The sequence below is a fragment of the Achromobacter seleniivolatilans genome (assembly GCF_030864005.1).
GTDB lineage: Bacteria > Pseudomonadota > Gammaproteobacteria > Burkholderiales > Burkholderiaceae_B > Achromobacter > Achromobacter seleniivolatilans.
In genome coordinates this window covers 223,945-454,630 of the sequence record NZ_CP132976.1, presented here as the reverse complement: position 1 = coordinate 454,630, position 230,686 = coordinate 223,945, and the positions used below count along the sequence as shown (strand labels likewise).

The window sequence follows — 230,686 nt, the reverse complement described above, 5'->3', positions numbered from 1 at the left end:
GTGGTGCCCACCAGAAAGCGCGTAAATGGCAGCATGGCTACCAGCAAAATAATGAAGGGAATCGCACGGAACGTATTCACCGTGATCGACAACACCTTGTTCAAGCGCGGCTTGGGGTACAGATTGCCCGGTGCAGTAACCGTCAGCACGACCGCCAGGGCCAGACCCGACACAATCGCGATGACGGCGGACACGCTCACCATCGCCAGGGTTTGCAGAAAAGCCTGCAAGTACTTATCAAGCATCGGCAGCGACATATCCCAGCACCTTGATCTGATCGGCCACCAGCGCAGCGCGCGCGGCCTCTTCTTGTAGAGCGCCCGCAGGCACGGACACCAGCAAACTGCCTTGCGCGTGGCCACGCAGACGGTCCAGGCCGCCATGCAGCAGCGTCGCGCCTGGCCCCATCGCGGCTAACGCTTGCAAGGACACCCCTTCCGGGCGGCCCTGCCCCGTAAAGCGCAGCCGCAGCACGGCCACGCCATCGCGGCCTTGCAGGTCGGGCACCAGTTTGGCCGCCAGATCTGCCGGCAGGTCATGCTGCAACGGACGCAACAGCGCACGCGTGGCATCGGCCTGCGGATTGCCGAACACACGCCAGACTTCGCCCAGCTCGACGTTACGGCCGCGGTCCAGCACCAATACCTGATGGCAGACCTCGCGGATCACAGCCATGTCATGGGTGATCAGCACTACGGTCAGCCCCAGCTTGCGGTTGATGTCCAGCAGCAAGGCCAAGATCGATTGCGTGGTTTCGGGATCAAGCGCCGACGTTGCTTCGTCACACAGCAGAATTTCCGGGTTGTGGACCAGCGCACGCGCAATGCCCACGCGTTGCTTCTGGCCGCCCGACAGCTTGGACGGGTACACATCCGCCTTGTCGCGCAGCCCCACCAGGTCCAGCAAGGCTTCTACCCGGACGCGGGCGGCAGCGGGCTTTACACCGGCCACGCGCAAAGGCAGCGCGACATTCTCGAACACGGTTTTGGCGGACAGCAGATTGAAGTGCTGGAAGATCATGCCAATGCGGCGGCGCAGGCCCACCAGCGCGTTTTCATCCAACTGGCCCACGTCCACGCCGTCGACCAGCACGCGGCCCGCACTGGGCCGCTCCAACATGTTGATAGAGCGCAGCAAGGTGGACTTGCCCGCACCGCTGCGTCCGATGATGCCGAATACTTCGCCGCGAGCGATAGAGAACGAAACTTCTGACAAGGCGTCAACCGTGCCCTGCGCGCTCTGATAGCGCTTTTGCAGCCCCTCGAAGACGATATGCGCATCCTGCGCGGAAGACGAACCAGCCGCCACAGCTGGCTCGGGGATCGAGAATTCGTGTTGCATCATTGCCTTATCCCGCGCGGCGGAAACGCCGCGCATGCGTCCGCCCGATTTAGAAAACCGGGATCACCGAGCCTTCGTACTTGCTCAGAATGAACTGACGCACTTCTTCGGAGTGATAAGCCTTGATCAGCTCGGGCACCCACGGCGCGTTCTTGTCCTGCTCACGCACCGCAATGATGTTCACGTAGGGATTGTTTTCCTTCTTCTCCACGGCGATGCCGTCGCGGGTGGCGATCAGACCGGCCTGATACGCAAAGCTGTTGACGATGGCGGCGGTGTCCACGTCCGGCAGCGAGCGTGCCAGCACGACCGATGCGCTTTCCACGAAGTTGAGCTTCTTGGGATTGGACGTCACGTCGGCCAGAGTGGCCGTGCCGGTCGCCGGATCAAAGCCGTCGCGCAATGTGATCAGGCCCTGATCGCGCAGAATCACCAGCGCGCGGGTCTGGTTGCTGGGGTCATTGGGAATGCCGACCTTTGCGCCATCCGGCAGGTCTTTCAGTGACTTGTACTTCTTGGAATAGAAGGCGATCGGCGAGATCAGCGTGTTGGCCACCGAGACGATCTTGTAGCCGCGCTGCTTGATCTGGTCGTTCAAGAAGGGAATGTGCTGGAACGCATTGGCTTGCAGATCGCCGTTGTTCAGCGCCTCGTTCGGGCTGGCGGTGCCGGTGATGACAACGGATTCGACAGCCAGTCCATTCTTCTTGGCAACCTGGGTCACCACTTCCCAGATCTGTTCATCGACACCACCGCGCACGCCGACCTTCAACGGCTTCGGGTCTGCGGAGAACGCCGGACCATGAAACATGGCGGCGGAAGCCAGCACGGCGCCAAGCAAGCGCTTCCAGGTGGCAGGGCTGGCGAGGAATGCACGGATAGTCATGATGGAACCGCCTCTAAGTCAATTCAGTTATGAGAGAGACGATTCTAGGGACGGCCCTGCCGGGCACGAACGAATACTTGGTTGAGTCGTTATTACGGGCGTCTTTGGATATCGCCAGGAAGAATAAGCCGCCTGGCGCGCCTTGCAGGAATCAGAAGGGTTTGACGACGACCAGCGTCACAATGACGGCGCACGCAATGACCGTGAACGGCGCATACAGGTCCACCATCGGCGGGCGCTTTGCGCTGCCGTTGGCCATGCGGCGCAGCGCGGCGCTTTGGATGCCCAGCAAGGCCGACAGTGCCAGCGCACATCCCACCTTGACCCAGATCCAGTTCATGGCGAACCAGCCGAAGGTCATGGCCAGATGCAGGCCGATCAGCCAGCTGATCACCATGGCGGGGGTCGTAACCATCAAGGTCCATCGGCGCAAGGCGCGAAGCATCTTGCGCTCCTTGGGCGCCTCGTCGCTGTCTTGCGGCTGCGACGACAACAGAAACAGGGAGACAAAGAGCGAGCCGCAGATCCAGGCGACGACGGCCGCCACGTGGGCCATTTTGAGTAGTTGGTAAGTCATGGGCGGCATTATCGCTGCTAGCTGCCACGGCGTGACGGCGCCATCGCTTGCCACATTGCGCTAGGGCAAACTGGCAATCGGCCGGTCATTGAACCGCCTGCGTCAGTTGCCGCCTTGTGCGCCGCAGGCTCAGTTTCCGGTACTCGGCGCGGGTGTAGCCGCAGTTGGCGCAACGGCTGGGGTAGCCGCCGGAGCAGCAGCCGGCGTGGCCGGCGCTGTGGTGGTCGCTGTTGCCGCCGCCGCAGGCGCGGCGGTGGATTCCGTGTTGCCGGGCGTTGACGGCGCCGCAGTGTGCGGTTCAGCAGCTGGCACGGCCTTTTCACCAGCGCTCGGCGTGCCGTTGGCGTTTGCCGGATTCAGGGTGTCGGCGGGCGCATCCGGCGCCACCACCGGGTCAGCCGGCGGCGCGGGCGGCTTGGCTTGCGACGCGCGGGCCCTGCTGGGCGGCGGAACGTGGGGCGCCGCAGCGGCTTCGGCATCCGGCAGGAACCGCTGCAACAGCTGGAAGAAACCTTCGTAGAACTTGGGCCTGGACACGGTCTGGCTAGCTGTCTTCACCAGCGAATCATCGCTGGATCCAAACGGCATCGACACCTGACCCAGCACGCTTACGCCAACGCTGGCCGAGCTGGTCGTGCGTTTGATCGAATACCGGTCCTGCACCGCATTGGCGAACACCGTGGCGCGCTCGTTCGAGCTGCCGTCTGATGCGCAGTCAATATTGAAGTTGATCTGCGTGTGCAGCCCGTCTTCGCCCTGGAAATTCTTGTGCCCCGTGACACGCGACGGATCGAAGCGGTCAATGTTGTACCCCTGACTGAGCAAGGCGCGGCGGCCCGCATCGCACGCGGTGTTGCTGGCGGCGGGAAAGGTGCGAGAGAACACGTCGTTCTGCGTGAAGTCCTCTCTTTCGTATGCCGGCTTGGGGGAAGTGCACCCCGCCAGAATTGCGGTCAGGGTGACGAACACAGGGAAGTAAATACGACGGGTAACGCAGGGCATAGGGGGTCCGGCTTTGGGCAACGACCTGCATTATCGGCTATTAACGGAAACCATTATTAGGGACACATACGCCAGTGATACGCTGAAACAAATTTAATCATCACGCTGCCCGGGCCACGCGCACACACCTCACCTCATGCCCCGGCGCCACCGGCACGATCTCCGGCACCGCGGCAAGACATCGCGCCTCGGCCTGATTGCACCGCGGTGCAAAGGAACAGCCCGCAGGCAGCGCGGCCAAGTCTGGCGGGGAACCGGGAATGGTCTCCAGGCGCTGGCCCTTCTGCATGGCGCCATGGGCCCTCCCCTTTAGCAAAGCCAGCGTGTAGGGATGGCGCGGAGCCCGCAACAAGTCGGCCATGGCGCCCTGCTCGACAATACGCCCGCCATACATCACCGCCACGCGGTCCGCGATTTCGGACGCCGCGCCGATGTCGTGGGTCACGAACACAATAGACAAACCCAACTCGCGTTGCAGTTCGCGCAGCAGCAGCAGAATCTGAATCTGCACCGTGGCGTCCAGCGCGGTGGTGGGTTCGTCAGCCAGCAACACTTTAGGATTGCACGACAGGGCCAAGGCAATCATGGCGCGCTGGCGCATGCCGCCGGACATTTCGTGCGGATAAGCTTGCAGCCGGCGTTCGGGGCTGGGAATGCGCACCCGCTCGAACAGAGATAGCGCCTGCGCGCGCGCCTGGGCGGCGCTTTTGCCCGTATGCCGCCGCACCATCTCTTCAATCTGTCGGCCCACTGTGTACACCGGGTCCAAGGCCAGCAGGGGCTCCTGAAAAACCATCGAGACAACCGGCCCACGCATCGCGGCCAGTTCGCGGGCATTCATGGCCAGCACATCCCGGCCATCCACGCGCATCTCTCCGCTGATGCGCGTGCGGCGCGGCGGATGCAAACGCATCAACGCACGCAAGGTCACGCTTTTACCCGATCCGGATTCGCCGATCAGCGCTACCGCCTCCCCGCGTCCCACGTCCAGATTCACGCCGTTCAGGGCGTGCACGGTTTTGGCGCCAGCTTTAAAGGCGACTTCCAGATTGCGCACGCTGACCAGCGGTTGCTCCACGGGGTTCATGTTGGCGGTCATGCCAGCGCTCCTGATGCGGCGTAGCCGGATTCGGGCTGATGGATCAGGCAACGGACGGCGTGGCCGTCTTGCTGCGTCATGGCGGGCGCCTGGGCCGCACAGGCTGCGCGCGCCTGTGCGCAGCGCGTATGGAAACGGCAGCCGGACGGGGGATCAATCGGATTGGGTGGATCGCCAGACAGGGGCGCGACCTCCGTGCGTACGCCGGGTTCCATGGATGGCATGGAACGCAGCAGCGCCTGGGTATAGGGATGACGGGGGGCATCGAACACCTGATCCACGGGCCCCAGTTCCACGACCTCGCCCAGATACATGACCATGACGCGATCCGAGATATACCGCACGACGTTCAGGTCGTGACTGATGAACATGTACGTCAGCCCAAAGTCGTCTTTCAAATCCAGCAGCAGATTCAACACCTGCGCCTCAACCGACTTGTCCAGCGCGGACACCGCTTCGTCCAGAATCACCAGCCGCGGATGCAGGGCCAGCGCACGCGCGATATTGACGCGCTGGCGCTGGCCGCCGGATAGTTCATGCGGATAGCGGCCGGCAAAACGTTGCGCGTCCAGCCCGACGCGGCCCAGCAGCCCGCGCGCCACCGCGATCGCGTCATGCTTGCCGCTGCCATGCACCAGCGGCCCGAATGCGATGGAGTCTTCGATTGTCATACGCGGGTTCAGCGACGAGTAGCTGTCCTGAAACACCATCTGCGTCTGGCGGCGGAATTCACGCAGCGCCAGCGCACGCGACCCGACCGCCACGCCGTCAAACACGAGTTCGCCCCTGTCCTGCATGATCAACTGCATGACCAGCCGCGCCGTCGTGGATTTTCCGCAGCCAGACTCGCCCACCACGCCCAGCGTCTCGCCCTTCTTGATATCGAAGTCCACGCCATCCACGGCTCGCACGGCATTGCCGCCTTGACGCCGTGACAACGGATCGCGCTTCAAAGGAAAGTGTTTGACCAGCCCGCGCACGCTCAACAGCGGTTGCGCCGGGCCGCCAATGTCCTGGTGGGCAATGCGGGGATCACGATCGATGACGGCGCTCATTCCTTGACCTCCATGGCGGACCGCAGTCCATCAGACAGCAGATTGAAGGACATGGACGTAATGAAGATCATCACGCCTGGCAGAGCCGCAACCCAAGGCTGGGTATAGATGGCCGTGCGCAGCGTGTTCAGCATCAAACCCCATTCCGGCTCGGGCGGGCGCACGCCCAAGCCCAGAAAGGACAGGCCCGACGCCAGAATCATGGACACGGATATCAGGCTGGTGGAATACACAAAGATGGGGCCCAGCACGTTGGACAACACATGCGCGCGCACGATGGTGAACGGCGACGCGCCTGACGCACGCGCCGCATCCACGTAGTCGCTGCGCCGCACCTGCGTGGTGACGCTTTCGGCCACGCGCACGATCTGCGGCACAAAAACAATCGTCAGCGACACAATGGCATTGAAGATGCCCGCGCCCAGCGTGCCCGACAGCGCAATGGCCAGCAGCACCGACGGAAATGCGTAGAACACATCCACGACCCGCATGATGAGCGTACTGGTCCAGCCGCCCGCATAACCGGCCAGAATGCCGATAGCGCTGCCCACCACAAAGGCGATGATGACGGGCACGATACCCATGAACAACGACAATCGCGCGCCCAGCATCAAACGCGACAGCATGTCGCGCCCCAGCTCGTCTGCGCCCAGCGGATATCCTTCGGTACCGATCGGGCGCAAGCGCTTGAGCATGGAGGCTTGAAAAGGATCGGCCGGCGTGATCCAGGGCGCCAGTATCGCAACGATAATCAGCGCCAGAATGATGCCCCCGGCCGTCAACGCCAGCGGGTCGCGCCGCAGGCGGCGCAGCACATTGGACCAATAACCCGGTGATCGGGTCACCGGCGCCACAGCGAGCGCGGCGCCCAGGCTTGCAACGGAATCCGTCATGTCCCTAACTCCTTTCGATACGTGGGTCGAACAGGCCTTGCAGGATGTCGACCGCCAGATTCAGGATCACGAAGAACAAGGCCAGCACCAGGATCGTGCCTTGCAGCAGCGGCAGATCGCGCTGAAAGATCGCGGCGTTCAGCAAGAAGCCCGTGCCTGGCCACGAAAAGACTGTTTCGATCAGAATGGACCCGCCCAGCAGATAACCCAGCTGCAAGCCCATCACGGCCAGGGCCGTCGGCGCGCAGTTTTTGACAACGTGCAAAAACACGCCAAGGTCGGTCAGACCGCGAGCTCGCAGGCCCACCACAAACTCTTGCGATAAGGTTTCTGCCACCAGCGCGCGCACGGTGCGGGCGATGATGCCCATCGGGATTACCGACATCGTGACCGCGGGCAGGATCATGTGCCGGATGTGCGCCCAGTCTGCCGTCCACTCACCCGAACCGCCGGGTCCAGCGCCAGTGGGAGGCAACCACATCAGCTGCGTGGAAAACACAATGACCAGCACCATGCCCAGCCAATAGTGCGGCACGCTGACACCGATGACGGACACAAACGACGCAATGCGGTCCATCACCGAGTTGCGGTAATAACCGCCCACAAACCCCAGAAAAGCGCCCACGATGAAACCCAGCACCGTGGCCAGACAGGCCAGCCGCAAGGTGTTGCCCACGGCTTTGAACACTTCGCCGGCCACTGGCCGCCCCGTGGCAATAGATGTGCCCAAGTCGCCGTGCAGCGCACGCCACAGCCAACCGGCGAATTGCTCGACTAGCGGCCGGTCAAAGCCATAAAGCTGCATCAGTTGCCGTTGCAGATCGGCGGATGCGTCAGGCGGAAGAATGGACACCAGAGGATCGCCTGGCGCCAGATGGATCAGCAGAAAACAGAGCAGCGCGACGCCCGCCATAATGGGCAGGGCGTACACGACGCGCCGGAAGATATAAGACAGCATAGGCGTCACCGGCTAAGTCGCTGGACGCCGCACATGCGGCATCCAGCGCGTTCAAGATCAGTCCATCGACATCGTGGCGATATCAATAAACCAGCTCTTGGGCTGCACCACGCCCTTGACCTTCGGCGAAATGGCGCGCGGGCCGACATCATGCGCAATCCACACAAACGGCGCCTCTTCCACCACACGCGCATGCAACTTGGCCAGCGCGGCGTCGCGCTCTGCGGGCGTGAAGGTTGTGCGCGCATCCTTGATCAAACCGTCGATCTCGGCGTTGCCGAAATATCCCCAATTATTGGAGGTGGGCGGAAAGGTCTTGGTGCTGACAAAGCGCACGATGGCAAAGAACGGGTCCATCGCCGCAAAGCTGACGTTGATGGCATCGCTGCCGTTGGCGGAAGGGTCCTTTGCGCCCTTGCGCCAGTTGGTAAACAGCGTGTTCCATTCCACCACGTCAAAGCTCACGTCGAAGTAGCAGTCCTTCAGGTTCTGCTGCACGAATTCGTTCATGGGCAAAGGCTGCATCTGGCCCGAACCGGACGCCGACGTCTGCACTTTGACCTTGACGGGTTTGGCCTTGGAGTAACCAGCGTCGGCCATCAGCTTGCGCGCAGCATCCGGGTCGTACTTGATGTCGAACTTGGGGTTGCCCCACCACGGATGACCCGGCGGCACGGTGCCCTTGGGTTCGGCCATCATGCCGCCCAGCAGTTGCTTGAGCTCACCACGGTTCACACAAAGATTGGCGGCCTGACGCACCCGCTGATCCAGCCAGGGCGAACCTTCTTTGAACGAGAGTTGCCACGGCCACACGTGGGGCTGCTCATTGGAATAAATCACAAACCCACGCGCCTTGATGGCGTCAAACGCATCGGGCGCGGGCGCTTCGATCCAATCGACCTGGCCCGACATCAGGGCGGCAGTGCGGGAGTTGGCTTCCGGCAGCGGCAGCATCACCACGCGGTCAATTTTCGGACGGCGCTTGTCATCCCAATACTGGTCGTACTTGACGACTTCCAGACGTTCGCGCGGCACAAATTTAGCCATCTTGAACGGACCCGTGCCCGAGGCATCAGCGGCAAATGCGGCCCATGCCTTCTGCGAACGCTCGGCCGCATCGGTCACCGATGCCGGCACCTCGGCCAGCTTCTTCTTCCACTGGGCGGGCGACGCCATGTAGAGATTGGTCAGGTTGATAGGCAGGAACGAATCCGGCTCGGACGTCACCAGCTCTACCGTCAGATCATCAATCTTTTTTGCCGACACCAGCGTTGGCATGCGCGATGCCGTCACTCCGACCTGACTGGGGTCGAACTGCGGCGCGCTCTTGTCCAGCACCTTGCCCACGTTCCACACCACGGCGTCCGCATTGAAGTCCGACCCATCATGGAACTTCACGCCAGGACGCAGTTTGAAAACCCATTTGGTTTTGTCCGCGGCATCCACGTCCCACGACACTGCCAGATCCGGAATCAATACACTGGCCCCGTCCTTCTTGGACAGGTCCCACTGCGTCAGACCGTCGTACATCGGAATGCCGGTGAAGCGATTGCCCTCGAAACCTTGATCGGGCTGGCCCAGCGTGCGGGGAATGTCCCCTGCTGTCATGCCGATACGCAATACCTTTTCGGCATGCGCCGTGGTGGTAGCGGCGGCGCCTGCTGCCGTCAGCGCAAGCGCGGCGGCCAGGGATTTGATGCGGATACTCCGTGTCTGCATTGTGGTTCTCCAATGTCTTGCATGGCGAGGAGCCGGATGAAGGAACCAACGCCGGACACGCGTTCCCTCGCGAGGGTGACAAACGCGTGAACAGAGTTAGTACACAGAATTTGTATAAGCAAGATCTGTGCCATTGGAGGCGCATTCGCGGCGCGTCAGGGTATGTACCGGGAGCGGCTTGGAATCCCCGGGCGGCGGCTGGGCCGCGCGGCCAAAGCGCGGGTTTGGCCTCGCGCGACTAGTGTTTCTGGGAGTGAAATGCAGCACCAAGGCAGCGCAGCATGCGCCGCCTTGGTGCACCACGCGTGCTGATTACCGCGCGACGCCTGCCTGCGCCAGCATGGCGCGCAGCAGGACATTGCATCCTGCTTCCAGATGATCCGGGCGGGCATCTTCGATTTCATTGTGGCTGATGCCGTCCTTGCACGGCACGAAGATCATCGCCGCGGGCGCCACACGCGCAAGATACACCGCGTCATGCCCTGCACCGCTGACCACATTCATCTCGGACAAGGACAAGGCGCGAGCGCCTTCGCGCACAAATTGCACCAAGGCGGGATCAAAAGGCTGCGGCGCAAAATACACCACCTGTTCAATCTGAGCCGTCACGCCCCGGCTTTGCGCCGCAGCGTCGACGGCAGCCCGCAAGGCGGCGTCCATCGCCAGCAGTGTCGCGTCGTCAGCCGCGCGTAAATCCACCGTCATGCTGACGCGGCCAGGAATCACATTGCGGGAATTGGGAAATACATCCATCCAGCCCACGGTTCCGCGTGCATCCGGCGCATGCGCCAGCGCAATCTGGTTGACTGCCAACACCAGGTCAGACGCGGCGAGCAAGGCGTCGCGGCGCAGCGGCATGGGCGTCGGACCGGCATGCGCCTCGACACCGGTCAGCACCACGTCGTACCAGCGCTGGCCCAGCGCCGCCGTCACCACGCCGATAACGGTGTCTGCGGCTTCCAACACCGGGCCTTGCTCGATATGCGCCTCGAAGTACGCGCCGACGCCGCCGGTTTGCGCCGGCGGCACCGCAGCCTTGCCGTCATAGCCAACCGTGGCCAACGCCTCGCGCACACTCACTCCTTCGCGGTCTTGCTGTGACAACGCGTGCTCCAGCGTAAACGCGCCCGCATACACGCCGGACCCCATCATCACGGGCACAAAGCGCGAGCCCTCTTCGTTGGTCCACACAGCCAATTCAAGCGGCGCTTCCGTTTGCACTCCGGCGTCATTCAACGTGCGCATCACCTCTAAACCGGCCAGCACACCATAATTGCCATCGAACTTTCCGCCCGTAGGCTGCGTGTCGATATGGCTGCCCGTCATCACCACAGGCAAGGCGTTATTGCGCCCCGGACGGCGCGCAAAAATATTGCCTATGGCATCCACGCGCACCTCACAGCCTGCGTCCTCGACCCAACTGACGAATAGATCGCGTCCTTGCCGGTCCAGATCAGTCAATGCCAGACGGCACACACCGCCTTTTTCTGTACCGCCGATCCGGGCCAGATCCATCAAAGACTGCCACAGACGGACGCCGTCCACGCGCAGGTCGGCCAAGGTTTCGGTAGCGGGGGCAAGGCTCATGGGAACTCCTGTCAGGGAATGGGCCGCAACGGCGTGCGGCAGGATGCGGTCGATTTTGTTCTGTGTACCAGCAATCATGCAAACACAAAATCAGAATGCGGCCGGGTCCTGCTACCGGTCCAATTCGCCCAGAATCCGGTAAGCCAGCTTCACTCGCGCCTCGTTCGGGTAGTTGCGGTTGGCAAGAATCACAATCCCCAACTGCTTGGACGGCACAAACGCCACATAGCCGCCAAATCCATTTGTCGATCCCGTCTTGTTGATCCACGTAGCGGATTGCGGCGCCAGCGGAGGGTTCAGCGCGACGACGGCATGGCTCTGCCTGTTCATCGAACCCGCGTTGCCGGACAGCAGGGAGGCAAGCGTCACCGGATACCGATACTGCTCCCACACCAAATCCTGCGTCATATCGCCCAGCTCGTAATAGCCGACATGCGTATCCGCAACCGCCTGCTTCAACAGCGGCGCCACATCGGTCCGCCCCAGGTTGACGTCGACAAAACGGATCATGTCGCGCGCGCTGCTCTTCACGCCATAAGCCTCGGCGGCCAGCACGCCCGGGTTGACGCGCACCGGCGCATCCTGTTGGTTATAGCCCTGCGCATAGGAAGCCATCTTTGCGGCAGGCACATCGATATAGGTGCTGGACAGCCCGAGCTTCGGGAACAGGTTCTGCTCCATCGCGGTGGTGAACGGCTGCTTCATGGCGTTGGCCGTCGCCATGCCCAACATGCCGATGCTGGGGTTGGCGTAAGTGCGTTGCGTACCCGCTGCGTACTGCGGCTTCCAGGCTTTCAGGTACGCCATCAGCTGCGCGCGGTCCTTGACCGCATCGGGCACTTGCAAGGGGAAACCGCCTCCCGTATGCGTAGCCAGATGCACCAGTGACAGCTTTGCAAAATCGCTACCGGCAAGCTCCGGCACATACTTTGCCGGACTATCGCTCAAGGCCAGTTTGCCCTCTGCCTGCGCATAGGCGGCCAACGTCACCGTAAAGGTTTTGCTGATCGAGCCCAGTTCAAACAAAGTGTCGCTGGTGACCGCTACCCCCGTCTGCCGCGAGGCCACGCCATAGTTGTAGAAGCGTTGCTTGCCTTGATGCGTGATCGCGATGGCAAGCCCGGGGATACCGAATTCCTGCATGGCCGCTTGTGCAGCCTGATCCACCACGGCGTCCAGTGCCGGATCGGCAGGCTGCGAAGCTGCCGCGCCCTGCGCAACTGCACAAACCATGCCCATCAACATCGCAATCCCAGTTCTAACCATAAAGCGGCGGCGCATCGATTTCATTCCAAAACGGGTTCTTTTTAATGATCTGATTGAAGCGGCGCGCGTCGGTCCGGAAAGCGGCGCACCGGGTGGAATCGTAACGCGGCAGCTGTTCCCCTAGCGTTAACCCTTAACGAACATCGGCGTAAATTTGGCTATGCTGCTCGGGTCGATTCACAACCGCGCAGAAGAGACTGGCCCCTGCGGCCGGCGCCGACGGAGCAACCGCCCCGGAAACTCTCAGGCAACAGGACTGCGCGAGTCTAGACAATCTGGAGAGAGGCGCCATGCGCGCCCACCGAAGGGGAACCCGCCGCCATCAGCGCGAGCGAGTGAAGCTCTCAGGTACAGAGACAGATGGGGTGCTGCGGCCAAGAATGGCCGTGGCCACTCAATCTGGAGCCATCATGCCCCGCATCGCCATCATTGGCGCCGGTATCACCGGCGTCACGTCTGCCTACGCCCTGTCAAAGCTGGGATACCAAGTCACCGTTTACGACCGGCAGCGCTACCCCGCCATGGAAACGTCTTACGCCAACGGCGGGCAGTTGTCGGCCAGCAACGCCGAAGTCTGGAACAGCAGCGCCACCGTCCTGAAAGGGTTGCGCTGGATGTGGCGCAAAAATGCGCCTTTGCTGCTGAACCCCAAGCCCAGCTGGCACAAGTATTCATGGCTGGCGCAATTCATGGGGCAGATTCCCAACTATCGCCAAAACACCATCGACACCACCCGGCTCGCCATTGAGGCGCGCCAGCACTTGTATGCAATGGCGGAAGACGAAGGCATAGACTTCGACCTGGAACGGCGCGGCATCCTGCACATTTATCACGACGCCGCCAGCTTCAAGACGGCCGACCGTGCCAACAAACTACTGCAAGAAGGCGGCCTGGAACGCTATGCCGTGTCCAGCCAGGAAGCGCGCAATATCGAACCCGCATTGCTCACGGACTGCTATGGCGGTTTTTACACGCCGTCCGATGCCACGGGTGACATACACAAATTCACCAGCGGTCTTGCGCGCGCCTGCGAGCGCCGCGGTGTCAAATTTGTCCACGATGCCGACATTGGCAACATCAGCCGCGACAGCCGCCCTTATGTGCTGGATGTGCGGCGCAACGGCGGCGCCGAAAGCGAACAGCATGAGACCGATGCCATCGTTGTCTGCGCGGGTGCTCTCAGCCGCCAGTTTGCCCGGCAACTGGGCGACACGCTGAACATCTATCCGGTCAAGGGCTACTCGATCAGCGTGCACCTGGACGACGATCAAAGCCAGGCCGCCGCCCCCAGCGTCAGTCTGCTGGATGAAGCCGCCAAGATCGTCACCAGCCGTCTGGGCGACCGTTTCCGCGTGGCGGGCACCGCCGAGTTCAATGGCTTCAATATGGACATCCGGGCCGAGCGCGTGCAACCGTTGATCGACTGGACCCGCAAACACTTCCCCCAGATCCGCACGTCACGCGTCGTCCCGTGGTGCGGCCTGCGCCCGATGACGCCAAACATGATGCCGCGCGTCGGGCCGGGCAAGCGGCCCGGCGTGTTCTACAACACCGGGCATGGGCATTTAGGCTGGACCTTGTCGGCCGCGACGGCGCAAATTCTGGCGGGAAGCGTGGAGCGGGCTTTGCCGCTCTAACGCTATCAATACCGCCACGTTACGCCCACGGTGCCGGCATTCTCACGATTGCCGCCACCGTACTGGCCGCTATACGTGATGCCGATGCTTGCCGATCGCGAGACCGCCACATCCAGCCCTAATTCCGTGAACGCCGCGTTGCGAGCCAGCGGGGCGCCTGACACAGTAAAGGGTTGGCTGCCATCGAACGCCAGGCGCGCGCGCGATTCAACATCGCCAAAAGCATGGCGCCAGCCTGCTGCCGCTCGGAGTTTTCCTTCCGTCGTACCCAGGGAGAATGCGGTCTGGCCGCGCAACCCCAATGTCGTGGTGGTAACGCTGTTGCGGCTGCCCTCACCGCTCAATGCAGCAATCCCCCCCGACTCCTGAAAGCCCCGGGTTCGGGTATCTGACCATGCCAACCCCGCAAAGGGTTCCAACTGCGCGCGCTCCGCTATCGGCACGGCATAACCCAGTTCGGCAAAAAGCTGGCTGGTACTGGCGCCATAATCCGCCGTCAGCTTTTGCAATTGCCCAGCCGCGGCGACATTGCGCGTCGTGGAGATGTCGTGCCAGGTGTATCCCGCACCCACAAGAAAATTGAGCTTGCCCGACCCTGCCTGGATAGCTTTGCCGCCGTAGATCATGGCGCTGTAGCTGTCCGCATCGGCCTTGGACGAATTGGCATCCACGCGAACTCGACTGTCGGTGTAACCCAGTGCACCTCCCAATCGCCAGCCTCTGCCCACGGCGTGATCAGCGCCAACGAACACACCTCCAGTGCGCTGATCCACACGCGACGCATTGCCGTCACCATTCAGCGTTTGCCAATTACCGACCAGCTCCGCCCATGCGGGTTGTGCTGCCGAGCTAGGTAATGCGGCCTTCAGAGGACTACCCACGCCAGCCTGTGCCGTTGCTGTGCCTGGCGCCAAGCCTGCGTCAAGATTGGCACGCAGACTTTTGAAAGGCAGGCTTCTCGCGATACTGCCAACGTTATTCAAACTGGAGACAACGCTGGCGTGCGCCTCGCCAGACAGATTATCGAACACCGCGGCGGGCGCGCCTTCCGGCAACGTCAGCACGTATTGATAGAGCGGATCAGCCCCAGACATACTGTCTAGCGCATTGGCCGTGGCACGTTGATTCGACGTGTTTGCCGCATCCGCAAAGCGCATAGCCTGAGAGTCAGGCGTATTCGGCGTCGCCGGCATCCCTTTACGGTCAAGACGCAAGGTGACAGCCTGGTTGTCGTAACCCAGATTGGCCGTCAGAAACGCGAACGATGATGACGCGGAGGCAAACGTGCCGTTCAACTGACTCGCTGTCAGGATCGTATAGGTGCGCTCGCCTGCCAAGTTTCCGTCCGGTCCCACATGCAAAACGGAGCCTGCCAAGTTTGCCGTGCCGCTGACAACAATGCGGTCGCTGCGGTCCGATTGAGGGTCTGCTTCCACCCGGTAAACCGATCCGGATTCAAGCGTCAAATCGCCTGCCACGTGCAACGTGCCGATGGAGTTACCGGGCGCGATGATGCCGCCCGTCCGCACAACGGTCGTACCCACCGTGCCCGTGCCTTGCAATGCCGCATCGCGCGCCACGGTTACCGTACCGCCCAGCTTGCCTTGCCCGTTGATACCGACGGACAACACGCCTTCGTCGACAGCCGTCGTCCCCGAAAATGCCGAACTATCGCCAGTCAGCGACAGCATGCCAGCGCCCAGCTTGGTCACCGCGCCATTACCCGAAACGACCCCTGAAAAATTGGACGATTGCGCCGCATTTAGATGCAAGGCGCCCATCGCAGCCAGATCGACGTTGCCCGCCAGCATGCCCGCAGAAGCGACAAGCGCTCCCCTATCCACACGCCAATTCTGAGCGCTAACCCCTGTCAAGGTCAGATTGCCAACCCCCGTCTTTTTTAATTGGCCAGCGCCCGAAATGTCTCCACCAAAAGACCCATCGCGAGCTTGGTCAAACACTACCGTCCCATCGTTGCGCAATTGGCCTCGGATCGAATCGGTATTGCCTACCAGCGTGCCTGCTTGGACTTGCGTGTTGCCATAGGCGTTTGCCCCAGCCAGCACCAATGTTCCCGCGCCCGCCTTGACCAAATCGCCGCTACCCACCAGGGCTTGGTTGACCGTGAAAACGTGGCCATCTGCATCAATGTCAAAACCACCGCCCTGCGCGCCCCATTGAATTGATCGGGACGTCTGCGCAAAACTCTGGCCCGTCACGCGCAAGGCACCGCCATTGAAGACCAATTCCCCTGCACTTGCGCCCAGGTTCGCATCCCGAGACACACTCAAAACGCCTTCACTTAGGCGTGTACCGCCGCTGTGCAGATTGGTGCCTGTCAATACCAGCGTTCCCCGCCCCGTCTTGTCCACCGCACCACTGCCTTGGATCGGCGTGCTGATCGTGGCGGACGTTGCATCGAGCACACGCAGCTCGCTGCCGTCGTTGGCAGTTTGCAGGACACCGCCATTGCTATGCGAACCGATTTGCCAACCGTCAGATACGAATTGCAGCCCTTTGAATGTCTGAGTGCCAGCTACAGAAACGGTACCTGCGGTGTCCTTGAACACCGCATGCTGAGCGCCCCACAGGCCAGCCCAATTTGCCTGGCCATCCGCCTGCCATTGCATGCTGTCCGATCCCCAGGTGCCGGAGCCGCCTTTCCAGACGAGCAAGGTATCGGGACTGCCTGCGGGCGTCACACGCAGATCCACAAAACCAGATTGGGTGGTGTCAATCGAGAATTGGTCGCGGCTATGACCGGCGGGGATCGTGTCCAAAGTCAGCCCCGTTCCGCGCAGTGCCCCACCGTAAGTAAACATGCGGTAATAGCCGAGCGTTGGCGCCCCATTGTCACGGACTTGCAGCTTGCCGTTCAGTTCGAGATCTCCGGTCGCCCGTGTCCTGCCTGTGGTACCCGGAGTACCAGCTGTCGCCCCCGCAGTGCCCAGGTAGTACCGGAACGTAGCGCCATCCTTGAGCGTCAAGTCGCCATCGACCCACAATCTGCTATAGCCCGAACTAACCAGCATCCCCCCGGACTGCACCTGTGTGCTCCCAACGCGACCGTCGCCCTGCAGGCGTCCACCCGTGTTCACTGTCACGGTCCCGCCTAGCATCCCGTTCGACAGGTACAGCTCGCCGCCTTCGACAACGCTTGCACCCGAGAATGCCGAACCATCGCCCGAATAGGTAAATCTTGCCGTACCGGTCTTTTTGAGGCCACCCTGCCCCGTCAGATTTTCTGCAAGCAACAGGAGTTCGGAGTTGTCAAAGATGACCGCCGCCCCCGCCTGCACGTTGATCGTCCCCGGAGAAATCATCGTCGGCGCAGCGTTATTCAGTATCCTGAGTGCGCCTTCCTGAATATCCACACGCCCTTGCCCACCCCCCAAAATGCCCGACGCAGTCATCTGGCCTGCGCCTTTCTTGACCAGGCTGCCGCCAAAGTACCCAATATCGTTCTCAACCAGAAAGTTATTGCTGCGATTGAAGATATATGTTGCGCCTGAAGCGCCACCCAATCGCCCCGTGCCTGCGCTACCTGTTAAACCTCCGTCGCCGAACTCTAACGTGCCCCCGTTCGAAACCTGAGTCTCGCCGGCGTAGGTATTGTTGGCCGTCAACGTCAACCGCCCTGTGCCATTGAAATAAATTTCACCAGAACCCGAAATCAGGTTGTCCAAGCGAGTATCGCCTTCACGTTGAACGTTGAGGCGCCCGTTATTAATAACCTCGCCCGAACCTAGCCCAGCGCTATTGCTATTGGAGGCGCCGGCAATGAAGACTTGAGAACCAGAATCAATGGTCGTGCTGCCGCTGTACGTATTCGCACCCCGCAAGCTAACAAAACTGCCATTCTTGGCATGGATACTGCCTGTGCCCGAAAGATCTCCCGCGATGCCGGATTGGGCCTGATCAAAGACAAGTTTGCCATTGTTGATAACATTCCCGCCTCTTTGGCTACCATACTGTCCGTTACCGCCAATTTGCAAAGTTCCAGCGGAAACCGTAACTGCGCTACTAAAGCCGTTACTACCGGACAGCACAAGAGTGCCAGGCGACACTTTGTTCAACTTTGCGCCGCCCCATATTCCGCCTGAGAAATTGCCTTCCTCAATGGTCAGGGTTTCGGGTGAACCGGCTCCGATATCGAGCATTCCGCTACCTTGCAGATTCTTGATATATGCCGATCCGCCGTGAAATTCCAACGTGCCAGCTGGCCCGATGTAAGTCTCCGTTGCTTGACTCGTGATTTGACTCAGCACATCGTGCCCGGACGCGTTGCGCAACATGCCAGCCTCTACACGCAAGGCCGCTTGCGGGCCAACGTTAACCAGTCCGCCACCGAACAATTCAACCAGCCCGGCATGGCCAGCGGCACCAAACTGCGCCGTGCCAAAAATATCCAAGGCTGGCGCGCGTATGTTGAATTGCGCGCCAGTATCCGCAGCAACGGTACTAAGCTTGCCTGCTTGAAAAATCAGTCTTTGTAGCGGTGAGAGGTCCACATCGGCCGCCGCGATCAGCGACCCGCCAGCCATGTATATCGGCGCATCATCCACAGAATCAAAGGGAAGCTGCAATGAAATGCCATCGCCGATCACTGTTGCCTGCGCCATCGCCGAACTCAACAGCAGGACGCTTCCAATAGCCCATGCCGGAGCCATTGCACGCAACACAGCCGCCGCCAAAGGCTGGAGCTTCAATCTGTATCGGGTGTTATTGGAACTAATCTGATCTTGCAGCGTAAAACTCGAGACTACGTGTTGGGTCGTCATATCGGATTTTTATATTCAAGCTTTTTTAACTTCGGGCATCGCCCGATCCGGTTTTCATACGAAACGCACTAATTAGCGCGCCGATGATAACCCACAAAAAACTTTGAATATCTTTAACCCATGATTACCGCAACGAGCGCATCGACGACCATTAGAAAAACACTCTAATTTCCGACCATCCCCTCACAGAGAAATGTGGAAATCGGAGATCAGGTTAATAACACTTCGCGCTTCAAACATTGAGAATTTAGCGCAATGCCATACCGAGATAGCACTTAGAACTGGTATATCAGTCGATCTACTATTTAACCCGCCACGCCTACAACTCCAGCACATCCAGCAAATTACCGGCGTCGTCTGCGCTGCCCATGATTTGAGTCACCTCAAGCAGTGCGCGCGCCCGGTGCTGCGGCTTGACTACCCAGTCGTCATCGCGCCAGTCTTCATCCGCATCCAGGCATACCACGCCGATTGCGGCCAGGGCAGCCGCCAGTGTGTACAGGTCTGGCGCTATCTCGCCCGGGTCCCACGCTCCCGTTCCATGAATGGCGTGCAGGATTCGGCCGCTTGCAGTATCCAGAATGAACGGATCGGCATTCTGGTCAGCGATTACTAGCCAGTTGTCCTGCCAATCTGCCACGCGCTGCCCGTTTGACGCATCCCAGCGGTAACCCGCCTGAAGCGCCCACAGCCGATGCAGTGGCGGAAAACTGATGTTTGTCTCGGCCAACGCAATACCAACCGGGCCGACGTTCTCATGGTAGGTCGCACCCCAGGGGCCGACGCGTTCGTAGAACTCGGCCAAGACTTTGGGCAGCGGGATATCGCCGCGCCATAGGTCTTGCGGCTGCGAACGGAGTTCACCGAACCTGGAAAAGAGGTCATGAACCTGTTGAATTGACGTCATGTATGGCGAAGGGAAATAGAGGCAGACTGCATTTTGCAATGAAACGGCTGAGCCCCGCATTGCCGGGAAACGTCGGTGCACACGTTAAAGAGAACCCTCGGCGCACAATTCGCTGCGCCACCAAGCCGCATTGAACGATAATGCGCGCTCCCCTACCCCTGCGCCCCAGCCGTGGAGCTCTTTCTTGAGCAAAAACAACTTTCCTGTCGCGAATACGCTGACGATTCCCGACGCATTGAATAAAGCCTATGCCCATTGGAATGCCGGGCAGGCGCCTCAAGCCGAGCAACTTTGCTTGCGGGTATTGGCCGTGGCCCCAGATCAGACGGATGCCAGGCATCTATTGGGATTGATGGCGCACGCTTATGGCCAGGCGGACGTGGCGATTGCCCACTTGCGCGAGGCTTGCCGGTCTCCAATTGCGCCCGCTCTGTATTGCAGCAATCTGGCCGAAATGTGCCGCCAGCAAGGCTTACTGCCAGAGGCCGAGAGTTTCGCCCGCCGAGCGATCGCGTCCGACTCAAAGCTGGTCGGCGCCTGGAACAACCTGGGCATCATTCTGCAAGAGGCTGGCAAGCTCGAAGCTAGTCTGGAGTGTTTGCAGCGAGTGGCAGAGCTGCTGCCGGATAGCGCCGATGCGCACAATAATCTGGCCAACACTTACAAGCGTCTGGGGAATGGCGGGGCAGCGCAAACGCACTACCGGCGAGCGTTGGAACTAAACCCCGATTACGCGCAGGCGCTCAGCAATCTTGCGCTGACACTCAGTGACGATGGCCTCCATGACGAGGCCTTGGCGTCGGTACGGCGGGCGATCGAGATCGATCCCCAGTTCAAGGACGCTTATCAGAATCTGGCGAAAATCGAGCACGCTTTGCTGCGCCACCTTGAAGCGCAAGGCCTGAACACGGCGGCAGTCCCTGCCGGCACGATGACGGGCGGCGGCCTTCCAGATGCCGCCGCCCTGGAAGCCTTGCGAACGCAGGCGCAAGCCCTGCTGCAAGCGCAGCGTTACGCCGAGGCCGAGGCCATGTTGCGTCAGCCGCTGGCATCAGGCTCCGGCCCGATCGTCCTGTGGAAATTGCTGGTGCATGCGCTGCGCCCGCAAGGCAAGGTGGATGAGGCGCGCACCATTCTGGAGATGGTCGCCCGCACGGTGCCAGGTGATCTGCATGCGCGCTTCGATCTGGCCGAGGTCATGCTGTTGCAAGGTGACTTCGACGCAGGCTGGCGCGAGTACCGCTTCCGCTACCAGCTGACACACACGGCGTTATTGCGACGCCACGTACAGAAGCCCCGCTGGGACGGGCAATCCATCGCCGGTCAAACACTGTTGATCCACGACGAACAAGGGTACGGCGACACCTTCCAGTTCCTGCGTCTGGTCGCGCAGGCACGTGCGCGCAGCGGCGCCCGGGTCATCTTGGAAGTCAATCCGGAAAGCTATCCTCTTGCCGCACGCAGCGGAGGGTTCGACGAGATCATCCGTTTGGGCATGATCCCCCCTGCCTTTGATTGCCATTGCGAGCTGATGAGCCTGCCCATGGCGCTCGGTCTGCAATTGAGTGACTTGCCTGTCAGTACCCGCTATCTACGCGCCGATCCAGACCGCGTTGAGCACTGGAAAAAGCGGCTGGCATCGCTGCCACGGCCTTTGGTGGGACTGGTCTGGGCAGGCCGGCCGACGCACACAAACGATGCGCGACGCTCTCTCGCGCTATCAGACTTGGCGCCGCTGGCGCAGCAAGGCGTGACGTTCGTGGCCCTGCAAAAAGGGCCCGCCGCCGCGCAGGCAAGCGATCCGCCCGCAGGCATGAACATCGTGCCGCTAAGCGATGAAATCCGTGACTTTGACGACACCGCCGCCATCCTCACACTGCTCGACGTGCTGGTGTCGGTTGATTCGTCGCCGGTGCATCTGGCTGGCGCGCTGGGTTGCCCAGCGTGGGTCATGCTGCCCTTTGTGCCCGACTGGCGCTGGCTGCTGGATCGCGGCGACACGCCCTGGTATCCGTCGGTGCGCCTGTTCCGGCAATGTGAACCGGACACTTGGGGTCCGGTTCTGGAAGACATTGCCGTGGCCTTGGGCAAACTACGTGATGGCGTTGCCTGACGCCTGAACATCACGCAAGGCCTGACCGGCGCGACTGCCCATGCGATCCGCTATCGCCGCAGCAGACGCGCCGCCTTCACGTCAGCATCAACGTCCTGCGGCCCGGAGCGGGAAGCCCAACGGCATCGCGATGGCGGACATCTTCTGCCAGACGGAATACCCCCACGGCTCTGACCAGCTCGCGCGCCTGATCCTGCATGGAACCCGCGGCGGCCGCAGCCTCTTCCACCAGGGCGGCATTCTGCTGAGTCACCTCGTCCATCTGCGACACGGCGCGGTTTACTTGATCAATGCCACTGGCTTGTTCTTGCGATGCCGCCGCGATCTCGCCCATGATGTCGGTCACGCGTTTCACTGATGCCACGACTTCCTGCATCGTTGCACCGGCGTTTTCCACTTGAGTGGAACCTTCGCTGACCCGGCCGGCAGAATGCTCAATCAATTGCTTGATTTCACGCGCCGCCTGCGCGCTGCGCTGCGCAAGCGAACGCACTTCGCCCGCTACGACGGCAAAGCCCTTGCCTTGTTCGCCCGCACGCGCCGCTTCCACTGCGGCATTCAACGCCAGGATATTGGTTTGGAAGGCGATGCCGTCAATCACCGATACGATCTCGGAGATCTTGCGCGAGCTGGCAGAGATGTCGCCCATGGTGTTCACCACAGCAGATACGACAACGCCGCCACGCTGCGCGATGGCCGACGCGCTGGCGGCCAACTGATTGGCTTGCAGCGCATTGTCGGCGTTCTGCTTCACCGTTGATGCCAGCTCCTCCATCGATGCAGCAGTTTCTTCCAGGGACGCCGCCTGCTGTTCAGTACGGCTGGACAAATCGGTGTTGCCGGCCGCGATTTGGCCCGAGGCGCTGGAGATCGTTTCCGACCCCGCGCGTATGCTGCGGACCGCATCAGCCAGTTTTTCCTGCATGTCGTGCAGCGCGCGCATCAGGCGGCCCGTCTCGTCCTTGGTCCGCGCTTCAATGGGGTGACCCAGATCGCCCCGCGCCACGGCCTCCGCCACGGTGACCGCTTGAGCGAGAGGACCTGTCACGGATTTGGCGGCGCGCCATGCGAAGAAAGCGCCAAGGACTAAAGCCAAGCCCGACAAGACCAGGTTCATCCGGCCTGCGTCATCGATCACTTTCTGGCTGGCGGTGCCGGCTTCGGTCATTTCCGCAGATTGAATTTTGGAAATCTCGATGATGCGGTCCTGCAAACTATCCAGAATAGGCAGCGTTTCATCCAGCAGACGCTGACGCGCCGCCTCGCGCTCGCCGCTTTTCAGCAACGCGCCCACCGCCTGGAACGATTTCACATAGCGGCCGCGCACAGCTTCCAGCGTCTGTAGCGTTTCGCGTTCCTGCGGGGTATCAAAAAACGGCCGCATTGTCGCCAGCGCCTGATCGATCACCTGGCGGTTAGCGTCTACACGCTGGAAAAGTTTGGCGGCTGCCTGGGGGTCGGTATTGACGATCAATTCCAGATTGGTCCGCGCATTGGCGCGCGTGGTGACATCGATGGTCGCAATGGCGTTTGCCTTCGTCCATGTGTCTTGAGTGATCGTCTGGTTGATACGGCCAATGTGCGTAAGTTCGTATTGGGACAGGCCCGTCAGAGCCAGCAACAGCGCAAGCACGGCGCCAAACCCCAGCGCCAGCCGGGTTGCAATAGATAAGTTGCCAATATTGAAGCGGGAAATCGTCATAGTTTCTAGATTCAAGAGTGTCGATCCCCAGCCAATACCGCGCGGTCAGCGCGGCACACACGGAACATCGATAAGGGAAAACCCTAGTCTAAAACCTACGAAACATTTGGCAAGATTTTTATAATTTATGTTTGAGAATTAGCAATCGCTGCTGAAAAAGATATCGCGAATTCAAAGCAATTCGGCGATTTATGCCGCACGAAGACCGGAGATCGTGCCGTACGACCCGCGCTATTGATAACGCTCGCGATAGCCAACGGGCGACATGCCGCAGTATTTATTGAAGATATTCCGGAACGCCGTCGTGCCGTTGCCGCCAACTTCGCACCCGCAGGAATGTCGCAATCCCCTATCTGAATTGCCGGCCAACCCCGATAAAGTGACATCTACCGGCCTCACGCCGGACGGTGGCAAACACGGTACAGACCCGGCTCGCGGGCGTTGCGTCACCGGATAAAACAACATGGGTCCAAGGAGACATCGATGGAAAAATATATAGATGGTTACCTGCTAAGCGTACCCAAGGCAAACCTGCCGACGTACACAAAAATGGCAGAGCAGGCGAAGGCAATCTGGCTGGAGTACGGGGCGCTGGATTACCGCGAATGCGTGGCGGATGACATTGACCGGGAAGGCTTCGGGTCGTTCACGGCGGCCGCCGGCGCGCGCGAAGGCGAGACCGTCGTGTTTGCGTGGATCTTGTACGCGAACAAGGCCGAACGCGACCGGATCAACGCCAAAGTCATGGAAGACCCCCGGCTGACAGGCATGTCCTGCGAAGGCGTGTTTGATTTCAAGCGCATGTGCTGGGGCGGCTTCAGCACACTGGTCGCGAAATAAGCCCGTCCCTGTTCGATAAATATTTTTGGACGGCGTGTCGAAACCGGCACCTCCCGTTCGTCGTAGTGTCAGGACGGCCTGAACCGCAGCGCGGGTGGCCGCCCCTCTTATCCGTGCAGTCATTGCCCACCTTAGGAGACACACCATGGCCACCCCTTCAAACAAGCCCATTCCCGAAGGCATGCACACGCTCACACCGCATATCGTGTGCGAAGGCGCGTCGGATGCTATCGCTTTTTATAAAAAGGCCTTCAACGCCCAAGAGCTGGCACGATTGCCAGGCCCCAACGGCAAAGTCATGCACGCCGCTATCCGCATTGGCGATTCCGTACTGATGCTGATGGATGATTTTCCGGAATGGGGCAGCCTGGGACCCAAAGCGCTAAAAGGCTCGCCGGTCACGCTGCACCTGTACATGAACGACGTAGACGCCGCCATGCAGCAGGCGGTAGACGCAGGCGCCCAGGTAACGATGCCGGCCGCAGACATGTTCTGGGGTGACCGCTATGGCCAGGTGGTGGACCCGTTTGGCCACCGCTGGTCCATTGCTACGCACAAGACCGATTTATCGCCCGAGGAAATCCAGCAGAACATGGCCAAAATGGGCGACATGTCCGGCTGCGGCGACGCTGCAAAAAAATAAGCAGTGCCTGCGGACCGGAACTCAAGGGTTCCTGTCCGCCTTGGCGTGCCGCCAAACTTATGCCTGGCTGGCTTGTTCGAACGGTCCCAGGAAGTCGAACTTGCCAATTTTCACGCCTGCATTGCGCAAGATGTCATAGGCGGTCGTGACGTGAAAGTAGAAGTTGGGCAGCGCAAAAGTCAGCAGGTAGCTGGCGCCATTGAATTCGGGCTTGAATTCCCCGGCATTCAAAACGATCTTGCGGGATTCTGATCCGTCCAGTTGATCTGGCGTCACGCTTTGCACGTATGCAATGGTGTCCGCGATCCGTTTTTGCAACTGTTCGAACGTCGTTTCCTCGTCAGGAAATTTTGGCGCCTCGCCTTGCGACAGGCGTTGGATGGCGAACTTGGACGTGTCGCTTGCACGCTGAATCTGCCCCGACAGCGGATACATGTCAGGGGCCAGACGGGCATTGATGAGTTCGGACGGATCGATGTCTGCGGCATCGGCATGGGCAGCGGCTTTTTCCAACAGCGTGGCCAGCACGGTCAAGCCGCGGACGAAGGCGGGCACGGAAACCTGGTAGATGGATAGGGACATGTTGAAATATTCCAAAAAGGCTAGCCAAGACTGAGCAGCGTTGGGCTCGGAGGGGTCTCGGGAATGCCGCGATCTTACCGCCGCCCTCTGCCGATTTTTGGTCTTGCGGGCCCGACATGTCCATTCCCGATTGACGAACAATAGCCTACGAATCCGGCAAAACGGCCCCCGTGCGCCGCAAGCCCTGAAAGAAGCGCCAGATCAGCGCAGATGCGTCCGGCCCGCCACGCGCGTGGTATTTCACCGCTGCGTCGCCGCCACTCCAGGCGTGTTCCACGCGGGTGATCTCGCACAACCGCAGTATTGTCTTGCGGCCTTGCAACATGTCTACACGCCGGTACGCCTTTTCGGTGCCCAGGCCCAGCACGCGTTCAACGGGAAGATCTTCCGGGCGCAGGTCGTTCAATGCCCGGAATTGTTCGAACAACTGCCTGGCATTGCGCGGCACCACTGCCGGGTCCAACTGCCCCTGCAGAATCATGGCGGGCATACCCAGCTTGAACACGGCGGGGTCCGCCACGCCTTCAAGCAAGGGCAGCAAGGGCTTGACGCTGCCGCGCCGCATCGTACCGATGCCGCCGGTGGCGCTGTGGGCATCACCCACCACCGGCCCGGAATGCATCGCAAGCGCGGCGATCAGTGCGGGGTGACGCAAGGCCACCAGCGCCGCCATGCCCGCCCCCGCTGACAGACCGGCGATATAAACGCGCTCCGGGTCCACACCATGCCGCGGAATTTCCGCCCGGATCAACGCTGCGATCAGATCAGCCTCGGCGCCGCCATGATCGGCGTCGGGCTGGAACCAGCGCCAGCAGCGCTGCATCTGGCGAGTCATGGACTGCTGCGGATACAGCACCATAAACCCCCCCGCATCGGCCCATTGATTCATGCGCGTACCACGCGCAAATGCCAGCGAGGTTTGCCGGCAACCGTGCAACATCACCACCAGCGGCATGCCGCTACGCGGCGCGGATACAGGCGTATAGCGCGCAAACGTCAGTTGGCGCCCGGACCCGTCTGAAAACTGCCGCGAGGCTTCCCAGCGGCCATTGCCCAAGGAAGGCGCCACAGGCGTTCGCGCAGCCGCAGGTGGCGCCGCACGGGCCGCCTGACGGGCGGCAACCGCCGCCTTGCGCGCCGACACGGTGCGCTTTCTTGCGGTTTTGGGCGCCGCAATGCGCAACGCCGCACGCTGAAGCTTGCTGAGTTTTTTTGCGGCTTTGAAAAACAGATTGGTAAAACTGCGCGCCATTGCTAGGCCTCGGCCAGTAAACCCTCTACGCTTGGCTGCACGGCGGCATTTGCATGCCGCCGGATCGTCATTGACGACACGCCGACCAGCTCGTCCACCTGATTGCAGACGAATGGACCTTAGAACTTCGCCGCGCCACCGCCCGTCAACATGAACAGACAGGACATCAGCGAGACGGCAATTGTCAGCACGCACAACACCCTGACCACTTTGCTTGAGTCCGGCCGCGTCAACATCGCTGTCATGCGGGTAATGATGTAAGCCCCCACCATAAGGCCAATTGCCGCAATCATCCCTGTCCCCCCTTGTAAGTCTTGTTGCGAACGCACAAACGATTTGCTGCAGTTGTAAGCGTGGAACAACGAACATTTACCGCCTCTAAGGGCGGATTTGATGCTGCGTGAAATGTATCACACAGTAACTGCCATGCCCTGCTTTTCGTCGCACGAGGTGTGCTTCGGTTTGCACAAAATCAAGCGCGGCCCGCATCTATCGACGAAGGAGCCTCCAGCCGCTTGAGCAGCGGCCGCAAACCGCCTATGGTGGAAGCCTCGCATCAACAAGACGCATTCATGTTCCCAAACGACAGACCCCAGACCCTGGGCGAAGAAATCGCCAACACCATCAGCCATGGCGTAGGCGCGGCGGGAGCCGTTGCGGCCGCCCCCATTTTGATCGTGGCCGCAGTGCGCCAGGGCGACACAGCCTTTATTGCCGGGGCAGCCGTATTCGCTTTGTCGATGTGCTTGCTGTATCTGGCATCCACCATCTATCACGCGCTGCCCAAGTGCCGCGCCAAGCAGATTTTCAACGTGCTGGATCATTCGGCCATCTATCTGCTTATCGCCGGAACCTATACGCCGTTTGCCTTGGGCGCCTTGCGCGGCCCGTGGGGCTGGACGCTGTTTGGCTTGGTCTGGGGTCTGGCGCTGATAGGCGTGGGGCTTAAGGCCAGCAAGCGGCTGAACCGCCCAGCCGTGTCGACCGGCCTGTACCTCGCGATGGGCTGGCTGGTGATCATCGCGGTGAACCCGTTGATCGAGCGCGTGCCCACGGGCGGACTGTGGTGGCTGGTTGCGGGCGGGCTGGCCTACACGGGCGGCGTTGTGTTCTTTGTTTTCGACAACCGCTGGCGCTACAGCCATTTCATCTGGCATCTGTTCGTACTGGCCGGCACGATCTGCCACTTCTTCGCGGTACTTTGGTACGCGGCATAACGCCGCGTCCTAGTCCTGCCGCAAATACTCCGTGGGCGGCCGGCCCAGCACTCGGCGGAACATGGTGGAAAACGCAGCAGGACTTTGATACCCGAAGTCCAGCGCAATCGTCGTCACCGGCACGCCGGATGCCAGCCGCGCCAGCGCAAGCACCACGCAAGCGCGCTGGCGCCATTCAGAAAACGCCATCCCTGTCTGCTGACGAAAATACCGGCTGAACGTACGCAGGCTCATGTGCAGTTGATCTGCCCACATCTGGGGCGGCACATGCGCATCGGGCGCGGCAATAAATGCTTTGCACAGCGGCGCCAGGCGCTTGTCGCGCGGTAGCGGAATATGCAGCGGCAAAACGCAAGCCCGGTCCACTTCATGCAGCAGCAGCGCAGCAAGTGCGCCGTCGCGGCCGTCAAGGTCATAGGCGGCGGGCATGTCGACGGCTTCCGACAGTAGCTGGCGCAGCAGCGTAGATACCTCGATCACTTCGCACACAGAACGGCCTGCGCGCGCCGCGCCGGGTTCCAGATAGGCGCTGCGCGTACTGACGTCCAGCATCCTGACCTGATGCGTGACCCCTGCGGGAATCCATACCGCGCGTTGAGGCGGCACGACCCAGTTGCCGTCCCGCGTCACCACGTGCATGACCCCGGTGGCGCCGTACAGCAACTGGGCGCGGCGATGCGCGTGGGCGGGCAATAGATGGCCCGGCGGATAGTCGTTGCCAATGGCGACCACGGCACGATTTAAGGCGTCGTAAAGGTCAATATGGGTATTGCGCATGGGATGTTGAACGAAAAAAGCGCCCGCGGGTCTATTGGCCGAAACTAAAACATTATTGTCCAATACTCGAAAGCTAGCCATGACGAGCCGCCGTATCGTGACTTTTTTCCTGCAAGGATGCACGGCATGCTGTATCTGGTGTTGGCCTTATTCGGTTGCTTAAGCGGCGTCACGACCGTCCTCTTCGGCTTCGGTGGCGGCTTTGTCGTCGTGCCCGTGCTGTTCGGCGTCTTGACGGCCACGCATGGCGCGCAAGACGCCATCGGCTTGTCAGCAATGCACATCGCCGTTGCGACGTCTACCTGCGTCATGATCGTCAATTCCATAGCTGCGACACGGAAGCATCGGCGCGCCGGGAACATCCTGCGCGCCTACGTCTGGCCCCTGGCAGCCTTTATCGCCATCGGCGCCCTGCTCGGTGCACTGGCCGCCACGCATGCCAGCGGTGAGCTGGTGCGTTACGCCTTCATCGCTTATCTGGCGGTGACGATCCTGGATTGTCTGCTGCGCCAGGGTTTCCTTGCCCAACACGGCGCCGAAACGCCACGGCCCCTGGGCCAGGCCGTCGTGGTCGGAGGCGGCATCGTCATCGGCGCCATCGCCACCTTTCTGGGCGTCGGGGGCAGCGTGATGACGGTACCGCTGCTGCGCCGCCGCGGCCTGCCAATGGCCAAGGCTGCGGCGATGGCCAACCCGCTGACCTTGCCCGTGGCAATTGTGGGCACCGTAGCCTACATGGCGGCTGCGCGCGAGCTGCCCGCTGCACTTGCGCCGTGGATTGTGGGCTATGTGGACTTGCTTGCCTTCGCGGCGCTGGCGCTGGGGTCGCTGGCGGGCATCCGGCTCGGCGCACCCTTGATCCCGCGCATTCCTGACCGCCTGCATGCCAAGGTCTATGTGAGCCTGCTAGCTCTGGTGATGTTGAGCATGTTGCTCATTTGATCCCGAATGCCGCGAACGTTAAGAAACATCGCGGCCAGCACCGACTACGAAACCACGCAAAACGTTTCTGCCCCCGCCCCAGGGGGCTCCCTCCTAAAGCGCACGCCCATATCGTGGTCTGCCGACACAGGAAAACACATCGCGAAACTTGTCCCTTGCGGGGTCTGGTCGTCATTATGGTCAGACATTCAACCGGAACAAGGAGGTTTCATGCAGCGTTCCACTTACGCATTCCTATCCGCCGCCATTCTGACGACGGCGTTGTCCGGTGCTCCCGCCCTGGCTCAAAACGCCAGCCAGCAACCGGCCCAGCCGCAGATGGCGCCCGCCATTCAACAGCCTACTGATCAGCAGTTACAGCGCTTCGCATCTGCCTCGCAAAAGATCTCCGGCGTAGTCGACGAATACCGCCCCAAGGTTGACGCGGCCAAGACTGACGACGCCAAGCAGAAGGTGGTCCAGGAAGCGGACGCCAAAATGGTGAAGCTGGTGCGTGCCGACGGTCTTAGCGTCGAAGAATTCAATGGCATCGGCCAAGCCGTGCAGCAAGACCCGCAGTTAAAGCAGCGGGTCATGAGCATGAGCCAGGGCGCGCCGAAGTAAGGCAGGCTCCCTCAACAAGGCAAGCCAGGCCGGACCGGGGATTGTCCGGCCAGCGCCACACGCTCTACGGACGTGTGGCGCTTTTATTTTGTTCGATGTGAGCGCCCCTGGCGCAGTATCCTAGCTCCGGTCCTATCCACAGGCACGTCCAAGGAGCGCGGTATCTTGACCCCGGATCTCACCCTCTATGACCTGGCCGGCGCAGACGCGTCGCTGCGTTTCAGCCCGCATTGCTGGAAGACGCATATGGCGCTGGCCCACAAAGGCTTATCGGCCAAGACGGTTCCCTGGCGCTTCACTGAAAAAGAGTCCATTGATTTTTCAGGCCAGAAACTGGTGCCGGTGCTGGTGCACGACACGCATGTCGTCAGCGACTCCTGGCAAATTGCCTGCTATCTGGAAGACACCTTTCCCGAACGCCCGTCGCTGTTCGGCGGCGCCGGCGGACGCGCGGTAAGCCTGTTTGCAAACGCCTGGGCAGATACCACGCTGGTACCCACCCTGGCTCGGCTGCTGCTGCCGTCCATCCACGGCCTGATCCATGAAAAGGACCAGGCGTACTTCCGCGCATCGCGGGAAAAGCGGTTTGGAAAGCTGGAAGATCTGCCGGCGGGTTATGCCGTGCAAATCGCGGCGCTGCGCGACGCTCTGCTGCCACTGCGCCAGACCTTGGGCAAACAACCCTATCTGGCGGGCAGCCAGCCCGCGTACGCCGACTATGCCGTGTTCGGCATGTTCATGTGGGCCCGCTGCACCAGCCCGCAGGAACTGCTGGCCGAAGACGACCCGGTCCATGCCTGGCGCGAACGGCTGCTCGATGCCTTTGACGGCCTGGCACGCCGCGCGCCCATGAGCCCGGGCGACTGATCAGGTCTTGAGGCGGTAACCCGTCTTGAAGATCCAGCGCACGCCCAGCAGGCAGGCCAGCAGGAACACCAGCGTCATGCCAACGCTCACGCCCAAACTGACATCCGACACGCCGTAAAACGCCCACCGGAACCCGCTGACCAGATAGACCACCGGATTGAACAAGGTGGCGGTCTGCCAGAACGGGGGCAGCATCTTGATGGAATAAAAGGTGCCGCCCAGAAATGTCAGTGGCGTGATGATCATCAGCGGAATGATTTGCAGCTTCTCAAAGCCGTCAGCCCACACGCCGATGATGAAGCCGAACAGACTGAACGTCACCGCGGTCAGCACCAAGAAGCCCAGCATCCAGAACGGATGCGCGATGTCGAACGCCACGAACAGCCTGGCGGTCGCCAGCATGATCAGCCCCAGGATGATGGACTTGCTGGCGGCGGCGCCAACGTAGCCCATCACAATCTCCACATAGGAAATCGGAGCTGAGTGGATTTCGTAGATGGTGCCCGAGAACCGCGGCATATAGATACCGAAGGACGCGTTGGCGATACTTTGCGTCAGCAAAGACAGCATGATCATGCCGGGCACGATGAAGGCGCCGTAGCTGACCCCATCGATCTCCACCATGTGCGAACCGATGGCCGACCCGAACACCACGAAATAAAGCGACGTGGAAATCACCGGCGACAACACGCTTTGCATCAGCGTGCGCCAGGCCCGAGCCATTTCAAACAGGTAGATAGCGCGAATGGCGTAGAAGTTCATGATTGACCGTGTACCAGGCTGACAAAGATATCCTCAAGCGAACTTTCCGATGAATTCAAATCCGTGAATTCGATCTCAAGGCGGCTCAGGTCGTGCAGCAGCTGCGAAATAGCGCCGCCGCCCTGGTTGTCATAGGTGTAGACCAGTTTGTAGCCGTCGGCCGACAAGTCCAGTTGATAGGCATCCAGCGCCGTCGGAATACCCGGCAGCGGCGCCTTCAAAGTCAAGGCCAGCTGGCGCTTGCCCAGCTTGGCCATCAACGCGTCCTTCTCTTCGACCAGGATGATCTCGCCCTTGCGGATCACACCGATGCGGTCGGCCATTTCCTGGGCTTCTTCAATATAGTGGGTCGTCAAAATGATGGTGACGCCGCTTTCGCGCAGGCGCCGCACCATTTCCCACATACCGCGCCGCAGCTCTACGTCCACGCCCGCCGTCGGTTCGTCCAGGAACAGAATCGCGGGTTCGTGCGACAAGGCCTTGGCGATCATGACCCGGCGCTTCATGCCGCCAGACAGTGCCATGATGCGGCTGTCCTTCTTGTCCCACAACGACAGTTCGCGCAGCACCTTTTCGATGTAGGCGGGATTGGCGGGTTTGCCAAACAGGCCGCGGCTGAACGTCACCGTATTCCACACGCTTTCAAACGCGTCGGTGGAAATCTCTTGGGGCACCAGGCCGATCTTGGAACGCGCCGCGCGGAAATCCGACACGATGTCATGGCCGTCGGCCAGCACGCGGCCGTCGGTAGGATTGACGATCCCGCAAATAATGCTGATCAGCGTCGTCTTTCCCGCGCCGTTCGGCCCGAGCAACGCAAAAATCTCGCCGCGCTGGATTTCCAGATTGACGCTTTTCAGCGCCTGGAACCCCGAAGCGTACTTTTTGGATAAATCCTGAACTGATATGACCGGCTGCACACGAGCCCCCAACGTGACCAATAGCCCGAGATTTTACCCGTCACTCGAAGTCGATCTGTACGGGGTAACCGAACGGTGTGTTTCACTTTTAGAAAATAGCGGGTAGCGCGAGGCAGCTCGCGTTGACAGACAAACTTGAAAAAGGGCGCATTCCAGACGTCCGCCCTCCTGCCGCAATAAAAAGGCATTTTATTGACCCACTGCAAGCAGATAAGCGATGAAGAGGGCCTGTTGAATACAGACAGGCATTCCACTGCGAAGTACAATCACGCATCGCGCATTCTGCGCCCCATCACCCCGAGGTACACCTGTGAGTGCATTGCCCGCCTGTCCAAAATGCCAATCCGAATTCACCTACGAAGATGGCAGCGCCTATGTCTGCCCGGAGTGCGCGCATGAATGGTCGGCAGACGCCGCCACTGCCGCGGAAGACGATGTTCGTGTCTACCGCGACTCGGCCGGCAACGTCTTGCAAGACGGCGACACCATCACCGTCATCAAAGACCTGAAGCTCAAGGGTTCAGGCGGCGTGGTCAAGATGGGCACGAAGGTCAAGGGCATCCGGCTGGTCGACAGCGACCACGACATCGATTGCAAAATCGACGGCTTTGGCCAGATGAGCCTGAAGTCGGAATTCGTCAAGAAAGTCTGAGCTTGCGCAGCCGCCCCGCCTGCATCGACAGGCGGGGCGGGCGAACACTCAGACGTCCTCGTCCTCTTCGGGCTTGGGCATCAGATAGGCCGTGAGCGTGCTCGACAGCCCGGCCATTACCCACAGCACGAAAAAAGACACGGTATAAAAGCCCGTGCGCCCGGTAGGCACATGCCCGAAAATCGCCACATCCAAGGGATCGATTAGGGCAAAAATCAGTGCGCTTCCCACCGCAGCCGCCATGAAAGACGGCCACAAGATCCACATCAATGAACGCAAGCCCATCTCTGTTCTCCCTGTTTAAGGATTGACGCGCACGGCGCTCGCGGCAGCGGCCCCGTCGGCAGCCTTGGGCGCGGTCTGTTCAATCACCAAACCGCGTTTGACCACACCGTCCAGTATCGGCTGGGTGCTGAACTGGGTGTACGCGAAATAGATGGTGATGAAGCAGCCAATCATGGCCACGAACGGGCCGGCCATGAGAATCCATGGCCAGGGCTCGCGATACCAGGGTTTCACGATCGGGGCGGGCTGAGCAATGTTCATGTCGATATCCTTTATGTGCTCAATCAGGCACGTAGAAACTGGCGGGTTCGTCGGTCTCGATGGACCGGTTTTCACCGTCTTGGCCGCGCGCGCGCAGCGTGATGGGATGGGCGCCGGGTTCAACGCCAGCGGGGGCGCGGATCACCATGGGCAGGAGCTTGTTGGCAGCAGCTTGCACTTCGACCACATCAGACCCCTGTTGACCGGCCAGCACGGCGAGCCCCGGTATGCCGTCGGCCGACAAGCGCAGCCGCATTGGCGTATCCGACGTGTTGATGATCTGCAAGCGGTAGACGTTTTCAATCTGGCCACCCGCCACTTCACGGCCCAGCGCGCCCCGATCGCGGATGACGTCCACGCGCAAGGGATTGCGTACCGCAAGCGACCACACGAACGCCACAGCCAGCAGCAGGATCATGGTGCCGTAGATCAGCACGCGCGGGCGCAGCAGGTGCGATAGCGCGCTTTTCCCGTTCAGACCTTCCTGTATCGCCCGGTCAGAGGTATAGCGGATCAGACCCGGGTCATATTGCATCTTGCCCATGACCTGGTCGCAGGCGTCGATACAGGCGCCGCAGCCTATGCACATGTATTGCAGGCCGTCGCGAATATCGATACCGGTCGGGCAGACCTGCACACACAAGCTGCAATCCACGCAGTCACCCAAGCCCGCCGCCTTGTGGTCCACTTTGCGCGAACGCCCGCCGCGCGGATCGCCACGGCGCTTGTCATAGGTGACGACAAAGGTATCGGGATCTACCATGACGCTTTGGAAGCGAGCATACGGGCACATGTACTTGCACACGGATTCCCGCATGAAGCCAGCGTTGCCCCAGGTGGCGAAACCGTAGAACAGCATCCAGAACCATTGCCACGGACCCAGTTGCAGCGTGAACAACTCATGGCCCAGTTCGCGGATCGGGGCGAAATACCCGATGAAGGTGGAGCCTGTCCACCAGGCCAGCGCGATCCACAGAAAATGCTTGGTGAGTTTCAGGCGCGCTTTGCGCCATGTCCATGGCGATTCATCCAGACGGATACGCGCGATGCGGTCGCCTTCAACCTTGCGCTCGATCCACATGAAGATTTCCGTGTAGACCGTTTGCGGACAGGCGTAACCACAGAACAGCCGCCCTGCCACGGCAGTAAACAGAAACAGCGCCAGCGCCGAGATGACCAGCAGCACAGCCAGATACACCACGTCCTGCGGCCACAACACCATGCCGAACAGGTAAAACTTGCGCGCGCCCAGGTCAAACAGCACCGCCTGACGCCCGTTCCATTGCAGCCAGGGCAGACCGTAGAAAATCAGCTGGGTGATAAAAACAAAAGCGATGCGCCAGCGGGCAAAAATGCCGCTGACGGATCGCGGATAAATCTTGCTGCGCACGTCCTCCAGCGTTTGTTCCAGAGTCTCTTGCCCGGGACGCGGCGGACGCGTATGGGGCCGCCAAGGCGGCGGGTCACCGCCAGGCGAACTGCTGACGCTTGCGGTTGACCCTTCTTCCATTTGCTGCTCCGTACTGTAAGTCTAATGATATGGGGGCCGCGGTTCCGCGCCCCCCACTTAAGCACCGCGAATCGATTTACTTCGCAGCGGTGGCTGCAGGAGTGGCTGCGGGGGTAGCGGTGCTGTCGCCCCCGGCTGCCGTACCCGGCTTGTTCGACAAACCCCAGACCCAGGCCGTCAGAATCTTGATCTGCTCCGGGCTCAGGATGTGATCGTGCGCCGGCATGCGGTTGTCACGGCCATCAAGAATCGTCTTCACGATCGATGCTTCCGAACTGCCATACAGCCACACATCGTCCGTCAGGTTGGGCGCGCCCAGCATCTGGTTGCCCTTGCCGTCCACACCGTGACAGGCGACGCAGAAGTTGCCGAACTCGCGCTTGCCGCGGAACACTCGAACCGGGTCGGTCGTCAGGCCCGACAGCGAACGCACGTACTGTGCAATGTCGCCAGCCGTCTTGGCGTCAATGGCGGCTTTCCAGGGCGGCATCACGCCGTGACGCCCTTCCTTGATGGTCTTCATGATGATTTCCGGCGTACCGCCGTGCAACCAGTCACCGTCCGTCAAGTTGGGAAAGCTGAAGCCGCCCTTGGCATCCGAGCCATGGCACTGCGCACACGTGTTCAAGAACAGGCGTTGGCCGATTTCACGGGCGCCCGGATCTTCAGCGATCTGCGGCACAGTCATGGTCTCGAACCGCGCGTAGATCGGACGCACGGCTTCGGCCATTTGGGCTTGATGCTTGGCCACTTCCTCGGTGCTGCTGTAACCCAGCTGGCCCTTGTACGAACCCAGACCCGGCATGAAGAACAGGTAGCCCAACGCAAACACGCAGGCCAGCAGGTACATCCAGGTCCACCAGGTGGGGACCGGGTTGTTCAGCTCGGTCAGGTCGCCGTCCCAGACGTGGCCCGTGTCCTCGACCTTGCCGTTGGCGGGCTTGTTGGTGAGCCAGCGGCGCTGTGTATACAGCAGCCACACGCACCACACCACGCCACCCACGGCCACGACCGAGATGAAATACCCCCAGAAGCCATTAACGAAATCGCTCATGACCGATTCGCTCCATCTTGTTGTCCCTGACCGAACTCATCGGGCAGTGCGAACGGCAACATGGCCGATTCGCGATTGGCGCTCTGGCGGCCGCGCGAGCAAGCCCACCAGACAATGCCGAAAAAGGTTGCCATCGAAATGGCGGTAACGATTGCGCTCAGGTAGCCCATATCAGCCTCCCGTTGCCGCTTGCGCGGCGGGCTGCACAGCGGATTGCGCGGCAGGCGAAGTGACAGCTTGGTTTGCCTTCTTGGCTTCTTCGGCCTTTTTGGCTTCTTCAGCCTGCTTGGCCAATTGCGCCTTGCGCACGCCGACACCCAGATGTTGCAGGTAGGCAACCAGCGCGTCCTCTTCCGTCTTGCCTTCGATGGCCTTCGGCGCGTCAGCGATGTCTTTGTCGGTATACGGCACACCCAGCATGCGCAGGGCGCGCATGCGGTCCGCTACGTTTTCACCGGTAATGACCGTCTTTTGCAGCCAGGGGTAGGCGGGCATATTCGATTCGGGCACCACCTTGCGCGGATCACGCAAGTGGATGCGGTGCCAGTCATCGGAATAACGCTCGCCAACGCGCGCCAGGTCAGGACCCGTGCGCTTGGAACCCCACAGGAATGGATGATCAAACACCGATTCCGCCGCCGTCGAGTAGGGACCGTAACGTTGCACTTCCGCAGCCAGCACGCGGATTTGTTGCGAGTGGCAACCCACGCAGCCTTCACGGATGTAGACGTCGCGGCCCATCAAACGCAACGGGCTGTAGGGTTCCACCCCAGCCACCGGCTGGGTCGTGCTGTGCTGGAAGAACAGCGGAACGATCTGCACCAGGCCTGCGAAGGACACCACCAGGATGCTGGCGATGATCATCCAGCCGATGTTCTTCTCAAGCGTCTGGTGCGAAAAGAAACCAGGATTCTTGTTGGCCATGATGTCCTCGTCAAACAGTGACCGGCTCTGCGGCCGCAGCGGGCAGCGAGCGAGCGGCGTGGGGATCGTCTTGCGGAATCGCGGGGTTGACCGGCTGCGCACCGCGCACCGTCATCCACACGTTCCAGGCCATGACGAACACGCCCGACAGGAACAACGTGCCACCCAGCAAACGAATCAGGTAGTACGGAACACGCGTCTTCAGTTCCTCGACAAAGCTGTAGACCAAGGTGCCGTCAGAGGCGGTATCACGCCACATCAGACCTTGCTGCACGCCGGCAATCCACATGGCGGCGATGTACAACACCACGCCGATGGTCGCGATCCAGAAGTGCAGTTCGATAGCCTTCACGCTGTGCATCTTTTCACGGCCATACAGGCGCGGGATCAGGTAATACAGCGAACCGAAGGAGATCATGGCAACCCAGCCCAGCGCACCGGAGTGCACGTGGCCGATGGTCCAGTCCGTGTAGTGCGACAGCGCGTTGACCGTGCGGATCGACATCATCGAACCTTCGAAGGTCGACATACCGTAGAACGACAGCGCCGTAACCATGAACTTCAGGATCGGGTCAGTGCGCAGCTTGTACCAGGCGCCTTGCAAAGTCATGATGCCGTTGATCATGCCGCCCCACGAAGGCGCAAGCAGAATCAGCGAGAACGTCATGCCCAGCGACTGGGTCCAGTCGGGCAGCGAGGTATACAGCAGATGGTGCGGACCTGCCCACATGTACGTGAAGGCCAGCGCCCAGAAGTGGACGATGGACAGACGATACGAATAGATGGGACGGCCGGCTTGCTTGGGCACGAAGTAATACATCATGCCCAGGAAGCTGGTGGTCAGGAAGAAGCCCACTGCGTTGTGGCCATACCACCACTGCACCATGGCATCTTGCACGCCGGCATATGCCGAGTACGACTTCCACATCGAAACAGGCATTTCGATGTTATTGAAGATGTGCAGAATGGCGATGGTCAGGATGTACGAGCCAAAGAACCAGTTGGCCACGTAGATGTGCTTGGACCGGCGCTTGATGATCGTGCCGAAGAACACGATGGCGTACGCCACCCAGACCAGCGTGATCAGGATGTCGATAGGCCATTCAAGTTCGGCGTATTCCTTGCTGCTGGTGAAACCCATGGGCAAGGTGATCGCGGCGGCAACGATGACAACTTGCCAGCCCCAGAACGTGAATGCGGCCAAGGGGCCACAGAACAAACGCGCCTGACAGGTGCGTTGGACTACGTAATATGACGTCGTGAACAGCGCGCTGCCGCCAAAGGCAAAAATCACCGCGTTGGTGTGCAGCGGACGCAGGCGGCCGTAGCTCAGCCATGCGGTGTCAAAGTTCAACTGAGGCCAAATCAGCTGCGCGGCGATAAAAACGCCCACAGCCATGCCGACAATGCCCCAAACCACCGTCATGAGCGCGAACTGCCTCACGATCTTGTAGTTGAAGGTATCGGCCTTGCTTGCGATTGCGGCGCAATCGTTCATCACCCTTCCCCCAAAGTAACAAATAGCTCCAGGCTTCGATGATGGGACTAGACACACAAGTCAGCGTTGATATGGATCAAGCGCCCGGCGTCCGGCGTGTGAACGCGGCATAAGTGCAACGATCAAAGACGGATTTGCAATGGTGGAAGGCATGATTCGCCCCGCCGGTCAGAAAGAACCGGCGTTGTGCGAACGGCCGCGGCATGGAATCAGCCGCGGTTGGCGGGTCCGCTGTCGTCGTCGCGCAGGATGGCCGTGCCAGCGTTATCGGTATCGTCGTACTGGCCGTTGAACACAGCCCACCACAGCGATATGCCAATAACCAGCACAAACAACAGGGATAGCGGCAGCAGCAGATACAGAATGGTCATTGCGCGGCGTCCAGCGTGCCCGGGGACATGCGCGAGGCGTTTGCCGTCACGTCACCAGACCAATCGCGGCGGCACAGGCGCCACGAGTTATAGGCCACGGCCAAGGACGACACCAGCATCGTGATTGCGGCCAGCCAAGGCGTGACCCAGCCAACCAGCGCCAAGGGCGTCATCAGCAAATGCCAGATCAGCGAACCATAGAGATTCTGGCGGGCCTTGTGACGGGCTTGGGCCAGAAGTTCGTCCAGCGCCGAATCCGGCATGGACGGATGCGCGGCCAGCGCCGAGTGCGCCGATGCCATCGCGGTGGGCACGGCCATCGACATCGCGCAAGGACAGCTCATTACCAGCAGCGCGACCATCACGGGGATGCTGTGCGCGGGGTCGATATACGCCCAGGCGGCAGCGGCAGCCAGGGCCAACGCCACTTGAACCATCACAAACCGCGATGCCAGCCGGTCCGCCCGCGCGCCCAGATCCAGGCGCTGGGCCTCAACGCGCTCATGGCGCGCGCCGCCTGCAGCACCGCCAAACGATTGGCGGGCACACAGTTCCAGGTAGCGGGCAGTCAGCAGGAACGCCACGAACATCGTGACGGAATCGAAATAGACCTCGCCGCGGCCGGTATAGGTGGCGTGAACACTGGGAATGAAAGCGGCGACGATGCCTAGCGCCACCGGCACGTCCATGCCAGCACGGCCGTGGCGCAGATTGTCGCCAGCATGACGCCAGATGGGCCACGCCGAATACAGCACAACCGGGACGGTCAGCGCAAAACTCGCCCAGTTCATCAGCACAATGGCCCAGTCCAGCGTTTCGAGCGCATCGACCGGCATGCTGTCATGCCGCAGATAGCCCGGCCACGCGAACATCATGACCTGCATCATTGCGAGCCACGCCAGCGACAGGCGCACCAAGGCATGGCGGCGCTGCTGGCGGTCGGCATCGGGCAGACTGGCCGGGACGGCGAAGATCGATTTTGCTCGCATGGGCCGATGGTAACCAGCGGACTGTCCAGACGCCTTGATCTGGATCAAGGCGTCTGGCGCGGCTTGCCGGCGCCCCGCTGTCACGGGCGTTGCTGGCGCAGCACGGCCACGACGGCGCGCATCAGCGTGTCCAGTTCATCTTCGGCAATGGTCAGAGCCGGCGTCAGATACACCACATTGCCAAACGGGCGCACCCAGACGCCTGCGTCCACCAGACGGCGCTTTAAGGCCTCGCGGTCCGCAATGCCGTCCAGTTCCACCACGCCGATCGCGCCCAGCACCCGTACATCACGCACCCAAGGCAGGTCACGGCACGGTTCCAGGCCAGCGGCCAAGGCGCAGGACAAGGCTTGCGCCTGTTCCAGCCGGGGCTCGGTTTCGAACAGATCCAGCGACGCGTTGGCCGCCGCGCAGGCCAGGGCGTTGCCCATGAACGTCGGGCCGTGCATGAGCGCGTGGGACGGGTTGTCTGACCAGAACGCATCGAACACCCGGTTGCTGGCCACGGTGGCCGCCAAGGGCAGCGTGCCGCCGGTCAGCGCCTTGGACAAGGTGATGATGTCAGGACGGATGCCGGCCTGCTCAAAGGCGAACATCGTGCCGGTACGCCCGAAACCCGTGAATATCTCGTCAAAAATCAGCAGCAGGCCATGCCGGTCCGCCAACTGGCGCAGACGGCGCAACACCTCCGGCTCGTGCAGCAGCATGCCGCCCGCGCCCTGCACCAGGGGTTCCACCAGAATGCCCGCCAATTGCGGCCCGCGCGTTTCCAGGAACTGATCCAGTTGAGCCAGCGCCGCATCATCGCGGGGCAGATCCACGATGTCGTGTTCGGCCAGCATGCCCCGGTACAGGCTGTGCATGCCCTCGTCGGGATCGCACACCGCCATGGTGCCAAACGTGTCGCCGTGATAGCCGCCCTTGAACGCCAGGAACCGGCTGCGGCCGCGTTCGCCCTGGTTCAGCCAGAATTGCACGGCCATCTTCATGGCGACTTCCACCGCCACCGAACCGGAATCGGTATAGAACACGCGGTCCAGCCCCGGCCCCAGCACGCGGGCCAGACGGCGGGCCAGCGTCAATGCTGGCTCGTGGGTCAGCCCGCCAAACATCACGTGCGGCATGGCGTCCAGCTGCGCGCGCACCGCCTGGGCGATATGCGGATGGTTGTAGCCATGGCAGGCCGTCCACCACGACGCCACTCCGTCGATCAGGCTGCGCCCATCGGCCAATTCCAGCCGGCTGCCATGGCTACGCACCACGGGCAGCGGCGGCGTCACCGTCTTCATTTGGGCATAAGGGAGCCAGATATGGGGTTGGCCTTGGGCTACCCAGTCGGGTGTGTGCATCATTTACCTCTGCAAAAACTGGCGGATACCGCTTTTCCGGCAGATTCCACCCGGAAAGCGGCTGCATCTGCCTCCACTACAATGGCCCGCATTCTACGGCCTGGCGCGGGCGCCCCCTTGCCCGGCCGCTGCCGGAACTTTTGATGTCAAAGCTGGATTCGCTGTTTTCTTCCGAGTTGGCGCTTGCCGACGACCGCCGTGTTCGCCGCCGCCTGCGCACGGCCACTGCCGCCCCGCCCGGGCGCATTGTGGTCAACGGCGTGCCGATGCTGAACTTCTCCAGCAACGACTATCTTGGCCTGTCCAAACACCCGCTGCTGATCGAGCGCGCCCGCGAATGGGCAGCCCGGCATGGCGCGGGCGCCCAGGCGTCGCGCCTGGTTTGCGGCAATCTGGACTTGCACGAACAAGTGGAGGCCAAGCTGGCCCGCTTGAAGGGCACCGAAGCCGCCTTGCTGCTGGCCTCGGGCTGGCAAGCCAACGCAGCCGTGCTGCCCGCCCTGCTGCGCGCAGCAGCCAGCCAGGGCGCGGTCGAGCTATACGCCGACAAGCTCAACCACGCCAGCTTGCACCATGGCTGCCAGGCGGCGGGCATCAAACAGATACGTTTCCGGCATAACGATTTGGATCATCTGGAAAGCCTGCTGGCTGGCCGGACGGAAACGGAGAGTGATGCCGTGGCCGGTAAGCCCGTCGCCGGTAAGCCCGTCGCTCGCTTCATCATCACGGAAAGTGTGTTCAGCATGGACGGTGATCGCACGGACGTCGCACGGCTCGCCGATCTGGCCGACCGCTACCAGGCGTTTGTCTATCTGGACGAAGCGCACGCCACCGGCGTGCTGGGCCCGAACGGTATGGGGCTGGCGGGGCTCGCGCCCGGCCGCATCGACCTGGCCATGGGCACCTTCAGCAAGGCGCTGGGCGGATTTGGCGCCTACGTCGCCGGGTCACGCGCCTTGTGCGACTACCTGGTCAACACGTGTTCCGGCTTCATCTACACCACGGCGCTGCCCCCCGCGGTGCTCGGCGCCATGGACGCCGCGCTGGACCTGGTTCCCACGCTGGACCACGAGCGCGCGCGCCTGGCCGCAGCCGGTGACCGGTTGCGCACCGCGCTGCAAAACATGGGGCTGGATACCGGCGCCTCGTCCACGCAAATCGTGCCGGCCATCGTGGGCGACGAAGCCCGCGCCCTGGCCTTGGCGGCAGAGTTGGAATGCCGGGGCCTTTTGGCCGTGGCAATCCGGCCGCCCACCGTGCCCGCAGGCACCAGCCGCTTGCGGGTGACGCTAAGCGCCGCCCATCGCGACGCCGACGTATCGCAATTGATCGAAGGCTTTGCGGCGGTGCTTGCATGACCTCAGCGAACGCCCCGCGCCCCACGCTGCTGTTCGTCCACGGCTGGGCCTTTGATGCCTCGTTTTGGGCGCCGCTGCGTGCCCAACTGCGCGACTGGCCGCAAGCCGCAACCGACGCCGGTTACTTTGGGCAATCGCAAAATCCGGCCCACAACACTGCCGCAGAGTCCGGGTCTGAGATCCCGCCCGACGGCCCGGTCATTGCCATCGGCCACTCGCTAGGCGTGCTGAAGCTGTTGCGCGGCCTGCCAGCGGGTTGCATCGGCATGGTGTCCATCAACGGGTTCCCGCGTTTTGGCGCCGGGCCGGACTTCGAAGCGGGCGTCCCCGTCCGCATGCTCGACCGCATGGCCAAACGGCTGGCGGCAGACGCCAACGCAGTGCTGCAAGACTTTCGCCAGCGCTGCGGACACGATGCGGCGTTTGACGCCCCCCGAGTGCCGCAGCTGGCACAAGACCTGCAAGCCCTTCGAGACGAAGACCAGCGCGCCGCCCTTGCAGCGCTATCCGTTCCCCTGCTGATCCTGGCTGGCCGTGATGACCCGATCGTGCCCGCCACGATGACTCAGGCCGCCTTTGGCGAACGGCCCGCCGATGAGTGGCGATGGCATGACCACGGCGGCCACCTGTTGCCCGCTACGGATGCGCCCTGGTGCGCCGCCCATATTGCAGCCTTTCTCTCCCGTCTTACCGCGACGTAAGGCGCGAGTTGTTTTCCTGCCCCATGACGCAAGCATTCCGCAATGATCAGGTCGGCGCCCGCTTCGGCGCAGCCGCTGGCCGCTATGAAGACCATGCGCCCATTCAGCGCATTACGGCCGAACGGCTGGCCAGTGATATCGCGCAACTGCCTCTGCCCCCGCGTCCCCGCATTCTGGAAATCGGTTGCGGTACCGGGCTGCTGACGCAAGCTTTGGCACGCCAATTGGGCGCAGCCGACTGGACCGTGACCGATATTGCGCCCGGCATGCTCGCCGCGGCGCAGCGCGGACCCGCCCTGCCCGGCACCGCGCGCTACGCCTTGCTGGATGGCGAACAGCCCCAGGCGCTGACCGGCCAGTACGACCTGATCTGCTCCAGTCTGGCCGTGCAGTGGTTTTCTGATCTGAACACCGGCCTGGGCCGCCTTGCCGAGCTGCTGGCCCCCGGCGGTTATCTGGCCATTGCCACGCTAGCCGAGGGCACCTTCAAGGAATGGCAGGCCGCCCACGAAGCCGCCTGCCTGGTGGCCGCCACGCCACACTACCCGCCGCGCACCGCCATCCGTCCGGCTATGGTCAATCTGAACGGTAGCGTGCGCAGCGAACGGCTGATACAAAATCATCCTGACGGCCTGAATTTTTTGAAGGGTCTGAAAGGCATAGGGGCAACCACGCCTGCACCTGGGCGCCCGCCGCTCTCCGCCGCGCAACTGCGCCGCGTGTTGACGGCATTTGACGAACAAGGAGCCACGGTGACGTATCACCTGGCCTACGGTATGTGGAAAAAATCGATGCAACGCCCCGCCGGAGTTTTCGTGACCGGCACTGACACCGGCATAGGCAAGACCCTGGTGTCCGCCATCCTGGCGCGCGCCTGGAACGCCGACTATTGGAAACCGGTGCAAACCGGCGTGTCAGAAGAGCCGGGCGACACGGAAACCGTCGCGCAACTGGCTCGGCTGCCTTCTGAACGCCTGCACCTGCCCGCCTACGTGTTGCAGGCGCCGCTGTCGCCCTGGGCTGCCGCCACGCTGGAAGACACCGTCGTCGACGCCACCAGCATCGTCCCGCCCGTGACACAGGCGCCGTTGATCGTGGAAGGCGCGGGCGGCCTGTACGTGCCCATCGACGACACGCACATGATGATCGATCTGATCGCCCGGCTGGACATGCCCGTCGTGCTCGCCGCCCGCAGCGGCCTGGGTACCATCAATCACACATTGCTCAGTCTTGAAGCGCTGAAACGCCGTGGCATTCCCGTGCTGGGCGTCATCATGAGCGGGCCGCTGTCGGCAGGCAACAAGGAAGCCATTGAACGCTTTGGCGATGTGCGCGTGCTGGCCGAAATTCCTTCTTTGGCGAAAGTGGATGCTGCCGCAGTAGATGCTTTAGCGCAAACCATTCCGCCCCTGGACGAGTGCCTGGCCGCGCTGGGACGTGCAGCGGCAGAGGACGACTTGCAGGCACTGGAAAGCGCGCGCCCGTAACCATGAAACGCGGTGTGCCCTAAACCCCGGCTGCGGCGGCCTCCAGCCGGGCCAGATCAATAAATGCCCGAAGCGCGGAGGACACGCGCCGCTGCTTCGGGTAATACAACATGAAGCCGGGAATAACTGGGCACCAGTCGTCCAGCATCCGTACCAGCCGCCCTGTTTCCAGCAAGCCGTTCACATAACTCTCCGGCACAGAGCCGATGCCGATTCCGTCTACGGCGGCACGCACTTCCGCATGCACGTCGCTCAGGGCGATGCGGCCCGACACATCCACCTCGACCGCCACGCCGTCTTTTTCAAATTCCCATTTGTAGTAGCGGCCGCTGGGAAAACGGTAGCGGACGCATTCGTGCTGCATCAGGTCGTTCGGATGCAGAGGCACGCTGCGCCCCTGCAAATAGGCGGGCGATGCCACCACCGCCGCCCGCAATTTGGGGCCGATGGGCACCGCGACCATGTCTTCGGGCACCGCTTCCAGCAGCCGCACACCCGCGTCGAAACCGGACCCGACAATATCCACGAAGCTGTCGTCTTCGCCGATCTCTAGATGGATGCCCGGATAGGCCGCCAAAAATCGCGCTGCCAGCGGCATCAGCAACATATACGAGGCTGCACGCGACGTATTGATGCGCAGCGTGCCAGAGGCCGAGCTGCGGAAGTGATTCATCTCTTCCAGCGCGTCGCCCAGATCGTGCAGCACCGGCTGCAAACGTTCGGCCAGGCGCTGACCCGCGTCAGTCAGCGCCACGCTGCGGGTGGTGCGGTTGAACAGATTGACGCCCAGCCGCTCTTCCAGATTGCGAATGGCGTAGCTGACCGCGGACGTGGACAGGCCCAGTTCAGCACCCGCTTTGCGAAAGCTGCTGTGACGGGCGACCGCGGCGAAAGCGGCCAAGTGAGATAGGTTGTCGGGCAGCATGATTGTGCAAATAAACTCAATAAAGCATGCGGAAATTCTAGCTTGATAGCGGATATCGCGAGGAATATTGTGAACGTCTGCTCAATAAATTGATTCCAAATCATCATGATCCAATCCCGTGGCTACGCCGCCCACAGCACCGACACCCCACTCGTTCCGTTCAGCTTCACCCGCCGCGAGCCGGGCGATGACGACGTCCTGATCGAAATTCTATACAGCGGTATCTGTCACTCCGACCTGCATCAAGCGCGCGGCGACTGGGGCAATTCCGTCTACCCCATGGTGCCCGGCCATGAAATCGTCGGCCGCGTGACCCAGGTTGGCAAGAACGTCAGCAAGTTCCAGGTCGGCGATTACGCTGGCGTGGGCTGCATGGTGGATTCCTGCAGCCACTGCAAGGCGTGCCGCCTGAACCTGGAGCAGTACTGCGAAGAAGGCGCCACCCTGACGTACAACGATCACGAGCGCGGAAGCGATCAACTGACCTTCGGCGGCTATTCCGATCGCATCGTTGTGAAGGAACACTTTGTGGTGAAGGTCTCGGACAAGCTCGATCTGAAAGCCGTCGCTCCGCTCTTGTGCGCCGGCATCACGACCTATTCGCCGCTGCGTTACTGGAAGGTCGGCCCCGGCCAGAAGGTGGGTGTCATCGGACTGGGCGGCCTGGGCCACATGGGCGTCAAATTTGCCCGCGCACTGGGCGCGCACGTGGTGATGATCACGACGTCTGCCGACAAGGGCCGCGACGCCAAGCGCCTGGGTGCTGACGAAGTGCTGGTCTCGCGTGATCCCGACGCGATGGCCGCGCACGCAGGCTCGTTCGACTTCCTGCTGAACACCGTACCCGTCAGCCACGATGTAAATCCCTACATGGCGCTGCTGACACTGAACGGCACCATGGCGCTGGTTGGCGCGCTGACGCCGCTGGACCCGATCCCCGGCGCCAACCTGATCATGGGCCGCAAGTCCCTGGCCGGGTCCGCCATCGGCGGCATGGAAGAAACGCAAGAGATGATGGACTTCTGCGCCGAGCACGGCATCGTCAGCGATGTTGAGATCGTGCCGATCCAGTCCGTCAACGAGGCCTACGAACGCTTGATCAAGAACGACGTGAAGTACCGTTTCGTCATCGATATGGCATCGCTGAATGCCGAACCGGCAACTGCCTGATCTGACCCGGCTGACGCGGCTGGCCGGCCGCGTCAGTCAGGTTCGTATCGGCTGACTTCAATGCCGCTGCCCACGGGCAGCAGCACACTGGTCATACCGGGCTTGGCGCGAATGGCGCGCTGGTAACCTTTCACCTCTTCAGGCGAGGGGCGCAGCATGTTGTCGGCAACGATGATGGCGCCGGGTTTCAATCGCGGGTAGAACGCTTCCAGGCACGGCTCGTACAAGTCCTTCCACAAGTCCACGAAAACAAAGTCCAGCTTGTCTGGCAGCGCTGCAATCATCTGTACGGCATCGCCAACACGGAAGTCGATCAGATCCGACAAGCCGGCTTGCGCTGCCATCTTCTGCGCGTGCGCCGATTTGTATTCATGCAGTTCCATCGTGATCAGGCGGCCGCCCGTGGCGCGCGCGGCTTCGGCCAGCCAGATGGCGGAATAACCGAATGACGTGCCCAGTTCCAGCACCGTCGGCGCCTCCAGGCTTTTTACCAGCGTGTTCAATAACTGCCCGGTTTCTGGTCCGATGGCCCGCATCCGCTGGTCCTGCCCGCCATCGCGCCCGCCCGGCGGCGTCTCACGCGGACTCGCGCGTTCAAGCCGAATCCGTTCCTCAAAGATTTCAAGCACTTCGGTGATCTTGGCATCCATGACTGTCCTTGTAGCAGTGGCGCGGGCGCAGACAGGCTCGCGGTAGACAAACGCCAGGGCGTGCGCCCTGACCGGACAAGCATAGATCAACGCAGGCCCGCCCGCCGTCGGCGACGACAGGGCGAGCAGTCAAAAAAAAGGGTGCCCGAAGGCACCCTGAATCCACCCTACAACAGCACCTACAACTGCAAACTGCAACTCTCAATCAAATGCTTACGCAACCTTCTGCGTCTTGCCGTGTTCGAACTGGGCTTCTTCCGTCGAACCGGTCAACGCGGTGGTGGAAGACTGGCCGTTTTCGATGGTTTGCGTCACGGCATCGAAGTAGCCGGTGCCCACTTCGCGCTGGTGCTTCACGGCGGTGAAACCGATTTCGGCGGCGGCAAATTCCTTTTGCTGCAATTCCACAAAGGCGCTCATCTGACGGCGCGCATAACCGTGCGCCAGTTCAAACATGCCGTAGTTCAGCGAATGGAAGCCAGCCAGCGTGATGAACTGGAACTTGTAGCCCATAGCGCCCAGCTCGCGCTGGAACTTGGCGATCGTGGCGTCGTCCAGGTTCTTCTTCCAGTTGAATGACGGCGAGCAGTTGTACGCCAACAGCTTGCCCGGGAACTGGCGGTGAATGGCGTCCGCGAACTTACGGGCGTATTCCAGATTGGGCGTAGACGTTTCGCACCAGATCAGATCGGCATAAGGCGCGTAGGCCAGGCCACGCGAAATGGCTTGATCAATACCGGCCTTGGTGCGGAAGAAACCTTCCACCGTGCGCTCGCCTGTGATGAACGGGCGATCGTTCTCGTCCACATCGCTCGTCACCAGATCTGCGGCATCGGCGTCAGTGCGGGCCAGCAGCAGGGTGGGCGTGCCCATCGTATCGGCGGCCAGACGGGCCGACACCAGCTTGGCCACGGCTTCACGAGTGGGAACCAGCACCTTGCCGCCCATGTGGCCGCACTTCTTCACGGAGGCCAGCTGATCTTCAAAGTGAACGCCCGCGGCGCCCGCGTCGATCATGGCCTTCATCAGTTCGAAGGCATTCAGCACGCCGCCGAAACCGGCTTCGGCATCCGCCACGATGGGCGCGAAGTAATCGATATAGCCTTCATCGCCAGGGTTCTTGCCTTCCATCCACTGGATCTGGTCGCAGCGCGAAAGCGAGTTATTGATGCGACGAACCACTTGCGGCACCGAGTTGGCGGGGTACAGCGATTGGTCGGGATACATCTCGCCGGCCAGGTTGGCGTCGCCCGCCACTTGCCAGCCAGACAGATAAATAGCATTCAGGCCGGCCTTGACCTGCTGCATGGCTTGGTTGCCGGTCAGGGCGCCCAGCGAATTCACGAAAGGCTCGCTATGCAAAAGCTCCCACAAACGGGTCGCGCCACGACGGGCCAGCGTGTGTTCCACGCCAATCGAACCGCGCAGGCGGATGACATCTTCGGCGCTGTAGTCGCGCTTGATGCCCTGCCAACGGCTGTTCTCGGCCCAGTCTTTTTGCAAATTGCGGATTTCGGTTTCGCGAGTGCTCATGGTGATGCTCCTGGTCAGTGATAAGAAGACTTCAAAAGATTCGCGGCTTGCGTTGCGTGAATCGTTGGACAAAGTCTATGCCTCTGCTGCAGAGCAATGTGGGCTTATGTCTTATAGAAGACGAAAAATATTATTGCTAGCAATCAATGACTTACGAACAGCGTTTCGTATTATGAAACGACATTGTCATCTGTGAAACGCGCTCTCGTTGCGCAGCAGCAGGCACTTTCACATGACGGGACTTACATTTCACAATGCGGAAAATGGCCGTTTTTCGGACGGCCTACAATGCCCCAATTCCCCTGATTTCGACGAATCCGCTATGACGCTGTCTCACGGCCCGCTGGGCCAGAGCGTGGCCTATGCCTCGCAGTACGACCCCTCGCTGCTTTTTCCCATTGCGCGCTCGCACAACCGCGCGGCGCTCAATCTCACCGCGGGCAATCTGCCCTTCCAGGGTGTGGATTTGTGGAATGCCTATGAGTTGTCCTGGCTGGATGCCAAAGGCAAGCCGCGCGTCGCCATGGCGACGTTCTCGGTGCCGGCTGACAGCCCCAACATCATCGAATCCAAGTCGTTCAAGCTGTACCTGAATTCGTTCAACCAGACGCGTCTGGTGAATTCGGCTGCCCTGCGCGGCCGCCTTGAACGCGACCTGAGCGCCGCTGCTGGCGCGCCGGTCGGTCTGGACTTTTTCCTGCCCCAGCGCTTTTCTGAATTGCAGATGGGCGAAATGGATGGCATCTATATCGACAAGCTGGATATCGAGATCGATACCTACGAGCCTGCTCCCGAGGTGTTGCGCACGCGTCCAGGCGATGTCGTCGAAGAAACGCTGGCCTCGCGTCTATTGAAATCAAACTGCCCGGTGACCGGCCAGCCGGACTGGGCCAGTGTGCAAATCCGCTATCGCGGCACGCCTATCGATCGCGAATCGTTGCTGCGTTATGTGGTGTCGTTCCGCCAGCATGCCGAATTCCATGAGCACTGCGTTGAGCGCATTTTCAGCGACATCATGCAAGCCTGCGCGCCCGAGCAACTCACGGTTTACGCGCGTTACACGCGCCGGGGCGGTTTGGACATCAACCCCTGGCGCAGCAACTTTGAAACCGCGCCGCCGGCGGACGTACGCACCGTCCGCCAGTAGCGCTTGCCACGCCCTGCCCCGCCTACTTCATAAAGGGCTCGGGCCGGGGCGTGCCATCTTCCGACGGCGGCAGCACGGGGTATTGGATGGCCGGCTGATCGCCCGTCAGCGTCTTCAAGAACGCCACAATCTGCGCGTTTTCCTCGGCCGTGAAAGTGCGGCCCAGTTGCAGACGGCCCATCACATCCACCGCCTGGGTCAGCGTGGCCGCCTCGCCGTCATGAAAGTACGGATAGGTCAGCGCCACGTTGCGCAAGGTTGGCACCTTGAAGTTGAAGCGGTCAGCATCCTTGCCCGTTACCGCCGAGCGGCCTTCCGCCTTGTTATCCGTTTGGTACGGCGCGATCAGACCCATCTTCTGGCATGAATTGCCGCCCACGGCCGCGCCGTTGTGGCAGGCCACGCAACCACTGTTCTTGAACAGCGTATAGCCAGCCAGCTCTTTCACCGTCAACGCCTTGTCGTTGCCCTTTAGCCACTGGTCAAAACGCGAGTTTGGCGTCACCAGCGTTTCTTCAAACGCCGCCAGAGCGCCCGTCACCTCTTCGATCGTGATGACGTCCTTGCCAAACACCTGCTTGAATTCCGCTTGGTAACCCGGAATCGAGTTCAGCACCTGCACCGCCAGCTCATGCGTAGACGCCATCTCCATCGGATTGGCGATTGGGCCGCCCGCCTGATCACGCAGGTCTTTCGCACGCCCGTCCCAGAACTGCGCAATGTTCAAGCTGGAGTTCAACACGGTGGGCGAATTGATCGAGCCCTGCTGCCACTTGTGCCCGATGGACGCCTTCAGATTGTCGGACCCGCCCATGCCCAGGTTGTGGCAGGAATTACAGGAGATTGCCCCTGACCGTGACAAGCGGGGATCAAAGAAGAGCTTCTTTCCCAATTCGACTTTGGCGGGATCTTTGATCACCGCCGCTTCGATCGGGGAAATGGGTTCTTGGCGAGGGGCCGCTGTAGCCTGCCCCGCCCACAAACCCAGGACAATACCCACTGCAAGCATCGCGCTTTTCTTTCTCATGTGCCTCTCCTGTTGAATAACCCCTGATTTCTTAGGGTCATTACATCGGGAGGAAGATGAGAGGGCGTTGCGTTGCATCAACGCGTTTGCCACTGGGGAAAGCGCCACCGCGACGAGTTGATCTGGCGCAACTAGCGGATCAGACTATGCCGCCGCTCTAAGCAGCGGCGGGGTGTAGAAACTACCGTCCGATCACGAGCGAGCTACTGCTACGCCCGCAGCGGGATCGGCACGCCGGGCCTGCACGGCGATCCACTGAGCCAACAGCGCGGCCACCGTAAACGCCACACCGGCGCCAATCCACGGGCCTTGGCGCAAACCGGCATCCAGCAGCAAACCGAACGCCAGCGGGCCCAGCGCAGAACCCACGTCCATACCCGAATACACCAGGCCATAGACCGAGCCGGTTGAGCCCTTGGGCGTCACGCGGCGGATCAGCATGTCGCGCGACGGCGCGGCGACGCCTGAGCAAAAGCCCGCCAGCCCCACTACAGGCGCCGCCAGCACAGCAGGCACCAAACCCAGCGCCAGCACCACCAGCGTCAAGCCGGCCAGCATCAGCGCCACCATGACGGTGCGTTCGGTGCGCGGGTTGGCCGACACCAGAAAACCGCCTGCCGCCATGCCTACCGCCGACGCCACCATATAGCCGGACAAGGCCGAGCTGGCCACGACCTTGCTCAGGTCATACAGCTGGCCCAGCAGGGGAATGGTGTAGTTTTGCACCGATGACAACGCGATGGACGTGAAGGCAAAAAACAGGAATGCGCCCCACAGCGCCGGCTTGGCGAGCAGCGTGGCCAAGGTGGTCAACACGCCTTCCTGCGGTTTGACTGGCTTGGCAGCGCCCTTGGCGTCCGTCTGCGTGTCCAGCGGCGAAGGGCCACCCAGCAGGCCGCGCCCAAGAACCGTCAGCACCAACACCACCGCCACAAGTCCCGCCGCGCTATAGGCCGCCACGCGCCAGCCGGCAAGCAAAGTAATGGACGTCATGAAGATAGGCGTCAACGCCCAGCCCAGATTGCCGGTCAGCCCGTGCGCCGAGAAAGCGTGTCCCAGCCGGGACGCCGTGATGCGATGGTTGATGATGGAATAGTCGGCCGGGTGAAACACCGAATTACCGATGCCGCCCACGACTGCCGCCGCAACCAGCATGGGGTAACCAGTGGACGACCCGATCAGCAGCCCTGACACCACAAAGCAGGTCAGCCCGAACCACAGCACCGGCCGCGCGCCGATACGATCCACGACGAAGCCAGAGGATGCCTGGCCGATGCCCGACACCACATAAAACGTCGATACCAGCAGCCCCAGCCGCGCGAAATCCAGGCCGAACTCCGCTCCCAGCGGGATGTAAAGCAAGGGAAGAACCAGTTGGAAAAAGTGCGACGAGGCGTGGGCCACGCCAATCAGCAGGATGGTTTTCCAGTCGCGCCAGCGGACGTCAGTTTCCGAGGGCAAGGTATTCGCAGCGGTGTTCATTGCAAAGGGCCGCGGGCAGCGGCAGGTGACGCCCGCCAGGGGCGGTGCGCGGGTTTTGTCTCCGGCAACGCCCGGAGAGCTCCAGGCGTTGTGTTCTCGGCGAATGCGGCAGTGACGCCGTGCCGGATCAAGCCGGCGGATCGCTCTTTGAATATCACAGCGGCCGTCTTGCGCGAGCGGGACCGCCGTGAGGTGTCTTTGGCCTTGCAAGCGGGTGCATTCACACCCGCTTTTCAAATCAACATCACATGGCTTTTTCGCGAATGGCGGGCCAGGCGCGTTGCAAGTAGTACAGCATCGACCAGACCGTCAGCACCGCCGCCACAATGATCAGCACATCGCCCAGCATCTTGGTGCTGACGCCGTAGACGGGCTGGTTGTACAGCAGGCAGGGAATTGCCACCATCTGCGCCGCCGTCTTGAATTTGCCCAGCCGGTGCACGGCCACGCTCGCGCTGGCGCCGATCTTGGCCATCCATTCGCGCAATGCCGAAATGGTAATTTCACGGCCGATGATGATCAGCGAGATGAACGCGTCGACGCGGCTCAAGTCCAGCAGGACGATCAGCGCGGCGCAAACCATCAGCTTGTCGGCAACAGGGTCCAGAAACGCGCCAAATGCCGAGGTCTGGTTCCAGCGGCGGGCCAGCCAGCCGTCAAACCAGTCGGTCAACGCAGCAATGATGAAGGCCCAGGCAGCAAATGTGTCGCGCGTAGGTACGGATATCCAGCTCTCGGGCAGGTAGAACAGCCCGACCACCAGCGGAATCATGGCGATTCGCAGCCACGTCAGGATAATGGGTACGTTAATTGGCATAGTGTCCGTATGCTACCTCAGCCGCATGACGCTGGCAGCTTCGGCGCCGCAAGTCGGCCGCTCCCTGGCCATACGCGCCATCTGCTCAACCCCGCAGCGCTTCATAAATCCGCTCCGCCAGGTCCTGCGAAATTCCATCCACCGACGCCAGATCTTCGATGCTGGCTGACGCCACCCCCGAAAACCCGCCAAATCGGGCCAACAACCGCTGGCGGCGCCGGGCGCCCACGCCTTCGATCTCTTCCAGGCGCGACACGTTGCGCGTCTTGGCGCGGCGCGCCCGCATGCCCGTAATGGCAAAACGGTGCGCTTCGTCTCGCACCTGGGCGATCAGCATCAGCGCGGCAGACTCGCCGCCCAAGGCCACGGGGGGCCGTTCGTCGGCGAACACCAGGGTTTCCAGGCCGACTTTGCGCCCTTCTCCCTTGGCCACGCCCACCAGAGTTTGGATATCCAGGCCCAATTCCACGAAAACCTGGCGCGCCACTTCCACCTGGCCTTTGCCGCCGTCGATCAGCACCAGCCCCGGCATTTGCGCCTCGCCGTCTGCCACCTTGGCAAAACGGCGCGTGAGCACCTGGCGCATGGCGGCGTAGTCGTCGCCCGGGGTAATGCCGGCGATGTTGTAACGGCGATATAGCGACGGCTGCATGTCGTGGTGTTCAAACACCACACAGGACGCCTGCGTGGCTTCGCCAGCCGTGTGGCTGATGTCGAAGCACTCGATCCGCAGCGCGTCCAGGGCGGCTTCATCGGTATCCAGATCCAACGCCTCGGCCAGCGCCAGCGTGCGGCCCGCGCGGGCGCCTGACTCTGTCAGCGCGCGCGCCAGGGCCATTTCGGCGTTTTTCAGCGCCTGCTCCAGCCACGAACGCCGCGCGCCCTGCGGACGGGTAAGCACCCGTGACGGCCGGCCGCCGGCCTGTTCCACCAGCAGATCGATCAAGCCGGGATCAGGCAAAGCGTGCGAACAGACCAGCACGGATGGCATGGCATTGTCCGTGTAGTGCTGCGCCACGAAGGCTTCCAGCACCTGGGGCGCGGCTTCTCCTTCCGCGTGCGTCGGAAAGAACGGTTTGTCGCCCAAGTGGCGGCCACCCCGCACCATCGCCAGATTCACGCAGACCTTGCCGCCAGCCACAGCCACCGCAATGATGTCGGTGTCTTCGCCGCTGGTGTTTTCCATGGTCTGCTGATGCAGCACGCGTGCAAGCGATCCCATCTGGTCGCGCAGCGCCGCTGCTTCTTCGAAGCGCAATTCGCCTGCCGCCTGCTGCATGCGGGCTTCGATCTCGCCCATCACATCCTTGGCTTCGCCGTTCAGAAAGCGCACGGCGCGTTGAACATCGCCCGCGTAATCGGCGGCTTCAATAGCGCCCACGCAAGGCGCCGAGCAACGGCCGATCTGATGCAGCAGACAGGGCCGCGAACGGTTGGCGAAGACGGTGTCCTCACAGGTGCGCAGCCTGAATACTTTTTGCAGGATCTGGATGGTTTCGCGCACAGCCCAGGCATTGGGAAACGGCCCGAAATACTGCCCGCGCTTGTTGGTTGCGCCGCGATAGTAGGCAATGCGTGGCCAGTCATGGCCGGTGATCAACAGGTACGGGTAAGACTTGTCGTCGCGAAACAGAATGTTGTAGCGCGGCTTTAAGCTCTTGATCAGGTTGTTTTCCAGGATCAGCGCTTCGGCCTCGGAGCGCGTCACCGTCACCTCCAGCCGCACCACTTTCGACACCATCTGGGCGATGCGGGGGCTGGCGAGGTTCTTCTGGAAATACGACGAGACGCGCTTCTTCAGGTCGCGCGCCTTGCCGACATACATCACTTCACCCGCAGCATCCAGGTGCCGGTAAACACCCGGCAGATGCGGCAGATCAGCCAGGAATGATTTGAGATTGAAGTCGTCGGGCATTCTGATAACGGCTTTCGGCCTGCAAGGTATCCCAATCGGGAGCATCGAAACGCGGCATCAGGCGGCGGATGCGTTCCACGGACTCGGGCGCGTGATCGAACTTCAGGCGCGACAGCAACTCGTCGGCCAGGTCCGGCCGGTTGCACACCAGCACCATATCGCAGCCCGCGCCCAGAGCGGCGTTGGCGCGATCCAGGATGTCTCCTGCCACCGATGCGCCTTCCATCGTCAGGTCATCCGAGAACACCACGCCGTCATAGGCCAGGCGCTTACGCAGAATGCCCTGCACCCAGCGCTTCGAAAAGCCAGCCGGATGCTTGTCTACCTTGGGATAAATCACATGCGCCGGCATGACCGACGGCAGCACGGCGTCGCCCAGCCACGCATAAGGCGCGCCGTCGTCCTTCAAGATGGCGTCCAGCGGACGCGGGTCCACAGGGATCTCGTGGTGGGAATCGGCGCCCACAAAACCATGTCCGGGGAAGTGCTTGCCGCAGGCCGACATGCCGGCCAGGGCAAGACCTTGAATCAACGCACGCGACAGCATCGTGACCACACGCGGATCATGGTGGAAAGCGCGATTGCCGATCACCTTGCTGACGCCGTAATCCAGATCCAGCACCGGCGTAAAGCTCATGTCCACGCCGCACGCGCGCAGCTCGGCCGCCAGCACATAACCCGCCTCGGTCGCCAGGCGCATGGCGTGCAAAGGATCGCGGTCCCACAGCACGCCCAGGTCGCGCATGGCGGGCAAGGCGGTAAAGCCGTCTTCGCGGAAACGCTGCACGCGGCCGCCTTCGTGATCCACCAGGATCAGCAGCGGTTCCTTGCGCGCCTTGTGTATCTGGCGCGTCAGCTTGGTCAGCTGACGGCGGTTTTCAAAATTGCGGGCAAAGAGAATCACGCCGCCCACCAGCGGATGGCGCAGCCGCGTCTTTTCTTCTTTGGTTAGCGAGTAACCCGCCACATCGACCATCACGGGGCCGGGAGGCAGGGCCGCCTTGGATTTCTTCTTGGCCATAGGGGCTGTCCTTCTGTCTAAGTCTGGCAAGCCATTGCCACGGGCCGGCAGGCCGGGTTCAAGGCTTGCGTTCAACCACCACGTAAGCGGCAGCCATGTCGGATTCGTCGGTAATGGAAACATGCGCGGCGCCAAAGCGCTCGTCATACCATTGCCGCAACTCGGGCGCGATCACCAGCACGGGGCGCCCGCCAGGCGCGTTCAGCGTCTGCACGCGGCGCCATGTCATGGGCATGCGCATGCCCAGGCCGATCGCTTTGGAAAAAGCTTCCTTGGCCGCAAACCGCGTGGCCAAAAAACGCACCCCGCGCACCGGATCACGGCTGCGGCGCGCATGGAATTTTTGCAGTTCTTCAACGCCCAGGATCTTTTCAGCGAATCGGTCGCCGTGGCGCGCCAGCGCGCGCTCGATGCGGTCGATGCGCAGCAAGTCCATGCCAATGCCGGCGATGGCGCCGGCAGGAAGCGCGCCTGCGGGAGCAGCGCCGACAAGCGCGGCAGCAGCAGGAGCTACTGCGGCGGCAGGGGTAGCTGCGGTTTTCTGGGCTTCAGACATGGGATTCTGCGCTGCGATCACAGGCCCCGCAGTGCTTGCAGGCGCGCCTGGATCATCAAGGCTTTCATGTCACGCACAGCCTTCTCCCAGCCATCAAACACCGCTTGCGCCACGATCGCGTGGCCGATGTTCAATTCAGCAATGCCGTCGATCGCTGCCACGGGCGTGACGTTGCCGTAGTGCAGACCGTGGCCCGCGTTCACCCGCAAGCCATGGCGCAAGCCTTCGATCACGGCCAGACGGATACGCTGCAATTCGGCCTGGGCTGCCTCGCCCTCGGCTTCAGCATAGGCGCCGGTGTGCAGTTCGATTACCGTGGCGCCAGCCTTGGCAGCCGCCGCAATCTGCACCGGGTCCGGATCAATGAAGAGCGACACGCGAATGCCGGCCTCGATTAGCAAGCCAACTGCGTCCGACACCGGACCCATTGCCCCAGCCACTTCCAGCCCGCCTTCCGTCGTCAATTCGGTGCGCTTTTCAGGCACCAGGCAGACGTCGCTAGGCTTGACCGCGCAGGCGATCTCCAGCATTTCGTCCGTTACCGCGCATTCCAGATTCATGCGGGTGCGCAGCTGCGGCCGGATGGCGTAAACGTCCGCATCCTGAATGTGACGGCGGTCTTCACGCAGATGCAGCGTGATCAGATCGGCGCCGGCGTCTTCGGCACGCAGCGCGGCGGCAACCGGGTCCGGGTAGACCGTATGGCGTTGTTGCCGAAGCGTGGCAACGTGATCAATATTTACACCCAGTTCTATCATTCTGCAGCCGTCGTAACTTTGGTCGGTTCTTTCGTCGTTTCTTCCCAGCCGCCGCCCAACGCCTTGTAAAGCTCAACGCGGTTGATCAGCGCGGCCAGGCCGGTTTGCACCAGCGAAAGCTGGGCATTGAAAAAGTCCACTTGCGCGGTCTGCACCTGCAAGTAGCTGTCGATACCATTGGTATAGCGCAAATTCGACAATTCCAGCGTACGCGACGACGATTCCTGCAACGCGCGCTGGGCATCCAGCTGTGCGCCATAGGTGGCTTCGCCGGCCAGCGCGTCCGACACTTCACGGAACGCCTGCTGGATGGTTTGCTCGTATTGCGCCACAGCAATGTTGTCGCGCGCCTTGGCCAAGTTCAGCCCTTCGCGAATACTGCCGCCGGCAAACAGAGGCGTCGTGATAGACGGCGAGAAGCTCCAGTAGCCCTGGCCGCCCTTGAACAGGTCGCCCAGCGACGGACTGGCCACACCCAACAGGCCGGTCAGCGAAATCGTCGGGAAGAACGCCGCACGCGCCGCGCCGATATTGGCGTTGGCCGACAAGAGCTGGTTTTCCGCTGCGACGATGTCGGGGCGGCGTTCCAGCAAGTCAGATGGCAGCCCGGCAGGTACCGAGGCCAGCAACTGGTCACGGCCAAACGTGGCAGGCGCTGGCAGATCTTCCGGCAACGGCGTGCCCACCAGCAGCACCAGCGCATTCAGCGCCTGCGCCCGCGCGCGAGCCAGTTGTGCAAGATCGGACGACGCCGTATCCAGCAATGTCTTGGATTGATTCAAGTCCAGCTCGGACGACACGCCGCCGTCAAAGCGGCGCTTGACCAGGTTGTAGGACTCCTGACGTGACGCCAACGTGCGTTGCGTGAGTTCCAGTTGAACCTCGGCCGCGCGCAAATTGAAGTACGACTGCGCCACCGAACCCACCAGCGTGATCTGCACGCTTTTCTGGGCTTGTTCCGTTGACAGATACTGCTGGTACGCCGCCTCGGACAAATTGCGCAAGCGGCCAAACAGATCGATCTCGAAAGTCGTCAGGCCAATACCGGCCTGGTACGAACTGCTGATCGAACTGGAATCAGGCCCGCCAGCCCGCATATTGGGCGGCAGGTGTTGCCGCTGGCCCTGGATGCCGGCGCCAATGGACGGCCATTGGGCGCCGCGCTGCACGCCGTACTGCGCACGCGCTTCTTCCACGCGCTGCACTGCGACTCGCAAGTCGCGGTTGTTCACCAGCGACAGTGAGATCAGGCTTTGCAGACGCGGATCACGGAAAAACTCGCGCCAGCCCAGATAGGCGGCAGGCGTGCCGTCTTGCGGCATGACCGAAGTGGACGGTTGCGATCCCAGCGTCGTGGGATTCGCGTAACCGCCGTACTGCACCTTGGGCTGGTCTGGCCAGTTGCCGGTAACGGGAGCGTCAGGACGCTTGTAGTCGGGGGCCAGCGAGCAGCCGGCCAACGCCACCGCCACAAAGGCGGACAAGGCGGTCTGTTTGAACATCAGGGCTTTCATTCTTTGCCCTCCTGGCCACCGTGGGGTTGTGCGGGAATGGGGGTCGTCGTGTCCGGCGCGGCTTGACCGGCGGCAGCCTTCTTGGCCGCCTGCTCTTCTTCCCAGGCGCGCAGTTCGGCGCCCAACAGACGGGGCCGGGTCTTGAACAGGCCCAACACCACTACAAAGAAGGTCGGCACGAAGATCACCGCGAACGGCGTGGCGGCCAACATGCCGCCCAGCACGCCCAGGCCCACCGCGCGCTGGCTGGCAGCACCGGCGCCCGTGGCCATGGCCAGCGGAATCACGCCCAAGATGAACGCCAGCGACGTCATCAGAATCGGCCGGAACCGCAAGCGCGCAGCTTCCACCGCGGACTCGTAGAGCCCCATGCCCCGCGCGTACTGATCTTTGGCGAACTCCACGATAAGAATGGCGTTCTTGGCCGCAAGACCAATCACAGTCACCATCCCCACCTGGAAGTACACGTCGTTCGACATACCCAGCGCACTGACCAGCCCCACCGCACCCAGCATGCCCAGCGGCACAACCAGCATGACCGAGATCGGGATGGCCCAGCTTTCATAAAGCGCCGCCAGCACCAGGAACACGACGAGCAGCGACAGCCCCATCAGAATCGGCGCCTGGTTGCCCGCCTGCCGTTCTTGGTACGACAGACCGGTCCACTCGTAGCCGAACCCTTGCGGCAACTGCGCGACCAGGCTTTGCATTTCTTCCATGGCCTGACCAGTCGTGTAGCCCGCAGCAGCACTGCCGCCAATACGCATGGACTCGTAGCTGTTGTAACGCACCACCTGGATCGGACCCTGGACCCACTCTGCCGACACGAAGGTGGACAAAGGCACCATTCCGCCCTGCGCATTACGTGCATTCAGCTTCAACACATCAGACAGCTGCATGCGGTAAGGCGCATCCGCTTGGACCCAGATGTTCTGCATCCGGCCCAAGTTGGGGAATTTGCTCAGGTAGGCGGAACCCACAGCCGTGGAAATCAGCGTCGCCGCCTCGTCGAAGTTCACGCCCAGGGCGGCAGCCTTGTCGCGATCGATGTTAAGGCTCAACTGCGTGCCTGGTGCCAAACCCGTGATACGGACTTGAGACAGCACCGGGCTTTTCATCGCCGCGCCCATCAGTTGGCCCGTGGCTGCAGCCAGCGCTTCCGTGCCCGCCCCGCCGCGATCTTGCAAGCGCAGATCGAAACCGGTGGCGTTACCCAGCGAAGAGATCGCAGGCGGTACCAGCGTGAACACGGTTGCGTCGTGAATGCCCATCAACTGCTTCTGGAACGCGTTGAATGCAATCGCTCCAGCGGAGTCTTCACGGGCCTTGCGGTCCTTGAAGTCCTTCAGGGTCGTGAACGCGATAGCCGCGTTCAGGCCATTGCCGTTGAAGCTGAAGCCCTGCACCGCAATAACGTTTTCAACTGACGGAATACTGTGGAAGTACGCTTCAACCTGCTCGATCACCTCGATCGTGCGGTTGGCGCTGGCGCCCGCGGGCAGTTCGATGTTGCTGATCACGTAGCCTTGGTCTTCTTCAGGCAGGAATGAAGACGGCAGGCGCAGATACAGCCAAGCCAGCAGCAAGACCAGCACCAGGAAGGCCAGCATCATGCGGCCGCCCTTGTGCAGCATGCGCGAAACCCAGTTCTGATACCCGTGAGTCGTGGCGTCGAACTTGCGGTTGAACCAGCCGAAAAAGCCCTTCTTTTCGGTGTTATGCCCCTTGGGCACCGGTTTGAGGATGGTTGCGCACAGCGCGGGGGTAAAGGTCAGCGCCAACAGGGCCGAGAAGAAAATCGACACCGCCATGGCGATCGAAAACTGACGGTAGATAACGCCCACCGACCCGCTCATGAACGCCAACGGCAGGAACACCGTCACCAGCACCAACGTGATACCAATGATGGCGCCGCTGATCTGCGGCATGGCTTTTTTGGTGGCTTCTTTAGGCGGAAGCCCCTCGGTTGCCATGATCCGCTCGACGTTTTCCACCACCACGATGGCGTCATCGACCAGAATCCCGATCGCTAACACCATCGCGAACATGGTGAGCACGTTGATGGAGAACCCCAACGCCAGCATCACCGCGAAAGACCCCAGCATGGCCACCGGCACAACAAGCGCCGGAATCAGGGTGTAGCGCACGTTCTGCAAGAACAGGTACATCACCAGGAACACCAGCACCATGGCTTCAGCCAGTGTGTGCAGCACCTGTTCGATCGACACCTTGACGTACGGCGCGGTGTCGTAGGGAATGGCGTACTTGATGTTGGCCGGGAAGTACTTGGACAGTTCTTCCATTTGCTGGCGCACGCCCTGCGCCGTAGCCAGGGCGTTGGCGTCCGGCTGCAGCACGATGGCGAAAGCGGCCGTCGGCTTGCCGTTCAAACGGGCGCCCAACTGATAGTTGTCGGCGCCCACTTCGATGCGGGCCACGTCACGCAGCAACACCTTTGAACCGTCGGTGTTCGCACGCAGCACGATCTTGCCAAACCCTTCAACCGTGCTCAGTTGGCCGTTGGCCGTGACGGTGGCCGTAATACGCTGCGAGTCCGGGTTGGGCGGCGCGCCGATGCTGCCGCCGGAGATCAGCACGTTCTGGCCGGAGATGGCCTGATTGACCTCTGCCATGCTCAGGTTGAAGCCCACCAGCTTGGCGGCATCCACCCACACGCGCATGGCCCGAGGCGCGGCGAACAGCTGGAATTGGCCCACGCCAGCAACCCGGGAAACCGGGTTCTGCACGTTACGCGTGATGTAGTCGGCCAGCGCGGTCTGATCTTGCGTGCCGTCAACGGACGACAGCGTCACGATCATCAAGAAGCCTGTACTGGTCTGCTCGTATTGCAAGCCCTGCTGCTGCACGGCAGTGGGCAACTGCGCAATGACGTTCGACACGCGGTTTTGCACGTCCACCTGCGCCAAGTCGGGGTTGGTGCCTGGCGCAAACGTCACGGTGATCGTCGCGGTGCCGAAGGAATCGCTGACCGACTCGTAGTAGATCAGGCCCTTGGCGCCGTTCAGCTTGTCTTCGATGATACTGGTGACCGACTCCGCCACTTCCTTGGCGGATGCGCCCGGATAGGTGGCAGTGATCGTGATCGCCGGAGGCGCCACATCGGGATACTGCGATACCGGCATGTTCGGGATGGCCAACACCCCCGCCAGCAGAATGAACAGGGCAACTACCCAGGCGAAAATTGGTCGATCAATAAAAAATTGCGGCATGTGGGCTGACTCTGAAAGCGATGCTCACCAAAGGGGAACGCGGCGCAAGTCGCGCCGCGTGCCGCTTACGATTTCTGGCCTGCGGCCTTGTCCTGCTGGGCAGGTTCGGCCGGCTTGGGCGGTTCCGCGGGGGCTGCCGGCTTGGCGCCGGGTTGTGCCGCGGGTTGGCCGCCCTTCGCGGGGGCTCCGTTTTTATTCCATTGGCTGACTTGCACCGGCGCACCCGGACGGATCTTCTGGAAGCCTTCCACCACGACGACGTCGCCCGCCTTCAAACCGCTGGTAATCAACCAGTTGTTCTTCAGGGAACCGCCGGTGGTCACGGGCAATTGTTCGATCTTGTTGTCCTTGACCAGCATCAGGCTTTGCGAGCCATCGGCCGTGCGTTGCAGCGCTTGCTGCGGCACGACCAGCGCCTTGTCGTCCACGCCCTGCTCCAGCCGCACGCGCACATACATGCCGGGCAGCAGGATGCCGTCGGGGTTGGGGACTTCAGCGCGCAGGTTCACCTGGCCCGTGCTCGGGTCGACGGTAATGCCGGTGAACAACAGCTTGCCCGGGTGAGCATATTCGGAACCGTCTTCCAGCACGACCGTGGCGCGGGCGGCGTCCTTGCCTACCTGCTGCAACTGGCCGCTGGCGAACGCCCGGCGCAGCGAGGCCAGATCGGCGGTGGACTGAGTGAAGTCCACGTACACCGGGTCCAGCTGCTGCACGGTTGCCATTTGAGTAGCGGAGGTGGATTCCACCAGCGCGCCTTCGGTCACCAGCGGCTTGCCGATGCGGCCCGTGATGGGCGAGGTGACGTCGGTGTAACCCAGGTTGATCGCCGCGTTGTCCTGCGCAGCCTTGGCGGCTGCCACATTGGCATCGGCCTGACGGAACGATGCCACGGCGTTGTCATATTCCTGCTTGCTGACGGCGTTGGCCTTGACCAGCGGCGCGTAGCGGTCCGCCAACAGCTTGGCGCTGAACAGACTGGCCTGCGCCTGCTTCAATTGCGCGGTCGCTTGATCGTAAGCCGCCTTGTAGGGCGCCGGATCAATCTTGAACAGCAGCTGGTTTTCCTTGACGTCGCCACCTTGCTCGAAGGTGATTTTCTGCACAATGCCCGTGACCCGCGAGCGGATCTGCGCGTCGCGCACGGCGTCAACGCGGCCAGGCAACTCAGAGACGATAGGTGCGCGCTCAGGCTGCACGGTAATGACGCTGACCTGGGGCATGCCGGGGTTCATTTGGGGCTTTTCGCCACACCCCGCCAGTATCAGCGCGAGGACGCCACCGGAAAAAGCCAGACCTGAAACACGTTTAGGCGAAAACCGCATTGAAACCCCCGCGTAGTTAACCGCGTCAAGTAAGCGCAATCTTCAATCGCGACGGTCATTCGCGACCAAAACAAACCATGCGTCAGCCTGGACACGTGAATAGCCCAATAATGTAACTCAGTTATTGGGGAAATCACGGATTTTCAGCGGTGAAAACCGTGCGCGGGGGCACAAATAAGTAACAGGTTTAGCAATTGGAAAGCTCTCTGAGGTTACCCAGGAACACATAGCCAGCGCCGTGTACGGTATGCAAAGGCAGCCGGGAACCGGTTGACAGAACTTTGCTGCGCAAGCGGCAGATGGCAACGTTTAGTGTCCGCATATTAGTGCCAGCACGGATGGCAAAAAGCTCATGGCGCAACAGTTCCTGACCCGGATTCTTCAACAGGCAGACGAAACACGCCCGCTCGGTTTCGGTCAGGTCGACACGATGGCCGCTGGGGGTAAGCAGCGTCCAGCCCCGGTACAACAGGCTCCACCAGCCGTCGATCCGGTCGGGGCCCTCATCGAGGGGCAGGCGGGCCGGGGCGGAACGTGGCGGGCGGGTTGCCGGCTGCGGGTTTAACGCCAGGCGAGCGGGTAGATGGGGAACATTCATCGCGAGGTCTCCACCAGGACCGCCGCGACTGGGCGTGCGGCAGCGTCCCGGAACAAGGTTGCAGTTTGTCCCTAAAGACTACCGTCGCGGCCCGCGCCTGGCGGCGTCCTGGGGCAACTATCAGACCAGTCTTAGCTGCAATGCTCAGGCGTGCTTGCTGTTGCGATGAATGTCATGCGTGACGAAGCAACTGTTTTCAGTGGGCCGGGCCAGAATTCCCGGTTTAGCCAGCGTTTGACGGATGTCCAACAGACCAGAATCCCAATGCTCGCGCATGGCCTCAGTACCGAATTCATAGTCCTTGGAAAAACTCTCCAGATGCTTGGATTCGTAGATCAGGTTGATGATGTTGGTCGCGGGCGTATGGGATAACCTGCGGATATCGGCCAGCTCAGGCGCCCGGCGATCGGCTTCGGGCAGCTTTTCCAGCAGGCGCTGCAAACCATGGCGTAGTTTCAATATGCGCCGCATTTGATCGGTGACCAGACGCGTCCGGCTGGAATATTGAATGTCTTTCTGCCGTTCGGCCACTTCTTCGAGCGAGGTCGGCAAGGGTCCGCGCGCCGGCCATAAATCGACCTGAAACGCCAGCGTATCGCGCATATTGTCGGTGGTCAGCACCTGCGCCAAGGGCGTGTTGGAGACCACGCCGCCGTCCCAGTAGTGTTCGCCGTCGATCTCTACCGAAGGGAACCCAGGCGGCAAAGCGCCCGAGGCCATGATGTGTTCAGGGCGCAGCGTGTCTTTCAGGCTATCAAAATAGGCGAAGTTTCCGGTCCGCACATTGACCACGCCAAAACTCGCGCGGACCACGCCGCTATTGAGCAAGTCAAAGTCTACGTACTGGCGCAGCGTGGCTGCCAGCGGAGCGGTGTCATAGAAGCTGGTAGAGGCCGCGCCCTGACCATGCAGCATATAGGGCGGCGGGAACCGCAGCTTGAAAAAGCCGGGCTGGCCCGAGAACAATGCCTGAAAGGCAGACAACTGGCCATTCATGGCGGGCGATCCAAAGCCGTACGGAATGCCCTGGAACATGCCCGCCAATGAATCACCCCAAGGGATGGACCCGAAACCCGCCGGCCGGCAAATGCTTTCCCAGAAGCCGCGCAACCTTTCCACGCGCTCATCTTCAGGCGAACCCGCGATGATGGCCGCGTTGATGGACCCGATGGAAATACCCGAAATCCAGTTGGGCCGTATGCCGGCTTCGTGCAAGCCCTGATAGACGCCCGCCTGGTAGGACCCCAACGCCCCCCCGCCTTGCAGCACGAGGGCGACGGTGTCGTAGGAAGGCGTATCGCCGGTGTCGGTGGACGGGGCTTTGCGGCGAGTCGTCATGCGGCTACCTCTGGCTAAGGTTTGGTTTTGTCCGGCAATTGCGGTGCGGCAACGCCGGCCCGGAATGGGTATTTGGCAAAGATCTGCGCCACGGCCTTGTCCACATTCTGCGAAGAGCCAGCGGCTTCGGGGTTCTGGACCTCTCCGACCGCCACGCCCTCCCAGACCAGCTGCTTGCGGCGCGGATCGACTAAGTCGATGTTAAGCGTTCCCTCGGTATATTGATAAACATCGTCGCCCCAACCATAACCCGGCCAGCCGCCGTAGAACCCGGAACGGTAGCCGTAGTAGGGCCCCATCGGCGGAGCCGCCGGCGTGACCTGAGTTTTTTGCTGGAGTTTGGCGCTGAAATTGACGAGCAGATCGGGATTGGACGCACTGAAGACATAACCGCGCATTTCCATCTGGCCGCGCGTGGCGTCTTTCAGGCGCTCAGTCAACAAAGTGCTATACCCTGCCTTGTCGGTGCCCAACGGCGTCATATACCCAAAAGTGCGGTACTGAGCGAAATTGGCTTGATGATCGTAATCGGCTTTCACGGTGGGGCCAGAGGCGCAGGCCGCCAGCAATGCCGTCATGGAACCAGCCGTCAAGCATTTCAACGCTTTTAACGCTTTCATGTCGATTTCTCCGAGAACTCAGGGCCCGTCCATAGTGCCGCGAAGCTTATAAAGTTTCAACAGAATCTCATTCTCATCGCATAAAACCACGCGCGGCCCGCCCCTGCCCTGTCTATTACACTCTGCTGTTAATCACGACCCTGACACATACCTAGACCATGTTGGAACTCGACGGCTCAATCTGGTTTCGTTCCGGCGCCCAAACCTGGGGCGGAAAGAACCGCATAGACCTATTGGCGCAAATCGACGCCACCGGCTCCATCACTGCTGCCGCGCGTGCAGTGGGCATGAGCTACAAGGGGGCTTGGGACGCCATCGACGCCATGAACAATCTGGCGGGCGAACCCCTGGTGGTGCGGGCTGCGGGCGGCAAAGGCGGCGGCGGCACGCAGTTGACAGACCGCGCTCGCCGCCTGATCGCGACGTTCCGGGCGCTAGAGACCGAGCACCGGAAATTCATGGAAAACCTGACGCGCGCTGGACTGGATGCCAGCGGCGACATCGATCTGATGAGGCGTTTTATGTTGAAAACCAGCGCACGCAATAAATTCCTGGGCACCGTCGTTGAGATCCGGACGGGCGCGGTCAATGACGAAATTCTGCTGCGCATCGCGGGCGGCCAGACTATCGTGGCGACCATTACGCGGGAAAGCACCAAAGAATTGGGCCTGGAAACCGGCAAAGAAGCGATTGCGCTGGTGAAGGCATCGTCCGTCATTGTCGGCGCCCCGGGTCCGGGTCTGCGGATATCGGCTCGCAATCAGTTGGAAGGCAAGATCAGCGATGTGCGCCCGGGCGCGGTGAACAGCGAGATTCTGATTGCGGTGGAAGGCGGCGCCACGCTCGTGGCCATCGTTACCAATGAAAGCGCGAATGATCTGGCGCTGGGCGTTGGCGCGCCAGCCGTTGGCATCTTCAAAGCATCCAGCGTGATTTTGGGCGTGCTGGACTGATCTGCCGGGCGAACCCTGCCACAGGGTTTGCGCTCAGACGCCTACGTCTTCATCTCGACGGCGCACTTTGCCGCCGCGCACTTCAAAAACCTCGTCGGCCAAGGCATCGACATCCGCCGGATCATGGGTGATCAGCAGCATCGGCACATCCAGCTGCCGCTGCAACGCGTTCAATTCCTGGCGCATTTTGCCGCGCAGTTGCGAATCCAGCGCTGAAAACGGTTCGTCCAGCAACAGAATATCGGGCTGCAACATCAGCGCGCGCGCCAAGGCCACGCGCTGTTTCTGACCGCCCGAGATTTCATTGGGGTAGCTGCCCACAATGGAGCTCAATTCAAACGCGTCGACCCAGCGCCTGGCCTGCGGCCCCACTTCGCGTCTGGGCGGGTTCAGCCAGCCGCGCCGCAAACCAAAGGCAATGTTCTGCGCCACGGTCAGGTGAGGAAACAGCGCGTAATCCTGGAACAGATAGGCCACGCGCCGCGCTTGCGCGGGCAGATAGATGCCTGCCTGCTGGTCGAACAACACCCGGCCATTGATCTCGATGCGGCCCGCATCGGGACGCAGCAATCCCGCCACCGCGCGCAAGGTCAGGCTTTTGCCTGCCCCAGATGGCCCGAACAAGGCGATGCGCTTGGATGCCGACGTAAACGCCGCATCCAGTTCGAAATGCCGGTCGCCCGACACCATGCGCTTGCGGATATCAATACTGACGCTCATCGCCCGCCCCCATTGCGATCGCGCGCGCCTATCGGCACCAGCTTGCCCGCCAGCAGCAAGACCGCGATGCAGGTCACCGACGTCACCAGCACCAGCATGTTGGCGGTGGAATCATCCCCCGCCTGCACGGCTTCATAAATGGCGACGGACAGGGTCTGTGTGCGGCCAGGCAGGTTGCCGGCGATCATCAGCGTGGCGCCGAATTCTCCCAATGCCCGCGCAAAGGCCAGCAAGACGCCTGCTGCAATACCGCGCGCGGCCAAGGGCAAGGTCACGCGAAAGAACACGCCTGCCTCACAGACGCCCAGCACCCGCGCTGCGTTTTCCAGCTGGCTGTCGACGTTTTCGAAGGCCGCGCGAGCGGATTTGAATATCAGCGGAAAGGCTACGACGGACGCCGCGATGACGGCGCCCTGCCAGGTAAAGACCAGTTCAATGTTCCACTTGGCCAGCGTTTCGCCGATGATGCCGCGCCGCCCCAGCAACACCAGCAGGTAATAACCCAGCACGGTCGGCGGCAGGACCAGCGGCAAAGTCAGAATGGCGTCCAGCAGGTCCCGCCCCGGCCAGCGCCAGCGGGACAAGCCATAAGCCGCCGCGGTGCCGGCCACGGTGGCTATCAGCGTTGCCCAGCCAGCCACTTTCAAAGAAAGCAGCAAGGGCACCCATACCGGATCGCTCATCAGTGACTACGATTTCAACAGAGTTCAGGGCTTTTGAAAGCCATAACGCGACAGGATTTCCTGGCCAGCGGGCGACATCACGTACGCCACGAAGCTCGCGGCTTCCTTGGCAGCGGTCTCACGCGCGGTAACGGCGATAGGATACGTGACTGGCGTTTGCGACGGCACGCGCACAGCGACCTTGACCTTGTCGGGCATGATGGCAGCGTCGGTGGCAAACACAAAACCCGCGTCAACTTCTCCGCGCGACACATAGTCCAGGCTTTGACGCACGTTCTGCGCCAGCACGCTCTTGGCTTGCACCGCGTCCCATAAGCCGGCCGCCTGCAACGCGCCTTGCGTGTAGCGTCCAACCGGCACCGATGCCGGATTGCCATAGGCGATGCGCTTGACGTCGTCACGCGTCAGGTCTTTTAGTGTGGTGATGTTGGCCTTGCTGTCCGTTGGCACGATCAGCACGATCTGGTTGGCGGCAAAATCCACGCGGGACGCGGCCTTCACGGCCTTTTCCTCAACCGCCTTATCCATGGCCTTCTGGTCGGCCGACGCGAACACGTCGGCGGGCGCGCCCTTCACGATCTGCTGCAACAACACGTCAGACGCGCCGAAGTTCAGGATGACCTTGGTACCGGCATGTTCTTTCTCGTAGCCCTGGGCCACTTCCTTGAACGCGTTGGTCAGGCTGGCAGCGGCGGACACCACCAGATCTCCAGCATGGGCGGCGGCGCCCCAGACGGCGGACAGCGCCAGGGACAGCGCTAGCAACGAGCGTTTGCAGGACATGGTCTTCTCCTCGGGAATTGCAATATTGGCAACGAAATATATAGAGGTATATAACGCTAGTCAATTTGACGTGCCAGCGCAAGTTGAGCCATATCAAGAAAAGGAAAAACCGGGTTTCAGCCGCGTGCCACGGTGGTGACGTGCACGGATTCCGGCGCCAATGCGGCTTGCAGATAGGCAAGCGCCAATTCGGGCTGTGCGGCGCCGCACATAAAGATGTCCAAGGCCGCAAACTGATGTTCCGGCCAGGAGTGGATGCTGATGTGGGATTCACTGAGCATCACGACGCCCGTCACACCCGCGCCTTCACCAAAATGATGGAAATGCGCACTCAGCACCTGGGCCCCTGCCGCTTGCGCGGCAGCGATCAGCAGGGCCTCCAGCTTGGGCGCGTTGGTCAGGCTTGCCGCAGGCATCCCGCGAAAATCCGCCAGCACGTGGCGGCCGGGAGTGGCGTGAACCGTCACTTGTGCGATCCGCCAGAAGACCAGCCCGAGCTGCCGGACGAACTGCTGCCCCAACTGCTGCTACTGCTGCTTCCACCGCTTCCGCTCGCTATACGGGCGCCGGGGGAGCTGGCTCCCGTCGCGGCCATGACGACCACGATGGCATAGATGGCATACAGAATCTTGCCCATCGCTCTATTCGTCCTTTCCGGAAAGCTTGTCCGCCAGCTTGGCGGGTATCCACAGGAACGCCATCCCGATCAGAACCGGGATGAAGCGGCCGTTGAAGATGTTGCTCAGGTTCAGAAAACCCATCGCAATCATCGCGGTCCAGGCCCACTTGCCGTAGCCGCCCGATTTACCCGCAAGCGGCAGCGATTTCTGCTTGGCCAATTGGGCGTCGCCAAACCATTCGGCCAATTGCGCAGGCGCTACAGGCGCCGATGCCGACCAGCCCAATTCGGCCTGGCCCAGTTCGCGGGTCAACTTAAGCGTTCCCGCCTTGTAATCCGTGATTTTCGTGGTGTCGCCTGCCTTGACGCGCCAATTGAAGGCGCCCAGAGGCATTTCGACGCGCGACGTGTAGTCGTACAGTTTTTGGTACAGCTTGGAACGCCAGCGCACGCTGGTCGCATTGTTATAGCTGGGCCAGGTGTCGCAGACCTGCACGCGTTCCCAGCCCTCGTCCGTTTCCACCAGCCAGATAAAGCCCTTGGCCGGATTGAAGAGCAGGTATTCAATCCAGTCGGACGGTTCTTCGGGGTCCGGGTCGGCGCATTTCATCAGGCCGATCAGCGTGAAGCTTGCGCCGTCGATCTTGGCCACGGCGCCCAGCGCCAACGTGGTCTTGATCGCTTTGACCTTGCGCGCCTTTTCGATGACCTCCGCAGTCGGCCCCGAGCAATCCACGGCCGCCGAGCAGGACGGACACACCACATTGGTGGCCAGCGCCGCCACAAAACTGATGGGGCCGCCGCAATTTGGGCAATCCAACGCCTTGATCTGGCCGCGGAAACGTCCTGCGGTTTCTTCGACCTGCTCGTTGGTGCGCAGCGACCCGGCCTGCATCTGAGACAGGTCGAACGCCTTGCCGATATACAGCTCGGGTTCGGGAGCGTCGGAAAAATCCAGCGTCAGGAAAGCATCCAGGCTGCGGTAGTCGGCGGTCTTGGCCTCCCACCCGTCGCCTGGCACAAACGGCAATTCGCCCTGCGCGCCGCCCGCCCGGCTGGTCCGCACATCGGCCGCGATATAGCGCTGGCCGTCCAGTTTGAGTTCGTCGCCTGGCGCAATGTCCGTAAACGCGGGCATGCCTTGCGTGGACTTGACCTTGCGGCGCCGGGTGACGGCATACTGGCCCGATGCGTCCGACAACCAACCGTCGGCGCCATCCTCAAACCACACATACCACTCGTTCCAGAAGCCTTCTTCAAAGCGCAGCTGAATACGGCCAATCACATCAAAGCGCTTGTTGTCGAATTTGCCGATCGCCCCCAGGCACAGGGGCGAATAGTCTTCCAGCACATCGGCCATCTCGCCTATGCGCTTGACCGATTCGGCATCCTTCAACAAGGTGCTGCGGCAAGCGCCGCAAACCGCCATGACCGAGGCGGTGGACGTGAACTTGACGGGAGCGCCGCACTGCGGACACAGAACCTGCTGCATGGGGCCTTAGCTGGTAAGTTTCTTCAGCACTTCGGCCTTGGCCGAATCGTAGTCCGCGGCGGTGATCAGCCCCTTATCCAGCAGGTCTTTAAGCTGTTGCAGACGCGCGACCGGGTCGGGCGCGGCTGCGGGCGCTGCCTGCTGCGTTTGCTGAGGCGCCGCCGGTTGTTGAGCGGGCTGGCCCAGCCCCACACCCAAGCCCGCCGCCATGGTCTGGCCCAGCGCTGCGCCAGCCGCCAAGCCTGCGCCTATGCCCGCGATGCCGCCTTCGTTCTGTGCCGCCAGCGGAATCGAGGTGGCCGTCTGGTACTGGGTGAACTTGCCCAGATCACCCGCCATGCCCATCGATATCCGCGTATCCAGCGCCTTTTGCAATTCTTCCGGCAACGACACGTTTTCAACCGTGAAGTTGTCCAGTTTGACGCCATAGCGGTCAAACACCGGCGCAAGCTGTTCGCTGATGCTTTGCGACATCAGCCCCTGATTGCCAGCGATGTCCAGGAACGGCACCTTGGAGCTGCCCAGCGCCGTCGTCATGGCCGCGACCACCATGTTGCGCAACTGCGCTTCCAGGTCGTCTACGGTGTATTCGTCGCGCGTGCCGCTGATCTCGCGGTAGAACTTGGCGGGGTCAGCGATCTGGTACGAATACACGCCAAAGGCGCGCAGGCGCACCATGCCGAATTCGCTGTCGCGCAGTGTCACCGGCTGCGCCGTGCCCCAGCGGCGGCCCAACTGCAGGCGCGTGCTGAAGAAGATCACATCCGACTTGAAGGGGGACTCGAACAGCTTGTCCCAGTTCTTCAGGTAAGTCAGCACCGGCAACGTTTGCGTTGTCAGCTTGTACATGCCCGGGCCGAACACGTCGGCCACTTTGCCTTCGTTGACGAACACCGCCATCTGGGATTCGCGCACGGTCAGACTGGCGCCGTACTGGATTTCAAAATCCTGCATCGGATGGCGCCAGGCAAGCACGCCGTCGCGATCCTCATTCCATTGCAGGATGTCAATAAACTGCTTGCGAATAAATGAACCGAGACTCATGGAAAGTCCTCCTGTGTCAGATCGGATTCAACGCGCCTGCCTTACGTCAGGCAGGCGGCATTGACCACGCCGGCAGACAGCGAGACCGCACCGATCAGGCCGCCCATGGCGATATTGTTTTCTTCGATGGCCTCGTGCATGCCGCGAATGGCCTTTGCGACCACGGCGTACACAACGATCTGCACCACCATGGCAGCAGCCCCCCACACCAGGAACATCACAAAGCTGGCATGCACGGCAATGCTGGAGCACAGGGTGAAGCTGAAACCAACGAGCGCGCCGCCGTAAGACAGCACGGCGGCAATATTGCCTTCGCGGATCAGCTCGAATTCTTTGTAGCGTGTCACGGTGGTGTAAACCGCCGTGAAAATACCCAGCATGACAAGCGCCGAGACGATATAGATCAGATAGGTCACCGCCGGATGCATCGCTTCTCCCATTGCCACCCTCCCAATTGCGCGCAGTATATACGCGGCGTTCGATATACTGCGAACGCATTTTTCGTGTCGGACACCCTATGCGCGACCGCGTTCTCATCCTATCGGTATTGATCGTTGCTTCCTGCGGTTTGGGCTATGAGCTCATCAGCAGCGCGCTGGCCAGCTATTTGCTGGGAGATTCGATACTTCAGTTCTCTTCCGTCATCGGCTGCTACTTGTTCGCCATGGGCATCGGCTCATGGTTGTCAAAATATGTAAAAGACGAAGACGTTTTGAATCGGTTTATCGACGTCGAACTTTTGGTCGCATTATTGGGCGGTGTTTCCGCCGCGGTCCTGTTCCTGGTTTTTGCCTGGTTGTCCGCCCCATTCCGCGCCGCTTTGTACGTGGGCGTATTCGTGATTGGCCTGATGGTCGGCATGGAAATTCCGCTGGTCATGCGCGTATTCAACCAGCGCAAGGCCGAATTCCGCGAGATCGTCAGCCGCGTGCTGACCTTCGACTATCTGGGCGCATTGGCGGTGTCGCTGGTGTTTCCTTTGCTGCTGGCGCCCAAACTAGGCCTGCTGCGCACCAGCTTTCTGTTTGGCATCCTGAATGCCAGCGTCGCGCTATGGACCACCTGGCTGTTTCGCGCCGAGGTGCGCCGTCCCGGTGAAAAAGCCATCCGCGCCTGCGTGGTGATCGGCTTCCTGGCCTTGGGCTTCATCTATTCCACCGCGATGACATCGTGGGCCGAAAAAGGCTTGTATGGCGACGATGTCGTGCATGCCGAAACCACGCCCTACCAGCGGCTGGTCGTGACAAAGTGGCACGACGATCTGCGGCTGTACATCAATAACAACCTGCAATTCTCGTCGCGCGACGAACACCGGTATCACGAGTCGCTGGTGCATCCTGGTCTGCAAACCCTGCCCTGGGCGCGCAACGTGCTGGTGCTGGGCGGCGGCGACGGTCTGGCCGTGCGCGAAATCCTGAAATACAAGAACATCGAACACGTCACGCTGGTGGACCTGGACCCGGCCATGACCGGTCTGTTCTCGCGCTCTGAACCGCTCGTCCAGCTGAACCAGGGCTCGTTGAAAGACCCGCGCGTTACCGTCATCAATGACGACGCCGGGCGCTGGCTGGAAACCCATGCCGAGGTCTACGACTTCATCGTGGTGGACTTTCCCGATCCGTCCAATTTTGGACTGGGCCGGCTGTATTCCGTGCCGGTCTATCACCTGATGGCGCGGCACCTGGCCGAAAACGGCTATATGGTGATTCAGTCCACCTCGCCCTATTTCGCGCCGCGTTCGTTCTGGAGCGTGGACGCCACCCTGAAGGAAGCCGGCCTGAACACCTGGCCGTACCACACCTATGTGCCGTCGTTCGGGGATTGGGGCTTCATCCTGGCCAGCAAACGGCGCGATTACACACCGCCCGACAAGATCACCGTGCCCACGCGCTACCTGGACCCGGCGACCACGCGAGAATTGTTCCATTTCCCCGCCGACATGCCGGCGCTGGCGATGCCGCCCAACCGCTTGAATGAGCAGTCGCTGGTGCGCTACTTCGACGAGGACTGGCGCAAGGTCATCCGCTGATGCGCCGCCGCAGCTTTCTTCTGGGCGCGGCCACGGCCGCCGTGGCAGGCACAGCGGGTTATTACCGCTCGCGCGTTATTGAAACCACGCCGGACGTTCACTATCCAGGCATGCAAGCGGGTCACGCCTTGCGCGATGGCGCGGCGCTGCCCGCGCCATCGGCCCATTACCAGCACGAAGTCGCCATTCTTGGCGCGGGCGTGGCCGGCTTGTCGTGCGCCTGGAAACTGGCGCGTGAAGGCTACAAGGATTTTGTCGTGGTGCAGGGTCCGGAGTTCGCAGGCAACGCCGCATCCGGGCAGCGTGACGAACTGGACTACCCGTTGGGCGCCCATTACCTGCCCCTGCCGTCGCTGGCATCCACCCATGTGCGGGAGATGCTGTCGGACTTCGGCATCATCGAACGCGGCGCGGGCGACGCCCGCCCCTATTACGACGAATCCATCCTGGTGCATTCGCCGCAGGAACGGCTGCTGCGCAACGGCCACTGGGAAGAAGGCCTGCTGCCCATGACGGGGCTGCCGGACGCGGACATCCAGCAACATCAGAAATTTCTGACCTTGATCGATCGTCTGCATACGCAGACCGGCAGCGACGGGCGCAAAGTCTTCAGCATCCCGATCGCGCTGTCTTCGCGCGACCCGCAGTGGCGCGTGCTGGACACCATTACGTTCAAGCAATGGCTGGACCGTGAAGGCTATACCTCGCCCGCCTTGCACTGGTATTTGAATTATTGCTGCCGCGATGATTACGGCGCGCAATACGACGTGGTGTCGGCGTGGGCGGGATTGCATTACTTTGCCAGCCGGGACGGCCATGCCGCAAACGCGGGCGAAGGCGCTGTGCTGACCTGGCCCGGCGGCCTGTCCGTGCTGGCCGAGCGCATGCGCAGCGCGATCACGCACAAGCTGGGCCACGCCGACTGGCTCATCGACGGAACCGCCGTGCGCGTCGCAGACACTCCAGCCGGACCCCAGGTGACCTGCCTGAAGTCTGACGCGATTGCGGGCGCCGCGCCAACGTCCTACACCGTGCAAACCCGCCGCACGGTTTGCGCCATGCCTTTGTTCGTGGCGCAGCGCATCCTGCCGGATATCCGGGCCTATGGTTACGACCCGGCCGTGCATGCCTCGGCGCACGCGCCATGGCTGGTGTCCAACTTCGTGCTTCAGGGGTATCCCATCGAGGCGCCCGGCGAACCGCTGTCGTGGGATAACGTCGTCTACCAGGGCCAGGCGCTGGGTTATGTCGTATCCACCCACCAATTGCTGCGCGTCGCCCGTTCCCCGCGCACGGTCTTCACGGCATACCACGCGTCAAGCGGGCAAACTCCGCAGGCGGCACGGCAATGGTTGTCCAGCGCCAGCCCCGAGGCCTTGCGCGACGCAGCCAGCGCCGACCTGATCGCCGCCTATGGCCGTGAGTTCTGGCGCAATGCGCGCCAGTTGGACATCACCGTGCGCGGCCACGCCATGGCGACGCCATTGTGCGGCTATTTGTCCAACCCCGGACTCGCCGCCTTGCGCGAGATCGATGGGCCTGTGCTGTTCGCACATGCCGACCTGTCGGGCTACTCGGTGTTCGAGGAAGCCTCTTGGTGGGGCGTGGTGGCGGCAGGCCGGATACTGGGGCAGAAAGCCCCCTTGGGCTGATACAGTCCGCAGCCGCTTTTTCCTGCCCGCGGCCGCAGCGCTGCAATACAATTCTGCGTTGCTGCCATACGGCGGTCATCTTTGACTGAATTCGAATAAAAACACATGGGAAAGCACGTCATCGTCCTGGGCGCGGGCATTGTGGGTGTTTGCTGCGCGCTGGAGCTGTTGCGCCGGGGCGCCTCGGTCACGTTGGTAGACCGCCAGTATCCGGGGATGGAAACGTCAATGGGCAACGCCGGCGTGCTGGCGCGCAGCTCGTTGATGCCGTTCAACCATCCGGGCCTGTGGGGCCAACTGCCCCGCCTGCTGAAAAACAACACTGTCCAATTCCGCTACCGGCCGAAATTCCTGGCTGCGAACCTGGGCTGGGCGACGCGTTTCCTGCTTAACGCGCGGCCGTCTGTCTTTAAGGAAACCGTGCAGGCGCTGGATAGCCTGATCCGGCTGTCAGCGCCAGAACACCTGAAACTGATGGACGCCGCAGGCGTCCGCCATCGGCTGCGCGATACCGGCTGGGTGTTCCTGTACCGGTCGGAACAAGCCTGGAATGGCAGCGCTTTGGCGCGCCAGACCTATGCGCAGCATCAGGTCCAAACCCAAACCCTGAGCCCCGCCGAACTGGCAGAGATGGAACCTGCGCTAGCGCCTATCTTCCATCGCGCACTGTGGATCAAGGGCTCATATTCGGTCGATGATCCGCACGCGGTGGTCGCCGCCTATGCCGACTTGTTCCGCCGTTCGGGCGGCGCGTTCAAGCATTTGACCGCCACCAGCATCCGCCGTGACGGCCAAGGCTGGACCGTGCAAGGTTCGGAAGCTTCCGAATCACTGACGGCAGATCAACTGGTCGTTGCGCTTGGCCCCTGGTCGAAAAGCCTGCTGAAGACCACTGGCATCGATCTGCCCATGGCATTTGAGCGCGGTTATCACATGCACTATTCCGGGTTGAACGGCGCCACCATCTCGCGCCCTATTTATGACACCGGCGGCGGCTACGTGCTGTCGCCCATGGCGCGCGGCCTGCGGCTCACAACCGGCGTAGAGCTGGATGATTGCGACGCCCCTGCCCGGCCGGTTCAGCTTGATCTGTCCGAAGCCCGCGCCCGCGAAGCATTTCCGCTGGGCGACCGCCTGGACCCGGCCGCCTGGCTGGGACGGCGTCCCACGCTGCCCGACAGCCGGCCGATGATCGGTCAGGCGCCGCGCGCGCCCGGCCTGTGGCTGGCGCTGGGCCACCAGCATATTGGATTCAGCACCGCGCCAGGAACGGCGAAGATACTAGGCGAGCTTATGAGTGAAAACGCAGACCCGGAACAGCACCGCGCGTTCCGTCCCAGCCGTTTCATCTAGCGCCGCCCCACCTGACACTTTTGAGGAGAAGTCGATGAGCACAAAACGTAATTTCCTGGCCTCCGTCCTGGCCGTGGCAAGTCTGGCCAGCTTGGGGCTGCCGGCCGTATCGCAAGCCCAGTCCGCCAACGAAACCGCCATGGAGCGCATCATGCGCACCAAGACGATCCGCATTGGCGCAATCGCTGGCGCCATCCCCTACTTCAACAAGAATCTGAATACTGGCAAGTGGGAAGGCTTTGGTCCGGACTTTGCCGAGATGTTTGCCGCCCGTCTGGGCGTGAAGACCGAATACCTGGAAACCACCTGGGGCAATTCGGTGCTGGATGTGCAGACCAACAAGATCGACTTGATGTTCGGCATGGCGCCCACCCCGGCGCGCAAAGAAGTCGTGAACTTCTCGGACACCTTGTTCAACAACACCTACACCACCGTCTGCCGCAAGGGTTTTGCCGGCAAATCGTGGGCCGAGCTGAACACGCCCGAAACCCGGGTAGTGGTGGATGTGGGCTCAAGCCACGACCAGTTGGCCACCCGCGTGCTGCAAAACGCCAATGTGACCCGCCTGGAAAACTCGGGCGCCGCCACGCTGGCCTTGTCCTCGGGCCGCGCCGACTGCCAGATCCTGGTGGTGCTGCTGGCCAAGCCCTTGCTGGAAAAGCGCCCGGGCATTGGCACGATGAGCATCCCCACCCCGGTTGAGACCGCCCCGGTCAGCATCGGCCTGCGCAAAGAAGCTGACGACTCTCTGCAAAAGTCCGTCAACGCCTGGCTGACCGAGATTCGCGCCAAGGATGAAGTGCGCGGCGTGATCCTGGGCAATATGCAAAAGCTGGCCAACGTGCCGCCCGAGGCGTTCCCGCCCGAAATCAAGTTCTAAGGCCGTAGCAATGAATGACCAGAACGGAACCCTGCCCGCCCGATCCCGGCTGACAACCTGGCTGTTTGTCGGGATTGCCGCGATCGCGTTGATCGCGATCGTTAAAAAATGGGATCTCATCGCCGGCAACGCCGTCAATTACGACTGGGACTTCAGCGTGCTGTGGGAATACCGCAAGCTGATCGCTACTGGCGTGTTGAACACGATCCTGTTCACCATCCTTTGTGTGTTTCTGGGATTGGCGATCGGATTGGTGACGGGCTTGGGCCGGTTGTCGCGCAACGTGTTCATCACGGCGCCCATCCGGGCCTACATCGAGGTGTTCCGCTGCACGCCGGTGCTGGTGCAACTGGTCTGGTTCTACTACGCCCTGCCCGTCGTGACCGGCATCGAGATGTCGCCGGTCATGGCGGCTACCTTGTGTCTCGCTCTGTACGGCGGGGCCTTCTATTCTGAAATCATCCGTGGCGGCATTATTTCGACGGATGCCGGACAGACCGAAGCCGCCAAGGCGCTGGGCATGACCCCTGCGCAAGCCTTGCGCCGCGTGGTCCTGCCACAGGCGTTCAAGAAGATGGTGCCGCCGCTGATGAACCAATCGATCATGCAGTTGAAGAACACTTCTCTGCTTTCGGTGCTGGCTGTGCCTGACCTGCTGTATCAAGGTCAGGTCATCGCTCACGATACCTACCGCCCGCTGGAGATCTACACCTTCATCGCCGTGGCGTATTTCGTGATTCTGCTTCCGTTCACGATGTGGGCCAAGAAGCTTGAGTTCGGCAGCATCAGCAAAGAGGCATGACGATGAGCACCCCCATCATCAGCATCAAGGGATTGCGCAAGTCGTTTGCCAATCAGGAAGTGCTTAAAGACATCAATCTGCAAGTGGATCGCGGCCAGGTCGTGGCGCTGATCGGGCCGTCTGGTTCCGGCAAGTCCACGCTTCTGCGCTGCATCAACCTGCTGACGATTCCCGACGGCGGACAGATTACGGTGGGCGACCAGTCGCTGACCTTTCAAGGCGCGCACACTCGGTTGCCCAGCGAACGCAAGCTGGCCAACTTTCGCGCGTCGGCTGGCATGGTGTTCCAGCACTTCAATCTGTTCCCTCACATGACGGCGCTGCAAAACGTGATGGAAGGCCCCGTCACAGTGTTGCGCCGACCGAAAAAAGAAGCCGAGGCTCTGGCACGCGACCTGCTGAAAAAAGTCGGCCTGCTGGATCGGGCGGACTATTTCCCGGACAAGCTGTCGGGCGGCCAGAAGCAGCGCGTGGCCATTGCGCGCGCACTGGCGATGCAACCCGCCGTGATGCTGTTTGACGAGGCGACGTCAGCGCTCGATCCCGAGCTGGTCGGTGAAGTGCTGAACGTCATCAAGGGTCTGGCCCGCGACGGCATGACCATGATTCTGGTCACGCACGAAATCGGCTTTGCCAAGGAAGTCGCGGATCAGGTCGTGTTCATGCGCGATGGCGTGGTGGCCGAATCCGGACCACCGGAAGTCGTCATCGGCAATCCGCAAAACGAGGCCACGCGCGCCTTTCTGGCGCGCTTTAACCGCGTGCCCGGATCGGAGCTGCCGGCGTGAGCGCCGCGGGTTTTCTTGGCGTGTTGATGCTGGACACGCGATTTCCGCGTCCGCCCGGAGATGTCGGCAATCCTGACACTTACGCGCGCGCCGGTATCCCCGTGCGCTTTGTCACCGTGCAAGGCGCATCGCCACGCAAGATCGTGCAAGAGGCCGACCCGTCTTTCTTGCAACCCTTTGTAGATGCGGCCGTCGCACTGGCTGCCGAAGGCGCCAGCATGATCTCGACCAGCTGCGGCTTTCTGGCGAAATACCAGTCAGTGTTGCAAGCCGCGGTGCCCGTGCCGGTGGTCACATCCAGCCTGTTGCAATGCCGGACTCTGGAGCGAGTCGGCATCGTCACGTTTGACGCGCAGTCCTTGTCGCGAGGCATATTGGATTCGGTGGGCGTGCCCGCCGATGCGGTCGTCGAAGGCCTGACCCCGGGCTGCGAAATGCACGCGCGCATTCTGGAAAACAGCACCGTGATGGATCTGGCGCAGGTTGAAGACAATGTGGTCGACGCAGCCAAACGCCTGACGGCGCGCGCGCCAGGCTTGCGTCACATCGTGCTGGAATGCACCAACATGCCGCCCTACCGCGAAGCGGTGACAAGGGCAACCGGTTTGCCGGTTCACGATATTGAAACCCTGATCCTGCAAACCTGGCGCGCGCTGCCGTAAATCAGCCCAGCAACAGCGCGTCGTCGGAGATCTTCTCGCCACGCACGCGCTCGAACATCGCCAGCAGATCCGGCACGTCCATGCCCCGGCGCTCATCGCCTGACACGTCCAGCACCACTTGGCCTTGGTGCAGCATGACCGTGCGGTCGCCCACGTCCAGCGCCTGACGCATGCTGTGGGTAACCATCATGGTCGTCAGCTGGTTTTCCGCCACGATGCGCGCCGTCAGCTTCAAGACGAAATCCGCCGTGCGCGGGTCCAGCGCGGCAGTGTGTTCGTCCAGCAGCAGGATGCGCGAGGGTTGCAGAGCGGCCATCAGCAAGCTGACCGCCTGGCGTTGACCGCCAGACAACAGACCAATGCGGTCAGTCAGCCGGTTTTCCAAGCCCAGCCCCAACGTGGACAGGCGTTCGCGGAAACCTTGCTTCATGGAAGCTTTGACCGCCCGGCTGTAGCCGCGGCGCGCGCCGCGCATCTGCGCCAGCGCCATGTTCTCTTCGATGGTCAGGTCTTCGCAGGTGCCAGCCATCGGGTCCTGGAACACGCGAGCCACACGGCCTGCGCGCGTCCACACGGGCTGCTTGGTGACATCCACGCCATTGATGTCGATACGGCCCGAATCGATGGGCAGGTCGCCCGACACGGCATTCAGAAACGTGGACTTGCCAGCGCCATTGGAACCGATCACGGTCACGAATTGGCCCGACGGGATTTCCAACGACAAGCCGCACAAGGCACGGGTTTCAATCGGCGTGCCGGCGTTGAACGTAATTTTCAGATCTTTTGCGGACAACATATCAGCGCCCCTTCTTGCCGACCAGGCGGCGCTTGAGCATCGGGATGACCAGGGCAACGGTGACCAGTACCGCCGTGACGAGGTTCAGGTCTTGCGCCTTCAGGCCGATGAAATCGCTATTCAGCGCCAACGCGATGAAGAAGCGGTAGACGATGGCGCCGATGATCACGGCCAGCGTTGCCAGCACCAGCTTGCGCGACGGCAGGATGCTTTCACCGACGATCACCGCAGCCAGGCCGATCACGATGGTGCCAATGCCCATCGAGATATCCGAGCCGCCTTGCGTCTGGGCAAACAGCGCGCCCGCCAATGCAACCAGCGCGTTGGACAGCGCCATGCCGCCCAGAATCATGCGGCCGGTGTTGACGCCTTGCGCGCGGGCCATGCGGCCATTGGAACCGGTGGCGCGCACGGCCAGCCCGGTCTGCGTGGCAAAGAACCAGTCCAGCGCCAGCTTGGCCAGAATGACAATGACGATCAGCAGCAACGGGCGGGCAACGTAATCCGAAATCCAGGCCGGCTGCAAGATCGTGAAGACAGTGGGTTCGGTGATCAGCGGCACATTGGGCTTGCCCATGATGCGCAGGTTGACCGAGTACAGGGCAATCATCATCAAGATACTGGCCAGCAAATCCATGATCTTGAGTTTCACGTTCAGCCAGCCCGTCACCAGGCCGGCAGCGGCGCCGGCAATCGTCGCAACAATGGTGGCGGTGAACGGATCGGTGCCCGACGCGATCAACGTGGCACAGACGGCGCCGCCCAACGGGAAGCTGCCATCAACGGTCAGGTCGGGGAAGCGCAACAGGCGAAAGGAGATAAACACGCCCAAGGCCACCAAGCTGAAGATCAGGCCGATCTCCAGCGCGCCTAACAACGAGAACAATGACATGAGTCAAATCCAATCAGGGTAAGGATGGTGCATATTAAAGAGTTGAAACGTCGGATATCTTGCGTTTCGGGGTCAGTTTTACCCCAGCTTTCGCAATAAACGTTTCTTACCGCGTCATTTTCTCTTGTTTTTTGCTACAGCGTCTCCACGCGTGCCGGCATTGCCGCAAACGGAGTCGCACACAGGTCAGAAAAAGGGAGAAATCAAGAAAAACCCCGCGCATGCCGCGTGGGCATGGCGGGGCGGAAGCGAAAGCCGTTTTACTTCACGACAACCGCTGCCGACTTGATGACGGCATCAGACAGCGTCACGCCTTGCTTGGCGGCGGCGCCCGGATTCACGTACAGCTCAAGCTTGGAGATGGTTTCCGACGGAATCGATCCGGGCTTTTCGCCCTTCAGGATGCGCACAACAATCTTGCCCGTCTGCACACCCACATCGCGGTAGTTGATGCCCAGAGCCGCAATGCCGCCGCGCTTGACGCTATCGGTGTCAGAGGCAATCAGCGGAATCTTGGCGTCGTTGCCGACCTTGACCAGCGCTTCATACGCCGACACGACGTTGTTGTCGGTGTTGGTGTAGATGACGTCGACCTTGCCGATCAGGCTGCGGGCGGCGGAGCCCACGTCCACCGAACGCGGGGCGGCGGCTTCAACCAGGCTCATGCCATATTTCGGCAGAATTTCCTGGAGCTTCTTCACCACCACAACCGAATTGGCTTCACCCGGGTTGTAGACGATGCCCACGCGCTTGGCAGCGGGAACGATCTTCTTGATCAGTTCAACTTGCTTGTCCAGCGCCAGCAGGTCGGAGACGCCGGTCACGTTCGTGCCAGAGGCATCCATGCTGGTGACCAACTGGGCGGCGACGGGATCGGTCACGGCGGAGTACACGACCGGGACGTCCTTGGTGGCCGCCACGACGGCTTGGGCCGACGGCGTGGCAATGGCGACAATGGCGTCAGGCCGGTCACCGACGAATTTGCGAGCGATTTGCGCGGCCGTGCCGTTGTTGCCTTGCGCGCTTTGATATTGCCACTTCAGATTCTTACCTGACTCGTACCCGGCCTGTTTCAGGGCGTCTTGCACCCCGTCACGAACGGCATCCAACGCCGGATGCTCGACGATGGCGGTAATGGCCACCGACTTCTGCTGCGCTGCTACGGGCGCGGCGATAGCCATCGCCAGCGCCATGGCGCCAACCGTCAGAAAATGTTTTTTTCCGATCAGCATAGGTAAGCTCCTTAAACCCTTGGTATTTGCTCGTTGTTACGGTAACGCCGGCGGCTTCCCGTCGGTCGGACTACTCGTAAAGCCGTATAGTCTAACGCGCCACTACATAAAAGAATTTGGGGGGAATCCCTCAAATGGTGCATGCCGCGACGCGCATGCGCCATCGCGGGGCATGCGGCGCAAATATACTGAATTTGAGCGGGCGCGTGGCGCCCGACCCTTTCCTGGCAGCCATTGGCAGCACCCTTGAGGCCTCACCATGATCAAACGCGCACTGGGCCGTTCCGGCCTGCAAATCCCCCCGCTCACCTTTGGCGGCAATGTCTTCGGCTGGACCGTGGACGAAGCCGGCACCTACTCGTTGCTGGACGCCCTGGTCGACGCCGGACTGAATTTCATCGACACAGCCGACGTCTATTCGCGCTGGGTTCCGGGCAACCAAGGCGGTGAATCCGAAACGCTGATCGGCAAATGGCTCAAACGCACGGGCAAGCGCGACCGTGTGCTGATCGCCACGAAGGTCGGCATGGAAATGGGACCTGACGCAAAGGGCTTGAAGCCCGCCTACATCCGCCGCTCGCTAGAGGCATCGCTTGCGCGCTTGCAAACCGATCATGTGGACCTGTACCAATCGCACAAGGATGATCCCGACACGCCGTTGACGGACACGCTGGGCGAGTACGCAAAACTGATCGAGGCGGGCAGCGTGCGGGCCATTGGGGCGTCGAACTACACCGCGGTGCGCCTGTCCGAAGCGCTGATCGCCAGCGAAAGGCACAGTCTGCCGCGCTACGAGAGCATCCAGCCCGAATACAACCTGTACAGCCGCGAACCTTTCGAGTCGGGCTTGCAGAGCCTGGTCAAGACGCAGCAGATGGGCACGATCAACTACTACGCGCTGGCCAGCGGATTCCTTAGCGGAAAATATCGCAGCGCCAGCGACGCGGGCAAGAGCGCGCGAGGTCAAAAGATCGTGGACACGTATCTGAACGAACGCGGCTTTCGCATCCTGAAGGCACTGGACGAGGTTTCCGAAGACGCCGGCTGCACGCCCGCGCAAGCCGCGCTGGCGTGGCAGATCGCGCAGCCCGGTATTACCTCGCCCATCGTCAGCGCAACATCCATTGCGCAGCTGGACGAACTGGTCAAGGCCGCCACGCTGCAACTCAGCCGCGACCAGCTGGCCAAGCTGAGCTTGGCCAGCGACTGGCGCTAGGATTTACGCCAAAGGCGCTTGGGCGGATCAGAAGCGCTGTGTCAGCGTGAGCAGCGCGGTCCGGCCTTCGCCATAGAAGACCGAATTGTAGAAACCCATGGACCGGTAGTACTTCTTGTCGGCCAGGTTGCGCACATTCAGCTGCAACTGGGTCTTGTCCGAGAAGTTGTACTGGGCCATGAGGTCAAACAAGGCATATGGTTTTTGCACAATGGCGCCAGATTGCAGACCGTAATAGGTCTGCGCGCTGGTTTCGCTTTGCCAGCGCACGCCGCCGCCCACGGTCAGCTTGTTGAACGCGCCCGGCAGGCGGTATGCCGTGCTCAACTTCAGCAATTGCTCGGGCTGAGTCGTCTGCACCTTCTTGCCGTTATTGTCTTTGGATTGACGGTACGTGTAGCCCAGGAATACGTTCCACCCCGGCATCACCTCGCCCGCCACTTCCATTTCGAAACCTCGCGTGCGGGTCCCGTCCAGAATGTAGTACCAGCCGTCGTCATGCGCGTAGTCGTAGCCGCCGTACTCCGCCACGTCCTTCTGATCGGTCTGGAACACGGCTACCGACGCGTTCACGCGCCCGTCCAAATAGGATGCCTTCAGGCCGGCCTCATAGTTGTGACCATAGGCCGGACCCGCCATGTCCCACGTCTGCGTCTTCACCATCTGCGGCTGGAAGATATTGGTGTAGCTGACGTAGGCCGTGTAGGTATCGTTGAAGTCATAGGTTGCGCCCACGTACGGCGTAACTTCGGAATACGTGTGCGAGTAACCCGTCACGCCAGCGCTGGTTTCGGTGGATTCCCACCGGGTCCAGCGCGCACCGGTCAACAAATGCAGTCGATCCGTCAGCCCCAAGCGCAACGTACCGTAGACGCCGGTCTGCTTATTGCGGTTGGTTTGCGACAAGGCCAGGATGTCCCAGTTTGGCGCCGGCCAGTCGCCGGTCCAGTTCTTCACGTCGGGAATGGGGTAAGTGTCTTGATCCGACGTGTCCCAGCTTTGGTTCCACGCCTTGATGTCGGAATGCGAGAAACCCACGTTGAACTGATGCCTGCGGCCGAAGGCGTTGAAATCGCCGTCCATAGAGCCGCCCAACACGTTCTGGTCGCTGCCGCCCACGAATTTACGCAGTAGCGGCGGCGTGGAAAATCCGTCCATCGTGACCGGCACGTCCGACGTAAACAGCAGCGGCGCGTCAAACTTGTTTTCCAGGCGAGTGAACGACAAGCGGGCGTTCCAGCCATTGTTGAAACCGTGGTCGATCTGCGCGAAATATTCATGGGAATCCGTGTCCCAGCGTGACCACTTGGCGCCCATCGCCTGGCCCTTGGGCCAATCGATCGGTTTGCCATTGGCATCGAGCGCCGGCAGGCCGCCCCAGCTGATGCCGCTAGGCCGCGTACGCTGCACCGATCCGCCAATGCTGACCGTGGTGGATTCCGCCACGTCCGCTTCGACAATGCCGTACAGCACGTCGCGCTTTTTCTTGTACAGGTCCATGGTGTCGCCGCGCCGCTCTTTGGCGCCAACGAGCCGGCCGCGCACCGAGCCAGATTCGTTAAACGGCGTGGACAGGTCGACTTCGCCGCGATAGGTGTCTTCGGTGCCCGCCGAAACCTTCAGGTCGCCCTGGAATTCGCGCGTGGGACGCTTGCGAATGAAGTTGATCGAGCCGCCCGGATTGCCGGTGCCGCTCATCAGGCCCGTGGCGCCGCGGATGATTTCCACGTGGTCATAGATGACCGGATCGAGGTTGCCGTCGCCGAATTGGTAGATACCGTTCAGCGGCTTAACCACGCCGTCGAACTGGAACGTGTCCATGGAAAAACCGCGCGAGTAATACGTCAGGCGCTCGGATTCCGCTTGCTGCACGTTCATGCCGGTGGCGTTTTCCATCACGTCGCGTACCGACGTAATCGACCGGTCGTCCATTTGCTGGCGCGTGATCACGCTGGTGGACTGTGGCGTTTCGCGTTGTGACAGCACTAGACCGTTGGCCGAACGCATCCAGTCGGCCGTGTACAGGCCCGTGCCTTCCGTCGTCGCGCCCGCGCCTAACACCACGACCGGCGCGAGTTGCGTTGCCATCTGGCCGCCCGCGCGCTGCAGCAGGAAGTCGCCATCGGCGCGGCGTACCGCTTCCAGTGAGGTCCCCGCCAGCAGCGCCGCGAACCCCTGGTCCACGCCGTAGCTGCCTTGCAAGCCCGGAGTTTCCATGCCTTCGGTCAGTGCCGGGTCGAACGACAGCAGCACCTGCGTCTGCTGCGCAAAACTGGACAAGGCCGCGCCCAGCGCGCCTGCCGGAATGGTCACGGAATGCCGCAAGGCGGACGACACGGTGGTTTGAGCCTGCACGGCAGACGGCGACATTGCGGCGCCAGCCATGGCCGCCAGCACCAGCGCGGCAAAGGCCTTCATGCGCAGACCTGCCGGCGCATCAGGCGTAGAGGGAAAAAAAGGCAGAGACATTTCGATGGGTTCCAGGCGAAGAATTTTTTAGGCTTCACCCGTATGCCAATCGAAAATACAAAAGTGACAGTGCCGATTGAATTTTTTTTCTAGGCGCGTGCCCGCAACACCACCCAGTAGCGCGTGTAGCGGTCGGCCCGCACGGGCAGCGCCCGTTCAATTGCGGCCAGAATCCGGTCGGTGTCACCCAAGGGAAACGAGCCTGAAATGCGCAGGCCTGCCACCGACGGATCGCAGACCAGCCGGCCCTTGCGGTAGCGGCCCAGTTCCTCGGCGAAAGCGTCCAGCCGCATCCCGTCGGCGTAAATCGCCCCCTGCACCCAATCATCCGCGTGCGGCGCTAACCGTATCGTTTGCACGGCCAGCGTATTGAAGTGCGTACCGCTGCCTGCCTGGACGATGCGCTCGGCGTCCTCGCCCCCCGCCGCCGGTTCGATCTTGACTGCGCCTTCGGTCACGGCGACCCAGCTCTCGCTTTCCAGCAAGCGCACGACAAAACGCGTGCCCAGCGCGGTGATCCGGCCCATGGGGGTTGCCACCACCAACGGCCGGGACGGCGTCTGCGGGTCCGCATGCGTTGCGACGTGCAGTTCGCCCTGGCGCAGCACGACGAGCCGCTGGATGGCGTCGAAACGCACGTCCACGGCGGTTCCGGTATTCAGGCTGAGTGTGCTGCCGTCGGTCATCGTGACATTGCGGCGTTCGCCCACCCCCGTGCAGAAATCCGCTGACCACGCCTTCCATGGCAGCGCCGCGGCCGTCAGTCCACCGGTGCCCAACACCAATGACAGCGCTTTCAACGCTTGGCGGCGGCCCCGCGACGGCACGCGGTCCAGGACAGACAATCCCGCCTGCGGCTCGACTTGCCCAAATTGGCGCCCCAGCATTTCAATGCGGTCCCAAGCCAGACGATGCAACGGGCTGGCGTTCACCCAGCGTTTACAGGCATCGTCATCCGCCGCAGTGGCCTCTTCGGCTCCCATCCGCACAAACCATTCACTGGCTTCGCGGATGACCGATGGCGGCAGTTCGCCCCGCCCGGCTGCGCGCCCGCTCACCAGCCCGCCAGACAATGTTGCATGGCCCGGGCCAGATACTGGCGCACCGAACTGACCGACACCTGCATGCGTTCGGCGATCTCGCCGTGGCGCAGCCCTTCCAACTGCGCCAGCAAGAACGCCTTGCGCACCTTGGGGGGCAACCCGTCCAGCAGCCGGTCGATTTCGACCAGCGCTTCCAGCGCCATGGCGCGGCGCTCCGGCGGGAGCGCAACCGCGTCTTCGACCAGGGCCAGGCTGTCCAGATACGCCCGTTCAATATCGCGCCGGCGGAACAGATTGACCATCAGGCCGTGCGCGATCGTCGTCAGATAGGCGCGCGGTTCGCGATACTGGCGCGCGTCGTCCTCGCGCACCAGCACTTTCAGATAGGTATCGTGGGTCAGATCCGCCGCGTCAAAGGGGCAACCCGTCTTCCGGCGCAGCCAATCGCGCAGCCAGGATTGATGCTGGATGTAGAGCCCCTCAATGGGCGCTGGGGAACCGATTTGACTCATGGCATTCGACGGACCGGATAGCAAACTTACTAATGATAACCATTATCAATAGTAATGGATATCCGGTCCGCGCATGCATCAATCCAGCGTGACGCCGGAATCCTTCACCACTTTTGCCCAACGAGCCACTTCGCTGTCGACGAACTTTCCGAAGTCCGCGCCCGTCAGCGCAGGCACCGCAGACCCGTTGCCAGCCCAGGTTTCCTTGAGCTTCGGCGTGTTCAGCGCCTTGGTGATCTCAACCGCCATCTTGTCGACGGCCGCCTGCGGCGTGCCAGCGGGCGCCCAGATGGCGTACCAGGTCGACACCACGTAATTCGGAACACCGGCTTCGGCGGCAGTTGGCACATCAGGCAGAGACTGCGAACGTTCGGTCGCCGCCACCGCCAAGGGCTTGATAACGCCAGCGCGGATATGTCCCGACGATGAACCCAGCCCATCAAACGCCAGATCAACCTGGCCCCCAATCAGCGCCGACAGCATGGGACCCGCGCCTTGATACGGCACATCCACCAGCTTGATGCCCGTCTGCATGGCAAAGAGTTCGCCAGCCAAATGGTGCGTGCTGCCCTTGCCGGCCGTGCCGAAGTTGATTTCTCCGGGGTGCTTCTTGGCGTAGTCAACGAACTCTTGCAGAGTCTTTACCGGCAGCTTGGCAGCGTTGATGACCACCACCTGCGGCGGCTGCGCCACCAGCGCAACAGGCACAAAGTCCTTCTGGATGTTGTAGTTCAGGCTTTTGTACAGCGACGGGGCCAGCGCATGATGCGCGCCACCCATGAAAAACGTGTAGCCGTCGGGTCTGGCCTTGGCGGCCACACCAGCGCCTACCGTGCCGCCTGCCCCGCCCTTGTTGTCGATCACCACCGTCTGGCCCAATTGCGTGGTCAGTTGCTGGGCCAGGGGACGAGCAAACGTATCCGTGCCGCCGCCAGCGGGGAACGGAACAATCAGCGTGATGGGACGCTCGGGCCATTCTGCGGCCGCGGCGCCGCCAAAACCCAGAGCTGCCACGGCGAATAAGGCTGCGGCGGTAGTGCGATATCTCATATTGTCTCCTCTTGCTGCATCATGGGGACGGCGCGGTTTTGTGCGTCTCGTCTCTTGAAATTTTTATTGAATGAAGCGTCAGGACCTGCGGTGCAATGTGGGGCGATAGGCTCCTTGAAAAAAAATGCCGGTCCCTCGGGACCGGCATGCGAACGAACGGTTATAGCGCCTGATAGGTTTCGCGCAGCACGTTCTTCTGCACTTTGCCCATGGTATTGCGCGGCAGTTGATCAATGATGTGCACGCGCTTGGGCACCTTGAAATTGGCAATCCGCGACTTCAGTTCAAGCTGCATCGCGGCGGCATCCAGCGACACGCCGTCCTTGGGAACCACAACCGCAACCACGGCTTCTCCGAAGTCAGGATGCGGTACGCCGATAACGGCAGACTCCGCCACGCCGGGCATGTCGTCAATCAACGTTTCGATTTCCTTCGGGTACACATTGAACCCGCCAGAAATGATCAGGTCCTTGCTGCGTCCCACAATCGACAGGTAGTCGGCCGGCACGTCGCGCCCGGCCGATTCTCCGCCCCAGCGGCCCACATCGCCCGTCTTGAACCAGCCGTCTTCGGTGAATTCTTCACGCGTCTTTTCCGGCATGCGCCAATAACCCGAAAACACATTGGGCCCGCGCACCTGCACGTTGCCGATTTCACCCGGCGCCAATGCAATGCCCGCGTCGTCGACAACCCGCACTTGCACGCCAGGCAAGGCCCGGCCGACGGTGCCGGCCAGGCGCTCGCCTTGGCTGGCGCTATAGGGATTGGACGTCAGCATGACGGTTTCACTCATGCCGTAGCGTTCCAGGATGGCGTGGCCGCTGCGCTTGTGGAAGTCCGAGAACGTTTCGGCCAACAAAGGCGCGGAACCGGAAATGAACAAACGCATGTTGGCGCAGACGCTGCTGTCAAAACGCGAATCCGCCAGCAAGCGCACGTAATACGTCGGCACGCCCATCATCACCGTGCTTTGCGGCAGGTAATGCAAAGCCAGATCAGCATCCAGCTTGGGCAGCCAGATCATCTTGGCGCCAGCCAACAGCGCGCCGTGGGACGCCACGAACAGCCCGTGCACGTGGAAGATGGGCAGCATATGCAGCAGCACATCGTCTTCACGCCAGCCCCAGTATTCATGCAGCACCCGCGCGTTGGCCGCCAGGTTGCCGTGCGACAACATTGCGCCCTTGCTGCGGCCGGTGGTGCCAGACGTGTACAGAATGGCCGCCAGATCATCAGGCTGCCGCGTCACGGTCGTAAACGTCTGCGGCAAAGTGCCAGCAGCGTCCAGCAGACTGCCTGTGCGGTCTTCATCCAGCGTGTACACGTGCGCGCAACCCGCGCGGTCAGCGGCGCGTTGTACCCAGTCGCGGTTTTTGCTGGCGCAAACCACCACCGCGGGTTCGGCATTGCCCAGGAAGTACTCGATCTCCGACTCGCGGTACGCGGTATTCAGCGGCAAATACACGAGCCCGGCGCGCAGGGTGGCCAGATACAGCAACAGCGCTTCGGGCGACTTTTCCACCTGCACGGCGACCCGTGACCCTGCGGGCAGGTCCAGCGACGTCAAGAGGTTGGCCAGGCAGGCCGTGGCGCGATCGATATCGTCCCAGGTGTATTCAAGGTCGGGCGTTTCCAGCGCGACTTTGCTGCGGTCCTTGGGAAAGCCGCCTTGCAGAACGGCGTATAGATTGGCGTTGCTCACCTTGGTCAGTCTCCGGAAAAAGTAGGGTCTACGCCGGCCAGGAAAGCGCGTACGCCCTCCTTGTGGTCCCGGCTTTCGGCATAGGAGAAATAATCCTGATACTCGTCCTCGGTCAAGGCGCCGCCTGTGGCGAGCCTTGCGGACAAGCGTTTATTGATGCGGGCGGCCAGCGGCGCGCCCTGCGTGATGCGTTCGGCGCTGCGCCGGACGGCGTCAGCCACCTGACCGTCCGCCACGATTCGCGTCAAGAGGCCCAGGCCGCGGGCCTCTTCGGCGTCAAAGACACGGCCTTCCAGAAGAATGGCCAACGTGGCCGCCCGCCCCGCCAGCGCCAGCAAGCCGCGCATTTCATCGGGCGCCATCGGAAATCCCAGGCGGTTGATCGGCACGCCAAAGCGCGCGGATGCGCCAGCGATACGCAAATCGCACTGGCTCGCAATTTCCAGCCCGCCGCCCACACATACGCCTTCAATCTGAGCGATCACCGGGTGAGGGCACGCGGCTACTGCCTGCAAGGCGGGTCCGAGCACGTCGCGGTGATAGCGCTGCACGCCGGCCATGTCACCGCGCTGTGCGGGAAACTCCCGGATATCCGCGCCAGCTGCAAAATTGCCGCCTTCACCGCGCACGATCACGCACCGCAGCGAGTCGTCGCGGGCGATGTCCGTGAACACCTCTTGCAATTCACGCCACATGCCCACTGTGATCGCGTTCAAGCGGCCCGGATGCGACAACGTCACCCACGCCCACGAGCCCTCGCGTTCCAGCCGCACACGGCCAGTCTGGTCTTGCGTCATGTCTCCTGCCCTTCTGTTTTTTTTGTCAGGCGCGCCTATGCGCGCATCAGGCCACGCGTCCCACGCCCCTGCTGACCTGGGGCTTGCCGTCTCCGAGCTTGGCCAGATTCGTGTCCAGTTCATCCAGCTCGTAGAGATAGTTGACCATCAGCGCGCAGGACTGCTTGAGCCCTTTGGGCGAAGTATCCGCCGCCCAATTCAGCCTCTCGATCCGGGCGCCGTTGCCCAAATGAAAGCGCGCTACCGCATCCAGCGGCAAACCGTTCTTCATGGACTGCAAATAGGTGGCAGCCAGCCGAAAACCCGCGCGCTTGACCACATCAGGCGCCTTGCCTTGCGCCGCGCTGGCCAACCGCGCAACCCAGCGCTGCCCGTCAGGCACGCCCGCCCGCTTGCGATCCTTGGTGCGCGATTTGTCTTCGCGCACAATGGCTTCCACGCCGTCGGCGTCCAGCTTGCCCAGCCAGTCTGAAAAACCCGGAATCGGCGAAAGGGTCGCAAAGGCCTTGAGCTTGGGTAATTCTTCAAGCAACTGCTCCACCACGCGCTTGAGCAGAAAGTTGCCAAAGCTGATGCCCTTCAAGCCCGGCTGCGTATTCGAGATGGAATAGAAGATCGCCCAGCGGGCGCGGTCCAGATCCTGCGGCGGCAAAGTGCTGTCCAGCAGCAGTTGCACGTTGTCCGCCATCTGGCTGGCAAACGCCACTTCCACAAAGATCAGCGGCACGCCCGGCATCTGCGGATGAAAGTACGCATAGCAGCGGCGGTCGGGCGACACGCGGCGGCGCAGGTCATCCCACGATTTGATCTCGTGGACGGCCTCGTAAAGAATCAGTTTTTCCAGCAACGAAGCCGGAGAATCCCAGGTCAACGGGCGCAGTTCCAGCAAGCCCACGTCGAACCACACGGACAGCAGCGCTTCCAGCTCCTTATCCAAGCCTTGTATGCCCGCCACCTGTTTGCGCCAGCGCAGCATGTCGGCGCGCAATTCCACCAGGAAGCGCAACCCTTGGGGCTGGGCATTGAAGCGCTTGAACAAGCGCGTGCCCTCGCCGCCGTCGGCCGCGTAAGTGGCCCGCACCTGCGCCAAGGCGGCCAGCATCAGCCGGCGGTCCTTGCCGTCTGCTGCGGTGTACTGTTCGCACCAGCGGCGCGCCAGCTTGTTGGCCGCCACGTCGGTCAGCCGTGCCTCGAACAAGCGCCGGACCTCGGACTCGCTGGGCAAACGCCCGCGATCCCACAAGCGACCCAAGCGGGTGATCAGGCTGGAACCTTCCGCCGCCGACGCCGCGTCGATCGGATCGGCGTCGGGCTCAGGCGTGCGTGCGCCGCGCGCGGGCGCGAGATTGGCGGGTATGGGCATGGGCAGGCTCCTCGATAACGATGGGATCGGACAACACCGGACCGGCGGCGTCTTCATTGGCCAACACGCGCAGCGCATCCAGCTGCCGCATTAAGTGGGTATGCGCCAGCGCTTGCGCGGCGTCGCTGTCGTGCGCTTTCAAGGCGGCGAAAATCGCCAGATGTTCGGCGCAGGACGCATGGATGCGGCCCGGCCGCGACAGACTGCGATGGCGCGACAAACTCAGCACCTTGCGCAGATTACCCACCATGTCCGTCAGCCATTGGTTGCCGGCCAAGGCCTGCACGGCTTCATGGATCAAGTAGTTTGTTTGGTAATAGGCGTCAATGCGGCCAGCTTTGGCGTGCCCTGCCAGGGCGGCATGCAAGGGTTCCAGCGCGGCCAGTTGCTCGTCGGTTGCCTTGCGGGCAGCCTCGTACGCGCAGCGCCCTTCCAGCATGGCCATCAGCGGAAAAATGTCTTCCAGGTCTTTGGCGGACAACTCGTTGACGAAGCAGCCGCGGCGCGGCTCCAGACGTACAAGACCCTCGGTAGCCAGCACCTTGAGCGCTTCACGCAAGGGCGTGCGGGAAATACCGAGCTCGCCGGCCAGCCGCAGTTCATCAATCCATTCGCCATTGCTCAGTGCACGCGCATGGATCATGCCACGCAGGCGATCCGCGACTTCCAGGTACAGCGCTTGGCGAACGATAGGCTGGCTCATGGCTCATGTAAGAACGGCGGAAGGTACGCCGTAATTCATAATTATGAATAAGCCATGATAAATCCGGGCGCGGAAAAAGGTAAACCCCCTGCGCCCCCGGACCTACCCTAATGAAAATCGCCCAATCGCAGCGGGCTTAGAAGTGAATCGTGCCGTCCACGGCGTGGCTGGTCAGCGCCCGCGCCCAACGGCGCGCTGGCAAGCCGTACTTGGCCTCGACGACTTCCGCCCGCGCCAGGAGTTCGGCCGGAGTGACCGCCAGGCGGGGGCCGGAAAAAGCCAGCACGATCTGGTTGCCCGCGTCGACTTCGGGCAGCAGCACCACCCGGTCATCAAACGCCTTGGACAGGTTGTCGATGTTCTTGGTGAAGCTCTCGTGACGGCCAAACAGGTTCACCGCCAGCACGCCCACGTCTCCCAGCACGCGGCGGCAGTCGCGGTAGAACTTGACGCTATCGCGAACCGGCCCCTCTGCCGACGCGTCGTACAGATCAACCATCAGCACCGGGCAGCGCCCGGCATTCATCGGGTCGGCCACCCAGACTCCGGCGTCAGCATGTTCGACTTCCAGCCGGTTCGACCCGGGCAGACGGAAGAACATATGGCAGGCCGCAGTCACGCGCGGGTTCCACTCCACGGCCAACAAGGAACTGCGCGTGTGCTTCACGCAAAACCGCACGAGCGACCCCGCACCCAGGCCCAGCATGCCAATGGCCTCTTCTTTGGGCGGTTCCAGAAACAGCAACCAGGCCATCATCTGGCCCGTATATTCCAGCACCAGCTCCGACGGATTCTTGACGCGCATGGCGCCTTGCACCCACTCGGTGTTGAAGTGCAGATAGCGCACGCCATCCGTTTCGGACAGGGTCGGCTGGTCGAGTTCAGAGGGAAAATTCGATTTATGCATGGCGGGATTGTAGGTCAGGCGTTCCGTACTACCCGGCCCGGTCAGGCCAGGCCGGCCGGAACACCTGCCGCCTGCGCGCTTAGATCCGCTCGAAGATCGCGGCGATACCCTGCCCGCCGCCGATGCACATCGTCACCAAGGCGTAGCGGCCGCCCACGCGTTGCAGTTCATGCAAAGCCTTGACGGTGATGATCGCGCCCGTCGCGCCAATAGGATGGCCCAAGCCGATGCCGCTGCCGTTCGGGTTGACCTTGGCCGGGTCCAGCTTCAGTTCACGCGCCACGGCGCAAGCCTGAGCCGCAAACGCCTCGTTAGCTTCGATCACGTCAAGCTGGTCCACGGTCAGACCGGCGCGCTTTAACGCCGCCTGCGTGGCCGGCACAGGGCCAATACCCATGATGGAAGGGTCCACGCCAGCGTGGGCATACGCCACCAGCCGGGCCAGCGGCTTGATTCCGCGCTTGGCGGCCACCGAGGCGTTCATCAGCACGACAGCGCCTGCGCCATCATTCAAACCGGAAGCGTTGCCGGCGGTGACGGTGCCGTTCTCTTTCTGAAAGACGGGTTTCAAGGCGCCCATCGTGTCGGCTGTGATGTCACGGCGCACGTGTTCGTCGGTATCGAACACGACTTCGCCCTTGCGCGTCTTCTGCACAACAGGAACGATCTGGTCCCGGAAGTAGCCCGCATCAATAGCAGCTGCCGCGCGGCGGTGCGACTCAACCGCCAGCGCATCCTGGTCCTGCCGGGTGATGCCAAATTTGGCCGCTACGTTTTCAGCAGTAACGCCCATATGCATGCGGCCAAACGGATCGGACAACGCGCCTGTCATCATGTCGAGCATGACGCTGTCGCCCATCCGGGCGCCCCAACGCTGCGACGGCACGATGTACGGCGCGCGGCTCATGCTTTCAGCGCCTGCGCCAATGGCGATCTCGGCATCGCCCAGCATGATAGTTTGCGCCGCGGACACAATCGCCTGCAAGCCGGAGCCGCACAGACGGTTGACGTTGAAAGCGGGCGTCTCTTTGGCGATGCCAGCGTTCATGGCAGCGACGCGCGACAGGTACATATCGCGCGGTTCGGTGTTGATGACATGGCCTACCGCCACATGGCCGACTTCATCGCCCGTGACGGTGGCGCGTTCCAGTGCTGCGCGGATGACGGTGGCGCCCAGATCGCACGGCGGCACATCTTTCAGCGCTCCGCCGAAATCGCCGATGGCGGTACGGACGGCGGCAGCGACGATGACTTCATTCATGGTGTTTCCTCCTTGTAATGCGCACCATCATACCGCCGCCCTCCTGCCCCCGGTTTAGCTCCCGGACTTGCGCGCAGCCTGTCGTGACACGAAGTTATCAACCGCCTCGGCGTGCGCCTGCGTCTTGTGCGCCAGCGCCTGATAAGCCGCCGACAATTCCAGCAAGACATCCAGGCGGGCGTGCTGGCTTTCGCGCAGAAGACGTTTGGTCAGACGGACGGCGTCCGGTGAATTTGCGGCCATGCGGCTGGCCAGCGCGTGCGCTGCGGGCAACAGCTCGGCCACGGGCACCACGCGCGACACCAGCCCCCAATCCAGCGCCGTGCCCGCATCGATGGCATCGCCCGTAAATGACATCTCGGCCGCTCGCGCCATGCCAATCAAGCGCGGCAAGAACCAGGCCCCGCCATCGCCCGGCACGAGACCCAGCTTGACGAAGCTCTCAGCAAAGGTCGCGCCTTCCGCCGCGATGCGCACATCGCACATGCAAGCCAGATCGCATCCCGCGCCAATGGCCGGGCCATTGACCGCCGCAATGGTCGGCACCTCCAGCGCGTGCAAGGCGAGTGGCAGCCGCTGAATGCCATGGCGGTATTCCTGCCGCAATGCCGCGCTGCCCACCTCGGGGCCGATCTGGCGCTGCATATCGTTGATATTGCCGCCCGACGAAAACACCTTGCCCGCGGCTGTGATGATCAGCACACGCACGCCGGAGTCCCGTTCGATGCGGGTGAACGCGGCCAGCAACTGATCCACCATCAGACTGCCCGTCAGCGCATTGCGTGTCTTGGGGTCATCCAATGTCAGCGTGACTACCCCGTCCGCACTTTGCTCGTAATGCACCAGCTCCGTCATGACATGCTCCTGGATTTGTCGTTCGCGAGAAGGGGCAGCGTAGGCATGCTGGCACACGGCGTCTAATACTATTTTTTACGCTGGCGATACGAAAACCGTATCGATAATCACCAAAATAATATTGGACCGCTTTCGGCACACGCTTGATAGTGGCGGCGGGCGCCTTCGCCGTCGGGCGCCAACCTCCACCGGAGCGCCCATGATCGATACGCTGGAACTTACCGCCATTCCTCCCGAGGATGAAGCCTTGCGCGCCGACGTGCGCGCCTTTCTGGCAGACACCTTGGACGGTTTGGAACCTGATGAACGCGCGCGCTCCTGGATGGGCTTTGACGCAGCTTTCAGCCGTCAGCTGGCCGAACGGGGCTGGCTGGGCCTGACGTTGCCCCGCGAACATGGCGGCGCGGCACGCGGTCATTTCGCCCGCTTTGTGCTGTCTGAAGAACTGCTGGGAGCCGGCGCACCCGTATCAGCGCATTGGATCGCTGACCGCCAAAGCGCGCCCCTGATCTTGAAATACGGCACTCCCGCGCAACGGGCGTTTTACCTGCCCCGCATCTGCCGCGCCGACGCCTTTTTCTGCATAGGCATGAGCGAACCCGGCTCCGGCTCGGACCTGGCCAGTATCCGCAGCCGAGCGACGCAAGTGGCGGGCGGCTGGCGCTTGAACGGCAGCAAAGTCTGGACGACCAACGCGCACCGGTCCCACTACATGATTGCCCTTGTCCGCACCTCTGGAACCGCAGAAGACCGGCACCAGGGCCTGTCACAGCTGATCGTGGACCTATCGCTGCCCGGCGTCTCGATCCGCCCTATCCAGGACCTGACAGGCGACTCCCATTTTTCGGAGGTGTTCTTTGACAATGTGGAGGTGGCCGAAGACGCGCTGATCGGCGCGGAAGGCGCAGGCTGGGCACAGGTGAATGCCGAATTGGCATTTGAACGCAGCGGACCCGAACGCCTGTATTCCAGCATTGCGCTGCTGGAATGCTGGCTGACGCATTGTCGAAGCGAGTCCGACGATGCGAGCAACAGGGCCGTACTGGGCAGCATCCTGTCGCAGATGGCGGTGCTGCGCGCCATGTCGCTGGCGGTTGCAGGCAAGCTGGCTGCGGGCGGCAGTCCGGCCACCGAGGCCGCGCTGGTCAAAGACTTGGGCACTGAGCTTGAACAAGCCCTGCCGCGTCTGATCGGCGATGCGCTGGGACGCCGCCCAGACGTTCCCCCTCCGCTGCCGCTATTGCGCACTCTGGCCTATCTGGAGCAGGTAGGCCCCACGTTTTCATTGCGTGGCGGCACGCGGGAAATCCTGCGCGGCATCATCGCCCGCGGCCTTGGCCTTCGATAAGGACGATCACCATGGACCAAATTTTTGCTGATGCCGCCGAACGCCTTTTTGCCCAAACCTGCACGCCGCAACTCATCCGAGACGCCGAACAAAGCCACGCGCCGCTTGCTGCCTGGCAGGCTTGCGAAGACGCGGGTTTTGCCGATGCGCTGGTGCCCGAATCTGACGCAGGCGCCGGGCTGACTCTGGCCGACACGCTGCCGGTGGTGCTGGCGGCTGGCCGTCACCTGTGCCCCTACCCCATCGCCCACACCTTGCTCGCCCGTGCCTGGCTCAACCGGGCACGCCGCCCGCAAACAACAGGGTCCATTGCGCTGGCACCGGTAGGCTTGACGATCCAGAACCAGCGCATCACAGGTGTCAACGTGCCCTGGGTTCGCGTTGCTGATTACGTGTTGGCGCAGATTGCCGGGCAAGCGTGGCTGTTGCCCACTCAGGCCGCCTGCATTCAACCCAATGGCGTCCACGGCAGCCTGGACGGCGAGGCATCATGGGCGCTTGCCGATGCTGAATGCATCAGCCTGAGCACACCATTGGACGCCCTGGCCGCGGCAGCCTATGCAGGCCTGATTGCAGGCGCTATGGACCGGGTGCTGGCGATGACGCTGGACTATGCCAACCAGCGCGTGCAATTCGGCAAACCGATAGGCCGGTTTCAGGCCGTGCAGCAACAGATCAGTGTGATGGCAGAACACGTCTGGGCCGCCCGCATGGCGGCGCAGCTGGCCTTCCAGGGCCGCGATGGCCAGCCGCAACCGCAGTTGGCCGCCTTGGGCAAGGCCCGCGCCAGCCAGGCCGCGCCACTGGTGGCCGATATTGCGCATGCCGTGCATGGCGCCATCGGCGTGACTGAGGAATACGACTTGCAGCTCTACACCCGGCGGCTGCGCGAATGGCGTCTGGCTGGCGGGTCTGAGTCGTACTGGCACGAACGCATTGGCGCGCACGCGCTGGCAAGCGGCACGGATGCGCTGGGTTATCTGCGTTGCGCGCTTTACAGCAAGGAGTCGGGATAAGCGCAAATCCGCGCCGAAGGGATTGCACGGATGCCCGGATCGGCACGGCCGCCGTATCATCCCCGGCAACCACCGCCTTGGGCAGCCGTTATGGATCTACGCCATCTTCAGCAATTTCTGGTTCTGGCCGATACGCTGAACTTTCACCGCGCCGCGGAAAAGCTGCACATGTCGCAACCGCCGCTGTCGGTATCGATACGCAAACTTGAAGAGAGCGTGGGCGTGCCGCTGTTCATCCGAGGCCGGCAGGGCGTCAAGCTGACCGAAGCCGGCCGGGCAGCACTGGACGAAGCGCGGCGCGCACTGTTCCATGCCGAACAATTCCGCCTGGCAGCGCGGGCGGGCGCTGCCGGAGAAGCAGGCACTGTGCGCATCGGCTTTGTAGGCTCCGCCACTCACGGAATCCTGCCCCGTATCCTGCCCTTGTTCCGCCAGCGCCATCCGGGCGTCACCGTGGAACTGCGCGAGGCAACGTCAATACGCATCATGCAGGATTTGGCCGAAGACGCGTTGGAAGTCGGCATCGTGCGCGTGCCTGTGGCGATGGGATCAAAGCTGCGGCTGGCTTCGCTTACCACCGAGAACTTTGCGCTAGCCGTGCCGAAGACGCACCCGCTGGCGCGCCGCGCCCGCATCCGTCTGGCGGATCTGGCGGACGAAGCGTTCATCATGTACACCGCCACTGAAGCGGCGGGGCTAAGGATGGCTGCGATCAATGCCTGCCAATTGCGCGGCTTTACACCTCGCATCACGCAAGAAGCGGTGCAAGTGCAGACGCTGTTGAGTCTGGTGGAAAGCGGGCTGGGCGTTGCTCTGGTGCCGGCTAGCGGACGGCGTCATCCCGGGACCAACGTCGTCTACAAGGCGCTGGCCGACTTTCCCGCCGACGCCTCTATCGGCATTTCGCTGGCGTGGAATCCAGATACGGAACGTAGCGCTGCACGCAATCTGCGCGAGATCACGAGCCACGCATTCCGCGACAAGACTGCTAAATAAGTCCGTCGCGCTTGCGGCAAGGTGGCCAGCAGGCTTAGGATGGAGCATGGTTGTGCCGCAACAAGCCGCCAGACAGAGGGTGCGACGCGCGATCGGTGTTTAAAACCTTGCCAGCGATTCGGGAGCACATCGTGAAGACAGTTGCTGAGATTCTTAGAGAAAAGCCGAACAATTCCGTCGTTACGGTGACGCCGGACTCATCGGTTTTCGATGCCATCAAAACCATGGCCGAGCGCGGCATCGGCGCCGTGGTGGTCGTAGAAGGCGATACCGTTCTGGGCATGCTTTCTGAGCGCGACTATGCCCGCAAAATCGTCCTGCAGGACCGCTCCTCGCGCAGCACCAAAGTGCGCGACATCATGACCGATTCTGTCTATTACGTTGGCCCGTCCGACACTCGCGAACACTGTATGGCGATGATGACCGAGCGGCATTTCCGCCACCTTCCTGTCATCGAAAATGAAAAACTGATCGGCTTGCTATCCATTGGCGATTTGGTCAAGGACGTCATGAGCGAGCAAAAATTCATCATCCACGAACTGGAACGCTACATCAGCGGCGGCCACGTCTAAGCGCTACGCCGGACTGGCGGCTAACCCGCCGCCAGTATCCGCGCAGCTGGCACGATCAGGCCCAGGCCGGCCGCCAGCAGCAGCACAAACACCATGCGCTTGACGGTCTTCATCGAGTCAGCCGAGCTGTAGCGGCGCGCCGCCCAGGTCACGCCGATCACAACCGGCAGCGCCTGCGCGCTCAACCAGAACGACGTGGCCATGAACGCGCCCTGGCCCGTGACCAACGTCAGGCGCACCACGGCGTTCAGCGAAAACAGCACAAGCAGGCTATTACGGATCGACGCCAGCGGCAAAGGCTGCCGATACAGGTGGTACACCATGGGCGGTCCCGCACTGGAAAACAACCCGCCCAGCACGCCCGACACGCTGCCGAAAATGACAAATGACACGCGGGAAGACAGGCGCTCCAACGGCTTCGCGCGCGCCACCAGTAGCACGGCGCAGGCCAGAATCGTGATACCCAACAGCAATTGCAATAACACCGTCATGGACCCGCTGATCCACGTCAGGGCGGCAACGCCTACTCCCACTCCCGCCAGGCTGGCAATCATGGCAGGCCGCATCAGCGTCCAGTTCACTTGAGGCTTGGCGCGCGCCAGCGTGACGGCGGCATTCACCAGCGACAACACGCTGACCACATTGGCCACTTCGGCAACGGAAGCCAGCTGGAATACCCCGGACAGGCCCAGCAACACCAGACCGAATGCAAAACCCGTCATGGTTTGGGCATAGGTGGCAAGCGCCACGCAGGCCAGAAATAGCAAGTGTTGAGTAATACTCATACGGCAGGGGAATCTTGAATCGCGGCGATGATAGCACCGGCTTTCTTATGCCCTGCCCGTCGCCTGACAAACGCCTTGCGCACATATCTTGTCACAATCAGAAGCGCTCATGAACCATGCCTGGAGCGCCCTGCCGCTATTCTTGCCGCCCTGTAAGCCCCGTTACGCCTAGTCTGTTTCCACGCCATCCGGGCGTGGCTAGCGGCCAGGCGCGTCTGACCCGCGAGAATGACTCCCAAACAGACCACGATCAACACGGTGACGCTGACCTGCTCAACATGCGGCAGCGCTCAATTCACCAAATTGGCCACCAACGAATACCGGTGCAATCACTGCCAGGCCATGACGCTGGTGGAAGACGACGTTGCCCAGCGCCTGGAAAAAATCCTGCGCGGCATGCAGCAGCCGGCCAGCACGGTGCCGGTGAAACCTACGGTCATCACGGCGATTGTCGTCGGCGTGGTGGCGGCTGCCGTGATCTCGCTGACGGCCATTTTCAATTCAGGCAGTTCGTCCCCGCCCCGGCGTCTCACACCCGTTGAGCCGCCGATTGACGCGTCACTTGTGAAATTGACGGATATCCGCGAAATACAAACGCGCAGCCGCAAGCAGCTGATCATGATGGTGCGCAACGAAACCGGCAGGAAGATCGACGCGCCCCGAATCACGGCGACCTTCTATCAGGACGACCTGACTCTGGGATCGTCATATGACTCGCCCTCGGTCCGGTCGCTGCAACCCGGCGAGTACGCGCCGGTGCGGATCAACGTCACCGACAAGGCCTACACCCGCTACACGCTGCAAGTCGCCACGCCGTCCGCCGCCCGCGGCAAAAATAACGATGTGGCAGCCAGCAAGGTCCAACTGGTCAAAAACGATGGGTCTTACCGCCTGATCGGACTGGTAAAGAACCAGGGCGCGGCTACGGCCAACAGCACCCAGATCAGCGTCATGTTGTATGGCGAGGACGGCGCCCTGATTGGCACGGGCAATGGGTATGCCTCTGCCGGCGCGCTGGCGCCCGGCGCGCTGACCTCCTTTGATGTGAGCTGCGAGATGCTGAACGAGAGCCGCGTCGCCTCCTACGATTACATGGTGCAAAGTGAAAGCTGATCGTCCTGGCTCCAAACCGCTGGCCTGGCCCGCCAAAGCCGCCCTTGTGCTGGTAATACTGGCGGCTGCGGGTTTTGCCGCCGCCAAATACACAGGGCTGCTGTCCGCCCTTAATCTCAGCACCTCGCCCGACCTGCCGGCGCGGGCGGCGGACGCCCAGCCGTCAGCCGCCGCCCAGGCGCAGGCCCCAAAAGATCCCGCCCAGGCCAGCCGCATCATCCGCGTCAACCCGGCCGAGACCCGGGTCATTGACAATGTGCGCCTGTCCACTGCGGAGCTACTTGATCCGGCTTTTGCCCTGTTTGACCCCAAGAACCTCAAGTTATCCGCCCCGCGCCGGTTGCTCGACGAAATCGAGCGCCCGGTCTTGTATGCCGAGCTGGTCAATAACAGTGATAGCTATGTCGCGTTGTCGCCTAGGGCCGAGATCTCCGTGTTCGACGGGTCGCGCAAGCTGAATCTGCGTCAGAACTGGAGCTTGCCCACCCATCTGTACCCCGGGGAGCGGGTGCCCGTGGCCCTGACGGGTGGTGACTTTGACCGCTTTACCGAGGTCAAAACGGATTGGCTGCCCGCCAAGCGGGCCGCCCTTCCCGGCCCCCGGCCCAAACTGGCCGTGACGGTGGAAAACACCGAGGCCGCAATCGGCACCGGCACCCTGAATTTCACGTATCGCTACCGTTACAAGTACGTCACCGTGCATGGCCGAGTGCGTAACGACGATAAGGCGGAGGTGGGCGAGGTTCGCGTGTGGGTCAGCCTGTATGACGCGCAGGACAAATTGTCCGGCGCCAGCTTCCAAGAACTCAGGCTGCCCAAGCTCCAACCCGGTGAAAGCGCGCCATTCGAGCTCAACGTCAAACAATATGGCGGAAATTTCGCCAAAGTGGGCGTGGTGTACGACGCCAAACCGCTGTAGGCATCGCCGACCCAACCCAGGCTTTGGCCCGCAGCCCCTTTGGGATCGCTTCCAGCATGGGCGGAGAATGACCCAGCAGGCGGCCTCGACGGCCGCCTTTTCCGTGGCCGCCGCCCTGCACTTCAAGCGCCGCCGTCGCCCGTAAGCAACAGCTATCGACCCAAGTCTTATATAAGATATAAGACATTTGCTTGCCGCCCCCACTTGCTTCTACAATTCCGGCCAACAACCCTTCTTCCAACCCGACTTTGAGCAGGCCTCACATGCTGGATAACTACCGCCAACACGTCGCCGAACGCGCAGCCCTGGGAATTCCCCCGCTGCCCCTTACGGCCAAACAAACCGCTGAACTGATCGAACTGCTGAAGAACCCGCCCGCTGGCGAGGAGCAGAATCTGGTCGAACTGCTGACCCACCGCGTGCCGGCTGGCGTGGATGACGCCGCCAAGGTCAAGGCGTCCTACCTGGCCGCTGTGGCGCTGGGCAAGGAAGCTTGTGCGCTGATCAGCCGTGCCAAGGCGACGCAACTGCTGGGCACGATGCTCGGCGGCTACAACATTGGCCCGCTGGTCGACCTGCTGGACGATGCTGAAATCGGCACGATCGCCGCCGATGCGCTGAAAAAGACCCTGTTGATGTTTGACGCCTTCCACGACGTGAAGGAAAAGGCCGACAAGGGCAACGCCAACGCCAAGTCCGTGCTGCAAAGCTGGGCCGACGCCGAATGGTTCACCAGCCGCCCGGAACTGCCGGAAAGCCTGACCATCACGGTCTTCAAGGTGCCTGGCGAAACCAACACCGACGACCTGTCGCCCGCCCCGGACGCCACGACCCGCCCCGACATCCCGATGCACGCCCTGGCGATGCTGAAGAACAAGCGCGACGGCGCTGCGTTCGAACCGGAAGAAGACGGCAAGCGCGGTCCGATCAAGTTCATCGAATCGCTGAAAGACAAGGGTCACCTGGTCGCCTACGTGGGTGACGTGGTCGGCACGGGTTCGTCGCGCAAGTCGGCAACCAACTCGGTGCTGTGGTTCACGGGCGAAGACATCCCCTTCGTGCCGAACAAGCGCTTTGGCGGCGTGTGCCTGGGCAACAAGATTGCCCCGATCTTCTACAACACGATGGAAGACGCTGGCGCCCTGCCGATCGAACTCGACGTTTCCCAAATGGAAATGGGCGACGTGGTTGAACTGCGTCCGTACGATGGCAAAGCCCTCAAGAACGGCGAAGTCATCGCCGAATTTGAAGTGAAGTCCGACGTGCTGTTCGACGAAGTGCGCGCCGGCGGCCGCATTCCGCTGATCATCGGCCGCGGCCTGACGGCCAAGGCGCGTGAAGCCCTGGGCCTGCCCGCATCCACGCTGTTCCGTCTGCCGAAGGACCCGGTTGATTCGGGCAAGGGTTTCACCCTGGCCCAGAAGATGGTCGGCCGCGCATGTGGCCTGCCGGAAGGCAAGGGCGTGCGCCCGGGCACCTACTGCGAACCGAAGATGACCTCGGTCGGCAGCCAGGACACCACCGGCCCCATGACCCGCGACGAATTGAAGGACCTGGCTTGCCTGGGCTTCTCGGCCGATCTGGTGATGCAGTCGTTCTGCCACACTGCCGCCTACCCGAAGCCCGTGGACGTCAAGACGCACCACACGCTGCCGGAATTCATCAGCACCCGTGGCGGCGTGTCGCTGCGTCCGGGTGACGGTGTGATCCACTCGTGGCTGAACCGCATGCTGTTGCCCGACACCGTCGGCACCGGCGGCGATTCGCACACCCGTTTCCCCATCGGCATCTCGTTCCCGGCCGGTTCGGGCCTGGTCGCCTTTGCCGCCGCCACGGGTGTGATGCCCCTGGACATGCCGGAATCGGTGCTGGTCCGCTTCAAGGGCAAGCTGCAACCTGGCGTGACGCTGCGCGATCTGGTCAACGCCATCCCGCTGTACGCCATCAAGCAAGGCATGCTGACGGTTGCCAAGCAAGGCAAGCAGAACATCTTCTCGGGCCGCATCCTGGAAATCGAAGGCTTGCCGGACCTGAAGGTCGAACAGGCTTTCGAACTGTCGGACGCGTCCGCTGAACGTTCGGCCGCCGGCTGCTCGGTGCACCTGAACAAAGAACCGATCATCGAATACATCAACAGCAACATCGTGATGTTGAAGTGGATGATCGCCAACGGCTACGAAGACGAGCGCACCCTGGGCCGCCGCATCAAGGCCATGGAAGCCTGGCTGGCCAATCCCCAGCTGCTGGCCCCGGATGCCGACGCCGAATACGCCGCCATCATTGACATCGACCTGGCCGACGTGCATGAGCCCATCGTGGCCTGCCCGAACGACCCGGACGACGTCAAGACGTTGTCGGAAGTTGCTGGCGCCAAGATCGACGAAGTGTTCATCGGCAGCTGCATGACCAACATCGGCCACTTCCGCGCAGCGTCCAAGCTGTTGGAAGGCAAGCGCGACATCCCGGTCAAGCTGTGGGTTGCCCCGCCGACCAAGATGGACGCTACGCAACTGACCGAAGAAGGCCACTACGGCGTATTCGGCACTGCCGGCGCCCGTACGGAAATGCCGGGCTGCTCGCTGTGCATGGGTAACCAGGCACAAGTGCGCGAAGGCGCAACCGTCATGTCGACCAGCACCCGTAACTTCCCCAACCGTTTGGGCAAGAACACGAACGTGTACCTGGGTTCGGCTGAACTGGCCGCCATCTGCTCGAAGCTGGGCCGTATTCCGACCAAGGACGAGTACATGGCCGATATGGGCGTCATTACCAAGAACGGCGACCAGATCTATCAATACCTGAACTTCGACAAGATCGCGGACTACAAGGACGTGGCGGACGTGATCGAGGTCTGATCGCACTCGCCAGGCTTTTTAGTCTGACAGCGGCCCCGGAGCGATCCGGGGCCGTTTTTGCTTGTGCGTTCGGTGGTGGTCTTGCTCGTGAACGAAAGCGCGCTGCTCACGCTGTTGAGCCTGGCCATTTCAGGGGACGGAACTTTTCTACCGATACGTTTTCATACAATCGCGGTAACGTGTGATACACGCCCCTTGTGGCGCGGCATCCCTGCCGCCCCAGCCCCCCTCAGGAGGAAGACTGCCAATGACCCGGCTTTTGCTGCCGCCAATGCTGCTTTTGGCGCTTGCCGGTTGCGCCACGGCGCCGCCATCCAACCCCGAGAACATTTGCGCAATCTTCCGAGAAAAGCCGGATTGGCACGACGCCGCCCTGAAGGTGCAAAAGAAATGGGGCGCCCCCGTGCCCGTGCCGATGGCCATGATGTACCAGGAGTCGTCCTTCAAACAGGACGCCGTGCCGCCGCGCTACTACTTCTTGGGCATCATCCCCTGGGGCCGCGTCAGTTCGGCCTATGGGTACGCGCAGGCCAAGGATGAAACCTGGGCTGATTACAAAACCGACGCAGGCGGCTGGGGCTCCAGCCGCGACAACTTCGCGGATGCGCTGGACTTCATGGGCTGGTACATGAGCAAGAGCCAGCGCATCAACGGTATTTCCAAGTGGGACGCCTACGGCCAATACCTGAACTATCACGAGGGCTGGACCGGCTACCGCAACCGCAGCTACGACCGCAAGGCATGGTTGAAAACCGTGTCGCAAAAAGTGCAGGCGCGCGCGGAGAAGTTCACGGCGCAGTACAAGAGTTGCGAGAAGGATCTGACGCGAGGGGGATGGTTCTGGTAGGTGTTGGCCAGATCGAGCATTCACGCCGAGGCGGAGAGCGTCCACGCCGCGCGCGACGCAGTCGAGCACAGCATCGTGTTCGGAATAGCCCGCGGTCGACCGGAGCTTTTACAATACTTGTGTTGTAGAACAAAAATACAATCTCTGCTATGTATTGTAGATTTACAATTTAACTTGAGTATTTTCGTTTTACTCACTATAACTTGTATAGTAGAAATACAATATGAGACTTGTATGCTCGACTTCACCGTCCGCACTGCGGAGCAGCTTCCGGCCCTGCTCCATGCTTTTCGCAAACAGGCCGGCCTGACACAGGCCGATACCGCCATGCGACTGGGTGTCAGCCAGCAGGCCTTGTCGAATCTCGAGCGCCATGCCGACAAGGTCAGCGCCGACCGCCTGCTGGAGCTCCTGAGCATCCTGGGCGTCGAGCTCGTGCTGCGCAAGACCAGCCAATCGCCGTCGCCCAAGGCGTCGGCTGGCCCGAGCTGGTGAGCCCATGGGGCGTCGCTCCCACACCCGCACCCTGAAGCTCTGGATGAACGGCGAGTTCGTCGGCACCTGGAGCATGCTTCCTCATGCAGCCGAAACTCTGCAATACGCCGACTCCTGGGTGGTCTCACCCCGAGGGCGTCCGCTGTCACTGTCCCTACCGTTCACCCCAGGCAATCAGCCACACCGCAGCGATGCCGTGCGCAACTACTTCGAGAACCTGCTGCCGGACAGCAAGGGCATCCGCGATCGCGTTGCGCGCCGGTTTCAGGCCGGCTCGACCGACGCTTTCGCGCTGCTGGCCGAAATTGGCCGGGACTGCGTAGGCGCCCTACAGGTGCTCCCGGACGCTGCTCCACCTGACGGTGTGCAGGAGGTCCACGCGACGCCTCTGGACGACGCTGCTGTGGCCCAGGTCTTGCGCAACACCCTGGCGCCGGCGCCAGTCAGTGGCCTGGACAGGGCAGACGACGATGACTTCCGCATTTCCATTGCCGGCGCACAGGAGAAGACCGCCCTGCTCTGGTTCAACGACCGGTGGTGTCTGCCTCATCGCGCGACGCCGACCACCCACATCTTCAAGCTGCCGATGGGCTTGGTCGGCAACCTCAACTTCGATATGCGCGACTCGGCCGAGAACGAGTGGCTGTGCTCGGAGATTCTGCGCGCCTACGGCTTGCCGGTAGCATGCACGCAGACTCTCCAATTCGAGGACATGAAGGTACTGGCGGTCGAGCGATTCGACCGTAAGTGGTGGACGGCTCCAGACGGCAAGCGCTGGCTCATCCGGTTGCCGCAGGAAGACATGTGCCAGGCCACCGGGACGCCGCCGCACCTCAAGTACGAGGCAGACGGCGGGCCAGGAGTGCGCACCATCATGAAGCTGCTGGCCACCTCCACCGATCCGGATGGAGACCGCCGCAATTTCTTCCAGGCCCAGGTCCTCTTCTGCATGCTACGCGCCACCGATGGCCATGCGAAGAACTTCAGTATTTTTCTGAACGCCGCCGGGAGCTATCAGCTCACGCCGTTGTACGACGTGCTCTCGGCATATCCGATCATCGGCACGGGGGCAAACCAGCTGTCGCCGTTCAAGGCCAAGATGGCTATGGCCGTGCGCTCGAAGAACGCTCACTGGGTCATGCGCGACATCCTGCGTCAGCACTGGCTGACTGTGGGCGCAGAGCATGGCGTGGTGGCGCCCGACGGCCGCGGCGTAGAGGCGGTGGTCGACGACCTGGTGGCGCGCACGTCCGGGGTCGTTAAGACAGTTCGCGCGCTACTGCCCGCCGGATTCCCCTCGTACGTGGCCGACAGCATCCTGAGCGGCCTACAGGAGGCCGCTGACAACCTGGCCGGTTAGCGCCAGCGGGTTCAGCGCCAGCCGGCTCAGCATCAGAAATCCATACTGGCCGACAGCAGGAACGTGCGCGGGCCGCCCAGCACCAGATAACCATTGCCGGGGTAACCGCCGACCGACGACCAGTAGTTGCGGTTGGCGATGTTTTCCACGCGGGCACGCAGCGTCACCACGTGGCCGCCGACATCCGTCATGTAGCGCACACCAGCGTCAAAGCGGGTCCAGCCGGGCACCTTGAGGGTGTTGGCATCATCCGCGTAGGATGATCCCGTGTAGACCACGCGGCCATCCACGGCTAGGCCTTGCACGCCGGGGATATCCCACTCCACGCCCATGTTGGCCTGGAAGCGCGGCACGCCGATCACGCGGTTGCCATCCAGCGAGGCCGTGCCCGTGGAGCGCTGTTGGGCATCCAGCCAAGTCAGGCCGCCCAGGACACGCACGCTCTTGATGGGCTCGCCGTACACCGTCAATTCAACACCCTGATGGCGATCCTTGCCGGACGTGGTCAGTTCGTTGCTGGCGTTGTACATCGCACGCGGCTTGTCGGTCGAGAAGAGCGCCAAACCGGCGCCCAGACCGTCGCCCTCATACTTCGCGCCAATTTCCTTTTGCTTGGAAACATAAGGCTGCAAGCTTTGGCCGACGTTCGGCACAGGTTTGCCATTGGCGTTCGCCGGTGCGGTAGGGCCGGCCACCAGGGCCTCGATATAGTTCGCGTACAGAGAGACGCTGGGCGTGACCTTGAAGACGATACCGGCGGCAGGCGAGTTACGGCTGGCGTCGTAGGCGCCATTTTCCTTGCCCGTGTTGTAGGCATAGTCGCGCTGAGACAAGCGCTGATGGCGGATGCCGAGTGTCAGCAGCACCTTGTCGTCCAGGAACGACATGGTGTCGCCCAACGCATAGCTGCTCATGCGCGTGCGGCCTTGCAGTGCCGGATTGTCAATGTCGTTGCCCCGCAACGCGCCTGCACTGAATGCAGGCTTGTCATACGACACCGGGTCGTAGATGTTGGTGGGGAAGGTGTTCAGGTAATCCATGATGTAGGCGTTCTTCTTCTTCAGATCGAAGAAGGACGCCGACGCCACAATCTCATGACCCACAGGACCGGTGCGCACTTTGGCGCGCAGGCCAAATTCGCCTGTATTGACGCTGTCTTCACGCGTATTGTCGAAGCGGTAGAAGTTGCCCGCGCCGGTGCTGCCGTTGGTCAGCGTAACGTTGCCAAGCGAGTTGGCTTCGTCGCTGCGGCGAAAACCATAGGCCGCCCAGCCCGTCAGCTTGTCGCTGAAATCGTGCTCGGCGCGCACGGTGCCGAACAGGTCGCGCTCATTGGAATACGACCAGGGCTGCGCGTAGTTCGAGCTGGCGTCGGGCGCATCGGGAACCTTCGTCACGCCCGCGCCCATCGTCACATTGGGACGTGCGCGCTTGAGTTTGTTTTCCTGCCAGCCGATATCCGCGGACAAGCGGGTATCAGCCGAGCGCCAGTCCAGGCCCAGCGACACCAGGCTGGTGCGGGAATGTTCGTCATCAATGCCGGTGTCGCCACTGCGCTGCGCCGCATTCAGACGAATGCCCGTGCTGTCATCGGGGCCGAAGCGGCGAGCGATATCAGTGGACAACTGGAACTGGCCGCCGCTGGACACGCCCGTCGTGACGCGGGTGAGCGGATCGTTCGGCGCCCGCTTGGGCACCAGGTTGATCACACCGCCGATACCGCCGCCGCCAGGGGTGGCGCCCGTCAGGAAGGCCGTTGCGCCGCGCAGCACTTCCACGCGCTCAAACAATTCGGTGGCGATGTATTGACGGGGCAGCAGGCTGTAAAGACCGTTATAGGCCACGTCATCCGAGCTCAGGATGAAACCGCGGATGAAGTAGGACTCCTGGAAATTACCGAAGCCGCGCGCCACGCGCACGCCGGAGTCGTTCTGCAATACGTCGCCAACGCTGCGCGCCTGCTTGTCTTGAATCAGCTCATTGGTATAGCTGGTGATGCTGAACGGCGTGCTCAGGTTGTCTAGCGTGCCCAATACGCCGACTCGGCCGCCCGTCGCCACCTGCCCGCCCGCGAAAGGCGCAGCCAGGCCGCCCGCCGACGCGTCCGCGCTGGCTTCCACTTTGATCGCTTCCATTGACACGACGGAGCCACTGGCATTGGCGGGTTGAGCTTGGGGCGCGGTCTGACCATAGGCGGCGCCCAGGCACGGCAGCGTAGCGGCCAGGCAGGCAAGATTTCGAATTTTCATATCGGGATCATGATGGGCAAGAAATGTCCGCCGAAGCGGAACGAAGAATCGCAAAATCCCGATTGCTTGAACTACCGCAGGCATCGCGCGAAGCCTGGGGAAGCCCGCTCACCAAGGGTCTTGAACTCGTAGGGTCTATGCCGGGAATGTTATCAATACAAGAATCATTCTCATTCCGTCCCTGATAAAAAAGCGGATCATCGTTGCCGAGGCACAACATCTAACCGCTCTTCAGGACAGCGTCAGGCAGCCAGGTCCTGGCGCAATTCACCAAATTCACCGGCCTCGTAAGCCGTCAACGCTTGGGACAATGCGCGTTGGCTGGACATCACGAAGGGTCCGCGCTGCACAATGGGCTCGTCAATCGCCGGCCCCGCGATCAGCACAAAGTGGGCAGGCGCGCGGCCCGCCATCAATAGCAGGACACCCTCGTCGCCCCCTCGGCGAGCCGATGCCACCAATGCCGAATTGGCCGGCAGCACGGCAAAATCTGGATCACCGCCCGCCATCTTCGGCAGCGGCGCGGCCCCGGTCACCCGGTGACGAGCCCGCACGCCCATATCGCCTTGCACCGCGTAGATCCAGGCGTTCCAGCCCGGCTGCAAAGGCACCAACTGGGTAGCGCCTGGCCGCAACCACCCGTCCAGCATCAGCAATGGTTCGGGGGTTTCCAACGGCGATTGCCAGCCGCCATAACTGCCCGCAACGACGCGAATACGACCGGCGTCCGTCTGAATGACCGGCATTTCCCAGGCGCGCAGCAGCGAGGTCGCCGGAGGCAGGGATTTCAGCCGTTCGGGCAGGTTCACGAAGATCTGCAAACCGTTCAACTGCGCCGGACCTACGGGTTGCTGCGTATGCAGAATGCCCTTGCCCGCCAGGGTCCAGTGCACGTCGCCGGGCCGTATTTCGTGATCGTTTTGCACACTGTCCCGGCTTTGCATCACGCCCTTGGAATCTTCCAGCAAGAGCGTCACCGCTGACATTCCGGCGTGGGGGTGCGGCGCGAACGTCGGGCCCGTCATCAGAAAGTGATCCACCATGACCAGAGGCGACATGCTCCTGGAAAAATCGGTGTGCCGGAACTGCCGGATGGAACAAGTTTCGCCCATGGCCTGAGCTTGGCTGGGTACGACTGCGCTGAGATGGATAGTCAAGTGGGGTGCTGCCTGGTGATGGGGCGGTGCATTCTGACAGCAAGCTTATGGGTTCCACCTGCCGGACAGTAGAGTGCAATTTCAGGATTTATTGTCCTACTGTGCAGGACAATAGTGGCCATTACCCTTCCCTGCCCTAAAAAACCCCATGCATTCATACCTTCACCACCTGGACGACCTGCTGCTATTTAGCGAGGTGGTTGAGAAAGGCGGGTTTTCCGCAGCCGCCCGTGTGTTGAATCTGCAACGGTCCAAGCTCAGCCGGCGCGTAGCCGAGCTGGAGGCGCGCCTGGGGCAGCGCTTATTGCAGCGCAATACCCGTCGCGTGTCGCTGACCCCGATGGGCGAACAGATTTATGTTCACGCCCAAGCCATGGCGCGTGAAGCCCGCACGGCATTCGACCTGGCGGCCTCGGCTGGAGACACACCCAGCGGTCTGCTGCGGATGACCGCGCCATCGCCCCTTTCGGTATTTCTGCTGGGTGATCTGGTGGCCCGATTCTGCCTGGCCTATCCAGAGGTGCGGGTGCTGCTCGACACCCGCGACCAGATCATTGATCTGGTCGGCGAAGGGTATGACCTGGCTTTTCGCGCGCAAGGGGCATCCCTGACAGATTCGCGCCTGATCGCGCGCGATCTGGCCCCAGTGCCGCTGGTGCTGGTCTGCCATCCGGCGATGGCCCAATCCGCGCCCCGGCATCCGCGAGACCTGGCGTCTCTGCCATTGTTGGCGCATGGCACGCAAGACAGCCCCCAGAGCTGGCAGTTCGCGGGGCCGGGAGGCGAGCAGGAGTCGATCGAATTTTTGCCCCGCAGCCTGAGCAACAATCCGGCCGCGCTACGCGAGATGGCCCGATCCGGTCTGGGCGCGGCGCTACTGCCCCATTATTTGTGCGCGCCCTATCTGGCGTCTGGCGACCTTGTGGAATTGCTGCCCGCATGGCGCGCGACGCCCGCCCGCATCTACGCCGTCATGCCTGCGCGGCGCGGCATTCCGCTGGCGCTGCGCAGGTTTCTGGAATACGCCGTGGCGGAGCTGCCCGGGAAACTGATATAAGCGACGCGGTCAGAACCATCAATCCAGCTTGATATGGTTGGCCTGAATCACCGCCCCCCATCGTGTGCGGTCTTCCTGCACATAGGCATCGGTTTCAGCCTGATCGCGTGGGGCCTGAATGACGAGACCCAAGGTCTGGAAGCGCTCGCGAAAATCTGGCTGCCGCATGACGTTGGCCACCGCCTGCTGTAGACGCGCCGCCTCCGGCGCTGGTGTCGCTTGCGGCACGGCTACGCCGAACCAGGTTGCTGCGCGAAAACCCGGAAATCCGCTTTCCGCCACGGTCGGCACATCAGGCAGAACGGCCAGGCGCTCCGTTGTTGTCACCGCCAGCGCCTTGATCTTGTTTTCCTTCACCAGCGGCAAAGACGTACTGATGACATCCACCATCAATTGCGTGTCGTTGGCCATCAAAGAACTCAACGCGGGCGCGCTGCCGTTATAGGGAATGTGCGCCACGTCGATGCCGGTGCGCGACTTGAGCAGCTCAGTCGCCAGTTGCAAGGGATTGCCGATACCGACCGATGCGTAGTTCAACTTGCCGGGCCGGGCCTGGGCATAGCTGACAAACTGAGCGAGCGTCGTGACCGGCACCTGATTGTTTGCCACCACCACGAGCGGCAGCTCCGCCACCACGGACAGCACACGAAAATCGCGCGCGGCGTCATAGGCGATCTTCTGGTAGAGCATGGGGTTCAAGACCATGCTGGCATTGCTGGCCAGAAAAAGCGTGTAGCCGTCGGGCTGGGCGCGGGCCACTTGGGTAGCGGCGATCATGGTGTTGGCGCCCGGCTTGTTCTCCACGACCACCGTCTGCAACAGCTCTTTGGACAAGCGCTCGGCCAACACCCGCGACAGCTGATCCGCAGCGCCGCCTGGCGTGTACGGTACAACCAGCTTTACCGGCCGGTCTGGAAAAGCGGCCAGCGCTTGCGAGGCGCAGGCGCTGGCTAACACCGCCGCCGCAAAGCGGCCGGCCCAGTGGTTCATCTTCAACATGCTTGTCTCCCGAGTCTTTGCCGACTCTTATCGTGGGTACTGCGTTGATGGTGGCGGGGTTTGACGCCGCTACACCTTTCTTTGATGCCCTTCCCAAAACTGGGCGCGTAACCGGCGCTTGGCGATCTTGCCGTTGTCGTCACGGGGCAGCGCATCCTGCAAGCGCAGTTCGCGCGGAACCTTGTAGCGGGCAATTCGCGTGGATAGCCATGCAAGCATGTCTTCTGCCTGTAAAACTGCATCCGGGGCGGGCTGCACCAGCGCCAGCAGCCGTTCGCCGAACTCGTCGTCCGGCACGCCGAACACGGCGCAATCTGCCACGCCCGGGTACTGCATGAACTGGTGTTCGATCTCGGCGGGGTAAATATTCACGCCACCAGAGATGACCATGTCGGACTCGCGGTCACAAACAAACAGAAAACCGTCAGCGTCCAGGTAACCCAGGTCGCCCAGGCCGATCAAACCGTCTCGTTCCACCGCTTGGCGCGCTTCTGCATGATTGCGGTAGGTGAAGTCCGCATAGGCCGGCTGGTGCACGTAGATCTTCCCGACTTGACCGGCAGGGCAAACCGACCCGTCCTCGGCATAGATGCGCACTTGCGCCTGGCCTATCGGCCGGCCCGCGCTGCCGGGACGCGCCAGCGCCTCGTGCGAGTCAATCGCCGTGACCATGCCCGCCTCGCTAGACGCATAGGTTTCATGGATGACCGGGCCCAGCCAATCGATCATCGCGCGCTTGAGCTCTGGCGCGCACGGCGCGCCGGTAGAGGCTACAAACCGCAGCGATGACAGGTCAAAGCCCGCCCGGGTGCGCGCATCCACCTTCAGCAAGCGCACATACATGATTGGCACCAGATAGACAGTGTCGATCCGATGCTGCTCGATCAAGCGCAGCACTTCCAGCGGATCGAAGCGCGAGGTCAGGACCAGTGTGTCGCACACGCGCAGCGCCACCTGCGCGAAGACGCTCGGCGCGCTGTGGTAGATCGGCGCGGGCAGCAGTGCTTTGGAACCCTTGCGCAAACCGTAAGCCGTCTCGACCACGGATTCGACGGCAGCCAGATGGTGGGCCAGCCGGTCCACCGGAAACGGCTGGCGCACAACTCCCTTGGGCCGGCCGGTGGTGCCGGACGTATAGGCCATATGGCCGCGGGGCGCGACCAGCGGCCCGTCGTAAGGAGCCTGCGCATCGCGCCATGCGTGATAGTCGTTCGCCTCGAACACCCCGCAGCCCCCGGACGCACCGGGCATCACGCGCAGGACGGGCAAGCCGCGAGGCAGCGCCGTCCATATCTGCTGCCACAAGTCCTCTTCGGCAATCAGCAACTTTGCGCCACTGTCATTCACTAGAAAAGTGACCTCGTCAGCGGTGTAGTGCCAGTTGATCGGGCAGTAGTAGCAGCCCAACCGCTTGCACGCGGCAATGATTTCCAGGTAGGGCATGCCGTTACGCAACAGCACTGCGATCACGTCGCCCTCCTGCACGCCCATGGCGGACAACCCTGCCGCCACTTGCTCGCCACGGCTAATCAGTTGCGCACGATCCAGCTGCGTATCGCCTGCGATGAACAAGCCGCTCATGGCTGGCCCACCGCGCGCTGCGCCTTGTCTTCTGCATTGCGCGCCTCTATCGCCGCGCGCGCTGCCGCCCAGTCGGCGTCCGTCCAATCAAAGTACTGCTTGAAATACGCGCCATTGGCCAGCGAATCGCCGCCATCCAGCGCGATGGTCTGTCCGTTGATCCAATCGTTGCCCGGGGCCAGCAAAAAGGCGGCCAGCTCGCCAATGTCATCGCCTGTGCCCAAGCGTTGCATCGGGTTCTGCTTGATCAGCGTATCCATACCGTCGCCATTGGGACGCAATCGCGCCGTCGCGCCCTCGGTCGGGATGACGCCCGGGGCGATGGCGTTAAAGCGGATACCGTGCCGGCCCCATTCGATGGCAAGCGACTTAGTCATGGCGTCGATGCCCGCCTTGGACATCGCGGACGGCACGACGAAGGGGGTGCCGGTCCAGATCCAGGTGACGACAATGGACAGCACCGCGCCCTGCGCGCCCGTGGCAATCCAGCGTTTGCCCACCGCCTGCGTGGCGTAGAAGGTGCCGCGAAACACCGTATCGGCGATGGCATTAAAGCCGCGTGCCGACAGTTTCTCGGTAGGGCTGATGAAGTTGCCCGCGGCATTGTTGATCAGGCCGTCCAGCCCGCCGTGCTCGGTCCAGATGCCCTCGACCATGGCGTCCACGGCATCAGCGTCGCGGATGTCCACCGCATGGGCAAATGCCTGCCCGCCGTGCGCGGCACGCAATGCGGCTGCCGCTTCCTGCACCACCGACAACCGGCGTCCACACAGATGCACGGTTGCGCCCAGCGACGCCAGCTTGCCGGCCATGGCGTAACCCAGCCCGGTGCCTCCGCCAGTGATCAATATGCGCTGGCCCTGGAACAGGTCCGGGCGAAACAGGCTTTGCTGCATGGTTTGTCTCCTGAATGTTTGTAGACAGCATCGTTTGGGTAGAGCGTAACAACGCACCGATACCGCGACAATCCTTCGACTTGGGTAAACTCTGTTTCCTCACAGGCAACAATAGACACCCCATGTCCGCCCTGCCCGCCCTCGACCTGAACCTGATCCAGCTGTTCGTGACCATCGTGGAGGCAGGCACGCTTAGCGAGGCGGCGTTACGCCAAGGGGTAACGCGTTCCCATGTCAGCCGGAATCTGCAAAAACTGGAACGCGCGTTCGGCGCTCAACTGATCCGCCGTACGACGCGTAGGCTCGAGCTGACACAACCGGGAACCGTGCTGTACGAACACGGCGCACGCATGGCTCGCGAGGTCGAATCGGCCCGCCATGCGCTGCAAAAGCTGGGGGCCGAGCCCACCGGGCATGTCCGGCTCAGTCTGCCCACCGGGCTGGGGGAATTGGACCAATTGCGGCCGCTGCTGGTGCGCTTTGCCTTGCAGCATCCCAGCCTGAGCCTGCGAGTACTGTTTTCAAACCGGGTCAGCGACCTGATTTCGTCAGAGATCGACGTTGCCCTGCGCGTCATTTCGACACCCCCGCAGGATTACGTTGCGCGCGAATTGGGCGAAGTGAAATGGCATTTGTGCGCGTCACCCGCCTACTTGCAGCGGGTAGGCACGCCGGCTCACCCGCGCGATCTGGGCCGGCTCGACTTTCTATGTCCGCCCGGCCCCAAACCCCAAACCACGCTGCGCCTGCACCGAAAAGGCCAGATCTACGAAACCAAACTCGCTCCGCGCCTTCAATCCGAATATTTTCCGTTCCTGGCTCAAGCGGCCCGGGACGGCGCCGGGGTGGCGCTGTTGCCTGCTTATATTGTTTCGCCCGATGTAGCGGCCAAACGTCTACGTCCCGTTCTGCCCGCTTACCGGGCGGAAGGGCCCGGTGACAAGCTTTTTATCCTGACGTCCCCCACGCCATATCCATCCACCGCCCAGCGTGCGCTGGTGGATTTTTTGAAGGCGGAACTGGAGCCCTTGCTGCGCGATTTCCTGGCCTGACGCGTGCCAGGTTGCGCCGCAACGCGGCTGTAGGACTTTCTTGCTAAAAATGCCGGGTCTTGCAGGCTGGCCCCATGTCCGCCACAGTATGGGTTTTGCAGTCCGGGCTGTTTGCATCGGGATGGGCCGGAACTTTGACGCGCAGTCCCAGTCTTATATAAGATACAAGACATAAGACTGCGCAGTGACAGTACACAAGACTGTGCGCGCCCTTGTCTCCCCTACAATGACAAACGCGCAAAAACGCCAGAAAATGCCGCCTGCACCAGGGCAAATTCAGTCGGGCAAAACCACGGAGTCCATCATGCCGCACAACACACTAGACACTCTCAAGAATTTCAAGATCGGCAATAAATCCTGTCAGTACTATTCGCTGCCGGCGCTGGGCAAGTCCCTAGGCATCGATGTGCAGCGGCTCCCGGTTTCGATCCGCGTCGTTTTGGAATCCGTGCTGCGCAACTGTGACGGCAAGAAGGTCACCGAAGAGCACGTCAAACAGCTGGCCAACTGGCAGGCCAATGCCAAGCGCGAAGACGAAATCCCCTTTGTTGTGGCGCGGGTTGTCTTGCAGGACTTCACGGGTGTGCCGCTTTTGGCCGATATCGCCGCCATGCGCTCGGTGGCCCACAAGATGGGCAAGAGCCCCAAGAGCATCGAGCCTCTGGTGCCGGTGGACCTGGTGGTGGACCACTCGGTCATGATCGATTACTTCGGCACCAAGTCCGCGCTGGACCTGAACATGAAGCTGGAATTCAAGCGCAACCAAGAGCGCTACCAGTTCATGAAGTGGGGCATGCAGGCGTTTGACACCTTTGGCGTCGTGCCTCCGGGCTTTGGCATCGTCCACCAGGTCAATCTGGAATACCTGGCGCGTGGCGTCCACCTGGACAAGAAGAACAACGTTTACTACCCCGATTCGCTGGTGGGCACAGACAGCCACACGACGATGATCAACGGCATCGGCGTGGTCGGCTGGGGCGTGGGCGGCATCGAAGCTGAAGCCGGCATGCTGGGTCAACCGGTCTATTTCCTGACCCCCGACGTGGTCGGCGTGGAACTCAAGGGCCAGTTGCGCGGCGGCGTCACCGCCACCGACCTGGTGCTGACCATTACCGAAATGCTGCGCCGTGAAAAAGTGGTGGGCAAGTTTGTCGAATTCTGCGGCGAAGGCACCGCCAGCCTGACCGTGGCTGAACGCGCCACCATCGGCAACATGGCGCCCGAATACGGCGCCACGATGGGTTTCTTCCCTGTCGACGAACGCACCATCGACTATTTCCGCGGCACCGGCCGCACCGAAGACGAAATCGCCGCCTTTGAAGCCTACTTCAAGGCCCAGAAGATGTTTGGCATTCCGTCTGCCCAAGACATCAACTTCACCAAGCTGCTGACGCTGGACCTGTCCACCGTGGCACCGTCGCTGGCAGGCCCGAAGCGTCCGCAGGACCGCATCGAAATCGGCAACGTGAAGAACACCTTCATCGACCTGTTCTCCAAGCCCATCGCGGAAAACGGCTTCAACCAGCCGGCCGAAAAGCTGGGCCAGACCTTCACCACCAGCACGGGCACGAAGATCAAGAACGGCGACATCCTGATTGCCGCCATCACGTCTTGCACCAACACGTCGAACCCCAACGTGCTGCTGGCCGCCGGCCTGCTGGCCAAGAAGGCCGTGGAAGCAGGCCTTAAGGTGCCCAAGCACATCAAGACGTCGCTGGCTCCTGGGTCCCGCGTGGTCACCGATTACCTGACCAAGACCGGCCTGTTGCCCTACCTGGAAAAGCTGGGCTTTGACGTGGCCGCCTATGGCTGCACCACTTGCATCGGCAACGCGGGCGACCTGACGCCGGACCTGAACGAAGCGATCACCAGCAACGACCTGATCTGCTCGGCCGTGCTGTCCGGCAACCGCAACTTTGAAGCGCGCATACACCCGAACATCAAGGCCAACTTCCTGGCATCGCCGCCGCTGGTAGTGGCCTACGCGCTGGCCGGCACGGTCACGCGCGATCTGATGACCGAGCCGGTCGGGCGCGGCAAGAACGGCGACGTGTGGCTGGGCGACATCTGGCCCACCGCTGAAGAAGTCGAAGCACTGATGAAGCATGCTCTGGACCCGAAGGTGTTCGAGGCCAACTACAGCCAGGTCAAGAGCAACCCGGGCAAGCTCTGGGAGAACATCAAGGGCGTCAACGGCGACACCTACAACTGGCCGGATTCAACCTACATCGCCGAACCGCCTTTCTTTGAGGGCTTCGGCATGACCCCGGCCGCGATGCCTGCCGTCAAGAACGCCCGCGCGCTTGGCGTCTTTGGCGACTCGGTCACGACCGACCACATCTCGCCCGCCGGTTCCATCAAGGAAACCTCGCCCGCAGGCAAGTGGCTGAAAGAAAACGGCGTCATGAAGGCCGATTTCAACAGCTACGGCTCGCGCCGCGGCAACCACGAAATCATGATGCGCGGCACGTTTGCCAACGTGCGCATCAAGAACCTGATGATCCCGTCGCTGCCGGACGGCAGCCGCTTCGAAGGCGGCGAAACGCTGTTCCAGCCCACAGGCGAACAGATGTCCATCTATGACGCCGCGATGAAGTATGTGGCTGACGGCACCTCCACCGTGGTGTTCGGCGGTGAAGAATACGGCACCGGCTCGTCGCGCGATTGGGCGGCCAAGGGCACCCAGCTGCTGGGCGTGAAGGCTGTGATCACCCGCAGCTTTGAACGCATCCACCGCAGCAACCTGGTGGGCATGGGCGTGCTGCCGTTGCAATTCAAGGGCACGGACAGCGTGCAATCGCTGGGCATCACCGGCGAAGAAACGTATGACATTTCGGGCCTGGAAAACGGCATCAAGCCGATGCAGGACGTGACGCTGACGATCACCCGCAAGGACGGTTCGAAGCAAGATGTGGCAGTGCTGCTGCGCATCGACACGCCGATCGAAGTCGACTACTACCAACACGGCGGCATCCTGCCCTTCGTGCTGCGTCAGTTGCTGGCTGCCTGAGTCCTGCTGCCACCCAGCGCAAGACCCTGAAAGTACGCCCCGGAGCCGCAAGGCTTCGGGGCGTTTTACTTAGCGGAAACAGCAACTAGGGGTCAGTCGTCGAACTGGTAGGCGTCCATCGCCAGCGCGCCGTACGAAATCTCGTCGTTCAGACGCGTAGCCGTCGCGCCGCCCGCCCCCAGCGCCACGTAGAGCGGCATCAGGTGATCGTCGTGCGGATGGGCCTGTAAAGCGCCAGGCGCCTGCGCCTGCCAATCCAGCAGCGCGGGCACATTATGCTCCGCCAGATTGCGCGCATACCAGTCCTGAAAACCGGGCACATAAGACACGGCGGGCGCATTCTGCGGCATACGGATGTGGCGCAGATTGTGCGTCAGCGACCCGGACCCGATGATCAGAATGCCTTCGTCGCGCAACGGCGCCAGCGCGCGGCCCAGCGCCAGTTGGCCTGCGGCATCACGCCCCATGTCCAAGGACAACTGCACGACCGGCACGTCCACCTCGGGGTACAGATACCGCAACGGCACCCAGGCGCCATGATCCAGCGGCCGGCGCGGATCGCGATCGGCGGCAATGCCTGATTCCGCCAACAGCGCTTGCACGCGGCCAGCCAGCTCGGGGGAACCCGGCGCCGCATATTGCAAGGCATAGAGTTCAGGCGGAAAACCGCCGAAGTCATGCCATGCCACCTGCTGATCCCGCGTGGACAAGGCCAAACCTTCGCCCATCCAGTGCGGCGACACGACCAGAATGCCACTGGGTTTGCGGCCCTGGTTAAGGCTCCAGTCCGCAAGCACAGGACCGGTCAGACCGGGTTCCACGGCCAGCATGGGCGAACCATGGGAAACGAAAAGCGTAGGCCAACGCATAGCGGAGCCTCCAAAGATAAGTTGATGATTGCATTTTCGGACGTTTCCAATCAGCAATAAACCCCGCCACCCGGGATAATCTGTTGCCATCCAAGCATCAATCTGCCGCCGCGCCCTTCTCGACGCCGAACTGACGGCCAGCGGCCCTATTCAAAGGCGGCCTTAGCCGACCTGCGTGGCGGGCGTTAAACTATGTCGTTACACCCTTACTGGACGCCCTCCGAAGTTATGGCCCGATCCCGCAGCCAATCCGCTCCCCGCATGACCCGTGATGCCACCCGCCTGGTCGCGCTTGCTCAAGCGCTCAGCCGCTCGGGCAGCCGCGTCGAAGACGTGTTCTGGGAGAACCAGCTTGGCGAAGCGATTCCAAAACTGCTCAAGGCCGGGCAAGACGCCCCCCTGGAAGCGGCACTGGACCACCTCGCGCAAAACGATATTGGCGCCTACGAAGTCTTGATTGAGCAGGCAGAAACCCTGTCTGAATCGATGAAGATCGAGAAAAATGGCGTCCGGCACGACGTATTGCTGATCGTGGCGCCTATCGTCGCCTGGACCCGTTATGCCATCCCGACCGGCCCGGTGTCCGCAAGCGCCCAGCAAGCCCTGCTTGCGCAACTGCATGGCCACGTCCTGTCCAGCAAGGCGCGCACTGCACTGATGCCCATGCTGGTCAGCGTGGACCAGATGCCGCGCACGTTCTCGGAAACCTGGCACTGGCTGCAACGCCTGGGCACTCAGGCGCTCGGCGAAGAATCCACCAAGCCGACGCTGAACACCGAGACCGAGACGGCCAACATGCTGGCCGACACGCGCTACATCATCGGTGCGGTTGCCGTACCCGAAAACGAACCGATCTTCCGCTGGCAGGAACAGGTGAGCGAAGCCGACGCCAGCCGCGACGCCTGCCAAGAGCAGTTCGCCGCCCAAGCGCAGCCCACGCTGGCGGCGCTGCTGCCCGGTTGCGGGTTTGAAGCCTTGCTGCCGGACGCGTATTACGTCAGCAACCGCGAAGCCGATCGCCGCGTCCGTCCGCTGTCTTTGCGCGCTGCCATCAGTTGGCTTGAAGGCGCAGTCAGCCTTGAGCCGTCGCAGTTGCGCGCGGTTATTGCCGGCTGCGGTGAAAGCCGCATCGACGAATTCCGCATCAGCTTCACGGCGCGCAGCAGTAACGACGTCTACTACGGCTGCGTGTGGCCCGTTTACGGCCGCGAAGAAGAGCAGCCTTCGGAAGAAGGCCAGCCCGACGTCGTGGACGAAATCGCAGCACTGCTAAAGGAATACGGCGTGACTGAAGTACGCCGCATCCCGGGCGTGCTGCCGGCCGAGTACTGCGAAGACTGCGGGGCGCCTTATTTCCCTAATCCGCTGGGCGAACTGGTACACGCCGAATTGCCCGAGGACGCGGAAGCCGCGCCCGCAAAGTTCCACTAGGCAGCAATGCAAGCGGACATCTTCTGCCGGGTCGTCGACAACTACGGCGACATCGGCGTCTGCTGGCGCCTGGCGCGCCGGCTGGCGCAGGGCCGCGGCTGGGATGTCCGGCTCTGGGTCGACGACCTGGCAAGCTTTGCGCACATCCAACCGGGCATTCAGGCCCAGTCCGCCAGGCAGAGCTTGAACGGCGTTGATATTGTCCACTGGTCGCCCACGCCCGATCCCACTCTGACGGCGCGCGACGTCGTCATCGAAGCCTTTGCCTGCGATCCCCCCCCAGCGTTCATAGACAGCATGCGCCACACGCATCCTGCCTGGATCAATCTGGAATACCTGAGCGCTGAAGCGTGGGTGGAAAGCTGCCATGGCCTGCCCTCGCAACGCCCCGACGGTCTGGTGAAGCACTTTTTCTTTCCGGGTTTCACGGCTGCCACAGGCGGTCTGCTTAGGGAACCCGGCCTGACTCGCGAACGCGATGCGTTGCAAGCCTCGGTAGACCAGCAGAACGATTTTCTGCGGTCCTTGGGCGTGGATGACGCCCTGCTGTTGCAGCGCCGCGACGGCGCCCGCACGGTGTCCCTGTTTTGCTATCCGACGGCGCCTGCCCACGACTTGATCCAAGCGCTGGCCGCCGATCCTCGCCGCAGCGTACTGCTTGTGCCCCAGGGTGTGGCGCCCGGACTGGAAGCTGCCTGCACGGCGCCGGGCGCGCCGTTGCTGGCCCGGCTGCCCTTCGTGGCCCAACCGGACTTTGACCGCGTGCTATGGAGTTCAGATCTGAATTTCGTGCGCGGCGAAGACTCGTTTGTGCGCGCAGCCTGGGCCGCCCGTCCCCTGGTGTGGCAGATTTACGCGCAAGAAGAAAATGCACATCTGGAAAAGCTGGAAGCCTGGCTGGCACGGTATCCGGCCCCGGAATCAGCCCACGCCCTTATACGTGCCTGGAACCAGCCGGAGACAGGCCAAACCGCATCCGCCGTTGCCGCTGCAATGGCGCCTGCGCACTGGAAAGCATGGGTGCAGGCTGCTACGAAATGGGATGCCGAGCAGGCTGCCCTGCCCGATCTGGCCGAAAATCTGGCCGACTTTTGCGCAGACTTGGCCAAGAAACGTTAGAATAGAGAGTTTTCTGAGTCGCCCTGAACGTAGTCGGGCCTCAAAATGACGCCTCCCGGGGTGTGCAAAAGGTGCGTTTTCTGCCAGTTTTTGTGACGGCGGCTTTTTGCAAGCACGGTGAGTGCACCTATCACCCCCGGAGTTTTATCGATGAAAACCGCTCAGGAATTGCGAGTCGGCAACGTGGTCATGGTCGGCAAGGATCCCCTCGTGGTCCAGAAGGCCGAATACAACAAGTCTGGCCGCAACGCTGCTGTTGTAAAGCTGAAGTTCAAGAACCTGTTGACCGCCTCGGCCAGCGAATCGGTCTACAAGGCTGACGAAAAGTTCGAAGTCGTTCAATTGGATCGCAAGGAGTGCACCTACTCCTACTTCGGCGACCCGATGTACGTCTTCATGGACGAAGAGTACAACCAGTTCGAAATCGAAGCCGAAAGCATGGGCGACGCTCTGAACTATCTGGAAGAAGCGATGCCCGTGGAAGTGGTCTTCTACGACGGCCGCGCCATCTCGGTTGAACTGCCCACCACGATCGTTCGCGAAATCACCTACACCGAACCCGCCGTGCGCGGCGATACGTCGGGCAAGGTAACGAAGCCGGCCAAGATCAACACCGGCTACGAATTGAACGTGCCGCTGTTCTGCGCCATCGGCGACAAGATCGAAATCGACACCCGCACGAACGAATACCGCAGCCGCGTTAATAACTAATCCGGCAGCAGGTAGAAAAAAGCCAGACCTACGGGTCTGGCTTTTTTATTGCCGCCTACTGCAGGCGGTCGTCGTCCAGAAAGTCTGGTACGGCCATGACATCTATACCGTCCTCGGACAGGGATTCCCGCTCTTCAGGGGTGGCGGTGCCGCGAATCGGGCGTTCGTCGGCTTCACCTTCGTGGATGCGGCGGGCTTCTTCCGCAAAACGCGGGCCGACGTTTTCTGTGTTGCGCAACAACGCCCGCACCTGACGCATGACCACGGATTGCAATGCCGCCATCTTGTCGGCGTCGGACGCGCCTGCCGGCACGGCAGGCGCCTGCGCTGGCGCATGCAGGTGGGACACATTCAGACGTGGCGCGGACAGGCGTTTGGTAATACTGGCCGAGCCGCAAACGGGGCACGTGACCAAGCCACGCGCCTGTTGCGCGTCATAGTCTTCGTGCGAACCAAACCAGCCTTCAAAAATGTGGCTGTGATCACACTGCAGGTCGAAAACTTTGAGTGCCATGGCAACTATATGGGGTCTAGCGGACAGAATACAAGAATCCGCCCGGCACTAGCGGAATGCCCGGGCGCTGCTGGGGAGTTTTCAGTCCGCCCCAAGTAAAAGCGGGCCCGAAGGCCCGCTATACCGGTTTGGCGCAGATTACTTGCGCTTGGGCGGCGGGGCGTTGGTTTGCACTTGCGCCTGCTGCGCCTGCAAGGCGTCGATCTGGCGTTGCAGATCACGCAGTTGCTGGCGCACATCCTTTTGCTGATCGGCCAAAGCCGTGGCTTCTTGGCGCGATTGTTCCTGGCGCGCCGCAACTTGCTCTTCCTGCTGCATCCGCAGCGTACGGTCGGCTTGCAACGTGCTCAGTTCAGCGCTTCGGCTTGCCAGCAGCTTTTCGGCATGCGCATATTCTGCTTGGAGCTTGATGCGCTTGATGTCTACTTCGGCGAGTTCGGCGGACTGCGCGGTGAAAGCGCGGTACGTTGCCTCTGCCTGCTTGTCCGACGTAGTCTTCAGCACGCGCCAGAAGTCTTTCTGCTGGAACAGCGCGACGTAGTAGGTCAGGTCATCCGGCTTGAACAGCAGGCTGGCGCCATACGTGCCGTTATAGGCCGTACGCAGTTCCGACACTTGGCGGTTCTGAATCAGGCTCTGCAATTCCGACACGGTGGACGACGGCCGCGCAGCTGCTGCGGGCGCAGCGGGCGGGGTGACGGGTGTTGAAGCCGCCTGCGTGTCCTCGACCTGCTTAACCGTGGGCCGAGGCGCTTCGGATTGAGCGCTGGCGCATGCCGCCAAGCCGGACAAAGCCGAGCTTAACAATGCCATGCGAACGGCGGCACGGATAAATTGGACGTTCATGCCTTCCCCAAAAAAATCGTTGCGGAACTATAGCAATTTATTTCGCCCACGGCTGACGCACTTACATTCGCCGCAGGGTTTTTTGTCGCCCCCTACGGGGCTTTCCCTATTGCACGATCAGAATGTCCCGAAAATCATTTCCGCCGTTTTCACCTTGCCCGCCCCCCAGATGCAGTTTGCGCATTTTTTCCCACAGCACTTTGCGGCTGATGCCCAAAGTATTGGCCGTGTCCTGGCGGCGCCAGCCATTGACATCAAGCGCGGCCAGGATACGGGACCGTTCGGCGCGCTCCGCATCCGTGAATACGGGCGGCTCGCACTGGGCGCTGGCGCCACTTAGCGCGCCCGTGGCCTGTAGCGGTTCCATCATCTGATCAAAAATGCGTTCAATGCGCGCCTGGTCCCAGCCCTTGAACTGCCGGCGCATGATGGCAACGCGTTCGGCCACATTGGACAATTCGCGGACATTACCCGCATATCGCGTGCGCCCCACTCGCTCCAACAACCACGCTGGCGGCTCGCCTTCGCCGCCCAACCGCTCCAACAATGCGCGAAAGATGGCAATTTTCTCTTCAGGCCCGCGTTGCTCCAGATTCGGAATGCGCAACTCAATAACGGCCAGCCGGTAATAGAGGTCTGCCCGGAACTCATCCTGACCTACCAGCACGCGCAAGTCCTTGTTGGTGGCGGCGACCAAACGGAAGTCCACGGGCACCTCCGCCGTGGAACCCAGCCGCGTTACCGAGCTCTGTTCCAATACCCGCAGCAGTTTGACCTGCTGGTACAGCGGCAAATCGCCGATTTCATCCAGGAACAGCGTGCCGCCATTGGCCTGCTCAAAGTAGCCCTTGTGCGCGCCCACCGCTCCGGTAAACGCGCCCTTCGCATGGCCAAAGAAGTGAGCTTCGAACAAGCCCTCTGGAATCGCGCCGCAGTTGACCGCCACGAACGGTCCGTCAGACCACGCGGCGCGATCGTGCAGCAGGCGTGCTATGCGTTCCTTGCCCACGCCCGTCTCGCCATGAATCAGCGCGTTGCTGCGGCAATCCGCGAACAGATCCGCCTCGGCCAGCAACGCTTGCATGGGTTCCGACACGGCAATCAGCGGCTGCTCGCGCTTGGGCGCCGTGCGATTGAACTGGTCCAGCGTTCCCAACAATTCAAACAGCAACTTGCGCAAGTCTGCCGTCGTGAACGACAACGGCAAGGTATAGGAGTAATCGGGCGGGTAATAACGTGAATCACGGCCCCGCGATTCCGCTGCAACCCAGATAACCGGCATCCCTTGTGCGGCCAGCCAGTCATAACCGCTAAAACGGTTGTCGCCCATCACCGACACCGACACCAGCGCCACCGCCGGCCGTGAAGCATCCCGGGGCGGCGGAAAAGCCGTGCCGGCATCCGCGCGCACCAGCGACACGTCCATGCCCGTCAGGCAGCGCTCCGCGCGGCTGGCGATGTCGGAAGTCCCTTCCCAGACGTAGATATCGAATTCATCACGAGCAAATTTATGCGTCATCGCGCACACCTTGCCGCCGAGCGGAAAACGGGAGTTAGTGGCTTCATCATCAATACACCAAACGGGGCTGGCCGCAATCGACCGACAGCAGCGACACATCGGTTTGGCCCACACTCAGGCCAAGCAGGTCCAGCAGCTGTTGCAGCATGGTCGACAACATGCCCAGCAAGGGTTGCAGCAGGTTCACCACAATGGACAGCACGCCGCCCACTTGGGAACTGCCGTTCAGAGCCATGGACGCCACCGACCCGACCCGGCACTGCCGGATCGAATCGGGCACGATCGCCAGCGTGCAGACCAGATCATTGACCGGGGCAAGCAACAGCGACGTCAGAATATTCCCCACCAGCTGCAAGGTGCCGCCCAACACGCCAGTCAAACCACCTGTCGTCAATCTTGAACTCAGTTGATTCAGCGCGGTGGTTGACCACTGCATATCATTGAACACCTGCGTGATCGACTTGCCAGGATTGGAACCGACTCCGCCCACCAGCGTCGTCGCCAGAGACGTGCGCTCTGCTGGGGTCAGCGGCGTGCCGGTGTTGAAAAGATCGCCCAATATCCCGCCGATAAGCGCGTCCGACAGATTGGATGCCAGCGCGCCCAGGTTGACGGATGTGGCGGTAACTGTCGCGGTGGACGGCGTACCCGGCGGCTCTGTCAAAGTCACCGACACGGGGGCCGTCGAATTGAAAATGGGCAGTGTGACCTTGGCGGTCAACGGCAGAATGCCCAGCACATTTATCACTTGATGACGCTGGATGGAGGCAAAGGAACTGACCTGGCAGCTGTTGGTCAAGGACACGAAGTGCGCGCTGTTGATATCGGTAGCGGACGTCATGCCTGGAAAGCGCCCCAGGCAGATATTCGCGACAGACGATGTGACCGCGATGGTGGCTTGGGACTGTGTCAACGGCGCTTGGCAAAGGTTTGTCAGCGTGCCGGTCGATTGCGCCACGTCGATGATGATGGGCAAGTCCACTTTCGTGCCTAGCGTATTTGCCAGCAACGGTCCCACCAGCGGAATATTGCTGGTATTCACCCGCAGGTATACGCGGATGCCGGCACTGGTGGCTTGTGTGCCGATGCCACCGACTGCGAGCGTAGGCGGCTCCACAATGCGCACTTTCGCATCAATACCCAAAAGCGGCACACTCAGCCCCAGGTTGATCAGGTTCTGGCCATTGGCCACGACCAGCGCGGTTTCAAGCAAATTGAGCGCGTTCAGATTCGCCTGCAAGGCGCCCGTGGCGTCGCCGCCCACCACCGACAGATTCAGCACCCCGCCATTGCCGAACAGCTTGACCGGCAAATTCAGCGGCATCACGGCCAGCACCGTGTTGATGGCGTTGTTGATCAAGCCCACACTGGCGCCTGCCGTGCCGCTTTGATTGACGACGGTCAGCGTTGCTTGCAGCAGCTGGCCCAGAGTCAGGTTATTGACCGCCGCCAATTCAGCGGGCGTGCCCACGCCTGTAGCGACCGACAGGGGTAAGCCCAGCGCCTTCAGCAAGCCCGATGGCGTGATGTTGACGCTGGCAAGGCCCGCGGCATCCAGTACGTCCAATTGCGCGGGCGTCGCGCCCACTGTGGACAGCAGCTGCGACAGCAAACCGCCTCGCTGCAAGCGCAGCAAGCGAGATCCCACCATGAATGCCGCAACCGGCTGGGTATTCGTTGCCACCGCGCTGACCGACACCTTGGTGCTCATGCCCAGACTGCCGAACATGCTGGCCAGCGTCTTGCGTATCGTCAGCCGCACTGCATTTAGCGGTTGGCCGCTAGTGGGATCAAACACATGCATGCCGCTCGCATCGGCACGGCTTGAATCCCACACCTTGCATTCCACCGTGAAATCCGCAGCGGTGAAAGTGTCGAAAATATTCGGCACATTCGCCAGCGCCGACGCTTTGCCGGCGGTGGCGGCCCGCGTGCAATCCGCGGCAGATCCCATGCCCAGCACCTGAACCGCCGACAAGGCGGCCAGGTCCGCTGCCTTCTGCATCTCGCGCTTCATGTAATAGCCATAGCCCAGTTGCGCGACGCCCAGAAGCACAACGCCCACCAGCACCGCAAACACGACGGCCACGGTCATGCTGCCGCGCTGGCGCAGCGGGGAAACACGACGCAAAGGGATGGTTGGCATGGTGTTGCAACCCCGTATGAATGCAGCGTGATGATGGCAGGCGCCAAAGCTTTAATTGGTGTTCTTGGTGTCCACTCGTTTTTGAAACCACTCAGGAATGGGATGCGAGAAACTCTCCAGATAGCGGTTCCACGCCGCCGTCGACACGGGGCCCAATACCGGCAGCGCTGCGCCTGCCCGGCGCCCATCCGCTTGAGCCGCCAGCAAACCGCGTGTCACATCCCCAAAAGCTTCCTGGGGTTCTGGCGCGGCAGCGGCAGCGGGCGCCGCGGGTTGCGGCATCGGCGTCTGCACTTGCTGCACCACGGGCCGGTCAGGCATCTGCGCTGTCGGCACAGGCGCAGGCGCTTCGCTCGTCAAGGGCGCATTCGATTGCGCCAGGCAAGACAACGGCGCCAAAGCCAACAGCGCCACGCCCACGGTGAATGAACCAAGATTGCGGGAAAAAGACATGGTTATCTTCCTGGTTTCAGGGTTAGCGCACGATGGGTCCGTTGCTCAGGCCGTCCATCAACGGGCTCATCACGGGCACAACGGCTCCGCCTCCGGTAGATACCCGCGTAACGGGCTGGTCGGCCACAACCGGCACAGACGCCGCCGCCGGGGGCCGTTGATTACGGATTTCAGTGGCCATACGCAGCACTTGGCTGCGCGCTTCGTCGGTCATCTGCGCCTGCTCCATCAGCCGTTGGGCGCGCGCGGGTTCGCCTTGCACCAGCAACAACACGGCAAGATTGGCCAGCACCTTGCCGTTATCAGGCGCCAGTTCAGCCGCCTGCCCCAGCGGCACCCGGGCGCCCGCAGGATCGCCGGCACGCAGCCGCGCATAACCCAAGTCACCCAGAATGCGAGGGTCCATCGGAGACAGCTTGGCCGCACGCGCAAAATCGTCAGCCGCCTGATCGAACTGGCCACGCGCGCCTGCGATCAGACCCAGACCATGCCAGCCGTCGGCGGCCTGATCGGTTCCGAGCAGCGCGCGATACGCCTGCTCACTCATGACGGTCTGCCCAGTCTGCCGCAGCGCTTCCGCCCGCAGCACCGCTACCCGCGCATCATTGCCGTACTTCTGCTGGTAAGCCTCGATGTACGCCAGCGACGCGAAATAGCGTTCCTGGCGCTGCGCTTCGGCAATCATGGACAGCATCAGCTCCGGCTCTTTGGGCCGGCGCTTGCTATCGGCGTCTTCCTCTTTCTGCCGTGCCAGCGCCTGCTCTTGCTGTTGCTGCTGAATTACCTGCCAGGCGGATTCCGCGCTGTTGCTCTTGCATCCGGCCAACCCTGCAGCGCCCACGACGGCAGCGGCCATCAGGGTCCAGCGCCAGGCGCGTTGCGAACTTCCAATACCGCCAGCCATCACATGCCCCCCATACGCGACAAACCGCGCAACACCGCGATAAAACCTGCTCCGCCCGTAACGATCAACAGAGCAGGCAACAACGTCACGATCATGACTCCCGTCATCTTCACCGTGGTCTTTCCAACCTTCTCCTTCAATTCCAACCGGCGCTTGTCGCGCAGGCGTTCTCCAAAACGGTTCAAAGGCTCTTGCACGGCGCCGCCATGCTGATCCACTTGTGCGATCAAGCGGCAGATGGCGGACAGGTCATCGTTATCGAAACCAGCAGCCAACCGGGCCAGCGATTGCTCGCGGGTACGGCCGCGCACGTACAGTTCAGAGGCCAGCCGCAGTTCGTGCGACAGCACGGGCAGCACTTGGGCAAACTCTTTGATCAGCACCTGCATGCTTTGGTCGATGGACAAACCCACGCCTTGCAGCAGGCGCAGCAGGTCAATCAACAACGGCAGCTCATCGGCCGCCAAGCGCTGGCGGCGCTTCACACGCCGCCGGACAAACCACTTGGGCAGCATGTAGCCAATCGCAAAGCCCAGAAAGGCGGCAACGAACACGCCCAATGGCGAAGCAATCAGATTCCTGTGCAAATCCAGCGCAATGGCCGCGATGGGAAATAAAACCGCCAGGCCAAAACGGACGACGACAAATCGGGCGCGTGCCGTCGTGGGATTGGCGTAGCCCGCCATGTCCACCAGCTTGCGGTCTTCTGCGGCCATCAAAGTGTCGGCCAGCTTCCCTTCGCTCAGACGCTTGCCGAACGAATCCGCTGCGCGCGCGGCGGCCGCAAGCCTGCCCTGCCCGCCCTCCTCCGCCAAGGCTGGCGTCCCGCCGCGGTTTTGACGTGTGGCAAGCGCCTGATCGACGACCTGCCGGCTGCGGCCCTGCCCGCGCAGGCGCCGAGTCATGCTGAGTCCCAGGATCAGCAGCGCGGCGGCGACCAGCATCAGCGCCACGGCCAGTACGGTAGAGACATTCCAGGAGAGAAAGTGATCCATCTGCGCGCCCTTCAAATGGACTTGGCCATGCGATACAGCCAATAACATCCGCCCAGCTGCAAGAACACTGCGGTCAGCAGCATCTTGAAGCCCAGCGGGTCCTCCCACAAACCCATAAACAATTGGTTGTTCGCCACGATGATGAAGCCCGCAATGCCCACCGGCAGCAGGGCCAGAATCCATGCGGACAGGCGGACCTCGGCGGAACTGGCCGTCAATTCGTTGCGGGCCTGCGCCACGTCGCGCATAAACGCCGCCATGCGTTCCAACACCTGGTCACTGCGCCCGCCAAACCGCATGGCAAGCGACACCACGGCAGCCACCATATACAGCTCTTTCAAACCGTATTGGCGGGACACCTGCACCAGCGCCGCGTCCAACTCCTTGGCAGACCGGCTCAGGCTGGCAGCAGCTTCGACCACTTCCAGCAGGGGTTGATCGGTGGTCGCGGCAGCCGTTTGGAACGCCGCGCCCATGCTGTTGCCGATCGTGATCAGGCGAACGATGTTGTCCAGAAATGCAGGCAGTTGCGAGATCATGCGCCGTTGGCGTTTGTCCGCACGCAGCCAAAGCAAAAAATACGCCAGTACGGCCAGCATGATGAATGTCACGGCGCCGGACAAGGGCCCCAGGAACAGCCAGGCCAGTATTGCGCCAGCCACAACGGGCATGCCGATCTTGAAATAGAACCCCACGCTCTGGCGCACGCCCGCCAACAGCAGCAGCCGGTCCCAGCTGGAGAACCCGCTACGCATGGCGCGCGCGTTTTCGGCAAACGGCGTGCCGGCGGCCGTGTCGCGTCCACGTTTCAGCTGGTTATCCAGGAACGCCGAACTCGCCGCGCGGCGGGCGCCGCTATTGGCATGACGCCACAGCAGCACCGCCCCGACGGTAAGCACCAAGGCAAAGCCAGCCAGGACCAGGGCTTCCTGCATCAGCGCCTCCGGCTCCAGAATCCGCCGCCACCGCCATCGTGATCGTCCGGCGAGTTGTCCTGGTCGCGCGCCTCGTTGCGCATCTTGGCCAACTTGGGCGTATGCGGATGGATGCCAAGCCACTTCCAGCGGTCTTTTTCCTCGCCATCGGGCGTTGTAAAGATTTCGTGCCGGTAAAGCTCCTGCGTCGAAATGACGTTGTCGCCCATGCCCGTGACTTCCGTCACTGACAGCACGCGCCGCTTGCCGTTGGACAGGCGGCCGATCTGCACGATGAAGTCCAGCGCGCTGGCGATCTGCCGGCGCAAGCTATCTTCGCTGCCTTGAAATCCCGCAAAGCCCGCCAGCATCTCAATCCGGTACAGGCATTCGCGCGCGGAGTTGGCGTGAATAGTGGCCATCGATCCTTCGTGGCCAGTGTTCATGGCTTGCAGCATGTCCATGACTTCTGCGCCGCGCACTTCGCCAACCACGACCCGGTCGGGCCGCATCCGCAAGCTGTTGCGAATCAGTTCACGGATGCTGACCGCGCCGCTCCCATCAAAGCCGCCCTGGCGCGATTCAAGCCGCACCACATGCGGGTGATTTAGCGACAGTTCGGCGGTGTCCTCTACCGTAACCACGCGTTCCGTCTCGGGGATGAAAAACGCCAGTGCGTTCAGCAAAGATGTCTTGCCCGAACTGGTTCCGCCCGATACCAGCACGTTGCAACGGTTCTTCACGGCCTCATGCAGCAAGCGGTAAATCTCTTCGTCAAACGTGCCTAAAGTCAGCAAGTCGGCGGGCTTGAGCGGGTCTTGGCGGAACTTCCGGATCGACACCATCGGGCCGTCCACGGCCAGCGGCTCGATCACCACGTTCAAGCGCCCCCCGTCCGGCAGACGCGCGTCCACCATGGGGCTGGATTCGTCCAGGCGGCGGCCGATGGGCGCAAGAATGCGGCGCACGATGCGCAACACGTGCTGGTTGTCCGTGAACCTGAGCGTCTCGCGGGCCAGTACGCCCCGGCGCGACACAAACACATTGTCGTAGCCGTTGATCAGGATGTCTTCCACTGCCGGGTCCGCCAGCAGATCTTCCAGCGGTCCCAGGCCCGCCAGTTCTTTCGTCAGCGCTTCGGCAATTTGCCGCATTTCCCCTTCGTTGATCGGCACCCTGCGCAAACGCACAAAGCTGGCCACTTCGATGTCCACGAATTCCTGGATCGCGGAACGTGCCCAGCGGCCAAACTCCGCCCCCAATTCCTCGATACGGGACAGCAAGTGTTCATACGCCGCCGTTTTCACTTCCTGAAAGCGGTTCGACGTCGTGAATCCCTTGTCGCCGTCGCCGCCAAATTCTATGGTCGCTGTCATGATCATGTGGGTGTCCGCCGCCGTTCCTGTGTACGCTGCTGCCTGTCTATCAATCGACAATCATGCGGCGATGCACGCCGGGCAGCCAGGTGGCCAGCCAGCTCGCCCGCCCGCCGGGCGTGTTCTCTTCTGCGCTAAGTTTTTCCGCCAGCGTCTGCACGGCGCGCACGTAGACGTCGCGCTCCGCTTCCTCGTGCAGCAAATGACCCTGATTGGTGCAGACCATCAGCGCCAACGTGCGATCGGGCAAGGTGCCAACCAGCTCCAGCTGGAAGCGGTCGGCGATTTGCTGCGCGGTCATGCCGTAGCGTTCGTCGTAGCGGTTGACGATCAAACCCAGGCTGCGGCGGTCCACGTGCAGTTGCTCAAGTTCTTGCAGCAAACCTGCCAGCGACACCAGCGCCCCCACGCTCTGGTCCGTCACAATCCAGTTCTGCTGAGAGGCGCGCGCCAAACCGGCCACGAATTCAGGATTGGTAAAGCCGCCGGAATCGGCAACCACCACGCCAAAGTGCTGGCGCAGCCGCTCAAACACCAATAGCGAATCCGATTGGGACACATCGCGCATCTGGTTCAGATCACGCGGCAAGGCAAGAACGCTCAGGCCATTGGCGGTGTGCGCCATCGCCGATCCCAACAGCGTGGAATCCAGGCGGCGCAGGTTGCGGGCCGCTTCGGCAAAATCAAAATCGCTGCCGATATTCAAATAGAGCTGGCAATCACCTACCGGCCAGCCCAGGTCCATGAGCGCCACGCGGCTGGATAGCGGCAACATTGCGCCCGCCTCCGCCGGCTTGACTGCTTTGGCGCCGCTGGCTGCGGCGCGCTGGGAATACATGTGCTTCAAGCGGTCCTGCACCATGCCGCTCAAATGCACGGCCAGCGTGCTTGTGCCCACGCCAGGACGCGCGCCCAATAGCAAGACACTGCGGCGCGAGCCGTCCATACGCCCGCCGCCCGCGGGCAGGTCCAGCAAGCGTTGCACGACATCTTTGACTTCTTGCGGCGCAACGCTCGGATCCACAAAATCGCTGACCCCCGCCCGCAGCGCAGCGATTGCGCCTTCTGGCTGACTCAACAAACCCACCGCCACGCGCGGCACCGTGGGCGCAATTCGCGCCAGCAACCGCGCCAGCTCGGCGGATTTGAAGAGTTTTCCAGGTTCGTCTTCGCTCAGGGTGAAGTCCAGAAACACCACCTGGGGCGCTATCTCCGCCAGGCGCCGCGCCAGTTCTTCTATGCTGGGCGTTTCCTGGGTCAACATTCCCATGTCGCCTAAAGCCTGACCCAGCAGCGTGGCAACGCCATCGCCCTTGGAGCAAAACAGGAACCGCTTGCCGTTTTGCAGGCCCACCCACTCGCTGGCATGTGTTTTCATATTGCTCACCGTGAGAATCCCGGCATTTGTTGACCGCCGGCTGGGCCCATCAAGTAATAGCCCCAAGCGTTATACGTAGAATCCGCCTGCTCTTGCCGCCCCCCAGGCAACGGCAGCGTGACGCCGCGCGCAATGGGACGAACCAGCCGCGGAGTCACCACGATGACCAGCTCGGTGTCCTCTTGCGAATAGTCCACACTACGGAAAAATGCGCCGATGATGGGCAGGTCACCCAGCATCGGAACCTTGTTCACCATCGCCTTGGTCTGGCGCGACACCAAACCGCTGATCACAAAGCTTTCGCCGTCGCCCAGTTCAACGGTCGTATCCGCTCGGCGCGTGCGCAAAGCGGGGATGATGGTGCTGGCTTCGTTGCTGGTGTTGATGACAATGCCGTTGCTGTAGTCCAGCTCGCTCGCCTCTGGCGCAACCTTCAACGAAATGCGGTCACGCGACAGTACGGTCGGTGTCACGGTCAGGCCGATGCCGAAGGGCTTGAACGCAACCGTCACCGTGCCCAAGCCACCGGATTCTGGAATGGGTAGCTCGCCGCCCGCCAGGAAGCTGGCGCTTTGACCCGTCAATGCCACCAGTGTGGGCTCTGCCAACACGCGCGCCATGCCATTGCTTTGCAACAGACGCAAGCGCGCGGAAAAGTTGTTGGAGTCATAGAACAGCGAAAAACCAGAAGCCAATACTCCGCCCTGCGCGAATCCCAAAGGGGCGGCCGCGCCTGACGGTGTCGTGGAGCTGATACCGCCCCATGGGCCACTGCGGCCAGCGAAGCTGATGCCTGCTTCTTTCATGACGGAGCGTGACACCTCAACGACCTTCACTTCCACCTGCACGACGCCGCCAGTGCCTGCGGTGGAGACATCCACCACGTTCTTGTCGCCCACGGCCGAGGCAGCCGCAGCGGCTGCCGCCACCTGCGCGAGCGGGGTTTCAGCATGGCCGGACACCACCGCCCGGTCGCCTGCAATATCGACATTTGGCCCGCCAGTCATACCGCGGCCGGCCAACGCCGCTTGCACGCTGCTGGCGACACGCACCGTCCAGACCTGCGGCACGGCGTTATTTCCTGTCCAGATCTGCAACTGCGTGGTGCCAGCCTTCTTGCCATAGAGCAGCACCGAACCAGCGCGCTTGCCGGACGAAGCCAGTATCTTCACATCGGCCACATCCGGGTCGCCGATGGCGATGCGGCTGGGCGCGCCGCCATCCAGCATGAGGGATTGCTGGCCTTTCACAGCCACAGCGATATCACGGACGGGCGCGTTGGCCCCGGACACGGCCGTGGCGGTTTGGGCCAGGCTGACGACACCGTAGGTCATCGTTGCTGCGGCCGACAGGACGCAGATCAAAGTGGTGCGCTGATATCTCTTCATTTGCTGGATCTAGTTACTTTGAAAGGTCCAGCCGCGGGCGGCACCTAGCCACGCGCAGCCACGTTCAATAACGCACGCGCTCGGATTTATCTCCTCGGACGATTTCCACGGTTCTGCCCCCACCCGTACTTGAGCCGCGATTGGAATTGGCAACCGGCCGGGCCGCAGGGGCCGACCCGTCCAACTGAACAAGGCTATCGCCTGCGTAAGCCCGGTTCGGGCCAGATAGCAGCGCTTCGCGCTGCGCTGGCGTCAGGTCCGCACGAACCGGCAAGACGGCGGTGCGTTGCACGAAGAGTGCGGTGTCGGGCACGTTGTCGTCGCCAATCGGGCGCAGTGCCAGTTGCAAACGCCCGGCGCGGCTGGCCAGCATCAATTCGTTGACTTGCTCCACAGGCACAGCCAGCACAGCGGTTCTGGCGGGCGGCGCTGGCGCGCCTTGTTGCGGCAGCGCCCGTTCATCCGGACCATCCACCGATGTGCCGCCATACGCCAGCACACGCACTTGCGACTGAAGCAAACGCGCCTGCCCCATGGTCACTTCCCCGCTTTTCTCGACCATGAAAAACACGTCCACCGCATCACCCGGCCGGATACGATTGCCGCCACCGATCACCTCATCCACCGCGATGGCCACCGCGCGCTCGCCAGGCTTTAGCTGGCGGGCAAGCCCTTGTGCCAGCAAGCTGGGAAGAATGGGGTCGCCCAGAGCGATGTCGACACGTGCAACCGCCCCTTCAAGCGGCTTTACGGAATCGAAACTATTCGAGAGCGCGACCTGCCACTTCGACACTGTGAGCATTGAATCCGCTTCGATACGCGTGCCCGCGGGAATGCCCTTTGCCGCCACGACCACATCATGGAACGTCATGGACGGCGCGGCGGGCGCGTCAACTGGCGCACTCGCCACGGGCGCCGGTCCCGCCGGAGGCGTCGCAGGTTGTGAAGCCAAACGCCAGGCCAGGAAGGCCAGCACCAGACCCGCCACCAACAAAATGCCCGCGATGATTTTGCTCAGACTGCTCATGGTGTCCCTTGCGATATCTGCACGACGGCTTTCGACGACAACTTGCTGGGAATCCAGTCCTTGTTCGTACCGGGCAACAGCGCAATGAACGCTTTCATGGTTGCCAGCAAGGGCCAGGATTGGGTGTTGTAGGTCATGGCGACTGTGGCGCAGTTGGCCGTCTGGCCGCCGGCTCCCGCCCAGGCGCAAGGGGTGCGCGACGTGGCGCAGAGCACAGCCGATCCGGTGGAAAACACGCTCATCGCGGCCTTGCAGGCCTCGCCTTGCACATCTGTCTTGCCGCTGATCTGCGCATAGACTGCCGCACGCGCGCCTTCGGACGCCGCCGATGCCAACTGCTGCTGCATCCAGAACAGCACGCCATAACCGACCACGGCGCAGATGAAGATCAGCAGCATGGTCATCGTCAACGAGAATTCCAGCGCGGCGATTCCACGCTGGCGGATTGACTGTCGGCAGATTCGGAACACGGGTGCAGACATGTCAGCCCCCCACACCCAACGTATTACCCAGGTGCACGGTGGCGCGGGCGCTCAACACACTGGACGCGGGCATCAGAACCGTCTTCAACAAGGGCACCGACGGTATCAGCGGATGCGCGCCGTAGGCATAGGACACCGTCACTTCAATCTGGTCCAGCGCCAAAGGTTGCCCGCTGCATGTCCCGCCCGCGCTGCTGCTTAATGTGCCCGAGCTGCTGCAAACAGCCACCTTGACTGGCGCCGAGGACATCGACGCGATCCAACTGGCGATCGACAGCGCGGTGTCGCGGCCGGCGTTGGCCCGGGCGGCAAGAGATGTGGTTCCTGCTTGCCATTGCAGCACGGCGCGCGCGCCATCTTGAGCGGCAAGCGTGACGGAATTCTGAGCAAGGAATACCAGCGAATACGTCAGGATGCCGTAGAGCACCATGAAAAACACCACGAATACCAAACCGAATTCAAGGGAATAAGAGCCACGCTGAGCGCGGCGATACCCATGTACATGGCGTAGGGCAGCTGACGCGCCCGATGAGTCAACGCCCAGTAGCGCGAAACGGCCAGGTATGTCACGGCGTGCAAACCGGCCAGCAGGCTTGCTATCACCAGCACCATCATCAACGGTGCAAAACCCAACAGCAGCCCAAGAATGGCAATGGCTTTGATATCGCCCGCGCCCATCCAGCGGCGGCCCCACAACAGAAGAAACGGCACGGCAGCCAGAAACCCGGCCAGTGTCATCTGCCATCCCGTCCAGCGAGGCGGGTAGTGCCATCCCGGCACGAGCGCCGCTGCCAGCAGCCACAGGAGCTGCGCCGCGAACCCCACCACGATCAACGTATTGGGAACGCGGCGATAGCGCAGATCGTTGTAGATCAGCACCAGATTCCAGCTTGCGAACAGCAGCCACCACAGCACTTCCCCTGGATACAAGGCAGGACCTTCTGATATTCAGATTCAACGGCAGGGCGTGTTCATCCAGACGAACCCCAATCCCTGTCAAACGCACAATGTTTGCAGCCAGATACGCGCCGCGACGACGCTAGATGCAAGCGTCCATCGCGGCACGCAGAGGGTACCCGCTTACGCCTTAGGTTTTGGCAGCGTCAAGCTTGGCGCCAAGGGCCTTGAACATATCGCCCAGGGCGGTACTGAACGTGCCCACCGCAGCGATCAGCGCAACCGCCACGAGTCCCGCAATCAACCCATATTCCAGGGCGGTGATGCCATCTTCATCGTTCCAGAACTGCGCAAGTTTCGCCTTCATGTCGAGCTCCTAAGTCTCGATTGATAATTGAGCTGCGCCTTCAGACGCCAGCCCCCTAAACCCGGAGCAGCCTGAATACTGGTATGCAGCGCACCAGCTCAGTCCGGGCCTTGCTAACCCGGCCCAACCGTGGAACCCGGCAGCTTGCCCGGGTCCGACGTTGGCGCCGAATCAATGAACGAGTCGATCCGTTGTGCCATGCGCACGCGAAAACGGTTCGAAGCTCGTTGCAGCTGCCACCGCATGATCAGCAAGACCACGGCAGACAGCACGAAAGCGATATAAGGCAGCATGAGCCCGCCAATTTGCAGGCTGGAAAAGTCACGAGGGGCTGTGCAGATAACCGTGCCGGCCGCAGCACCCGTGTAGTGCATGCCGCACACGGCTATTGCCATCAAAATGGCGGCTCCGGCACGCTGAAACTCATTCTGAGTATTGAAAGCCAGCCAGAGCGCGGCTGCTGCGGCAACTACGGCGATAAACACCGATAAAACAACGATCGGCAAGTTCCAAATCAATACTGCCGGCATGCGCATGGCGCCCATACCCAAATAATGCATGGCCGCTACGCCGAGACCGGCCGCCACGCCGCCCACCAGGCAACGCAAAAACGTGAAGCGGTCGCGGCCGACATACCAGAAAGCCCAGCCGGAAAAACCTGCGGCAACGAAAAAGCTGAGTATGGTCAAACCGACCTGATAACCGACTTCAAAGGGCAGATCCTGGGCCTGCATACCAATGAAATGCATGCTCCAGATACCTACGCCGCCCATCGCCACGGCGCCGATGAGGATGTAGCCAATGCGGATCTCGCCATCCTGCGTTTCAGTGCGGATGCCGACTGCCGCCAACAGCGCCACGTAGGACCCAAGCACAGCGGTCAAGAATGACAGCGCCACGAGACCGCCGTTGAATGAAAGCGGAACGATATCGCCCGGGTTCATGAGCGGCCCCAGCGAAATAATCTGCGATCCCTGCGCACAGCGACGTGGCTGGCGCGTTTGATATTGCGGTCATCCTCGCCCATCTGGTGGACTCCCGGTAGCCCATATAGCCGATGTGTTTTTGATACGTTTATATAGTCTTATCTATTAACATTTAATACACATCAGGGTTTCTACTAATATTCGCAATACTGCGGCATCGGACTTGTAACTATTGCACTGAAAATTGCATGAATCTTATTAAAAACCGCTAGTTAACCCTGACATATCGTATATGCATCTATGACAAAAAAATTATCAATGTTGTTATCCTGCTGTTTCCAGCCGGTCACAATGAAATAAATTGTCATTATCAAGGGGCGCTGGCACCATACCGCCTGTGGCGTACGGAAACAGTTTCGTATCAATGCTATGTCCCCTTATTCAATTGGTATTTATTAAATAGCGGCTGATTAACGGGGTCAGGCCAGCAGCTTGAGAGATATAAAAGGCATGAGACGCACGTTCCCGGCAAGTTCGCTAACCCTCTCGCTTATCTGCACTCTCACCTTCAGCGCCAACGCGTTGGCGGATGGCCCGCTACGGGGCAACCCCGTAGACGCAATGCCGCAATTGGAACGCCCCCCCAGCGCCAACCAGCCTCCTCCGGTGGTGCAGACCGCCACGCCCGAGCAAATGGCGTTGCAGGCCAGGCTTGCCCAGCGCATCGTGCCGCGCAACTTTGATGTCAGCGGTGTGCATGCCATTCCGTTTGAACAAGTGACCGCCATCCTCACCCCTTTGTCAGGCAAGGAAATCAGCCTGGGCGAGTTGGTGCAGCAGGTTGACAGGATCACTCAGCTCTATCGCGATAATGGCTTTCCGCTGTCCTTCGCCCTGGTGCAGAACCAGACGTTCGCCAATGGCCTGGTCGTGGTGACTGTGGTCGAGGGTTATATCGGCAACGTGCGGATCGAAGGCGATATCGGCAATGCGCAAGACCGCCTTGAAACGCTTGCAGGCCCTCTGAAAGAAGACCGGCCTTTGAAGCAGGCCACGCTGGAACGCCAGCTGAATCTGATGCGTACCGTGCCGGGCGTGAAGTTCACGCCCAATCTCGATCTGCCCCGCCGCGCCGACGGCGCGACGGAACTGGTCTTGACTGCCAGCCGGCAGCCGGTCAGTTTGACGGGTGGCGTCGCCGATCTGGGCACAGGCATGCAGCCCTTGGTCAATATGGCCACCAACAGCCTGACACCGCTGGGCGAACAGGTGAAGCTGACCGCCGCCGTGCCATTCAATACCGATGATGTGAAATATGTGATGGGCGAAATCCGTGTGCCCATCGGGCCGGATGGCTTGGCGATCAAGGTCGACGGCTATCACTACGATGCAAAGCCCAAGGATGACGCAATCGAATACCTGGGCTTTGAGCGGCGTGTAAAAAACGATCGTATCGGCGTTGGCGTGAGCTACCCCTTCTTGTTGAACAACACCCGCTCACTCACCGGCACGATGGGCGTCTACGCCGCCAATTCGAAAGACCGGTATGACTCCCGCACAACGGATCGCTGGCTCCAGCAAGACGCGCGTGTGCGTGCGGCCAACGTTGAGCTGCGCTACATCCAGGTGTCAGAAACCAAATCGACCGATGTGACGCTAGCGGTGGCCAAGGGTTTCGATGCCGCCGGGGCCAAGAAGGATATCTCCACCAACTACGGATACTCAGCCACACCTATCCTGGACCTTGATTTCACCCGCTACAACCTGAACGCCAAGCAAACCTTTCTGCTGCCTGCCCAATTTGGCCTGACCTTGTCGGGCGCGGCGCAATACTCCAGCAATATTCTGCCTTCGTCCGAACAAGTGTCTTTCGGCAGTTGGCGTTACGCCATGGGTTATGCGCAAGGGGAACAAAGCGGCGACAAAGGCGTCGGGGTTTCGGCCGAGATCAACCGCAGGTTCGGTACTGGCTGGGAGTATCTATCCAGCGTTCAGCCGTATGCGTTGGTCGACTACGCCCGCACTTGGTACAACAACAAGGGGTTGCAAGAGCTGAATCAAAGACACCTGTCGTCGGTGGCGCTGGGTATCCGTTTCACGGACGATAAATACTATCTGTTCGATTTCAACGTGGCCAAGCCCGTCGGTTCAGCCACCGTCAACAATGATCGTGACGTCCGCTTCAATGCGAACTACTCGTTGTTCTACGACGCGTTCTGACGCCGTCCCTATATCGTTCACGCCAGCGCCTGTGTTTAGAACAGGCGCTTTTTTTTGCCTGTTCCAAACACGACGTTACGTAACGTCGCCCGTAACGTAACGGGCGATAGACCGTCATTCGTAACATTCGCAGGGTTTTTACGGTCGCAAAAGTACGGTTTTCCCAATAGGGGTATAAACCCTAGGAATAAATACTAAGCCATTGATTTAATTGATTTTTATTAAATGAAATTATCAGAAAAAAATCAATTAAAGGCCATCGTGAAAAATATTGGCACGGTTTATGCATGTAGAGCTGTATCGGGCAGTTTCATCGCCTGACTCATCCAACCGAAGGAGCTCGCCATGTATACCAAGATCGACGCACATCGCATGCAACGTATTCTGACTTCCACCGTCATGGCAGCTGCTCTGATGAGCGCCTTGGCTGCTTGCGGTGGCGGCGGCGGCGGAAGCAAGTCCGCAGGCCTGCCCGGCACGGTTATCCCGACGAACCCCGGTGGCTCCAATCCCACCAATCCCACCAACCCGACCAATCCCACTAATCCCACCACCCCGACTGACCCGACGACCCCCACCAATCCGGTTACCACCGGCCTGTTGCAAACGACGTTGGGCAATACCGGCAATGCGGTCGATAACACGCTGCCGTTAAATCTGGGCACGACGCTCGGCGGCGTGGGCAAGGCGCTAGATCCGACGATTAAGCCGGTAGCCGATACCGTAGTGGGTCTGACACAGCAAATCGGCGCAACTACCGGTTTGGGTCAACCGGTTGATGGCACGGTTAAACAAGTGGGCGGCCTGGTCAGCGATCTGGGCGCCACGGTCAAGGGCGCCGGACTGCCGGGCGGACTGAGCACCGGCGTAGGCGGTCTGGTGGATGGCCTGGGCAAGACGGTGGCCAGCACCGGTGGCCTGTTGAATGCCAGTGCGAACAATCCGCAGCCCTTGACGACGGTGTTGGGGAATGCGACCAACGCGGTCGGCGCCTTGACGGCTGGGCTGTCTGGCCAAGGCGGCCTCTTGAACCCTTTGACGCAAGCCGCTGGTGGCATCACTGGAGGCGTGCTGGGCGGACCATCCACCCCGCTGCTGGAACCAGCGCTGGGCAACGTGGGCAAGTCCGTAGACAACGTGTTGCCGCTGGGCCTGCAACCCACTCTGGCGGGTCTGGGCGCAGCAGTTGACCCCACTGCAAGCCCCCTGGGCCGCACGGTAGTCGGCCTGACGCAGCAAGTCGGCGCAACGACCCAGCTCGGCGCCCCAGTCGCTGGCTTGTTGACGAGCCTGGGTGGCACCGTGGCCAACGCGGGCGGCTCGCTGCCTGGCGGCGCTGCTGGCCTGAACGGCGTGCTGCAAGGCCTGGGCGGCGCAGTCTCCAGTGCAGGCGGTCTGCTCAACGCTACGCCGGGTAACACCAACCCGCTGGGCGCAACATTGGCAAACGCCACCGGCGCCGTGGCTTCGTTGACCGGCGGTTTGGGCTTGGGTGGCGTAACAGGCGGCCTCACTGGCGGCGCTGGCGGCTCGGGCGGCTTGCTCAGTCCCATCACGGGCATCCTGGGCGGTGTCGGCGGCGTGGGTGGAACGCCTGTAGCCGGTGGCGCTGGCGGCTTGCTGGCTCCAGTGACGGGTCTGTTGGGCGGCGTGACGGGCGCAGTGGGCGGCGCAACGGGCGCCACGGCAAATGGCGGCCTGTTGGGTGGTTTGCTGGGTGGCGTGACGGGTGGAGCAACGGGCGGTGCTGGAGGGGGTGCTTCTGGCGGCGCGAACAATGGCGGCTTGCTCGGCGGGCTGGTGGGCGGCGTGATCGGCGGTGGCGTGTCGGTGGGTGCGACGACGGGCACGGGTGCCGGCGCGGGGGTTAGTGCCGGCGGCAGCGCCGGTGGCGGCGCCGCAGCAGGGGCGAGCAACGGCGGGTTGCTGGGCGGTCTGCTCGGCGGCGTGACGGGCAGCGCGGGCACGACCACAGGCGGCGCGGCGAACGGCGGTTTGCTCGGTGGCCTGTTGGGCGGCCTCTCGGCCAAGAAGTGATCCACCACCACATCCGTTAGGGAGCGACATCATGCTGCAACAAGAAACCATCAATCACCATGAGCATGTGACCGTGATGCCTGAATCTCGCACAAGTGGCCTGCGGCCGGGGATGCTTGACGATATCGCGCTGATGCTGGGCCGGCAGTTCTCCGTGTATAACGCGGCGTGCCAATCGGCTCTGGCGGAAAAGCTGGACATCCCCCTGGCGGATCTCAAAGCGCTGGAACTGGTGATGGAGTTTGACGCCTTGCCTACCGGGCAGCTCGCCCAGTTGATGGGCATCAGCTCAGGCGGTGCAACCGCCTTGATCAACCGGCTGGAGGCAGCAGGCTATGTGCAACGCGGCCGCCACCCGCTGGATCGCCGGATGATCGTGATACGGCCGGTGGAAGAACAGTGCCAGCACCTGGCCCAGGAACGCCAGTGGATCGCCGAAGCCGTCGTGATGATGGCTCGCCGCTACGACGCCACTGAACTGGAAACCGTACATGCCTTCCTGGCGCAATGCGTTCGCACTTTAAGGCATGACACGATGATCTGGCTGGAAACGCGCAGCGCACATCAAGACGAGCACTGAGCACGCCGCGCTAGTCAAAACCCAGGCGCGGCCAGCGTCCTGATCCGCAAGGGTCAGGACGCTTTTTTCATGGCAAGCGAATTTTCCGGCGCCGCCAGGTTCAGCCAGGATCAGGCGTTCCGAACTGCAAACGCGGCACGGCAGCGAGCAGCCGGCGAGTCAGCTCCTGACGCGGCGCGTGCAGCACAGCGTCCGCCTGCCCGAGTTCGACGATTTGACCGCCATCCATAACGGCAATGCGATCCGCCAGATATTCCACCACGCCGAAGTTGTGAGTAATGAACAGGTAGGCGATACCCAACTCGTCCTGAAGCTCGCGCAACAGGTCAAGGATCTGCGCCTGGACAGAGACATCCAGTGCTGAGGTCGGCTCGTCGCAGATCAGCACCTTGGGTTCCACCGCCAAGGCCCGGGCAATGGCGATGCGTTGCCGTTGCCCGCCCGAGAACTCATGCGGATAACGAGTCAGCGTATTGCCAGGCAGCCCCACCCGTTCGATCAGTTGCGCCGCATGCGCGGCGCGCGCCTCTTTGCTCATGCCCCGCCGCAGCGACGCCAGCCCTTCGTCCAGAATCTCGCCCACGCGCATGCGCGGGTCCAGCGATGCGTACGGGTCTTGAAAGATGATCTGAATATCCTGGCGCAAATCTCGCAGGTTGCGGCGATCGGCCGAAAGCAGATCGCGGCCTTGCAGCATCGCCCGGCCGGATATCCGCGCGCCATCAATCAGCCGCAACAGCGCCTTGCCTGTCGTGGTCTTGCCGCAGCCCGACTCGCCCAGCAGCGCCAGCGTTTCACCAGCACGCAGCGAGAAGGTCACGCCATCCACGGCTTTGACCCACGAGACAATGCGCCGCAACGGGCCTTTGCGCACGGGGTAATGCACTTTCAGATCCTGCACGTCCAGCACCACGCCGCCGGTCTCGCGCGCAGTGCGGTTGCGCGCCCGCCGGCCGTCGTCCTGCGCCATGGCCAGCCGGCCCTGCTCGGTCAATGGCACCCCGCGTTTTTCGAACGTAGGTATTGCCTCAAACAGCTGCCGCGCATAGGGATGCTTGGGTGCGCGGAAGAATTCCTCCGCGCTGGCGCTTTCAACAATTTCACCGCCGCGCATCAAGGCCACATGGTGGGCCACGTTTTTCACGACGGCCAGGTCATGGGTAATGAGCAACACGGCCATGCCCATTTCCTGCTGGATGTTGGCCAACAGATCCAACACCTGCGCCTGCACCGTGACATCCAGCGCTGTCGTCGGTTCGTCAGCAATCAGCAGCAGCGGTTCAGCCGCCAGCGCGATCGCGATCATGACGCGCTGTTTCTGCCCGCCCGAGAATTGGAAGGGATAATCATCCACGCGCCGCTCTGGCTCGGGAATGCCCACGCGGCGCAGCCAATCGATGGCTCGCGCGCGCGCCGCAGCGCCGCGCAAGGGCGTATGCGCCGCCAGCGTTTCAATGATCTGGTCGCCCACCCGCATGACGGGATTCAGGCTGGTGGAAGGCTCCTGAAAAATGATGCCGATGCGGCCGCCGCGCACGCCGCGCATGGCGCTCTCAGGCAAGCGATTCAGGTCTTCGCCGTCCAGATCGATTTGGCCGCCGACGATGCGGCCGGCATCCGGCAAAAGGCGCAGCAAAGCCAGCGCCGTGATGCTCTTGCCGCAGCCGGACTCACCCACCAGCGCAAAAGTCTGACGCTGAGAAATGGCCAGCTGCAAGCGCTTGACCGCATGCGTCATGCCGCTTTCACCGATGATATCGACGTCCAGTTCGCGCACGTCAAGCAATGGCGTGTCCTGGCTCATGGCGCGTCTCCTGATTTGGACGGTCGTGCCTCGGCCAACGCGGGCGCAGGACGGCGGCCGAATAGTCCGCCCAATCGGGCCATGCGGCTGGGTTTGTAGCGGCGCGTGCGCGGGTCGAACGCATCGCGCACCGCGTCCGCAAACAGATTGGCCGCCAGCACCAGCGCCAGCATGAAAATAAAGGCAGTCATCAGGCTCCACCAGATCATGGGGTCGCGGGACATTTCCAGCCTGGCGCCATTGATCATGGAGCCAAAGGAATTCATGCTGGGGTCCACGCCGATGCCCAAATAGGACAACACGGCTTCGTACAGCACCAGACCTGAAAATTCCAGCACCACGGTGATCAGCACAAGGTGCGCCACGTTGGGCAGCAGATGGCGCGTCATGATGCGCCAGTGCGACACGCCGAACGCACGCGCCGCCTGCACATATTCCAATTCGCGCAGCTTCAACGTTTCCGCACGCAGGAGCCGGCACAAGCCCGCCCAGCCCGTCAGCCCCAGAATCATGCACAGCAGGAACAGCCGCAGGTCCGCGCGGGCGGCAGAGGTATCAAACAGGTCCGAGTGATTGTCGATATACACCTGCATCATCAGCGCGCAGGCCGCCACCAGCAATACGCCGGGAATCGACGTGATGGTGGTGTACAGATACTGGATGGCGTCGTCGACCTTGCCCTTGAAATACCCGGCGGCAATGCCGAAGATAATGGCAGGCGGCAGCATGGCGATGGTGGTCAGGCTACCGATGACAAGCGCCGTGCGGATGCTCTTGAGCGCCTGCCACAACACGTCATTGCCGATGCGATCGGTGCCCAGCGCGTGATAACCGCTGGACAAGCCCGCCAGCGCGCCCGCCGTCAGGCACAGCACCGTAAAGGTGATGGTCATGGCGCGCCACGGCACATCGGAGCGGCCGCCCAGCAATGCTTCGGCCGCGTCGGACACCGACCCCGCGCGCTTGGCCAAGCAGGCAAACAGCACCGCCGCAGAAGCCAGCGCCACCGCCAATCCGCCGGCCAGTCCAATTCCCAGGCGCTTCAAGACATCGCCCCGATACTCGGTGGCGGGGTCCTTCAAATGCGTGGCTGCGCCGCGCAGCCGCGGATAGTCGCGCACCGGCTTGTCATCAACCAGCATCGTTTCCTTGGTGAACTGCTGCACGGCCAAGGGTTTGGAATAGGTCTTTTCCGGCCGCGTCAGCACACTGCTGGCCACAACGGCGTCCAGAGCCGATTGGATCGACGGCGCATAGTTCGGCGCGGCGTTGGCGGCTATACCGGGCGCGGGCGGCAACTGCGGGCGGTAATGCACGGAGTCCAGCAATCCAATCACGGTAAACGCAGCCAGGACAACCGCCGAGCACATGGCGGGCGTATCACGCGCGACGCGCGACCAGGTGGCCCGCAAGTTCGGGCTGCGGCGCACGTGCCAAAAGTAGGCCAGCGCGCCCAGCGCCATGAGCCACAGCGCAATATCAGTCCAGAGAAAGACAAATTTAGGCATGACGGCTACTCGAATCTGACGCGGGGGTCAGCCAGCGTGTAGGAAATATCGGCCAGGATCAGCCCCACGATATAGAGCGCGGCGCCCAAGAACACCATGGCCCGCACAATGGAAAAATCTTGCGCATTGATGGCGTCGATGGTGTAGCTGCCCAAGCCGGGAATGCCAAAAAATGATTCGGCAATCAAGCTGCCCATGAACAGCAGCGGCAAGGCTGCCACCGTGCTGGTCAGGATCGGCAGCATGGCGTTGCGCAGCACGTGCCGGAACAGCACGACGCGTTCCGCCAGCCCCTTGGATCGAGCGGTGCGCACGTAGTCCTTGCCGATTTCCTCCAGGAACAGGGTGCGGTAGAAGCGTGCCTCGGGGCCCAGCCGCGACACAATGGCGACCAGCACCGGCAAAGCCAGGAACTTCACGACATCAAGGCCGCCCGCAAAACCCGAGAACGGCACCAGCCGCATCAGTTTGGCAAAGACCCATTGCCCGGCAATGATGTAGAACAGGCTGGAAATTGACAGTAGCAGCACGCACAGCACCACGCCCCAGAAGTCCAGCCGCGTTGCCCTGAAATACACCAGCATCAGCGAAAACACGATACTGACGAAGAGCCCCAGGAAGAAGGTCGGCACTGCCAATGCCAGACTGGGTCCCATCCGGGTCTTGATTTCCCGGCCGATGTCGCGACCGCCGTCAGACGCGCCAAAGTCCATCACCAGCAATGGCACCGAGCGCTGATAGAACACGGTGTCCGTCAACTGCGCCGCGCCCTCAGCCTTGGCGTTGAAGAACAGCGGCTTGTCGTAGCCGCGTTCAACCTTCCATTTTTCAACCGCGTCCTGACTGGCGCGCTGCCCGCCAATGGCCAGGCGGGCCATGTCGTCGGGCGTATTGACCGCGAAGAACAAGACAAAGGTGAAGAGGTTCACGCCGATCAGAATCAGCACGCCGTACAGCAGCCGGCGGATGACATAGCCGATCATGATTGACGCTCCTTATTGACGGACGGGCCAAATGCGGTTTGGCGTTCGCGCCGCTTGAGCGCCACATACGACGGCCAGATCGCCAATGCAATCAGCAGTACCAGCAGGCCGATCGGCCACCAGATCGGGAAGTTCCATTCGTCTATTTTTTTCTGGCGCAGCGCCGAATCGACCTTCATGAACTGCAAGGTATTGCGCACCATTTGAGTGGGTTTGGCATTGCCGACCCACTGTTGATACGCGCCACCCGACATCGGGAAGAAGCCAAACATCCATGGCGCGTCGCGCTGCACGATGGCGACCATCTTGGAAATGAGTGCTGCCTTTTCCGGACCGTCGTCCAGAAATTTCATTTGTTCAAACAGCTTGTCGAATTCCGGACTTGCGTAATTGGCCGCGTTTTCGCCCCCGCCCTTGGCCTTGGCATTGGGACCGTAAAGCAGAAACAGAAAGTTTTCGGCGTCGGGATAATCCGCGTTCCAGCCCCACAAGAAAAGCTGCGCAGCACCACGCGTCATCTTGTCCTGGAAGCGGTTGTAATCGGTAGAGCGCAGATCCAGCTGCACGCCAATCTTGTTCAATTGCCTGCGCATCCAGTCGAATTGCGGATTCGAGCCTCCGCCCTGCATGGCGTCGTAGTACAGGACCAGCGGCGCGCCGGTCGTGGCGTTGCGCCCCTCTGGGTAGCCGGCTTCGGCCAGCAGGGCTTTGGCCACGTCAACGGACTTGCGCACGGGTTTGCCGTCCACCAGATCGTAGACAACATGGTTTACGCCTTCCGGCAGATCGCGAAAGCCCAACACCCCGGGAGGCACCGGCCCCTGAGCCACTGACGCCTGGCTGTTTTCAAACACCGCTACGTATTCTTCCCAGTCGAACACGATGCTGATGGCTTGCCGCAGTTTGCGATTTTTTTCTTCCTGCTCAGGAGTAGCGCCCTTGCCCACCACGGGGTCCAGCCAGTTGAAACCCATGTACCAGTTGGCGGTTTCAACGGTGGTCGGCAGTCTGATGCCGTGTTCCTGGTACTGCCGCGCCTTGTCCTGGCTGTCGCCTGCCGCAACCAGCATGGCCACGCCGTATTCGCCGCGTTCGAGCTGCGGCACGTCGTAATAGCCTTGCATGAACTTGCCGGTCAGCGGAATGGCTTCTTTTTCCAGGCTGAATACGGCGCGATCAATAAAGGGAGTAGGTTTGCCGCAGTCGGCCAACAGGCCCGCCGCCTTATCGCCCGGCTCCCCCTCGCAGGGGTAGCTCTCGCCGTGGAAGTTGGGGTTGCGGACCAACACGTGGCGGCGGTTCGGCAAGGACTCGGCCATCATGTAGGGGCCGGTGCCCACGGGCCAGGTATTCAAGGAAAGGTCATGCGCCGCCATGCCCGGCTGGTTATAGAAGCGGTCGGCTTCCCAAGGGATGGGGGCCGTAAACGTCATGGCCAGCCAGTATTTGAATTGCGGATACTTGCCGTTGACGCGGATGCGCAGCGTATGCGGGTCCAATGCCTGCACACCGGTAAAGCCGTCGGCCTCGCGCAGATCCAACCAAGGCAACGCGCCAGCGGGCGCATCGCGGCGCAGCGCCTGGTCGCGCTTGCGCAAGCGGTCACCGTAGTCTTTCATGCCCTGCACATGGTCGGCCATCAGGGAATAGATGGGCGAAATGACGCGGGGACTGGCCAGCCGGCGGAACGCGTAAACGTAGTCATCCGCCGTCAGCTCACGCGTGCCGGTGCGCGGAAAATCGGGAATGTAGAACTTGTCTTCCAGCTCGCCGTCGGCCAGCGGATAGTAGTCGTAGCTGCCATCCGTCTTGCGGGCAAACGCGGGATGCGGCTGAAACCGTGAACCGGGCCGGATCTTGATGTCGTAGACGCTTTCGGCAATCTGATCGCCTGGTGTGTCGGCGGGCAAGATATTGCCTTGCGCGTCCAGATACACGGGCGGGTCAATCGACTGAGCCGCCCGCGGCACCAATTCGTAGGGCCGTTTCAGGTAGTGATAGCCATACAACGTCTCATAGATGTTGTAGGTATAAGGGGTTTCGTCGACGGAATAAGAGCTGGCTGGGTCCAGGTACTTTGGCGAACGCTGAACAAATGCGGAATAGAAGGTGTTCTGGCTTTCGGCGCCCGACGGATAAGGGCTGTTGATGGGGCTTTCTTGCGAACAACCCGCCAACGCCAGCGACAGCAGCATGGCCGTCGCCCAGAGCCGCTTCAATACACGCATGGAGACCTTCCCTTCAAATCGTTGCGACAGAGAATAGCAAACGCGGGCCTGCCCCAGTATCCAGGCATCCCCCTAGCGGGACTATAGAGGCAAAGCGGGCATCAGCCGCATTGCCGTTGCCGCCAGCAGTCGTAGCGCCATTTCCAGGGCTGCACGGCCGCTTGCTGGACCCATAGACCACGCCCAGCCGCTTTCGCCTGCCGTTGCAGATCAGGCATGGCCTTGTCGCGCAGATAGTCGCCCTTGCGGGCGGTGTAGGCCCATGCGTAGCCCGCTTCTACCTGCAAGCGGTTCGCGGAGCGCCCGTCTTCCAGGATCAGGGCGCAAACGTCACGGCCATACTGGTCCTTTTCATAGCATTGGGCGGTGAGCGATTTTCCCGCTACCAGGGTTGCCAGGTTCTGACGCGAGGCCTCGGCATAGGGCTGGCCGGGCTGGTCGGCGCCATGGCCCTCTTCAGGCGCGTCAATACTGTCCATGCGGATGCGGCGCTGCCCATCCGGGGCACGCAGCGTCACGGTATCGCCGTCGGCGACGTTGACGATGGTGCCGGTCAGCGTGTAGCTGCCCTGCGGTACGCCGCCAGCCGGGGAAGCTCCAGGCCGGCCCGAAGAAGCTGGGGTAGAGGCGGACGAAGAAGGGTTGGAAGAAGCAATCGGCGGCGCGGGCCGATCAGCCGGCCGCTGCCCGTCTTGGAACCAATTGACGAGGGCGCCCGCAGCCGCCAGGATCAGGGCCACGACAAGAGCGGTCAGCTTGCTGCCGCCGCGAAAGGAAGGTTTGCCACGCACCGTCCGGGCTCCAGGTTGGAAAACGCTGGCAGTTTGCCACAAGCCTGCCCGATTTCAGCAGGCCATTACGCCAAAAACCATTGCCGCCGGCCGCCTGCTAGAGCCAGCCCGACTTACGGAAACGCCAGTACAGGATGGAACACACCGACAGGATGACGCCCAGGGTTATGGGGTAACCCAAGGGGGATTTGAGTTCAGGCATGAATTCAAAGTTCATACCGTAGATACCGGCAATCGCGGTGGGCACCGCCAGAATGGCGGCCCAGGATGCCAGTTTCCGCGTCGTGTCGTTCTGCGCAGCCTGACCGATCATCAGACTGGCTTCAAAGGCGAAGGCCAGCGACTCGCGCAGCGCATTGAACAGTTCATCCACCCGCAATACGCGGTCGGCGACTTCACCAAAATACGGCCGCGCATGTTCGTCTACCGCAGACATTTCCACCCGCGCCAGACGGCGGCTGATTTCCGCCAGCGGCGACACCACGGTGTGGATGCGCAGCAGGTCACGGCGTTGACGATATAGCCTGCGGATATCGGAATCCTTGGCGCCGCGGATCAGCAGCTTCTGTTCCGCGCCTTCAACGACCGTTTCGATCTTGCCGGCCGCCGCGACATAGCGGTCCACCATCCAATCGAGCACTTCGGAGGCCACGTAGTCGCTGCCGCGCTTGAGCAAATCTGGCGAAGCTTCCAGGCGTTCACGCAAGGGACTGTGGGCGGCCGTGGCGCCGCGGCGCACGGTGACCAAAAAACCATTGCCGATCAAAAGCTGGGTCTCGCCGAAGATTGGCCGCTCGGCCTCGACCTCGACCGTGATGGTCACGATGAGGATCATGTTGCCGTAGTCAATGATCTTCGGCCGCCGGTGCGGTTCCAGCATTTCTTCCTGGTTCTTGTCACAGGCGCCGAGTTCTCCAGCAACCCTGGACAGTAATTCTGGCGTGGGGTTGCGCAAGCCGATCCACAGCATGCTGGGATTTTCGCCATGGTCTTGGCTGACATAGCGCCCCACTTCGTCGATGGGAACTTCGCGGTCGCGCCGTCCGTTCACATACGCGATTGATGCAACGACTTCGCCCTTATGGGCCTCGGCAAAATTTTCTTCGTCGGACATGGACTACCTCTGGCAATGCGATCCCTACCGGACAACTTGTGGATTTCGACCGATGATAGCCCAGCCTAGGAGAACAGGTTGCGCACCCGCTTGGTGACATCGATACTGGGCGCTTGCGGTTGTTTGGGCTGGCCGCCGCCCGGAAGATCGGGCAAATCGGGCGGCTTGGGCAGATGATCAAACAGCGGCAACATCGCGTTCGTGATGTACCGCGTCCGAGAGCCATAAACGTGGCGGTCGCCCATGCCGGTCTGCTGATGCACATAGAAGCGTTGCGGCACGATCAGCTGCAAGCGTTCCTTGGCCCGCGTCATGGCCACGTACAGCAAGCGGCGCTCTTCCTCGATCTCCTCCGCCGTGCCGGTGCTCATGTCGGACGGAATGCAGCCATCAACCACGTTCAGCACATAGACGGCCTTCCATTCCTGCCCCTTGGCGGAATGGATGGTGGAGAGAATCATGTAGTCCTCGTCGCGCGAGGGCGCGCCCGATTCATCGCTGGTGGCGTCCGGGGGGTCCAGGGTCAGTTCGGTCAGAAAGCGTTCCCGCGACGGATACCCCGCCGACAGCCGCACCAATTGATCCAGGTCGGTCTTACGCACACGCGCATCATCATATAGCCGCTCAAGCTGGCCCGCGTACCAGCGCAGCGCCAGATCCACATCGGCCGGCCACTTCAAGGCCGGATCACACAACGCCGCATAGGTATCGGCAAATGCGCCCCACTCTTCTTGCGCCGCGGCGCCCGGTTTGAACTCCCGCAGCGCCCGCAAGGGTTCGGCGGAGGCCGACATCGCGTCCATCAGCTTGCCCGCAGTCGCCGGGCCAATGCCTGGCATCAGTTGCGCCACCCGAAAACCCGCCATGCGTCCGCGCGGGTTTTCCGCCCAGCGCAGCAACGACAGCAGGTCCTTTACGTGCGCAGCTTCCAGAAAGCGCAGACCGCCGAATTTCACGAACGGGATATTGCGTCGGGTCAGTTCCAGTTCCAGCGCCGCGCTGTGGCTGGCGGTGCGGAACAGCGCCGCCTGAGACTTCAGCGTGGCGCCGCCTTCGCGCTGCGCCAACACCTGATCGGCCACCCAGCGCGCCTGCCCGGCTTCGTCACTGACCGACACCAGTTCCGGCAATTGGGAAGAGGCTCGATCCGTCCAAAGGTCTTTGGCAAAACGCTCCGTGGCCAGCCCGATGACGGCGTTGGATGCGTTCAGAATGGGTTGCGTGGAGCGGTAGTTGCGATCCAGCGTAATAACGCGGGCAGGCTGCGGAAATTGCGCCGGAAAATCCAGAATATTGCGTACCGTGGCCGCACGGAAGGAATAGATGGATTGAGCGTCGTCGCCCACCACCGTCAGGCCGCGCCCATCCGGCTTCATTGCCAGCAGGATGGCCGACTGCAATCGGTTGGTGTCTTGATATTCGTCCACCAGCACATGATCAAATCGCGCCCCCACATCGGCGGCAATGCCGGGGTCGGACATCATCTCGGCCCAATACAGCAGCAGATCGTCGTAATCCAGCACTTGCTGGTCTTGCTTGGCCGCGACATAACCACGGAACAGGGTCTTGAGTTCGTCTTCCCATTGCGCGCACCAGGGAAAAGACGTTTTCAGCACATCGGCCACTGGCGTCTGGCTGTTGACCACGCGCGAATAAATGGCCAGACAGGTGCCCTTAAGTGGAAAGCGCGACTTGGTGGACGACAGCCCCTGTTCATGGCGAACCATGCCCATCAGGTCTTCAGCATCGCCACGATCGTGAATAGTGAAGGCTTCCGACAGGCCAATGCGCAGCGCGCAATCCCGCAGCAGACGCGCCCCGATCGCGTGAAAGGTGCCCGCCCACGGCAGCGATGGCGCTTGCTGCGATCCGCGCAGGTTCATGACCCGCTGCAAGACAGACCCCACGCGGCGGTCCATTTCTTGAGCGGCACGGCGCGAAAACGTCAGCAGCAGCATGCGCTGCGGGTCGGCGCCATTCAGGATCAGATGCGCTACGCGATGCGCCAGCGTATTGGTCTTGCCCGATCCCGCCCCGGCAATCACCAGCAACGGCCCGCCATCGCCACCCGCCCCCGCAACGCCAAACTCGGCGGCTTCGCGTTGGGCTGGGTTCAGGTCGGCCAGAGGATCGGGCCGGCTGTGGGACGGGTTGGGAGGAGACGAATTCTGATCGGACATGACGCGTAGGGGGATAGGCCGGCGGGGCGCAGCCAAGCGCGCCTGACGGGCGGCCCTGGCCCAATGACTGGTTATTTATCCAGCCATCATAGCAGTGCCGCAATCGCTGGGCTGACTGACCAACGCGGCGCCCGGCGTCCGCCTAGTGCAGCCCCAACTGGGATGCGTGCCAGCTCAGGAACCGACGCTCGGCCAGTTCGATTGCCTTGAACGACAGCACGCCCAACAGGCACAACAGCGCCAGTGCAACAAAAACCGTGGGGGTGTCGAAACTGCCTTGGGCCACCAGGATCACATGGCCAAGGCCCGATCCTCCCGCCACGAATTCGCCGACGATCGTGCCTACCAGCGCAAAAGAAATCCCCACCTTCATACCGGCAAAGATGCTGGGCAAGGCATTTGGAAAGCGGATTTTCCACAGAATTTTGGCCCGGCTGGCTTGATTCACGCGCGCCATGGCCAGCATATCGGGGTCGGCAGACTTCAGGCCCAGCACCGTATCGATCAAGATAGGAAAGATGGCAATCAGCATTGCTATCGCGATCTTTGGCGCTGATCCTGTCCCTAGCCAGATCACGAACAAGGGCGCAAGCGCCACCTTCGGCACGGCATTTAAGGCCACCAGCAGCGCGTAAAGCGTGCGGTCCAGAAATCGCGAATACACAATGCCGATAGCCGACAGAATGCCAAGCGCCACCGCCAGCGCAAAACCGAACAAGGTGGTGACCATAGTATCGACGCTTTCGCGCAGCAGATATGCGGGCGAGGCCAGAAACTGCGCGACGATCTTGCTGGGCGCTGGCAGCAGAAAGCCGCGTACGTCGAAAACGCGCACACAGCCTTCCCAGATCAGCAGCAGCACCATCGTGGTGACCAGCACTTCCCAGCGGCGCGTAATGTTGGTCCAGACCATTTTCATCGCGGTTATCCCTTGTAAATGCCCAGTGCGCGAAACGTGTCGCGGATTTGCCTGACGCAATCGACGAAGGCGGGCGTTTCCCGCACGTCCAGGCCGCGAGGCCGCTCGATACCGATCGGCACCACATCTTCAATTCGCCCTGGGCCCCGCCCCATGATGACGACCCGTGTCCCCAGGTAGACGGCCTCGGCAATGGAATGCGTAATGAAGACCACGGTTTTTCCAGTAGCCAGCCAGGTGCGTTGCAATTCGGCGTTGAGTTCGTCGCGAGTGAACGGATCTAACGCGCCGAAGGGTTCGTCCATCAGCAGCAATTGCGGGTCCAGCAGCAACGCCCGGCAGATCGACACGCGCTGGCGCATTCCGCCGGACAGTTCCCGGGGATAACGCTCCAGAAACTGGCCCAGGCCGAACAGTGCCAACAGTTCGCGCGCACGCGGCTCCAGATCACGGGGTTTCTGGTCATGGAACTCGGCGGCCAGCAGCACGTTGTCCAGGATGTTGCGCCATTCAAGCAACAGGTCGCGCTGGAACACAACCCCCATATTGCGAGGCGGTTCAGTAATGATCTGCCCCTGCAATGTCAGGCTGCCGCTGGATGCGCGTTCCAGCCCCGCAATGCACTTGAGCAACGTGCTCTTGCCGCAACCGCTGGGTCCCACGATGCTGATGAATTCCCCTTCTTGTATGGACAGGCTGACGTCCTTTAAGGCGTGCAAGGCGCCGCGCGGTGATTCATAGATCCGATTGACCTGATCCAACTCCAGAAAACCCGGCATATGACTTTCTCCTGGCATGGGTGGGCCGGTTCAGTTGGGCAACAGGGCGTTGGTGTAATAGTCGGACGGCTTGCGTCCGGCCTTGATCATGCCCGCCTGCTCCATGCTCTGGATGGCCGCTGCCCAATCACTGTCGTACTGACGGCCAAACGGCGCGTCCGGGACGGTGGGGCTTTTGAAGAATGGCCGGTAGGCCTCAAGCTGGCCGCGCAGTACATCGGCGTCCAGGTTCGCATTCGGACGCTGCGCCAGGATGGCTTGCACTCCCTCTTCCAGATGGCCGTCATAAAGGTATTGCCAGGCGCGAACCTGCACAGCCACAAATTTCGCCAAGGCCGGCCCGCGCTTCTTGATGACATCTGGAGTAGCGGCCAGCCCGTAACTTGGAAAGCTGATGCCGCTGTCTTCCAGCAGCAACGCTGTAGCTGGACGAGATTTTCCCACCATGGGCACGCCAAACGGCGCCTGCGACATGAAGGCGTCGCTATTGCCCGATGCGTAGGTGGAGATCATGGCGCTGGGCGACACCATCACCAGATTGACGTCGCTGCGCGACATACCGTTAGCCTTCAAAAACGGATCGATGAACGGCACCCAGGGGCTGGTGGCGAAACAGACTATTTTCTTGCCCCGCAAGTCTTTAGGCCCGGTCACCTTTTGGCCAGCGTCTGTCATGACCGCCAGATCGCCCGTGCGCGCAAAACCGGCGATCGCCATCAGATCCAGCCCGTTCTCCATGGCAACCGCCATCGTCCCTACCGACACCTGCCCCACGTCCACGCGCCCGGCAGCCAGCAGTTGCAAGGTGTTGATGGTGCCCGTGCCATCTTCGATATCAACCTTCAACCCTTCCTGCTCGAACCAGCCTTTCTGGGCGGCCAGATGCATGGCCGCATGCATGCCCCACGGCGAAAAATCCATGCGCACACGCAGCGCTTCGGCGCCTGCGGCCTGGCCAGCCACCAGCAAGCCCGCCATGACGGCCATCGCGCCGAACAGGCGCCGAGCCTGATTGTTGAACCCATTCATATTTTTTTCCCCTTGATTATTAGTGTGACGGATGGCGGCCTTGGCCGCCCCCAGCTATCGGCTGACTGCCATCAACGCGCCGCTCGCCGCCTGGTCGGCAAAGTCCGGCTCCGAACCCGCAGCCGCGCCGTAGTGCTGGCGCACATATTCAGCGCTGATCTTGCCGTTCCAGACGTCTAGCGCGATCGCTGCCGGGTCGCGTTCTGATGGCTTGCCAAACCCTCCGCCGCCAGGCTGTATATGCGTCACCACGTCTCCTCGCGAAATCATCATGCTGACCTTGCTGGGCAGCAGGCTTGCGGGTTCGCCCTCTCGGTCAAGCCGGTTGATGGCTGCGGCCGCAGACCCGCCCCCCGCCAAGCCATATGGCCGGAACTTCATGCGGTCCGCTCGCAATTGCAGCAACACGTTGTCTTCCAGGACCCGGTAACTGCGGCGTATGCCCAAACCTCCGCGAAAGCGCCCCGCGCCGCAGGAGTCCGGCTCCAATTCATAAGCCTCGACACGCACAGGGTGTTGGGCTTCCATCACTTCAACCGGCGTGTTGGACAAATTTTGAGAAGCATTGGTAATGGCTTCGATGCCATCGCTTTGCGGACGTCCGCCCCAGGCGCCGCAAATCATGTCCACGATGATGTAGGGTTTGCCTGCGGCATTCTTGCCCGACAGGCACACCACCGTGTTGCCGCCTTCGCCCGCGGCCGGAATGCGGTCGGGCACCACCTGCGCCAGCGCGCCCAGCATGGCATCGAACACGCGGTACCCCGTCAGCGCGCGAGCGGCGACCGCCGCAGGTTCCAGCGGGTTGAGCACCGTGCCTGCGGGCGCATGGATTTCAACGCAACGGAACACGCCGGCGTTGTTCGGCACATCGCCCTTGAGGGCGCAGCGCACGCTGAGGTAGGTGCAGGACTTGGTGTAAGACAAGGTCGAATTGATCGCCGCCCGCACTTGGGGGGACGAACCGGTGTAGTCCACGCTGACGTGGTCCTCATGCACGGTCAGCGCCACCTTGATCGGAATCGGGTCAGGCGACAGACCGTCGTCATCGATGTAGTCGGTAAAGTGAAATGTGCCTTTCGGCCAGCGCCGGATTTCTTCTCGGGTCAGACGCTCGGCATAGTCCAGCAGTTCCGCAAAATAAAGCCGGGTGCGCTCCCTGCCGTAGCGGTCGAACAAGGCCGTCAATTCCCGCACGCCCACCTTGGCCGCAGCATACTGCGCACGCAAATCACCCAGCACGCGGTCCGGCACCCGGACGTTGCGCTCGATAATGCGTTCCACCACATCGTTCACGCGCCCTGATTCATACAGTTTGACCACCGGGATACGTATGCCTTCCTGGTAGATTTCGGTCGAATCGCTGGCATTGGAACCCGGGACGCGTCCGCCCACATCGGTGTGATGGCAGATCACTACGCAGTAGCCCTCGATCTCGTCCCCGTAGAAAAACGGCACGAACATGAAGATGTCTGGCAAGTGCATGCCCCCTTCATAGGGGTCATTCAAAATCACGGCATCCCCCGGTTTCAGGCCGGCCGCATAGCGTTTTTTCACGGCTTCCATGGCCTCGGGAATGGCGCCCAGATGCAGCGCAATCGTCTTGGCCTGCGCAATCATGCGCCCGTCCCGGTCACAAATCGCTGCGGAATAGTCCATCACGTCTTTGACGATTTCAGACCGCGCTGTGCGCAGCACCGTGTAGGCGACCTCGTCGACGATGGCGTCCATGGCGTTCTTGACCACCGCAAAGGTGACGGGGTCGATGACGGGCGGGATGGCAATAGCGTTCATAGGGCCTCCGAAACGAGTTCGATGATGATGTTGCCGATGGCGTCCGACCAGGCGCGAGCATCCGGCGGCACGACAATCGTGGTGTCGTAGGACTCGATGATCAACGGGCCGGAAACCGGCGTTGGCGTCATGTCCGAGCGCGGCATCAGCCTGGCCAAGCATGGCTCTTCATCGGGATCAAAACTGACATGGCGCTCGCCACTCACGCCCGCAAGCGCGCTGCTGTCCACCCCGCTCTGCGCAAAATCCAGCCGCAGTGCACTGCGCCCGTATGCGAATACGCGCACATTGACCAGTTCCAGGGGCTCGTCGCTGCAATAGCCAAAGGTGCGTTCGTACAGCGCATTGAAATCTTGCGCCAGCGCGGCCTGCACGCCCGCATCGGTAAAGCCGCCGGTGAGCGGCACGGTCAGCTCCGAACTCTGCCCCAGATACCGCAGATCGGCGCTGACCTGGACGTCCACGGCATCGTTGCCATATCCCTCTGTGCCCAGCACTGCCCGGCCCTGATCGCACAAGGCGTTGATCGCGTCTTGCACAGCGGCTCCGTCGCAGTCATCCAACGGCCGCAGAACCGCCTTCACAAAGCAGTGTTCGGCATCAGCCGACAGCATGCCTGCCGAGCAAAATACGCCCGCCATGACCGGCGCAATCACCCGTTTCACGCCCAGCAGACGCGCCACATCCACGGCATGCAGCGGACCGCCGCCGCCGAAGGCGATCATGGTCATGTCACGCGGATCGCGTCCGCGTTCTATGGTGACCGCCCGCATGGCGCGCGCCATGTTCACATTGGCGACACGGCGGATTCCGTGCGCCGCCTGTATCGCGTTCAGGCCCAGTGGACGGCCAATGTCTTCCAGCACGGCACGCTGCGACAGGCGGGGGTCCACCTTCAGGCTGCCACCGGCCAGTGCATGCGGATTCAAGTAGCCCAGCACCATATTGGCGTCCGTTACCGTGGGCCGCAGGCTGCCATTGCCATAGCAGGCAGGGCCCGGCCAGGCGCCTGCGGATTCAGGCCCCACACACAACAAACCGCCCGCATCGATGCTGGCAATGGAGCCTCCTCCCGCGCCCACCTCTGCAATGTCGATGGCCGGCACCTTCAGTACATATCCCCCGCCCTTGACGAAACGGCTGGAGGCGCTGATCCCGTCACGAAACTCGTACTCCGTGGTCAAGGCCGGCACCCCATCAATCACGATGGATGCCTTGGCGGTGGTGCCGCCCATATCAAACACGATCAGCTCGTGTTCGCCGCCTAACGCGCCCATCACGGCGGCGCCCGCCACCCCGCCCGCAGGCCCCGACGCCACGGCAAACACTGGCCGTTGAGTCGCCGAGGCCACGCCCATCATGCCGCCGTTAGAAGCCATTACCTGCAACGATGCCGTCACGCCCATGTCGGCCAGATCCGCCTTCAGCCGCGCTAAATAGGTGCGCATGGCGGGCAGGATATAGGCGTTGACCACCGTGGTGCTGGTGCGTTCGTACTCCTTGATTTCCGGCAGCACATCACATGACGCACTGACCAGAATGCCGGGGAATTCGGTTTCGATCACATCGCGCGCGGCGATCTCGTGGGCTGGGTTGATATAGCTGTTCAAAAAACAGATGGCGATGGATTCGATGCCTTCGGCCGCCAACTCTCTAACCACACCGCGGACCTCTTCAAGCTTCAGCGGCGTCACGATTTTCCCGTCCGCGCCGATGCGCTCGCGTATGCCGCGCCGGTAGCGTCGAGGCACCAGCGGATCAGGCTTTTGCCAGGCCAGGTCAAACATGGTGGGTGTGCGGATGCGGCCAATTTCCAGCACATCGCGGAAGCCCTCTGTTGTCAGCACCGCGGTATTGGCGCCCACCTTTTGCAGGATTGTGTTGGACGCCGTGGTGGTGCCATGCACGATCTCGCCAATGTCACCGGGCCGGATGCCGGCCTGTTCAATCAGCGCCCCCAACCCCTGGACGATGGCCTGCCCCAGATTGCCGGGGGTGGTGGACGTCTTGTTCACGAAGATGCGTCCGTCCGGCATGGACATGACGATATCGGTAAACGTGCCACCGATATCGCAACCCACACGCACACCTGCTTTGCCTGCCACTGCTGTATCCATCGTTGCTCCCCTGATCGCGGCGGCCTTGCACCCTGTGCAGGCAGGCCTGAATCCGCGGTGAAATCGGACCTTGAATACTGCCTTAACTAACTAACTGGTTAGCACAATAGACGCATCGTAGAAAGCTTGTGGACATGGTGTCAATACACTGCGGCAGATGGTTTTCCCCTAGATGCAAGTTCGGGTTACGCTAGCGCGAAGAGTAGAATTTCTATTGCACCCACCCCCCAATAAAGGTCTATCGCACCCGCCATGCCAGCGAAGAAGACATCAGAGACAAAGACCCAGACACGCAACGCGCAAGCCACCAAGGAACGCATCCTGAATATGGCGTTCAAGGAGTTCGCGGCGCGTGGCTATGACGGTGCGCGCATCGATGCCATCGTGGCCCGCTGCAAGGTCAGCAAGAACCTGATCTATCACTATTTTTCGGGCAAAGAAGACCTGTTCATTCAGGTGATGGAGCGCGCATACGGCGCCATGCGCGAACGGCAGAACGAGTTGGCTCTGACCGGCGACGACCCCGTGGCTGATATGCGCACGCTGGTTGAAAAGACCATCCAGCATTTTGTTGAGCAGCCCGAATTCATCCAGCTGTTGGCGACTGAAAACCTGCACAAAGCCGTACACATCAAAAAATCACGGGTCATTCCGGTGATTTTCAATCCCCTGCGCCGCGCGCTGCACAACATCCTGGAACAGGGCAAAGCAAAAGGCGTATTCCGCCAGGATGCCGATTGGATTGATTTGTATGTGTCGATCTCCGGCCTGGGGTCCTACTTCGTGTCCAACCGCTATACGCTGTCGTATGTACTGGACGTGGATCTGGGCACCAAGGAACGCCTGGCCAGCCGGATGAAGCACATCCCCGACATGGTGATCAGCTATCTGTGCAACCTGAGCGATGCCCCGCCTGCGGACAACAAGAAATCAGCCTAGACCCGCCATGCGTATCCTGACCGGCACTGCCTCCTGGACCGACCCCACGCTGCTGGCCTGCGGCCGTTTTTATCCGCCGCAGGCCAGCAGCGCCGAAGCCCGGCTGCGCTTTTACGCGTCGCGTTATGGCATGACGGAGATCGATTCCAGCTACTACGCGCTGCCCACTGCCGAGAATGCCTACCGATGGGCGCAGCGCACGCCGGATGATTTCATCTTCAACATCAAAGCATTCCGGCTGTTCACCGGCCATCAGACTCCGCTCGCCGCCTTGCCTGCCGACATCCAGCGCGAACTTGGCGGCTGGCCCGAACCCGTCATCTACCAAGATCAGATGCCATCTGACCTTAGCGGCGAACTCTGGCGCCGTTATCAGTTGGCGCTGGAACCCTTGCGGATGCCCGGCAAGCTAGGCGCGGTGCATTTTCAATTTCCGTCCTGGATTCGGCGCGATGCACGCGGACGGGCGCGGGTGGCAGACTGCGCGCGGCGCATGGACGAACATCTGATCTCTGTAGAGTTCCGGCATCAGAGCTGGTTTGAAACCCCCGCCGCCACGGCGGACACGCTGGCTTTTGAGCGCGAGCTGGGTGTTGTGCACACCATCGTGGATGCACCGCAGGGGTTTGACAACACCGTGCCTGCCGTATGGGAAAACACGCATCCTGATTTGACGTTGTTGCGGCTGCATGGACGCAACGCGGCTGCCTGGAACGTATCCGGCACGGCCTCATCGGGCCGCTTCCAATACGAGTATTCAGAACAGGAACTGGCGGAACTGGCCGAGCGGTTCAGCCGTCTGGCTGCGCAAAGCACGCAGGCGCACGCAGTGTTCAACACCAATTTTGAAGACCAGGGAATGCGCAACGCCGCAGCGTTCGCATCGGCGCTGCTGCCTTTCTAGGCGAAGGCCGCAATCAAGCCGCAACTGGCGTTCTTGCGACTTCCGCCAGGCTCTCCAGCAACACCTCGAACTTGCGCGCGATATCGTGCTCGGGCACACAAGCGTAGCCCAACAAAAGCCCAGGCCTGCGGCCTTGCTCGTTGACGTAATAACGCGATAGCGCACGCGTCAGCACGCCCTTGCTGCGCGCCACTTCCACCACACGCAAATCATCCATGTCCTCTGGAAGCGTCAGCACCAGATGCAAACCCGCCATGCTGGCGTCGCGGTGCAGCCATTCCGGACCAAGCCGGCGTTCGATCAGATTGACCAGCATGGCGCGGCGCCGCCCGTACAACATGCGCATGCGGCGTATGTGGGCGGCGTAGTGGCCTTCGGAAATAAAGGTGGCCAAGGCCGCGTGGGTCATCAGGTGCCCTTCGCGGTATAGCTCGGCATGCGCCGCCTGAAACGCGGCAGTCAGCGGTTTGGGCAGCACCAGATAACCCACCCGCAAACCCGGGTACAACGTCTTGCTGAACGTGCCCATGTAGATAACCGGCGCATCGGGTTCCAGGCCCAGCAGGGATGCGATGGGCCGGCCCGAGAAACGGAACTCGCTGTCGTAGTCGTCTTCGATAATCCAGCTGCCGCTTTGCCGCGCCACGGCCAGCAACTGACGGCGGCGGGTCAGCGACATGACGGGACCCAAAGGATATTGGTGTGACGGGGTGACGAAGATGAATCGCGGCGGCGTGCCGCCAGCCTCAGGCAACCGCATGCCTTCTTCGTCGACCGGCAGGTGCACCGTATGCAGGCCATTGGCTTGCAGAATCGTGCGCGCGCCCCAGTAGCCAGGGTCCTCGACCCAGGCGGTTTCGCCAGCTTCGCCCAGAATGCGGGTGGTCAGGTCGATGGCCTGATGAGAACCTTCGGTGATGATGATCTGTTCGGGATCACAGTCGATGGAGCGCGTGAGCGCCAGGTGCTGGGCCAGCGCTTCGCGCAGCGCCGGCAGACCGCCGCCATAGGCGTAAGTCAACAGATCAGGCGACGGATTGCGCCACAGCGCGCTGAAAATGCGGCCGAACTTTTTATGAGGGAACTCGGTAAGATCAGGAACGCCTGGCATGAAGGCGCCCCATTGATAAGGCGAGGCCGACACGCCGTCCACAATGGCAGCCCCCCGTGGCGACAGCACCGGACGCGGCTGGGTTTGCGGCGGCTGGCGCAAGCGCCGGCCGCTGGCCAGATAGGAATCCGGCACCGACGCATTGACGAAGGTGCCGTTGCCCTGCCGGCTGCGGGTGTAGCCTTCTGCCAGCAGCTGGCTATAGACGTGCACCACGGTGTTCCGGGCGATGCCCAGCTCGGCCGCCAGATCGCGGGACGCGGGCAAACGCGAGTCCGCGGCAATGGCCCCTTCCAGGATGGCCTCGCGAATGCCGCGATACAAACGCTTGTTCATGGGCTCGCTGGATCCATCGGCCAGACGCAGCAGCAGCAAGTCACCTACAATGGAACGCAATTGGTTCTACCTGATTTATCAAAGTGGTTCCCACAAGTGGGGCCATCGTAGCATTAAATAAGGTTTTTCCCGCCCACCATGTCCCTTGAGGCTGAGATGAAGAATCAGGACCTGAATACCCGCCGTTCTCTGGCCACGCCCCGCGGCGTTGGCGTCATGTGCGACTTCTATGCCGTGCGCGCCGAAAACGCCACGCTGTGGGACGCCAACGGCAAGGAATACATCGATTTCGCGGGCGGCATTGCCGTTCTGAACACGGGCCACCTGCACCCGAAGATCAAAGCCGCCGTTTCGGCGCAGCTGGATAACTTCACGCACACGGCCTATCAGATCGTGCCGTACGAAGGCTATATCTCGCTGGCCGAACGCATCAACCGTCTGGCTCCTATCGACGGCCTGAAGAAGACTGCCTTCTTCACCACCGGCGTCGAAGCCGTTGAAAACGCGGTCAAGATCGCACGTTCGTTCACGGGCCGTTCAGGCGTGATCGCTTTTTCGGGTTCGTTCCACGGCCGCACCATGCTGGGCATGGCGCTGACCGGCAAGGTGGCCCCGTACAAGCTGTCGTTCGGCCCGATGCCCGGCGACATCTATCACGTGCCGTTCCCCAATGCCACGCAAGCGATCTCGGTTGCGGATTCGCTCAAGGCGCTGGACCTGCTGTTCAAGTGCGACATCGATCCCAAGCGCGTTGCCGCCATCATCATTGAACCGGTGCAAGGCGAAGGCGGCTTCAACATCACGCCGCCCGAACTGATGACTGCGCTGCGCAAGCTGTGCGACGAGCACGGCATTCTGCTGATCGCCGACGAAGTCCAAACCGGCTTTGGCCGCACCGGCAAGCTGTTCGCAATGGAGCACCACTCGGTACAGGCCGACCTGATCACCATGGCCAAGAGCCTGGGCGGCGGCTTCCCGATTTCGGGCGTGGTCGGCCGCGCCGACGTCATGGACGGCCCGGCAGCAGGCGGCCTGGGCGGCACCTACGCTGGCAATCCGCTGGCCGTGGCCGCTGCGCACGCCGTGCTGGACGTGATCGCTGAAGAAAAGCTGTGCGAACGCGCTACCCAACTGGGCGACAAGTTGCGCGCCCATCTGGAAGGCCTGCGCGCCAAGGTCCCCGGCATCGTCGATGTGCGCGGTCTGGGCTCGATGGTGGCACTGGAACTGAACGATCCGGCCACCGGCAAACCCGACGCAGAAGCCGTCAAGCGCGTGCAGGCGCGCGCTATCGAACGCGGGCTGATCCTGCTGAGCTGCGGCGTGTACGGCAACGTGCTGCGTTTCCTGTACCCGTTGACCATTCCCGATGCGCAGTTCGATCAAGCATTGGCTATTCTGACCGAGGCGCTGACCGCCTGATGCTCAGGGCCTGAACCCCGATTCATCGGTTGGCAGGCATGGTAATTGCGGGCGTGCAGCGGATTCCCGCCACGCCCGCAGCCGTTTCCTGGCTCCGATGCCTTTCATTCAAGGAGACTCCAATAATGACCGCTCTGTCCCATCCCCTGTCGCGTCCTGAACTGTTGCGCGACGCCTGCTTTATCGACGGCAAATGGGTCGGCGCCGGCGCCGGCGCGTCGATCCCCGTGGACAACCCGTCCACCGGCAAGACCATTGTGTCCGTGCCCAAGCTGGGCCGTAAGGAAACCGAACAAGCCATCGCCAGCGCCCAAGCCGCGCTGCCCGCATGGAGCGCCAAGACCGGCAAGGAACGCGCCACGATCCTGCTGAAGTGGGCCCAGCTGATGATGCAGAACCAGCAAGATCTGGCCACCATCATGACGTCCGAACAGGGCAAGCCCGTGACCGAAGCCGCTGGCGAAATCGCCTACGCCGCATCGTTTTTGGAGTGGTTTGCTGAAGAAGCCAAGCGCATCGACGGCGACGTGCTGCAAAGCCCCAAGGCGGGTCAACGCCTGTTGGCGTTGAAGCAGCCCATCGGTGTCACCGCCGCGATCACGCCGTGGAACTTCCCGGCCGCCATGATCACCCGCAAGGTGGGCCCGGCCTTGGCCGCCGGCTGCACCATGATCGTCAAGCCCGCCCAGCAGACGCCGCTGACCGCCTTGGCCTTGGCCGTGCTGGCCGAAGAAGCTGGCGTGCCCGCTGGCGTATTCCACGTCATCACCGGCAGCTCGCGTGATATTGGCGCCGCCCTGTGCGAAAGCGATGTGGTCCGCAAGTTGAGCTTCACGGGCTCGACCGAAGTCGGCCGCACGCTGATGGAGCAATGCGCTCCCACGATCAAGAAGCTGTCGCTGGAACTGGGCGGCAACGCGCCCTTCATCGTGTTTGATGACGCCGACCTGGACCGCGCCGTGGACGGCATCCTGGCCTCCAAGTACCGCAACGCCGGCCAAACCTGCGTATGCGCCAACCGCATCTATGTGCAAGCCGGCGTCTACGAAGAGATCGCCAAGCGTCTGGTGGCCAAGGTCAACGCCATGAAGGTCGGCGACGGCTTTGAAGATGGCGTGACCCAAGGTCCGCTGATCGACGCCAGCGCCGTTGAAAAGGTGCAGGAACACATCGCCGACGCAACGTCGCATGGCGCCAAGGTGATTGCTGGCGGCAAGCCGCATGCGCTGGGCGGCACGTTCTTTGAACCCACAGTGGTTCGCGATGTGACGCAATCGATGCGCTTTGCCAGCGAAGAAACCTTCGGCCCGGTGGCCCCGCTGTTCCGCTTTGAAACGGAGCAGGAAGTCATCGCCATGGCCAACGACACCATCTTCGGTTTGGCCGCGTATTTCTTCACCCGCGACTACGCCCGCATCTGGCGTGTATCGGAATCGCTGGAATACGGCATTGTTGGCATCAACACCGGCCTGATCTCCAACGAAGTGGGTCCGTTTGGCGGCGTCAAGCAATCGGGCCTGGGCCGCGAAGGCTCCAAGTACGGCATCGACGAATACTTGGAAATCAAGTACTTGTGCGTGGATCTGGGCGCCTGAGCCCGGGCTGCGCGGCCCCGCGCCGCGCATCGGGGATAAGCCGGTCCGCACCCGCTTATCCCCAACAACTGTGGACAACCCGGCAGATAACTTCTGCATAGCCGGAAAAAGTCCTTTGATTCCAGTGACTTACAAATCTCGATCAATTGCCGCTCAGGCGTGATAGATTTGCGCGTTCCCTGGACGAGTCTGTATGAGCAAAACCTTTACCCGTGACGACACCCGCAAGCTTGCAGCCATCCTGGCGGAAGCCGCACTGGTGGAGGTCATGCCGCGCTTTCGCAACCTGCCCGAAGGTTCGGTGCGGGGCAAGAGTTCGCCGCGCGACCTGGTGACTGACGCGGATGAAGCCGCTGAACGCCTGATTGCAGCCCGGCTGGCCAAGCTGCACCCGGGCGCGGTGCTGATCGGCGAAGAAGCCTCCACACGCAACCCCGCGCTCTTGAACATGCTGGTCGACGCCGACCTGGCGTTTCTGATCGATCCCATCGATGGCACGAGCAACTACGTCGCGGGCCTGCCGCTGTTTGGCATGATGATCGCGGCCTGTCACCGCGGCGACGTGATCGCCGGTGTGATTTACGACCCGGTCAGCCGCGACAGCGCCTTGGCCGTACGCGGCGAAGGCGCCTGGATGGAATATGAAAACGGAAGGCAGGTGCCGCTTGCCGTGGCGCCGCCGGCGCCGCCCGAAGACATGGACGGCCTGATTGCCACGGGCGCTCTGCCGGAACCCTTGCGCACCACCGTCAACAGCAATCTGTCGCGCCTGGGCAGCACGGCGTCGCTGCGTTGCGCCGCCCATGAATACCGTATGTTGGCGGCGGGCCATTGCCATATTGCCTTGTACAACCAACTGACGGCCTGGGATCACGCGGCCGGGTGGCTGCTGCACCGCGAGGCCGGCGGTTACGCCGCACGCTTTGACGGGTCGCCCTACAAACCCACGCACCGGTCGGGCGGTCTGCTCTATGCGCCAGACGCTGGCAGTTGGCATGCCGCCCGCAAAGCGTTAATGGGGGACGCAATAGAGGGTGTTGAAACTTGACAGCGGCGCAATAAGCCCCGTCAAAATATCGGGGTATTCCCTAGGAATTATCCACAGTTCCTGTGGACAACCCTATGGAAAGGTCTGTAACAGCGCCGAAAAACCCTTATATGACAGGTACTTGCTTAGACCGGTCAAAAACCGGCCGATGAAACGCCGGTTTACAGGGCATCCAGCGCTAAGGCGCAAGGTTGTTCCACCTTCAGGGTCAGCAGACTGTCCGCCCGGGTCCGGCCCAGGTTGATCGCGGCGATCGGCATTCCATTGCGGGATGCCGCTGTCACAAACCGGTAGCCCGAATACACCATCAGAGACGATCCCACGACCAGCACGGCGTCGGCATTCATGAGCCCGGCGTTGGCGCGGTCCACCCGGTCGCGCGGTACGGTTTCACCAAAAAAAACCACGTCGGGCTTTACGATGCCGCCGCAACGCGGGCACGGGGGGACGCTGAAGCGCGAGAAGTCTTCGCCTTCCAGATCGGCGTCCCCATCTGGCGCATCCGTGGCATCCAATGAGGTCCATTCGGGATTGGCGTCTTGCAGGGTTTCCTGCCACGCCTGCCTGCCGCCGCGCCAATCACAGTTCATGCAGCGGACTTCGTCCAGCCGGCCATGCAGGTCCACCACCTCGCGGCTGCCAGCGGCTTCATGCAGGCCGTCGACATTCTGCGTCACCAGTACCGTGACATGGCCGCGTGACTCCAGCCGCGCCAGCGCCCGGTGCGAGGCATTCGGCTGCACGCTGCCGAAACGCCGCCAACCCACCATGCTGCGTGCCCAGTAGCGGGCGCGTGCCAGGTCATCGCCCATGAAGGTCTGCAAGGTCATCGGCGGCTTGCGCTTCCATTCGCCTTCCGTATCGCGATAGTCAGGGATACCGGAATCGGTACTGACTCCCGCCCCCGTCAGCACGAACAAACGCGGGTGGCGGTCGATAAAGCCGCGCAGGGCGGCTAGATCCGAGACTCCTGTATCCATCCTGACTCCTGTGTCCTGACCGCCTCACAGCTGGCGTAGCAGCGTCTGAGGCGCAAGCAAAAACGGCGTCAGCCGCCCAGACCGCAATCGGGCATATCGCTGACCAGACTGGCCTGCGTCACGTTACTACCCGGCGCGACACTGCGCGTCAGCCAGACGTTGCCGCCAATGGTCGATCCCTTGCCGATCGTGACCCGGCCCAGGATCGTCGCGCCAGCGTAGATCACCACGTCATCTTCGATCAAGGGGTGGCGCGCCAAGCCTTTCTTGAGCTCGCCGTTTTCGCCGGGCGGGAAACGCTTGGCGCCCAGCGTGACCATTTGATAGAGCCGGACTCGGTCACCAATGATGGCGGTTTCACCGATGACGACGCCTGTGCCGTGATCAATGAAAAAGCTGCGGCCAATGGTGGCGCCAGGGTGGATGTCGATACCCGTGTCTGCATGCGCGATTTCGGCCACGATGCGGGCCAGCATCGGTACGTTCAGGCGATACAGCACGTTGGCCAGACGATGATGGATCATCGCCGCCACGCCCGGATAACAGAGCAGCACTTCGTCGACACTGTGCGCTGCGGGGTCGCCTTGATAGGCGGCGGTCACGTCCAGATCCAGCGCGGCGCGCACGCGCGGCAACTCGGCGCCGAACTGCCGCACGATTTCAATCGCGCGTTGCTGAGTGTCCACGGGGTCGGCCTGATCATGACGCCCGACGTATTGCAGTTCAAGACGGACCTGATGCAAGAGCGCATCCAGCGCAGCGCCGATGGTATGACCGACGTAGAAGTCTTCGACCTCTTCGCGCAGGTCTATCGGACCCAGGCGCATTGGGAACAAGGCCCCACAGAGGTCTTTGATGATCTGGCGCAGGCTTTCCTGCGATGGAAACTCGCGCAGGCCGGCGTCTTCACGCAGGCGGCCGCGGGGGCCGCGCCACGCCACCCGCGCATCGCGCAGACCGGACACGATACTGTCCAGGTTCCAATGGGCGGGCGGAATATAGGTCGGGCCGCTCATTGCCACTGCCCCGAACGGACGCCGATGAATCCGGCATACGGATCAAAATCAAACATGGTTGTGCCTCGCTGACGGTGCATTGCCCAGCCGGCGGGGCCGGCTGGGCAATGTTGCTTCGCAATATTTCCGTCAACTGTAACCGCTTGCGCCCCATCCCGGAATCCTTCCGACACGGCATTGGGGTTATGCGGCGGCCTGGCTTGCCTCGTCAGCTTCGTAGCCCTGCGGATTGCCCTGCTGCCAGCGCCAGCCATCGGCGCACATCGCGGCCACGTCCAGGGTACTGCGCCAGCCCAGCAACGACGCTGCCAAGGCCGGGTCGGCCCAGGTGCTTGCGACATCGCCCGGACGCCGGGCCAGCCTGCGTACCGGGATCTGGCAGCCGCTGGCTCCCTCAAACGCCTGCACCAATTCCAGCACGCTGGTACCCTGCCCCGTGCCCAGGTTCACCGCCACAAAGCCGGGATGATCCGCAGCATAGGACAAGGCCAGCACATGCCCCTGCGCCAGGTCCATCACATGCAGGTAATCGCGCACGCCGGTGCCGTCGGCCGTGTCGTAGTCGTCGCCGAACAACCGCAGGAAGGGCTGGCGGCCCACGGCGACCTGCGTGATGAAGGGGAACAGGTTGTTAGGAATGTCTCGCGGGCTTTCGCCGATCTGCCCGCTGGGGTGCGCGCCGATCGGATTGAAATAGCGCAAGACCACCGCACTGAATGCCGGGTCCGCCGCGCAAACATCACGCAGCATGTCTTCCACCATCAATTTGGTGCGCCCATACGGATTGGCCGGCGCCAGCGGATGCGCCTCGGTAAAGGGCAGGTAGCGCGGTTCGCCATACACCGTGGCCGACGAGCTGAACACCAGCCGCCCTACACCCGCATAGCGCATGGCTTGCAGCAATACCATGGAGCCCGTGACATTGTTGTCGTAGTACTTCAAGGGGTCCGCCACCGACTCGCCCACGGCTTTGCAGCCCGCAAGGTGCAGCACCGCGTCTATCGGCGCGCCGCGGGCCGCCGAATCGGCCAGCACCGATTCGGCCAAGCCGGGCGTGCGGATATCGCCTTCGATCAGCGGTATTGGCACACCACACAGCCGTTCCACACGGCGGACGGCCTCGCGGCAGCCATTGCTGAAGTTATCCAACACCAGCGGCCGCTGGCCCGCCGCCAGCATCGCCACCAGCGTGTGCGTGCCGATATAGCCCGCACCGCCAGTGACCAGCACTTGCATGTCTGCCATACCCGCCTCCGCTACAGATGCGCTGCCATGCCCGGCACCCACGCATGGCGCGAACGTGGCGCCTGAGCATGGCCGCGGTAGCGGTCGATCCAATACGATGTGGAAGCATCGTGCCCCCAGTCAACCACCCCGGCCGACACGGGCACCGCCAATTCGCGTTCAATGCCAGTCGCCAGGCGTTTACCCAATTCGACGCCCCACTGGTCAAAGGGGTTGATCCCCCAGACCACGCTTTGCACAAACACTTTGTGTTCATACAGCGCCAGCAAAGCGCCCAGGCCGCGCGGGTCCAGCTGGCGCAAGACGATGAGCGTGGACGGCCGCCCGCCCGGATGAACCATGTGCTGCGCCAGACTCAGTGCGCGTTCCTGGTCATCAATATGCGCCACGTCCAGCAGCGCTTGCTCCAGGCTTTTGCCGCGCAACAAGGCTTGACGCTGTGCCAGGCAATTGGCCAGCAGCATGCGGTGCGCGTCCGGGCTGTCGGTATGACCCTGCAAACTGGCGATGAAATCCACCGGCGCGCCGTCTTCACTTTGATGCAGCCACTGGAAGAAGGTGTGTTGGCCGTCCGTGCCCGGCATGCCCCAGATGATGGGCGCCGTAGGCACGCCCACCGCCGCGCCATCGCCTGCCACCCGCTTGCCCAGCGATTCCATCTCCAGCTGCTGCAAGTAGGTCACCAAATGCAATAAGCGCGCGCTGTAGGCCGCGATGTTCAAGGAATTGCTTCCCAGCACACTGCAATTGACGAGACCCGCCAATGCCAGCTGGATCGGCGCATTTGCCGCAAACGGCGCTTGCTGAAAATGCTGGTCCATGGCCTCGGCGCCGGCCCGCATTCCAATCAGCACATCGGCGCCCACTGTCAGCGCGATCGACAGCCCGGCAACCGACCAGACCGAATAACGCCCGCCCACCCAATCGCACATCTTGAATACCTGGCTGTCCGGCACGCCCAGCGCGCGGGCTGCGGACACATTTGCCGTCACCGCGGCCAGATGTTCAGACACGTCCGTCACGCCGCCCTGCTTAAGCCACGCGATGGCCGCGCGCGCATTGTGCAGGGTCTCGGCCGTGGTAAAGGACTTGGACGACACGACCACCAGGCAACGGCGCGGGTCCAGCCCCGCCACGGCGTCGTGAAAGGCATGGCCATCAATATTGGATACGAAGCGGATCTGGCGACGTTGCGACGGGCCGCCGAAAGCTTGAATCGCAAGCCTGGGGCCCCAGTCACTGCCACCGATGCCTATGTGCAGCACGGTAGAGAAATCCGCCGTCTGGTCCACACGCCGAACAAAGTCGGTCATGCGCGAATACTCGCAGACGGAGTCCGCATCCTGCCCATCGGGCTGCTCGCGGGTCCGCCCAGCGCGCAAGGCGGTATGCCACGCCGGTTTGCCTTCGGTCCAGTTAACCGCGTCACCAGAAAACAGGGCGTGCCGTGCATCGGCCAGCCCGCGCGCCTGCAACAGATTCAGGGCGGCGGCGTCCAGCGCGGCAGACTGTCGCTGCATCGTCAGGTCGACGCACAAACCCGCCGCTTCGATCACTTTCAACGTACCGGCATCCACATCGGCGGCTTTGGCAGCTTGCGCAAACGCCAGCCACTCAAGACTGTCCGCCAGACCGGAATTCGCCCTTAACGCCTCAATAGCAAAGTTGGCCTTACCCATCGCGTGATGCTCCTAGAACGGTAAACGAACGTGAGGTGCAATACGCCGGAACGCATTGCGGAAGTCCTCCTCGATACGGGCCAACGCGGCCACGGTGTCTCCTTCAAAACGCAATACCACCGTCGGCGTGGTGTTGGATGGACGCGCCAGGCCAAAGCCGTCGGCATAGTCCACCCGCATACCATCCAGGTCGTTGATGGACAGCGCGTCAGGGAACTGCCCCTGCTCGCGCAGCATCTGGACCAGGGCGAAATGTTCGCCTTCGGCGGTTTCCAGCTTGATTTCGGGTGTTGAGCAAGATTGCGGCAAGCTTTCCAGCAATCCCGAAGGGTCCGGAGCTGCCGATAGAATTTCCAGCAGCCGGGCGGCCGCATAAATCCCGTCGTCAAATCCGTACCAGCGCTCTTTGAAGAAAATGTGACCGCTCATCTCTCCAGCAAGTAGCGCTCCCGTCTCGCGCATCTTGGCTTTGATCAGCGAATGCCCCGTTTTCCACATGGTGGGTTTACCCCCGGCCTCGGCAATGGCTCGGGCCACATGGCGGCTGCATTTCACGTCGTAGATGATTTCTGCGCCCGGGTTGCGCGCCAGTACGTCGCGCGCAAACAAGATCAGTTGACGGTCGGGCCAGATGATCTGACCCGATTTCGTCACCACCCCCAGGCGGTCCCCGTCGCCATCAAAGGCCAAACCGACCTCGCAGTCGGAATAGCGCAGGCAATAGATCAAATCTTGCAAATTATGCGGATCGGCCGGATCTGGATGATGTCCCGGAAACGATCCATCCACTTCGCAGAACAGCTCGGTCACTTCGCAACCCAGCGCGCGAAACAGTGCCGGGGCCACCGCGCCCGCCACGCCGCTGCCGCAATCGATCGCGATCTTCATGGGGCGCGACATCCTGATGTCGCCCACCAATCGGGCGGAATAGCAGGGCATGATCTGCATCTGCGTGCGTCCGCCCGCCGTGCGTGCAGACTCGATCGGCAGGCGCATGGCATCGCGCAAAGCGGTAATGCCTTCTCCGTACCGCGATGCCCCCTCCAACACGATCTTGAAGCCGTTGTGCGCTGGCGGATTGTGGCTGCCCGTCACCGCGATGCCAGCACCCGTGTCCAACAGACGCGCTGCGAAATACATCATCGGCGTCGTCGCCATGCCTATGTCGATCACGTGCATGCCGGCCGAGCGCAGCCCGGCTTGCAGTGCGGCCGCCAGTTCCACACTGCTCAGGCGGCCATCGCGACCCACCACGATGGAACGCGCCCCTTGCTGACGGGCCTGGGTGCCTGCGGCCATGCCCAAGCTATGGGCAAAGCGCGCATCAATTTCGTCCGGCACCGTGCCGCGTATGTCATAAGCCTTGAAAACCGCATCCAGAATTTGCGGGGTATCCCAGCCAAAAGTTCCGTGCATGCCAGTTTCTCCGGGTGGCGTCATTTGGGGCCGTTCTGTTTGAAATCGCCGTAATACGCTGCACGGGAGTATCGGTAACTGCCGTACTTGGACCGGAAGCCGAAGCGCTCCGGCATCAGTTTCAAGCCGTTGAACAGCACGCCATCCACCGGCGCGCCCGCTTGAATCAGCCGCTTGGCCGTCTCGCGAATTTCTCCTACGGTATTCATGCCGGACCGAACCACGACCATGACCGCCGCGGCGTGCGTGCCCACGAGCGCCGCATCCGGCGACGACAGCACAGGCGCTGTGTCCAGAATCACCATGTCGTACTGCGAAGACAGCTCACGCAGCGTCGCGCCAAACACCGGAGACGCCAGCAATTCGGACGGGTCAAAGGTGACCGCGCCCGTTGCAATGAAGTCCACGCCTTCGGACACGCTGTGCTTTCTGACGTTGGCCAGCGGAACCGTGCCCGACAGCACTTCGAACAGGCCGTCTTCCTTGGGCACGCCAAAATAGCGATTGAGCTGACCCTTGCGGAAGTCGGCATCGATCAGCAACACACGTTTTCCCACGCCGCCCTGAATGAACGCGAAGTTGGCCGACAGGAACGATTTACCCACTCCGGCAACCGGGCCCGTAAACATCACCATGTTGTTGGCCGATTGGCGCAACGACGCTTGCAGCACATTGCGGAATGACCGCAGGCTTTCAATGGGTGGCGCATTGCCTTGGCTTTGCGCCAGTAGCGCAGGCACGGTGGCGTTCTTGCGCCGGCTGCGGCGCCATAGCTTGTCCTGAATATCACTGTAGGGAATCGCAGCCAGCACCGGCAGGCCGGTGTAGCGCTCCACGTCTTCAGGCTCAGACAACCCGCCAAACAACGCATTGCGGACAAAGGCGCACAACATGCCGAAGATCAGGCCGATGGCAGTCGCCACGCCGATGATGATCGCGGCCTTGGGGCGCACGGGGCGGTCCGGCTGCACCGCGGCATCCAGGATGCGCACGTTGCCCACCTTGCCGGCGCGAATCAGGCGCAACTGCTGGGCGTTGTTCAGCAAGCCCGTATACAGCTCGGTATTGACCCGCACATCACGCACCAGGCGCACCACATCCTGCTCCAGGTCAGGCAGTTGCTTGATGTTGTTGCCGATGCGGCTGACGTCGCCCGACAACGAGGCAATCTGCCGATCGATGGCAATGATGCTCGGATGCGTCGGCGCAAAACGGGTAATCAGTTCCTGACGCTTGGAGCGCAGTTCCATCACCTTGGTTTGCGCGTCCACCGATTGCGCCAGAATCAGTTTGGCCTCTTCGCTAAGGTCAATCGTTCCGCGCTTATTGCGCAGCGCGTTGTACTTGGTCTCGGCGGCGTCCAGTTCGCCTTTCAGAATCGGCAGCTGCTGCTCCAGAAAGCCCAAGGACTTCTCGGCTTGCGCCGATTTCCGGTTCACGTTTTGCTGCACATATTCCTGGCCAATCTGATTCAGCACGGCGGTCGTCAGCGCCGGGTCATTGCCTTCGAGCGTGACGCCGATCACGCCTGATGCGCGGCCCCGTTCGAAGATGCCCATGTGTGACTGCACGTCTTCAATCGCTGCCAGGCGCGAGCTGCGCGACACCGTGAATTCCGTGCCCGGACGTCCGCCCAAGGCGTCGATATGCACATCCATGGCGCCGCCGCCGGGCAGCAGGAAGTGTTCGGGTTTTCCAACCGTGCCATTGAACGTAGCGCCCGTGAACTTGTCGGTCAGCGTGTAGCGGCCTTCACCCTTGGCCGTCACGCGAAACGGCTTGCCCAGCCATTCATTGGGCACGTCCAGCTGCGAAATCGCGATGGACTCTCCACCCCACGCATAACCGCCGCGGGGCAGGCTGGACGGGTATGGCAGCGCTTCGTAGCGCTGCGCAAGCCATTCCCCAATCACGGGGAAGTAGCGCGGCTTGGCGTGGATATACAACAGGAATTTATCCACGGCAGGGCCGACCACCATACGCGAACGCAGCACTTCCATTTCGCCCGATGTTTCCGCCTTGGTGTCGAACATGGCGGAAACATCCCCAAGCAGGCTTCGAGCCTGCCCGTTGGGCATTTCTTCTTCAACTTGCACGATGATGTCGGCCGAATAGACCGACGGCGTGACCATTACGTAGGCAAGCGCGCCCAGCAAGGCCAGCATGGTGATGGCCATGATCATCCACCGGTTCGACACGATGGCGTCTACGTGCGAGGACAACGGTGTTTCCTGCTGGCGGGCCGGGACGTTCGGCTCGAATGACTCGATAGGCAACGACATACAGCTCTCCAAGAGCGGACGCTGCCAGGGCAGCGTCCCCAAAGGCGTGATTAAGGCGGACTAGTTGATCGATTTCACGGTCTGTACTGTTTGCGCGCTCGGGAAGAGGTTGCTGATAAAGCGGTTCCACCGCACCAGCGCAGCCGTATCCACGAACACGACGTCTTTGGGTTCCAACTCAAACTTCGCTCCTACTGCCAGACCTTGCGGCGACTTGGAGTTCAGATGGAACACCAGCGGCACCGCTTGATCTGTGCTGCGGACAACAAACACTTGGGACGCATCAGCCGACAGCTGATTGGGCCCACCCGCCATGCCCAGCGCCTCGGTCAGCGACATACGTCCGTCGCGCATTACTACCGTGGCGGGCAGATAGACTTCGCCCATCACGAACACTTTGCTGTCGTCACGCGGTGTCACGCGAACGATGTCGCCCGACTTCAACATGACCTGATTCAAGTCCTGTCCACGTTCGATCAGCGCAGGCAGATTGACCCGTGTGCGGCGGCCATCACGAATCACATACACCGCGCTGCGATCACCGGTGGGCAACACGCCTCCCGCGCGATTGATCGCTTCAAGCAAGGTCATTGGAATATCGTTGATCGCGACTGTGCCCGGCAGCTTGACTTCGCCTTCGACGTAAACACGCTTGCTGCGGTATCCCAGCACGCGTACCGTGATCTGCGGATCCTGAATGTACTTACCGGAACTATTCACTATGAGATTGCGCGCCTGAAGTTCCGTCAACCCCGCCACTTTCAGCAGTCCGGTATAGGGAAATTGGATATATCCAGTGGATGAAACCGTATAGCCCGGAATGCCCGAGGCGGTATCCCCCATGACTAGTTCGGTCACCCCTGTACCAATTGCGTAGGTTTGCGTCGGAAGGACGAGCTCGGGGTGATCCCACACCACGATAGAGAGGATGTCTCCTGGCCCAATGCGATAGGGTTCGGTCGTACCGACAAGACGATCCACACCATCGTTATCAATCAAAGCCTGGCGATTCCGAAGGTCTTCCATGACCAGGGACGGAGTGATTTCCTTAATCGTCGCCACTGAGTTCGGATCCAACGGATCGACGAGGTGGCTCGCGGAAAAGGTCATACCGGGAGATAAGGCGCAAGCGCCCAGCGAGGACACGAGCGCGATAGCGGCTATGGCTCGGCTCAACGTTCCGAAAAATGTCGTCATGGCAAATCCACTGTGAATGACTTCGTTGCTTGGAAAGGAGCCCGATGCGTAACGGGTTGCGACATTCCACTCTCTTTTCGAAGTCCCGCACATTCGACGGATGTCCTAAGCCTTCTCCTACATCGTTTGGAGGTTTCGGGTCCGCCTCGCACTCAATAAGATTTCGTCGGTAGCCACATGTTTTGCGGCACTGCACCGTTTTTTTCGCCGCAACAAGACTCCCCACCAACAGGAGTGCGCGATGGACCCGTCTCAAACGGACACGTCGGCAAGATTCAGCGGGAACAACTATCTGTACCGCTTTGTTGACGCCGCGATCGTTATCACCTGCGGCCTGACTGCCACCGGCTTGAAATTCTCGGACGAGGCTTTGGCGGACCCCCCCCAAATCCATCTGTTCCTGATTTACCTGTGCGGCTTGGGCGTCATCGCGATTTTTCCTGCGTTCCGCCTGTATGTATCTTGGCGGGGCCGTTTACTGACCGACTTGATTGTGCGCAGCCTCGCCGCGTGGGCAATGGTCTTTGCCTTGGGCATCCTGGTCAGTTTTCTCATGCATCAGACCGCCGCGATATCGCGCGTGTGGGCGGCCACCTGGTTTGGCATGACGGCGTTGACGCTGGCCGGTGTGCGCATTGCCGTCTATGCGGCATTGGGTGCAGCACGTGATCGCGGTCTGAACCGCAAACATGTATTGCTAGTGGGCTTTGGCGCGCTGGGCCACGACTTATGGCGCCGAGTCGAACAATACCGGGGCGCTGGGTATGAAGTCGCTGGCATCTACGCCGAGCCGCATGAGAGCCTGCCGCCGCACGTGCGCAGACTGCATGAGCTGAACAATCTGCACGCTTTCGTGCATGAACACAATGTGCGCGAGATCTGGATCGTGCTTCCGATGGAGGCCGGCCAGGAACTGCGCGAGGTGCTCTACCACCTGCGCAACGACTTGGTGGATATCCGCTGGATACCGGATGTCATGTCGATCCAGCTGCTGGGCCATCGCATCGGCGAATTCCTGGGTTTGCCGGCTATTCAGCTAAACAGCCTGCCAGCTGCCGGTGTGCGCGGCTGGGCCAAGGAAGTATTCGACCGGGGCTTCGCCTTTTGCGCGCTGATAGGGCTGGCGCCCGTGATGCTGACCGTGGCCATGTTGGTCAAGCTGACCTCGCGCGGGCCCGTCTTCTTCACTCAACCCAGGCTGGGTGTGGACGGCAAGGTATTCCATGTCTACAAATTCCGCACGATGACCGTGCATCAGGAACATGGCGTCGTCACACAAGCCACCCGAGACGACCGGCGCATCACCCGCGTCGGCGCCTTTCTACGGCGAACCAGTCTGGATGAGCTGCCGCAGTTCCTGAATGTACTGATGGGTGATATGTCGGTAGTCGGCCCGCGGCCGCACGCGCTGGAACATAACGAAATGTACAAGGACCTGGTGCAGCGCTACATGATGCGCCACCGCGTCAAGCCGGGCATTACCGGGTGGGCCCAGGTCAATGGATTTCGCGGGCAGACGGACACGCTGCGCAAGATGAGCGATCGCGTTGAGCATGACATCTACTACATCCAGCATTGGACGTTCAGGATGGACCTGCTGATCATCGCCCGCACGGCCGTGTCGGGATGGACGGGCCGCAATGTCTACTAAACCTTTGGGATGGCCCGTGCAGGAAGCCGTGCCCGTCCATAGCGGCGTGCTGGCGCAGGCGGACTTCCGCCAGGCGGTGGAGATGCTGCCCTTGGTCTCTATCGACCTGTTGCTGCGCGACGCCTCTGGGCGCTATCTGACGGGTCTGAGGACCAATCCTCCCGCCCAGGGCGCCTGGTTTGTGCCAGGTGGACGCATCCGCAAGAACGAGACCTTGCGCAATGCCCTTCAGCGCATTGCCCGGGATGAGCTGGGTTTGCCCATCGCCCCGGATGCCTGGCAGCCGCGCGGCGTGTACGAACACTTCTATGGCACCAATTTTTCGGGTGAAGCCGGACGCTCCACCCATTACGTCGTCCTCGCCTACGAGGCCGACCTGTCGTTGGATATCGCATGCCTTCCCCAGGCGCAGCACCACAGCTATCGCTGGCTGCCCGCGGAAGTGATCGCCGCCGATCCCGGCGTGCATCCGTACACCCAGGCCTACTTCAAGGAGCGAGCGCCATGACGAACCCCCCTCCCCCCTATCGAGCCGTCATCCTTTGCGGCGGTTCGGGCTCGCGCCTGTGGCCGCTGTCCCGTGAGCTGCTGCCCAAGCAGTTCATCCGTTTGACTGATTCCCGCAGCTTGTTGCAAAACACGCTGCTGCGGTTGGAGTCGGCAGGCGCGCAGGCGCAACCTGCACTGGTGTGCAACGAGTCGCACCGTTACATCGCCGCCGAGCAGGCGCTGGAACTAGGGATCAAGGACGTGGAAGTGATACTGGAGCCGTTTGCACGCAATACGGCGCCGGCAATCGCGGCCGCGACGCTGCGCGCCATGCGCGACGGCGAAGACCCCATCATGCTGATCATGCCGTCGGACCACGTGCTGGAAGATGGCGAGGTGCTCAGAACCGCGTTTGCTGACGCCTATGCCGCCGCGCGCCAGGGCGCCTTGGTGACCTTCGGGATTACCCCGACCGCCCCGCTTAGCGGCTACGGCTACATCCAGGCGGATGAGCCGGGCGCCATGGCTCCGGCGCGGCGCGTGCGCCGCTTTGTGGAAAAGCCATCACCAGAAGTCGCCGCGCGGTTTATCGAAGATGGCGGCTACTACTGGAATAGCGGCATGTTCGCGTTCCAGGCGTCCGTCTTCCTGTCCGAAATGGCGCGGCTGGCGCCGAAGATGCTGGAACAGGTGCAAGCGGCGGTTGCGACGGGGCATGGCGAGAACGCGCTGTTCCACCTGGACGGCCCGGCGTTCGAAGCCTGCCCCAGCGATTCGATGGACTACGCCATCATGGAACGCACCGACAGCGCCGTCGTCATTCCGCTGGCGGCATCTTGGAGCGATGTCGGGGCCTGGGACGCCGTTTGGGGCATCGCCCAAAAGACGGAGGAAGGCAATTCGACCACCGGCGATGTCATGGTCGAGGATTCACGCAATTGCCTGATCCATTCGACCAGCCGCCTGGTTGCATCCGTTGGGCTGGACGACATTGTGGTGATCGAAACCGCGGATGCGGTGTTGGTCGCACACAAGTCCCGGTCACAGGACGTCAAGCGTCTGGTCGAAATTTTCAAGACCCAGCACCGGTCCGAACTGAACCACCATCGCGAAGTGCAGCGCCCCTGGGGGTCGTATGACTCGGTAGGTCAAGGCCCGCGCTACCAGGTCAAGCGCATCACGGTAAAGCCCGGGGCGCGCCTGTCATCGCAGATGCATCATCACCGGGCCGAGCATTGGATCGTCGTATCAGGAACGGCTCGTATCTACAACGGCGACAAGCAATATCTGCTGACCGAAAACCAGTCGACCTACATCCCGCTGGGCGAGATTCACAGCCTGGAGAATCCCGGAAAGATTCCGCTGGAAATCATCGAAGTGCAATCGGGGGCCTATCTGGGCGAGGACGACATCGTTCGGTTCCAGGACATGTATGGCCGGGTCTGACATCGACACGCCGCCTCGCCGTTCGCCCGTCGCCGAGGGTGTCCCCTTTTGGCGCCCCGGTATGGCCCGGATCTGCCTGCCGGCGGCTGGGCTGTTCTTTCTGGTGTTGGTGACCGTAGGCAATCTACCCGGTCTGGCCGCCGACATGTCGGACGCTTTTGGCGACAAGCGCCTGCACTTGGCGGCTTATGCGTTTCTGACAGCGCTGATCTACGTCTCGGTCAACCGGCGGCCCGCCTTGGTGGCGATGCTGGCGGTCACCGCGTTGGGTGCATTGGATGAATCAATCCAATCCTTTTTTCCGTATCGACAGGCTGAACTCTTAGACCTTTTGGCCGATATCTTAGCGGCTGGTGCAACAGTAATCTCATTGCACATTGGTTCATCAGCCATCGGCTCCTTTCGTGCAATTACTAAGTCTTAAGGATACAACCATGCCAAAAAGGGCACTGATTACCGGCGTTACCGGCCAAGACGGGTCCTACCTGGCGGAGTTCCTGCTCGCCAAGGGCTATGAGGTTCACGGTATCAAGCGGCGCGCGTCGCTGTTCAATACGGCGCGCATTGATCATCTGTACCAGGACCCGCACGACCAGCCCCGCAATTTTGTGCTGCACCATGGCGACATGACAGACTCTTGCAGCCTGATCCGCATCGTGCAGTCGGTTCAGCCCGACGAGATCTACAACCTGGCTGCGCAAAGCCATGTGGGCGTGTCGTTTGAAGAACCCGAGTACACCGCCAACGCTGACGGCTTGGGCACTCTGCGTCTTCTGGAAGCTATCCGCATCCTGAAGCTGGAAAACAAGTCCCGGTTCTATCAAGCATCCACGTCCGAGCTGTATGGCTTGGTGCAAGAAACGCCGCAGAAGGAAACCACCCCCTTCTATCCGCGTAGCCCTTACGCCGCTGCCAAGCTCTACGCCTATTGGATCAGCGTGAACTACCGCGAAGCCTATGGCATGTATGCCTGCAACGGCATCTTGTTCAACCATGAATCGCCCAAGCGCGGCGAAACCTTCGTCACGCGCAAAATCACCCGCGGCCTGGCGCGCATCGTGCTGGGCCTGCAGGAATGCCTGTACCTGGGCAACCTGTCCGCGCTGCGCGATTGGGGACATGCCCGCGACTACGTCGAAATGCAGTGGCTGATGCTGCAACAAGATACGCCTGAAGACTATGTCATCGCGACCGGCTTGCAATACAGCGTGCGGGAATTCATCAACACCGCCGCGCGCGAGCTGGGCATCCTGCTGGCATGGGAAGGCGAAGGGCTGGAAGAAACTGCCACCGTCTTGTTCTCGCCCGTGCACGACATCAAGCCCGGGCAGGTCATCGTGCGCGTTGATCCGCGCTACTTCCGTCCGACCGAAGTGGAAACCCTGCTGGGCGACCCCACCAAGGCGCGCGAAAAGCTGGGCTGGTCGCCACGCATCACGTTTGCCGAGCTGGTCAAGGAAATGGTGGAGAGTGACCTGAAGGATGCGCGCCGCGACGCGCTGGTCGAACAGAACGGCTACGAAATCTACGCCTACAAGGAGTAGTCCGACATGACGAATCTGGACCAACGCGTGTTTGTGGCCGGCCACCGTGGCATGGTGGGCGCAGCCATCACACGCGAACTACAGCGGCGTGGCTACCCCCATGTGCTGACCCGTGGCCGCAAGGAGCTCAACCTGGAGGACCAGACCCAGGTGCATCGCTTCTTTGCGGAAACGCCGGTCGACGTGGTGTATCTGGCAGCCGCCAAAGTGGGCGGCATTCTGGCCAATCAGACGCATCCGGTCGATTTTCTGTACCGAAACCTGATGATCCAGTGCAACGTCATCCACGCCGCCTATGAGGCGGGGGTGCGCAAGCTGCTGTTTCTGGGTTCGTCATGTATCTACCCTCGCGAAGCCCCGCAGCCCATTCATGAAGACGCTTTGCTGACAGGACCGCTGGAAGCCACCAACGAGCCCTATGCCATTGCCAAGATCGCCGGCCTGAAATTGTGCGAAGCCTATCAACGTGAGTATGGCGCGCGCTTCATCTGCGCCATGCCCACCAATCTGTATGGGCAGCACGACAATTACGATCTGCAAAGCAGCCACGTCCTGCCTGCGCTGATCCGCAAGTTTCACGAAGGCCGCGAGTCGGGCCAGGAAAGCGTGACGATCTGGGGCACAGGTTCGCCGCTGCGGGAATTTTTGTACGTGGATGATCTGGCCCAGGCCTGCGTCATGTTGATGGAACACCCGGACGCCGAGGGTATCTACAACATCGGGGCAGGCCAGGACATCTCGATTGCCGACCTGGCAGCGTTGGTCGCCCGCGTGGTGGGTTATCAAGGCAACATCGTCTACGACACCAGCAAGCCCGACGGCACGCCCCGCAAGCTGATGGACTCGTCGCGCATAAAGGGGTTGGGCTGGCAGCCTGGCATCTCGCTTACGCAAGGCATCACGCAGGCCTACGGGCACTTCTTGCATGAGAGCGCCGGACACACCACCGACCGCACCCAACAGGCGCTGCCCGTGGCCTGAGGGCCGCGCCAGCATCAACCACAGGCTTCCCGATGCTTGGATTCGTCAGGAAACACATCGCCGGCAATGCTTCCTTCTGGGGGCTGGTGGAATATGGCATCGGCCCGGTCGCGGCGCTGGTGGCCCTGCCCATCCTGTTCCGCCAGCTGGGCACCGTAGGCTTTGGGCAGTACTCGATGATCATCGCGCTGGCCGGCTTCGGCAACGCGGCCAACCTGGGCGCGGCCGTGACGGCCACCAAGCTGGTGTCTGAGCGTATGCATGAGCCCGGAGGCGCCTATCGCGCCGCGGGCGTCAGCATGTCGCTGATCGCTTGTGCATTGGGTGTCGTGACGTTGGCCGCGATCTTGTTATGGGCCGTCGTCGGTCTGGGTTGGCCTGCGGCCACGTTCGGTGGCGTAGCGGTAACTCTGCTGGCGATGCCGGCGCTGGCGATCTACCTGACCCAGCAATATGACCAACTGTTCTCGGGCTGCCTGAAAGGGCGAGAAGATTTCCGCGCTACCGCGCTGTGCGAGGTCTTTAGCCGCACGGGAACGATGGCGCTGGCCTGCGCGACGGCCACGTTGACCGCATCGCCCACCTGGACCGGGTTGGCGCAGGCCGTGGGCTTGCTGATTGCCGGCACGGTGAAAATGCGCGTGTTCTCACGCGCTTATGGACGGGTTCTGGTGCGCCCGGTTCGCGACCGTTCCGCCATGATGGATGCGTTCAAATTTTCGCGGTGGTCGTGGTTGAACAGCCTGAGCGCGCTGGCCTTCGGCTCGGTCGACCGTGTGCTGGTGGGCAGCCTGATGGGTCCGGCGGCGCTTGCCATTTATACCGTGGGCGTGCAGGTGGGCCAGATCATTCACACCGCAGCGGTCGCCATCTTTCAGAAGGCTATGCCCCGCGTCAGCCGGCTGTCCGTGTCACCGCCTTTTGCAGGCGCCGCCGAACAAGAGATCCGCCGCATGATGTTGTGGAATCTGGTGTTGTCGGCCAGCGCCACACTGGCGGTGCTGGCCGTCAGCCATCCGCTCTTGAATCTGCTTTTGGGCGACAACGTGGCCACCGGCCATCTTGGCACCTTCAGATTGCTGATCGTGGCATCCGGGCTGTTATCCCTGAACGCCGCGGCGCATTTCTCCCTGCTCGGACTCGGCAACTCCCGCGCGGTCGCCATCCTGAACGGACTGGGCGGGTTAGCCATGCTGTGCGTCATGGCAGGGCTGGTACACGCGGCGGGCGAACACGCCGCGGCTTGGGGCCGTATGGCCTACGCGGCGATCACGCTAGCTGGCGTGGCTCTCGCCATCCGCCAATCCCGCCCCGAATTCCCGGGCGCGTTGCCCGCGGCCACCCGATAACCAACATGCTGAGGTCCTACATGCGCAAGCGTCATAACGAGTACTCACGTCAGCTCATCGACTTCGTCCGCGAGCTTCGTCCGCCCGCGCCGATCGCCGGCGGCCTGTTGCCCAAGGTGACCATCGTGACGCCCTCGTACAACCAGGCGAAGTTCCTGGAACGCACCATCCTGTCCGTGCTGAACCAAGGTTATCCGCGCCTGGAATACATCATCATCGATGGCGGCTCCACCGATGGCAGCGTGGACATCATCCGCAAGTACGAACGCTATCTGACCTACTGGGAAAGCACCCCGGACCGCGGCCAGTCCCATGCCATCAACAAGGGCTTTGAACGCGCCACGGGTGATTATGTTGGCTGGCAGAATTCAGATGACCTTTACTTTCCCGGCGCGTTGCGCAAGCTGGGCACGGCGGCGGCGCGCGGCCGTGCGCCGATTGTCAGCGGCAATCTGTTTGTGGCCGACGCCAACAACAACATCTTTCGCAAGATTCACTACACCCCCGTCAATCGCGGCACGCTGACAGTGGTGAAAGCGTCCATCCCCAACCAGTCCGCCATCTTCCGCCGCGACCTGCTGCTCAAGTATGGCCTGCTGCAAGAGAGCATGCGCTATTGCATGGATCTTGAATTGTGGAGCCGGCTGCTGCGCGAGGGCAAAAATCTGATCGTGCCCGACGCTTTAGGCGTTTACACGGCGCACGACGAAACCAAGACGGCCTTGATGCAGGACGTGCTGCTGGAAGAGCGCGAACAGATCGTCACCCGCATCCGGCGCACCGAACCCGGCATGGGCCGCTTGTTTGAACTGTCCTGCCGCGCGTCAAAAGTCGCGGCCCATGCCCGCCAGGGAGATCTGTCCTACCTGTTTGAAAAGCTGACCACCAAGATATTCCGGCGCGACGATTGGGCCGCGCACTAGGATGACACCGACATGAGCCCGCACCGCCGCTTGTCCACCCTGCACCTGCTGGGCCTGTTTGCATTCACGGCGCTGGCCTTGAATGACGACCGCTTCATTTTGGGCGTAGGCAGTTTCAAGCTGTCGCCCTTTGATGTGCTGTTCGTGGCCATGCTGGTCGTCAAGGCCTTGCGGCTGGCAGAACCCAGCGCCTACGCCCTGCCCCGCGGTTTGCTGGGCGCGCTGCTGGGTCTTCAGGCCATGTCGGTGATCTATCTGCTGCTGGTATCCATGCATCATCCGGGCATTGAAACGGGCGACGTGGCGCGCGATCTGCGCATCGTGTTCTATTTTCTATGCACGCCCTTTCTTTGCTACAAGGACATCGACAGTCCTGCCGCCTACGCGGTGCTGCAGAAGTACATCGTCGCCGCCTGCCTGGCAGTGGCCACGTTGATGCTGCTGGAACAATTGCAGGGCTTCAGCATTTCGAACCCGCTGCGCAACGTGCGTCTGGGCGTATGGGCCATTCCGTTCGGCGTAGTCTCATTGCTGTACTTCCGGCGTACGCTGAATGTCTCAGGCCCCAAGGCTTATGCGCTGACGGTGTACATGCTGCTGGCGCTGGTTTTTTCTCTGAACCGCAGCCAGTACTTGCAATTGATGGTGTCGGTAGTGATCGCGGTGCTGCTGGCCTCCAGCCCGGACATCCGGCGCCGCGCGGTGATGATCTTTGCCCCAGCCGCCGTTGCTGGCGTGCTCGTCTTTGCCAGCATCGGTTATCTGGATGTCCTGACCAACCGGATCTTCAGCGTTGAAAAGCTGGACGAAGACTCCAGCTACGGCGCGCGCATCCAGGAAATGCAGGGCCAGATGGACTTCTTTGCCGAAAGCCCGGTGTTTGGCAAAGGGGCCGGATTTCGCAGCTGGGTCATGGGCGAGAACGGCTTTGAACTGAGCACCTTCGCGCACAATTCCTGGGCGTTCTACCTGATGAAGTTCGGCGTGGTGGGCACCATCATGATCATGCTTCCGCCCCTGCTCATCCTGCTGTTGACACTGCTCAAACGTTACGCGCATCCCGGGCTGGAGATGCACCGGCGCTATCTGCTGGCCACCGCGCCGATCTACATCTTTATTGATTCGCTATCCGGCGGGCTCGCCTATGCACCCAAAACGGCCTTCACCGGATTCCTGCTGTGCTATTGCCTGTCACTGATGCGCAATGCCCAGATCATGGCGGTGCCCCAAACCGCGCCGCGTGCCTCGCAACCCGTTCCCAGCCATCGTCCGGGCTCCGTGCCCCGGGCGCTACCGCGAGTAACCCCCCATGCCTGATGTCATGTTTGTCGCGCCAGACTTGCACGGCGGCGTCGGAAGATGCGTTGCCTTTATCGTGGACGCCTTGCCGGAACAGGGGGTGGATTCCTCCCTGTTCCTGCTGCGCTCACGCAACCGGGAATATCCGGTGGCCAACCCCAAGGTGACACGCGCCCTGCCCATCATCGAATCGTCAACCAAGCTGCGGCTGATGCTGCCCTTGGCCTTCTTTCACCTCTTGCGTCAGATCCAGCGAGACAAGCCGGCCATCGTGTGCTCGCATGGCCTGTTGTGCAACATGCTGGTGGTACTGGCAAAAAAGATTCTGCGGGGCACCTTCAGCACCGTGGCCTTTGAGCACAGCAGTCCGGCCATCCATTACGGCGCGTCCCGCATGCGGCGCCTGAAATACTGGCTGGTCAGCCAGACCTATCGGCGCCACGATGCCGTTGTGGGCGTATCGCGCGGCGTCAAAGAAGACCTGGTCAGCATGTTCCCGCCGCTGCGCGGCAAGGTCCACACCATCTACAACGGCGTGCCGCTGGAAAATGTGCGGCGTCAAAGCGCCTTGCGGCCGGCCGCCCCTGATACGCAGGCCCCCTATCACGTCGTTGCAGTCGGCCGGCTTGAAGCCGTCAAGGATTACGCCACCTTGATCGACGCCGCCGCGTTGCTGGATGATCCCGGCATCACCTTCACCATCCTGGGGGAAGGCTCCGAACACGCTGCCCTGCAACAGCGCATTGATGAGCGCGCCTCGCGCAGCCCCGTCAGACTGGCTGGCCACATCGACAACCCATTTCCCATGATCGCAGGCGCCGGTGCTTTCGCGCTGACATCCTTGCGTGAGAGCTTCGGCAATGTGCTCGTCGAAGCGTTATGTCTTGGTGTGCCGGTGATTTCTACAGACTGTCCGCATGGCCCCGCGGAAATTCTGGACGCCGGCCGCTACGGTTTGCTGGTGCCTGTGGGCGACCCCGCCGCGCTGGCCGACGCAGTGCGGCGACTGGCTTATGACAACGAGATGCGCGAACAGCTGGCCGCCCAAGGCCCGGAGCGCGCCGACGCCTTTTCCCTCGAACGGCATTGCCGCAACGTCATCGCGCTGTTTCAGCCGCTGATGCAACGCGGCACGCCCTGAACTGGACAGCATCATGCAGAAGATACCGGTATCCGTAGTCGTCATGACGAAAAACGAGGAACGCAATATCTCGAAGTGCTTAAAGGCGCTGGTGGAGTTCGACGAGGTATTCGTCGTGGATTCCGACAGCACAGATGCCACGTGCTCGATGGCGACCGCGCTGGGCGCACACGTCTCTAATTTCCAATGGAACGGCAAGTACCCCAAAAAGAAGCAATGGTGCCTTGAGCAACTCCCCTTCTCGCACTCCGTCGTGTTGTACGTGGACGCCGACGAAGAGATGACGCCTGGGCTAGCCACTGAAATCCGTGACGCACTGCCCCGTTTTGCAGCGGGCGCGGGCGGCGCGTTCATTCCATTTGACTATGTGTTCTGCGGCAAAAAGCTGGAACATGGCCATCGCGTCTACAAGCTGGCGCTGCTGGCCCGAGACCGGTCCCGCTTTCTGGACTACGACGACCTGGACGTCGCCCATATGTGGGAAGTGGAAGGCCACTATCAGCCGCAAGTCCAGGGTGACACGTTTGCCCTGCGCGAGCGCATGGTGCACAACGATCATGACTCGCTCTTTCACTACTTCGACAAGCACAACCGGTACTCGGATTGGGAAGCCAACCTGCGCACCAAGGGCTTGATGAATGATCCGCGCGAAGCCAATGTAGGTGCGCGCGCACTGCTCAAACGGATCTTCCAGGCCATGCCGTTCAAGGCGCCGATCTCGTTCCTGCATTCCTATGTTTTCCGTCTGGGTTTCCTGGACGGCAAGGCAGGCTATGACTACGCCGTGGCGCGCGCCATGTATTACTGGCAGATCCGCATCAAAACCGAAGAAATCCTCAAAGCCCGGCAAGCCAGCGCCGATGAAGCACGAGGCGACGCCGTAGCGGGAGCGGCCAAATGAGCACATTGCAGCAACTAGACCGCTTTGCGCTGGCGCCGGGTCAGCGCGGCCGTTCCGCGCTGACCGTGCAGCTTTGGTGGACGGTGCAGGCCACGTTGTTCCGTTGGTCGCCACAGGTGGCCTATGGATTCCGCCGGTGGCTGTTGCGCTGCTTTGGCGCACAGGTGGGACGCAAGGTGCTGATCCGCCCCACGGCCACCGTGACCTATCCCTGGAAGGTTGAGATCGGCGACTACGCCTGGATCGGCGACGACGCGGTGATCTACAGCCTGGGCCCCATCCATATTGGCGCGCACGCCGTCGTGTCGCAACGCAGCTATCTGTGCGCGGCCGATCACGATGCAGGCCAGCCCGACTTCCCTTTGCGCGAACGCGCCGTTCGCATTGAAGACGGCGCATGGGTCGCCACGGACGTGTTTGTCGGCCCTGGCGTGACGATCGGCCGGGAGGCCGTGGTGGGCGCGCGCAGTTCGGTATTCCGCAATATGCCGCCCGCGATGGTGTGCCACGGCAACCCGTGCCGGCCAATCCGGCCACGCATGGCGGCGCCTTTATGAAAATACTTATCTATGGAATCAACTACGCGCCCGAACTGACTGGCATAGGCAAGTACAGCGCCGAACTGGCCGAATGGCTGGCGGCGCGAGGGCACGAGGTCAGCGTCGTGACGGCGCCCCCCTACTACCCGCAGTGGCAGGTTCAAGACGGCTACAGCGCCTGGCGCTACCGCAAGGAAGCGCTGCGCGGCGTCACTGTGCGCCGCGCGCCGCTGTGGGTGCCCGGCAAGCCCGGCGGCCTTAAGCGCCTGATTCATCTGGCCAGCTTTGCACTATCCAGTCTGCCTTCCTTGCTGCGTGCTGCGGCAGGCCGGCCAGACCTCATTCTGGTCGTGGAGCCGGCGTTGTTCTGCGCACCTGCAGCCTGGCTGGCGGCCCGCCTGTGCGGGGCGCGCGCGTGGCTGCACGTGCAGGACTATGAAGTCGATGCGGCGTTCGAGCTGGGTCTGCTCAAAGGCGCTGGGCTGCGCGCAATGGTCAAGCGGGGCGAGCGCTGGCTGATGCGGCGGTTCGACCGCGTCTCGACGATTTCCGGCCGGATGCTGGACCTGGCCGTGGCGAAAGGGGTCGCGCCTGAGCGCGCCGTGCTGCTGCCGAACTGGATCAACGTCAACGCCATCACGCCTGATGGGAAAGGCGGCGATTACCGCGCCGAGCTGGGCATTCCTGCCGGCGCGATCGTTGCCCTCTACTCCGGCAACATGGGTGGCAAGCAAGGTTTGCACACGCTGGCAGACGTCGCTAGGCGGTTAAGCCGCGAAGGCCGGCTGTGGTTTGTGTTCTGCGGCCAAGGGCCGGAGCGCGCCCCGCTGGAAGAACAGTGCAAAGGTTTGCCACGCGTCATTTTCCTGGACCTGCAACCGGCGGATCGCCTGGGTGCGCTGCTGAATACTGCTGACATCCATTTATTACCTCAGCGCGCTGGCGCGGCGGATCTCGTCATGCCATCCAAGTTGACCGGCATGCTGGCCAGCGGCCGGCCTGTCGTGTGCGGCGCCGCGCAGGGCACCGAACTGGCGCAAGTGGTGTCGCACTGCGGCCTGCTGACGCCACCAGAAGATGCGCCTGCCATGGCTGAAGCCGTGCGCAAGCTGAGCTACAACGCGCAGATCCGCGAAACGCTGGGCGTAGCGGCACGCCAGTACGCGCTGGCGAACCTGCATGTCGATGCGGTGCTTGGCGCAGCGGAACGCGAATTCGCGGCCGTCGTCGCGGCCAAAGGCAAGGCCGCTGCACACGCATCTGCGCAGTCGCCCGCCAAGGCATCCACTCGCACACGCGAAGGCGATATTTAAGCGCCGCTCTATGGCCTTGCAGCCGTCTGGCGGCATGGTCTTCTTCTAAACGAACCAGGGCCTGTGCGGGCTGTCAGACAACCCGCACAGGCCCTGCCTCTTTCCATTGCCGCTAGCTGCTTTCGCCTTTACCAGCGACGGGCGCATTATTGCTTCTGACCAGGCCCATTTGCACCGCGATGTAGGCCGCCTCGGCCTGGTTGCGGGCGTTCAGTTTCCAATACAGAGTGCGTGCATGGCTCTTGACGGTAGCGACCGATATCCCAACTTGCTGGCCGATCTCCCGCATGGTTTTTCCCTGCACCAGCAGTTGCAGAATTTCCTCTTGCCGTTGAGTGAGTTCACGCAGCTCTTGCATGGGGGCATGCGTGGTTGCGTTCATGACTCTGCCAGCAGGCTGCGGGTAGCATTCGCCGCCTGCCATGACCAGGCTGACTGCTGCTGCCAGCGCATCGGGACTGGACGCTTTGGGAAGGTATCCCGCCACGCCTGCCCGCGCACAAGTGCCCATGACGTTCTGGTCCAGAACGGAATACAGCACCAGCACCAGCTTGGGCATGAAAAAGGCCATCGCCTGAGATAACAGTCCGATGTCCTGCTCCGCCACGCCACTGCAACCGATCACCAGAAGCTCGACTGGGCGGTTGATCGAACTGGACATATTGAGTAGATGGGCTGGCGAAATCGCCAGAATGTCGTCGGCGTTGCGGACACGTTCCAGAACATGCTGGATAGCGACACGAAGCAGAGCGTAGTCTTCAATCAGTACGGTTGTCATCCCGGGAAGAACCTTGTGACGCATGGCCCATACACGGTTCCCGAGAGGGTGGCGCATCACTCTGCGATGGCAGGTTCCTGTGCGGCGCGTTCCCCATGGGAATCTCGTCCGCGCTATTGGATTGCGATGGCGAGATGTTGTGATTCGCGATCTCAACCCATGCTTGCGGACACAACCCATGCTATCAGCGGCTACGTCCGGTGAATCTCGTTCAGGAGGATGATTGGTGGAGGAAAGCCGCAGCGATCTGGAACCAATTCCTGCTGTAAACGTCTTAGGCGAGTTGGCTATGCGAACCCGGCAGCTTCAGAACAATGCGTCCCAGGCTGCCGGGCAGGCAGCGCAACCCGTCACCTACCCCAGTTTGCGCCCATAGATCTGCCCGGCGTCCGTGTCCCTGCCATTGGGGTCATGCCATTCCAAGGTCGCCCCGCGTTGCAGTGCCGCGTAAACGGCTTCGCCCTTGTTCTTGACATGCAGACGCTGGTAGAGCGTGCACGCATGCGTTTTGGCAGTTGCCACCGATATGTTGAGCATCCGGCTGACCGTTTTGATCGGATAGCCTCGCGCCAGCAACACCAGCACTTCGTACTGACGCGGCGTGATCTGAAGCAACTGCGCTCCAGCGCTGACCGGCATCGCACCTTTGGACATGGCGTCGTCAGTGTCGCGTGCCGGCAAAGCGCACACCGTTGAGGACGGTGCCTGCAATGCCTGCTCGCTGGGAAAGCACTGACCGCCTGCCATCACCAACCGTATCGCGGCCTCAAGAATCTCGACCGAGGCCGTCTTCATAAGGCAGCCATACACACTGGCCCCAGGCAATCCCTGCACCGGCATCGGCAGGGGCATCACGTCGGTAAGAAGCAGAATCCGCTTAGGCGTCAGCACACGCTGAATCTCGTGCAATGCGCTCCACGCTTCATCGTTATCTACCGGTAATCCGTAGATCAGAAGATCGGCGCCAGCGTGCGCGCCATCGGCCTTGGACAAATCTGCCAGGCCCATCCCCTCAATCTCCCAAACATCATCCAACTTGCTCAGTATCTGCCACAACCCCAACCGCAAGAGCGGATGGGCTTCAATCAGGACCATCTTGGCCATGGTGTCCTCCCGGTTTTTCGACGGGCCTAGAAGGGGATCTTCGCTGTGCTGAAGACTATTTTTTCCAACCTTGCGGGGGTGGTCCGCACTATCCCGGAATATCTAATGAAGCTGGACCGGGGCGTTTAGGCTGGGCATCTTTGGTAGCCAACATAACGGATGGCATGAACCCATCTTATGGTTCGAAACTGTCAAAATCAAGACGTTTCAGGGCGATATAATCCGATAAAAACAGAAATCATTCGTTAGCCTTAATCACGCTCGTAAATAAGGATGAGCCAGCATCATCCTCCTTTCTGATGCTAGGGTTTGCACCAAAACTTACCCTGCACTGACGGCCGCTTCCCTATGAGAAGAAGCGCTAAGAACCTGCCTACACAACGGTATTTCCAATTCGCGGACAAAAAAAAGCCGCGCCGGGACATCGGCCCGGCGCAGCAGCGATCTGCCAAATTTGGGGTTGATTGCTGTCTATATGTTTCCGCGGACACATCAAGCCCGTGCTTGATCCGCGCAATCGAAATATAGGTAACATTTTTATTTTTGCGCCGGATGCGTCATTTACTCCATATAGGCGAAGTCAAATACCGTATGCCCACCCTGATGGTGCCAATGGTGCATTGAAGCATGACGTTTTCTCAAAAAGCTGGCGTAGTGAATTTCGCCGTCCGTTTCGACATAGGTGGTGGGCGTCAGAGCCACGATCGGGTTCAGAGACACCCCCTTTCCATAGTGGCAAAAGCCTTGGTACTGCGCACAGCGAATCACCTCTCCGCTAGGCGAGACAACGATTCCAGCGTTGCGGGCCCGCATCGGATTGCGCACGATGGGGTTGCACGCGTGCGGCGTCCACTCGGTGGAGCGGGGTGAATCCGAAAAAAATGCGAACAGCTCATCGCAATGGCTTTGCCCGTCAGTTCTATCAATATTAGTTAATAACCACCAATATTCGCCGTGTTTAAAAATAATAGTATCCACGGCAGATATATTGGTCATCAATGTGACATCCAACTCCCATTTCAGCGGAAATTCCGTGCATTTCCACAACTCTATACTGCGATTTCCGCACGTTTCCGGAACCATGTAGGTCACGCCTTCATGTTCAAAAATATACGGAAAAGATAAATGATAGGGCAGATTCAGGGCAGTGCCCAACAGGCGGAAAGCCCCGTCAGAGTAGGTCGCAACGGAAATTGTGCCCTTCCGGGAAGTAAAATCGTAATCTTCAAAAAATATATACGGTTTTTGATCGTGGGTATATACAAACGGATCAGCAAAGAATCTGCCTTTTGGCGGCTGCAGCACCATTGCCTCTGATACTACGGCTTGCTGCCTGGCCGATGGAAACATACCAATTCTCCATCGGACATTGCGTTTCATGATGCGCCGCACAATCAAATCGGAAATCAGCCAGGCCTGACGCGCGATATATGCCGCGCTGTCCCACTCTGCCGGGTCCGTACGCCGCTGCCCGCTCATGATCTGCATTTCGGGCGGGGCTACGCCTTGCTGGGCGCGGGCAAGCGTCTGCAAGGCGTCGTAGACCATGAAATTGCCCAGGCTGAACGCACGCGCCTGATTTTTCAACCAGAACACTTCGGTGTTGAAACTGCGCTGGTCCAGCAACTCATCCTGATCTGCGGCAGTCCCCATGCGCCAGAGTTTTACGGTCGTGTGGTCTTCACGCTGATAGACCTCCCAAAACCCGGCGTACCGGCTGGTCGACACGGCGATATCGGAGTAGCTCAATTGCCATACACCCAGCCGAGCCCAGCTCATCATCTGGCTGCGCGTCGCCCGCGACGTGCCCAGCGTAATCACCAGATCCAAGCCCAAAGCAGTGACGGCGTCCTGCTCACCGGCGGCCTTCTCGCCAGACTCCAGCGGCAACACCGGTACGGATTCGGAAGGCAAGGCCTGCCGCATGTCTCCGCACGCAAGCATCTGCCTCTGCTTGGCGGGCAACAGCCGCGACTCGAACCGCGAGAGCGTGCCGAACAACGCCCTTACGCCGAAGCGTGGCGACTTGTCTGCGCCGTCCGGACTCATCACCAGCAAAGCGGCGATATCGAAGTCCTGGCTATGCACGAACCAATCCACCATCTCGTGCATCCAGCCGGGTTGCTCATACCCGTCAACCAGCAGTCCCACTCTGTAGGTCTTCATTTGTCCTGCTCCTGTGTCAGGGCGAATCGGGCGGCTACACCAGAATGGCGATGAGGCTCATCTCTCGTATCCCCAGTGCAACGTGTTCAAGTCCTCGCGCTGATACTGCGGCGTTTTTCGCCCGTGTTCCAGACCACATTCATCCTAGGACGGCCGTCCGAGGACAAACGGCTCAACCTCCTGCCAACGGTGGACGAGCGCGTCCCCCAACTGCGCGAGGCCCGTTCATCCATCCGGCCGATCGCGCCAGATTTGCCCGACACAGAACGTGTGAAAGCCCTTTTCTTCGGGGTAAACCCTATTGGGGATAGCCGAGGCTCGCTTCTCGTTCCATCGTCACGCATAATGATTTTTAAACAAACGTTTGAATTCAACCTTATGCAAGAAATCAGATCATCCACCACGCGCGACACCATCCTGGACACGGCCGAAGCCCTCTTTGCGCAGCAAGGACACGACGGCACCTCCATGCGGCAGATCACCGGCGTCGCCGGCGTCAATCTCGCGTCTGTGAACTATCACTTCGGCTCGAAAGAGTCACTCGTGCAGGCGGTGCTTAAACGCCGCCTGGAAGTGCTCAATAGCGAACGCCTCCGCCTCTTGGACGAACTCGAGGCGCAAGCCCAGGGCAAGCCTTTGAAGCCGTCGCAGATCGTGGATGCCTTCTTCGGCACGCTGCTGCGATTGGCTGCGGACCCTGCGCAGGCGGGCAGCACTTTTCTGCCGCTGCTGGAGCGCACCATGACCGACCCGTCGGACTTCATCCGCGCGCTATTCGCCAAGGAATACGCGGACGTGCTGGAACGCTATCGCAATGCGCTGTTCGCAGCCTTGCCCGACGTACCCCGCGCCGAGATCATGTGGCGCTTTCAATTCATGCTTGGCGCGACGTCCTACGCCATCATCGGCACGGACCTGTTGCGCTCCGTCACGGGATGGACCGTCGACGAAGCCGAGCAACCTGACAACCCCGAACTGCTACTGCCGCGCCTGATGAGCTTTCTGCTGGGCGGCTTGCGCTCTCCGCTACCGCCCGTATCCGGTGCATAGCCGGCAATAGCGCAGCCACAGCAAAAAATATTCACGGAGACAAAGAAATGAACGGAGTCATCCTCGCGCTAGTGGTCATCGCGCTTTTGATCGCCATCTTGCTGGCCGTGCGCCCCCTGCGGCGCACGCTGCTATCCGCGCCAATTTTCAATCTGTACCGCAAGGTGCTGCCGCAAATGTCCGAGACCGAGCGCGATGCGCTGGAAGCCGGCACGGTGTGGTGGGAAGGCGATCTGTTTCGGGGCAAGCCGGACTGGAGCCGCCTGCTGGCCTATCCGCGTCCGCGCTTGACGCCGGAAGAACAGCATTTTCTGGACAACCAGGCTGAAACGGCCTGCCGTATGGTCAATGACTGGAGCGTGACCCAGGAGACCCACGACCTGCCCGCCGAGGTCTGGACGTATCTGAAGACCCAGGGATTCCTGGGCATGATCATTCCCAAGGAATACGGCGGCCTGGCGTTTTCGGCTTATGCGCATTCCGAGATCGTGACCAAGCTGTCCACGCGGTCTTCCGCGTTGGCCGTGTCGGTCATGGTGCCCAATTCTCTGGGCCCCGCCGAACTGCTGCTGCACTACGGCACCGATGCGCAGAAGAAGCACTACCTGCCCCGTCTTGCACGCGGCGAAGACGTGCCCGCCTTTGCCTTGACCAGCCCGTGGGCTGGCTCGGATGCCGCCGCTATTCCCGACAGCGGCATCATCTGCAAGGGCGAATGGCAAGGTCAGGAAGTCATCGGCATGCGGGTGACCTGGGACAAACGCTACATCACTCTGGCGCCGGTCTGCACCTTGCTGGGCCTGGCGTTCCGGCTCTATGACCCCGACGGTCTGTTGGGCGGCAAGAAAGACTTGGGCATCACTTGCGCGCTGGTGCCGCATGATCACCCCGGCGTGGACACCGGCCGCCGCCATTTCCCGCTTAACGCGATGTTCATGAATGGCCCGACCCGTGGCGACGACGTCTTCATGCCGCTGGACTTCATCATCGGCGGACCCGCCATGGCCGGGCAAGGCTGGCGCATGCTGATGGAATGCCTGGCCGCAGGCCGGTCGATTTCGCTGCCCTCTTCCAACACCGGTATGTCCAAGCTCACCGCGCGCGCTGTCGGCGGCTATGCACGCGTGCGCAGCCAGTTCCGCACGCCCGTCGGCAAGTTCGAAGGCGTGGAAGAAGCGTTGGCCCGGATTGGCGGCCACACCTACATGATGGACGCCGCCCGCAGCATGACTGCGGGTGCTGTGGACCTGGGAGAAAAGCCTTCGGTCGTGTCGGCCATCGTCAAATATCACGTCACGGAACGCGCGCGTCAGGTTGTCAACGACGGCATGGACGTGATCGGCGGCAAGGGCATCTGCCTGGGCCCCAACAACTTCCTGGGCCGCGCCTACCAGCAGATCCCCATCGGCATCACCGTCGAAGGCGCAAACATTCTGACGCGCAGCCTGATCATCTTTGGCCAGGGCGCTATCCGTTGCCATCCCTATGTGCTGGCGGAAATGCAGGCAGCGCAGTCGCCGGACCGCAAGCAGGGCCTGACCGACTTCGACCGCGCGTTCTGGGGCCACGCGGGCTTTGTCGTGAAGAACAAGCTGCGCGCATTGGGTACTGCGCTGACCGGTGCGCGGTTTGTCGCCGTGAACGCCGATGTCGCCCCCGAGATGAAGCGCTATTACCAGCTGCTTAGCCGCTATTCCGCTGCGTTTGCCTTGCTGGCGGACACGTCGATGCTGGTGCTGGGCGGTAGCCTCAAGCGCCGCGAACGGCTGTCGGCGCGCCTGGGCGACGTGCTATCGCAGATGTATCTTGTCAGCGCCACGCTCAAGCGTTTTGAAGACGAAGGCCGCCAGGCCGCCGACGCTCCGCTTGCGCACTGGTCGATTCAAGACGCCCTGTTCAAGTTGCAGGACGCGTTTGACGGCGTGCTGCAAAACTACCCCAATCGCGCCGTGGCCTGGTGCCTGTCGCGCATTATCTTCCCTTGGGGCCGCACGCAAGCGTTGCCGTCCGATCAATTGGGCCAGGACGTTGCTCGGCTTTTGATCAACCCCAGCGCCACCCGCGACCGCCTGACCTCCGGCTGCCATCTGCCCGCAACGGCGGACGAACCCGTGGGCGCCATCGAACTGGCCTTGGCCGCCACGCTGGAAGCCGAACCGATCGAAGCCAAGATCCGCGAACTGGAAAAACGCGGCGTCCTGCAGAACAATCCCAAAGCCAATGTGCGCGACATCGCGGATGCCGCCTTTGAGGCTGGCGGCATCACCGCCGAAGAATATGCGGTGGTGAAACAGCGCAACCGCTTGCGCGATACCGTGGTGAAAGTGGATGATTTCCCCTTTGACCTCGGCGCGGCAGACGCAATCAAGCCTGCAGCCGAACGCAAAGTCGCTTAAAGGAGGGAATGGATGGCATTCAAACCGGTTTACGTCGTCGACGGCGCCCGTACGCCCTTCCTGAAAGCGCGTACCGGCCCCGGCCCCTTCTCTGCCGGCGATCTGGCCGTGCAGGCAGGCCGCGGCCTGTTGCTGCGCCAGCCCTATTCCCCCACCGAGCTGGACGAAGTCATTGTGGGCTGCGCCGCTCCTTCGCCAGACGAGGTCAATATTGGCCGCGTCATCGCGCTGCGCCTGGGTTGCGGCAACAAAGTGCCCGGCTGGACGGTCATGCGCAATTGCGCGTCGGGCATGCAAGCCCTGGATTCAGGCATTGCCAACATTCAAGCCGGCCGGTCCCACTTGGTGCTGGCAGGGGGCACGGACGCGCTGTCGCGCGCGCCCGTGTTGTTCTCGGACGACATGGTGCGCTGGTTGGCGGGCTGGTATGCGGCGCGTGGCCTGGGCGCTAAATTGTCGGCGCTGCGCAGCTTCAAACTACGTAATCTGGCGCCGGTGATTGGTCTGCTGAAAGGGCTGACCGACCCCGTCGTGGGGCTGTCGATGGGACAGACCGCGGAAAACATCGCCACCCGTTTCGGCATCAGCCGCGCTGCGATGGACGCCTATGCGGCCAGCAGCCACCAGCGCGCATTGGCGGCGCGGGCGGCTGGGGCCATGACCGAAATCTCGCCTTTGATCGACACGCAAGGAAAGTTGTACCCGGTGGACGACGGCGTGCGCGACGATTCCACGCCCGAAAAACTCGCCAAGCTCAAACCTGTGTTCGACAAGCCCTGGGGCAACATCACGGCGGGCAATAGCTCGCAAGTGACCGACGGCGCAGCCATGCTGGTACTGGCTTCTGAAGAGGCCGTTCAAAAATGGAATTTGCGTCCCATTGGCCGCATTGTGGACAGCCAGTGGGCCGGCCTGGACCCGGCAGAGATGGGTCTGGGCCCGGTGCACGCCGCCACGCCCATCCTGCAACGCCATGGGTTGGGCCTGAACGATTTGGATTTGTGGGAAATCAATGAGGCCTTTGCGGCCCAGGTGCTAGGCTGCCTGGCGGCGTGGCAGGACGAATCCTATTGCCAATCGCATTTCAGTACGCCAGCATGGGGCGCTTTAGATCCCGCAAAACTCAACGTTGATGGCGGCGCGATAGCGATTGGGCACCCCGTGGGCGCTTCCGGCGCCCGGATCGTGCTGCATCTGCTAGACGCTCTGAAACGCCGCGGCGCCAAACGCGGCATGGCCGCCATCTGCATTGGCGGCGGCCAAGGCGGCGCAATGTTGGTTGAAACGCTGAACGAGGACCGCCCATGACGACGCTGGATACGCTTTCCCACTGGCGACTGGACCGCGATACCGACGGCTTGGCGTGGCTGACATTCGATCGCGCGGGCAGCGCAGTGAACGCGCTTTCCGCTGACACCATGGCCGAATTGTCTGTGGTGCTGGACACTTTGGACGCCGCCCCGCCCCCGGGGCTGATCATTCGATCCGGCAAGGCCACGGGTTTCATCGTAGGCGCCGACGTGAACGAATTCGCGGAACTGAATACGCCCGAGCAGGCCCGAGCGCTGGTGTCCCGCGGCTGGAAATTGTTTGCCCGTCTGGCCGCCGTGCGCTATCCCACTCTGGCGCTGATCCAAGGCCATTGCCTGGGGGGTGGACTGGAACTGGCGCTGGCCTGCCGCTACCGCCTGGTGGCGGATGAGCCGGGCACGTCGTTGGCGCTGCCAGAAGTCATGTTGGGCATCTTCCCTGGCTGGGGCGGCATGTTGCGCCTGCCCCGTCTGATCGGTGCGCCAGCCGCGTTGGACATGATGCTGACTGGCCGCGGGGCAGACGCCCGCCGTGCCGCCGCCCTGGGTCTGGCCGACGCCCGTGTGCCGGCCCGGCTGCTGCTGGCAGCGGCGCGTCAGACCGTGCTGTCCAAAAAGCCTGCGCGCCGAGCTCGGGGCGTTGGGGCCCTGACCAATCTTTGGCCGCTGAAATCCATCGTGGCCAATCGCGCACGCAAACAGATCGCCGCCAAGGACCCGCTGGGCCACTACCCTGCCGCGCCGGCCATCGTAACGATATGGGAAAAGCATGACGGCAACGCCCTGCTTGCCCCCGAACTGATCGACCGCATCATCTCGTCCGACACCGCCCGCAATCTGCTGCGCGTGTTCCGCCTGCAAGAACGCCTGAAAGCCAACGGCAAGCAGGCCGGGATCACGCCTGCACGTCATGTGCACGTGGTAGGCGCGGGCGTCATGGGCGGAGACATTGCGGCCTGGTGCGCGTTGAAAGGCATGACTGTCACATTGCAAGACCAAGATATGGCGCGCATCGCGCCCGCCATCAAACGCGCGGCAACGCTGTTTGCCCGCCGCCTGAAAGACCCGCGTCTGGCGCGCGCTGCGTTTGATCGTTTGATCCCTGACCCCGCGGGCGGCGGAGTGCCGTTGGCGGACATGGTGATCGAAGCGATCAGCGAGCAGCCCGAAGCCAAACGCTCGCTTTACCAATCCCTAGAACCCCGCATGAAGGCTGACGCCCTGCTAGCGACCAACACATCCAGCCTGTCGCTGGAAATCCTGCGCGCCGGACTGGCACGGCCGGAGCGTTTGGTGGGCATCCACTTCTTCAATCCCGTGGCCCAGATGCCGCTAGCGGAAGTCGTGCACGCCGAGGGCGACACCGGCCCGGCTCATGCTCGCGCCTGCGCCTTTGTGGGCCAGATCGACAAACTGGCGCTACCCGTCAAGAGCGCGCCGGGCTTTTTGGTCAATGCCGTGCTGGCGCCTTATATGTTGCAGGCGATGCGCAGCGTGGACGAGGGCCTCTCGCCTGAAACGGTTGATGCCGCCATGGTTGCGTTCGGCATGCCGATGGGGCCGCTGGAACTTGCCGATACCGTCGGTCTGGACATTGCACGCGCCGCAGGCGAAGAACTGGCCGGTGGCGCCGAACCGCCCCGCTGCCTGGTTGAACGGCTGGCGCGCGGCGACCTGGGCAAAAAAAGCGGCAAGGGCTTCTATACATGGCGCGACGGCAAACCGGTCAAGCAAAGCCCGGGCAGCGCCGCAGCCGCGCCATCCGGACTGGCGCAGCGCCTGATTCAACCCCTGGTGGACGCCACGCGGGAACGCGTCGCAACCGGCGTCGTCGCCGACGCCGACCTGGCTGACGCCGGTGTCATTTTCGGAACTGGGTTCGCGCCATTCACGGGCGGCCCATTGCATTACGAAGGCAGCAATGCGTAACGCAGCAGCAGTGCGGCTCACGCCGATTAGACCGGGGCAGCCAGACCGGCAGTGCAATAGAGACACACATCCATCACGAGGAGGCAGTACCATGAGCAGACGTTCATTGTCCCTGAGCACCTTGTCGGCCATAGTGGTCGGCTTGGGCGCAGCCGCAACGTCACATGCCGCCGGCTTTCAGCTTTTAGAGCAGAACGCCAGTGGCCTGGGCAACGCATACGCAGGCTCGGCGGCAAATCCGGAAAACGCCAGCATCATCTACTACAACCCGGCAGGCATGACGTATCTGCCCGGCATCAACGTGTCAGGCGGCGTCAATCTGATCAAGCCGTCGTTCAAGTTCAAAGACAACGGCGACAGCCGCAATCCCAGCGCACCCGGCATTCCCGGATCGGGATTGAACGGTTCACGCCCCACAGGCGGCAATGGCGGAGACGCCGGCAACCTGGGCATCGTCCCCAACCTTTATGCCTCCTGGCAACTGAACGAACAGTGGTACGTCGGCCTGGGCGTCGGCGCCCCGTTCGGCCTGATGACCGAATACGACGACGGCTGGGTGGGTCAATACCACTCCAACAAATTCGAAATCAAGACGATCAACGTGAATCCGTCGATCGCCTACAAGGTCAACGAGAAGTTCTCGATGGGCTTTGGCGTGAACTGGCAGCACATCGACGCCAACTACAAGAAAAAGGCCGTAGTCCCGATCGCCGGCCTGCCGCTGGCCACCAACGGCGACGCGGATCTGAACTTGAAGGGCGACGCGTGGGGCTGGAACGTGGGCTTCATGCTGCAACCCACGGAAGACACCCGCATCGGCCTGTCGTACCGCTCCAAGATCAAGCAGTCGGCCAAGGGCGATACCGAGATCACCAGCATTGGCCCCACCAAGGCTTCAGTGTCGTTTGATGCCAAGGCCAACGTGGACCTTCCCGACACCCTGATCCTGAGCGGCGCGCACCAGTTGAACGAGCGCTGGGAACTGCTGGGCGATGTCTCGTGGACGGGGTGGAGCAGCATTCCCGATCTGAAGATCCGCAACTCCGGCGCTGGCGCGCGTGACGACGATCTGCCCTTGAATTTCCGCGATACCTGGCGTGTCGCCGTGGGAGCAAACTACAAGTTCGCGCCCGACTGGAAGTGGAAGTTCGGCTTGGCCTATGACCAGTCGCCCGTCCACAAGGAATCCGACCGCCCGACATCCCTGCCTGACAACGACCGCTACTGGATCTCCACCGGCGTGCAATGGCAAGCCACCAAGAGCACCACGCTCGACCTGGGCTACACCTATCTTTACCTGCGCAAAACGGACATCGACACGACGTCCGGCAGCCAGCTGACCAAGGGCCGTGTGGCAGGCACCTATGACAGCAGCGCCCACATCGTCGGGCTGCAACTGTCGTCCCGCTTCTAGCCTTGCGCGGGCGGCCGGCATGCGCCGCCCGCCCGCTTTTTCAGGAGAATCCCCTTGAGCAAGTTCGTCGTCAAACACGTCGCCGTGCTGGGTGCCGGCGTCATGGGCGCGCAGATTGCCGCCCACCTGGCCAATGCCGGCGTGCCGGTCACGCTGTTCGATCTGGCCGCCGCCGAAGGCGACCGTAACGGCATCGTCAAGAAAGCGCTGGCCGGCCTGAAAAAGCTCGAACCGGCGCCGCTGGCAGGCGCCGCCCGCATTGCACTGATAACGCCCGCGAACTATGACGATCACTTGGACCAATTGCGCAGCTGCGATCTGGTCATCGAGGCCATCGCGGAACGCATGGACTGGAAGACAGCGCTGTATGAGCGCATCGCCCCCCATGTAGCGCCCGGCGCCATCATTGCGTCGAACACCTCTGGTTTGTCGATCGACGCGCTTGCCAACGCGCTGCCGGAAAGCCTGCGCGACCGCTTCTGCGGCATCCATTTTTTCAATCCGCCCCGCTATATGCGGCTGGTGGAAATCATTGCCACGTCCCACACCCAGGCCTCCGTGCTGGACCAGCTGGAAACCTGGCTGACGTCCACCCTGGGCAAGGGTGTGATCCGCGCGTTGGACACGCCCAACTTCGTCGCCAACCGCATCGGCGTGTTCTCCATCCTGGCCGCCATGCACCACACCGCGCGCCTGGGTCTGGCATTCGACGAAGTTGATGCGCTGACCGGCCCCAAAATCGGCCGTCCCAAAAGCGCGACCTACCGCACTGCGGATGTCGTCGGCCTGGACACGCTGGCGCATGTGGTCGGCACCATGGAAAAGAACCTGCCGGACGACCCCTGGCACCGCTATTTTTCATTGCCCGCCTGGCTATCCGCGCTGATCAGCAAGGGCGCCCTCGGCCAGAAGACCGGTGCAGGCGTCTACCGCAAGCAAGGCCGCGACATCCTGGTGCTGGACTTGAAGGCGCAAGATTATGTGCCCAGCGCAGGCAAGCTGGCCGACGAAGTCGCCACGCTGTTGAAGGAACGCGATCCCGCACGCCGCTTTGCCGCGTTGCGTGCAAGCGCGCATCCGCAGGCGCAGTTCCTGTGGAGCCTGTTCCGCGACATCTTCCACTACAGCGCCGTGCAGCTTGAACACGTGGCCGATAATGCGCGCGACCTGGACTTGGCCATGCGCTGGGGTTTTGGCTGGTCGCAAGGCCCGTTCGAAACCTGGCAGGCTGCGGGCTGGCAAACCATTGCCGCCGCCGTGGCTGACGACATCGCCGCCGGCCGCGCCATGAGCGATGCTCCCCTGCCCGCCTGGGTGCTTGAACCCGGCCGTCAAGGCGTGCATGCGCCCGAAGGTTCGTACTCGGCCCGCACGAACAGCTTGCATCCCCGCTCTGCGCTGCCGGTGTATGCCCGCCAGTTGTTCCCGGAACGCGTTTACGGCGAAGCGCCGGACGACCGTGGCGTCACCGTCTGGGAAAACGAAGGCGTGCGCCTGTGGAATCTGCCCCGCGTAGACCCCGGCATCGCCATTCTGTCCGTCACTTCCAAGAACCACACGCTGGGCGCCGAAGTGCTGGAAGGCGTGCTGCAAGCCGTTGCCCGGGCGGAGCGCGAATTCGACGGACTGGTTATCTGGCATCAGCCGCCCTTCGCGGTCGGCGCCAATTTGCAGCAGGTAGTCGAAGCCTGCGCAGCGGGCCAGTGGGAGATGCTGGAAGCCACTGTAGAGAAATTCCAGCGCGCTTCACAATCCTTTAAATATGCGCAGATTCCTACGGTGGCGGCCGTGCAAGGCATGGCGTTGGGTGGCGGCTGCGAGTTTCTGATGCATGCATCGCACCGCGTGCTGGCCCTGGAAAGCTATATCGGCCTGGTTGAAGCGGGCGTGGGCTTGATCCCGGCAGGCGGGGGCAGCAAGGAATTTGCAGGCCGTGCGGCGGCGCTCGCCGCCAAAACCGCAACGCCGGGGGAAGTCTTTCCCTACTTGCAGCCCGTCTTTCAAACGATTGCCATGGCGCAGGTCGCCAAGAGCGCGCTGGAGGCCGTCGACGCAGGCTTTGCCCGCGAGCATGACGTCGTGCTGTTCCATCCTGATGAGCTGCTGTTTGTGGCCATCGGGCAAGCCCGCGCCGCAGCCCAGGCCGGCTACACGCCCCCGCCGCGCCTGACAAATATTCCGGTGGCGGGCCGCAATGGCATCGCCAACTTCGAGATGGTGCTGGTCAACATGCGCGAAGGCGGCATGATCAGCGCGCACGACTATCGCGTGGCCCGCAGCGCCGCAGTCGCCTTGTGCGGCGGCGAAGTGGAAACCGGAACCAAGGTGGACGAGGAATGGTTGTTGGCCGTTGAGCGCCGCGAATTTGTCGCGCTCTTGCGTACGCCCGAAACCCAAGCCCGCATCCGGCACACGCTGGACACCGGCAAGCCGTTGCGCAACTGAGGAAACGATCATGACGAAGCAGATTCAAGACGCCTACATCGTCGCCGCCACGCGCCTGCCGGTCGGCAAGCGCAACGGCGCCTACATCACGACCCGGCCCGACGACATGCTGGCAGCGGTGCTGAACGGCGCGCTGTCGCAAGTGCCCGGTCTGGACCCCGCCCGCATCGACGACGTGATCGCTGGCTGCGCCATGCCTGAAGCCGAACAGGGCATGAACGTGGCCCGCATCAGCCTGTTGCTGGCCGGTCTGCCGCAAAGCGTGGCCGGTGTCACCGTGAACCGCTTTTGCGCATCCGGGCTGCAAGCGGTGGCTGACGCCGCCAACCGCATCCGCACGGGGGAGGCCGACATCATGATTGGATCGGGCACCGAATCCATGAGTGCAATGCCGCAGATCATGGGCAACAAAGTGTCGATGAACCCCGCCATCTTTGCTCACGAAGAAAACATCGGCATGGCTTTTGGCATGGGCCTGACGGGCGAAAAGGTCGCCGAGCGCTGGAAGGTCTCGCGCGAGGATCAGGATGCGTTTGCGCTGGCCTCGCATCAAAAGGCGTGCGCGGCTATCGCGGCCGGCCATTTCCGCGCCGAAACGACCCCCTATGAAGTGGTGACCCATCTGCCCGATGGCGCCACCGGCGCTGTGCGCGTGGCGCGCCGCCTGGTTGAGGTCGACGAAGGCCCGCGCCCTGACAGCAGCGCCGAAGCGCTGGCCCGCCTGCGGCCGGTGTTTTCGACGCGCGGCAGCGTCACTGCCGGCAACAGCTCGCAGATGTCCGACGGGGCCGCTGCGGTCATCCTGGTGTCCGAACGCGTTCTGCGCGAATTCAACCTCACCCCTCTGGCGCGATTTGTCAGCTTTGCCGTGGCTGGCGTGCCCCCCGAAGTCATGGGCATCGGTCCCGTCGCGGCCATTCCCAAAGTGTTGGCACGCGCGGGCATCACACAAGACGCGCTGGATTGGATTGAGCTGAATGAAGCCTTTGCCGCACAGTCGCTGGCCGTTATCCGCGAACTGAAACTGGACCCCGCCAAGGTCAACCCGCTGGGCGGCGCCATTGCGTTGGGCCACCCGCTGGGCGCCACCGGCGCGATCCGCACAGCGACGATCACCCACGGCCTGCGCCGCACGGGCGGCAAGTACGGGCTGGTCACCATGTGCATCGGCACGGGCATGGGCGCAGCGGGTCTGTTCGAGTCCCTGTGACCCGCACAACGCAACTGGCAGCCGCAGCGTGAAACCCTATTGGTTCAAGAACCTGTCGCCCGCCTGGCGGGCGCGCCTGATGCGGGTGGGGTTCAACCTGCATCCGGCGTTTCGCGCCACGGGCGGCCGGGTGATGCATGTGTCGCCGGACTTCCAGCACATCCGCATCAAGCTGCCTTTGCTTCGGCGCACCCGCAATATTGTGGGATCGATGTATGGCGGGTCGCTGTTCGCCGTGACGGACGGCGCCCATCCCACGATGCTGATGTCCGCCCTGGGCGCAGACCACATCGTCTGGGACAAGGCGGCGTCGATCCGGTTTCGCAAGCCTGCCTACACGACCTTGTACGTGGACTTCCGGCTGCCGCCAGGAGAGATCGCGGACATCCGCGAGATTCTGGCGCGCGACCACGAGACCACCAGGACTTACACGGTGGAATTGAAGGACAAAGACGGCGTGGTGTATGCCGTCGTGGAACGCACGATCTATATCGCTGACAAAAAGTTCTACAAGCAAAAGAACACAGGAGGAGACAAATGCCTTGCATCTCTGGAGGGCGAACCGCCGCCCTGAGCCTCATTCTTGCCGCCACCCTGGCGGGCGCACCCGTGATTGCCGCCGACATGGAACTTGCCGGCGTGCGGGTGCCTGAACAGCTTTCGGAAGGCGGGCGCGCGCTGACGCTTAATGGCGCCGGTCTGCGCACAAAATTCGTCGTGAAAGTCTATGTGGCTGCGCTCTACACCACCGTCAAAAGCAGCGATGCGGCGGCATTGATCAACAGCACGGAACCCCGCCGTATCCGTCTGCAATTGCTGCGCGATGTAGACAGCAAAAGCCTGGACGGCGCACTGCAAGAGGGATTGCGCGACAATACGCCCAAGCAGGAGCTTGCTGCGCTGAAAGATCCGGCAGATCGCTTATCCCGTCTGATGGCGGACATCGGCACTGCCAAGGAGGGCGATGTGGTCGATCTTGATTTTGACGCCCGTGGCGTCACCATCACCGCGAACGGCAAGCAGCGGGGCCGCATCGACAGCCCCGAATTCGCACGCGCGTTGCTGCGCGTCTGGCTGGGCGACAACCCGGCTCAGACCTCCCTCAAGAAAGCCCTGTTGGGCAACTAGGCGGAATCCCACAAAGATGGAACGAATCTGGCAAAAGAGCTACCCCTATGGCGTTCCCGCAGAGATCGAGATGGACGGCGTCACGACGCTCGTCTCTATCGTCCAGGAAAGCTGCCGGCGCTTTCCGGACAAGACCGCGTATATCAGCATGGGACGGGCGATCACCTACGCCGAGCTGGATGTATTGACGCGCAGCTTTGCGGCATGGCTGCACGCCAATGGATTCCGTCACGGCGACCGTATCGCGCTGATGATGCCCAACCTGTTGCAATACCCCGTCTGCCTGTTCGGCGCGCTTCGCGCCGGCTGCATCGTGGTCAATTGCAACCCGCTCTACACCGCTCACGAGCTTGAACACCAGCTGGCCGACTCGGGAGCGCGCGCGATTGTGGTCGCGGACAACTTCGCGGCCACCGTAGAAAAAGCCTTGCCTCAGACGGCAATCGAACGCGTGCTGGTCACGTCCATCGGCGACATGCTGGGTCCGGTCAAGGGCCGTCTGGTGGACTTTGTGGTTCGACGCATCAAGCGGCTGGTGCCGGCATGGTCCCTGCCCGGCGCCATCCGCCTGCGCGATGCCTTGCGCGCGGCGAGCGCCATGCCATTCACCGATGTCCCGCTCACGCCCGACGATCTGGCCTGCCTGCAATACACAGGCGGCACAACCGGCGTGGCCAAGGCCGCCATGCTCTCGCACGGCAATCTGGTGGCAAACGTTACCCAGGCCTATACCTGGGTCCGGCCGCTCGTAAAAGATGGCGAAGAGTGCATCGTGACAGCCTTGCCGCTGTATCACATCTTTGCGCTGACGGCGAACTGCCTGACCTTCATGAAGCTGGGGGCAAGCAACCTGCTCATCCTGAATCCGCGCGACATTCCCTCGCTGGTAAAAGAGATGGGCAAGGTGCCATTTTCCGCCTTCACTGGCGTGAATACGCTTTTCAACGCCATGCTGAATAACGCCGATTTCGCGCGGCTGGATTTCTCGCGTCTGCGCCTGACGATGGGCGGCGGCATGGCGGTGCAGCGCTCGGTGGCCGACCGCTGGCGCGCCGTGACCGGCATATCGATCGCTCAGGCTTATGGGCTGACCGAGACCTCGCCTGCGGTCACGATCAACCATCTGGACGTAAAGGTCTTCACCGGCTCCATCGGATTGCCCGTACCGTCCACCGAGCTATCCATCCGCGATGACGACGGCCGCGAGCTAGGCATCGGCGAAAGCGGCGAGATCTGCGTGCGCGGGCCACAGGTCACGCGGGGCTATTGGAACCGTCCCGATGAAACAGCACTGGTCATGTATCCCGACGGCTTCCTGCGCACCGGCGATATCGGTTATGTCGACGAGACCGGTTATGTGTTTCTGGTCGACCGCAAGAAAGACATGATTCTGGTCTCGGGTTTCAACGTGTACCCGAACGAGGTCGAGGACGTCGCCGCGTTGCATCCGGGCGTGCGCGAAGTGGCGGCGGTCGGCGTGCCCGACGAACGCTCCGGCGAGGCCGTCAAACTCTATGTCATCCGCAAAGATCCGGGGCTGGACGCCGAGACGTTGATCGCCCATTGCCGCACGCAACTGACCGGCTACAAAGTGCCGCGCTACGTCGAGTTCCGTGATGACTTGCCGCGCACCAACGTGGGCAAGATTTTACGGCGCGAGCTCAAGCCCGCCGCGCAGCAAGCGGCGGAAGCGGAAACCCGGCCGCGGGCTCAAGCCTGATCTGGGCATTCATAGGCAGTGAAGGTTTCTGTTATTTCTGTCTTGACAGAAATAACAGAAACCTCCTACATTGGCTCCATGAAACTGACTCCGATCGCCGAACGATTCATCCTGCACTGGGGCGAAATGGGTTCGCGCTGGGGCGTGAACCGCACGGTCGCCCAGATCCACGCCCTGCTCTACTTGCTTGGCCGCCCCGTTCCCGCTGAAGAAATCGCCGAAACCCTGGGTGTTGCGCGCTCGAATGTCAGCAACAGCCTCAAGGAATTGCAGTCCTGGCGTCTGGCCCGGGTGGTACACGTCATGGAAGACCGCCGCGACCACTTTGAAACGTCCACCGATATCTGGGAACTGTTCAAGCTGATCGTCGAAGGGCGCCGGCAACGCGAAATCGATCCTACGCTGACCATGCTGCGCGACAGTCTGGCCAGCCCGGAAATTGACAACGAAAGCCGCGCCACCGAACAGCGCGTGCGCGAGACGCTGGAGTTCCTGGAAATCCTGACCACCTGGTCTGACGAGATGCTGCGCATGAAGCCCGAGACACTGATGAAGACGCTGGGCATGGGCGCAAGGATCAGCAAGACCATGCGGCGCACCAAACCGTAAATTCCCCGGGCGAGCCGAAAGGCGCGCCCCTTTTTTTGGCCATTAATTTCTGTCTATACAGAAATTGCAGAAATAAAAGAAAGCCATGAACGACGTAAGCAGTGGAGGCAACGGCATGAACATTCTGGTTTGCGGCGCCAACGGTTTTATCGGCCAAGCCTTCTGCGCAGCACTGGAGCGTGACGGCCATCGGGTATTGAAAGGCGTCAGGGTGGCGACCAGGCCGAACGAGGTCGCCATTGACTACATGGCAGACACCGACCCGGCCGCCTGGATAGATCGGCTGCGCGGCATCCATGTAGTGATCAACGCAGTCGGCATTCTGGTCGAAGGGGCTGGCGCAACCTTTGACCAGGTCCATCGGCGCGCGCCTATCGCCTTGTTCGACGCCGCCCAGCGGGCCGGGGTGCGGGGCATCGTGCAACTGTCGGCGCTAGGCGCCGAGCATGGCGAGACGCCCTATTTTCAGAGCAAGCGTGCCGCCGATGAGCACCTGAAGTCACTGCCCATCGCGCACCACATCCTGCGGCCAGCGTTGATCTACGGCGTGCAAGGCGCGTCAGCCCGATTCTTCCGCGCCCTGGCAACGGTGCCGGTGCATTTGCTGCCAAGTGGCGGGCGTCAGTTGCTGCGTCCGATGCTGGTGGACGAGCTGGCCGAGATCGTCGTCAATCTTTTGCGCGGCGATGCCAACGCTCCGGCCGTGTTGGACCTGGTTGGCGGCACGGAGATCGCGTTCCGCCAGATGTTGGCGGTCTACCGGCAGTCGATGGGTTTCGCGCCCGCCTGGCAGGTGCCAGTACCGGCATGGCTGGTGTCGGGCGGCGCCGTATTGTTGAACCGGCTACCGGGTTCTTTGTTGACGCGCGACACCTGGAAGATGCTGCGCGCCGGCAATACGGCCGATGCCGCGACGACGGCCCGTGCGCTGGGACGGCCGCCCTCTGGCATCGAATCCTTCATCGGCGCAGCCGATGCGCTGCCCCTGCGCCATCAAGCGCTGGCTGCGTGGCGGCCTGGCCTCGCGCGTGGCGCACTGGCGCTGATCTGGCTGTGGACGGCCGTGTGCAGCGCCTTTCTCTATCCAGTGGCCGGCAGCCTGGCCTTGCTTGAACCGGTTGGCCTGCATGGCGCTGCCGCGCGGACGGCCTTGTACCTGGCTGCCGCGCTGGATTTCGCACTGGGGATCGCCACGCTCTGGTGGCCCGGCAGGCGCCTGTGGGCCGCACAACTCGGGCTGGTGCTCGCGTATACGGCGGTGATCGCCGTGGCCTTGCCCGAGTTCCTGCTGCATCCGTTCGGCCCGGTCCTGAAAAACGCCGCGGTCGCCGCGCTTTTACTCATTCTGCTTACCGAGGAACCCAAGCCATGAACCTATATCTGACGGTCAAGACCCTGCACATCCTGTCGTCGGTACTGCTGGTGGGCACTGGCTTCGGCACGGCGTTCTATCTGTTCTTTGCCAACCGCACCGGCTCCATCCCAGCGATTGCCGCCGTCTCGAAACTGGTGGTCCGTGCGGATCTGTGGTTCACCACGCCGGCCGTCGTGTTCCAGCCCCTGTCCGGATTGTGGCTGGCACATGCCGCAGGCTGGCAATGGACCACCCCGTGGGTCAGCGTGTCGATCGGGTTGTATCTGCTGGCGGGAGTGTGCTGGCTGCCGGTGGTGTGGCTCCAGTACGAAATGGCCAAGATGGCCGCCACCGCTCACGGCGCAGGCGCAAAGGCACTCCCCGCGCGCTACTGGCGCTTTGCACTGTGGTGGGAGCGTCTGGGTTATCCAGCATTCCTGGCCATGGTGGCGGTGTACTTCCTGATGGTGCTGAAGCCTGCGCTTTGAACCACCATGGTCAGCTACGTCAACGGCCCATGACGCTACGCGCTGAACGTCAACCATATCGCGAACGTTTTTAATGCGGCGCCTCTGCGTGAATACCCTGTACGTACATGCTGTACGTACAGGTGTACACTCTCGGTTTTCAACCCCAACTGACAGACGCGTCAACGAACGTCTGCAATCCACCAGAACCATCCTGGAGACTTCTCCAAGTGTCGACCGCTACTTCCCGTTCGCCTTTTTTTGGCGCGATGCAAAAAATCCCCGGTGGATTGATGCTCGTGCCGCTGATCCTGGGTTCCCTGATCGGCACCTTCGCGCCTGATGCGCTGACCATCGGCGGCTTCACCACCGCCTTGTTCAAGAACAGCGCCATGCCGCTGATCGCGTTGCTGATCTTCGCGACCGGAACGCAGGTCAACACCCGCACCGGCGGCCCCATCCTGGCCACGGCAGGCACGATTCTGCTGATGAAAACGATTGTGCCCGCCACCCTGATCATCATCCTGGGCAGCTATGTCGGCCTGGACGGCATCTACGGCATCTCGATCCTGGCGATGCTGGCGGCATTCGACAACAGCAACGGCGGCCTCTGGCTGGCCTATACCGGCCAATACGGCGATGCCCGTGATCGCGGCGCGTATGTCGCCAGCGCGGTCAATGACGGCCCATTCTTCAGCCTGCTGTTCCTGGGCGCCTCCGGCATGGCCGACATTCCCATGATTGCTCTGGTGGCAGCCCTGGTGCCCTTCCTGCTGGGCGTTGTCGTGGGCAATATGGACCCGAAGTGGCGCGACGTGCTCAAGCCCGTGCCCAACATCGTCATTCCGTTTTTCGCATTTGCGCTGGGCACCGGCATCAACCTGAGCTCGGTCGTCAGCGGCGGCATCAGCGGCCTGATTCTGGGTCTGGTCATCAGCCCCATCACGGGCGGTCTGGTCTACCTGGGCTATCGTATGATTCTGCGCCGTGGCGGCAAGAGCGGCCTGGGGTTTGCAGCCGGCACAACGGCAGGCAACGCCATCGCCACCCCCGCAGTCGTGGCGGCGGCCGACCCCAACTTCCAGCAGTACGTGGCCACCGCCACCGCGCAAGTCGCAGCCTGCGTGCTGATCAGTTCTATTCTGGCGCCCGTGCTGGCCTCGTATTTCCTTAAACGGGCCGGTGAACTCAAATCCGAAGACGCAAGCGTGCCCGCTGGTTTAAGTGAAGCGCGCGGAGAAGCCCTTTGAATCCCGCCATCGCCATCGTTGCCGATGATCTGACCGGTTCCGGTGACACCGCGGTGCAGTTCGTCCGCGCTGGCTGGAGCACTCACCTGTCCATCGGCGGCGCTGACGAAGCGCTGTCGGGCCCGGCCACGGATGGCGTCGAAGTGCTGGCCGTGACGACCAATAGCCGCGCAATGCCTGCTGCCGAAGCCGCCGAGGTCATCCGCCTGAATGTGGAGCAGTTGCGCGCGGCCGGCGTATCCCGTCTGTACAAAAAGGTGGATTCCACCTTGCGCGGCGCATTCAAGGCCGAGATCGACGCAGCGCGCGACACCTGGGGTCCGGACACGGTGGCGGTCATTTGCCCCGCCTTTCCGGCAACCGGACGCACCGTTGAACAGGGCATCCTGTACGTGGACGGCAAACCGGTCACCCAGACCTCTGCCGCAACCGATCCGGTCACGCCCGTGACGGAAAGCCATATCCCCACACTGCTGGCGTGCGCGCATGTCGCGCCGCTGGCCAGCGACACGCCGGAATCCCTGGCGGCACGCATCATGCAGGCCGGCAATACGGTGGTGGTCGATGCCGCGACCGACGCCGACCTGGAGCGGCTGGCACGCGCCATTGGCCTGCTGGGCGAACGCGCCCTGCCGGTTGGTGCTGGCGGACTGGCCGTGCCGCTGGCCCGCGTGTGGGCCGGCGCGGATCAGACCGCGCCTGTCGTGGTTGTGGTGACCTCGCAGCACAGCGCGGCACGCGCACAAGCCGCTGCGCTGCAAGCCTCGGGCGCCGACACCTGGACGCCCTCATTGGCCCAATTGGCCGATGACGCGGCCTGGCAGGCCTGGACGCAGCCTCTGCTGTTGTCACATGCGCAAGCCCCCCGCGAAGCGGGCACGGTACTGCTGCTGGCGCCTGAAGGACAGCTGGACGGCCTGGACTCCGAGACGGTCGCCAACCGTCTGGGCAGCCTGGCCGCGCAATTGATTGCAAGCTCGCGCGCGGCCGGCGTCGTCGCCACGGGTGGCGACGGTGCGCGCAGCGTGCTGGTGGCGCTCGACGCCAGCGGCATCGCTCTGGTAGATGAAGTGATGGGCGGCGTGCCCTTGGGCACGCTGACCGGAGGCAAGGCCGCAGGCCTGCCTGTGGTGACCAAGGCCGGCGGCTTTGGCACCGAAGACGTATTGGTTCGCGCCGTGCGCGCGATCCGCGACAGGAGATTCAAGCGATGACACAACCCCAAGCCAACAAGCTGCCCCTGCTGGCGGTCACTCTGGGCGACGTGGCGGGCATCGGGCCGGAAATCACGGCCAAGATGCTGATGGGCCACAACGAACTGCGCCAGAAGGCCCGCCTGCTGGTCGTGGGCGACGTGGACGTGATGGTCAACGCCGTTCGCAGCCTGGGTGGCGATCCCGCCATCGTGCGCAAGCTGGACCGCGCTGCCGACACCACCAACACGCCCGGCACGATTGAGGTGCTGCAGGCCGGCCCGTCGCTGGCCCATGTGAAGCTCGGTGAAATCAGCGCCGATGCCGGCGACGGTTCCGTGCGTTTCGTGACCACGGCCTGCGCCCTGGCGCGCGCGGGCGAGGTAGACGGCATCGTCACCGCGCCGCTGAACAAGGCCGCCATGCATGCTGCCGGCCACAAGTGGCCGGGTCACACAGAACTGCTGGCCCACGAGTTTGGCGTCAAGACGTTTTCGCTGGTGCTGTCTGCCGGCGATCTGTACATCTTCCACGCCACGACCCACGTGTCGCTGCGCCAGGCCATTGAAGATCTGACGCCTGCGCGCATGCGCGCGGTGCTGCGTCTGGCCGGATCATTCGCCAAAGCCCTGGGCCGTGGCGACCAGCCCGTTGCCGTGTCGGGCCTGAACCCGCATGCAGGCGAAAACGGCATCTTCGGCAGCGAAGACGCTGACATCCTGGCGCCAGCCGTCGCCGAAGCCAATGCCGCAGGCATCCTGGCCGCCGGCCCGATTCCCGCGGATGCCTTGTTCCCGCAAGCCGTGCGCGGCAAGTGGCAGTTCGTGATCGCCTGTTACCACGACCAGGGCCACGCGCCTTTCAAGGCGGTTTACGGCGACGATGGCGTGAATATCACCGTGGGGCTGCCTGTTGTGCGCGTCTCGGTGGATCACGGCACTGCCTTCGACATCGCCGGCAAGGGCATCGCGCGTGAAGACAGCTTGATCCTGGCCGCCGAGCGCGCCGCGCATCTGGCCCCAGGCTGGACGCATGTGTGGGAAACTGCGCGGGCACAAACCGGAGGTTGATTTCCATGGCGCCCGCCACTCACGACGCACTGCCCACGCTTGATCGCACTGGCGATATCCCGCTGCATGCCCAGGTGGCTACGTTATTGCGGGGTTATGTCCGATCAAACAAGCTGGCGGCAGGCGCCGTGCTGCCCAGCGAGGCCGCGCTGTGTGAACGCTTTGGCGTTGCGCGCAGCGTGGTACGCCAGGCGTTGGCGGCCCTGGCCGCCGAAGGGCTGATCCAACGCGAAACCGGCCGTCCCGCTACCGTATTGGCGCCGCAGGAACACCGGCGGCTGGTGCAACGGTCCACCGGGCTCTACGAGCAGTTCGCGCAGTCTGGCGTCAGCCTCCAGACCCGCGTGCTGGCGTTTGCCCGCGCTGAACCGCCCGCCGACGTCGCCGAGTTCTTCGGCACGACCCGTTTGCTGATGCTGGAGCGTCTGCGGCATGTGGCGGATGCGCCGCTGGCCTACGTGCGCACCTGGCTGCCCGCTGACGCCGTGCCAGGTCTGCGCGCCGAACACCTGACAAACGCCTCCCTGCATGGCGTGCTTACCCGGCAATTCGGTCTGCGCCCCGGCGCCGGCCGCAATCAGATCCGGGCGGTTGCCGCCGACGAAAGACTGGCCGGCTTATTGGACACCACCACCGGCACTCCGCTGCTGATGCTGCAAGGCCAGGGTATGGACCAGCATGGCCACCCGCTGGAATGGTTCACGACATGGCATCGCGCCGAACAACTGGTGTTCGACGTGGACGTCAGCATGGGCCACGAAAGCGTGCACCCCCGCCTGCAGGACGCACCAGCCGCGGTGGAACCGGCGCCAGAGGGCCAAGACCCGCTGGCGCGCGCCCAGGCGCTGGTGGCAGAGTTGTCTGCCGAACTCGCCCGGCTGCGCGGCCAGTCGTAGAGTCTGACGGCTACGCGCTCGCGTGCGGCCGCGCTTTGGCCGCAACCTGTTGCGCCAACGCCTTGCGGTCCACCTTACCCACGGCGTTCTCGGGCAAACGGTCCATCCACAATACATCTCGCGGCACATAGATCCGGCCCAGGCGCGCGAGCACCTCGGCCTGTATGCCCGCGGCATCTGGCGCGGCATCTGCGGCGCGTTGCACGAAGATCACCGGCACTTCACCCAGGTCGTCGTCAGGCGCGCCCACTACGCAACACGCGGCCACACCGGGCAGGCCTGTCACCACGCCTTCGATCAAGGCAGGCGAGAGATTTTCACCGCCACGGATGATCACATCCTTGATTCGGCCGGTGATACTCAGGTACCCCTGTGCGTCAAAGCGCCCCAGGTCTCCCGTACGCAATTGCGACGTAGCAGAAGCCGCCGCGTTGTCCACGCCCAGATAACGCATCATCAGGCTGTCACCCGCGATGCAGATCTCGCCCTCGCCGCCTGCGGGCGCCTCACTGCCGTCCGGCAGCCGCAACGTCACAAGCTGTCCGGCCAACACCGTGCCCACCGTACCGATGCGCCGCGCACTTGGCGGATTCATCGTGGATGTGCAGGTCGCTTCCGATAAACCGTAAGACACGACGAGCGGGCAACCCAGAAAGTCTTCGATGCGCCGATGCAAAGCCTCGGTGATCGGCGCCGATCCGCAACGTGCAAAACGCAGGCCCGCAAGGCTTGCCGGATCAAACTCCAATTCCAGCATGCGGGCATACATCGTGGGCACGCCGGTGATGATGGTCGGCTGGAATGCGCGCAACAAGCCCGGCATATCCTCTGCCCGGAACCGCCCTGCCAGCGCCACGCAAGCGCCCGCCAGCAACGGCGTGAAGATCTGATTGTTCAACGCATTGGTGTGATGCAGCGGCATCACATGCAGCAGCCTGTCATCCGGCGTCAGCCCGGTATGCGCAAGCACGCCACGCGCATTGTTCATCAGCCCCAAATGGCTTAACAACACGCCTTTGGGGTTGCCCGTGCTGCCCGAGGTAAACAGCAATAGCCCGGGCGACGTCGGCGCGACATCACTGCCCGCCCAATCCGGCTCGTCATGAGCCACCTGCCCGGCACGCAGCAAGCGCGCAGGCGCAAGCCCGCAGGCCTGCGCAGTGACCGCGTTTACTTCGTCAAACAACATCCAGGTCAGACCCACCGCCGTCACACGGCGCGCCGTTTCTTCAATGGAAAGACGCGGTTCCAACGGACATGGGCAAGCGCCTGCGGCCATCACGCCCAAAATAGCCAGCACCTGCGCCAGCGAACGCTCCATCGCCACGGCAACGTAGTCGCCAGACGCCACGCCGGACGCCCGCAGCCCTGCTGCCATCTGACCTACGTGGCGATGCAGTTCGGCGTAACTCAGAGTCTGGTCTGCGGTCACGATGGCGGGCCGCGCTGCCCATTGCGGCTGGGTCCACAAGCGCGCGCAAGCCGCCACCAACGTGGCATCGGCAATCGTCATGGCGGTCTCCTAGCGCAGCGCGACAGCTGCGTCGCGCTCAAACTGTCCGTCGGCATCCAACTCGCGCAAAGCGCGACCTTCTGCTGCTGTCGGCGGTTCTGTCGGACCAGCGCCCGTGGCGTCAAACTCGAAACCTGTGCGCGCACGAACTTCCTCCAAGCTGGATTCGGGATGCCAGGATTGCAAAGCCAGCCGGCCGTCGCGCTTGATGAACACGCCGATCGGCGTCACTACGCCGTGGAAACCACCCCAGGACGTCATGAAGTCCAACTTCGAGACGAACGTCCGGCGCGAATGCTCGGTGCGCCAGGTGCACGCGCGTTTGGCCGTGGGCAACATGACCGCCCCGCCGCCGCCGCCCGGCAGGCGGACTTTGGGTTCATGCCAATCGCCAATGCAGGAATTGTTGGCGCACCCCGCGCCATCGATCTGCGCCGCCCCCAGAAAGGTCAGGTCCATGCGGCCGCGCGTGCACAGGTCGTAGAAGTCTTCGTTCGAGAAGATCGACGCCGTATGCTCGGCCAGTACCGGATCAGAGCTTGAAATCGGGATATGGGACGGCCGCGGATTCACGCCGCCTGCCACGTTGATGTAGACGAAATCCCAGTCGTACGCGCGCTTGGCGAGCAGGCACGCCAGCATCGGCATCGTGGAGTTCACGCCACTGAAGGTAATTTCATCTGGCCGGATAAAGCGCGCCAGATTGGTGACGATGTACGAAAAGCCCGACCATTGTTCAGCCATGATTTACCCCCTGCGCTTCGGGCGCGGCGGCCATGTGCGCTTGCAGATCGCTGTTCTTATCCATGTAGCCTTCCACCGCCGGATAGTCGATGGCGTAATCCGGCCAGCAAGATCCCGGCCACGCGCCCTGCGGCACCACCGCAAACGCCTGCACCATGAAGTACGGCACCAGGGTCGATTCGGGCTGCGCTTCGAACACTGCCGAATCCACGACCTTCTCGGCCACCACCAGCACGCTGCCTGCGGCCCGCGACATGATGCGGTCCCAGTGCGCCGTGCCATGCACGCGCACGTTGCCCAATGCGTCCACTTCAGACGCCTGGATCACGGTGAAGTCCGGCCGGATGGCCGGAACCACCCAGGTCTTCTGTCCGCTGCCGTAGGGGTCGTCCAGGCACTGCCAGCCATTCAGTTCCGGCAGGCCGCTGCCATGCAGGCCGCCGCAAGGCTGAAACGGCACGCCAAAGGCGGCAGCCCTCAAGCCAGCGGTAAGGCTGGCGCACGCGTGCTCTTCCAGCTCTATTTCATGACGCTCCACGGCACGCCGGTACCAGGGCGCCAGACCGAAGTTTCCTTCCATCGCCACGATGCCCGCGCGCACACGGCGCAGCACACCGGCGCGGCACAGAATGTCCACGTCGTAACCCGGCGATTGCTTGATCAATTCCAGGTCGCGCTTGCCCTGACGGATCAGTTCGCGCACGAACGCAAACGGGCCACGATGCAAAAAGCTGCCGCCCAACGCCATCGACGCGCCATTGGGCACCAGCGCGGCCAGCTCGGCTAGCGAACACTGCTTGTTTTTTTGATTGAATCCTGAAGCCATTGTCTTCCTCCCTGCTGATTCTTATGCCGTTAGCGCGCTTGCAGATAGGCCGCTACACGGTCTTTCAATCCGGGCGCAGCCGCCGAACGCACCAGCCGCGCCAGATCGGCGTCGGGCGTTTCAACGGACAGCGCTGCATAAAGCTGCGCGCGGCTGCTGTCTGTCAGTGCGGCTGCGGTGTCGGACGCCTGCTGCTCAATCTCTGGCCATTCCTGGAGAGCAGCCAGCCGGCTCGCAAACCCGTCGCGCAGCGCTTCTTCGGCGCTGAAAGTGGCAGCCTGCTCCAATACGGAACGCGCGCGTTCCGCGCCGACCAGCGAGGCAAAGCGGCGCGTGCCCAGTACCAGCCCGAACTTCAGGCCCGGCATGCGGAACGTGGCGTCGGGCGCGCTGATGCGCCACTTGCATGCGCCAAACACATCCACGCCCGCGCCAAAGTTGCGTCCGTGCGCCATGGCCACCGTCAGGCAAGGCGATGCTGCCAGCCGCTGCAACAGCGTCTCGATGCGCACAAAGCGCAGCAGCAGATCGCCCTCGCTTTGCGATTGCCAATCGCCAAAGTCAAAGCCCGCGCTGAAGTTCTTGCCTACGCCCTTCAACACAATCAGCTTGGCGCCTTGCGCTTCGGCGTCGTCCAGCGCCGTGATCAGCGCTTCCACCAGATCCGCTGACAAGGCATTCATCTTGTCCGGGCGCGCCAGGGTCAGCACATGGCTCGCGCCCTGCTTGTCGATACGCAGTACGCCGCTCATGCCTTTGCTCCTTTTTTCGCTGCGCGCAGTGCGCCCAACACTTCGTCGTTGTGTTCGCCCAGCGCAGGCGGACGCAGACGCAATGCCGTCGTCTGCCCGTCAAAACGCACTGGCAGGCCAAACGTGCGGGTCTGCACCCCATTAGGCAGCTCTACCGGCTGCACCCAGCCCATGTGTTCGACTTGCGGATCGGCCAGCACTTCGGAATAGGTATTGATCGGCGCGCAGGGCACGCCCGCCGCGCGGAATCGCGCAAGCCAGGTCTGCGCGTCGTCGGCGGCAAAAATCGCTTCCAGGATGTCACGCAACTCGGTCTGGTTGCGCGCGCGCGCACTCGTGTCGGTAAAGCGCGGATCAGCCAGCAGGTCTACACGGCCCACGGTGGCGCACACGCCTTTCCACAAGGCCTGATTGCCCGCCGCCATGCCAAAGTAGCCGCCCTTGCAGCGAAATGCCTGATACGGCGCATTGCGCGGATGCGCCGATCCCAGCTTGACCGGGTCTTTGCCGCTGCCGAAGAACTCAGACGTCTGCAAGGCAGCGATACCCAAGGTGGCGCCCAGCATGGGCACATCAATATGCGTGCCCTGGCCGCTGGCTTGCGCCGCCCGCAATGCGGATGCAATGGCGAACGCGCCGTACAGACCTGCTGAAAAATCCGCCACGGGCACGCCGCATTTCACGGGTTCGCCGCCCGCCTCGCCCGTGACGCTCATGATGCCGCTCATTGCCTGAATGGTCAGGTCAAAACCGCCTTCCTGCGAGCGCGGCCCCGACTGGCCATAGGCCGAGATCGAGCAATAAACCAGCTTGGGATTGGCTTCGCGCAACTGCGCGTAACCCAGCCCTAAACGATCCATCACGCCGGGCCGGTTGTTCTCGATCAGCACGTCGGCCGTCAACGCCAGCTCACGCGCCAAGGCCAGGTCGCCGGGGTCTTTCAGGTTCAGCGTCACGGACCGTTTGTTGCGGTTCAAGGACGCGAAGTTCTCGCTATAGCCATCAGAGATAGGCGGCCAGCTGCGCAACGTGTCGCCGCCATCCGGGTTTTCGACCTTGATGACGTTGGCGCCCATATCCGCCAGCAACATGCCGCAAAACGGCCCTGCCGCGACATTGCAAATTTCCAGCACGGTGATGCCGGCAAGTGCCGAACTGGGATTCATGTCTGACCTCTCGTTATAAAAATTCAATATTTGGGATGAGGAAAATATTATAAGGGCGCGTTGATGCAGATGGCATCATGCCTCACGCCGCTGCGCAGATCGCTGTAATTCCGCATGAATCCTAGTGCAATCCCTAGGTTCACCGGTTAATTGTTGACCAGCATATCACCGTGTGGAATTCTACGTAAACCATTTATTGGAATACGAGTCCTATATTTTAGGATTTATAAAACAGGACCCCAGCGTGTCAGACGCCCGCCTTGACGGTGCGCCGGCGCATGCGGTTCCGCATCCCCCAAGGAGACATTGATGAAACAGTTATGGCGCTTTGCCATGGCCGGCGCGGTTCTGGCGCTGGCATCGGGACCCGCCCTGGCCCAGACCTGGCCTGCCAAACCCGTGCGCATGGTGGTGCCCTTTCCGCCGGGCGGAGCCACGGATGCAGCGGCGCGCATTTACGCGCAGCATCTGGGTGACTTCCTGGGACAAGGCGTCGTGGTGGAAAACAAGGCTGGCGCGGGCGGCGAGATCGGCGCGGAATACGTCGCCAAGTCCGCCCCCGACGGCTATACCTTGTTGATGGGAGCGGTGGGCAGCCATGCCATCCACGCGGCCATGCCGGACAAACCGGGTTATGACTTTGCCACGGCATTTGTCGGCGTATCCATGGCCACCAGCATGCCAATGGCGGTGGCCGTGAACAGCAAAGTGCCCGCGAAGAACGTGCAGGAACTGATCGCGCTGGCCAAGAGCAAACCCGGCACGATCACCTTTGGTTCCGCCGGCCCAGGCACGTCGCAGCACATGGCGGGCGAACTGTTCCAGGTCGTGACGGGCACCAAGCTCATGCACGTGCCTTATCGCGGCAGCGGACCCGCCATCACGGACTTGCTGGGCGGGCAGATCGACATGGTGATCGAGACTCTGCCAGCGCTGTTGCCGCAAGTGGCCAGCGGCAAGATCCGGTTGCTGGGCGTCACGACCGCCACACGCGCCACTGCCCTGCCCGATCTGCCCACGCTGATGGAGCAAGGCGTGAAGGACTATTCTGTCGCAACCGCATACGCCCTGCTTGCCCCCGCCGGTACGCCACAAGCCGTAGTGGACAAACTGTCGGCCGGCATGCAGAAGGCCGCTGCGATGCCCTCTGTGCAACAGGCAGCAGTAAAGCTCGGCGCTGATGCCGTGGCCACCACACCCGCCGACACCAGCCGCGTGCTTAAGCAGGAAATCGCCCGCTGGGCCGACGTCGTCCGTTTGTCAGCCGCCAAATGATGCCGCAACGTAGCGTATCCCCGCCGCTCGCGGCGGACCTTGCCATCGTGGGCGGCGGGTCGGTCGCCGTCAGTTTCCTGTATCAGTTCTTGTTGGCGCTAGCGGATGCGGCACAGGCAACGCCGCTATCTATCTGCGTGTTCGAGCCACAAGCCGAGCCTGGCCCTGGCGGCGCCTACCAAGAAGACCTGCCTAGCAATCTGCTCAATATTCCCGCCGGCAATATGTCGGCGCGGGACGACCATAGACTGGACTTTGTCGATTGGTTGCGCGAACAGGACGCCGATTGGCTGCGCGCCTATGGCGTGGACGCAATCGCCCCGGGGGATTTTCTGCCGCGCCCTCTGTTTGGCGCTTACATGCGCGCCGTCTACGCACGGGCACAAGCGCTGGCACAGACGCTGGGCATCGCGCTCGTGCATGTGCAAAGCCGGGTAGAACGCGTCGCTCCGCTGCCTGATGGCCGCGTGCAGGTCGAACCCGAACACGGTGCGCCATGTCTGGCCCGCTACGCGGTGCTGTGCAACGGCAACCTGCCGTCGCAAGCGTTCCCTGCGTTGCAGGAAACGCCGGGTTACTTCAACAGCCCCTATCCCGTCGCGGACTTGGCGCATGGCATCGCCCCCGAAGCTACGGTCTGCATTGTTGGCACCAGCCTGAGCGCCGTGGATGCGGTCGCCGCCTTGCAGCAATCCGGACATCGCGGCCAGATTCTCTGCGTCTCGCGCAATGGCCGGCTGCCATCCGTGCGCAGTCCGCACAACCAGCCGCCGGCTGCCCTGCGCCAACTAAGCCGGGACGGCGCCTTGCAGTTGGCTGCCCGCCACGGCGGCACGCTGTCGGTAGATGTGATTGCCCAGGCGCTGAAAGACGAAGTGCTTGCGATGGGCGGCTCGCTGGACACCGACGATGTGCTGGGACTGAGCGCCAGCGCCATCGACGCGCTGGACGACGAAATCCGGCGCTCGTCTCAAGCGGCGCGCCCGTGGCAGGCAGTAGCTGCGGCCACCAACGCGGCTGTGGACCGGATCTGGCATCTGATGCCGGACACCGAACGCGGGCGCTTCCACTCGCAATGGCGTTCTTTATGGATGGCGCGGCGAGCCACGTTCCCAATGCGCAACGCGCTGAAACTGCAAGCCCTGTTCAAAGCGAGGCAATTGCAGGTGCGCGCCGGTTTCGTAAATTGCCGCTACGACGCAGCCAGCGGCCAATTTCTAACGCGCTTGCGCAACGCGGACGGCGCATCTACGTTGCCAAGCCGCTACCTGATCAACGCCACCAGTTTCTCGGTGGATGCGCAGCGCACCCGCGATCCGCTGGTAGCCACGCTGATACAAGAGGGCAACGCACAGCCCGACCCCTTTGGCGGTTTGGTCTTGGACTACGACACCGGGTGCCTGAAAAACGCGGATGGCCTTGCGGTGCCATGCGTATCGGTATTGGGCAGCCTGGCTGGCGGCACGTACTTCTGGACGACATCCATGGACGTGAATGCCCGGCTGGCGCGCGATCAGGCGCGGCGCATTGCCGCCGCGTTGCGGCAAGCGAGCCCTGTTACTGATCCAGATAACCCCGGCGATAGCCCATCCCCTGCGAGATGGACTGCGCACAGGCCGACACATCCGGCGCCAGCTGCTTCATCCTAGCGGCGCTCAAGCGGTCCAGCGGGCCGGAGATCCCCACAGCCGCCACGGGCTGGTCCAGACTGTTGAACAACGTCACGGCCAGCCCGCCCACGCCTTCGCGCCATTCGCCGCGATTCACGGCATAACCGGCGCGAGCGATCTTGCGCAACTCGTCTTTTAGCAGCGGCATCGACACGATGGTCGACGGCGTGTGCCGGACCAGCTGCTCGGCGTAACGCTCGACATACCCTTCAGGCTGATACGCCAGCAATGCCTTGCCGGTGGCCACGGCGTAAGCGGGTGCGCGGCCGCCCACCATCGAATAGGCGCGAATGGGCTGCGGGCTGTCTATCTTGTCCACATAAACCACATCGAACCCGTCCAGCACCGACAGATGCACGGTCTCGCCCGTCTGGTCAGCCAGCGTGCGCATAAACGGCGCGGCCAGCTTGCGCACGTCCAGCTGCGCCAGCTGCCGGGCAGCAAGCTCAAACAGGCGCACTGCACCGCGATAGCCGCCCCCATCATCGTCCTTGATCACGTAGCCAGCGTGAATCAACGTCTGCAATGTGCGATGCGTGTTGCTGCGCGTGAGGCCAACGCGGGCGGCCAGCGCATCGATGGTACGAGGCGGATTGTCCACATCGGTCACCGCCTCTAACACCATCAACCCCTTGAGTAGCGTCTTGTCCATCTTCGTTTTTCCTAATATTTAGGACAGGAACATAGCACGAGACGCAACCCGCGAACAGCGCTGTCCGGGCTGATCGCGCGAAGGCACTTAACCGCGAAGCGCGGGAATCGTAGCGCGCACGGCTTCCGAGCGGTCCCAAAGATTTGGCAGGCTGGGTGATGAATAGCCGGACACAAAGGGCTTGGCTTGCCCTGTCGCCGGATCATAGACGTGGCGCGACACCGCGCCGATATTGCCGCCGTACATATGCACGCTGATCGACACGCGATCGGCAAAGGCGTTGGACACGCGGTGGATATCCCCTTCTTCAGGCGACAGGCGCTCGACGTCTCCCGGTTGCAGGGTGGACGCTTCACCAGCCTGGACCAGACGCCCGCCCGCCTCGCGCACGTAACGCTGATTGATCTCCGCACCGCGCAGCATACCCACGTAGCCCCAGACCTCGTGGTCATGCACTGGCGTGAACTGCCCCGGCCCCCAGACAAAACTGACCAGAGAAAACCGTTCCAACGGATCGCAGTGCAGCAGATACTGCTGGTAGTACTGAGGATGCGGCGCGGTACAGGCAACGGGGAGCCAGTCATCATGGCGCACCAGATCGGCGAACGCGGCCTGCAATGCCGGCGACTGCGCCAAGGCCTCGGGCGCCGCCAGGCGCGTCGCAGTGGCGATAAAGCTGCGAAGCCGGTCCAGGCCGGCGGGTGATTCTGGCATTGCTAATCTCCAATAGGCTGGCAGAAATCCCAGATGGGAAAAATAGTATCCACCATTCGGGACACTTCTGCACTGATGTTGCTTTCACTGACCTGGCGCGCACCCCAAAGCGTTGCTTGACAGGGGCGCGCCTGCGCGTGCAGCGTATCGGACTGTCTACAAGGTTGGAAATGAAAAACACGCATCACGATATTCCACCCGCTTTAGTGCAAGCGCTGCACGCCGCGCAGCGCGTC

The 230,686-nt window shown here is 62.0% G+C and carries 205 protein-coding genes, 1 pseudogene and 2 riboswitches (2 of these 208 running past the window's edge); of the genes and pseudogenes, 82 read left to right on the top strand and 124 right to left on the bottom strand.

The genetic code is table 11. The annotated features are described in order from the left end of the window. The 12 genes from RAS12_RS02080 to ampC form a co-directional block, all read right to left on the bottom strand. A protein-coding gene (locus tag RAS12_RS02080; protein ID WP_280029571.1) for a methionine ABC transporter permease crosses the window boundary here: on the bottom strand, positions 1-257 show its beginning. It extends 400 nt beyond the left edge of the window; 257 of the gene's 657 nt are visible here — the first part of the coding sequence; it begins with the start codon at positions 255-257; its stop codon lies off the left edge, out of view. Continuing rightward, positions 238-1,341: a methionine ABC transporter ATP-binding protein gene (locus RAS12_RS02075; protein WP_306951260.1), complete on the bottom strand. Its 1,104-nt coding sequence runs from the start codon at positions 1,339-1,341 to the stop codon at positions 238-240. The genes RAS12_RS02080 and RAS12_RS02075 overlap by 20 nt, the downstream gene beginning before the upstream one ends. 49 nt (positions 1,342-1,390) lie before the next feature. Then, positions 1,391-2,152: a MetQ/NlpA family ABC transporter substrate-binding protein gene (locus RAS12_RS02070; RefSeq protein WP_371321285.1), complete on the bottom strand. Its 762-nt coding sequence runs from the start codon at positions 2,150-2,152 to the stop codon at positions 1,391-1,393. A gap of 226 nt (positions 2,153-2,378) precedes the next feature. Then, entirely contained in the window at positions 2,379-2,804 is a 426-nt protein-coding gene (locus tag RAS12_RS02065) for a CopD family protein (RefSeq protein WP_306944841.1), read from the bottom strand. Between the two features lie 129 nt (positions 2,805-2,933). Continuing rightward, entirely contained in the window at positions 2,934-3,806 is an 873-nt protein-coding gene (locus tag RAS12_RS02060; protein WP_306944840.1) for a DUF2242 domain-containing protein, read from the bottom strand. 100 nt (positions 3,807-3,906) lie between these two features. After that, a complete protein-coding gene (locus RAS12_RS02055; protein ID WP_371321284.1) occupies positions 3,907-4,893 on the bottom strand; it encodes an ABC transporter ATP-binding protein in 987 nt (328 codons plus the stop codon). A gap of 8 nt (positions 4,894-4,901) precedes the next feature. After that, positions 4,902-5,960, bottom strand: coding sequence for an ABC transporter ATP-binding protein (locus tag RAS12_RS02050; RefSeq protein ID WP_306944838.1), 1,059 nt, complete (start codon positions 5,958-5,960; stop codon positions 4,902-4,904). Next, on the bottom strand, positions 5,957-6,853 hold the full coding sequence (locus RAS12_RS02045; RefSeq protein ID WP_306944837.1) for an ABC transporter permease: 897 nt from the start codon (positions 6,851-6,853) through the stop codon (positions 5,957-5,959). Before RAS12_RS02045 ends, RAS12_RS02050 begins: the two co-directional genes overlap by 4 nt. A 4-nt stretch (positions 6,854-6,857) precedes the next feature. Next, complete coding sequence (locus RAS12_RS02040; RefSeq protein ID WP_306944836.1) at positions 6,858-7,811, bottom strand: ABC transporter permease; 954 nt, start codon at positions 7,809-7,811, stop codon at positions 6,858-6,860. 57 nt (positions 7,812-7,868) lie between these two features. Next, positions 7,869-9,530 carry an ABC transporter substrate-binding protein gene (locus RAS12_RS02035; RefSeq protein WP_306944835.1) on the bottom strand — a complete coding sequence of 554 codons (1,662 nt, stop codon included), beginning with the start codon at positions 9,528-9,530 and terminating at the stop codon, positions 7,869-7,871. Between the two features lie 312 nt (positions 9,531-9,842). Beyond that, positions 9,843-11,117: a Zn-dependent hydrolase gene (locus RAS12_RS02030; RefSeq protein ID WP_306944834.1), complete on the bottom strand. Its 1,275-nt coding sequence runs from the start codon at positions 11,115-11,117 to the stop codon at positions 9,843-9,845. Positions 11,118-11,228: 111 nt separating this feature from the next. Further along, positions 11,229-12,398, bottom strand: coding sequence for a class C beta-lactamase (ampC, locus tag RAS12_RS02025; protein ID WP_371321240.1), 1,170 nt, complete (start codon positions 12,396-12,398; stop codon positions 11,229-11,231). Here ampC and RAS12_RS02020 point away from each other — a divergent pair. Further along, positions 12,349-12,507, top strand: a complete 159-nt coding sequence (locus RAS12_RS02020) for a hypothetical protein (protein WP_306944832.1) — start codon at positions 12,349-12,351, stop codon at positions 12,505-12,507. The genes ampC and RAS12_RS02020 overlap by 50 nt on opposite strands. Before the next feature lie 54 nt (positions 12,508-12,561). Continuing rightward, a riboswitch (glycine riboswitch) is annotated at positions 12,562-12,652 on the top strand. Next, positions 12,653-12,753: riboswitch (glycine riboswitch) on the top strand. 40 nt (positions 12,754-12,793) lie between these two features. Then, positions 12,794-14,020 carry a D-amino acid dehydrogenase gene (locus tag RAS12_RS02015; protein ID WP_306944831.1) on the top strand — a complete coding sequence of 409 codons (1,227 nt, stop codon included), beginning with the start codon at positions 12,794-12,796 and terminating at the stop codon, positions 14,018-14,020. Positions 14,021-14,025: 5 nt separating this feature from the next. Here RAS12_RS02015 and RAS12_RS02010 read toward each other — a convergent pair whose 3' ends face one another. Beyond that, positions 14,026-17,706: an autotransporter domain-containing protein gene (locus tag RAS12_RS02010; protein WP_306944830.1), complete on the bottom strand. Its 3,681-nt coding sequence runs from the start codon at positions 17,704-17,706 to the stop codon at positions 14,026-14,028. A 108-nt stretch (positions 17,707-17,814) separates the two neighbouring features. Then, positions 17,815-18,180 (bottom strand): annotated as a pseudogene (locus RAS12_RS30990) (autotransporter-associated beta strand repeat-containing protein); the annotation flags it as partial. Positions 18,181-18,276: 96 nt separating this feature from the next. Here RAS12_RS30990 and RAS12_RS02005 point away from each other — a divergent pair. Continuing rightward, entirely contained in the window at positions 18,277-18,516 is a 240-nt protein-coding gene (locus tag RAS12_RS02005; protein WP_306944829.1) for a hypothetical protein, read from the top strand. A gap of 604 nt (positions 18,517-19,120) precedes the next feature. Here the strand turns inward: RAS12_RS02005 and RAS12_RS02000 are convergent. Then, positions 19,121-19,708: a hypothetical protein gene (locus tag RAS12_RS02000; RefSeq protein ID WP_306944828.1), complete on the bottom strand. Its 588-nt coding sequence runs from the start codon at positions 19,706-19,708 to the stop codon at positions 19,121-19,123. 184 nt (positions 19,709-19,892) lie between these two features. Between RAS12_RS02000 and RAS12_RS01995 the strand changes: the two genes are divergently transcribed. After that, positions 19,893-21,821: a tetratricopeptide repeat protein gene (locus tag RAS12_RS01995; RefSeq protein WP_306944827.1), complete on the top strand. Its 1,929-nt coding sequence runs from the start codon at positions 19,893-19,895 to the stop codon at positions 21,819-21,821. A gap of 76 nt (positions 21,822-21,897) precedes the next feature. Here the strand turns inward: RAS12_RS01995 and RAS12_RS01990 are convergent, their stop codons facing one another. Continuing rightward, positions 21,898-23,538, bottom strand: a complete 1,641-nt coding sequence (locus RAS12_RS01990; protein WP_306944826.1) for a methyl-accepting chemotaxis protein — start codon at positions 23,536-23,538, stop codon at positions 21,898-21,900. A 468-nt stretch (positions 23,539-24,006) separates the two neighbouring features. Between RAS12_RS01990 and RAS12_RS01985 the strand changes: the two genes are divergently transcribed. Continuing rightward, positions 24,007-24,363 (top strand): DUF1428 domain-containing protein, encoded by a 357-nt coding sequence (locus tag RAS12_RS01985; RefSeq protein WP_306944825.1) that lies wholly within the window; start codon positions 24,007-24,009, stop codon positions 24,361-24,363. 145 nt (positions 24,364-24,508) lie between these two features. Next, entirely contained in the window at positions 24,509-25,006 is a 498-nt protein-coding gene (locus RAS12_RS01980) for a VOC family protein (RefSeq protein ID WP_306944824.1), read from the top strand. Between the two features lie 57 nt (positions 25,007-25,063). On the opposite strand, the gene RAS12_RS01975 is transcribed toward RAS12_RS01980, so the two are convergent. The 3 genes from RAS12_RS01975 to RAS12_RS01965 all read right to left on the bottom strand — a co-directional run bounded on the left by RAS12_RS01975 (position 25,064) and on the right by RAS12_RS01965 (position 27,133). Further along, positions 25,064-25,588: a DUF1993 domain-containing protein gene (locus RAS12_RS01975; protein WP_306944823.1), complete on the bottom strand. Its 525-nt coding sequence runs from the start codon at positions 25,586-25,588 to the stop codon at positions 25,064-25,066. Positions 25,589-25,733: 145 nt separating this feature from the next. After that, a complete protein-coding gene (locus RAS12_RS01970) occupies positions 25,734-26,840 on the bottom strand; it encodes an extracellular catalytic domain type 1 short-chain-length polyhydroxyalkanoate depolymerase (protein WP_306944822.1) in 1,107 nt (368 codons plus the stop codon). A 119-nt stretch (positions 26,841-26,959) separates the two neighbouring features. Next, positions 26,960-27,133 carry a hypothetical protein gene (locus RAS12_RS01965; RefSeq protein ID WP_306944821.1) on the bottom strand — a complete coding sequence of 58 codons (174 nt, stop codon included), beginning with the start codon at positions 27,131-27,133 and terminating at the stop codon, positions 26,960-26,962. A gap of 279 nt (positions 27,134-27,412) precedes the next feature. On the opposite strand from RAS12_RS01965, the gene trhA reads away from it, so the two are divergent. Then, positions 27,413-28,057: a PAQR family membrane homeostasis protein TrhA gene (trhA, locus tag RAS12_RS01960; RefSeq protein WP_306951728.1), complete on the top strand. Its 645-nt coding sequence runs from the start codon at positions 27,413-27,415 to the stop codon at positions 28,055-28,057. Between the two features lie 9 nt (positions 28,058-28,066). On the opposite strand, the gene RAS12_RS01955 is transcribed toward trhA, so the two are convergent. Continuing rightward, a complete protein-coding gene (locus RAS12_RS01955; RefSeq protein ID WP_306944820.1) occupies positions 28,067-28,834 on the bottom strand; it encodes an AraC family transcriptional regulator in 768 nt (255 codons plus the stop codon). Between the two features lie 126 nt (positions 28,835-28,960). Here RAS12_RS01955 and RAS12_RS01950 point away from each other — a divergent pair, with 126 nt between their 5' ends. The 3 genes from RAS12_RS01950 to RAS12_RS01940 all read left to right on the top strand — a co-directional run bounded on the left by RAS12_RS01950 (position 28,961) and on the right by RAS12_RS01940 (position 31,246). Continuing rightward, a complete protein-coding gene (locus RAS12_RS01950; RefSeq protein ID WP_306944819.1) occupies positions 28,961-29,776 on the top strand; it encodes a sulfite exporter TauE/SafE family protein in 816 nt (271 codons plus the stop codon). Positions 29,777-29,986: 210 nt separating this feature from the next. Then, the gene (locus tag RAS12_RS01945) at positions 29,987-30,379 is read left to right on the top strand and encodes a DUF4168 domain-containing protein (protein WP_306944818.1); all 393 of its coding nucleotides are present in this window, start codon (positions 29,987-29,989) and stop codon (positions 30,377-30,379) included. Positions 30,380-30,544: 165 nt separating this feature from the next. After that, on the top strand, positions 30,545-31,246 hold the full coding sequence (locus RAS12_RS01940; RefSeq protein WP_306944817.1) for a glutathione S-transferase family protein: 702 nt from the start codon (positions 30,545-30,547) through the stop codon (positions 31,244-31,246). Here the strand turns inward: RAS12_RS01940 and RAS12_RS01935 are convergent, their stop codons facing one another. Beyond that, on the bottom strand, positions 31,247-32,008 hold the full coding sequence (locus tag RAS12_RS01935; protein ID WP_306944816.1) for an ABC transporter permease: 762 nt from the start codon (positions 32,006-32,008) through the stop codon (positions 31,247-31,249). Beyond that, on the bottom strand, positions 32,005-32,928 hold the full coding sequence (locus RAS12_RS01930) for an ABC transporter ATP-binding protein (protein WP_306944815.1): 924 nt from the start codon (positions 32,926-32,928) through the stop codon (positions 32,005-32,007). Before RAS12_RS01930 ends, RAS12_RS01935 begins: the two co-directional genes overlap by 4 nt. Before the next feature lie 310 nt (positions 32,929-33,238). Between RAS12_RS01930 and RAS12_RS01925 the strand changes: the two genes are divergently transcribed. Then, positions 33,239-33,580, top strand: coding sequence for a zinc ribbon domain-containing protein YjdM (locus tag RAS12_RS01925; protein WP_306944814.1), 342 nt, complete (start codon positions 33,239-33,241; stop codon positions 33,578-33,580). Positions 33,581-33,628: 48 nt separating this feature from the next. Here the strand turns inward: RAS12_RS01925 and RAS12_RS01920 are convergent, their stop codons facing one another. The 10 genes from RAS12_RS01920 to RAS12_RS01875 all read right to left on the bottom strand — a co-directional run bounded on the left by RAS12_RS01920 (position 33,629) and on the right by RAS12_RS01875 (position 41,821). After that, positions 33,629-33,865 (bottom strand): hypothetical protein, encoded by a 237-nt coding sequence (locus tag RAS12_RS01920; protein WP_306944813.1) that lies wholly within the window; start codon positions 33,863-33,865, stop codon positions 33,629-33,631. Positions 33,866-33,880: 15 nt separating this feature from the next. Next, positions 33,881-34,126 (bottom strand): FixH family protein, encoded by a 246-nt coding sequence (locus RAS12_RS01915; RefSeq protein WP_306944812.1) that lies wholly within the window; start codon positions 34,124-34,126, stop codon positions 33,881-33,883. A 19-nt stretch (positions 34,127-34,145) separates the two neighbouring features. Continuing rightward, complete coding sequence (gene ccoG / locus RAS12_RS01910; protein WP_306944811.1) at positions 34,146-35,636, bottom strand: cytochrome c oxidase accessory protein CcoG; 1,491 nt, start codon at positions 35,634-35,636, stop codon at positions 34,146-34,148. A gap of 76 nt (positions 35,637-35,712) precedes the next feature. After that, positions 35,713-36,690, bottom strand: a complete 978-nt coding sequence (ccoP, locus tag RAS12_RS01905; RefSeq protein WP_306944810.1) for a cytochrome-c oxidase, cbb3-type subunit III — start codon at positions 36,688-36,690, stop codon at positions 35,713-35,715. Beyond that, entirely contained in the window at positions 36,687-36,860 is a 174-nt protein-coding gene (locus RAS12_RS01900) for a cbb3-type cytochrome oxidase subunit 3 (RefSeq protein WP_306944809.1), read from the bottom strand. Before RAS12_RS01900 ends, ccoP begins: the two co-directional genes overlap by 4 nt. A 1-nt stretch (position 36,861) precedes the next feature. After that, positions 36,862-37,614: a cytochrome-c oxidase, cbb3-type subunit II gene (gene ccoO / locus RAS12_RS01895; RefSeq protein ID WP_306944808.1), complete on the bottom strand. Its 753-nt coding sequence runs from the start codon at positions 37,612-37,614 to the stop codon at positions 36,862-36,864. Between the two features lie 10 nt (positions 37,615-37,624). After that, positions 37,625-39,112, bottom strand: coding sequence for a cytochrome-c oxidase, cbb3-type subunit I (ccoN, locus tag RAS12_RS01890; protein ID WP_306944807.1), 1,488 nt, complete (start codon positions 39,110-39,112; stop codon positions 37,625-37,627). A gap of 209 nt (positions 39,113-39,321) precedes the next feature. Further along, positions 39,322-39,483, bottom strand: a complete 162-nt coding sequence (ccoS, locus tag RAS12_RS01885; RefSeq protein ID WP_306944806.1) for a cbb3-type cytochrome oxidase assembly protein CcoS — start codon at positions 39,481-39,483, stop codon at positions 39,322-39,324. Further along, entirely contained in the window at positions 39,480-40,472 is a 993-nt protein-coding gene (locus RAS12_RS01880; RefSeq protein ID WP_306944805.1) for a P-type ATPase actuator domain-containing protein, read from the bottom strand. Before RAS12_RS01880 ends, ccoS begins: the two co-directional genes overlap by 4 nt. Before the next feature lie 80 nt (positions 40,473-40,552). Further along, the gene (locus tag RAS12_RS01875) at positions 40,553-41,821 is read right to left on the bottom strand and encodes an adenosylmethionine--8-amino-7-oxononanoate transaminase (RefSeq protein WP_306951726.1); all 1,269 of its coding nucleotides are present in this window, start codon (positions 41,819-41,821) and stop codon (positions 40,553-40,555) included. 143 nt (positions 41,822-41,964) lie between these two features. On the opposite strand from RAS12_RS01875, the gene RAS12_RS01870 reads away from it, so the two are divergent. From RAS12_RS01870 to bioD, 3 genes are read left to right on the top strand one after another with little or no spacing between them, the layout of a single operon-like run. After that, entirely contained in the window at positions 41,965-43,179 is a 1,215-nt protein-coding gene (locus tag RAS12_RS01870; protein ID WP_306944804.1) for an aminotransferase class I/II-fold pyridoxal phosphate-dependent enzyme, read from the top strand. After that, entirely contained in the window at positions 43,176-43,880 is a 705-nt protein-coding gene (locus RAS12_RS01865; RefSeq protein ID WP_306944803.1) for an alpha/beta fold hydrolase, read from the top strand. Before RAS12_RS01870 ends, RAS12_RS01865 begins: the two co-directional genes overlap by 4 nt. Before the next feature lie 23 nt (positions 43,881-43,903). Then, a complete protein-coding gene (gene bioD / locus RAS12_RS01860; protein ID WP_306944802.1) occupies positions 43,904-45,367 on the top strand; it encodes a dethiobiotin synthase in 1,464 nt (487 codons plus the stop codon). Positions 45,368-45,386: 19 nt separating this feature from the next. Here bioD and RAS12_RS01855 read toward each other — a convergent pair whose 3' ends face one another. Beyond that, positions 45,387-46,292 carry a LysR family transcriptional regulator gene (locus RAS12_RS01855; protein WP_306944801.1) on the bottom strand — a complete coding sequence of 302 codons (906 nt, stop codon included), beginning with the start codon at positions 46,290-46,292 and terminating at the stop codon, positions 45,387-45,389. A gap of 105 nt (positions 46,293-46,397) precedes the next feature. Here RAS12_RS01855 and RAS12_RS01850 point away from each other — a divergent pair, with 105 nt between their 5' ends. Then, positions 46,398-47,462, top strand: a complete 1,065-nt coding sequence (locus RAS12_RS01850) for an NAD(P)-dependent alcohol dehydrogenase (RefSeq protein ID WP_306944800.1) — start codon at positions 46,398-46,400, stop codon at positions 47,460-47,462. Between the two features lie 32 nt (positions 47,463-47,494). On the opposite strand, the gene RAS12_RS01845 is transcribed toward RAS12_RS01850, so the two are convergent. Next, on the bottom strand, positions 47,495-48,112 hold the full coding sequence (locus tag RAS12_RS01845) for an O-methyltransferase (protein WP_306944799.1): 618 nt from the start codon (positions 48,110-48,112) through the stop codon (positions 47,495-47,497). A gap of 213 nt (positions 48,113-48,325) precedes the next feature. Beyond that, positions 48,326-49,645, bottom strand: a complete 1,320-nt coding sequence (gene aceA / locus RAS12_RS01840) for an isocitrate lyase (RefSeq protein WP_306944798.1) — start codon at positions 49,643-49,645, stop codon at positions 48,326-48,328. Positions 49,646-49,967: 322 nt separating this feature from the next. Between aceA and queF the strand changes: the two genes are divergently transcribed. Continuing rightward, positions 49,968-50,792: an NADPH-dependent 7-cyano-7-deazaguanine reductase QueF gene (queF, locus tag RAS12_RS01835; RefSeq protein ID WP_306944797.1), complete on the top strand. Its 825-nt coding sequence runs from the start codon at positions 49,968-49,970 to the stop codon at positions 50,790-50,792. 22 nt (positions 50,793-50,814) lie between these two features. Here the strand turns inward: queF and RAS12_RS01830 are convergent, their stop codons facing one another. From RAS12_RS01830 to RAS12_RS01770, 13 genes are all read right to left on the bottom strand, one after another. Continuing rightward, a complete protein-coding gene (locus RAS12_RS01830) occupies positions 50,815-51,819 on the bottom strand; it encodes a cytochrome-c peroxidase (protein WP_306944796.1) in 1,005 nt (334 codons plus the stop codon). A 192-nt stretch (positions 51,820-52,011) separates the two neighbouring features. Continuing rightward, positions 52,012-53,301: an MFS transporter gene (locus RAS12_RS01825; RefSeq protein WP_306944795.1), complete on the bottom strand. Its 1,290-nt coding sequence runs from the start codon at positions 53,299-53,301 to the stop codon at positions 52,012-52,014. Positions 53,302-53,545: 244 nt separating this feature from the next. Further along, positions 53,546-54,118 carry a CDP-diacylglycerol--glycerol-3-phosphate 3-phosphatidyltransferase gene (pgsA, locus tag RAS12_RS01820; RefSeq protein ID WP_306944794.1) on the bottom strand — a complete coding sequence of 191 codons (573 nt, stop codon included), beginning with the start codon at positions 54,116-54,118 and terminating at the stop codon, positions 53,546-53,548. 85 nt (positions 54,119-54,203) lie between these two features. Further along, positions 54,204-56,033, bottom strand: coding sequence for an excinuclease ABC subunit UvrC (uvrC, locus tag RAS12_RS01815; protein ID WP_306944793.1), 1,830 nt, complete (start codon positions 56,031-56,033; stop codon positions 54,204-54,206). Beyond that, a complete protein-coding gene (gene nagZ, locus RAS12_RS01810) occupies positions 55,996-57,054 on the bottom strand; it encodes a beta-N-acetylhexosaminidase (protein ID WP_306944792.1) in 1,059 nt (352 codons plus the stop codon). The genes uvrC and nagZ overlap by 38 nt, the downstream gene beginning before the upstream one ends. A 58-nt stretch (positions 57,055-57,112) precedes the next feature. Next, positions 57,113-57,610 (bottom strand): holo-ACP synthase, encoded by a 498-nt coding sequence (gene acpS, locus RAS12_RS01805; RefSeq protein WP_306944791.1) that lies wholly within the window; start codon positions 57,608-57,610, stop codon positions 57,113-57,115. A gap of 17 nt (positions 57,611-57,627) precedes the next feature. After that, positions 57,628-58,368, bottom strand: a complete 741-nt coding sequence (locus RAS12_RS01800) for a pyridoxine 5'-phosphate synthase (RefSeq protein ID WP_306944790.1) — start codon at positions 58,366-58,368, stop codon at positions 57,628-57,630. Continuing rightward, positions 58,365-59,882: an efflux transporter outer membrane subunit gene (locus tag RAS12_RS01795; protein WP_306944789.1), complete on the bottom strand. Its 1,518-nt coding sequence runs from the start codon at positions 59,880-59,882 to the stop codon at positions 58,365-58,367. Before RAS12_RS01795 ends, RAS12_RS01800 begins: the two co-directional genes overlap by 4 nt. Next, positions 59,879-63,112: an efflux RND transporter permease subunit gene (locus RAS12_RS01790; RefSeq protein WP_306944788.1), complete on the bottom strand. Its 3,234-nt coding sequence runs from the start codon at positions 63,110-63,112 to the stop codon at positions 59,879-59,881. Before RAS12_RS01790 ends, RAS12_RS01795 begins: the two co-directional genes overlap by 4 nt. A 65-nt stretch (positions 63,113-63,177) precedes the next feature. Beyond that, positions 63,178-64,437 carry an efflux RND transporter periplasmic adaptor subunit gene (locus tag RAS12_RS01785; RefSeq protein WP_306944787.1) on the bottom strand — a complete coding sequence of 420 codons (1,260 nt, stop codon included), beginning with the start codon at positions 64,435-64,437 and terminating at the stop codon, positions 63,178-63,180. A gap of 187 nt (positions 64,438-64,624) precedes the next feature. Then, positions 64,625-65,035, bottom strand: a complete 411-nt coding sequence (locus tag RAS12_RS01780) for a winged helix-turn-helix domain-containing protein (protein WP_306944786.1) — start codon at positions 65,033-65,035, stop codon at positions 64,625-64,627. Positions 65,036-65,179: 144 nt separating this feature from the next. Next, complete coding sequence (locus RAS12_RS01775) at positions 65,180-66,373, bottom strand: DUF3734 domain-containing protein (RefSeq protein WP_306944785.1); 1,194 nt, start codon at positions 66,371-66,373, stop codon at positions 65,180-65,182. 14 nt (positions 66,374-66,387) lie between these two features. Continuing rightward, positions 66,388-66,993 carry a DUF4136 domain-containing protein gene (locus RAS12_RS01770; RefSeq protein ID WP_306944784.1) on the bottom strand — a complete coding sequence of 202 codons (606 nt, stop codon included), beginning with the start codon at positions 66,991-66,993 and terminating at the stop codon, positions 66,388-66,390. Between the two features lie 158 nt (positions 66,994-67,151). Between RAS12_RS01770 and RAS12_RS01765 the strand changes: the two genes are divergently transcribed. After that, positions 67,152-67,946 carry a TOBE domain-containing protein gene (locus RAS12_RS01765; RefSeq protein ID WP_306944783.1) on the top strand — a complete coding sequence of 265 codons (795 nt, stop codon included), beginning with the start codon at positions 67,152-67,154 and terminating at the stop codon, positions 67,944-67,946. A gap of 33 nt (positions 67,947-67,979) precedes the next feature. Here RAS12_RS01765 and RAS12_RS01760 read toward each other — a convergent pair whose 3' ends face one another. From RAS12_RS01760 to RAS12_RS01725, 8 genes are all read right to left on the bottom strand, one after another. Beyond that, positions 67,980-68,666 (bottom strand): sulfate/molybdate ABC transporter ATP-binding protein, encoded by a 687-nt coding sequence (locus RAS12_RS01760; RefSeq protein ID WP_306944782.1) that lies wholly within the window; start codon positions 68,664-68,666, stop codon positions 67,980-67,982. Next, positions 68,663-69,349, bottom strand: a complete 687-nt coding sequence (gene modB / locus RAS12_RS01755) for a molybdate ABC transporter permease subunit (protein WP_306944781.1) — start codon at positions 69,347-69,349, stop codon at positions 68,663-68,665. Before modB ends, RAS12_RS01760 begins: the two co-directional genes overlap by 4 nt. A gap of 24 nt (positions 69,350-69,373) precedes the next feature. After that, positions 69,374-70,132, bottom strand: coding sequence for a molybdate ABC transporter substrate-binding protein (gene modA / locus RAS12_RS01750; protein WP_306944780.1), 759 nt, complete (start codon positions 70,130-70,132; stop codon positions 69,374-69,376). Positions 70,133-70,248: 116 nt separating this feature from the next. Further along, entirely contained in the window at positions 70,249-70,599 is a 351-nt protein-coding gene (speD, locus tag RAS12_RS01745) for an adenosylmethionine decarboxylase (protein ID WP_306944779.1), read from the bottom strand. Beyond that, on the bottom strand, positions 70,596-70,769 hold the full coding sequence (locus RAS12_RS01740) for a hypothetical protein (protein WP_306944778.1): 174 nt from the start codon (positions 70,767-70,769) through the stop codon (positions 70,596-70,598). The genes speD and RAS12_RS01740 overlap by 4 nt, the downstream gene beginning before the upstream one ends. Before the next feature lie 4 nt (positions 70,770-70,773). Beyond that, complete coding sequence (locus tag RAS12_RS01735) at positions 70,774-72,243, bottom strand: DUF4178 domain-containing protein (RefSeq protein WP_306944777.1); 1,470 nt, start codon at positions 72,241-72,243, stop codon at positions 70,774-70,776. 6 nt (positions 72,244-72,249) lie between these two features. Further along, complete coding sequence (locus RAS12_RS01730; RefSeq protein ID WP_306944776.1) at positions 72,250-73,287, bottom strand: SPFH domain-containing protein; 1,038 nt, start codon at positions 73,285-73,287, stop codon at positions 72,250-72,252. Positions 73,288-73,328: 41 nt separating this feature from the next. After that, positions 73,329-73,715 (bottom strand): DUF350 domain-containing protein, encoded by a 387-nt coding sequence (locus RAS12_RS01725; RefSeq protein ID WP_306951724.1) that lies wholly within the window; start codon positions 73,713-73,715, stop codon positions 73,329-73,331. A gap of 89 nt (positions 73,716-73,804) precedes the next feature. Here RAS12_RS01725 and RAS12_RS01720 point away from each other — a divergent pair, with 89 nt between their 5' ends. The 7 genes from RAS12_RS01720 to RAS12_RS01690 all read left to right on the top strand — a co-directional run bounded on the left by RAS12_RS01720 (position 73,805) and on the right by RAS12_RS01690 (position 81,453). Beyond that, complete coding sequence (locus RAS12_RS01720) at positions 73,805-75,316, top strand: polyamine aminopropyltransferase (RefSeq protein WP_306944775.1); 1,512 nt, start codon at positions 73,805-73,807, stop codon at positions 75,314-75,316. After that, the gene (locus RAS12_RS01715; RefSeq protein ID WP_306944774.1) at positions 75,316-76,968 is read left to right on the top strand and encodes an NAD(P)-binding protein; all 1,653 of its coding nucleotides are present in this window, start codon (positions 75,316-75,318) and stop codon (positions 76,966-76,968) included. Before RAS12_RS01720 ends, RAS12_RS01715 begins: the two co-directional genes overlap by 1 nt. 105 nt (positions 76,969-77,073) lie before the next feature. Then, positions 77,074-78,321, top strand: coding sequence for an NAD(P)/FAD-dependent oxidoreductase (locus RAS12_RS01710; RefSeq protein ID WP_306944773.1), 1,248 nt, complete (start codon positions 77,074-77,076; stop codon positions 78,319-78,321). 34 nt (positions 78,322-78,355) lie between these two features. Next, the gene (locus RAS12_RS01705) at positions 78,356-79,201 is read left to right on the top strand and encodes a transporter substrate-binding domain-containing protein (protein ID WP_306944772.1); all 846 of its coding nucleotides are present in this window, start codon (positions 78,356-78,358) and stop codon (positions 79,199-79,201) included. A gap of 10 nt (positions 79,202-79,211) precedes the next feature. Then, positions 79,212-80,003, top strand: coding sequence for an amino acid ABC transporter permease (locus RAS12_RS01700; RefSeq protein ID WP_306944771.1), 792 nt, complete (start codon positions 79,212-79,214; stop codon positions 80,001-80,003). A 2-nt stretch (positions 80,004-80,005) separates the two neighbouring features. Continuing rightward, on the top strand, positions 80,006-80,791 hold the full coding sequence (locus RAS12_RS01695; protein ID WP_306944770.1) for an amino acid ABC transporter ATP-binding protein: 786 nt from the start codon (positions 80,006-80,008) through the stop codon (positions 80,789-80,791). Further along, on the top strand, positions 80,788-81,453 hold the full coding sequence (locus tag RAS12_RS01690) for an aspartate/glutamate racemase family protein (RefSeq protein ID WP_306944769.1): 666 nt from the start codon (positions 80,788-80,790) through the stop codon (positions 81,451-81,453). Before RAS12_RS01695 ends, RAS12_RS01690 begins: the two co-directional genes overlap by 4 nt. Before the next feature lies 1 nt (position 81,454). Here the strand turns inward: RAS12_RS01690 and RAS12_RS01685 are convergent, their stop codons facing one another. The 3 genes from RAS12_RS01685 to RAS12_RS01675 form a co-directional block, all read right to left on the bottom strand. Further along, entirely contained in the window at positions 81,455-82,249 is a 795-nt protein-coding gene (locus tag RAS12_RS01685) for an ABC transporter ATP-binding protein (RefSeq protein WP_306944768.1), read from the bottom strand. A gap of 1 nt (position 82,250) precedes the next feature. Further along, complete coding sequence (locus tag RAS12_RS01680) at positions 82,251-83,141, bottom strand: ABC transporter permease (RefSeq protein ID WP_306944767.1); 891 nt, start codon at positions 83,139-83,141, stop codon at positions 82,251-82,253. Positions 83,142-83,401: 260 nt separating this feature from the next. Continuing rightward, positions 83,402-84,373 carry an ABC transporter substrate-binding protein gene (locus RAS12_RS01675; RefSeq protein WP_306944766.1) on the bottom strand — a complete coding sequence of 324 codons (972 nt, stop codon included), beginning with the start codon at positions 84,371-84,373 and terminating at the stop codon, positions 83,402-83,404. A 259-nt stretch (positions 84,374-84,632) separates the two neighbouring features. Between RAS12_RS01675 and RAS12_RS01670 the strand changes: the two genes are divergently transcribed. After that, entirely contained in the window at positions 84,633-85,589 is a 957-nt protein-coding gene (locus tag RAS12_RS01670) for an aldo/keto reductase (RefSeq protein WP_306944765.1), read from the top strand. Between the two features lie 27 nt (positions 85,590-85,616). Here the strand turns inward: RAS12_RS01670 and RAS12_RS01665 are convergent, their stop codons facing one another. The 11 genes from RAS12_RS01665 to RAS12_RS01615 form a co-directional block, all read right to left on the bottom strand. Next, positions 85,617-88,058: a TonB-dependent siderophore receptor gene (locus RAS12_RS01665; RefSeq protein ID WP_306944764.1), complete on the bottom strand. Its 2,442-nt coding sequence runs from the start codon at positions 88,056-88,058 to the stop codon at positions 85,617-85,619. Between the two features lie 89 nt (positions 88,059-88,147). Next, positions 88,148-89,116: a FecR domain-containing protein gene (locus tag RAS12_RS01660; RefSeq protein WP_306944763.1), complete on the bottom strand. Its 969-nt coding sequence runs from the start codon at positions 89,114-89,116 to the stop codon at positions 88,148-88,150. Beyond that, positions 89,113-89,613, bottom strand: coding sequence for a sigma-70 family RNA polymerase sigma factor (locus RAS12_RS01655; RefSeq protein WP_306944762.1), 501 nt, complete (start codon positions 89,611-89,613; stop codon positions 89,113-89,115). The genes RAS12_RS01660 and RAS12_RS01655 overlap by 4 nt, the downstream gene beginning before the upstream one ends. A 78-nt stretch (positions 89,614-89,691) precedes the next feature. Beyond that, the gene (locus tag RAS12_RS01650; RefSeq protein WP_306944761.1) at positions 89,692-90,663 is read right to left on the bottom strand and encodes a Bug family tripartite tricarboxylate transporter substrate binding protein; all 972 of its coding nucleotides are present in this window, start codon (positions 90,661-90,663) and stop codon (positions 89,692-89,694) included. Positions 90,664-90,823: 160 nt separating this feature from the next. Next, positions 90,824-92,365: a malonate--CoA ligase gene (locus tag RAS12_RS01645; protein WP_306944760.1), complete on the bottom strand. Its 1,542-nt coding sequence runs from the start codon at positions 92,363-92,365 to the stop codon at positions 90,824-90,826. A gap of 5 nt (positions 92,366-92,370) precedes the next feature. Next, positions 92,371-93,162: an enoyl-CoA hydratase/isomerase family protein gene (locus tag RAS12_RS01640; protein WP_306944759.1), complete on the bottom strand. Its 792-nt coding sequence runs from the start codon at positions 93,160-93,162 to the stop codon at positions 92,371-92,373. A gap of 46 nt (positions 93,163-93,208) precedes the next feature. Then, positions 93,209-94,525, bottom strand: a complete 1,317-nt coding sequence (locus RAS12_RS01635) for a malonyl-CoA decarboxylase domain-containing protein (protein ID WP_306944758.1) — start codon at positions 94,523-94,525, stop codon at positions 93,209-93,211. Continuing rightward, positions 94,476-95,228: a GntR family transcriptional regulator gene (locus RAS12_RS01630; protein WP_306944757.1), complete on the bottom strand. Its 753-nt coding sequence runs from the start codon at positions 95,226-95,228 to the stop codon at positions 94,476-94,478. Before RAS12_RS01630 ends, RAS12_RS01635 begins: the two co-directional genes overlap by 50 nt. A 136-nt stretch (positions 95,229-95,364) precedes the next feature. Beyond that, complete coding sequence (locus RAS12_RS01625) at positions 95,365-96,135, bottom strand: class I SAM-dependent methyltransferase (RefSeq protein WP_306944756.1); 771 nt, start codon at positions 96,133-96,135, stop codon at positions 95,365-95,367. Positions 96,136-96,214: 79 nt separating this feature from the next. Next, positions 96,215-97,396, bottom strand: coding sequence for a beta-ketothiolase BktB (gene bktB / locus RAS12_RS01620; RefSeq protein ID WP_306944755.1), 1,182 nt, complete (start codon positions 97,394-97,396; stop codon positions 96,215-96,217). Between the two features lie 54 nt (positions 97,397-97,450). Beyond that, a complete protein-coding gene (locus RAS12_RS01615; RefSeq protein WP_306944754.1) occupies positions 97,451-98,251 on the bottom strand; it encodes a crotonase/enoyl-CoA hydratase family protein in 801 nt (266 codons plus the stop codon). Between the two features lie 199 nt (positions 98,252-98,450). Here RAS12_RS01615 and RAS12_RS01610 point away from each other — a divergent pair, with 199 nt between their 5' ends. The 4 genes from RAS12_RS01610 (at position 98,451) to RAS12_RS01595 (ending at position 102,183) form a co-directional block, all read left to right on the top strand. Beyond that, a complete protein-coding gene (locus RAS12_RS01610; protein WP_306944753.1) occupies positions 98,451-99,599 on the top strand; it encodes an acyl-CoA dehydrogenase family protein in 1,149 nt (382 codons plus the stop codon). Between the two features lie 11 nt (positions 99,600-99,610). After that, positions 99,611-100,615, top strand: a complete 1,005-nt coding sequence (locus RAS12_RS01605) for an acyl-CoA dehydrogenase family protein (RefSeq protein WP_306944752.1) — start codon at positions 99,611-99,613, stop codon at positions 100,613-100,615. Positions 100,616-100,705: 90 nt separating this feature from the next. Next, the gene (locus tag RAS12_RS01600; RefSeq protein WP_306944751.1) at positions 100,706-101,611 is read left to right on the top strand and encodes a LysR family transcriptional regulator; all 906 of its coding nucleotides are present in this window, start codon (positions 100,706-100,708) and stop codon (positions 101,609-101,611) included. 131 nt (positions 101,612-101,742) lie between these two features. Then, a complete protein-coding gene (locus RAS12_RS01595) occupies positions 101,743-102,183 on the top strand; it encodes a CBS domain-containing protein (RefSeq protein ID WP_306944750.1) in 441 nt (146 codons plus the stop codon). A gap of 20 nt (positions 102,184-102,203) precedes the next feature. Here the strand turns inward: RAS12_RS01595 and RAS12_RS01590 are convergent, their stop codons facing one another. Next, the gene (locus RAS12_RS01590) at positions 102,204-102,968 is read right to left on the bottom strand and encodes a sulfite exporter TauE/SafE family protein (protein WP_306944749.1); all 765 of its coding nucleotides are present in this window, start codon (positions 102,966-102,968) and stop codon (positions 102,204-102,206) included. Between the two features lie 228 nt (positions 102,969-103,196). Between RAS12_RS01590 and RAS12_RS01585 the strand changes: the two genes are divergently transcribed. The 6 genes from RAS12_RS01585 (at position 103,197) to RAS12_RS01560 (ending at position 110,557) form a co-directional block, all read left to right on the top strand. Next, the gene (locus RAS12_RS01585; RefSeq protein WP_306944748.1) at positions 103,197-104,081 is read left to right on the top strand and encodes an FxLYD domain-containing protein; all 885 of its coding nucleotides are present in this window, start codon (positions 103,197-103,199) and stop codon (positions 104,079-104,081) included. Continuing rightward, the gene (locus RAS12_RS01580) at positions 104,071-105,000 is read left to right on the top strand and encodes an FxLYD domain-containing protein (protein ID WP_306944747.1); all 930 of its coding nucleotides are present in this window, start codon (positions 104,071-104,073) and stop codon (positions 104,998-105,000) included. Before RAS12_RS01585 ends, RAS12_RS01580 begins: the two co-directional genes overlap by 11 nt. A gap of 263 nt (positions 105,001-105,263) precedes the next feature. Continuing rightward, positions 105,264-107,855, top strand: coding sequence for a bifunctional aconitate hydratase 2/2-methylisocitrate dehydratase (acnB, locus tag RAS12_RS01575; protein ID WP_306944746.1), 2,592 nt, complete (start codon positions 105,264-105,266; stop codon positions 107,853-107,855). Positions 107,856-108,102: 247 nt separating this feature from the next. Next, the gene (locus RAS12_RS01570) at positions 108,103-108,702 is read left to right on the top strand and encodes a transglycosylase SLT domain-containing protein (RefSeq protein WP_306944745.1); all 600 of its coding nucleotides are present in this window, start codon (positions 108,103-108,105) and stop codon (positions 108,700-108,702) included. Positions 108,703-108,936: 234 nt separating this feature from the next. After that, the gene (locus RAS12_RS01565) at positions 108,937-109,197 is read left to right on the top strand and encodes a helix-turn-helix domain-containing protein (RefSeq protein WP_306944744.1); all 261 of its coding nucleotides are present in this window, start codon (positions 108,937-108,939) and stop codon (positions 109,195-109,197) included. A gap of 4 nt (positions 109,198-109,201) precedes the next feature. Continuing rightward, positions 109,202-110,557: a type II toxin-antitoxin system HipA family toxin gene (locus RAS12_RS01560; RefSeq protein ID WP_306944743.1), complete on the top strand. Its 1,356-nt coding sequence runs from the start codon at positions 109,202-109,204 to the stop codon at positions 110,555-110,557. Positions 110,558-110,589: 32 nt separating this feature from the next. Here the strand turns inward: RAS12_RS01560 and RAS12_RS01555 are convergent, their stop codons facing one another. Together RAS12_RS01555 and RAS12_RS01550 are read right to left on the bottom strand one after the other, a co-directional pair. Then, on the bottom strand, positions 110,590-112,806 hold the full coding sequence (locus RAS12_RS01555; protein WP_306944742.1) for a TonB-dependent receptor: 2,217 nt from the start codon (positions 112,804-112,806) through the stop codon (positions 110,590-110,592). Between the two features lie 242 nt (positions 112,807-113,048). Continuing rightward, positions 113,049-113,918 carry a pirin family protein gene (locus RAS12_RS01550; RefSeq protein ID WP_306951722.1) on the bottom strand — a complete coding sequence of 290 codons (870 nt, stop codon included), beginning with the start codon at positions 113,916-113,918 and terminating at the stop codon, positions 113,049-113,051. Between the two features lie 193 nt (positions 113,919-114,111). Between RAS12_RS01550 and RAS12_RS01545 the strand changes: the two genes are divergently transcribed. Further along, positions 114,112-115,020, top strand: a complete 909-nt coding sequence (locus tag RAS12_RS01545) for a LysR substrate-binding domain-containing protein (RefSeq protein WP_306944741.1) — start codon at positions 114,112-114,114, stop codon at positions 115,018-115,020. Positions 115,021-115,038: 18 nt separating this feature from the next. Here the strand turns inward: RAS12_RS01545 and RAS12_RS01540 are convergent, their stop codons facing one another. From RAS12_RS01540 to RAS12_RS01530, 3 genes are all read right to left on the bottom strand, one after another. Then, complete coding sequence (locus RAS12_RS01540; protein ID WP_371321239.1) at positions 115,039-116,019, bottom strand: Bug family tripartite tricarboxylate transporter substrate binding protein; 981 nt, start codon at positions 116,017-116,019, stop codon at positions 115,039-115,041. 69 nt (positions 116,020-116,088) lie between these two features. Continuing rightward, positions 116,089-117,600, bottom strand: a complete 1,512-nt coding sequence (locus RAS12_RS01535) for an AMP-binding protein (RefSeq protein ID WP_306944740.1) — start codon at positions 117,598-117,600, stop codon at positions 116,089-116,091. Further along, positions 117,597-118,496 (bottom strand): SDR family oxidoreductase, encoded by a 900-nt coding sequence (locus RAS12_RS01530; RefSeq protein ID WP_306944739.1) that lies wholly within the window; start codon positions 118,494-118,496, stop codon positions 117,597-117,599. The genes RAS12_RS01535 and RAS12_RS01530 overlap by 4 nt, the downstream gene beginning before the upstream one ends. A 122-nt stretch (positions 118,497-118,618) precedes the next feature. On the opposite strand from RAS12_RS01530, the gene RAS12_RS01525 reads away from it, so the two are divergent. Together RAS12_RS01525 and acnA are read left to right on the top strand one after the other, a co-directional pair. Then, positions 118,619-119,548 (top strand): LysR family transcriptional regulator, encoded by a 930-nt coding sequence (locus RAS12_RS01525; RefSeq protein ID WP_306944738.1) that lies wholly within the window; start codon positions 118,619-118,621, stop codon positions 119,546-119,548. Positions 119,549-119,852: 304 nt separating this feature from the next. After that, a complete protein-coding gene (gene acnA, locus RAS12_RS01520) occupies positions 119,853-122,558 on the top strand; it encodes an aconitate hydratase AcnA (RefSeq protein ID WP_306944737.1) in 2,706 nt (901 codons plus the stop codon). Between the two features lie 92 nt (positions 122,559-122,650). On the opposite strand, the gene RAS12_RS01515 is transcribed toward acnA, so the two are convergent. Beyond that, positions 122,651-123,427: a DODA-type extradiol aromatic ring-opening family dioxygenase gene (locus tag RAS12_RS01515; RefSeq protein ID WP_306944736.1), complete on the bottom strand. Its 777-nt coding sequence runs from the start codon at positions 123,425-123,427 to the stop codon at positions 122,651-122,653. 228 nt (positions 123,428-123,655) lie between these two features. Between RAS12_RS01515 and RAS12_RS01510 the strand changes: the two genes are divergently transcribed. From RAS12_RS01510 to efp, 3 genes are all read left to right on the top strand, one after another. Beyond that, the gene (locus tag RAS12_RS01510) at positions 123,656-124,858 is read left to right on the top strand and encodes a DUF2863 family protein (RefSeq protein ID WP_306951718.1); all 1,203 of its coding nucleotides are present in this window, start codon (positions 123,656-123,658) and stop codon (positions 124,856-124,858) included. Positions 124,859-124,864: 6 nt separating this feature from the next. Then, positions 124,865-125,977, top strand: coding sequence for an elongation factor P maturation arginine rhamnosyltransferase EarP (gene earP / locus RAS12_RS01505; RefSeq protein ID WP_306944735.1), 1,113 nt, complete (start codon positions 124,865-124,867; stop codon positions 125,975-125,977). A gap of 150 nt (positions 125,978-126,127) precedes the next feature. Continuing rightward, positions 126,128-126,688 carry an elongation factor P gene (gene efp, locus RAS12_RS01500; RefSeq protein WP_306944734.1) on the top strand — a complete coding sequence of 187 codons (561 nt, stop codon included), beginning with the start codon at positions 126,128-126,130 and terminating at the stop codon, positions 126,686-126,688. Between the two features lie 55 nt (positions 126,689-126,743). Here the strand turns inward: efp and RAS12_RS01495 are convergent, their stop codons facing one another. The 17 genes from RAS12_RS01495 to RAS12_RS01415 all read right to left on the bottom strand — a co-directional run bounded on the left by RAS12_RS01495 (position 126,744) and on the right by RAS12_RS01415 (position 142,838). After that, the gene (locus RAS12_RS01495; RefSeq protein WP_306944733.1) at positions 126,744-127,202 is read right to left on the bottom strand and encodes a DUF1178 family protein; all 459 of its coding nucleotides are present in this window, start codon (positions 127,200-127,202) and stop codon (positions 126,744-126,746) included. A gap of 138 nt (positions 127,203-127,340) precedes the next feature. Beyond that, positions 127,341-128,048, bottom strand: a complete 708-nt coding sequence (locus tag RAS12_RS01490) for a DUF2968 domain-containing protein (RefSeq protein ID WP_306944732.1) — start codon at positions 128,046-128,048, stop codon at positions 127,341-127,343. Positions 128,049-128,154: 106 nt separating this feature from the next. Continuing rightward, the gene (locus tag RAS12_RS01485; protein ID WP_306944731.1) at positions 128,155-129,567 is read right to left on the bottom strand and encodes a sigma 54-interacting transcriptional regulator; all 1,413 of its coding nucleotides are present in this window, start codon (positions 129,565-129,567) and stop codon (positions 128,155-128,157) included. A 49-nt stretch (positions 129,568-129,616) separates the two neighbouring features. Continuing rightward, complete coding sequence (locus tag RAS12_RS01480; protein ID WP_306944730.1) at positions 129,617-131,713, bottom strand: pilus assembly protein TadG-related protein; 2,097 nt, start codon at positions 131,711-131,713, stop codon at positions 129,617-129,619. A gap of 51 nt (positions 131,714-131,764) precedes the next feature. Further along, complete coding sequence (locus RAS12_RS01475; protein ID WP_306944729.1) at positions 131,765-132,166, bottom strand: DUF3613 domain-containing protein; 402 nt, start codon at positions 132,164-132,166, stop codon at positions 131,765-131,767. Between the two features lie 22 nt (positions 132,167-132,188). Continuing rightward, entirely contained in the window at positions 132,189-133,070 is an 882-nt protein-coding gene (locus tag RAS12_RS01470; protein ID WP_371321238.1) for a tetratricopeptide repeat protein, read from the bottom strand. Further along, a complete protein-coding gene (locus tag RAS12_RS01465; protein WP_306944728.1) occupies positions 133,070-134,065 on the bottom strand; it encodes a type II secretion system F family protein in 996 nt (331 codons plus the stop codon). Before RAS12_RS01465 ends, RAS12_RS01470 begins: the two co-directional genes overlap by 1 nt. Before the next feature lie 11 nt (positions 134,066-134,076). After that, a complete protein-coding gene (locus RAS12_RS01460) occupies positions 134,077-135,000 on the bottom strand; it encodes a type II secretion system F family protein (protein ID WP_306944727.1) in 924 nt (307 codons plus the stop codon). After that, positions 135,000-136,361, bottom strand: coding sequence for a TadA family conjugal transfer-associated ATPase (locus tag RAS12_RS01455; protein WP_306944726.1), 1,362 nt, complete (start codon positions 136,359-136,361; stop codon positions 135,000-135,002). The genes RAS12_RS01460 and RAS12_RS01455 overlap by 1 nt, the downstream gene beginning before the upstream one ends. A 43-nt stretch (positions 136,362-136,404) precedes the next feature. Beyond that, positions 136,405-137,742, bottom strand: coding sequence for a pilus assembly protein CpaE (locus RAS12_RS01450; protein WP_306944725.1), 1,338 nt, complete (start codon positions 137,740-137,742; stop codon positions 136,405-136,407). Then, the gene (locus tag RAS12_RS01445; protein ID WP_371321237.1) at positions 137,739-139,121 is read right to left on the bottom strand and encodes a type II and III secretion system protein family protein; all 1,383 of its coding nucleotides are present in this window, start codon (positions 139,119-139,121) and stop codon (positions 137,739-137,741) included. Before RAS12_RS01445 ends, RAS12_RS01450 begins: the two co-directional genes overlap by 4 nt. Before the next feature lie 64 nt (positions 139,122-139,185). After that, positions 139,186-140,148, bottom strand: a complete 963-nt coding sequence (cpaB, locus tag RAS12_RS01440; protein WP_306944724.1) for a Flp pilus assembly protein CpaB — start codon at positions 140,146-140,148, stop codon at positions 139,186-139,188. Continuing rightward, the gene (locus RAS12_RS01435; protein WP_306944723.1) at positions 140,145-140,630 is read right to left on the bottom strand and encodes a TadE/TadG family type IV pilus assembly protein; all 486 of its coding nucleotides are present in this window, start codon (positions 140,628-140,630) and stop codon (positions 140,145-140,147) included. The genes cpaB and RAS12_RS01435 overlap by 4 nt, the downstream gene beginning before the upstream one ends. Position 140,631: 1 nt before the next feature. Further along, a complete protein-coding gene (locus RAS12_RS01430; protein ID WP_306944722.1) occupies positions 140,632-141,060 on the bottom strand; it encodes a TadE/TadG family type IV pilus assembly protein in 429 nt (142 codons plus the stop codon). After that, positions 141,039-141,560, bottom strand: a complete 522-nt coding sequence (locus tag RAS12_RS01425) for an A24 family peptidase (protein ID WP_306944721.1) — start codon at positions 141,558-141,560, stop codon at positions 141,039-141,041. The genes RAS12_RS01430 and RAS12_RS01425 overlap by 22 nt, the downstream gene beginning before the upstream one ends. A 157-nt stretch (positions 141,561-141,717) precedes the next feature. Next, a complete protein-coding gene (locus RAS12_RS01420; protein WP_306944720.1) occupies positions 141,718-141,894 on the bottom strand; it encodes a Flp family type IVb pilin in 177 nt (58 codons plus the stop codon). A 113-nt stretch (positions 141,895-142,007) separates the two neighbouring features. After that, positions 142,008-142,838 carry an MHYT domain-containing protein gene (locus RAS12_RS01415; RefSeq protein WP_306944719.1) on the bottom strand — a complete coding sequence of 277 codons (831 nt, stop codon included), beginning with the start codon at positions 142,836-142,838 and terminating at the stop codon, positions 142,008-142,010. A 492-nt stretch (positions 142,839-143,330) separates the two neighbouring features. On the opposite strand from RAS12_RS01415, the gene RAS12_RS01410 reads away from it, so the two are divergent. The 3 genes from RAS12_RS01410 (at position 143,331) to RAS12_RS01400 (ending at position 147,657) form a co-directional block, all read left to right on the top strand. After that, the gene (locus RAS12_RS01410; RefSeq protein ID WP_371321236.1) at positions 143,331-145,040 is read left to right on the top strand and encodes a ShlB/FhaC/HecB family hemolysin secretion/activation protein; all 1,710 of its coding nucleotides are present in this window, start codon (positions 143,331-143,333) and stop codon (positions 145,038-145,040) included. A gap of 345 nt (positions 145,041-145,385) precedes the next feature. After that, positions 145,386-147,077: a collagen-like triple helix repeat-containing protein gene (locus RAS12_RS01405; RefSeq protein WP_306944718.1), complete on the top strand. Its 1,692-nt coding sequence runs from the start codon at positions 145,386-145,388 to the stop codon at positions 147,075-147,077. Positions 147,078-147,108: 31 nt separating this feature from the next. Beyond that, positions 147,109-147,657 carry a MarR family winged helix-turn-helix transcriptional regulator gene (locus RAS12_RS01400; protein WP_306944717.1) on the top strand — a complete coding sequence of 183 codons (549 nt, stop codon included), beginning with the start codon at positions 147,109-147,111 and terminating at the stop codon, positions 147,655-147,657. Between the two features lie 100 nt (positions 147,658-147,757). On the opposite strand, the gene RAS12_RS01395 is transcribed toward RAS12_RS01400, so the two are convergent. The 12 genes from RAS12_RS01395 to RAS12_RS01340 form a co-directional block, all read right to left on the bottom strand. Next, complete coding sequence (locus RAS12_RS01395) at positions 147,758-149,461, bottom strand: ABC transporter ATP-binding protein (RefSeq protein WP_306944716.1); 1,704 nt, start codon at positions 149,459-149,461, stop codon at positions 147,758-147,760. Continuing rightward, positions 149,458-150,969, bottom strand: coding sequence for an ABC transporter permease (locus RAS12_RS01390; protein ID WP_306944715.1), 1,512 nt, complete (start codon positions 150,967-150,969; stop codon positions 149,458-149,460). The genes RAS12_RS01395 and RAS12_RS01390 overlap by 4 nt, the downstream gene beginning before the upstream one ends. A gap of 5 nt (positions 150,970-150,974) precedes the next feature. Then, complete coding sequence (locus RAS12_RS01385; RefSeq protein WP_306944714.1) at positions 150,975-151,952, bottom strand: ABC transporter permease; 978 nt, start codon at positions 151,950-151,952, stop codon at positions 150,975-150,977. Continuing rightward, a complete protein-coding gene (locus RAS12_RS01380) occupies positions 151,949-154,180 on the bottom strand; it encodes an ABC transporter substrate-binding protein (RefSeq protein ID WP_306944713.1) in 2,232 nt (743 codons plus the stop codon). The genes RAS12_RS01385 and RAS12_RS01380 overlap by 4 nt, the downstream gene beginning before the upstream one ends. Positions 154,181-154,281: 101 nt before the next feature. Then, positions 154,282-154,971, bottom strand: a complete 690-nt coding sequence (locus RAS12_RS01375; RefSeq protein ID WP_306944712.1) for a thermonuclease family protein — start codon at positions 154,969-154,971, stop codon at positions 154,282-154,284. A gap of 97 nt (positions 154,972-155,068) precedes the next feature. After that, positions 155,069-156,085 (bottom strand): magnesium and cobalt transport protein CorA, encoded by a 1,017-nt coding sequence (locus tag RAS12_RS01370; protein ID WP_306944711.1) that lies wholly within the window; start codon positions 156,083-156,085, stop codon positions 155,069-155,071. A 65-nt stretch (positions 156,086-156,150) separates the two neighbouring features. Continuing rightward, positions 156,151-158,265 carry an ATP-dependent helicase gene (locus RAS12_RS01365; RefSeq protein ID WP_306944710.1) on the bottom strand — a complete coding sequence of 705 codons (2,115 nt, stop codon included), beginning with the start codon at positions 158,263-158,265 and terminating at the stop codon, positions 156,151-156,153. A 142-nt stretch (positions 158,266-158,407) separates the two neighbouring features. Next, positions 158,408-159,184 (bottom strand): ABC transporter permease, encoded by a 777-nt coding sequence (locus tag RAS12_RS01360; protein ID WP_306944709.1) that lies wholly within the window; start codon positions 159,182-159,184, stop codon positions 158,408-158,410. Between the two features lie 5 nt (positions 159,185-159,189). Next, the gene (locus tag RAS12_RS01355) at positions 159,190-159,963 is read right to left on the bottom strand and encodes an ABC transporter ATP-binding protein (protein WP_306944708.1); all 774 of its coding nucleotides are present in this window, start codon (positions 159,961-159,963) and stop codon (positions 159,190-159,192) included. A gap of 30 nt (positions 159,964-159,993) precedes the next feature. Then, positions 159,994-160,992, bottom strand: a complete 999-nt coding sequence (locus RAS12_RS01350; RefSeq protein WP_306944707.1) for an ABC transporter substrate-binding protein — start codon at positions 160,990-160,992, stop codon at positions 159,994-159,996. Between the two features lie 54 nt (positions 160,993-161,046). Continuing rightward, positions 161,047-162,786: a hydantoinase B/oxoprolinase family protein gene (locus tag RAS12_RS01345; protein WP_306944706.1), complete on the bottom strand. Its 1,740-nt coding sequence runs from the start codon at positions 162,784-162,786 to the stop codon at positions 161,047-161,049. Beyond that, positions 162,783-164,903 carry a hydantoinase/oxoprolinase family protein gene (locus RAS12_RS01340; protein WP_306944705.1) on the bottom strand — a complete coding sequence of 707 codons (2,121 nt, stop codon included), beginning with the start codon at positions 164,901-164,903 and terminating at the stop codon, positions 162,783-162,785. Before RAS12_RS01340 ends, RAS12_RS01345 begins: the two co-directional genes overlap by 4 nt. 252 nt (positions 164,904-165,155) lie before the next feature. Between RAS12_RS01340 and RAS12_RS01335 the strand changes: the two genes are divergently transcribed. Continuing rightward, positions 165,156-165,842: a TetR/AcrR family transcriptional regulator gene (locus tag RAS12_RS01335; protein ID WP_306944704.1), complete on the top strand. Its 687-nt coding sequence runs from the start codon at positions 165,156-165,158 to the stop codon at positions 165,840-165,842. Between the two features lie 7 nt (positions 165,843-165,849). After that, positions 165,850-166,746 (top strand): DUF72 domain-containing protein, encoded by an 897-nt coding sequence (locus tag RAS12_RS01330; RefSeq protein WP_306944703.1) that lies wholly within the window; start codon positions 165,850-165,852, stop codon positions 166,744-166,746. Between the two features lie 13 nt (positions 166,747-166,759). Here RAS12_RS01330 and pdxR read toward each other — a convergent pair whose 3' ends face one another. Further along, positions 166,760-168,253 (bottom strand): MocR-like pyridoxine biosynthesis transcription factor PdxR, encoded by a 1,494-nt coding sequence (pdxR, locus tag RAS12_RS01325; RefSeq protein ID WP_371321235.1) that lies wholly within the window; start codon positions 168,251-168,253, stop codon positions 166,760-166,762. Between the two features lie 96 nt (positions 168,254-168,349). On the opposite strand from pdxR, the gene RAS12_RS01320 reads away from it, so the two are divergent. The 3 genes from RAS12_RS01320 (at position 168,350) to RAS12_RS01310 (ending at position 172,258) form a co-directional block, all read left to right on the top strand. Next, the gene (locus tag RAS12_RS01320; protein WP_306944702.1) at positions 168,350-169,615 is read left to right on the top strand and encodes a 4-aminobutyrate--2-oxoglutarate transaminase; all 1,266 of its coding nucleotides are present in this window, start codon (positions 168,350-168,352) and stop codon (positions 169,613-169,615) included. Positions 169,616-169,740: 125 nt separating this feature from the next. Then, complete coding sequence (locus RAS12_RS01315) at positions 169,741-171,210, top strand: NAD-dependent succinate-semialdehyde dehydrogenase (RefSeq protein WP_306944701.1); 1,470 nt, start codon at positions 169,741-169,743, stop codon at positions 171,208-171,210. Between the two features lie 193 nt (positions 171,211-171,403). Beyond that, positions 171,404-172,258 (top strand): inositol monophosphatase family protein, encoded by an 855-nt coding sequence (locus RAS12_RS01310; RefSeq protein WP_306944700.1) that lies wholly within the window; start codon positions 171,404-171,406, stop codon positions 172,256-172,258. 161 nt (positions 172,259-172,419) lie between these two features. Here RAS12_RS01310 and RAS12_RS01305 read toward each other — a convergent pair whose 3' ends face one another. The 7 genes from RAS12_RS01305 to RAS12_RS01275 form a co-directional block, all read right to left on the bottom strand. Then, complete coding sequence (locus RAS12_RS01305; RefSeq protein WP_306944699.1) at positions 172,420-173,238, bottom strand: NAD-dependent protein deacetylase; 819 nt, start codon at positions 173,236-173,238, stop codon at positions 172,420-172,422. Positions 173,239-173,306: 68 nt separating this feature from the next. Then, positions 173,307-174,254, bottom strand: coding sequence for a serine O-acetyltransferase EpsC (gene epsC / locus RAS12_RS01300; RefSeq protein WP_306944698.1), 948 nt, complete (start codon positions 174,252-174,254; stop codon positions 173,307-173,309). Between the two features lie 183 nt (positions 174,255-174,437). Further along, the gene (gene galE / locus RAS12_RS01295) at positions 174,438-175,499 is read right to left on the bottom strand and encodes a UDP-glucose 4-epimerase GalE (RefSeq protein WP_306944697.1); all 1,062 of its coding nucleotides are present in this window, start codon (positions 175,497-175,499) and stop codon (positions 174,438-174,440) included. An 11-nt stretch (positions 175,500-175,510) separates the two neighbouring features. After that, positions 175,511-177,178, bottom strand: coding sequence for a glucose-6-phosphate isomerase (gene pgi / locus RAS12_RS01290; protein WP_306944696.1), 1,668 nt, complete (start codon positions 177,176-177,178; stop codon positions 175,511-175,513). A 12-nt stretch (positions 177,179-177,190) separates the two neighbouring features. Then, the gene (locus tag RAS12_RS01285) at positions 177,191-178,594 is read right to left on the bottom strand and encodes a phosphomannomutase/phosphoglucomutase (protein ID WP_306944695.1); all 1,404 of its coding nucleotides are present in this window, start codon (positions 178,592-178,594) and stop codon (positions 177,191-177,193) included. Positions 178,595-178,614: 20 nt separating this feature from the next. Continuing rightward, positions 178,615-180,876 (bottom strand): GNVR domain-containing protein, encoded by a 2,262-nt coding sequence (locus tag RAS12_RS01280; protein WP_306944694.1) that lies wholly within the window; start codon positions 180,874-180,876, stop codon positions 178,615-178,617. 60 nt (positions 180,877-180,936) lie between these two features. Next, positions 180,937-182,073 carry a polysaccharide biosynthesis/export family protein gene (locus RAS12_RS01275; RefSeq protein ID WP_306944693.1) on the bottom strand — a complete coding sequence of 379 codons (1,137 nt, stop codon included), beginning with the start codon at positions 182,071-182,073 and terminating at the stop codon, positions 180,937-180,939. A gap of 241 nt (positions 182,074-182,314) precedes the next feature. On the opposite strand from RAS12_RS01275, the gene RAS12_RS01270 reads away from it, so the two are divergent. The 13 genes from RAS12_RS01270 to RAS12_RS01210 all read left to right on the top strand — a co-directional run bounded on the left by RAS12_RS01270 (position 182,315) and on the right by RAS12_RS01210 (position 195,649). Beyond that, a complete protein-coding gene (locus RAS12_RS01270) occupies positions 182,315-183,724 on the top strand; it encodes an undecaprenyl-phosphate glucose phosphotransferase (protein ID WP_306944692.1) in 1,410 nt (469 codons plus the stop codon). Between the two features lie 46 nt (positions 183,725-183,770). Then, positions 183,771-184,232 (top strand): GDP-mannose mannosyl hydrolase, encoded by a 462-nt coding sequence (locus RAS12_RS01265; RefSeq protein WP_306951712.1) that lies wholly within the window; start codon positions 183,771-183,773, stop codon positions 184,230-184,232. Then, complete coding sequence (locus tag RAS12_RS01260) at positions 184,229-185,659, top strand: mannose-1-phosphate guanylyltransferase/mannose-6-phosphate isomerase (RefSeq protein ID WP_306944691.1); 1,431 nt, start codon at positions 184,229-184,231, stop codon at positions 185,657-185,659. The genes RAS12_RS01265 and RAS12_RS01260 overlap by 4 nt, the downstream gene beginning before the upstream one ends. 61 nt (positions 185,660-185,720) lie before the next feature. Beyond that, positions 185,721-186,083: a VanZ family protein gene (locus RAS12_RS01255; RefSeq protein WP_306951710.1), complete on the top strand. Its 363-nt coding sequence runs from the start codon at positions 185,721-185,723 to the stop codon at positions 186,081-186,083. Between the two features lie 10 nt (positions 186,084-186,093). Next, positions 186,094-187,203: a GDP-mannose 4,6-dehydratase gene (gene gmd, locus RAS12_RS01250; protein ID WP_306944690.1), complete on the top strand. Its 1,110-nt coding sequence runs from the start codon at positions 186,094-186,096 to the stop codon at positions 187,201-187,203. 6 nt (positions 187,204-187,209) lie between these two features. Next, positions 187,210-188,184 carry a GDP-L-fucose synthase family protein gene (locus RAS12_RS01245; protein WP_306944689.1) on the top strand — a complete coding sequence of 325 codons (975 nt, stop codon included), beginning with the start codon at positions 187,210-187,212 and terminating at the stop codon, positions 188,182-188,184. A 32-nt stretch (positions 188,185-188,216) separates the two neighbouring features. Next, complete coding sequence (locus tag RAS12_RS01240) at positions 188,217-189,533, top strand: oligosaccharide flippase family protein (protein WP_306944688.1); 1,317 nt, start codon at positions 188,217-188,219, stop codon at positions 189,531-189,533. 5 nt (positions 189,534-189,538) lie between these two features. Continuing rightward, a complete protein-coding gene (locus RAS12_RS01235) occupies positions 189,539-190,456 on the top strand; it encodes a glycosyltransferase family 2 protein (protein ID WP_306944687.1) in 918 nt (305 codons plus the stop codon). Positions 190,457-190,468: 12 nt separating this feature from the next. Further along, a complete protein-coding gene (locus RAS12_RS01230; RefSeq protein WP_306944686.1) occupies positions 190,469-191,773 on the top strand; it encodes an O-antigen ligase family protein in 1,305 nt (434 codons plus the stop codon). Beyond that, the gene (locus tag RAS12_RS01225) at positions 191,766-192,896 is read left to right on the top strand and encodes a glycosyltransferase (protein ID WP_306944684.1); all 1,131 of its coding nucleotides are present in this window, start codon (positions 191,766-191,768) and stop codon (positions 192,894-192,896) included. The genes RAS12_RS01230 and RAS12_RS01225 overlap by 8 nt, the downstream gene beginning before the upstream one ends. 13 nt (positions 192,897-192,909) lie before the next feature. Next, positions 192,910-193,797 (top strand): glycosyltransferase family 2 protein, encoded by an 888-nt coding sequence (locus RAS12_RS01220; RefSeq protein WP_306944683.1) that lies wholly within the window; start codon positions 192,910-192,912, stop codon positions 193,795-193,797. Continuing rightward, positions 193,794-194,354 carry a putative colanic acid biosynthesis acetyltransferase gene (locus RAS12_RS01215; protein ID WP_306944681.1) on the top strand — a complete coding sequence of 187 codons (561 nt, stop codon included), beginning with the start codon at positions 193,794-193,796 and terminating at the stop codon, positions 194,352-194,354. Before RAS12_RS01220 ends, RAS12_RS01215 begins: the two co-directional genes overlap by 4 nt. After that, a complete protein-coding gene (locus RAS12_RS01210; protein ID WP_306944680.1) occupies positions 194,351-195,649 on the top strand; it encodes a glycosyltransferase WbuB in 1,299 nt (432 codons plus the stop codon). Before RAS12_RS01215 ends, RAS12_RS01210 begins: the two co-directional genes overlap by 4 nt. 112 nt (positions 195,650-195,761) lie before the next feature. Here the strand turns inward: RAS12_RS01210 and RAS12_RS01205 are convergent, their stop codons facing one another. From RAS12_RS01205 to RAS12_RS01195, 3 genes are all read right to left on the bottom strand, one after another. Further along, on the bottom strand, positions 195,762-196,427 hold the full coding sequence (locus tag RAS12_RS01205) for a response regulator transcription factor (RefSeq protein ID WP_306944677.1): 666 nt from the start codon (positions 196,425-196,427) through the stop codon (positions 195,762-195,764). Positions 196,428-196,781: 354 nt separating this feature from the next. Then, on the bottom strand, positions 196,782-197,531 hold the full coding sequence (locus RAS12_RS01200; protein ID WP_306944675.1) for a helix-turn-helix transcriptional regulator: 750 nt from the start codon (positions 197,529-197,531) through the stop codon (positions 196,782-196,784). Between the two features lie 561 nt (positions 197,532-198,092). Continuing rightward, the gene (locus tag RAS12_RS01195; RefSeq protein ID WP_306944673.1) at positions 198,093-199,697 is read right to left on the bottom strand and encodes a glucosamine inositolphosphorylceramide transferase family protein; all 1,605 of its coding nucleotides are present in this window, start codon (positions 199,695-199,697) and stop codon (positions 198,093-198,095) included. A 378-nt stretch (positions 199,698-200,075) separates the two neighbouring features. Here RAS12_RS01195 and RAS12_RS01190 point away from each other — a divergent pair, with 378 nt between their 5' ends. The 17 genes from RAS12_RS01190 to RAS12_RS01110 all read left to right on the top strand — a co-directional run bounded on the left by RAS12_RS01190 (position 200,076) and on the right by RAS12_RS01110 (position 221,138). Continuing rightward, on the top strand, positions 200,076-200,747 hold the full coding sequence (locus RAS12_RS01190; RefSeq protein ID WP_306944671.1) for a TetR/AcrR family transcriptional regulator: 672 nt from the start codon (positions 200,076-200,078) through the stop codon (positions 200,745-200,747). A 47-nt stretch (positions 200,748-200,794) separates the two neighbouring features. Beyond that, positions 200,795-203,143 (top strand): acyl-CoA dehydrogenase, encoded by a 2,349-nt coding sequence (locus RAS12_RS01185; RefSeq protein WP_306944668.1) that lies wholly within the window; start codon positions 200,795-200,797, stop codon positions 203,141-203,143. A 12-nt stretch (positions 203,144-203,155) separates the two neighbouring features. Continuing rightward, positions 203,156-204,451, top strand: a complete 1,296-nt coding sequence (locus RAS12_RS01180; RefSeq protein WP_306944666.1) for an acetyl-CoA C-acetyltransferase — start codon at positions 203,156-203,158, stop codon at positions 204,449-204,451. After that, positions 204,448-206,382: a 3-hydroxyacyl-CoA dehydrogenase NAD-binding domain-containing protein gene (locus RAS12_RS01175; protein ID WP_306944664.1), complete on the top strand. Its 1,935-nt coding sequence runs from the start codon at positions 204,448-204,450 to the stop codon at positions 206,380-206,382. Before RAS12_RS01180 ends, RAS12_RS01175 begins: the two co-directional genes overlap by 4 nt. Positions 206,383-206,473: 91 nt before the next feature. Beyond that, entirely contained in the window at positions 206,474-207,796 is a 1,323-nt protein-coding gene (locus RAS12_RS01170) for an OmpP1/FadL family transporter (protein WP_306944662.1), read from the top strand. A 54-nt stretch (positions 207,797-207,850) separates the two neighbouring features. Continuing rightward, complete coding sequence (locus RAS12_RS01165) at positions 207,851-210,241, top strand: 3-hydroxyacyl-CoA dehydrogenase/enoyl-CoA hydratase family protein (protein ID WP_306944660.1); 2,391 nt, start codon at positions 207,851-207,853, stop codon at positions 210,239-210,241. A gap of 10 nt (positions 210,242-210,251) precedes the next feature. Continuing rightward, positions 210,252-211,451, top strand: coding sequence for an acetyl-CoA C-acyltransferase (locus RAS12_RS01160; RefSeq protein ID WP_306944658.1), 1,200 nt, complete (start codon positions 210,252-210,254; stop codon positions 211,449-211,451). A 28-nt stretch (positions 211,452-211,479) separates the two neighbouring features. Next, entirely contained in the window at positions 211,480-212,025 is a 546-nt protein-coding gene (locus RAS12_RS01155) for a DUF4442 domain-containing protein (protein WP_306944656.1), read from the top strand. After that, positions 211,989-212,579, top strand: coding sequence for a chalcone isomerase family protein (locus tag RAS12_RS01150; protein WP_306944655.1), 591 nt, complete (start codon positions 211,989-211,991; stop codon positions 212,577-212,579). The genes RAS12_RS01155 and RAS12_RS01150 overlap by 37 nt, the downstream gene beginning before the upstream one ends. A 16-nt stretch (positions 212,580-212,595) precedes the next feature. Then, entirely contained in the window at positions 212,596-214,299 is a 1,704-nt protein-coding gene (locus RAS12_RS01145; RefSeq protein ID WP_306944652.1) for an AMP-binding protein, read from the top strand. Between the two features lie 78 nt (positions 214,300-214,377). Then, positions 214,378-214,908, top strand: a complete 531-nt coding sequence (locus RAS12_RS01140; protein ID WP_306944651.1) for a GbsR/MarR family transcriptional regulator — start codon at positions 214,378-214,380, stop codon at positions 214,906-214,908. Positions 214,909-215,023: 115 nt separating this feature from the next. Further along, positions 215,024-216,280 (top strand): SDR family oxidoreductase, encoded by a 1,257-nt coding sequence (locus tag RAS12_RS01135; RefSeq protein ID WP_306951709.1) that lies wholly within the window; start codon positions 215,024-215,026, stop codon positions 216,278-216,280. Next, positions 216,277-216,750 carry a DUF2269 family protein gene (locus RAS12_RS01130; RefSeq protein WP_306944649.1) on the top strand — a complete coding sequence of 158 codons (474 nt, stop codon included), beginning with the start codon at positions 216,277-216,279 and terminating at the stop codon, positions 216,748-216,750. The genes RAS12_RS01135 and RAS12_RS01130 overlap by 4 nt, the downstream gene beginning before the upstream one ends. Positions 216,751-216,959: 209 nt before the next feature. Beyond that, positions 216,960-217,979 (top strand): 2-keto-3-deoxygluconate permease, encoded by a 1,020-nt coding sequence (locus RAS12_RS01125; protein WP_306944648.1) that lies wholly within the window; start codon positions 216,960-216,962, stop codon positions 217,977-217,979. Next, positions 217,976-219,193: a D-threonate kinase gene (gene dtnK, locus RAS12_RS01120; RefSeq protein WP_306944646.1), complete on the top strand. Its 1,218-nt coding sequence runs from the start codon at positions 217,976-217,978 to the stop codon at positions 219,191-219,193. Before RAS12_RS01125 ends, dtnK begins: the two co-directional genes overlap by 4 nt. Further along, positions 219,190-220,242: a 4-hydroxythreonine-4-phosphate dehydrogenase PdxA gene (gene pdxA / locus RAS12_RS01115; RefSeq protein ID WP_306944644.1), complete on the top strand. Its 1,053-nt coding sequence runs from the start codon at positions 219,190-219,192 to the stop codon at positions 220,240-220,242. Before dtnK ends, pdxA begins: the two co-directional genes overlap by 4 nt. Positions 220,243-220,247: 5 nt before the next feature. Continuing rightward, on the top strand, positions 220,248-221,138 hold the full coding sequence (locus tag RAS12_RS01110; protein WP_306944641.1) for a GntR family transcriptional regulator: 891 nt from the start codon (positions 220,248-220,250) through the stop codon (positions 221,136-221,138). A 10-nt stretch (positions 221,139-221,148) separates the two neighbouring features. On the opposite strand, the gene RAS12_RS01105 is transcribed toward RAS12_RS01110, so the two are convergent. From RAS12_RS01105 to RAS12_RS01085, 5 genes are read right to left on the bottom strand one after another with little or no spacing between them, the layout of a single operon-like run. Then, entirely contained in the window at positions 221,149-222,651 is a 1,503-nt protein-coding gene (locus RAS12_RS01105; protein ID WP_306944639.1) for a class I adenylate-forming enzyme family protein, read from the bottom strand. 9 nt (positions 222,652-222,660) lie between these two features. After that, positions 222,661-223,395, bottom strand: a complete 735-nt coding sequence (locus tag RAS12_RS01100; RefSeq protein ID WP_306944637.1) for a CoA-transferase subunit beta — start codon at positions 223,393-223,395, stop codon at positions 222,661-222,663. Beyond that, positions 223,388-224,221 (bottom strand): CoA transferase subunit A, encoded by an 834-nt coding sequence (locus tag RAS12_RS01095; RefSeq protein ID WP_306944634.1) that lies wholly within the window; start codon positions 224,219-224,221, stop codon positions 223,388-223,390. Before RAS12_RS01095 ends, RAS12_RS01100 begins: the two co-directional genes overlap by 8 nt. Before the next feature lie 29 nt (positions 224,222-224,250). Further along, positions 224,251-224,973 (bottom strand): enoyl-CoA hydratase/isomerase family protein, encoded by a 723-nt coding sequence (locus RAS12_RS01090; RefSeq protein WP_306944632.1) that lies wholly within the window; start codon positions 224,971-224,973, stop codon positions 224,251-224,253. Continuing rightward, positions 224,970-226,139 carry a CaiB/BaiF CoA transferase family protein gene (locus RAS12_RS01085; RefSeq protein ID WP_306944630.1) on the bottom strand — a complete coding sequence of 390 codons (1,170 nt, stop codon included), beginning with the start codon at positions 226,137-226,139 and terminating at the stop codon, positions 224,970-224,972. Before RAS12_RS01085 ends, RAS12_RS01090 begins: the two co-directional genes overlap by 4 nt. A gap of 309 nt (positions 226,140-226,448) precedes the next feature. Between RAS12_RS01085 and RAS12_RS01080 the strand changes: the two genes are divergently transcribed. Continuing rightward, on the top strand, positions 226,449-227,414 hold the full coding sequence (locus tag RAS12_RS01080) for a Bug family tripartite tricarboxylate transporter substrate binding protein (protein WP_306944628.1): 966 nt from the start codon (positions 226,449-226,451) through the stop codon (positions 227,412-227,414). Continuing rightward, positions 227,411-229,063, top strand: coding sequence for an FAD/NAD(P)-binding protein (locus RAS12_RS01075; protein WP_306944627.1), 1,653 nt, complete (start codon positions 227,411-227,413; stop codon positions 229,061-229,063). Before RAS12_RS01080 ends, RAS12_RS01075 begins: the two co-directional genes overlap by 4 nt. Here the strand turns inward: RAS12_RS01075 and RAS12_RS01070 are convergent. Next, positions 228,972-229,736, bottom strand: a complete 765-nt coding sequence (locus tag RAS12_RS01070) for an IclR family transcriptional regulator (protein ID WP_082387195.1) — start codon at positions 229,734-229,736, stop codon at positions 228,972-228,974. The genes RAS12_RS01075 and RAS12_RS01070 overlap by 92 nt on opposite strands. Positions 229,737-229,823: 87 nt before the next feature. After that, positions 229,824-230,450 (bottom strand): cysteine dioxygenase family protein, encoded by a 627-nt coding sequence (locus tag RAS12_RS01065; RefSeq protein ID WP_306944622.1) that lies wholly within the window; start codon positions 230,448-230,450, stop codon positions 229,824-229,826. 170 nt (positions 230,451-230,620) lie between these two features. Between RAS12_RS01065 and RAS12_RS01060 the strand changes: the two genes are divergently transcribed. Next, a protein-coding gene (locus RAS12_RS01060; protein WP_306944620.1) for an SIR2 family NAD-dependent protein deacylase crosses the window boundary here: on the top strand, positions 230,621-230,686 show its 5' end (the start). It continues 717 nt past the right edge of the window; the window shows 66 of its 783 coding nt (coding positions 1-66); it begins with the start codon at positions 230,621-230,623; its stop codon lies beyond the right edge, outside the window.

Coding starts and splice junctions, on each gene's coding strand:
- RAS12_RS01850 (WP_306944800.1), top strand. CDS start 46,398: ATGATCCAATCCCGTGGCTACGCCGCCCACAGCACCGACACCCCACTC.
- RAS12_RS01210 (WP_306944680.1), top strand. CDS start 194,351: ATGAAAATACTTATCTATGGAATCAACTACGCGCCCGAACTGACTGGC.
- galE (WP_306944697.1), bottom strand. CDS start 175,499: ATGGCAGACATGCAAGTGCTGGTCACTGGCGGTGCGGGCTATATCGGC.
- RAS12_RS02075 (WP_306951260.1), bottom strand. CDS start 1,341: ATGCAACACGAATTCTCGATCCCCGAGCCAGCTGTGGCGGCTGGTTCG.
- RAS12_RS01705 (WP_306944772.1), top strand. CDS start 78,356: ATGAGCACAAAACGTAATTTCCTGGCCTCCGTCCTGGCCGTGGCAAGT.
- RAS12_RS01140 (WP_306944651.1), top strand. CDS start 214,378: ATGAAACTGACTCCGATCGCCGAACGATTCATCCTGCACTGGGGCGAA.
- RAS12_RS01800 (WP_306944790.1), bottom strand. CDS start 58,368: ATGATAGAACTGGGTGTAAATATTGATCACGTTGCCACGCTTCGGCAA.
- RAS12_RS01955 (WP_306944820.1), bottom strand. CDS start 28,834: ATGCGCAATACCCATATTGACCTTTACGACGCCTTAAATCGTGCCGTG.
- RAS12_RS01605 (WP_306944752.1), top strand. CDS start 99,611: ATGGACCAAATTTTTGCTGATGCCGCCGAACGCCTTTTTGCCCAAACC.
- RAS12_RS02050 (WP_306944838.1), bottom strand. CDS start 5,960: ATGAGCGCCGTCATCGATCGTGATCCCCGCATTGCCCACCAGGACATT.
- RAS12_RS02070 (WP_371321285.1), bottom strand. CDS start 2,152: ATGTTTCATGGTCCGGCGTTCTCCGCAGACCCGAAGCCGTTGAAGGTC.
- RAS12_RS01760 (WP_306944782.1), bottom strand. CDS start 68,666: ATGAGCGTCAGTATTGATATCCGCAAGCGCATGGTGTCGGGCGACCGG.
- RAS12_RS01370 (WP_306944711.1), bottom strand. CDS start 156,085: ATGTCCGACGAAGAAAATTTTGCCGAGGCCCATAAGGGCGAAGTCGTT.
- RAS12_RS01600 (WP_306944751.1), top strand. CDS start 100,706: ATGGATCTACGCCATCTTCAGCAATTTCTGGTTCTGGCCGATACGCTG.
- RAS12_RS01700 (WP_306944771.1), top strand. CDS start 79,212: ATGAATGACCAGAACGGAACCCTGCCCGCCCGATCCCGGCTGACAACC.
- RAS12_RS01150 (WP_306944655.1), top strand. CDS start 211,989: ATGCCTTGCATCTCTGGAGGGCGAACCGCCGCCCTGAGCCTCATTCTT.
- RAS12_RS01270 (WP_306944692.1), top strand. CDS start 182,315: ATGGACCCGTCTCAAACGGACACGTCGGCAAGATTCAGCGGGAACAAC.
- RAS12_RS01365 (WP_306944710.1), bottom strand. CDS start 158,265: ATGTCCGATCAGAATTCGTCTCCTCCCAACCCGTCCCACAGCCGGCCC.
- RAS12_RS02065 (WP_306944841.1), bottom strand. CDS start 2,804: ATGACTTACCAACTACTCAAAATGGCCCACGTGGCGGCCGTCGTCGCC.
- RAS12_RS01560 (WP_306944743.1), top strand. CDS start 109,202: ATGGGGCGTCGCTCCCACACCCGCACCCTGAAGCTCTGGATGAACGGC.
- RAS12_RS01080 (WP_306944628.1), top strand. CDS start 226,449: ATGAAACAGTTATGGCGCTTTGCCATGGCCGGCGCGGTTCTGGCGCTG.
- RAS12_RS02015 (WP_306944831.1), top strand. CDS start 12,794: ATGCCCCGCATCGCCATCATTGGCGCCGGTATCACCGGCGTCACGTCT.
- RAS12_RS01385 (WP_306944714.1), bottom strand. CDS start 151,952: ATGATCGGCTATGTCATCCGCCGGCTGCTGTACGGCGTGCTGATTCTG.
- RAS12_RS01710 (WP_306944773.1), top strand. CDS start 77,074: ATGGGAAAGCACGTCATCGTCCTGGGCGCGGGCATTGTGGGTGTTTGC.
- RAS12_RS01740 (WP_306944778.1), bottom strand. CDS start 70,769: ATGGGCAAGATTCTGTATGCCATCTATGCCATCGTGGTCGTCATGGCC.
- queF (WP_306944797.1), top strand. CDS start 49,968: ATGACGCTGTCTCACGGCCCGCTGGGCCAGAGCGTGGCCTATGCCTCG.
- RAS12_RS01670 (WP_306944765.1), top strand. CDS start 84,633: ATGATCAAACGCGCACTGGGCCGTTCCGGCCTGCAAATCCCCCCGCTC.
- RAS12_RS01355 (WP_306944708.1), bottom strand. CDS start 159,963: ATGCCGGGTTTTCTGGAGTTGGATCAGGTCAATCGGATCTATGAATCA.
- RAS12_RS01225 (WP_306944684.1), top strand. CDS start 191,766: ATGCCTGATGTCATGTTTGTCGCGCCAGACTTGCACGGCGGCGTCGGA.
- RAS12_RS01220 (WP_306944683.1), top strand. CDS start 192,910: ATGCAGAAGATACCGGTATCCGTAGTCGTCATGACGAAAAACGAGGAA.
- RAS12_RS01415 (WP_306944719.1), bottom strand. CDS start 142,838: ATGAACCCGGGCGATATCGTTCCGCTTTCATTCAACGGCGGTCTCGTG.
- RAS12_RS02040 (WP_306944836.1), bottom strand. CDS start 7,811: ATGCTGTCTTATATCTTCCGGCGCGTCGTGTACGCCCTGCCCATTATG.
- ccoG (WP_306944811.1), bottom strand. CDS start 35,636: ATGGAAGAAGGGTCAACCGCAAGCGTCAGCAGTTCGCCTGGCGGTGAC.
- RAS12_RS01305 (WP_306944699.1), bottom strand. CDS start 173,238: ATGGATACAGGAGTCTCGGATCTAGCCGCCCTGCGCGGCTTTATCGAC.
- RAS12_RS01735 (WP_306944777.1), bottom strand. CDS start 72,243: ATGCAGCAGGTTCTGTGTCCGCAGTGCGGCGCTCCCGTCAAGTTCACG.
- RAS12_RS01320 (WP_306944702.1), top strand. CDS start 168,350: ATGAAGAATCAGGACCTGAATACCCGCCGTTCTCTGGCCACGCCCCGC.
- RAS12_RS01915 (WP_306944812.1), bottom strand. CDS start 34,126: ATGAACATTGCTCAGCCCGCCCCGATCGTGAAACCCTGGTATCGCGAG.
- RAS12_RS01315 (WP_306944701.1), top strand. CDS start 169,741: ATGACCGCTCTGTCCCATCCCCTGTCGCGTCCTGAACTGTTGCGCGAC.
- RAS12_RS01970 (WP_306944822.1), bottom strand. CDS start 26,840: ATGGCGCGCAGTTTTACCAATCTGTTTTTCAAAGCCGCAAAAAAACTC.
- RAS12_RS01130 (WP_306944649.1), top strand. CDS start 216,277: ATGAACCTATATCTGACGGTCAAGACCCTGCACATCCTGTCGTCGGTA.
- RAS12_RS01765 (WP_306944783.1), top strand. CDS start 67,152: ATGTTGGAACTCGACGGCTCAATCTGGTTTCGTTCCGGCGCCCAAACC.
- RAS12_RS01170 (WP_306944662.1), top strand. CDS start 206,474: ATGAGCAGACGTTCATTGTCCCTGAGCACCTTGTCGGCCATAGTGGTC.
- RAS12_RS01420 (WP_306944720.1), bottom strand. CDS start 141,894: ATGAAGGCGAAACTTGCGCAGTTCTGGAACGATGAAGATGGCATCACC.
- RAS12_RS02020 (WP_306944832.1), top strand. CDS start 12,349: ATGCCCATCAACATCGCAATCCCAGTTCTAACCATAAAGCGGCGGCGC.
- RAS12_RS01330 (WP_306944703.1), top strand. CDS start 165,850: ATGCGTATCCTGACCGGCACTGCCTCCTGGACCGACCCCACGCTGCTG.
- uvrC (WP_306944793.1), bottom strand. CDS start 56,033: ATGCCCGACGACTTCAATCTCAAATCATTCCTGGCTGATCTGCCGCAT.
- RAS12_RS01545 (WP_306944741.1), top strand. CDS start 114,112: ATGCATTCATACCTTCACCACCTGGACGACCTGCTGCTATTTAGCGAG.
- RAS12_RS01530 (WP_306944739.1), bottom strand. CDS start 118,496: ATGCAGCAAAGCCTGTTTCGCCCGGACCTGTTCCAGGGCCAGCGCATA.
- RAS12_RS01235 (WP_306944687.1), top strand. CDS start 189,539: ATGCTGAGGTCCTACATGCGCAAGCGTCATAACGAGTACTCACGTCAG.
- RAS12_RS01160 (WP_306944658.1), top strand. CDS start 210,252: ATGACGAAGCAGATTCAAGACGCCTACATCGTCGCCGCCACGCGCCTG.
- RAS12_RS02000 (WP_306944828.1), bottom strand. CDS start 19,708: ATGACGTCAATTCAACAGGTTCATGACCTCTTTTCCAGGTTCGGTGAA.
- RAS12_RS01985 (WP_306944825.1), top strand. CDS start 24,007: ATGGAAAAATATATAGATGGTTACCTGCTAAGCGTACCCAAGGCAAAC.
- RAS12_RS01830 (WP_306944796.1), bottom strand. CDS start 51,819: ATGAGAAAGAAAAGCGCGATGCTTGCAGTGGGTATTGTCCTGGGTTTG.
- RAS12_RS01550 (WP_306951722.1), bottom strand. CDS start 113,918: ATGGGCGAAACTTGTTCCATCCGGCAGTTCCGGCACACCGATTTTTCC.
- RAS12_RS01950 (WP_306944819.1), top strand. CDS start 28,961: ATGCTGTATCTGGTGTTGGCCTTATTCGGTTGCTTAAGCGGCGTCACG.
- RAS12_RS01215 (WP_306944681.1), top strand. CDS start 193,794: ATGAGCACATTGCAGCAACTAGACCGCTTTGCGCTGGCGCCGGGTCAG.
- RAS12_RS01540 (WP_371321239.1), bottom strand. CDS start 116,019: ATGTTGAAGATGAACCACTGGGCCGGCCGCTTTGCGGCGGCGGTGTTA.
- RAS12_RS01615 (WP_306944754.1), bottom strand. CDS start 98,251: ATGACGGAGCTGGTGCATTACGAGCAAAGTGCGGACGGGGTAGTCACG.
- RAS12_RS01780 (WP_306944786.1), bottom strand. CDS start 65,035: ATGAATGTTCCCCATCTACCCGCTCGCCTGGCGTTAAACCCGCAGCCG.
- RAS12_RS01380 (WP_306944713.1), bottom strand. CDS start 154,180: ATGCGTGTATTGAAGCGGCTCTGGGCGACGGCCATGCTGCTGTCGCTG.
- bktB (WP_306944755.1), bottom strand. CDS start 97,396: ATGAATGAAGTCATCGTCGCTGCCGCCGTCCGTACCGCCATCGGCGAT.
- epsC (WP_306944698.1), bottom strand. CDS start 174,254: ATGAGCGGCCCGACCTATATTCCGCCCGCCCATTGGAACCTGGACAGT.
- ccoO (WP_306944808.1), bottom strand. CDS start 37,614: ATGGCCAACAAGAATCCTGGTTTCTTTTCGCACCAGACGCTTGAGAAG.
- RAS12_RS01240 (WP_306944688.1), top strand. CDS start 188,217: ATGCTTGGATTCGTCAGGAAACACATCGCCGGCAATGCTTCCTTCTGG.
- RAS12_RS01865 (WP_306944803.1), top strand. CDS start 43,176: ATGACCTCAGCGAACGCCCCGCGCCCCACGCTGCTGTTCGTCCACGGC.
- RAS12_RS01200 (WP_306944675.1), bottom strand. CDS start 197,531: ATGGCCAAGATGGTCCTGATTGAAGCCCATCCGCTCTTGCGGTTGGGG.
- RAS12_RS01485 (WP_306944731.1), bottom strand. CDS start 129,567: ATGACGCATAAATTTGCTCGTGATGAATTCGATATCTACGTCTGGGAA.
- RAS12_RS01075 (WP_306944627.1), top strand. CDS start 227,411: ATGATGCCGCAACGTAGCGTATCCCCGCCGCTCGCGGCGGACCTTGCC.
- cpaB (WP_306944724.1), bottom strand. CDS start 140,148: ATGAGCAGTCTGAGCAAAATCATCGCGGGCATTTTGTTGGTGGCGGGT.
- RAS12_RS01565 (WP_306944744.1), top strand. CDS start 108,937: ATGCTCGACTTCACCGTCCGCACTGCGGAGCAGCTTCCGGCCCTGCTC.
- RAS12_RS01490 (WP_306944732.1), bottom strand. CDS start 128,048: ATGAACGTCCAATTTATCCGTGCCGCCGTTCGCATGGCATTGTTAAGC.
- modB (WP_306944781.1), bottom strand. CDS start 69,349: ATGAGCGATCCGGTATGGGTGCCCTTGCTGCTTTCTTTGAAAGTGGCT.
- RAS12_RS01675 (WP_306944766.1), bottom strand. CDS start 84,373: ATGCTGATCGGAAAAAAACATTTTCTGACGGTTGGCGCCATGGCGCTG.
- RAS12_RS01455 (WP_306944726.1), bottom strand. CDS start 136,361: ATGATCATGACAGCGACCATAGAATTTGGCGGCGACGGCGACAAGGGA.
- RAS12_RS01775 (WP_306944785.1), bottom strand. CDS start 66,373: ATGACGACTCGCCGCAAAGCCCCGTCCACCGACACCGGCGATACGCCT.
- RAS12_RS01900 (WP_306944809.1), bottom strand. CDS start 36,860: ATGGGCTACCTGAGCGCAATCGTTACCGCCATTTCGATGGCAACCTTT.
- pdxA (WP_306944644.1), top strand. CDS start 219,190: ATGACACAACCCCAAGCCAACAAGCTGCCCCTGCTGGCGGTCACTCTG.
- pgsA (WP_306944794.1), bottom strand. CDS start 54,118: ATGCCAATTAACGTACCCATTATCCTGACGTGGCTGCGAATCGCCATG.
- RAS12_RS01185 (WP_306944668.1), top strand. CDS start 200,795: ATGAACGGAGTCATCCTCGCGCTAGTGGTCATCGCGCTTTTGATCGCC.
- RAS12_RS01515 (WP_306944736.1), bottom strand. CDS start 123,427: ATGCGTTGGCCTACGCTTTTCGTTTCCCATGGTTCGCCCATGCTGGCC.
- RAS12_RS01640 (WP_306944759.1), bottom strand. CDS start 93,162: ATGACGCAAGACCAGACTGGCCGTGTGCGGCTGGAACGCGAGGGCTCG.
- RAS12_RS01720 (WP_306944775.1), top strand. CDS start 73,805: ATGCGCGACCGCGTTCTCATCCTATCGGTATTGATCGTTGCTTCCTGC.
- earP (WP_306944735.1), top strand. CDS start 124,865: ATGCAAGCGGACATCTTCTGCCGGGTCGTCGACAACTACGGCGACATC.
- RAS12_RS01795 (WP_306944789.1), bottom strand. CDS start 59,882: ATGAAAGCCCTGATGTTCAAACAGACCGCCTTGTCCGCCTTTGTGGCG.
- RAS12_RS01945 (WP_306944818.1), top strand. CDS start 29,987: ATGCAGCGTTCCACTTACGCATTCCTATCCGCCGCCATTCTGACGACG.
- RAS12_RS01390 (WP_306944715.1), bottom strand. CDS start 150,969: ATGCCTAAATTTGTCTTTCTCTGGACTGATATTGCGCTGTGGCTCATG.
- modA (WP_306944780.1), bottom strand. CDS start 70,132: ATGTCCTGCAAACGCTCGTTGCTAGCGCTGTCCCTGGCGCTGTCCGCC.
- RAS12_RS01535 (WP_306944740.1), bottom strand. CDS start 117,600: ATGAGCGGCTTGTTCATCGCAGGCGATACGCAGCTGGATCGTGCGCAA.
- bioD (WP_306944802.1), top strand. CDS start 43,904: ATGACGCAAGCATTCCGCAATGATCAGGTCGGCGCCCGCTTCGGCGCA.
- RAS12_RS01590 (WP_306944749.1), bottom strand. CDS start 102,968: ATGAGTATTACTCAACACTTGCTATTTCTGGCCTGCGTGGCGCTTGCC.
- RAS12_RS01205 (WP_306944677.1), bottom strand. CDS start 196,427: ATGACAACCGTACTGATTGAAGACTACGCTCTGCTTCGTGTCGCTATC.
- RAS12_RS01445 (WP_371321237.1), bottom strand. CDS start 139,121: ATGAAGAGATATCAGCGCACCACTTTGATCTGCGTCCTGTCGGCCGCA.
- nagZ (WP_306944792.1), bottom strand. CDS start 57,054: ATGGCCAAGAAGAAATCCAAGGCGGCCCTGCCTCCCGGCCCCGTGATG.
- RAS12_RS01790 (WP_306944788.1), bottom strand. CDS start 63,112: ATGCCGCAATTTTTTATTGATCGACCAATTTTCGCCTGGGTAGTTGCC.
- RAS12_RS01480 (WP_306944730.1), bottom strand. CDS start 131,713: ATGCCAACCATCCCTTTGCGTCGTGTTTCCCCGCTGCGCCAGCGCGGC.
- RAS12_RS01935 (WP_306944816.1), bottom strand. CDS start 32,008: ATGAACTTCTACGCCATTCGCGCTATCTACCTGTTTGAAATGGCTCGG.
- RAS12_RS01245 (WP_306944689.1), top strand. CDS start 187,210: ATGACGAATCTGGACCAACGCGTGTTTGTGGCCGGCCACCGTGGCATG.
- RAS12_RS01180 (WP_306944666.1), top strand. CDS start 203,156: ATGGCATTCAAACCGGTTTACGTCGTCGACGGCGCCCGTACGCCCTTC.
- pgi (WP_306944696.1), bottom strand. CDS start 177,178: ATGGGTAAGGCCAACTTTGCTATTGAGGCGTTAAGGGCGAATTCCGGT.
- RAS12_RS01105 (WP_306944639.1), bottom strand. CDS start 222,651: ATGACGATTGCCGATGCCACGTTGGTGGCGGCTTGCGCGCGCTTGTGG.
- RAS12_RS01255 (WP_306951710.1), top strand. CDS start 185,721: ATGGCCCGGATCTGCCTGCCGGCGGCTGGGCTGTTCTTTCTGGTGTTG.
- RAS12_RS01825 (WP_306944795.1), bottom strand. CDS start 53,301: ATGAACACCGCTGCGAATACCTTGCCCTCGGAAACTGACGTCCGCTGG.
- RAS12_RS01730 (WP_306944776.1), bottom strand. CDS start 73,287: ATGAGTCTCGGTTCATTTATTCGCAAGCAGTTTATTGACATCCTGCAA.
- RAS12_RS01625 (WP_306944756.1), bottom strand. CDS start 96,135: ATGCATAAATCGAATTTTCCCTCTGAACTCGACCAGCCGACCCTGTCC.
- RAS12_RS01570 (WP_306944745.1), top strand. CDS start 108,103: ATGACCCGGCTTTTGCTGCCGCCAATGCTGCTTTTGGCGCTTGCCGGT.
- RAS12_RS01525 (WP_306944738.1), top strand. CDS start 118,619: ATGTCCGCCCTGCCCGCCCTCGACCTGAACCTGATCCAGCTGTTCGTG.
- RAS12_RS01465 (WP_306944728.1), bottom strand. CDS start 134,065: ATGGATCACTTTCTCTCCTGGAATGTCTCTACCGTACTGGCCGTGGCG.
- RAS12_RS02045 (WP_306944837.1), bottom strand. CDS start 6,853: ATGACGGATTCCGTTGCAAGCCTGGGCGCCGCGCTCGCTGTGGCGCCG.
- RAS12_RS02035 (WP_306944835.1), bottom strand. CDS start 9,530: ATGCAGACACGGAGTATCCGCATCAAATCCCTGGCCGCCGCGCTTGCG.
- RAS12_RS01715 (WP_306944774.1), top strand. CDS start 75,316: ATGCGCCGCCGCAGCTTTCTTCTGGGCGCGGCCACGGCCGCCGTGGCA.
- RAS12_RS01475 (WP_306944729.1), bottom strand. CDS start 132,166: ATGTCTTTTTCCCGCAATCTTGGTTCATTCACCGTGGGCGTGGCGCTG.
- RAS12_RS01190 (WP_306944671.1), top strand. CDS start 200,076: ATGCAAGAAATCAGATCATCCACCACGCGCGACACCATCCTGGACACG.
- RAS12_RS01725 (WP_306951724.1), bottom strand. CDS start 73,715: ATGCATCCGGCGGTGACCTATCTGATCTATATCGTCTCGGCGCTTGTC.
- RAS12_RS01310 (WP_306944700.1), top strand. CDS start 171,404: ATGAGCAAAACCTTTACCCGTGACGACACCCGCAAGCTTGCAGCCATC.
- ccoS (WP_306944806.1), bottom strand. CDS start 39,483: ATGACCATTCTGTATCTGCTGCTGCCGCTATCCCTGTTGTTTGTGCTG.
- RAS12_RS01100 (WP_306944637.1), bottom strand. CDS start 223,395: ATGGCTGAACAATGGTCGGGCTTTTCGTACATCGTCACCAATCTGGCG.
- RAS12_RS01095 (WP_306944634.1), bottom strand. CDS start 224,221: ATGGCTTCAGGATTCAATCAAAAAAACAAGCAGTGTTCGCTAGCCGAG.
- RAS12_RS01875 (WP_306951726.1), bottom strand. CDS start 41,821: ATGCACACACCCGACTGGGTAGCCCAAGGCCAACCCCATATCTGGCTC.
- RAS12_RS01585 (WP_306944748.1), top strand. CDS start 103,197: ATGACTCCCAAACAGACCACGATCAACACGGTGACGCTGACCTGCTCA.
- RAS12_RS01685 (WP_306944768.1), bottom strand. CDS start 82,249: ATGTTGTCCGCAAAAGATCTGAAAATTACGTTCAACGCCGGCACGCCG.
- RAS12_RS01880 (WP_306944805.1), bottom strand. CDS start 40,472: ATGCGAGCAAAATCGATCTTCGCCGTCCCGGCCAGTCTGCCCGATGCC.
- RAS12_RS01785 (WP_306944787.1), bottom strand. CDS start 64,437: ATGCGGTTTTCGCCTAAACGTGTTTCAGGTCTGGCTTTTTCCGGTGGC.
- RAS12_RS01920 (WP_306944813.1), bottom strand. CDS start 33,865: ATGGGCTTGCGTTCATTGATGTGGATCTTGTGGCCGTCTTTCATGGCG.
- RAS12_RS01145 (WP_306944652.1), top strand. CDS start 212,596: ATGGAACGAATCTGGCAAAAGAGCTACCCCTATGGCGTTCCCGCAGAG.
- RAS12_RS01510 (WP_306951718.1), top strand. CDS start 123,656: ATGGCCCGATCCCGCAGCCAATCCGCTCCCCGCATGACCCGTGATGCC.
- RAS12_RS01975 (WP_306944823.1), bottom strand. CDS start 25,588: ATGTCCCTATCCATCTACCAGGTTTCCGTGCCCGCCTTCGTCCGCGGC.
- RAS12_RS01460 (WP_306944727.1), bottom strand. CDS start 135,000: ATGCAGGAAGCCCTGGTCCTGGCTGGCTTTGCCTTGGTGCTTACCGTC.
- RAS12_RS01855 (WP_306944801.1), bottom strand. CDS start 46,292: ATGCTGCCCGACAACCTATCTCACTTGGCCGCTTTCGCCGCGGTCGCC.
- RAS12_RS01770 (WP_306944784.1), bottom strand. CDS start 66,993: ATGAAAGCGTTAAAAGCGTTGAAATGCTTGACGGCTGGTTCCATGACG.
- ccoN (WP_306944807.1), bottom strand. CDS start 39,112: ATGAACGATTGCGCCGCAATCGCAAGCAAGGCCGATACCTTCAACTAC.
- ampC (WP_371321240.1), bottom strand. CDS start 12,398: ATGCGCCGCCGCTTTATGGTTAGAACTGGGATTGCGATGTTGATGGGC.
- RAS12_RS01335 (WP_306944704.1), top strand. CDS start 165,156: ATGCCAGCGAAGAAGACATCAGAGACAAAGACCCAGACACGCAACGCG.
- RAS12_RS01655 (WP_306944762.1), bottom strand. CDS start 89,613: ATGAGTCAAATCGGTTCCCCAGCGCCCATTGAGGGGCTCTACATCCAG.
- RAS12_RS02055 (WP_371321284.1), bottom strand. CDS start 4,893: ATGAACCCCGTGGAGCAACCGCTGGTCAGCGTGCGCAATCTGGAAGTC.
- RAS12_RS01965 (WP_306944821.1), bottom strand. CDS start 27,133: ATGATTGCGGCAATTGGCCTTATGGTGGGGGCTTACATCATTACCCGC.
- ccoP (WP_306944810.1), bottom strand. CDS start 36,690: ATGAGCGATTTCGTTAATGGCTTCTGGGGGTATTTCATCTCGGTCGTG.
- acnB (WP_306944746.1), top strand. CDS start 105,264: ATGCTGGATAACTACCGCCAACACGTCGCCGAACGCGCAGCCCTGGGA.
- RAS12_RS01680 (WP_306944767.1), bottom strand. CDS start 83,141: ATGTCATTGTTCTCGTTGTTAGGCGCGCTGGAGATCGGCCTGATCTTC.
- RAS12_RS01610 (WP_306944753.1), top strand. CDS start 98,451: ATGATCGATACGCTGGAACTTACCGCCATTCCTCCCGAGGATGAAGCC.
- RAS12_RS01635 (WP_306944758.1), bottom strand. CDS start 94,525: ATGCCCATACCCGCCAATCTCGCGCCCGCGCGCGGCGCACGCACGCCT.
- RAS12_RS01400 (WP_306944717.1), top strand. CDS start 147,109: ATGCTGCAACAAGAAACCATCAATCACCATGAGCATGTGACCGTGATG.
- RAS12_RS01280 (WP_306944694.1), bottom strand. CDS start 180,876: ATGTCGTTGCCTATCGAGTCATTCGAGCCGAACGTCCCGGCCCGCCAG.
- efp (WP_306944734.1), top strand. CDS start 126,128: ATGAAAACCGCTCAGGAATTGCGAGTCGGCAACGTGGTCATGGTCGGC.
- RAS12_RS01195 (WP_306944673.1), bottom strand. CDS start 199,697: ATGAAGACCTACAGAGTGGGACTGCTGGTTGACGGGTATGAGCAACCC.
- RAS12_RS02060 (WP_306944840.1), bottom strand. CDS start 3,806: ATGCCCTGCGTTACCCGTCGTATTTACTTCCCTGTGTTCGTCACCCTG.
- gmd (WP_306944690.1), top strand. CDS start 186,094: ATGCCAAAAAGGGCACTGATTACCGGCGTTACCGGCCAAGACGGGTCC.
- RAS12_RS01260 (WP_306944691.1), top strand. CDS start 184,229: ATGACGAACCCCCCTCCCCCCTATCGAGCCGTCATCCTTTGCGGCGGT.
- RAS12_RS01285 (WP_306944695.1), bottom strand. CDS start 178,594: ATGCACGGAACTTTTGGCTGGGATACCCCGCAAATTCTGGATGCGGTT.
- RAS12_RS01230 (WP_306944686.1), top strand. CDS start 190,469: ATGAGCCCGCACCGCCGCTTGTCCACCCTGCACCTGCTGGGCCTGTTT.
- RAS12_RS01980 (WP_306944824.1), top strand. CDS start 24,509: ATGGCCACCCCTTCAAACAAGCCCATTCCCGAAGGCATGCACACGCTC.
- RAS12_RS01395 (WP_306944716.1), bottom strand. CDS start 149,461: ATGAGCCAGGACACGCCATTGCTTGACGTGCGCGAACTGGACGTCGAT.
- RAS12_RS01070 (WP_082387195.1), bottom strand. CDS start 229,736: ATGGACAAGACGCTACTCAAGGGGTTGATGGTGTTAGAGGCGGTGACC.
- acnA (WP_306944737.1), top strand. CDS start 119,853: ATGCCGCACAACACACTAGACACTCTCAAGAATTTCAAGATCGGCAAT.
- RAS12_RS01410 (WP_371321236.1), top strand. CDS start 143,331: ATGAGACGCACGTTCCCGGCAAGTTCGCTAACCCTCTCGCTTATCTGC.
- RAS12_RS01340 (WP_306944705.1), bottom strand. CDS start 164,903: ATGGATACAGCAGTGGCAGGCAAAGCAGGTGTGCGTGTGGGTTGCGAT.
- RAS12_RS01360 (WP_306944709.1), bottom strand. CDS start 159,184: ATGAAAATGGTCTGGACCAACATTACGCGCCGCTGGGAAGTGCTGGTC.
- RAS12_RS01555 (WP_306944742.1), bottom strand. CDS start 112,806: ATGAAAATTCGAAATCTTGCCTGCCTGGCCGCTACGCTGCCGTGCCTG.
- RAS12_RS01665 (WP_306944764.1), bottom strand. CDS start 88,058: ATGTCTCTGCCTTTTTTTCCCTCTACGCCTGATGCGCCGGCAGGTCTG.
- RAS12_RS01435 (WP_306944723.1), bottom strand. CDS start 140,630: ATGTCTGCACCCGTGTTCCGAATCTGCCGACAGTCAATCCGCCAGCGT.
- RAS12_RS01845 (WP_306944799.1), bottom strand. CDS start 48,112: ATGGATGCCAAGATCACCGAAGTGCTTGAAATCTTTGAGGAACGGATT.
- RAS12_RS01470 (WP_371321238.1), bottom strand. CDS start 133,070: ATGGCTGGCGGTATTGGAAGTTCGCAACGCGCCTGGCGCTGGACCCTG.
- RAS12_RS02030 (WP_306944834.1), bottom strand. CDS start 11,117: ATGAGCCTTGCCCCCGCTACCGAAACCTTGGCCGACCTGCGCGTGGAC.
- aceA (WP_306944798.1), bottom strand. CDS start 49,645: ATGAGCACTCGCGAAACCGAAATCCGCAATTTGCAAAAAGACTGGGCC.
- acpS (WP_306944791.1), bottom strand. CDS start 57,610: ATGTCTGAAGCCCAGAAAACCGCAGCTACCCCTGCCGCCGCAGTAGCT.
- RAS12_RS01870 (WP_306944804.1), top strand. CDS start 41,965: ATGTCAAAGCTGGATTCGCTGTTTTCTTCCGAGTTGGCGCTTGCCGAC.
- RAS12_RS01345 (WP_306944706.1), bottom strand. CDS start 162,786: ATGAACGCTATTGCCATCCCGCCCGTCATCGACCCCGTCACCTTTGCG.
- RAS12_RS01630 (WP_306944757.1), bottom strand. CDS start 95,228: ATGAGCCAGCCTATCGTTCGCCAAGCGCTGTACCTGGAAGTCGCGGAT.
- trhA (WP_306951728.1), top strand. CDS start 27,413: ATGTTCCCAAACGACAGACCCCAGACCCTGGGCGAAGAAATCGCCAAC.
- RAS12_RS01695 (WP_306944770.1), top strand. CDS start 80,006: ATGAGCACCCCCATCATCAGCATCAAGGGATTGCGCAAGTCGTTTGCC.
- RAS12_RS01175 (WP_306944664.1), top strand. CDS start 204,448: ATGACGACGCTGGATACGCTTTCCCACTGGCGACTGGACCGCGATACC.
- RAS12_RS01110 (WP_306944641.1), top strand. CDS start 220,248: ATGGCGCCCGCCACTCACGACGCACTGCCCACGCTTGATCGCACTGGC.
- RAS12_RS01405 (WP_306944718.1), top strand. CDS start 145,386: ATGTATACCAAGATCGACGCACATCGCATGCAACGTATTCTGACTTCC.
- RAS12_RS01085 (WP_306944630.1), bottom strand. CDS start 226,139: ATGAATCCCAGTTCGGCACTTGCCGGCATCACCGTGCTGGAAATTTGC.
- RAS12_RS01090 (WP_306944632.1), bottom strand. CDS start 224,973: ATGAGCGGCGTACTGCGTATCGACAAGCAGGGCGCGAGCCATGTGCTG.
- RAS12_RS01275 (WP_306944693.1), bottom strand. CDS start 182,073: ATGACGACATTTTTCGGAACGTTGAGCCGAGCCATAGCCGCTATCGCG.
- RAS12_RS01650 (WP_306944761.1), bottom strand. CDS start 90,663: ATGAGATATCGCACTACCGCCGCAGCCTTATTCGCCGTGGCAGCTCTG.
- RAS12_RS01135 (WP_306951709.1), top strand. CDS start 215,024: ATGAACATTCTGGTTTGCGGCGCCAACGGTTTTATCGGCCAAGCCTTC.
- RAS12_RS01495 (WP_306944733.1), bottom strand. CDS start 127,202: ATGGCACTCAAAGTTTTCGACCTGCAGTGTGATCACAGCCACATTTTT.
- RAS12_RS01430 (WP_306944722.1), bottom strand. CDS start 141,060: ATGGTGCTCTACGGCATCCTGACGTATTCGCTGGTATTCCTTGCTCAG.
- RAS12_RS01065 (WP_306944622.1), bottom strand. CDS start 230,450: ATGCCAGAATCACCCGCCGGCCTGGACCGGCTTCGCAGCTTTATCGCC.
- RAS12_RS01350 (WP_306944707.1), bottom strand. CDS start 160,992: ATGAATGGGTTCAACAATCAGGCTCGGCGCCTGTTCGGCGCGATGGCC.